The 230,686-nt window shown below is 50.9% G+C and carries 175 protein-coding genes, 7 tRNA genes, 3 rRNA genes and 1 other RNA gene (2 of these 186 running past the window's edge); 115 read left to right on the top strand and 71 right to left on the bottom strand.

Going from position 1 to position 230,686, the window contains the following annotated elements; genetic code table 11:
- A protein-coding gene (locus N7E60_RS12280) for an acetolactate synthase 3 large subunit (RefSeq protein ID WP_269597608.1) crosses the window boundary here: on the top strand, positions 1-1,321 show its 3' portion. Its footprint begins 398 nt before the window's first position; the window shows 1,321 of its 1,719 coding nt (coding positions 399-1,719); its start codon lies beyond the left edge, outside the window; it ends in the stop codon at positions 1,319-1,321.
- Positions 1,321-1,818, top strand: a complete 498-nt coding sequence (gene ilvN, locus N7E60_RS12275) for an acetolactate synthase small subunit (RefSeq protein ID WP_021023377.1) — start codon at positions 1,321-1,323, stop codon at positions 1,816-1,818. Before N7E60_RS12280 ends, ilvN begins: the two co-directional genes overlap by 1 nt.
- 59 nt (positions 1,819-1,877) lie before the next feature.
- On the opposite strand, the gene treC is transcribed toward ilvN, so the two are convergent.
- The 3 genes from treC to treR all read right to left on the bottom strand — a co-directional run bounded on the left by treC (position 1,878) and on the right by treR (position 6,122).
- Positions 1,878-3,542, bottom strand: coding sequence for an alpha,alpha-phosphotrehalase (gene treC / locus N7E60_RS12270; RefSeq protein ID WP_269597607.1), 1,665 nt, complete (start codon positions 3,540-3,542; stop codon positions 1,878-1,880).
- Positions 3,543-3,602: 60 nt separating this feature from the next.
- A complete protein-coding gene (treB, locus tag N7E60_RS12265) occupies positions 3,603-5,021 on the bottom strand; it encodes a PTS trehalose transporter subunit IIBC (RefSeq protein ID WP_269597606.1) in 1,419 nt (472 codons plus the stop codon).
- Positions 5,022-5,165: 144 nt separating this feature from the next.
- Positions 5,166-6,122 carry a trehalose operon repressor TreR gene (gene treR, locus N7E60_RS12260; RefSeq protein WP_096629981.1) on the bottom strand — a complete coding sequence of 319 codons (957 nt, stop codon included), beginning with the start codon at positions 6,120-6,122 and terminating at the stop codon, positions 5,166-5,168.
- A 147-nt stretch (positions 6,123-6,269) separates the two neighbouring features.
- On the opposite strand from treR, the gene N7E60_RS12255 reads away from it, so the two are divergent.
- Entirely contained in the window at positions 6,270-6,428 is a 159-nt protein-coding gene (locus N7E60_RS12255) for a hypothetical protein (RefSeq protein ID WP_157893178.1), read from the top strand.
- On the opposite strand, the gene N7E60_RS12250 is transcribed toward N7E60_RS12255, so the two are convergent.
- Both N7E60_RS12250 and pykF read right to left on the bottom strand, forming a co-directional pair.
- On the bottom strand, positions 6,406-7,083 hold the full coding sequence (locus N7E60_RS12250) for a GntR family transcriptional regulator (protein WP_269597604.1): 678 nt from the start codon (positions 7,081-7,083) through the stop codon (positions 6,406-6,408). The genes N7E60_RS12255 and N7E60_RS12250 overlap by 23 nt on opposite strands.
- 130 nt (positions 7,084-7,213) lie before the next feature.
- On the bottom strand, positions 7,214-8,626 hold the full coding sequence (gene pykF, locus N7E60_RS12245; protein WP_269597603.1) for a pyruvate kinase PykF: 1,413 nt from the start codon (positions 8,624-8,626) through the stop codon (positions 7,214-7,216).
- A 636-nt stretch (positions 8,627-9,262) separates the two neighbouring features.
- Between pykF and N7E60_RS12240 the strand changes: the two genes are divergently transcribed.
- The 4 genes from N7E60_RS12240 (at position 9,263) to N7E60_RS12225 (ending at position 15,909) form a co-directional block, all read left to right on the top strand.
- Positions 9,263-10,642, top strand: a complete 1,380-nt coding sequence (locus N7E60_RS12240; RefSeq protein WP_167314838.1) for a transporter substrate-binding domain-containing diguanylate cyclase — start codon at positions 9,263-9,265, stop codon at positions 10,640-10,642.
- 94 nt (positions 10,643-10,736) lie between these two features.
- A complete protein-coding gene (imuA, locus tag N7E60_RS12235; RefSeq protein WP_269597602.1) occupies positions 10,737-11,429 on the top strand; it encodes a translesion DNA synthesis-associated protein ImuA in 693 nt (230 codons plus the stop codon).
- Complete coding sequence (locus N7E60_RS12230; RefSeq protein ID WP_096629968.1) at positions 11,429-12,832, top strand: Y-family DNA polymerase; 1,404 nt, start codon at positions 11,429-11,431, stop codon at positions 12,830-12,832. The genes imuA and N7E60_RS12230 overlap by 1 nt, the downstream gene beginning before the upstream one ends.
- A gap of 11 nt (positions 12,833-12,843) precedes the next feature.
- On the top strand, positions 12,844-15,909 hold the full coding sequence (locus tag N7E60_RS12225; protein ID WP_096629965.1) for an error-prone DNA polymerase: 3,066 nt from the start codon (positions 12,844-12,846) through the stop codon (positions 15,907-15,909).
- Here the strand turns inward: N7E60_RS12225 and N7E60_RS12220 are convergent.
- The 4 genes from N7E60_RS12220 to N7E60_RS12205 all read right to left on the bottom strand — a co-directional run bounded on the left by N7E60_RS12220 (position 15,906) and on the right by N7E60_RS12205 (position 20,028).
- Positions 15,906-17,156 (bottom strand): multifunctional CCA addition/repair protein, encoded by a 1,251-nt coding sequence (locus tag N7E60_RS12220; RefSeq protein WP_269597600.1) that lies wholly within the window; start codon positions 17,154-17,156, stop codon positions 15,906-15,908. The two genes, N7E60_RS12225 and N7E60_RS12220, sit on opposite strands and share 4 nt — an antisense overlap.
- 166 nt (positions 17,157-17,322) lie before the next feature.
- The gene (locus N7E60_RS12215) at positions 17,323-17,934 is read right to left on the bottom strand and encodes a TIGR04211 family SH3 domain-containing protein (RefSeq protein WP_077455848.1); all 612 of its coding nucleotides are present in this window, start codon (positions 17,932-17,934) and stop codon (positions 17,323-17,325) included.
- A 128-nt stretch (positions 17,935-18,062) separates the two neighbouring features.
- Positions 18,063-19,319 (bottom strand): inorganic phosphate transporter, encoded by a 1,257-nt coding sequence (locus N7E60_RS12210; protein ID WP_077455843.1) that lies wholly within the window; start codon positions 19,317-19,319, stop codon positions 18,063-18,065.
- Positions 19,320-19,347: 28 nt separating this feature from the next.
- Positions 19,348-20,028 carry a TIGR00153 family protein gene (locus N7E60_RS12205; RefSeq protein WP_069590816.1) on the bottom strand — a complete coding sequence of 227 codons (681 nt, stop codon included), beginning with the start codon at positions 20,026-20,028 and terminating at the stop codon, positions 19,348-19,350.
- A gap of 222 nt (positions 20,029-20,250) precedes the next feature.
- On the opposite strand from N7E60_RS12205, the gene N7E60_RS12200 reads away from it, so the two are divergent.
- The 3 genes from N7E60_RS12200 to glnE all read left to right on the top strand — a co-directional run bounded on the left by N7E60_RS12200 (position 20,251) and on the right by glnE (position 26,657).
- Entirely contained in the window at positions 20,251-21,774 is a 1,524-nt protein-coding gene (locus N7E60_RS12200; RefSeq protein ID WP_269597597.1) for a CYTH and CHAD domain-containing protein, read from the top strand.
- Positions 21,775-22,113: 339 nt separating this feature from the next.
- Positions 22,114-23,715, top strand: a complete 1,602-nt coding sequence (locus tag N7E60_RS12195) for a methyl-accepting chemotaxis protein (protein WP_077457560.1) — start codon at positions 22,114-22,116, stop codon at positions 23,713-23,715.
- Positions 23,716-23,807: 92 nt separating this feature from the next.
- Complete coding sequence (glnE, locus tag N7E60_RS12190) at positions 23,808-26,657, top strand: bifunctional [glutamate--ammonia ligase]-adenylyl-L-tyrosine phosphorylase/[glutamate--ammonia-ligase] adenylyltransferase (RefSeq protein ID WP_408642326.1); 2,850 nt, start codon at positions 23,808-23,810, stop codon at positions 26,655-26,657.
- Between the two features lie 36 nt (positions 26,658-26,693).
- Here the strand turns inward: glnE and lpxL are convergent, their stop codons facing one another.
- Positions 26,694-27,614: an LpxL/LpxP family Kdo(2)-lipid IV(A) lauroyl/palmitoleoyl acyltransferase gene (lpxL, locus tag N7E60_RS12185; RefSeq protein WP_269597595.1), complete on the bottom strand. Its 921-nt coding sequence runs from the start codon at positions 27,612-27,614 to the stop codon at positions 26,694-26,696.
- A 226-nt stretch (positions 27,615-27,840) separates the two neighbouring features.
- On the opposite strand from lpxL, the gene hldE reads away from it, so the two are divergent.
- Positions 27,841-29,268 carry a bifunctional D-glycero-beta-D-manno-heptose-7-phosphate kinase/D-glycero-beta-D-manno-heptose 1-phosphate adenylyltransferase HldE gene (gene hldE, locus N7E60_RS12180; protein ID WP_077641170.1) on the top strand — a complete coding sequence of 476 codons (1,428 nt, stop codon included), beginning with the start codon at positions 27,841-27,843 and terminating at the stop codon, positions 29,266-29,268.
- A 73-nt stretch (positions 29,269-29,341) separates the two neighbouring features.
- Here hldE and tolC read toward each other — a convergent pair whose 3' ends face one another.
- On the bottom strand, positions 29,342-30,652 hold the full coding sequence (gene tolC / locus N7E60_RS12175) for an outer membrane channel protein TolC (protein WP_269597594.1): 1,311 nt from the start codon (positions 30,650-30,652) through the stop codon (positions 29,342-29,344).
- 231 nt (positions 30,653-30,883) lie between these two features.
- Between tolC and nudF the strand changes: the two genes are divergently transcribed.
- The 8 genes from nudF to idi all read left to right on the top strand — a co-directional run bounded on the left by nudF (position 30,884) and on the right by idi (position 39,170).
- Positions 30,884-31,522 (top strand): ADP-ribose diphosphatase, encoded by a 639-nt coding sequence (nudF, locus tag N7E60_RS12170; protein ID WP_167314829.1) that lies wholly within the window; start codon positions 30,884-30,886, stop codon positions 31,520-31,522.
- Between the two features lie 49 nt (positions 31,523-31,571).
- Positions 31,572-31,982: a DUF1249 domain-containing protein gene (locus tag N7E60_RS12165; protein WP_077457564.1), complete on the top strand. Its 411-nt coding sequence runs from the start codon at positions 31,572-31,574 to the stop codon at positions 31,980-31,982.
- A gap of 22 nt (positions 31,983-32,004) precedes the next feature.
- Positions 32,005-32,829 carry a 3',5'-cyclic-AMP phosphodiesterase gene (gene cpdA / locus N7E60_RS12160; RefSeq protein ID WP_269597593.1) on the top strand — a complete coding sequence of 275 codons (825 nt, stop codon included), beginning with the start codon at positions 32,005-32,007 and terminating at the stop codon, positions 32,827-32,829.
- 4 nt (positions 32,830-32,833) lie between these two features.
- Positions 32,834-33,412: an esterase YqiA gene (gene yqiA, locus N7E60_RS12155; protein ID WP_269597592.1), complete on the top strand. Its 579-nt coding sequence runs from the start codon at positions 32,834-32,836 to the stop codon at positions 33,410-33,412.
- Between the two features lie 163 nt (positions 33,413-33,575).
- The gene (gene parE / locus N7E60_RS12150; RefSeq protein ID WP_096631516.1) at positions 33,576-35,468 is read left to right on the top strand and encodes a DNA topoisomerase IV subunit B; all 1,893 of its coding nucleotides are present in this window, start codon (positions 33,576-33,578) and stop codon (positions 35,466-35,468) included.
- A 25-nt stretch (positions 35,469-35,493) separates the two neighbouring features.
- Positions 35,494-37,752, top strand: coding sequence for a DNA topoisomerase IV subunit A (gene parC, locus N7E60_RS12145; protein ID WP_269597591.1), 2,259 nt, complete (start codon positions 35,494-35,496; stop codon positions 37,750-37,752).
- 108 nt (positions 37,753-37,860) lie between these two features.
- On the top strand, positions 37,861-38,595 hold the full coding sequence (locus N7E60_RS12140; RefSeq protein ID WP_077479485.1) for a 1-acylglycerol-3-phosphate O-acyltransferase: 735 nt from the start codon (positions 37,861-37,863) through the stop codon (positions 38,593-38,595).
- A gap of 14 nt (positions 38,596-38,609) precedes the next feature.
- Positions 38,610-39,170, top strand: a complete 561-nt coding sequence (gene idi / locus N7E60_RS12135) for an isopentenyl-diphosphate Delta-isomerase (RefSeq protein WP_167314828.1) — start codon at positions 38,610-38,612, stop codon at positions 39,168-39,170.
- A 61-nt stretch (positions 39,171-39,231) separates the two neighbouring features.
- On the opposite strand, the gene N7E60_RS12130 is transcribed toward idi, so the two are convergent.
- From N7E60_RS12130 to N7E60_RS12100, 7 genes are all read right to left on the bottom strand, one after another.
- Entirely contained in the window at positions 39,232-39,624 is a 393-nt protein-coding gene (locus N7E60_RS12130) for a RidA family protein (RefSeq protein WP_069589244.1), read from the bottom strand.
- Positions 39,625-39,690: 66 nt separating this feature from the next.
- A complete protein-coding gene (locus tag N7E60_RS12125; protein ID WP_069589242.1) occupies positions 39,691-40,179 on the bottom strand; it encodes an arginine repressor in 489 nt (162 codons plus the stop codon).
- A 168-nt stretch (positions 40,180-40,347) separates the two neighbouring features.
- On the bottom strand, positions 40,348-41,352 hold the full coding sequence (argF, locus tag N7E60_RS12120) for an ornithine carbamoyltransferase (RefSeq protein ID WP_069589241.1): 1,005 nt from the start codon (positions 41,350-41,352) through the stop codon (positions 40,348-40,350).
- 26 nt (positions 41,353-41,378) lie between these two features.
- On the bottom strand, positions 41,379-42,341 hold the full coding sequence (gene arcC / locus N7E60_RS12115; protein ID WP_069589240.1) for a carbamate kinase: 963 nt from the start codon (positions 42,339-42,341) through the stop codon (positions 41,379-41,381).
- A 58-nt stretch (positions 42,342-42,399) separates the two neighbouring features.
- Positions 42,400-43,620 (bottom strand): arginine deiminase, encoded by a 1,221-nt coding sequence (arcA, locus tag N7E60_RS12110; RefSeq protein WP_069589238.1) that lies wholly within the window; start codon positions 43,618-43,620, stop codon positions 42,400-42,402.
- 638 nt (positions 43,621-44,258) lie between these two features.
- Positions 44,259-45,701 carry a YfcC family protein gene (locus tag N7E60_RS12105; protein ID WP_069589237.1) on the bottom strand — a complete coding sequence of 481 codons (1,443 nt, stop codon included), beginning with the start codon at positions 45,699-45,701 and terminating at the stop codon, positions 44,259-44,261.
- A gap of 519 nt (positions 45,702-46,220) precedes the next feature.
- Positions 46,221-46,721 (bottom strand): RDD family protein, encoded by a 501-nt coding sequence (locus N7E60_RS12100; protein ID WP_269597588.1) that lies wholly within the window; start codon positions 46,719-46,721, stop codon positions 46,221-46,223.
- Between the two features lie 216 nt (positions 46,722-46,937).
- On the opposite strand from N7E60_RS12100, the gene N7E60_RS12095 reads away from it, so the two are divergent.
- The 10 genes from N7E60_RS12095 (at position 46,938) to rrf (ending at position 54,722) form a co-directional block, all read left to right on the top strand.
- Positions 46,938-47,024 (top strand) — tRNA-Leu (locus N7E60_RS12095).
- Between the two features lie 62 nt (positions 47,025-47,086).
- Positions 47,087-48,634 carry an aminotransferase-like domain-containing protein gene (locus N7E60_RS12090; RefSeq protein WP_269597587.1) on the top strand — a complete coding sequence of 516 codons (1,548 nt, stop codon included), beginning with the start codon at positions 47,087-47,089 and terminating at the stop codon, positions 48,632-48,634.
- A gap of 75 nt (positions 48,635-48,709) precedes the next feature.
- Positions 48,710-48,922, top strand: coding sequence for a hypothetical protein (locus N7E60_RS12085; protein WP_069589232.1), 213 nt, complete (start codon positions 48,710-48,712; stop codon positions 48,920-48,922).
- Positions 48,923-49,342: 420 nt separating this feature from the next.
- Positions 49,343-50,912 (top strand): 16S ribosomal RNA (locus tag N7E60_RS12080).
- 81 nt (positions 50,913-50,993) lie between these two features.
- A tRNA-Glu gene (locus tag N7E60_RS12075) sits at positions 50,994-51,069 on the top strand.
- A 3-nt stretch (positions 51,070-51,072) separates the two neighbouring features.
- Positions 51,073-51,148 (top strand) — tRNA-Lys (locus N7E60_RS12070).
- Between the two features lie 12 nt (positions 51,149-51,160).
- Positions 51,161-51,236 (top strand) — tRNA-Ala (locus N7E60_RS12065).
- A 12-nt stretch (positions 51,237-51,248) separates the two neighbouring features.
- A tRNA-Val gene (locus N7E60_RS12060) sits at positions 51,249-51,324 on the top strand.
- Positions 51,325-51,631: 307 nt separating this feature from the next.
- Positions 51,632-54,519, top strand: a 23S ribosomal RNA gene (locus N7E60_RS12055).
- An 87-nt stretch (positions 54,520-54,606) separates the two neighbouring features.
- A 5S ribosomal RNA gene (gene rrf / locus N7E60_RS12050) occupies positions 54,607-54,722 on the top strand.
- Together the 16S, 23S and 5S rRNA genes with 4 tRNA genes alongside form the textbook arrangement of a ribosomal RNA operon.
- A 489-nt stretch (positions 54,723-55,211) precedes the next feature.
- On the opposite strand, the gene N7E60_RS12045 is transcribed toward rrf, so the two are convergent.
- From N7E60_RS12045 to N7E60_RS11995, 11 genes are all read right to left on the bottom strand, one after another.
- A complete protein-coding gene (locus N7E60_RS12045; RefSeq protein WP_269597586.1) occupies positions 55,212-56,114 on the bottom strand; it encodes a LysR substrate-binding domain-containing protein in 903 nt (300 codons plus the stop codon).
- Between the two features lie 59 nt (positions 56,115-56,173).
- A complete protein-coding gene (locus N7E60_RS12040; RefSeq protein ID WP_168189240.1) occupies positions 56,174-57,742 on the bottom strand; it encodes a HAMP domain-containing protein in 1,569 nt (522 codons plus the stop codon).
- 181 nt (positions 57,743-57,923) lie between these two features.
- Positions 57,924-58,952: a 16S rRNA (guanine(1207)-N(2))-methyltransferase RsmC gene (gene rsmC / locus N7E60_RS12035; RefSeq protein WP_205907407.1), complete on the bottom strand. Its 1,029-nt coding sequence runs from the start codon at positions 58,950-58,952 to the stop codon at positions 57,924-57,926.
- Between the two features lie 104 nt (positions 58,953-59,056).
- Entirely contained in the window at positions 59,057-60,142 is a 1,086-nt protein-coding gene (locus tag N7E60_RS12030; protein ID WP_077457424.1) for an AI-2E family transporter, read from the bottom strand.
- 100 nt (positions 60,143-60,242) lie between these two features.
- Complete coding sequence (gene hemW, locus N7E60_RS12025; protein ID WP_269597585.1) at positions 60,243-61,400, bottom strand: radical SAM family heme chaperone HemW; 1,158 nt, start codon at positions 61,398-61,400, stop codon at positions 60,243-60,245.
- 2 nt (positions 61,401-61,402) lie between these two features.
- Positions 61,403-61,999 (bottom strand): RdgB/HAM1 family non-canonical purine NTP pyrophosphatase, encoded by a 597-nt coding sequence (gene rdgB / locus N7E60_RS12020; RefSeq protein WP_096629937.1) that lies wholly within the window; start codon positions 61,997-61,999, stop codon positions 61,403-61,405.
- A gap of 28 nt (positions 62,000-62,027) precedes the next feature.
- Positions 62,028-62,468, bottom strand: a complete 441-nt coding sequence (locus tag N7E60_RS12015; protein ID WP_069591168.1) for a DUF4426 domain-containing protein — start codon at positions 62,466-62,468, stop codon at positions 62,028-62,030.
- A 61-nt stretch (positions 62,469-62,529) separates the two neighbouring features.
- Complete coding sequence (locus tag N7E60_RS12010) at positions 62,530-62,826, bottom strand: DUF167 family protein (protein ID WP_069591169.1); 297 nt, start codon at positions 62,824-62,826, stop codon at positions 62,530-62,532.
- Complete coding sequence (locus N7E60_RS12005) at positions 62,826-63,380, bottom strand: YggT family protein (protein ID WP_069591171.1); 555 nt, start codon at positions 63,378-63,380, stop codon at positions 62,826-62,828. The genes N7E60_RS12010 and N7E60_RS12005 overlap by 1 nt, the downstream gene beginning before the upstream one ends.
- Before the next feature lie 16 nt (positions 63,381-63,396).
- A complete protein-coding gene (gene proC / locus N7E60_RS12000) occupies positions 63,397-64,215 on the bottom strand; it encodes a pyrroline-5-carboxylate reductase (protein WP_077457418.1) in 819 nt (272 codons plus the stop codon).
- 84 nt (positions 64,216-64,299) lie between these two features.
- Positions 64,300-65,001, bottom strand: coding sequence for a YggS family pyridoxal phosphate-dependent enzyme (locus tag N7E60_RS11995; protein WP_069591173.1), 702 nt, complete (start codon positions 64,999-65,001; stop codon positions 64,300-64,302).
- Between the two features lie 23 nt (positions 65,002-65,024).
- Between N7E60_RS11995 and N7E60_RS11990 the strand changes: the two genes are divergently transcribed.
- Positions 65,025-66,050, top strand: coding sequence for a type IV pilus twitching motility protein PilT (locus N7E60_RS11990; RefSeq protein WP_069591174.1), 1,026 nt, complete (start codon positions 65,025-65,027; stop codon positions 66,048-66,050).
- Positions 66,051-66,058: 8 nt separating this feature from the next.
- A complete protein-coding gene (locus N7E60_RS11985) occupies positions 66,059-67,177 on the top strand; it encodes a PilT/PilU family type 4a pilus ATPase (RefSeq protein ID WP_269597582.1) in 1,119 nt (372 codons plus the stop codon).
- Here N7E60_RS11985 and ruvX read toward each other — a convergent pair.
- The 7 genes from ruvX to N7E60_RS11950 all read right to left on the bottom strand — a co-directional run bounded on the left by ruvX (position 67,174) and on the right by N7E60_RS11950 (position 72,983).
- Positions 67,174-67,602 (bottom strand): Holliday junction resolvase RuvX, encoded by a 429-nt coding sequence (ruvX, locus tag N7E60_RS11980; RefSeq protein ID WP_069591176.1) that lies wholly within the window; start codon positions 67,600-67,602, stop codon positions 67,174-67,176. The genes N7E60_RS11985 and ruvX overlap by 4 nt on opposite strands.
- Entirely contained in the window at positions 67,599-68,165 is a 567-nt protein-coding gene (locus tag N7E60_RS11975) for a YqgE/AlgH family protein (protein ID WP_069591178.1), read from the bottom strand. Before N7E60_RS11975 ends, ruvX begins: the two co-directional genes overlap by 4 nt.
- 90 nt (positions 68,166-68,255) lie before the next feature.
- Positions 68,256-69,200: a glutathione synthase gene (gene gshB, locus N7E60_RS11970; protein ID WP_167314822.1), complete on the bottom strand. Its 945-nt coding sequence runs from the start codon at positions 69,198-69,200 to the stop codon at positions 68,256-68,258.
- Between the two features lie 21 nt (positions 69,201-69,221).
- Positions 69,222-69,953 carry a 16S rRNA (uracil(1498)-N(3))-methyltransferase gene (gene rsmE, locus N7E60_RS11965; RefSeq protein WP_069591180.1) on the bottom strand — a complete coding sequence of 244 codons (732 nt, stop codon included), beginning with the start codon at positions 69,951-69,953 and terminating at the stop codon, positions 69,222-69,224.
- A 114-nt stretch (positions 69,954-70,067) separates the two neighbouring features.
- Positions 70,068-70,571, bottom strand: a complete 504-nt coding sequence (locus tag N7E60_RS11960; protein WP_269597580.1) for a SprT family zinc-dependent metalloprotease — start codon at positions 70,569-70,571, stop codon at positions 70,068-70,070.
- Positions 70,572-70,714: 143 nt separating this feature from the next.
- Positions 70,715-71,869, bottom strand: a complete 1,155-nt coding sequence (metK, locus tag N7E60_RS11955; RefSeq protein WP_069591183.1) for a methionine adenosyltransferase — start codon at positions 71,867-71,869, stop codon at positions 70,715-70,717.
- Positions 71,870-72,044: 175 nt separating this feature from the next.
- A complete protein-coding gene (locus tag N7E60_RS11950) occupies positions 72,045-72,983 on the bottom strand; it encodes a LysR family transcriptional regulator (protein WP_167314820.1) in 939 nt (312 codons plus the stop codon).
- Between the two features lie 171 nt (positions 72,984-73,154).
- Between N7E60_RS11950 and N7E60_RS11945 the strand changes: the two genes are divergently transcribed.
- The 5 genes from N7E60_RS11945 (at position 73,155) to N7E60_RS11925 (ending at position 79,826) form a co-directional block, all read left to right on the top strand.
- Positions 73,155-75,110 (top strand): ligand-gated channel protein, encoded by a 1,956-nt coding sequence (locus N7E60_RS11945; protein WP_408642325.1) that lies wholly within the window; start codon positions 73,155-73,157, stop codon positions 75,108-75,110.
- Between the two features lie 198 nt (positions 75,111-75,308).
- Positions 75,309-76,325, top strand: coding sequence for an erythrose-4-phosphate dehydrogenase (epd, locus tag N7E60_RS11940; RefSeq protein WP_077457434.1), 1,017 nt, complete (start codon positions 75,309-75,311; stop codon positions 76,323-76,325).
- A 65-nt stretch (positions 76,326-76,390) separates the two neighbouring features.
- The gene (locus N7E60_RS11935) at positions 76,391-77,557 is read left to right on the top strand and encodes a phosphoglycerate kinase (protein WP_077457402.1); all 1,167 of its coding nucleotides are present in this window, start codon (positions 76,391-76,393) and stop codon (positions 77,555-77,557) included.
- 154 nt (positions 77,558-77,711) lie between these two features.
- Positions 77,712-78,788, top strand: coding sequence for a class II fructose-bisphosphate aldolase (gene fbaA / locus N7E60_RS11930; protein ID WP_269597578.1), 1,077 nt, complete (start codon positions 77,712-77,714; stop codon positions 78,786-78,788).
- Between the two features lie 180 nt (positions 78,789-78,968).
- A complete protein-coding gene (locus N7E60_RS11925) occupies positions 78,969-79,826 on the top strand; it encodes a mechanosensitive ion channel domain-containing protein (protein ID WP_077457400.1) in 858 nt (285 codons plus the stop codon).
- Positions 79,827-79,876: 50 nt separating this feature from the next.
- Here the strand turns inward: N7E60_RS11925 and N7E60_RS11920 are convergent, their stop codons facing one another.
- The gene (locus tag N7E60_RS11920; protein WP_269598584.1) at positions 79,877-80,464 is read right to left on the bottom strand and encodes a LysE/ArgO family amino acid transporter; all 588 of its coding nucleotides are present in this window, start codon (positions 80,462-80,464) and stop codon (positions 79,877-79,879) included.
- A 155-nt stretch (positions 80,465-80,619) separates the two neighbouring features.
- Here N7E60_RS11920 and N7E60_RS11915 point away from each other — a divergent pair, with 155 nt between their 5' ends.
- Positions 80,620-81,510, top strand: a complete 891-nt coding sequence (locus N7E60_RS11915; protein WP_269597577.1) for a LysR family transcriptional regulator ArgP — start codon at positions 80,620-80,622, stop codon at positions 81,508-81,510.
- Between the two features lie 91 nt (positions 81,511-81,601).
- Positions 81,602-82,300 carry an oxidative stress defense protein gene (locus N7E60_RS11910; protein ID WP_096629904.1) on the top strand — a complete coding sequence of 233 codons (699 nt, stop codon included), beginning with the start codon at positions 81,602-81,604 and terminating at the stop codon, positions 82,298-82,300.
- Between the two features lie 67 nt (positions 82,301-82,367).
- Here the strand turns inward: N7E60_RS11910 and N7E60_RS11905 are convergent, their stop codons facing one another.
- The 3 genes from N7E60_RS11905 to N7E60_RS11895 form a co-directional block, all read right to left on the bottom strand.
- Positions 82,368-83,915 (bottom strand): alanine/glycine:cation symporter family protein, encoded by a 1,548-nt coding sequence (locus N7E60_RS11905; RefSeq protein WP_269597576.1) that lies wholly within the window; start codon positions 83,913-83,915, stop codon positions 82,368-82,370.
- 230 nt (positions 83,916-84,145) lie between these two features.
- Positions 84,146-85,318 carry an ATP-dependent RNA helicase SrmB gene (srmB, locus tag N7E60_RS11900; protein ID WP_232112120.1) on the bottom strand — a complete coding sequence of 391 codons (1,173 nt, stop codon included), beginning with the start codon at positions 85,316-85,318 and terminating at the stop codon, positions 84,146-84,148.
- A 170-nt stretch (positions 85,319-85,488) separates the two neighbouring features.
- Positions 85,489-86,220: a tRNA1(Val) (adenine(37)-N6)-methyltransferase gene (locus N7E60_RS11895; protein WP_241836802.1), complete on the bottom strand. Its 732-nt coding sequence runs from the start codon at positions 86,218-86,220 to the stop codon at positions 85,489-85,491.
- A gap of 284 nt (positions 86,221-86,504) precedes the next feature.
- Here N7E60_RS11895 and brnQ point away from each other — a divergent pair, with 284 nt between their 5' ends.
- Positions 86,505-87,809: a branched-chain amino acid transport system II carrier protein gene (gene brnQ / locus N7E60_RS11890; protein ID WP_269597575.1), complete on the top strand. Its 1,305-nt coding sequence runs from the start codon at positions 86,505-86,507 to the stop codon at positions 87,807-87,809.
- Positions 87,810-87,870: 61 nt separating this feature from the next.
- On the opposite strand, the gene fldB is transcribed toward brnQ, so the two are convergent.
- Positions 87,871-88,398 carry a flavodoxin FldB gene (fldB, locus tag N7E60_RS11885; protein WP_077456323.1) on the bottom strand — a complete coding sequence of 176 codons (528 nt, stop codon included), beginning with the start codon at positions 88,396-88,398 and terminating at the stop codon, positions 87,871-87,873.
- 192 nt (positions 88,399-88,590) lie between these two features.
- Between fldB and xerD the strand changes: the two genes are divergently transcribed.
- The 5 genes from xerD to N7E60_RS11860 all read left to right on the top strand — a co-directional run bounded on the left by xerD (position 88,591) and on the right by N7E60_RS11860 (position 95,485).
- On the top strand, positions 88,591-89,439 hold the full coding sequence (gene xerD, locus N7E60_RS11880) for a site-specific tyrosine recombinase XerD (protein ID WP_232112119.1): 849 nt from the start codon (positions 88,591-88,593) through the stop codon (positions 89,437-89,439).
- Between the two features lie 19 nt (positions 89,440-89,458).
- The gene (gene recJ, locus N7E60_RS11875; RefSeq protein ID WP_269597574.1) at positions 89,459-91,189 is read left to right on the top strand and encodes a single-stranded-DNA-specific exonuclease RecJ; all 1,731 of its coding nucleotides are present in this window, start codon (positions 89,459-89,461) and stop codon (positions 91,187-91,189) included.
- A gap of 94 nt (positions 91,190-91,283) precedes the next feature.
- A protein-coding gene (gene prfB, locus N7E60_RS11870) for a peptide chain release factor 2 (RefSeq protein WP_101494789.1) occupies positions 91,284-92,382 on the top strand; the annotation gives its coding sequence in 2 pieces (ribosomal slippage) (positions 91,284-91,358 and positions 91,360-92,382; 1,098 coding nt in all).
- 26 nt (positions 92,383-92,408) lie between these two features.
- Positions 92,409-93,917 (top strand): lysine--tRNA ligase, encoded by a 1,509-nt coding sequence (gene lysS / locus N7E60_RS11865; RefSeq protein ID WP_269597572.1) that lies wholly within the window; start codon positions 92,409-92,411, stop codon positions 93,915-93,917.
- Between the two features lie 230 nt (positions 93,918-94,147).
- On the top strand, positions 94,148-95,485 hold the full coding sequence (locus N7E60_RS11860) for a sigma-54-dependent transcriptional regulator (RefSeq protein WP_077456317.1): 1,338 nt from the start codon (positions 94,148-94,150) through the stop codon (positions 95,483-95,485).
- A 37-nt stretch (positions 95,486-95,522) separates the two neighbouring features.
- On the opposite strand, the gene N7E60_RS11855 is transcribed toward N7E60_RS11860, so the two are convergent.
- Positions 95,523-95,951, bottom strand: a complete 429-nt coding sequence (locus tag N7E60_RS11855) for a PACE efflux transporter (protein ID WP_077640928.1) — start codon at positions 95,949-95,951, stop codon at positions 95,523-95,525.
- A gap of 177 nt (positions 95,952-96,128) precedes the next feature.
- Between N7E60_RS11855 and N7E60_RS11850 the strand changes: the two genes are divergently transcribed.
- Positions 96,129-97,025 carry a LysR family transcriptional regulator gene (locus N7E60_RS11850; RefSeq protein WP_167314814.1) on the top strand — a complete coding sequence of 299 codons (897 nt, stop codon included), beginning with the start codon at positions 96,129-96,131 and terminating at the stop codon, positions 97,023-97,025.
- Between the two features lie 434 nt (positions 97,026-97,459).
- Positions 97,460-97,690, top strand: a complete 231-nt coding sequence (locus N7E60_RS11845; protein ID WP_096629880.1) for a hypothetical protein — start codon at positions 97,460-97,462, stop codon at positions 97,688-97,690.
- 87 nt (positions 97,691-97,777) lie between these two features.
- Here the strand turns inward: N7E60_RS11845 and N7E60_RS11840 are convergent, their stop codons facing one another.
- Complete coding sequence (locus N7E60_RS11840; protein WP_096629878.1) at positions 97,778-98,812, bottom strand: NADP(H)-dependent aldo-keto reductase; 1,035 nt, start codon at positions 98,810-98,812, stop codon at positions 97,778-97,780.
- 139 nt (positions 98,813-98,951) lie between these two features.
- Between N7E60_RS11840 and N7E60_RS11835 the strand changes: the two genes are divergently transcribed.
- Positions 98,952-99,254 (top strand): DUF6482 family protein, encoded by a 303-nt coding sequence (locus tag N7E60_RS11835; protein WP_077456307.1) that lies wholly within the window; start codon positions 98,952-98,954, stop codon positions 99,252-99,254.
- Between the two features lie 9 nt (positions 99,255-99,263).
- Here the strand turns inward: N7E60_RS11835 and mutH are convergent, their stop codons facing one another.
- Positions 99,264-99,929, bottom strand: a complete 666-nt coding sequence (mutH, locus tag N7E60_RS11830; RefSeq protein ID WP_269598583.1) for a DNA mismatch repair endonuclease MutH — start codon at positions 99,927-99,929, stop codon at positions 99,264-99,266.
- Between the two features lie 631 nt (positions 99,930-100,560).
- Between mutH and rppH the strand changes: the two genes are divergently transcribed.
- The 5 genes from rppH to N7E60_RS11805 all read left to right on the top strand — a co-directional run bounded on the left by rppH (position 100,561) and on the right by N7E60_RS11805 (position 105,901).
- Positions 100,561-101,073, top strand: a complete 513-nt coding sequence (gene rppH / locus N7E60_RS11825) for an RNA pyrophosphohydrolase (RefSeq protein ID WP_069586557.1) — start codon at positions 100,561-100,563, stop codon at positions 101,071-101,073.
- 18 nt (positions 101,074-101,091) lie between these two features.
- Positions 101,092-103,353 (top strand): phosphoenolpyruvate--protein phosphotransferase, encoded by a 2,262-nt coding sequence (gene ptsP / locus N7E60_RS11820; protein WP_269597570.1) that lies wholly within the window; start codon positions 101,092-101,094, stop codon positions 103,351-103,353.
- Positions 103,353-104,159 carry a sulfite exporter TauE/SafE family protein gene (locus tag N7E60_RS11815; RefSeq protein ID WP_108743141.1) on the top strand — a complete coding sequence of 269 codons (807 nt, stop codon included), beginning with the start codon at positions 103,353-103,355 and terminating at the stop codon, positions 104,157-104,159. Before ptsP ends, N7E60_RS11815 begins: the two co-directional genes overlap by 1 nt.
- Before the next feature lie 13 nt (positions 104,160-104,172).
- A complete protein-coding gene (gene lgt / locus N7E60_RS11810) occupies positions 104,173-104,976 on the top strand; it encodes a prolipoprotein diacylglyceryl transferase (RefSeq protein WP_269597569.1) in 804 nt (267 codons plus the stop codon).
- Between the two features lie 85 nt (positions 104,977-105,061).
- Positions 105,062-105,901, top strand: coding sequence for a thymidylate synthase (locus N7E60_RS11805; protein ID WP_077480577.1), 840 nt, complete (start codon positions 105,062-105,064; stop codon positions 105,899-105,901).
- A gap of 150 nt (positions 105,902-106,051) precedes the next feature.
- On the opposite strand, the gene N7E60_RS11800 is transcribed toward N7E60_RS11805, so the two are convergent.
- A complete protein-coding gene (locus N7E60_RS11800; protein WP_069586562.1) occupies positions 106,052-107,200 on the bottom strand; it encodes a Na/Pi symporter in 1,149 nt (382 codons plus the stop codon).
- A gap of 420 nt (positions 107,201-107,620) precedes the next feature.
- Here N7E60_RS11800 and nhaA point away from each other — a divergent pair, with 420 nt between their 5' ends.
- The 4 genes from nhaA (at position 107,621) to N7E60_RS11780 (ending at position 110,392) form a co-directional block, all read left to right on the top strand.
- On the top strand, positions 107,621-108,820 hold the full coding sequence (gene nhaA / locus N7E60_RS11795) for a Na+/H+ antiporter NhaA (protein ID WP_269597568.1): 1,200 nt from the start codon (positions 107,621-107,623) through the stop codon (positions 108,818-108,820).
- Positions 108,789-109,064, top strand: a complete 276-nt coding sequence (locus tag N7E60_RS11790; RefSeq protein ID WP_269597567.1) for a hypothetical protein — start codon at positions 108,789-108,791, stop codon at positions 109,062-109,064. Before nhaA ends, N7E60_RS11790 begins: the two co-directional genes overlap by 32 nt.
- A 72-nt stretch (positions 109,065-109,136) precedes the next feature.
- Complete coding sequence (gene nhaR / locus N7E60_RS11785) at positions 109,137-110,030, top strand: transcriptional activator NhaR (protein ID WP_077456291.1); 894 nt, start codon at positions 109,137-109,139, stop codon at positions 110,028-110,030.
- 65 nt (positions 110,031-110,095) lie between these two features.
- Entirely contained in the window at positions 110,096-110,392 is a 297-nt protein-coding gene (locus N7E60_RS11780) for an ArsR/SmtB family transcription factor (protein ID WP_069586566.1), read from the top strand.
- Between the two features lie 79 nt (positions 110,393-110,471).
- Here the strand turns inward: N7E60_RS11780 and rpsT are convergent, their stop codons facing one another.
- A complete protein-coding gene (gene rpsT, locus N7E60_RS11775) occupies positions 110,472-110,732 on the bottom strand; it encodes a 30S ribosomal protein S20 (protein ID WP_069586567.1) in 261 nt (86 codons plus the stop codon).
- A 287-nt stretch (positions 110,733-111,019) separates the two neighbouring features.
- Here rpsT and murJ point away from each other — a divergent pair, with 287 nt between their 5' ends.
- From murJ to carB, 9 genes are all read left to right on the top strand, one after another.
- Complete coding sequence (gene murJ / locus N7E60_RS11770) at positions 111,020-112,591, top strand: murein biosynthesis integral membrane protein MurJ (protein WP_096629862.1); 1,572 nt, start codon at positions 111,020-111,022, stop codon at positions 112,589-112,591.
- 90 nt (positions 112,592-112,681) lie between these two features.
- Entirely contained in the window at positions 112,682-113,623 is a 942-nt protein-coding gene (ribF, locus tag N7E60_RS11765) for a bifunctional riboflavin kinase/FAD synthetase (protein ID WP_269597566.1), read from the top strand.
- Between the two features lie 30 nt (positions 113,624-113,653).
- The gene (gene ileS / locus N7E60_RS11760) at positions 113,654-116,479 is read left to right on the top strand and encodes an isoleucine--tRNA ligase (protein WP_269597565.1); all 2,826 of its coding nucleotides are present in this window, start codon (positions 113,654-113,656) and stop codon (positions 116,477-116,479) included.
- Positions 116,479-116,982 carry a signal peptidase II gene (lspA, locus tag N7E60_RS11755; RefSeq protein ID WP_069586571.1) on the top strand — a complete coding sequence of 168 codons (504 nt, stop codon included), beginning with the start codon at positions 116,479-116,481 and terminating at the stop codon, positions 116,980-116,982. Before ileS ends, lspA begins: the two co-directional genes overlap by 1 nt.
- A gap of 49 nt (positions 116,983-117,031) precedes the next feature.
- On the top strand, positions 117,032-117,463 hold the full coding sequence (gene fkpB / locus N7E60_RS11750) for an FKBP-type peptidyl-prolyl cis-trans isomerase (RefSeq protein ID WP_269597564.1): 432 nt from the start codon (positions 117,032-117,034) through the stop codon (positions 117,461-117,463).
- A 9-nt stretch (positions 117,464-117,472) separates the two neighbouring features.
- Positions 117,473-118,417, top strand: a complete 945-nt coding sequence (ispH, locus tag N7E60_RS11745) for a 4-hydroxy-3-methylbut-2-enyl diphosphate reductase (protein ID WP_269597563.1) — start codon at positions 117,473-117,475, stop codon at positions 118,415-118,417.
- A gap of 159 nt (positions 118,418-118,576) precedes the next feature.
- Positions 118,577-119,380, top strand: coding sequence for a 4-hydroxy-tetrahydrodipicolinate reductase (gene dapB, locus N7E60_RS11740; protein ID WP_269598582.1), 804 nt, complete (start codon positions 118,577-118,579; stop codon positions 119,378-119,380).
- Between the two features lie 466 nt (positions 119,381-119,846).
- Positions 119,847-120,986, top strand: coding sequence for a glutamine-hydrolyzing carbamoyl-phosphate synthase small subunit (gene carA, locus N7E60_RS11735; RefSeq protein ID WP_077456281.1), 1,140 nt, complete (start codon positions 119,847-119,849; stop codon positions 120,984-120,986).
- A 15-nt stretch (positions 120,987-121,001) separates the two neighbouring features.
- Complete coding sequence (gene carB / locus N7E60_RS11730) at positions 121,002-124,226, top strand: carbamoyl-phosphate synthase large subunit (RefSeq protein WP_269597561.1); 3,225 nt, start codon at positions 121,002-121,004, stop codon at positions 124,224-124,226.
- Positions 124,227-124,292: 66 nt separating this feature from the next.
- On the opposite strand, the gene dacB is transcribed toward carB, so the two are convergent.
- Entirely contained in the window at positions 124,293-125,720 is a 1,428-nt protein-coding gene (gene dacB, locus N7E60_RS11725) for a serine-type D-Ala-D-Ala carboxypeptidase (protein ID WP_198532225.1), read from the bottom strand.
- Between the two features lie 276 nt (positions 125,721-125,996).
- Here dacB and greA point away from each other — a divergent pair, with 276 nt between their 5' ends.
- Positions 125,997-126,470, top strand: coding sequence for a transcription elongation factor GreA (gene greA, locus N7E60_RS11720; protein WP_069589897.1), 474 nt, complete (start codon positions 125,997-125,999; stop codon positions 126,468-126,470).
- Positions 126,471-126,576: 106 nt separating this feature from the next.
- Here greA and yhbY read toward each other — a convergent pair whose 3' ends face one another.
- Positions 126,577-126,873, bottom strand: a complete 297-nt coding sequence (yhbY, locus tag N7E60_RS11715) for a ribosome assembly RNA-binding protein YhbY (protein WP_069589899.1) — start codon at positions 126,871-126,873, stop codon at positions 126,577-126,579.
- Between the two features lie 206 nt (positions 126,874-127,079).
- On the opposite strand from yhbY, the gene rlmE reads away from it, so the two are divergent.
- The 4 genes from rlmE (at position 127,080) to glmM (ending at position 131,942) form a co-directional block, all read left to right on the top strand.
- Positions 127,080-127,709, top strand: coding sequence for a 23S rRNA (uridine(2552)-2'-O)-methyltransferase RlmE (rlmE, locus tag N7E60_RS11710; protein WP_069589901.1), 630 nt, complete (start codon positions 127,080-127,082; stop codon positions 127,707-127,709).
- A gap of 51 nt (positions 127,710-127,760) precedes the next feature.
- Complete coding sequence (gene ftsH / locus N7E60_RS11705) at positions 127,761-129,695, top strand: ATP-dependent zinc metalloprotease FtsH (RefSeq protein ID WP_069589903.1); 1,935 nt, start codon at positions 127,761-127,763, stop codon at positions 129,693-129,695.
- Positions 129,696-129,756: 61 nt separating this feature from the next.
- On the top strand, positions 129,757-130,599 hold the full coding sequence (gene folP / locus N7E60_RS11700; protein WP_269597560.1) for a dihydropteroate synthase: 843 nt from the start codon (positions 129,757-129,759) through the stop codon (positions 130,597-130,599).
- A 5-nt stretch (positions 130,600-130,604) separates the two neighbouring features.
- Positions 130,605-131,942, top strand: a complete 1,338-nt coding sequence (gene glmM, locus N7E60_RS11695; RefSeq protein ID WP_269597559.1) for a phosphoglucosamine mutase — start codon at positions 130,605-130,607, stop codon at positions 131,940-131,942.
- Here glmM and N7E60_RS11690 read toward each other — a convergent pair.
- Entirely contained in the window at positions 131,939-132,109 is a 171-nt protein-coding gene (locus tag N7E60_RS11690; protein ID WP_269597558.1) for a hypothetical protein, read from the bottom strand. The two genes, glmM and N7E60_RS11690, sit on opposite strands and share 4 nt — an antisense overlap.
- A gap of 10 nt (positions 132,110-132,119) precedes the next feature.
- On the opposite strand from N7E60_RS11690, the gene secG reads away from it, so the two are divergent.
- The 9 genes from secG (at position 132,120) to rpsO (ending at position 139,800) form a co-directional block, all read left to right on the top strand.
- On the top strand, positions 132,120-132,458 hold the full coding sequence (gene secG / locus N7E60_RS11685) for a preprotein translocase subunit SecG (RefSeq protein ID WP_269597557.1): 339 nt from the start codon (positions 132,120-132,122) through the stop codon (positions 132,456-132,458).
- A gap of 7 nt (positions 132,459-132,465) precedes the next feature.
- Positions 132,466-132,552: transfer RNA gene (locus N7E60_RS11680), tRNA-Leu, on the top strand.
- Between the two features lie 65 nt (positions 132,553-132,617).
- Positions 132,618-132,694 (top strand) — tRNA-Met (locus N7E60_RS11675).
- A 420-nt stretch (positions 132,695-133,114) separates the two neighbouring features.
- A complete protein-coding gene (gene rimP / locus N7E60_RS11670) occupies positions 133,115-133,570 on the top strand; it encodes a ribosome maturation factor RimP (protein WP_069589909.1) in 456 nt (151 codons plus the stop codon).
- A 21-nt stretch (positions 133,571-133,591) separates the two neighbouring features.
- Complete coding sequence (gene nusA, locus N7E60_RS11665; RefSeq protein ID WP_069589911.1) at positions 133,592-135,079, top strand: transcription termination factor NusA; 1,488 nt, start codon at positions 133,592-133,594, stop codon at positions 135,077-135,079.
- Between the two features lie 21 nt (positions 135,080-135,100).
- The gene (gene infB, locus N7E60_RS11660; RefSeq protein WP_269597556.1) at positions 135,101-137,818 is read left to right on the top strand and encodes a translation initiation factor IF-2; all 2,718 of its coding nucleotides are present in this window, start codon (positions 135,101-135,103) and stop codon (positions 137,816-137,818) included.
- An 87-nt stretch (positions 137,819-137,905) separates the two neighbouring features.
- A complete protein-coding gene (gene rbfA / locus N7E60_RS11655) occupies positions 137,906-138,298 on the top strand; it encodes a 30S ribosome-binding factor RbfA (RefSeq protein ID WP_069589913.1) in 393 nt (130 codons plus the stop codon).
- Positions 138,299-138,301: 3 nt separating this feature from the next.
- Entirely contained in the window at positions 138,302-139,279 is a 978-nt protein-coding gene (gene truB, locus N7E60_RS11650; RefSeq protein ID WP_269597555.1) for a tRNA pseudouridine(55) synthase TruB, read from the top strand.
- 251 nt (positions 139,280-139,530) lie between these two features.
- A complete protein-coding gene (gene rpsO / locus N7E60_RS11645; protein WP_069589916.1) occupies positions 139,531-139,800 on the top strand; it encodes a 30S ribosomal protein S15 in 270 nt (89 codons plus the stop codon).
- A 129-nt stretch (positions 139,801-139,929) separates the two neighbouring features.
- On the opposite strand, the gene metE is transcribed toward rpsO, so the two are convergent.
- Positions 139,930-142,203 (bottom strand): 5-methyltetrahydropteroyltriglutamate--homocysteine S-methyltransferase, encoded by a 2,274-nt coding sequence (gene metE, locus N7E60_RS11640; protein ID WP_269597554.1) that lies wholly within the window; start codon positions 142,201-142,203, stop codon positions 139,930-139,932.
- A gap of 102 nt (positions 142,204-142,305) precedes the next feature.
- Here metE and N7E60_RS11635 point away from each other — a divergent pair, with 102 nt between their 5' ends.
- The 7 genes from N7E60_RS11635 to N7E60_RS11605 all read left to right on the top strand — a co-directional run bounded on the left by N7E60_RS11635 (position 142,306) and on the right by N7E60_RS11605 (position 171,666).
- Complete coding sequence (locus N7E60_RS11635) at positions 142,306-143,211, top strand: LysR family transcriptional regulator (protein ID WP_269597553.1); 906 nt, start codon at positions 142,306-142,308, stop codon at positions 143,209-143,211.
- A gap of 212 nt (positions 143,212-143,423) precedes the next feature.
- Positions 143,424-164,069 carry an Ig-like domain-containing protein gene (locus N7E60_RS11630; RefSeq protein WP_269597552.1) on the top strand — a complete coding sequence of 6,882 codons (20,646 nt, stop codon included), beginning with the start codon at positions 143,424-143,426 and terminating at the stop codon, positions 164,067-164,069.
- Between the two features lie 63 nt (positions 164,070-164,132).
- Complete coding sequence (locus N7E60_RS11625; protein WP_069589141.1) at positions 164,133-166,298, top strand: type I secretion system permease/ATPase; 2,166 nt, start codon at positions 164,133-164,135, stop codon at positions 166,296-166,298.
- Positions 166,298-167,689: an HlyD family type I secretion periplasmic adaptor subunit gene (locus N7E60_RS11620; protein ID WP_269598581.1), complete on the top strand. Its 1,392-nt coding sequence runs from the start codon at positions 166,298-166,300 to the stop codon at positions 167,687-167,689. Before N7E60_RS11625 ends, N7E60_RS11620 begins: the two co-directional genes overlap by 1 nt.
- A gap of 20 nt (positions 167,690-167,709) precedes the next feature.
- Positions 167,710-169,098, top strand: coding sequence for a TolC family outer membrane protein (locus tag N7E60_RS11615; protein WP_077675094.1), 1,389 nt, complete (start codon positions 167,710-167,712; stop codon positions 169,096-169,098).
- Positions 169,095-169,700 carry an OmpA family protein gene (locus N7E60_RS11610; RefSeq protein WP_269597550.1) on the top strand — a complete coding sequence of 202 codons (606 nt, stop codon included), beginning with the start codon at positions 169,095-169,097 and terminating at the stop codon, positions 169,698-169,700. Before N7E60_RS11615 ends, N7E60_RS11610 begins: the two co-directional genes overlap by 4 nt.
- Positions 169,701-169,722: 22 nt before the next feature.
- Entirely contained in the window at positions 169,723-171,666 is a 1,944-nt protein-coding gene (locus tag N7E60_RS11605; protein WP_269597549.1) for a bifunctional diguanylate cyclase/phosphodiesterase, read from the top strand.
- On the opposite strand, the gene rimI is transcribed toward N7E60_RS11605, so the two are convergent.
- The 3 genes from rimI to N7E60_RS11590 are packed head-to-tail and all read right to left on the bottom strand — an operon-like array spanning position 171,642 to position 172,908.
- Positions 171,642-172,109, bottom strand: coding sequence for a ribosomal protein S18-alanine N-acetyltransferase (rimI, locus tag N7E60_RS11600; protein WP_269597548.1), 468 nt, complete (start codon positions 172,107-172,109; stop codon positions 171,642-171,644). The two genes, N7E60_RS11605 and rimI, sit on opposite strands and share 25 nt — an antisense overlap.
- Positions 172,102-172,494 (bottom strand): DNA polymerase III subunit psi, encoded by a 393-nt coding sequence (locus N7E60_RS11595; RefSeq protein WP_269597546.1) that lies wholly within the window; start codon positions 172,492-172,494, stop codon positions 172,102-172,104. The genes rimI and N7E60_RS11595 overlap by 8 nt, the downstream gene beginning before the upstream one ends.
- Positions 172,495-172,506: 12 nt before the next feature.
- Positions 172,507-172,908, bottom strand: coding sequence for a hypothetical protein (locus N7E60_RS11590; protein ID WP_077640226.1), 402 nt, complete (start codon positions 172,906-172,908; stop codon positions 172,507-172,509).
- Between the two features lie 342 nt (positions 172,909-173,250).
- Here N7E60_RS11590 and N7E60_RS11585 point away from each other — a divergent pair, with 342 nt between their 5' ends.
- Positions 173,251-175,320: a putative bifunctional diguanylate cyclase/phosphodiesterase gene (locus tag N7E60_RS11585; RefSeq protein WP_269597545.1), complete on the top strand. Its 2,070-nt coding sequence runs from the start codon at positions 173,251-173,253 to the stop codon at positions 175,318-175,320.
- A 43-nt stretch (positions 175,321-175,363) separates the two neighbouring features.
- On the opposite strand, the gene nlpI is transcribed toward N7E60_RS11585, so the two are convergent.
- Both nlpI and pnp read right to left on the bottom strand, forming a co-directional pair.
- Positions 175,364-176,236, bottom strand: coding sequence for a lipoprotein NlpI (nlpI, locus tag N7E60_RS11580; RefSeq protein ID WP_096629801.1), 873 nt, complete (start codon positions 176,234-176,236; stop codon positions 175,364-175,366).
- Between the two features lie 67 nt (positions 176,237-176,303).
- Positions 176,304-178,439: a polyribonucleotide nucleotidyltransferase gene (pnp, locus tag N7E60_RS11575; RefSeq protein WP_269597544.1), complete on the bottom strand. Its 2,136-nt coding sequence runs from the start codon at positions 178,437-178,439 to the stop codon at positions 176,304-176,306.
- A 419-nt stretch (positions 178,440-178,858) separates the two neighbouring features.
- Here pnp and prfC point away from each other — a divergent pair, with 419 nt between their 5' ends.
- From prfC to N7E60_RS11540, 7 genes are all read left to right on the top strand, one after another.
- The gene (gene prfC, locus N7E60_RS11570) at positions 178,859-180,448 is read left to right on the top strand and encodes a peptide chain release factor 3 (RefSeq protein WP_167314794.1); all 1,590 of its coding nucleotides are present in this window, start codon (positions 178,859-178,861) and stop codon (positions 180,446-180,448) included.
- A gap of 284 nt (positions 180,449-180,732) precedes the next feature.
- Positions 180,733-181,503: a TatD family hydrolase gene (locus N7E60_RS11565; protein WP_269597543.1), complete on the top strand. Its 771-nt coding sequence runs from the start codon at positions 180,733-180,735 to the stop codon at positions 181,501-181,503.
- A 210-nt stretch (positions 181,504-181,713) separates the two neighbouring features.
- Entirely contained in the window at positions 181,714-183,000 is a 1,287-nt protein-coding gene (locus N7E60_RS11560; RefSeq protein WP_077479901.1) for a NupC/NupG family nucleoside CNT transporter, read from the top strand.
- A gap of 113 nt (positions 183,001-183,113) precedes the next feature.
- Positions 183,114-183,284, top strand: a complete 171-nt coding sequence (locus N7E60_RS11555) for a XapX domain-containing protein (protein ID WP_069589159.1) — start codon at positions 183,114-183,116, stop codon at positions 183,282-183,284.
- A 383-nt stretch (positions 183,285-183,667) separates the two neighbouring features.
- On the top strand, positions 183,668-184,444 hold the full coding sequence (gene deoC / locus N7E60_RS11550) for a deoxyribose-phosphate aldolase (RefSeq protein ID WP_069589160.1): 777 nt from the start codon (positions 183,668-183,670) through the stop codon (positions 184,442-184,444).
- 64 nt (positions 184,445-184,508) lie between these two features.
- Positions 184,509-185,840 (top strand): thymidine phosphorylase, encoded by a 1,332-nt coding sequence (gene deoA, locus N7E60_RS11545; protein ID WP_077479902.1) that lies wholly within the window; start codon positions 184,509-184,511, stop codon positions 185,838-185,840.
- A gap of 11 nt (positions 185,841-185,851) precedes the next feature.
- A complete protein-coding gene (locus N7E60_RS11540; RefSeq protein WP_069589163.1) occupies positions 185,852-187,072 on the top strand; it encodes a phosphopentomutase in 1,221 nt (406 codons plus the stop codon).
- A gap of 92 nt (positions 187,073-187,164) precedes the next feature.
- Here N7E60_RS11540 and N7E60_RS11535 read toward each other — a convergent pair whose 3' ends face one another.
- The gene (locus tag N7E60_RS11535; RefSeq protein WP_069589164.1) at positions 187,165-187,758 is read right to left on the bottom strand and encodes an AhpA/YtjB family protein; all 594 of its coding nucleotides are present in this window, start codon (positions 187,756-187,758) and stop codon (positions 187,165-187,167) included.
- 130 nt (positions 187,759-187,888) lie between these two features.
- Here N7E60_RS11535 and serB point away from each other — a divergent pair, with 130 nt between their 5' ends.
- Complete coding sequence (serB, locus tag N7E60_RS11530; protein ID WP_077663306.1) at positions 187,889-188,860, top strand: phosphoserine phosphatase; 972 nt, start codon at positions 187,889-187,891, stop codon at positions 188,858-188,860.
- On the opposite strand, the gene N7E60_RS11525 is transcribed toward serB, so the two are convergent.
- Positions 188,857-191,214, bottom strand: coding sequence for a PilZ domain-containing protein (locus N7E60_RS11525; protein WP_269597542.1), 2,358 nt, complete (start codon positions 191,212-191,214; stop codon positions 188,857-188,859). The genes serB and N7E60_RS11525 overlap by 4 nt on opposite strands.
- Positions 191,215-191,337: 123 nt before the next feature.
- Here N7E60_RS11525 and radA point away from each other — a divergent pair, with 123 nt between their 5' ends.
- Positions 191,338-192,714, top strand: a complete 1,377-nt coding sequence (gene radA / locus N7E60_RS11520) for a DNA repair protein RadA (protein ID WP_069589170.1) — start codon at positions 191,338-191,340, stop codon at positions 192,712-192,714.
- Between the two features lie 72 nt (positions 192,715-192,786).
- Here the strand turns inward: radA and N7E60_RS11515 are convergent, their stop codons facing one another.
- The 3 genes from N7E60_RS11515 to ettA all read right to left on the bottom strand — a co-directional run bounded on the left by N7E60_RS11515 (position 192,787) and on the right by ettA (position 196,105).
- The gene (locus tag N7E60_RS11515; protein ID WP_269597541.1) at positions 192,787-193,791 is read right to left on the bottom strand and encodes a peptidoglycan DD-metalloendopeptidase family protein; all 1,005 of its coding nucleotides are present in this window, start codon (positions 193,789-193,791) and stop codon (positions 192,787-192,789) included.
- 50 nt (positions 193,792-193,841) lie between these two features.
- Positions 193,842-194,222, bottom strand: coding sequence for a PilZ domain-containing protein (locus N7E60_RS11510; RefSeq protein ID WP_069589174.1), 381 nt, complete (start codon positions 194,220-194,222; stop codon positions 193,842-193,844).
- A gap of 215 nt (positions 194,223-194,437) precedes the next feature.
- Positions 194,438-196,105 (bottom strand): energy-dependent translational throttle protein EttA, encoded by a 1,668-nt coding sequence (gene ettA / locus N7E60_RS11505; RefSeq protein ID WP_077456225.1) that lies wholly within the window; start codon positions 196,103-196,105, stop codon positions 194,438-194,440.
- Positions 196,106-196,263: 158 nt separating this feature from the next.
- Between ettA and sltY the strand changes: the two genes are divergently transcribed.
- Both sltY and trpR read left to right on the top strand, forming a co-directional pair.
- On the top strand, positions 196,264-198,270 hold the full coding sequence (sltY, locus tag N7E60_RS11500; RefSeq protein ID WP_269597538.1) for a murein transglycosylase: 2,007 nt from the start codon (positions 196,264-196,266) through the stop codon (positions 198,268-198,270).
- 41 nt (positions 198,271-198,311) lie between these two features.
- Positions 198,312-198,632, top strand: a complete 321-nt coding sequence (gene trpR / locus N7E60_RS11495) for a trp operon repressor (protein WP_069589177.1) — start codon at positions 198,312-198,314, stop codon at positions 198,630-198,632.
- A gap of 59 nt (positions 198,633-198,691) precedes the next feature.
- On the opposite strand, the gene yjjX is transcribed toward trpR, so the two are convergent.
- The 3 genes from yjjX to N7E60_RS11480 all read right to left on the bottom strand — a co-directional run bounded on the left by yjjX (position 198,692) and on the right by N7E60_RS11480 (position 201,201).
- Positions 198,692-199,207, bottom strand: coding sequence for an inosine/xanthosine triphosphatase (gene yjjX / locus N7E60_RS11490; RefSeq protein ID WP_077456221.1), 516 nt, complete (start codon positions 199,205-199,207; stop codon positions 198,692-198,694).
- Entirely contained in the window at positions 199,170-200,051 is an 882-nt protein-coding gene (locus N7E60_RS11485; protein WP_269597535.1) for a sterol desaturase family protein, read from the bottom strand. Before N7E60_RS11485 ends, yjjX begins: the two co-directional genes overlap by 38 nt.
- 220 nt (positions 200,052-200,271) lie before the next feature.
- The gene (locus N7E60_RS11480; protein ID WP_269597534.1) at positions 200,272-201,201 is read right to left on the bottom strand and encodes a sensor domain-containing diguanylate cyclase; all 930 of its coding nucleotides are present in this window, start codon (positions 201,199-201,201) and stop codon (positions 200,272-200,274) included.
- Positions 201,202-201,678: 477 nt separating this feature from the next.
- On the opposite strand from N7E60_RS11480, the gene N7E60_RS11475 reads away from it, so the two are divergent.
- From N7E60_RS11475 to N7E60_RS11465, 3 genes are all read left to right on the top strand, one after another.
- Positions 201,679-203,580 carry a S8 family serine peptidase gene (locus N7E60_RS11475; protein WP_269597533.1) on the top strand — a complete coding sequence of 634 codons (1,902 nt, stop codon included), beginning with the start codon at positions 201,679-201,681 and terminating at the stop codon, positions 203,578-203,580.
- A gap of 13 nt (positions 203,581-203,593) precedes the next feature.
- Positions 203,594-203,998 carry a hypothetical protein gene (locus N7E60_RS11470; RefSeq protein WP_069589189.1) on the top strand — a complete coding sequence of 135 codons (405 nt, stop codon included), beginning with the start codon at positions 203,594-203,596 and terminating at the stop codon, positions 203,996-203,998.
- Between the two features lie 246 nt (positions 203,999-204,244).
- A complete protein-coding gene (locus N7E60_RS11465) occupies positions 204,245-205,489 on the top strand; it encodes a dicarboxylate/amino acid:cation symporter (protein WP_269597531.1) in 1,245 nt (414 codons plus the stop codon).
- A 44-nt stretch (positions 205,490-205,533) separates the two neighbouring features.
- Here N7E60_RS11465 and dgt read toward each other — a convergent pair whose 3' ends face one another.
- On the bottom strand, positions 205,534-206,979 hold the full coding sequence (gene dgt / locus N7E60_RS11460; RefSeq protein WP_269598580.1) for a dGTPase: 1,446 nt from the start codon (positions 206,977-206,979) through the stop codon (positions 205,534-205,536).
- A 291-nt stretch (positions 206,980-207,270) separates the two neighbouring features.
- Here dgt and N7E60_RS11455 point away from each other — a divergent pair, with 291 nt between their 5' ends.
- From N7E60_RS11455 to N7E60_RS11435, 5 genes are all read left to right on the top strand, one after another.
- Positions 207,271-209,592 (top strand): type I restriction-modification system subunit M, encoded by a 2,322-nt coding sequence (locus N7E60_RS11455; RefSeq protein WP_269597530.1) that lies wholly within the window; start codon positions 207,271-207,273, stop codon positions 209,590-209,592.
- 208 nt (positions 209,593-209,800) lie between these two features.
- Positions 209,801-210,832, top strand: coding sequence for an Abi family protein (locus N7E60_RS11450; protein ID WP_269597529.1), 1,032 nt, complete (start codon positions 209,801-209,803; stop codon positions 210,830-210,832).
- Complete coding sequence (locus N7E60_RS11445; protein WP_269597528.1) at positions 210,825-212,165, top strand: restriction endonuclease subunit S; 1,341 nt, start codon at positions 210,825-210,827, stop codon at positions 212,163-212,165. Before N7E60_RS11450 ends, N7E60_RS11445 begins: the two co-directional genes overlap by 8 nt.
- A gap of 78 nt (positions 212,166-212,243) precedes the next feature.
- Positions 212,244-215,492 carry a type I restriction endonuclease subunit R gene (locus N7E60_RS11440; RefSeq protein ID WP_269597527.1) on the top strand — a complete coding sequence of 1,083 codons (3,249 nt, stop codon included), beginning with the start codon at positions 212,244-212,246 and terminating at the stop codon, positions 215,490-215,492.
- 293 nt (positions 215,493-215,785) lie between these two features.
- A complete protein-coding gene (locus tag N7E60_RS11435) occupies positions 215,786-216,739 on the top strand; it encodes an NYN domain-containing protein (protein WP_269597525.1) in 954 nt (317 codons plus the stop codon).
- 257 nt (positions 216,740-216,996) lie between these two features.
- On the opposite strand, the gene ssrA is transcribed toward N7E60_RS11435, so the two are convergent.
- Together ssrA and smpB are read right to left on the bottom strand one after the other, a co-directional pair.
- Positions 216,997-217,363, bottom strand: a transfer-messenger RNA (tmRNA) gene (ssrA, locus tag N7E60_RS11430).
- 47 nt (positions 217,364-217,410) lie between these two features.
- Positions 217,411-217,896 (bottom strand): SsrA-binding protein SmpB, encoded by a 486-nt coding sequence (smpB, locus tag N7E60_RS11425; protein WP_069591156.1) that lies wholly within the window; start codon positions 217,894-217,896, stop codon positions 217,411-217,413.
- Positions 217,897-218,053: 157 nt separating this feature from the next.
- On the opposite strand from smpB, the gene N7E60_RS11420 reads away from it, so the two are divergent.
- Positions 218,054-218,485, top strand: coding sequence for an SRPBCC family protein (locus tag N7E60_RS11420; RefSeq protein WP_069591154.1), 432 nt, complete (start codon positions 218,054-218,056; stop codon positions 218,483-218,485).
- Positions 218,478-218,828, top strand: coding sequence for an RnfH family protein (locus tag N7E60_RS11415; protein WP_069591153.1), 351 nt, complete (start codon positions 218,478-218,480; stop codon positions 218,826-218,828). The genes N7E60_RS11420 and N7E60_RS11415 overlap by 8 nt, the downstream gene beginning before the upstream one ends.
- Positions 218,829-218,922: 94 nt before the next feature.
- On the opposite strand, the gene N7E60_RS11410 is transcribed toward N7E60_RS11415, so the two are convergent.
- From N7E60_RS11410 to nadK, 4 genes are all read right to left on the bottom strand, one after another.
- The gene (locus tag N7E60_RS11410; RefSeq protein ID WP_269597524.1) at positions 218,923-219,744 is read right to left on the bottom strand and encodes an alpha/beta fold hydrolase; all 822 of its coding nucleotides are present in this window, start codon (positions 219,742-219,744) and stop codon (positions 218,923-218,925) included.
- Positions 219,745-219,835: 91 nt separating this feature from the next.
- On the bottom strand, positions 219,836-220,192 hold the full coding sequence (gene bamE / locus N7E60_RS11405) for an outer membrane protein assembly factor BamE (protein WP_069591158.1): 357 nt from the start codon (positions 220,190-220,192) through the stop codon (positions 219,836-219,838).
- Between the two features lie 256 nt (positions 220,193-220,448).
- On the bottom strand, positions 220,449-222,116 hold the full coding sequence (gene recN / locus N7E60_RS11400) for a DNA repair protein RecN (protein WP_269597523.1): 1,668 nt from the start codon (positions 222,114-222,116) through the stop codon (positions 220,449-220,451).
- Between the two features lie 174 nt (positions 222,117-222,290).
- A complete protein-coding gene (nadK, locus tag N7E60_RS11395) occupies positions 222,291-223,172 on the bottom strand; it encodes an NAD(+) kinase (RefSeq protein ID WP_069591147.1) in 882 nt (293 codons plus the stop codon).
- A 173-nt stretch (positions 223,173-223,345) separates the two neighbouring features.
- On the opposite strand from nadK, the gene grpE reads away from it, so the two are divergent.
- From grpE to dnaJ, 3 genes are all read left to right on the top strand, one after another.
- Positions 223,346-223,993, top strand: coding sequence for a nucleotide exchange factor GrpE (grpE, locus tag N7E60_RS11390; protein ID WP_077480966.1), 648 nt, complete (start codon positions 223,346-223,348; stop codon positions 223,991-223,993).
- Positions 223,994-224,225: 232 nt separating this feature from the next.
- Complete coding sequence (gene dnaK / locus N7E60_RS11385) at positions 224,226-226,148, top strand: molecular chaperone DnaK (RefSeq protein ID WP_269597521.1); 1,923 nt, start codon at positions 224,226-224,228, stop codon at positions 226,146-226,148.
- 119 nt (positions 226,149-226,267) lie between these two features.
- Positions 226,268-227,416 carry a molecular chaperone DnaJ gene (gene dnaJ / locus N7E60_RS11380; protein WP_077457704.1) on the top strand — a complete coding sequence of 383 codons (1,149 nt, stop codon included), beginning with the start codon at positions 226,268-226,270 and terminating at the stop codon, positions 227,414-227,416.
- Positions 227,417-227,479: 63 nt separating this feature from the next.
- On the opposite strand, the gene N7E60_RS11375 is transcribed toward dnaJ, so the two are convergent.
- Entirely contained in the window at positions 227,480-227,935 is a 456-nt protein-coding gene (locus tag N7E60_RS11375) for a type IV pilin protein (protein WP_077457724.1), read from the bottom strand.
- A gap of 100 nt (positions 227,936-228,035) precedes the next feature.
- Here N7E60_RS11375 and N7E60_RS11370 point away from each other — a divergent pair, with 100 nt between their 5' ends.
- The 4 genes in view from N7E60_RS11370 to N7E60_RS11355 are tightly spaced (at most 5 nt apart) and all read left to right on the top strand, a layout consistent with a single transcriptional unit that may run on beyond the window.
- Complete coding sequence (locus N7E60_RS11370; protein ID WP_077457702.1) at positions 228,036-228,632, top strand: pilus assembly FimT family protein; 597 nt, start codon at positions 228,036-228,038, stop codon at positions 228,630-228,632.
- Complete coding sequence (locus N7E60_RS11365) at positions 228,619-229,257, top strand: hypothetical protein (protein ID WP_269597520.1); 639 nt, start codon at positions 228,619-228,621, stop codon at positions 229,255-229,257. Before N7E60_RS11370 ends, N7E60_RS11365 begins: the two co-directional genes overlap by 14 nt.
- Positions 229,254-230,666 carry a hypothetical protein gene (locus N7E60_RS11360; protein ID WP_269597519.1) on the top strand — a complete coding sequence of 471 codons (1,413 nt, stop codon included), beginning with the start codon at positions 229,254-229,256 and terminating at the stop codon, positions 230,664-230,666. Before N7E60_RS11365 ends, N7E60_RS11360 begins: the two co-directional genes overlap by 4 nt.
- 5 nt (positions 230,667-230,671) lie before the next feature.
- Positions 230,672-230,686 carry the 5' end (the start) of a type IV pilus modification PilV family protein gene (locus N7E60_RS11355; RefSeq protein ID WP_069591131.1) on the top strand. Its footprint extends 408 nt past the window's final position, so only the first 15 of its 423 coding nucleotides appear in the window; the start codon lies at positions 230,672-230,674; the stop codon falls past the right edge of the window.

The following is a 230,686-nucleotide window of genomic DNA, read 5'->3' as shown; positions in this document are numbered from 1 at the left end:
GCGCGCTGAAGATATTCCTAACATTGTTAAAAAAGCCTTTTATCTTGCCTCAACGGGACGTCCCGGCCCTGTGGTGGTGGATATTCCTAAAGACATGCTGAATCCGGCACAAAAGCATCCTTATCAGTATCCAGACAGTGTACGCATGCGCTCTTATAATCCGACCACCTCGGGACATAAAGGGCAGATAAAGCGTGGCTTAAAAGCACTACTGGCGGCGAAAAAACCAGTATTGTATGTCGGTGGTGGCTCAATCATGGCCGATTGCGGCGAACAAATCCGCCAACTATCAGAAAGCCTTAACATCCCTGTTGTCAGCACCTTGATGGGGCTAGGCGCGTTTCCCGGCACCCATCAACACTCGCTGGGTATGCTGGGCATGCATGGCACCTACGAAGCGAACATGGCGATGCACCAAGCCGATCTGATCTTTGGTATTGGTGTTCGATTTGACGATCGCACCACCAATAACTTAGAAAAATACTGTCCCGATGCCACCATCATGCACATTGATGTCGACCCATCGAGCATTTCTAAAACCGTGGCGGCAGACATTCCTATCGTCGGCTCGGCGGATGCGGTACTAAATAGCATGCTGAAATTGCTGGTGGAGCAAGGTGGCAGTAACGACAGTGATGCGATCAGTACTTGGTGGCACAATATTCAAACTTGGCGCGAGCGTCAGTGTTTGAAGTATGACGTGGATCCGGAGCGCATCAAACCGCAGCAAGTGATTGAAACCTTGTACCGCCTCACTCATGGTGATGCCTATGTGACCTCGGATGTCGGCCAGCATCAAATGTTTGCCGCACTTTATTATCCGTTTGATAAGCCACGTCGATGGATTAACTCGGGTGGCTTAGGCACCATGGGCTTTGGGCTTCCCGCCGCCATGGGGGTTAAGTTTGCGCTACCGGACGCGCAGGTGGTGTGTGTCACCGGTGATGGCAGTATTCAGATGAACATTCAGGAGCTCTCCACCGCGTTACAATATGATATTCCGGTGGTGATTGTGAACCTCAATAACCGCTTCCTCGGGATGGTCAAACAATGGCAGGACATGATTTATCAAGGCCGTCACTCGCACTCTTATATGGACTCGGTACCAGATTTTGCCGCGATCACTGAGGCCTATGGTCACGTGGGAATGCGTATTAGTCATCCGTCCGAGCTGGAAGCCGGCCTAGAAAAGGCGCTGGCAATGAAAGATCGTTTGGTGTTTGTCGATATCCATGTCGATGAAACCGAGCATGTTTATCCAATGCAGGTACGCGGCGGAGCGATGAATGAAATGTGGTTGAGCAAAACGGAGAGAACCTAATGCGCAGTATTGTATCGGTTTTAATGGAAAACGAACCAGGTGCCTTGTCGCGGGTTGTGGGGTTATTCTCTCAGCGTGGCTACAACATTGAATCACTGACGGTGTCACCCACCGATGATGCGACCTTGTCGCGCTTGAATATCACCACCTCGGTGGTCAGCGACGCGGACCGCGAGCAAATCGAAAAGCACCTGCATAAGCTGATTGATGTGCTGAAAGTGAGCAATGTCACCGAAAGCGATCACATTGAGCGTGAACTGGCGTTGGTGAAAGTAAAAGCCAGCGGCTTTGCCCGCGCGGAGGTAAAACGCACCGCCGATATTTTCCGTGGTCAGATTGTCGATGTCACGAACTCGCTGTATACCGTGCAGCTGACCGGTGACAGTGACAAACTGGATGCCTTTATTCGCGCGGTGGGTGAGATTACCGAGATTATTGAAGTTGCACGCAGTGGCGTAGTGGGCATTGCACGTGGCGAGCGAGCGCTGCGCCAGTAAATAAAGCAACTGGTCGTTGTAAGTAAAATGGCACGCCTTGGCGTGCCATTTTTTGTCGGTCAGGCGGGATTAATCAAATACACCAAGGCTTCATAGGGTGCCAGTTGCATTTCTGGCATCAACGGCTTGGCTTCTGGGTAATTATGGCTCACCAAGTCTGCGTTCGGGGCAGGGGCAATAGGCAAGGCCGCTGTGACCGGTTCGCCATAAAAGTTACACACTACTACCAGTTGGTTATCACCGTTGTCGCGACGATACGCGAGCAATTGTGGGTGGTCAGGCAGCAAGTCCTGATAATCTCCTTCACGGATCACCGGTAAGGTTTTACGCAGAGAAATCAGCTGCTTGTAGTGATAGAACACAGAGTCTTTATCCGCCAGTGCGGTGTCGACATTGACGTCAACATAGTTAGGCGCAGGCTTGAGCCAGGGTGTGCCTTGAGTAAAACCGGCGTTTGTTGAACTGTCCCACTGCATGGGGGTACGTGAATTGTCGCGTGAGCGTGCAGCAAGAATGGCCAACACTTCCCCTTCAGGCATGCCTTGGTCGCACAGCAGACGGTGCATGTTGCGGCTTTCGACGTCTTGATAGTCATCAATACGCTGATAGCCAGGGTTGGTCATGCCAATTTCTTCCCCTTGATACACGTAAGGTGTGCCTTGCTGCATATGTATCGCAGTGGCGAGCATTTTAGCGGACGCGACTCGATAGTGGCGGTCATCACCAAAGCGGCTGACCACACGCGGCTGGTCGTGGTTACACCAAAATAATGCGCCCCAACCTTGATTATGCAGGCCGTGCTGCCAAGTGCGGAAAAGCTGTTTTAGGGCCAAGAAATCAAATGGCGCCAGTCGCCACTTCTCACCGCCCGGATAATCGACTTTTAAGTGGTGGAAGTTAAACACCATAGAGAGCTCTTTGCCATCTGGCGCGGAATACTGCTGACAGTGCTCTAAGGTGGTCGAAGACATCTCGCCCACGGTGACGCTGCCGTAACGCTGGAAAATGTCGCGGCTGATCTCTTGCAAGTATTCGTGAACGCGGGGACCGTCGGTATAAAAACGGCGACCATCGCCTTGGTGATCGTCGGGGAACGACTGATCTTTGGAGATCAAATTGATCACATCGAGCCGAAAGCCATCCACGCCTTTTTCTGCCCAAAAAGCCATTACGTCTTTGACGGCGGTCCGCACCGCTGGGTTTTCCCAGTTAAGATCGGCTTGCTCGGTGGCAAATAAATGAAGGTAATACTGACCGGTCGGTTCATGCCATTGCCAGGCGCTGCCGCCAAATTTTGACTGCCAGTTGTTCGGAGCGCCGCCGTTAACCGGGTCTTTCCAGATATAGTAATCGCGATAGGGGCTGTCTTTGCTGGCAAGCGCTGATTGAAACCAAGGATGCTCAGTTGAAGTGTGGTTAATGACAATATCCATGATGATACGGATATCGCGTTTGTGCGCCTCGGCGAGCAGGATGTCGAAGTCGTCCATGGTGCCTAGGCTTGGGTCAATCGCGTAATAATCGGCAATGTCGTAGCCATTATCGACTTGTGGCGATACATAAATGGGGGTGAGCCACAAGGCGTCGATGCCCAAAGCCGAAAAGTAGTCCAGTTTTTCGATAATGCCCGGCAGATCACCTGTCCCTGTTTGTGTGGTGTCACGGAAGCTTTTTGGATAAATCTGATAAATGGTGGCCGTTTTCCACCAGGGATGTGCGTGCATAATGTCTCTCTCAACGCGAATAAAGCAGGGAGCGTTCCCTCCCCGCAGACTGAAGGGGAATTAGATGACGGCCAGTTTGCCTTTGCTGGCTTGGCGGCGATACATAAAGGCGGTGAGTGCAATGGGCACGATAATGGCTATCAGCATCGCGACCGCATAAACCCCCCAGAACTGTGGCTGAATGGATAAAATACCTGGCAGGCCACCCACACCAATGCCGTTGGCCATCACGCCGGAAAGACCACACACAATCGCCGCTAGCGCCGAGCCAACCATCGCGCACAGCATAGGGAATTTGTAACGTAGGTTAATCCCGTACATAGCCGGCTCTGTCACGCCAAGATAGGCTGAGATTGCCGCTGGTACAGAGATTTCACGTTCATTTTCTTTTTTGCTCATCCAAATGATCCCGACAACCGCCGAGGCTTGTGCAATGTTAGACAGAGCAATCAGTGGCCAAATGGGGGTGCCGCCCATCTCTTGCATCAGCTGCAAATCCACCGCGTTGGTGGTGTGGTGAACTCCGGTGATCACCAAAGGTGCATACAGGAAGCCGAACAGGGCCGCGCCTATGTAGGCGTAATCGCCGGTCATTGCCGAACGGGCGAGGAAGGCCACGCCATTACCAATCTCGCGACCAAAGGGGCCGATAAGGGTGTGTGCCAAGATCACGGAAGTCAGTAGCGCGACAAACGGCACCACCACTAAATACAAATAATCCGGAATAATGCGTTTTAACTGGGTTTCAATAAATGCCAACGCCATACCGGCGAACATCGCTGGGATCACCTGTGCTTGGTAGCCGACTTTTTCAATTGAGAACCAGCCAAAATCCCACACTTCAGGCATTTCTTTACCGATAAGGTAAGCGTTCATCAACTGAGGCGATACTAGGGTAATACCGAGCACGATACCCAAAATCGGTGTGCCGCCCATTTTTCTGACTGTCGCCCAACACACGCCGACAGGCAGGAAGTGGAAGATGGCTTCGCCAAGCAGCCATAAAAAGCCGTGGGCGGTGGCCCAAAACTCGCTGATCTCGGTTAAGGTTTTGCCATCGAACATGCGGATATCACCGATCACATTACGGAAGCCGAGGATCAGACCACCGGTGATGATCGCGGGGAGAAGGGGAACAAAAATTTCCGCGAGGTGTGAAATCGCACGTTCTAGCAGGCTCATGTTTTTACGCGCGGCTTGCTTGGCCTCATCTTTTGATTGACCCTCGACGCCGGTGGCCTGTTGCAACAGGACGAAGGCTTGGTCCACGCTGGTGCCGATCACAACTTGAAATTGGCCGGCGCTGGTAAAGCAGCCTTTAACCATAGGGATCGCTTCAATGGCGGCGACGTCCGCTTTTTCCGGGTCATTTAATACGAAGCGTAAGCGGGTGAGGCAGTGGCTCACGGTGGCGATGTTGTCTTTGCCGCCTATATGGGTGATCAATTGATCAACGGCATTTTTATTTATCTGGCTCATAAGCAATCCTGTATTGCTGTAGGGTATTCATTGGTAACGTTCCCATTGATTATTGATCGTACTAAGCCAATTATCAGTGGAATCGTTCCCATGTTTTGAAAACCATCACACAGAAATTCGTAACTGCTTGATTTTTAGTGTTGGCTAGGGAGTCACCAGATGACAGGGTTGCGTCCAATGTGTGATAGTGGTCACCTCATCATCCAACTGCTTGAGCAGCAACTCAGCAGCATGTTGCCCTGCTTGATGGTAGCCCAGTTCCACACTGACTGCGCGTGGGAACATAAAGCGTAGCATGTCATGGTTGCCAATGCCGCCAATGGCGATATCTTCACGGTTTAGGGTTTGTAGGCGTTTTGCGACCCCTAAGGCGAGGGTATCGGAGGCGCAGACAATGGCGTCAGTCTGCGGGGTTAACAGGCAATCTGTTGCGGCATAGGCGGCATGTAGGCTCATCTCACAACGATGGAGTTGTGGTGAAAGCTGGTGGGTTTGGCAAAAATGTTGATAGGCATCAGATCGGGCGAGACCTGTGGTTTCATCGCGCTCATCAATCCCCAAGAAGGCAATATGACGGCATCCTTGACGATAAAAGTGGTCCATGACTTGCGTGACGGCACCTTGGTTATCGTAACTGACGCTGGCGTATTGCTCACTATCAACGGCGAGCACGACACAGTTGGGGGCGAATGGCGCTAGCGCGTTGAGATCACAGCCAGAAAAACCAAAAAAGATAATCCCATCGACGTTACGGCGTTTTAGCACATCGAGATGGGCTTGTGCTTTTTGTTGTGAGAACTGGCTTTCCATAATGGCTGCGTCATAGCCTTTGGCATACAAGGTATTGAGCAGCCCCGTCAGTGCGGTGTTCTCTGAGTTGGAACTGAGCTTTGCCACGATCACGCCCACAACACCACTGCGTTGCGCACGCATCGCGCGCGCCGACTTCGACGGTAAAAAGCCATGTTGGTCGATCACCGCTTGTACTTTAGCGCGGGTACTGTCTTTAACGCGTGCGTCATGGTTTAGCACACGCGATACGGTCGATTTCCCCACCCCGGCTAAGCGGGCAATATCCAAAATGGTTAATGGTTTTGTCATTTTTTTCTCTGTGGTAGCGGTAAATCAGTGGCTTAGACTCAGCCTCTTCGCGCGCCATGATAACAGGCGTGATTGGCGCTTGCGATTTATTGATTAATTTGTAAACTACAGCCTGATTTTTGAACAACCATCCTACTTTAGACTGAAATGATGATGAGCCACCCTGTCGTACAAACCATCAACAAGTGCCTAGTGCGCATGACCACACTGACGCTCGCAGTAATGGCATTAAAGCTTAGCGCGATTTATTTGGTGCCGTTAGCGGTACTGATCAAAACGCACTTCAAAGAAATTGTCCACTGGTAAGCGCGGTAAGCTGATCGTCAAGGTGCTGGTTTAGCGATTGCCAGTACTGCTGATAGCGCTGCGTATACGCTTGCGGGCATGGCGAAACCAAACCGCGCACAATCGGAAATAGCTGTTGCCATTGTGCCAGCCAATCTATCTTCACATCAGGATGGGTGAGATAGCGCTGGTGCTGTGCTATGACTGGCATCAACGCCTTTTGTAAGTAGGGATTGATACCACAAAGCAGCTGGGTGTGCAGGGTCAGGTGCCAATAGGTCATGGTGGTGATATCGGCGCTATCTTTGGCAGGTAAGTGCTGAATAGAATGAATCAGTCCCAACACCTGTAATGCGGTCTGTTCATTCAGTTTGCTCGGAAAGCTATCGATGAACGCACCAAACAGACCTTTTAGGGCTTGAATCAGTGCCTGCCAGTCTGCTTGGCTTAATGGTGTGAGCCGATAGCCAAGATGAGGCTGATAAAGGACCCGCCCCTCTACCGCTAATAAATGCAAGCCATCGCGTGCTGTGGCCGTTGACAGGCTGAGTTGCTCACACAAAGCAGAGACAGTGAGTGGATAATCGCCCTCTGCGCGCGCTGTGAGTGATAACTGGCGGGTTAATATGGCTGCCCAGATTTGCTCCATAGCGTGTTGGGCTTTGGTGAACTTCATAACACTCCCTGTGCTGGGTCGACGAGATTGGCTCGCGACTAAATGCAAGCCTCTTTATCATGCCACCGTGTCATGGATAAAAAAACGCCCCGACATGAGTCGAGGCGTAGGCATTGCTATCGGTGCTTAATTACAGCACGTGCACAGAGGCGGTGTTGGTGGTACCAGAAGGCACAAGCGCGCCTGAAACCATGACCACGATGTCGCCTTTATGCGCCAAACCAGACTCAAGCGCGATGGTTTTGCCGCGACGGTAGAACTCATCGGTGCTATCGATGCTTTCGATCATCACAGGCGTCACACCTTTGGTTAGACACAGGTGAGCGGCTGTTTTCGGGTTGGTGGTAACCGCGATGATGTTTGCCGTCGGGAAGTACTTACGTACTGAGCGTGCTGATTTGCCCGCTTCAGTGGCAACAACAATCAAAGGTGCACCCAACTTCTGAGAGGTATCAACCGCGCCTTTACAGACCGCTTCGGTGATACGCAGGCGATCGCTATCGAGACGAGAACCCAGAGCCGGTGACATTTGACGGTCAGTACGCTCACAGATTTGCGCCATGATGCTCACAGCTTCAACCGGGTATTTACCTTTCGCTGACTCGCCAGACAGCATGACGGCATCGGTACCATCCATGATCGCATTCGCCACATCACCGGCTTCAGCACGGGTTGGACGTGGGTTTTTGATCATTGAATCCAGCATTTGTGTTGCGGTGATAACCATCTTGCGAGCACGGTTACACTTCTCGATCATCATCTTCTGCGCGAAGATCACTTCTTCCACTGGGATTTCTACGCCCAAGTCACCACGGGCAACCATGATACCGTCAGACGCTTCCAAGATAGCGTCAAAATTGTCGACACCTTCTTGGTTTTCAATTTTAGAGATGATCTTGATGTCGCTGCCGCCGTTTTGAGCCAGCAGCTCGCGGATTTCTTCCACGTCTTCTTTCTTACGAATAAATGAGGCCGCAACAAAGTCAACGCCTTGCTCGCAACCAAATTTTAGATCCGATTTATCTTTTTCAGCCAGTGCAGGCAGGCTCACCGAGACACCTGGCAGGTTAACGCCTTTGTTTTCGCCCAACTCACCGTTGTTCAGTACTTTACAAACAACTTCTTTTTCAGTCGTTTCTAGTACTTCCATCTCAAGCAGACCGTCATCAACGAGTACAGTATTGCCCGCTTTTAGGTCACGAGGTAGGCCGGCGTAAGTGACGGCAACGCGATCTTTGTTACCCACGACAGAGGTGTCTGTGGTGAAAGTGAACGTTTGACCAGCTTCTAATGCGACGTCGTTACCACCTTCGAGTTTGATGGTGCGGATCTCAGGGCCTTTGGTATCGAGCAGAATCGCAACTTGCTTACCGGTTTTCTTCATGACGTTGCGCAAATTTGTGATACGCGCACCGTGTTCGGCATAGTCACCGTGTGAGAAGTTAAGACGCATCACGTTCATGCCTGCATCAACAAGCTTAGTCAGCATCTCTTCCGATTCAGTTTTAGGTCCAATCGTACAAACGATTTTGGTCTTTTTCATCGACGCATTTCTCCGGTCAAAAATTGAAACATAAACTTGGAGCCTAACTGCAAAAGACTGATTTAAATGTAATTAAACAACATAAATAGGTCGTTATCGTGGTGCAGTCAGCAAAATTCTCGCATTTCTCAATGACGTTACCGCAGCCTTCACGCTGAGGTGACGTCACTGTTTTATCGATCGTGAGTATAGATTGTCTGCGTTGATCTGTGTTGATCACGGGCAATAAAGGCGTTGTTGGTGTAATACGATTTCACCCAGTGCCATCGATTCACCATTCACCTCCCATCCATTGGGCGCGTAAATTTACCACAGCTCACCGTCCAGATCATTACAAGCCGGTGACAGTAATCGGTTTCAGCACGCTTTTATTTTGATGATTACGTTTTCTGTTGATTATCACCCCAGGCGACAAGGTGGTTGTTTTATGAGCTGTTATTGATTCTTTTGCCATTAATGAGTGTGATCTGTCTTCCAATTTGAACTGGATCATGCTTTTTTATTAAGTCTTTTGCGTTCACCTAGAATTTATCTACTATCAGAGCACTTTCGATGGGCTGCCTAACAATGTTTGCGCGTACTTTACGGTTTTTGACAGGGATGCTGCTTATAGTCTGCACTTATGCGAGTACGCAGGTGTGGGCCGATGACGCCTATCTGTCAGAAAAGAAAGACATTTTAGTCGCCACCCATTCTTCAGTGTGGAAGCCTTATAGCTATTTATCCGACTCAGGCCAGCCCAAAGGGCTGTTGATCGATTTTTGGCAGGCTTATGCCAAATACAATCATGAACCCATTCAATTTGTTCTGTTAGATTGGCCTGAAACCCTCTCTTATATGCGAGAAGGTGGTAACCGTGTGCATGCCGGTTTATTACGTTCGCCTGAACGTGAGCGCTTTTTAGATTTTGCGACGCCAATTTTTAATATCAATGGCTCTTTGTATGTGCAAAACCAACCGGGCAGTACGGATACTAAGCCTTTAGCGGCAGGTCAAGTCGTTGGTGTGGTAGCAGAAAGTTATGAATCCTCGTTCTTAGCCAAGCACTATCCGCAAGTGGAGCAACGTAGCTTTGTGAATAACGAGGATTTATTTGCGGCCGCGCTAGAGGGTGAGATCCAAGCCCTTGTGGCAGATAGTCAGGTCGCCAACTTTTACTTTCTGACTCAAGGGAAACCGCTAGCATTTGTCGCGGAGCAAGTTCTTTATACCCGTCCAATTTATGCAGCAGTGCCGAAAGGCAACCAAGCATTGCTCGATGAAATACGTGTTGGGATCAGTCATATTCCGTCTGAGGAACTACTACGGATTAAGCAAAAATGGATTAATACCGAGCGGGTTGAGGCGTATCCCGATTGGCTAATCCCGACCATAGTGATCATGGTGGCATTGAGCGCCGTCGCGTACATTTTTTTCCTCAAGCGCATGGTGTATAAGCGCACCGTTGCCTTGCGCCAAGCCAATGCCCGCTTGCGTGAATTTGCCAATACTGACCCACTGACTCAATTGCTGAATCGACGTGGCCTAGAGGGCTATTTTTCTCGCCTTAAACCCAAACTTCAGCGTCAGCAAGAAATGGGGCTGATCCTCATCGACCTCGATCACTTTAAACAGGTGAATGACAAATACGGTCATATGCAGGGTGATAAAGTGTTAGTGCACCTTGCCAGTTATTTAAAGCGGGTCGTGAAGCATGGCGCCGTGGCGCGTTTAGGGGGCGAAGAATTCTGCGTGCTGTGTCCGGCCACGTCATTAGATGAAATGATCGACATTGCCAACCATATCCGCTGCGATGTGGCAGACAGTGTGTTTGAGTTCGATGGCGCCGAGATTCGTGTCACTGTCAGCATTGGCGCAATCGTATCCAGTGATGTTACTGACGACATTGCTTCGCTGGATTTGGATACCTTGACCCATGCCGCTGACCTTCTTATGTACCGTGCGAAAGACCGTGGCCGTAATCAAGTGATGCTGGCCTCCTCTCAATCAGTGACCACACCTATCGCAGAAGCCTGATACCGTTTTCTGTTAGGTAAAAACACGCTTTTCATTTTCTTTTCTTGCAGCGTTTTTATCATTAAATATACTGTATATATATACAGGTATTTTGATGATGAAAACACTCGACCAATTAGCCCAGCAACACGGCCTATGGCGCGCTAGTCAGCGGCCGTTAATGGCGGAATTACCCGATAAAAAAGCGACCGGTTACAGTGCCTTTGATCAGCGTCTAGGGGGGCTCCCGTCTCCAGGTGTGACAGATATCATCAGTGATTATGGTGTCGGTGAGTTGCGGCTGGTGTTACCGGCGTTGTATCACGCCAGCGGCCAACAGGTGGCGTGGATTCGTCCACCGGTTGGACTCAACGCAGCGATGCTACATCAGCAAGGCTATTTAACCGACAACACCTTGTTGGTGTCTCCCAAAAGCGATCAGGATGCGCTGTGGGCAGCCGAGCAAGCGGCGCGCAGTGGCGCGTGTCAGGCAGTCGTGTTATGGCCATCTTCGCTCACGGTGGGACAAGTGAAGCGTCTAAAACTGGCGGCCGAACATGGCCAATGTGCGGTGGTACTGTTGCGCCGCCAGCAGACGCATTCATTGACCTTGCCGGTCGATTTAAGTGTGGCGCTGGCCCCTTCTGCATGTGGCGTGACGGTCACGGTGCGTTATTGTCGCGGCCAATGGCCACCGGCCCCGTTTACCCTCGATTGGCGCACGCAATGGCCCGCGTTAGTGACCTGGCCGAGCAATGCAGAGAATTTGCTTGCTTTTCCTTCACGGCAACAGCGGGAGCAAGCGTGATGTCATTGTGGCTGTATCTGCATTGCCCAAGCTTGTTGTTAGATAGCCTTTATGCGCCGTCATCGGTACAAGCGGTGGGGCTGGTTAGCGAGCAAGAAGGCCGTTTAGTGCAGCTCTCTGTGGCGGCTAGCACGCACGGTCTGAGTACCGGCATGGGATTAGGGGCTGCCGCGCTTATTTGTCATCAGCTTGCGGTCTATCCTTATTGCGCGGTGAAAGAGCAGTCCGCGCTTGAGCAGCTCGCCACACAGCTTTATCCGCTGGTCGCGGAAATCAGCCTTAATCCCCCTAAAGGTTTATGGCTACACGTTTCACCGATGTTGGCGTTATATCAAGGGTTTACTCCGCTATGGCAGGCAGTGACTCAAACGCTGGTGGAAAGTGGTATCCGTTATCAGGCAGGGGTGGGCCAAACGCCGCGTGCCGCCGAGCTTATGGCGTATGGCCACGCGGGCAAGATCAGTACCGACCCCGAGCATTTGCAGGCAGCGTTGCAGCAATTGCCGTTGGCCGCAGCCCCTTTACCGGAGACGGTGAAAACTCAGTTTACGCGTCTGGGCCTCTCTCAGTTAGGTGAGCTTATCGCCTTGCCCACCGCGTCGCTGACGCGACGGTTTCCGCGCACTGTGGTGGATTACCTTGCTGAGGTGCGTGGCGCCCAGCCGACGCCACTGCGTTATTTTCAGCCACCGCTGCAATTTTTTCAGCAGCGGGTCTTGTTGTTTGAGCTTAGTGAGCAAGCCCACTTATTGCCCATTATCGAGAATCTCGTCTCGGCACTGTGCCGTTTTCTTGTGCAGCGTAGTGCCTGTACGCCTGCGCTGACGTTGGGTTTTAGCTTGCGTGATGGATGTGAAGAAACCCTGCCGGTAATGGCCGCGCATGGCGAGAAAGACGTCGAGCGCTGGATGGCGTTGGTGCGTTTACGGCTGGCGTCATGGCAAGTGAGTCAGCCGGTGACTGCGGTCAGTGTGACGGCTTCGCAAATCGATTGTCACCAGCCCGGACAAACCGATCTTTTTAGCGCCCAGCAAGGTGAGCAAAATCGTGATGAGTTGGTCGCGACACTGGCTGCCCGACTCGGGGAGGAGGCGGTTATGCGGTTAGCGTATGTGGATCATCACCGTCCCGAGACGGCCAGCCAACATGTCCCCTATCATCATAGTGCGACACCGCCGGCTTCGGCACCCACGCGTCCACGCCCAAGTTTATTGCTGCCGCAACCCACACCACTGGTGGGTAAGGTCACCTTACGTGAAGGGCCGGAGCGAATTGTCACGGGCTGGTGGGAAGGTGCGCCTATCCAGCGTGATTACTTTATTGCCCAAAATGCCCAGCAACAATGGCTGTGGGTGTTTCGCACGCCAGAGCAAACTTGGTTTTTACACGGTTGGTTTAGTTAGACGGTGAAGCGATGAGTACGTATGCCGAGCTGGTATGTTGCAGCAACTTTTCCTTTCTTGAGGGAGCCTCACACCCGGAAGAGCTGGTGGCGCAAGCGGCAACATTGGGCTATCAAGCGATCGCGATCACCGATGAATGCTCGGTCGCAGGCGTGGTGCGTGCGTATAAAGCTCAGCGTGATTATCCGCAGCTTTCGCTGATCATTGGCAGTCGCTTTCGTCTGCAGGCGTTAGATGTTGTTCTACTGTGTCCCACTCAAGCGGCTTACCAAGAGCTGTGTCGGATTATCACCAATGCGCGGCGACGCAGTCACAAAGGTGACTACCAGCTGAGCGAGTGGGATCTGATGTCGGTGCGTCATGGCATAGTGCTATGGCTACCCAGTGGCGCGGAGAGCGATCATCATTGGGCGACGTGGCTGCTGCGTTATCATGCTGAGCGCTTGTATCTGGCCGTGCGGCGCGATCTAGCGGATAACGACCATCCGTATTTGGCGCACTGTCGCATGCTGGCAAGCCAGTATGCGCTTCGTGTGACAGCATGTGGTGATGTGCTGATGCATCACCCTGAGCGGCTGGCGTTACATCATACCTTAACGGCGATTCGACATCGTCAACCGGTGGCGACGTTGGGGCGGACATTATTGCCCAATGCAGAGCGCGCCTTACGCCCGTTGCCTAAATTACACGCTTTATTTCCCCCTGAGTGGCTGGCGGAAAGTGCCAAGATTGCCGCCCAGTGTAAGTTTTCCTTGGCTAGCCTTAAATACAGCTACCCCAAAGAAGTGGTGCCGACTGGCGAGTCTGCGATGGCGTATCTGCGTGAGGCGGTCAAGCAAGGCGCACAGCAGCGTTTCCCCAAGGGGGTGCCCAGTGACGTGGGAGCCACCATTGAAAAAGAGCTCGCGCTTATCGAGGCGCTGGATTACCCGTATTACTTTTTGACCATTTACGATCTAGTACGCTTTGCCCAGTCGCGTGGGATCTTATACCAAGGGCGCGGCTCGGCGGCGAACTCGGTGGTGTGTTATTGCTTAGGGATCACCGCGGTGGATCCGTGCAAAGTCGATGTGCTGTTTGAGCGCTTTATTAGCAAAGAGCGCGACGAGCCGCCGGATATTGATGTGGACTTTGAGCACCAGCGCCGTGAAGAAGTGATCCAGTATTTGTATCAAAAATATGGCCGTGAGCGGACCGCCCTAGCGGCAACCGTGATCCGTTATCGGCTTAAAAGTGCATTGCGCGATGTGGGCAAAGCGTTGGCGATCCCCGCTAGCCAGATTGATTTTTTTATTCAAAACCTCAATCGGCGCGATAAAACCCAGCCTTGGACGCAGCAACTTCAGCAGTTGGGCCTCGATCCTAAAAGTGCGAAAAGCCAACAATGGCTGTCGCTGACCCAGACATTGATCGGCTTTCCGCGCCACCTTTCTCAGCATGTGGGTGGCTTTGTGATTGCAGATGGGCCTTTGTATGAGTTGGTGCCGGTGGAAAATGCGGCGATGGCAGAGCGGACGGTGATCCAGTGGGATAAAGACGATCTGGAAACACTGCATCTGATGAAAGTCGACGTACTGGCGCTGGGTATGCTCACCGCGATTCGACGTACCTTTGATTTGATTGCCCAAACCGGTGGCCCTCGCTTGAGTTTGGCGTCGATCACCCAACAAGGCGACGATCCGGCGGTGTTTGCACGCATTCAGCACGCCGATACCGTCGGAGTGTTTCAAATTGAGTCGCGAGCACAAATGAGTATGCTGCCGCGGCTCAAACCGGCTTGTTATTATGATTTGGTAATCCAAATTGCCATTGTCCGCCCCGGTCCGGTTCAAGGTGACATGGTGCATCCGTATCTAAAGCGCCGCGACGGGGAAGAAGCGGTGAGCTACCCGTCCAAAGCGGTTGAGCAGGTGCTGGCGCGTACGCTCGGAGTGCCCATTTTTCAAGAGCAGGTTATCAAACTGGCGATGGTGGCGGCCGGCTTTTCCGGTGGAGAAGCGGATCAGCTGCGCCGCGCGATGGCGGCCTGGAAGAAAAAGGGCGGACTGGCGCCATTTCGCGACAAATTGATCGCAGGGATGACTGCGCGAGGCTATCGCGCCGACTTTGCCGAGCAGCTTTACCGGCAAATCTGTGGGTTTGGTGATTATGGCTTTCCAGAGAGCCACTCGGCTTCGTTTGCGGTTTTGGCCTATGTCTCAGCGTGGCTAAAGCATTATTATCCCGCCGCGTTTTACACCGGCTTGCTTAATAGCCAGCCGATGGGGTTTTACTCACCGTCACAATTGATGCAAGACGCCACGCGCCATCAGGTGCCTGTGTTGCCGGTTTGTGTGCAACACTCGGGAGCGGATCATTGCTTAGAAAAGGTTGGCGAACAGTGGGGCGTGCGGCTGGGGTTGCGGTTAGTCAAAGGATTAAGCATGGCGGCAATAGACCGATTGCTGGCCCATCGTCCAGAGACGGGATTTACGTCTTTGTCGGCACTGCAAGGGATTCATCTTGACCGCGATGCCTATCAAGCCCTAGCCAGTAGTGGCGCATTGGCAGCGCTGGCTGGTAACCGCTTTCAGGCGCGCTGGGCTCTGATGGATCAGCAGCGGCAGTTGCCGTTACTCGCCGCCAGTGACGATGAGGTGGCGTTGCCTCATTCACCTTCCCAGTGGCAGAACGTGATTGAAGATTACGCGGCCTTGGGGCTGTCGCTCACCGATCATCCTATTCGTTTGATGGCGCAAGCTGGCACGTTGGGGCGTTTTACCCGTGGTGTTGAGTTATCACAGTGTGCGTCGCAAAGCTGGGTGGCGGTAGCGGGGGTGGTGACGGGTAAGCAATCCCCCGGTACGGCCAGTGGCGTAACCTTTGTCACCTTGGAAGACGATACGGGTAATATCAATGTGGTGGTTTGGGCGGGGACGGCACGGGCGCAATCCCGTGCTTTTATGCAAGCCAAGGTGTTGAAAGTGCATGGCATTGTCGAGCGACAGGGCGAGGTGGTGCACGTGATTGCCGGTAAGTTGATTGACCTTACCCCGACGCTCACCACCTTGTCGGTGGCCGCGCGTGAATTCCGTTAACGCGACGCGCTAACCGCGTCGGGACAGGTAGGCGCCGGACACGCTGCTACCGCTTGAATACGCTGGCGATGCAGCTCATCACGAATCGCCGCCCCTTTAAAACCTGCGTCGACAATTGGCTTAACCTCTACCTGTTGCGCGCAAGCAAAGCGCTCGCGTAGGGCATCGGCTTGCGGGTAGTGATAGTTTTCACGTCCCTTGCGGCCACGTACATCGGCCAAACACGCCAAGGCCAGTTGCTCGACCCGCTCGGGTTTGCGCCACGCATCGATCTGATTAAACAGCGCTACCCAATGCTCAGGGCTGAGTTGATCGCACTTATGAATTTTGGAGTGGTGCGCACTGACCACCAAGGCCAAATCCCGATAGGCGTTGGGAATACGTAGTCGCTCGCACAGATCTTTAATCACGGGCAGCCCGCGATCGCCGTGGCCGCGATGGCCGGGCAAAATAGAGGCAGGGGTGAGGGCCTTACCGAGATCATGGACTTGTGCGGCAAAGCGGATGGCTTTGTCGTCGGTCAATGAGGCGGCATAACGGCTGACCATTTCCGTGTGGATGCCGGTGTCGATTTCAGGGTGCCAGTTGGCTGGATTCGGCACGCCGTACAGGGCGTCGATTTCAGGAAGCACTACCGCTAGGGCACCGCAATCGCGCAGCACAGCAAGAAACACATCGGGACAATCACTGCCAAGCGCTTTTTCCCACTCGCGCCAAACCCGCTCAGGGGTGAGGTGGGTGAGTTCGCCCTTGGCGACCATCGTTTTCATCAGCGCTAAGGTGTCGTCGGCAAGGGTAAAGCCGAGCGGCGCAAAACGGGCGGCAAACCGTGCCACCCTGAGGACCCGCAATGGATCTTCGCTAAAGGCAGGCGAGACATGGCGCAAAATCCGGTTGTGTAAATCTTGCTGACCGCCATACGGGTCAATCAAGCTGCCATCTTCGTCTTGGGCAATGGCGTTAATGGTGAGATCGCGGCGCTGAAGGTCCGCTTCCAGTGAGATATCTGGTGAGAAGTCGCAAATAAACCCGGTGTAGCCTTGGCCTGATTTACGCTCGGTACGGGCGAGGGCATATTCTTCGTGTGTGGTGGGGTGTAAAAACACGGGGAAGTCTTGGCCGACTTGCTGGTAACCGGCCGCTTGCATTTGCTCGACGGTCGCGCCCACGACCACCCAATCTTTATCTGTGACCGGCAAGCCTAATAGCGCATCACGTACTGCTCCGCCGACAAGATAATGTTTCACACGAGACTCCTTGTTTGGATTAACCTTGGAATCTGGCATGGCAACCATGCTGACTCCGATTTCTTTCCCAAGTATACATATTGAAATGCAGCACGGATATTTTGTGCCTGAAAATTGGCGTGGCGGTTGCAATAAAAAAGGCCGCCGAGGCAGCCTTCTTCAGTCATTATGCCCAGCCGTCACGGCGACGTTTTTTACGTGGGATAAGGTGTGGCAGCACAAGGCCAAACAGTAAGCCGCCGCCAGCCACCATGCCGCCGTAGGTAAACCAGCGCATCAGCAGGTCGTCTTTTTGGGTATCAATCTTGGCGCGCAGTGCACGAATTTCACTTTGTGCCTCAATCAATTTCTTATTGAGATCGCTGCTGTGTGCTTCCAGCTTCGAAATTTGTTCGTTGCGTTTTGCTAGCGATTCTACCAAGCCTTTTTGCTGTGCTTTGGCATCATCTTGGGCGCTTGCCAGCGCGGATTTAACCCTTTTCAGCTCCGCTTCTAGTGCAGGCAGTCGCTCTTTTAAGCCCGGTTGCGTGGTGACGTAATCACTTTTTACCCAGCCTTTACGGCCACGGCTATCAACCACTTGGGTATAACCTGCATCGCGGTCGCGGCTTAATACGGTGATTTTATTGCCCGCATCGACGCTACCAATAATGCGATATTGTGTACCTGGACCAGAATGCATGTAGGTAAACAATTCGTCGGAAATATAGTTTTCTGCCATTGCACGGGGGGCCACAAGTACAATCAGCAACATAAGAGCAGAATACAGGTGTTTCACGTCTGGGGTCCTTTGCGTTTTTTCAGTATGGGACACATCGCCTTTGTTGCGCATAGTGCCATAGGCCAAAAGGAAAGGGGAGCCATGCTCCCCTTTTTTTGACCGTGATTTGACATCACTCGCTCAGTTTACGCAAATGCAGCGGTCATCACATGGTAAAAGATCACAGCTAGCAAGGCGCCAGCCGGTAGCGTGATAAGCCAAGAGGCGACAATGTTACGCACTACGCCTAAATTGAGTGCGGCAATACCACGGGCAAAGCCGACGCCGAGCACCGCTCCCACCAAAGTTTGGGTGGTTGAGATAGGCAGGCCTGTTCCTGAAGCGACGACGACGGTACTTGCGGTCGCCAATTGTGCAGCAAAACCGCGGCTTGGGGTGAGTTCAGTAATGCCTGATCCCACGGTGGCCATCACGCGGTGTCCGAGTGTAGCCAAACCGACTACGATCCCGATGCCGCCCATAGGCAGAATCCACCAAGCGATATGGGTTTTCTCAGCCACTTCTCCCAGGTTTTGTACCGTGGCCACAATCGCTGATAGAGGACCAATTGCGTTAGCCACATCATTAGAACCATGCGCGAATGCCATTGCACAAGCGGTGACGACCATCAATAAGCTGAAAATACGCTCAACGCCTTGAAAGCCTTGACTTTCGTCGCCGCGATATTTACGGGAAATATAGTACACCCCATAGAACATAATCAGCGCAGAAAGCACGATAGACGCGCTAATGGCCTCAAAGGCGGAGAGGTGAAGACCAACGTGTTTAAGGCCTTTTTTAATGGTTACCATCGCGATAATAAACGCGGTGATAAACATATAAATGGGAACAAAGCGTTTGGCGTTTAGCACCGGATGATCGGTATCGAAGATAAGGCGTTGTGCACTGAGGAAGATGAGGTAGGCAAAGATGCCCGAGATAAGCGGTGTGATAATCCAACTGCCCACAATGCTTTGTACGGTGTGCCAATCCACCGCCTCAGAACCGACGGACAGGCAGGCAAAGCCAATGATGGCACCAATAATAGAGTGGGTCGTCGAGACTGGCCAGCCCATGTATGAGGCAAGGAGTAACCAAGTGCCAGCAGCCAGCAGGGCTGACATCATACCAAACACCAACTCAAGCGGTTGATCCGCGTAGAGTGCGGTGTCAATTACCCCCTTTCGGATGGTGTCTGTTACCTCGCCGCCAGCAAGATAAGCGCCAGCAAATTCAAAAATCATGGCAACAATAATGGCTTGTTTCACGGTCAGCGCTTTAGAGCCGACCGACGTGCCCATTGCATTGGCGACGTCGTTGGCGCCGATACCAATTGCCATTAAAAAACCAAAAGCCGCGGCGACCATAATTAAAATGGTCCCGTGATTCATCAGGATTTCCATTGTAGTACCTTGTTATTACATCACTCGGTTAGGAACGGGAAAGCATCACCTCTAAGCGCGCGCCAACACGCTGCGCTTGATCGGCGATTTCACCGACCCACTCAAGGATTTTGTACAAGAACATGACGTCGACCGGGTTATATTCGTGTTCGACAGCCATCAATGCTTGGCGAAGTTGGATTTGCATGGAGTCGGTATCGTCTTCAATCACATCCAACTGATGAATCATTTCTGCCACCAAGGTCACTTCGCGGCCTTTGAACCCAGTTTCTAGTAACTCTTCCAGTTCATTGATCACACGGCGTGCTTGATCGGCTGCATCCAAACAACGCTGGACGTAGGCGATAAAGGCATCATTCATCGAGGGGGGCATACGGAGCTGACGGCCAATCACGCGGCCAGCGATATCCTTTGCCAAGTTTGCCAACTTATCCTGTTGGGTGAGCAGCTCCAGCATGTCTGTCCGATCAACAGGCATAAAGAGACCGCGGGGAAGTTTGAGTCGTATATTGCGTTTCAGTGTATCTGCGTCTTTCTCAATATCAGAAATTTGCTGACGCAGTTGGTTAGCCTGTTCCCAATCTTGACGCTCACAGGCGTTAAAAAAAGGAATGAGTAACGCACAGCAATCGTTCACACGATTAACATGGCGTTGTAAGGGTTTAATTGGGCTTTTTGCAAACAGCCCGACAATTGTATTTACTGGCATAGCCGTAATCTACCTGGTTGCCTCGTGCCCAGAGGGCAAAATGGAGGCCAAACGTTCAACGATGGTATATCGGAGCGGCGAATGGTAGCGCAGAACATTGGTTAAAGAAACAGCTTTTGTGATCTCACCCTCATTGCGTCTGATCAAGCCTGATAACACCAGTACTTGCCGACAGGATCAATTGTTCATATCCTTGTCTGGCAATTGGCTATAGGTACCCGTATGGACACTGAGATAGAGCTCAAGTTTTTTGTCTCTTCTGACTTCTCTCACCGCATTCGCGATAAAATTGTCGGTGTAAAGCAGCTACAGCAGAGCCAGCGCGAGCTGGGAAACATCTACTTTGATACGCCAGATTTTACCCTACGCAAACACGATATCGGTTTGCGGGTGCGCCGCTTTGACGGCGTTTATATTCAAACGCTGAAAACGGCGGGCCGGGTGGTCGCTGGGCTACATCAACGCCCAGAGTACAACGCCGAGCTTAACGGACCTGAGCCGGACCTTTCTTTGATCCCGGTCGAAGCATGGCCCGATGGATTAGATATACAAGCGCTTGCGAGTCAACTTCAGCCGCTATTTTCGACTGATTTTGTGCGCCGTCAGTGGCTTTTGGCGACCGAAGACGGCAGCCAGATCGAACTGGCCTGTGATCAAGGCGAAGTGTCGACGGATGCGGGTGATAAAGACGTGATTTCTGAGGTTGAACTGGAGTTGATTTCTGGTCAAACCGATGCCTTGTTCTCACTGGCGCGTAACTTGGCTGATGAAGGCGGCGTGCGTCTTGGGAATTTAAGTAAGGCTGCACGTGGCTATCGTTTAGCAACGGGTTACCAAGGCGATCCGGTCACGGCATTGTCGATTGTGAAGTTACGTGATGACGACTGCCAAGAAAAAGCGCTGATCCGTATTTTGGAACATGCGCTAAGCCATTGGCATTACCATGAGCAAATCTACATTGAGCGCGAATCGCTCGATGCTTTGCAAGAAATCCGCTATGCAGTATTACTGATCCGTCAATCGCTTGCGTTGTTTGGTAGTGTGGTGCCTCGTCGTGCTAGCACCCTTTTGCGCCAAGAGCTGCAATGGTTTGAAGGCGAGTTAGCTTGGCTTGACCATGCCACCGCCATTGCACGTTTGTGCGAAGATAAGGGGCAATATTTACGCAAACTTAATGCCCGCAAACCCTTGGTTAAGGCACTGAAAGACAAGCACGAAACCTTGCCTGAGCGAGAAGACGTGGTTGCGCTACTCCATGCGTCACGTTACTGCAACTTGCTGTTGGATTTAAGTCGGTGGATTTTATCCAAAGGATGGCAGCCTTTCCTAGATGACAAAGCGGAAGAAAAGCTTGCCCAGCCTATCCAACACTTTGCCGACAAAGCCTTGCCGGATTCTTGGCAAGAGCTGTTGGCGGTTTTTGATGAGACGAAAACCCTGACGCGGCACGACTATTTTGATCAGTATCCAAGACTGCAACGCAACTTGTTACTGGGTACCTGCCTCGCGTCTTTGTTTGATAAAAGCCGGCGCAAAGCGTTCCGCCTGCCTTGGCTGGATATGTTACAAGGCATCGAAGAGCTGCGTTTGCTCGAGCCTGTGCGTGAACTGGTGGCTGAGCTGGACGACGACGAAGATAAGAAGCAAGCAGAAAAATGGTTGGCGCGTAAAGAAGAGTCGTTATTACACGCGATGACGCAAAGTCGACAAACAGGCCTGACGCTTACCCCCTATTGGCAAGATTAAATGCCTTCTTATAAAAGCAGCTCCTTGAGCTGCTTTTTTTGTACTGCGCGTGCGATCGCAAATTGAATAACAATCTTCTCCAAGCGAAAAGAAACGCAATCTACATCAAAACGCTAGGCTACTCGGTTAGTTATAACCGCGCGGTGAGGTATCAGGGGCATCTGTTGTGCTGATTAACTTATCATTATTGAATATGGATGTGGGCAATTATCACAAATAAGGTAAACAAGGGTTTAGTCATCGCCGGATTTACCGATATAACGAATTGTCGAGAATAATTATCGCCCGCCTCGTAGGGTCGCGAGTCAGCATTGATGTGGGCATGGAGTGTGCAGGATTATGGCGAAACATAGCTTCTATGCATGGGAAAAACCAGTAACCAATCTGCGTTTAGTTCCCAAGCTGGTTATTTTGATGGTATTTAGCACCGTGTTGTTGGTGGGTAAGCAATTATGGGATGCACAAACATTCCGTCAATCTGTGGTGGATTTTACCCTCAAACAGACACAAGAATTGGCGCGCTCGGGCGCTGCCATGACCAAAGCATTGATGGCGCAGCCTGACGGTGAGCGGCTGATGCGAGAAGCGGTCGAGAGTATGAATGCCGAGTTTAACGAAGGTGCCTATTTGTACTTGGTGAATGATAAAAAGCGTCAGGTGTGGGCACATCCTTCAATGACCCAATTCGCTGAGCTACGCGTGCCAGATGATCACCAAGATAGTGACGTGGCTGACCTATTTCTCAATCAATCCAGCGCATTCAGCTATACGGTGTATGACGGTGCACGACATGGTTATGCGGTGCCTGTTGCCGGCAGTGATTGGTGGATTGTTGCCTCGCAGCCAACGTCGGAAGCCCAGTCGTATTATCACGACTATATGATCCAAATAGCTTGGCAGACGGCACTGATGATTGTCTCCTTTATGGTCATTTTGCTGGGTGGCTCCAATATTATGCTGCGGCAAATCAATTACCTCACCGATCGAATTCGGGCCTTGGCGCAGCGAGATTTAAGCGAGCCAATTGAGATGAACAGTCGTGATGAATTTGGTGATCTGGCGCGTGAGCTTGAGACGTCTCGCCAACAACTGGTGGATGTGATTGATGCGCAGCGTCAAGCCGCTGATGAGTTGTCATCATTAGCAGAGATTATGACCATCAGTATGGCGGAGACCAAGGAATCTGCGCAGGAACAGTTTGCCGAAATCGATCAGCTTGCCTCAGCGATGAGTGAGATGAGTGCCACGGTGCAGAATGTGGCTGAACATACGCGTGAAGCCTCGAAAGCCACTGAAGCGTCGAATGAACAGGCGGCGAGTGGTCAGCGCTATGTGGGAACGACCATCAACACCATTAACGAGCTGTCGAGTGACATTAGTCAGTCATCACACGTAGTGAGCCAAGTTGAATCGCAAGTGGAAAAAATTGGCACTGTGGTTGTCACTATTCAAGGGATTTCTGAGCAGACCAATTTGCTGGCTCTCAATGCCGCAATAGAAGCGGCGCGTGCTGGGGATAGCGGACGTGGATTTGCGGTGGTTGCCGATGAAGTGCGTAAGTTGGCACAACATACCCAAGAGGCGACAGTGGAAATTCAGGATATGATCACCCAATTGCAGCAAAGTGCACAACAAGCAGTGAGCTTGATGGAGCGTAGTGTGAGTGAGGCTGATAGCAGTGTTGATTCGGTCAGCCAAGCGGGCGGGGAACTCGATCAAATCGTGGCGCAGATCCGTTCTCTCAATGATATGAATTTCCAAATTGCTTCGTCGTCTGAACAACAAGCTTCGGTCGCGGGTGAAATGAACCAAAATCTCACCAACGTGAAAGAGCTGGTGCAAGCTTCTGTGACCGTGGTCACCGAGTTGCATGAAACTGCAGAAATGGTGGAGCAAAGTGCCCAATCGCTTAATGAAAAAATTGGCGCATTCAAGATTTAATCGACGCGTTTTTCACACTCTGGAACGGCCCGCTGCGCATGCGGGCCGTTTTTTGTTAATGTCAAAGCAGGATAGCGCAACAAGGAATCACCATGGCTTTGCCTGATATGCTCGCCTCAACCATCAATCATCATATCTCCCAGCTTGAAGCGCACTGCGCAGAGGCATTGGCGCGCTGGCAAGATAGTGCCCGCGAGCAACTCGAGCGGGCGCTTGGATGCAGTGAATTTATTGCAGCTGCCTTATTACAGCAAGCCGGTTTATTGGACTGGTTATACCAACATCGCGATGATCCATGTCGCGCGAGTCAGTACTCATCCTTATTAGCCCAAGCACTTGAATCGGTTGACGACGAAGCCGCGTTCCATCGCGTGTTACGTCAGGTGCGCCAACAAGAGCTGGTGTGGATTGCTTGGCAAGATATCCAAGGTAATTGGTCAGTAGAACAAAGTTTGCAGCATCTATCGGCATTGGCTGAGGCGCAAATACTGGCTGCCTATCAATGGCTTTATGCGCATTGCATTCAGTCGTGGGGCACGCCAATGAATGCGGAAGGCGAGGCGCAACCCATGTTGATCCTTGGTATGGGAAAACTGGGGGGCGGTGAACTGAACTTTTCCTCAGATATCGATTTAATTTTTACCTATCCCGACAATGGCGAAACGCAAGGTGCACGACGCAGTATCGCCAATGCGCAGTTCTTTACCCGATTAGGGCAACGCTTGATTAAAGCGCTCGACCAACCGACCGTGGATGGCTTTTGCTATCGGGTTGATATGCGTTTGCGCCCCTTTGGCGATAGTGGTCCTTTGGTCATGAGCTTTGCTGCGCTCGAAGATTACTATCAAGAACAAGGCCGAGATTGGGAACGTTATGCGATGATCAAAGCGCGGGTGATGGGCAAAGAGCAATACGATTGCTATCAAAGCTTGCGTCAGATGTTGCGCCCGTTTGTCTTTCGTCGCTATATCGACTTTAGTGCCATTCAAGCCCTGCGTCGTATGAAGCAGTTAATTCAGCGTGAGGTCCGTCGACGCGGCTTGACGGACAATATTAAATTAGGCGCCGGCGGTATTCGCGAAATTGAGTTTATTGCCCAATCTTTTCAGCTGATCCGCGGGGGCCGAGAGCCGACTTTGCGTCAGCGCGGCTTGTTAGAGACCTTGGCGGCACTGGATGAGCTGGCGTTATTACCCGCTAACGATGTGGCGCAGTTGAAGGCCGCGTACCTTTACTTGCGTCGGGTAGAAAACCTGCTGCAAGCGATTGACGATAAACAAACCCAAACGCTTCCTGAGACGGAGCTTGATCGAGCACGTCTGTGTGCGGCGTTAAATGAATCGGATTGGTCATCCTTGGTCGCTAAAATTCACCAGCATATGCATGCGGTCCATCAGGTGTTTTCTGGCTTGATTGGGGATGATGAGCAAGAAGGCGATGCCGACGTTGATAGCGAATATCATGATTTGTGGGCGATGGCGCGGGATCCCGATAATGCGAATTTGATCTTAGCCGATCTTGGCGTGCCGGAGACCAACATCGCGGATCAATTGTTGAGCTTTAAGCAAGAGCTGGCAAAGCGGACCTTGGGTCCGAGAGGTCGGGATGTGCTAAACCGCCTTATGCCAGTATTACTCAGTAAATTACTGGCGCAGCCTCATCCTGAACGTGTACTGCCGCACATTACCCACTTATTGGTCAATATTGCGACACGCACGACCTACCTTGAGCTTCTGGACGAGCACCCTAGCGCCATTGACCAAGTCCTACGCTTATGTGCCGCGAGTCCCTTGGTTGCAGAAAAGCTTGCCCGTTACCCCATGCTGTTGGATGAGCTATTGGATTTAACCCATCTCTATCAACCGTTAGCACCCGACGCGTATCGGAGTGAGCTTGGGGATTATCTGGCGCGGATCCCGGTTGAAGATATGGAACAGCAGATGGAAGCGGTGCGTCAATTCAAGCAGACCCAGTTACTGAAAATTGCCGCCGCTGATATTGCGGGGGTATTGCCGGTGATGCGAGTGAGTGACCACTTAACCTATTTAGCCGAAGCGATTGTGGAAGCGGTGGTCAATCAAGCGTGGTACCAAATGACCGAAAAATATGGTCAGCCCACGCATTTAACTGACCGTGAAGGGCGCGGCTTTGCCGTGGTCGGCTATGGCAAAGTCGGCGGTTGGGAATTAGGTTATAACTCCGATTTGGATGTGGTGTTTTTGCATGACTGTCCAAGCCATATAGAAACCGATGGCCGCAAGGTGATCGATGGCCGTCAGTTTTACTTACGACTGGCGCAACGCATTGTGCATCTTTTCTCAACCCGCACGGCATCTGGGGTGTTATATGAAATTGATACCCGTCTGCGTCCCTCGGGCACCTCAGGAATGTTGGTCAGTACCTTAGAAGCCTATGCGGATTACCAGCAAAATGAAGCGTGGACTTGGGAGCATCAGGCGCTAGTGCGTGCGCGCATGATCTATGGCGATCCGTCTTTAAGCCGAGCATTTTCTGAGGTTCGTCAGCGTATTCTTACCATCCCAAGAGACCCAGAGACACTGCGTGAGCAGGTCTCGTCGATGCGAGAGAAGATGCGCCAGCACGCGCACCGACATGACCCAGCCGTGTTTGCGATGAAGCAAGATAAAGGTGGGATTACGGATATTGAGTTTCTGGCGCAGTATTTGGTGTTAAGCCATAGCCAGCAGTATCCGGCCTTAACGCGCTACAGCGATAATGCGCGTATTTTTGAACAAGCCGGAGAGACGGGGGTGATGCCAACATCACAAGCTTTGGCACTGAAAGAGGCGTATACCGGTATGCGTAATGCGCTTCATCGCAGCCATCTTGCTGGTGAATCAGGCGTGGTGCCTCAAAGCGAATTTGTGACGCAAAGAGAGGTGGTCGAACAGGCTTGGCATCAGTGGTTAGGTCAGCCGTAGCCGCAAAAAGGGCCGCGCGAGCAGCCCTTTTTTAACTCAATACAACGAAGGCTCACCTTCGGGACGTGTTTTAAAACGTCGGTGTAGCCACATGTATTGCTCTGGGGCGCGAAGAATTAAACGCTCAACCGCTTGGTTGGTAACCACGGCGGCTTCATGGGCGTCTTTAGGAAAGTGTTTGATTGGCGCCTCTATCTTAACGTGATACTGCCCATTGCGTCGTTGGCGTATCACGGAAAAAGGCACCACGGTTGCATGACCGGCAGTGGCGAGCAAGCTCGTCCCTGTGGTGGTACAGGCTTTTTCGACCGCAAAGAGCGGCGCAAAGGTTGAGCGGCGTCGGCCATAGTCATGGTCGGGGGCGTACCACATCCGGTGCCCCTCTTTGAGGTAGCGGATCATGGATTTGACGTCTTTTCGATCTACGCCAATGTTACGTTTCATTCGGCCACGAAACTGGAACCAGTCATAGACAGGGTTGGCATTGGGGCGGTAAACGCCAACGCCAGGTGTTTGGTCACTAAGGCCACGTGCGCCGATTTCTAGATTGAGTGAGTGGACGGCGATCAGCAAAACCCCTTTACCTTGCTTTTCCAGATCAATCAGAGTGTCCAACCCTTCAATGGTGACATGCTTGTTGATTCGCCACTTGGGCCAAAACCACGCCATCCCAGTTTCGAACAAGGCAAGCCCCGAATTCGCAAAATTTTCTTTGACCATCGCGGCACGCTCAGCGCGGGTCATTTCTGGGAAGCAGAGCGCAAGGTTACGATCGGCGATGCCAACGCGGCGTTTCATCAGCGTATACATGAGTCGACCCAGACCGCGGCCCAAATAAAACTGGACGCGATAAGGAAGCCAACTTGCCAGATACATGAATCCGACACCAAGCCAAGTATGCCAATACCGAGGGTGAACAAACCCAATCCGAAAAGTGGGCGCTGAAAAATCGCTCATAGCGTTAATGACTCATGAAAACCAAAACCAGAAGGGGCCGAGAGGCTTGCGCTATTGTAGAGCAAAATTAAAAAGCTGTCCCGCCACAATCGTGCGCGAACCTGCCTCATTGTGACGGTATCGAAATGTTTTTGCGTGTTTTTTGTACGGTGCGCCATCTGACAATAGGTCATTTTTATTGGGGCTGTGCTACTATCGCCCAGTAACGACAGTATCGGAGATCCAGATGAAACTTAGCCTTCCTGACTACAGCCAAGCCCAAGTCTTGGTCGTGGGTGATGTGATGCTTGATCGCTATTGGTATGGCCCAACGGGGCGAATTTCGCCTGAGGCACCTGTACCTGTAGTGAAGATCAATCAAACAGAAGAGCGTCCCGGTGGCGCAGCTAACGTTGCCATGAACATCGCTGCGTTAGGGGGTCATACCCAACTCATTGGTTTGACAGGCAAGGATGAGCAAGCCGATGCGCTCACGCAGAAACTTCACTCGCTCAAGGTTGCGTGTGATTTTGTCGCGCTCGATTCCCACCCCACGATTACCAAGTTGCGGGTGATGAGTCGCAACCAGCAACTGATCCGTCTTGATTTTGAAGAGGGATTTGATGGCGTGGATGTGGCCCCTATGTTGGCAAAAGTCGAAGCGGCTTTACCGCAATGTCAGGCCATGATTTTGTCCGATTACGCGAAAGGTGCACTGTCGCAAGTCCAACCCTTGATTCAGGCGGCCAAGCAAGCCGGTGTAACCACCTTGGTGGATCCGAAAGGTACTGATTTTGAGCGCTATCGCGGTGCCAGCTTATTAACCCCAAATATGGCTGAGTTTGAAGCGGTTGCTGGACGGGTAGACAGTGATGAAGACTTGGTCGAAAAAGGCGTAGCGCTGATTGAAAAATATCAGTTGGGTGCATTATTGGTGACCCGCAGTGAACACGGTATGACGCTACTTCGCCCCGATGTCGCCCCACTGAATCTGCCAACACTGGCCAAAGAAGTTTATGATGTGACCGGGGCCGGCGATACTGTGATTTCGGTATTGGCGGCATCGTTGGCAGCGGGCAAGCCCATCGAAGAGGCCTGCGCACTGGCGAATGCGGCGGCTGGTGTAGTGGTCGGTAAACTCGGTACCTCTACCTTATCTACCATTGAGTTGACCGAAGCGATTCATGGCTCGCATGAATCTGGGTTTGGTGTCACCACAGAAGCGCAGTTGATTGAGGCGGTGAAAGTCGCCAAAGGGCGCGGTGAAAAAGTGGTGATGACCAATGGCTGCTTTGACATTTTACATGCTGGCCATGTGGCGTACCTGAATGAAGCCGCCAAACTGGGAGATCGTCTGATTGTGGCGGTGAATACCGACGCATCGGTTCAAGCCTTGAAAGGGCCTGGACGTCCCGTCAACCCGACTGACCGACGTATGGCGGTATTGGCTGGCTTGGGGGCGGTCGACTGGGTGGTGCCCTTTAGTGAAGAAACACCTGCGCGCCTGATTGGTGCTGTCTTGCCAGATCTATTGGTCAAAGGCGGCGATTATCAGGTTGATGAGATCGCGGGTGCTGAGGCGGTGATGGATAACGGTGGTGAGGTGAAAGTGCTGAATTTTGAAGACGGCTGTTCCACCACTGAAATCATTGAGTCAATTCGTCGCGGGCAATAAAACCGAGCGAGTAACCGTCAATAAAAAAAGGTGCCTGAGGGCACCTTTTTAGATCAAAGATAGCGACTAAGGCTTAGCGCTTTTCAATCAAGCCTTTGTTGATTTCTAGCAAGTCCTGCTCGCTAAGTGTCCCCACGGCTTGACGCAACTGAAGGCGGCTTAAGATGTAGTCGTAACGCGCATTCGACAGGTTACGGTTGGCATCGTACAGGCGGCGTGTGGCGTCAAGGACATCCACAATGGTACGTGTGCCCACTTCAAAGCCAGCTTCTGTCGCTTCAAGGGCTGAACGCGCAGAAATGACCGTTTGCTCATAGGCACGCAAGGCACCGATAGAAGCATTAATGTCGTTATAGAAGGCGCGAACGTCCTTAACGGTTGAACGGAACGTGGCTTCCAGGCTTTCCGAGGCTGCAACGTAGTTATACTGCGCTTTCTCAACATTCGCTGAGGTGCTTCCGCCCGTAAACAGTGGCAAACTAAAGGTGAGTCCGGCAGTCCCTTCGTTAGAATCGACTGAGCCTGGAGTATGCTGATTATCGACATCTGTCATGCCGTATTTAGCGCTAAACGTTAAAGTCGGAAGATGGCCAGACTCAGCTAGCTTGATCTGCTCTTTGGCAGTATCACGGGCAATACGGCTTGCCAACAGCTTCAAGTTTTTCTCTTCGGCAGTTTCAACCAACGCGGTTGGTCGCTGCTGAGGTTTACTCGCGCTAAAACGTGCGGTATCTAACACGCGCAAATCACGTGGCGCTTCGCCAGTGATCTCACGCAAGCCTTCATAGCTATTGGTGAGGGCATTCTGGGCCAAGATTTCGTCGGCGAGTACTGCGTCATATTGCGCTTGTGCATCGTGTACGTCGGTAATCGCGGAGAGCCCGACTTCGAAACGTTGTTTGGTTTGCTCAAGCTGACGGCCAACCGCCGCTTTCTCTGCTTTGACAAATTCCAGCTTGTCCATGGCACGGAGTACGTCAAAGTAGGCCTGTGCGACACGCAGCATCAAGCCTTGCTGTTGCGCGGCGTAAACGGCATCTAGCTGGCGGGCTTGCATTTCGCTGATATCGAGGTTGATCCAGCTATCACGCTTAAAAATTTGTTGGCTTAGACTGATGTCTGCGCTGGTAGTGTTATTGTCACGCTGATCGTTGCTGTCATTGCGGGTGATCGAATAGCCGGCATTTAACCCAATTTGGGGTAGCAATGTACCGCGCGTTGCATCCACGGCTGAAAACGCAGCGTCACGTTCAGCGGCGGCTTGATTGAGTGTGGGATCACTTTGCTTCGCTTGTTGGTAAATTTGGGCGAGATCGTCGGCTAGAGCCACGGAGCTTAGGCTGCCGAGTGCCAAGCCTAATGCCAAAGGGAGCAATTTTTTCATAGGTAGAATCCCTGAATTTGAGCTGTTCAATAAGAATACGACAACTAGCTTACCGCAATTATGCTTGCGTGAAACTGACAATTTGTTAAGACACTGAGTGTAAACTATCCAGTTTGCGATTGGGACTTAAAAATAGTTGTAACTTTTATCAAAAAAGTTAAGTTTAAGGTTTGCAGCGCAATCGTGCCAATGATAAGACTGCACCGCCACGACAAATAGCAAGGAGCGAGTATGTCCAGCCATCCCCCCGGTCAGTTTGGCCGTGAAGACATTGTGATTGAAGATATCTCACCATGCTATCAAGGTTTTTTCTCAATTCATCGCTATCAGTTTCGTCACCGATTGTTTAAAGGCGGTTGGAGTGGCACCGTGGTTCGCGAGTTGTTTGAGCGTGGTCATGCGGTGGCAGTACTTCCCTATGACCCTGTGCGTGACGAAGTGGTTATGCTAGAACAAATTCGTGTCGGTGCGATGGCAGCAGGGGCTTCGCCATGGCAGCTTGAGATTGTTGCGGGCATGATGGATAAGCAAGAGTCTCCCGAGCAAGTGGCACATCGCGAGGCACGGGAAGAAGCCGGCCTTTTATTGCAGCAGATGGAGCGAGTGACTCGCTATTTATCCAGCTCCGGCGGCTGCTCGGAACAACTAGAGGTCTTTGTGGCGATTGTCGATGCGTCTGAAGCGGCTGGCGTGCACGGATTGGCAACCGAAAATGAAGATATCTTGGTTCATCGATTCTCACGTCAACAGGCGTATCAAAAGGTCGTCGATGGCGAGATTGAAAACGCGGCATCCATCATTGCGCTGCAATGGTTGGAACTCAATGCTAGTCGGTTACGTCAAAGCTATAATGAACAAAACAATCAATAAACAGTAGGTGTGTGTGAAAACAGATTATCGAGTCGACTTACCGGCGATGATGCGCCTGTATGAAACTAACTACGCCAAACTTGTCCGTTTAATGCCTAAACGCGACGAGGTGGGGCAAGTGTGTCGATACGATATTCAAGGGCAGGAGTATGCGTTGGTTGTCCGTGAGTCAACCCGTTACACCACCTTACTGGACATTGCCCAGCTCGGCAAAGGCCAAGCGCCCGACTACTTACGCGCGAATTTAACCGTGCGTCTATACCATGATGCACGTGTTGCTGAAGTGTGTACCACGCAGCAGATTTCACGGCTAAAACCGCGTTATGATTATCCGAATCCGCGCATGCATCAGCGCAATGAAAAACATCAGGTTAATGCATTTTTGTCTGATTGGCTGGCGCACTGTTTGCGCCGCGGCGTGACCGCCTCAGACTCCGTGTATAAATCATCGTTAAACTAAACCAGCAAAGGTATTTTCAACGTTGCAGCCTTGCCAGATTGAGAACGCGAACGGCGATTGTATTCGTCTCCTGCAAATCACCGACACGCACCTGTTCGCGGACGAACAGGGCAGTTTGCTGGGTATTAATACACTGCATAGTTATCATGCGGTGCTTGATGCGATAAGCGCCACACAACGTACCTTTGACGCCATTATTGCGACCGGCGATTTATCTCAAGATCACTCAGCGTTATCTTATCGCCGCTTTGTAGATGGAATTCAGCGTTGGCAGCAACCCTGTTTTTGGCTGCCGGGAAACCATGACTTTCAACCCGAGATGCGTTCGGTATTGCAATCTGGCTCGTTGTCGCATTGTTCACAAGTGTTGCTTGGCGAGCACTGGCAAATGATATTACTCGACAGCCAAGTGTCGGGCGTGCCACATGGTGAATTATCTAGCGAACAGTTACGCCTGTTAGATCAGCACTTAAGTGAGTACCCACAGCGCCATGCACTGGTGTTATTGCATCATCATCCGCTAGAGGCCGGCAGTACTTGGCTCGATCAACACAAGTTGGTTAACCGCGAGCGGTTTTGGCAGATCATGGCGGCACACCCACAGGCAAAAGCCGTGGTGTGTGGACACATTCACCAAGCGCTGAATGTTCGCCATCAAGGTGTACAAGTTATGGCATCGCCGTCAACTTGTATCCAATTTATGCCGGACTCGCATGACTTTGCATTGGATAATCAAAACCCCGGCTGGCGCTGGTTAGATTTGTACAGTGATGGACGGATTGAGAGCCAAGTTGAACGTGTGACGGGGCAACAGTTCCGTCCTGATTTTGACTCCAGTGGATACTAACCCAATGGCCTCAGCACTGCTTTATCTCCATGGCTTTAATAGTTCTCCGCAGTCGTTAAAAGCACGACAAATGCGGGCGTATTGTCAAACAATGCGTCCGGATATTCAGGTGCTCGTCCCGCAACTGCCGAGCCACCCAGAACCCACCGTGAACCTGTTGACTGAGTTGGTCGATACCTATGGTGCCACCCACCAGCTGGGGCTCGTTGGTAGTTCACTGGGGGGATTTCTCGCCACTTGGCTCAGTGAGCGCTATGATATACCGGCGGTGTTGGTCAATCCCGCAGTACGCCCATATGAGTTATTGCAAGATTATATCGGCGAGCAGATGAACCCTTACACCCATGAGCGCTATCATCTCGATGCTGACGATATTTTGGCGCTGCGCACGCTGGATGTGCCTACCTTGACGCACCCTTCGCAATTTTGGCTGCTGCAGCAAATGGGGGATGAAGTGCTCGACTATCGTCAAGCGGTTGAGAAATTTAGTGCCAGTCGACAAACGGTTGAGCCAGAGGGCGATCATAGTTTTGTTGGCTTTGAACGCTACTGCGCCGACATTATCCAGTTCCTTGGATTGTAGCCTCCTTTTATTGCCAACGTCTTAGGCAAACCTTGTCTCGTCTGAACATGGCGGCGTACGAGGCGGATGGCAGTTCACATAAACTCGCGGTAACAGGGGGCGGAGCTTGACAAGCTAGGCCCCCTTGCTGACCATGTCATCACATTTATTAAGCCAATCGATTATGACAGAGCAAAGTTATAACGCAGGATCGATAGAAGTCCTCAACGGGCTCGAGCCAGTGCGCCGACGCCCGGGTATGTACACAGATACCAGTCGCCCTAACCATTTAGGGCAAGAAGTTATCGATAACAGTGTCGACGAAGCCCTTGCCGGCCACGCGAGTAAAATCGATGTGATCCTTCATGCCGACCAATCATTAGAAGTGATTGATGATGGCCGTGGGATGCCTGTAGATATTCACCCAGAAGAAGGGGTGTCTGGGGTTGAGCTGATCCTCTGTAAGCTTCACGCTGGCGGCAAGTTCTCCAACAAAAGCTATCAATTTAGTGGTGGTTTGCACGGGGTCGGGATCTCTGTGGTTAACGCCTTGTCTCGTCGTGTTGAGATCACGGTCAAGCGCGATGGGCAAGTCTATGACATCGCCTTTGAAAACGGCGACAAAGTGCAAGACTTGACCGTGACAGGCACGTGCGGACGACGCAACCGTGGCACGCGGGTGCACTTTTGGCCGGACAGTCAGTTTTTCGATTCCGGTAAATTCTCGCTGTCGCGCTTAAAAACCATATTAAAAGCCAAAGCTGTCCTTTGCCCGGGCTTAACCATCAATTTCACCGATAAAAATACCGATGAAACCATTAGCTGGTGCTACGAAGCGGGCCTAAAAGACTATCTTGCCGACAGTGTGAAGGGCTTTGAATTATTGCCTGAAACCCCCTTTGTCGGTGAGTTCAGTGGCAAAAATGAAGCGGTCGATTGGGCGGTGATTTGGTTACCGGAAGGCGGTGAATTAACCACTGAAAGCTATGTTAACTTGATTCCGACGCCGCAAGGTGGCACCCATGTCAATGGCTTGCGCCAAGGTATGCTGGAAGCGATGCGCGAGTTCTGCGAGTTCCGCAACCTATTGCCTCGTGGTGTGAAGCTCACCGCGGATGATATTTGGGAGCGCTGTGCATACGTCTTATCAGTGAAAATCCAAGACCCGCAATTTGCCGGCCAAACGAAAGAGCGTTTGTCCTCACGTCAATGTGCGGCCTTTGTGTCTGGCGTGGTCAAAGATGCCTTTAGCTTGTGGCTGAACGAGCGTCCTCACTTGGCCGAGCGTTTGGCTGAGGTGTGCATTGCCAGCGCCCATCGCCGTATGCGCGCTGCGAAAAAGGTGGTACGGAAAAAGGTCGCCTCGGGGCCAGCGTTGCCCGGTAAGCTGACAGACTGCGCGATGCAAGATTCCAGTCGCACCGAACTCTTTTTGGTGGAGGGTGACTCGGCAGGTGGCTCAGCGAAACAGGCCCGTGATCGTGAGTTTCAGGCGGTGATGCCGCTACGCGGTAAAATTCTTAATACGTGGGAAGTATCAGCTGACCAAGTCCTCGCCTCCCAAGAGGTGCATGATATTTCGGTGGCGCTAGGGATAGACCCCGACTCCGGTGATCTGTCCGGATTGCGCTACGATAAAGTCTGCATTCTCGCCGATGCGGATTCTGATGGTCTACATATTGCGACGCTGTTATGTGCGTTGTTTGTGCAGCATTTCCGTGCCCTAGTCGAAGCAGGGCACGTGTATGTTGCGATGCCGCCTTTATACCGTATTGATTGCGGAAAAGAAGTCTTTTACGCCCTCGATGAAGACGAGAAAGCAGGCATCCTTGAACGATTAAGTAATAAACGCGGAAAAATCAACGTACAGCGCTTTAAAGGGCTGGGGGAAATGAACCCTTTGCAACTGCGTGAAACCACGATGGATCCAAATACACGCCGTTTGGTGCAACTGACGATTGATGATCCTGAGCAAACCCAATTAATGATGGACATGCTGCTAGGTAAAAAACGGGCAGAAGATCGTCGTAACTGGTTGCAGCAAAAAGGCGACATGGCCGAGCTGACCGAGATTTAAACAAATATAACGGGATACTATCAGCATGACAGAGGTGACTTATGATGGCGTCGAGCAGCTTGCCTTGCGCAAGTTTACAGAGGATGCTTACCTCAACTACTCGATGTACGTCATCATGGACCGTGCGCTGCCGTTTATCGGTGACGGATTAAAACCGGTACAGCGCCGAATTATTTATGCAATGTCTGAGCTGGGGCTGTCTGCCTCCGCCAAATATAAAAAATCAGCGCGTACCGTTGGGGACGTGCTCGGTAAGTATCACCCTCATGGTGATTCTGCCTGCTATGAAGCCATGGTATTGATGGCGCAACCCTTCTCTTATCGTTATCCGCTGGTGGATGGTCAAGGTAACTGGGGGGCGCCGGACGATCCCAAATCGTTCGCGGCGATGCGTTATACCGAATCACGCCTGTCGCGCTTCTCGGAAGTCCTCTTACAAGAGCTAGGACAAGGAACCGTGGATTGGGTGCCAAACTTTGATGGCACCATGAAAGAGCCGAAAACCTTACCTGCGCGTCTTCCTCATATTCTTCTCAATGGGGTGACCGGGATTGCGGTTGGTATGGCCACCGATATTCCCCCGCACAATGCGCGCGAACTTGCTAACGCGCTGGCGGCGATGATTGATAAACCCAGTATCGATCTGGATGGCCTGATGGAATACGTTAAAGGGCCGGATTATCCGACTGAAGCAGAAGTCATTACGCCTCATCACGAGCTGAAAAAGCTCTATACCAGTGGTCGTGGCAGCATCAAGATGCGAGCTCGTTGGCACAAAGAAAGCGGCGACATTGTGATCACAGCACTGCCTCATCAAGTCTCTGGCGCCAAGTTACTCGAGCAAATCGCCAACCAAATGCGGGCGAAAAAACTGCCGATGGTCGATGACTTGCGTGATGAGTCTGACCACGAAAACCCGACACGTATCGTGGTGGTGCCGCGCTCTAACCGAGTTGATAGTGATCAGTTGATGAATCACTTATTCGCGTCAACGGATCTTGAGAAAAACTATCGCGTTAACCTCAATATGATCGGCCTCGATGCGCGCCCGCAAGTAAAAGGGCTGCAAATGATCCTGTCGGAGTGGTTGACGTTCCGTCGGGATACGGTGCGTCGTCGCTTGGAGTATCGCCTCGAGAAGGTGTTGGCGCGTTTGCACATTCTTGAGGGCTTATTGGTCGCGTACCTCAATATTGATGAGGTGATTGAAATCATCCGCAGTGAGGATGATCCAAAGGCAGAACTGATCAAGCGCTTTGGGCTTAGTGAGAAGCAAGCGGAAGCGATTCTAGAGATCAAACTGCGTCAATTGGCTAAACTCGAAGAGATCAAAATCCGTGGTGAGCAAGATGAGCTCAGCAAAGAGCGGGACAAGTTGCAAACCCTGTTAGGCTCAGAGCGTCGGTTGAATACCTTGATCAAAAAAGAGATCCTCGCCGATGCCGAAAAGTACGGTGATGATCGACGCTCGCCGTTGGTGGAACGTGAAGAAGCCAAAGCCATGACGGAGCGTGATTTGATCCCCAGTGAGCCGATTACCGTGGTGCTGTCGGAAAAAGGGTGGATTCGTCATGCCAAGGGGCACGATGTTGATGCGGCTGGGCTTAACTATAAAGCGGGAGACAAGTTTCTCGATGCGGCGCCGGGCAAGAGCAATCAACCTGCGGTGTTCTTGGGGTCAGACGGACGTAGCTATGCCATTGAATCGCACACCTTGCCGTCGGCGCGCAGTCAGGGTGAACCGATTACGGGCCGTATCAATATCACCCCAGGCTCGTCGATTCGTCATGTGATGATGGCGGATGAAAGCCAACTGACGTTACTTGCCTCGGATGCAGGCTATGGCTTTGTGTGTAAACAGGCAGACATGCTGTCGAAAAACCGTAGTGGTAAAGCGCTGTTAACTGTGCCTGAGCATGCCGAAGTGATGCCGCCTCGCCGTATTCACGACTTAGAAACGGATCAGATCTTGGCCATTTCCAATGAGGGAAGGATGTTGGTATTCCCTATCCATGATTTGCCACAGTTGGGCAAAGGTAAAGGAAACAAGATCATCAATATCCCTGGTGCGCGCGCCAAATCACGTGATGAGGTGCTCAGTCAGTTACATGTCTTACCGCAAGGAGCAGGCGTGACCCTGCATGCAGGCAAGCGTAAGTTGACCTTAAAAGCGGCCGATCTCGACAACTTCCGTGGTGAACGGGGTCGTCGTGGCAGCATGCTGCCAAGAGGCCTGCAACGGGTCTCCGCGGTAGAAATCCATATTGACGAGCAAGACAGCTAGTCCGATGAACGCACCTTCTTTGGAAGGTGCGTTTTTTCACTAGGTGCATTTTTGTTCCGAATCCGTATACTGACTCGCCTTTGACAGTCTGCTCTTTTGGAGAGAGAAATGATTATTGTGTTACGGCTGATTGCCGTACTGATTGTCGCAATCTTGCTATTTGTGTTTGGTGGGCTGTATTGCCTGCTCAGTCCACGTAACCCACGCAACTGCTACCAGATTAGTAAATGGTTTGGTCGTCTATCTGGCTTATTTGGTACCAAGGTAGAGCTGCGCTTTGCCGAGGGCGCACCACGTGAACCGGGCGCGAGTGTGTGTATTGCTAACCACCAAAGTAACTGGGACATGGTCACGCTCTCGAATGCACTGATGCCGGGCGCGGTCACTGTGGGCAAAAAAAGCCTGTTGTGGATCCCGATTTTTGGTCAGCTGTATTGGCTTACCGGTAACGTATTGATTGATCGCGCTAACCGCAGTAAAGCGATGGGAACTATTGCTCAAGTGATTGAAAAGATCCGTGAGAAGCAATTATGCGTATGGTTATTCCCAGAGGGAACACGTTCGCGTGGCCGCGGCTTATTGCCGTTTAAAACGGGCGCATTCCATGCCGCCATTGGCGCACAAGTGCCGCTGGTGCCGGTGGTATGTAGCTCGACCCATCATTGCAAAGCGAACCGTTGGAACAACGGTCATGTGATTGTGGAAGTGATGGCACCGATATCGGTCGAGGGCTACAGTAAAGAGAATGTGCGCGAACTTGCTGCACACTGTCATCAACTGATGAAAGCGAAACTTGAGCAGTTGGATGCGGAAGTGGCTGAGCGTAATAAGCAGTCTGCATAATTGAGGAGTGTCTCATGACCCCAACCCAGCGTCACCATGTGGTCTTGGTGTCACCTGAGGGTGAACCCAAGGGGACCGCTGAAAAGTTGGAGGCCCACCAGCAAGGATGGCTGCACTCGGCCTTTTCGCTCATGTTATACCGTCTTAACCAAGACGGTGAGCGTGAGTTCTTGCTTCAGCGTCGTGCTGACAGCAAATATCACAGCGGTGGGTTATGGACCAATACCTGCTGCTCGCACCCCAAAAAAGATGAACCTGTGGCTGCCGCGGCCAAGCGGCGTTTATATGAAGAGCTTGGTATTGCACGTCCGCTTGATTTCGCCATGGGGCCTGTCTTTATCTACCGTGCTGAACTGGATAACGGTCTGGTTGAGCACGAGTGGGATCAGGTGATTGCGTGTGAAGTGAATCATGTGGAGACGATCTTAAACCCGGATGAGGTATCGGATTGTCGCTGGTGGTCGGAGCAAGATATACAAGCCGCACTGGCGGACTCGCCGGAGCAATTTACGGCTTGGTTCTCACAGGTATTTGCTCACATTTGTGCGATGACGCCGGCGCATGCTATGGCTTAGGTGTGACGAAGCATAAAAAAAGCGGCGTCAAACGCCGCTTTCTTGTATGCAAGGGCATAGGTTACGCGTGACGCACCGCAATCCCTTCAATCTCAATATCTACATCTTTAGGAAGGCGAGCAACTTCCACACAAGAACGGGCGGGATAGTTTTCTACGCCGTGCTCATCAAAGAAAGCGCCGTAGACTTTATTGATTTCCGCAAAGTCCTCAAGGTTTTTAACGAAGACAGTCAGTTTAACAATGTCATTCACTTTGAGGCCCGCCGCTTCAACAACGGCTTTAACGTTATCGAGTGATTGGCGTGTTTGTGCAGTGATCTCTGGTGAAATTTGACCAGTCACTGGATTGACAGGGATCTGACCGGAAGTCAGTACCATGTTGCCGAGATCGACACCCTGTGAATATGGGCCAATAGCTTCAGGTGCCTGCTCAGTTTGCAGTACTTGGGTCATGCTGTGTTCCTTTGTTAAAAAAGCGACGTTAATAGTCTGCAACGGTTGCGCGGCGAGGTAAAGTACTTACTCGCTTGCCAGACGTTCTCGTACTGCTTTTTCGCATAAGTTCAACTCGCTCACACGGCGAGGTGCAACGAAAATCGTGTCGTTACCGCCTACCGTGCCTAAAATCGCAGGGTGACGATTTAGATCGATTAAGCGCGCGATCAACTGCGCACCACCAGGGTGAGTTTTGATCACCACCATGGCATGACTGCACGTGATTTCATCAATTTGAGATCCCACCGATGACACTGCGTAAACGGGCTCAATATCGCCACTGATCGAATACACCTTCTGTCCATGTGCATTGGGGATCTTTGCCACTCCAAGTTTGGAGAGCAAACGAGAGACGGTAGATTGGCTGACGTCGAGATACCCCAGTTGGACCAACTGCTGACGCACTTCGTCTTGGGTGGTAAAGCTTTGAGTTTGTAATAAATGCCGGCAGGCTGAGAGGATATTCTCCTCCGGATTGGAGGCTGTCACCGACGGAATTGCATAATCACTCACCGGTCACTCCTTTATAATCGATGGCTATTAACCTCGAAAATAGTGAATTTCACTGCTTTCTGGTGATTTTAAACGCATAGTATCAGTGTTGGCGGGGGCAAACCTTGATGATGGTCACTGCTTGACGCAAAGAATAGACGCCGGATGCATAGGCACCCGGCGCGTGGATCAGTCGCCGAGCGTGGCAACCATGACCGCTTTGATGGTGTGCAGGCGATTTTCTGCTTCATCAAAGACAATTGAATAGTCGGACTCGAAGACATCTTCTGTCACTTCAAGGCCTTTTAAGCCATATTTGGCTTCGATTTCCGCACCCACGGTGGTTTCGTTGTTGTGGAAAGCAGGTAAGCAATGCATGAATTTTACGTGTGGATTGCCGGTTGCTTTGACCACGTCCATATTGACTTGGTAAGGCTTCATCAATGCGACACGCTCATCCCATGCTTCTTTGGATTCACCCATAGATACCCACACGTCGGTGTACAAGAAATCACAGTCTTTGACACCTTCCTGCACGTCCTCGGTGAGGGTAATGCGTGCGCCCGTTTGTTCAGCGATCGCGCGGCATTGTGCAACCAGCTCTTCTTCGGGCCAGAATGCTTTTGGCGCCACTAGACGAATATCCATCCCCATTTTAGCCGCACCGACCATCAGAGAGTTGCCCATGTTGTTTCGGGCATCACCGAGGTACGCAAAGCGCATTTCGTGAAGCTGTTTTCCACGACCATGTTCAATCATGGTCATCAAATCCGCCAAAATTTGGGTGGGGTGAAACTCGGTGGTTAACCCGTTCCAGACCGGCACACCAGCATATTCGCCCAGCTCTTCAACAATCGCTTGGCCAAAGCCACGGTATTCAATGCCGTCATACATGCGACCAAGCACACGGGCTGTATCTTTCATGGATTCTTTGTGGCCAATTTGAGAGCCTGTTGGGCCGATATAGCTGACTTGTCCGCCTTGGTCGAACACGGCGGTTTCAAACGCACAGCGGGTACGAGTCGACGACTTTTCAAATATCAGCGCGATATTTTTGCCTTTTAAACGTGGGGTTTCATAGCCATTGTATTTGGCTTTTTTGAGTTCAATGGCCATGTCGATAAAGTGTTGGATCTCACGGGGTGTGAAGTCCAGCAGCTTTAGGAAGTTACGGTTACGTAGGTTAAATGCCATAGTGGGTAATCCTCTCGTTATTGGTCTCAGGCTTGCGCTGGTGCAGGTTGGCCGTGAGAAATATTGTTGTTATTGACTGCTTGGGCACGAATACGTGTACCGGCTTGGCCGGCAAGAATAGCAAGACCATCCTCTAAGGCACCGATGCCAACCAGTTTTCCGCCTTGACGGATAAATTCGCAGGACGCGTCAATTTTGGGTCCCATGGAGCCAGCGTCGAAGGTGTATTGGCTCAGATCATCAGGGGTGGTATCTGCCAATGCGCGTTGGGTGGGTTGGCCATAGTCCAAATACACCGCGTCGGCATCGGTCAAAATCAGCAAAGCATCGGCATTGATTTGACGAGCAAGGAAAGCCGCTGACATGTCTTTATCAATCACAGCCTCAATCCCTTTAAGCTGATTCCCCTCTTGAATCACAGGAATGCCGCCACCACCGGTACAAATCACAAGGTGTCCTTGCGCAATCAGGCTAGCGATGGCGTCATCTTCCACAATGCCGGTTGGTTGTGGGCTGGGTACAACACGACGATAATATTGGCCATCTGGTTTGATATCCCAGCCGTATTTTTCAGCCAGCGCCGAGGCCTCTTGTTGGTCGTAAACGGGACCAATGGGCTTGGTGGGATTGGCAAACGCGGGATCATTTGGATCGACGGTCATTTGCGTGAGCATGCAAGAAACGTGTTGCTCGGGGGCTAAGTTATGCAGCTCTTGCATTAACATGTAGCCAATCATGCCTTGGGTTTCTGAACCGAGAACGTCAAGTGGATATGGCGTGACGGATTTATACTCCAGCCCCTGTAAGGCGAGTAGGCCAACCTGTGGACCATTACCGTGCACGAGCACCACGTTGTATTGTTCGCCAATCGCTGCAATGGTTTTTGCTGCTTTGGCAATATTGGCGCGTTGAATGTCAGCTTCTAAAGGCTCACCCCGGCGAAGGAGTGCATTGCCTCCGAGTGCCACCACCACAGTTTGTTTTTTCATACTTAATACTCTCTACAGTCGGTGGGGGCTGAGCTACTTGCTCAGCCCAACAAGGCGATTAGATGCCGTCACGATGGATTGGGCAGCTCATGCAGCGTGCTCCGCCACGACCGCGACCTAATTCGTCACCAGGAATCGACAACACAGTGATACCCGCTTTATCATATTTTTCATTGGTATAGGTGTTGCGTTCATAACCCACGACTACGCCAGGACGGACAGTCAGTACGTTGTTAGCATCATTCCACTGTTCGCGTTCGGCTTCGAAGCTGTCACCCCCTGTGGTGATCAGATTTAGTGGACCAACATCCAGTCCTTTTTCAATCGCGGTCAGGAAGTAATCCTCTTCGCGAACGTTTAGCTTGCCGGTGCGATCACCGGTGAGGCTCCAGCATTTGATGTCTTTACGGATCACTTCTGGGTATACCGAGAAGGTATCTTCGCGCATATGGGTCATCACGGTATCAAGGTGCATGCAAGAGCGGTGTTTCGGTAGCTCCATCGCAATCACTTGTTTGGCTTGGCCGTGTCTAAATAAGCTAGAAGCCAAGTTTTCTACCCCTTGTGGGGTTGTGCGCTCGGACATACCGATAAGCACCACGCCCTTGCCGAGGACGGTAACATCGCCGCCTTCAATGGTGGCGTTGTCATAGTCGATATTTTCGCCGCCGAAGTAGGTAATAAAGTCACCGTTCGCAAAGCGAGGGTGCCATTTATAAATGGCGCGAAGATGATTGGTTTCACGTTTACGCGCGGGTTTCGCCATTGGGTTAATTGATACACCACCGTAAACCCAGCAGGAGGTATCGCGGGTGAATAGGTGGTTGGGGAGTGGATCAATAATAAAGTCGGACGGTGCGTGCATGGCTTGCAACATAGAGGTTGTTGCGATTGGCAGCTCAGAGTAGGCCAATCCGCCTAAGAACATCGACGCGAGTTCATGGTGAGGTAAGTCATTCAAATAGCAACGGATGTCATTAGCAAACGAAGGGCCGAAGGTATAATCCGAGATTTTTAGGTTCATCAGCCAGTCTTTGGCTTCAGGTACATCTAGAGTCTCAGCCAGTAGATTTTGGAGCAGGAGGACTTCAACGCCTTGATCACGTAGGGTTTGAGCAAATTTGTCATGCTCTTCACCTGCACGTTCAACGGACAGAACATCATCAAACAGTAAGTCATGACAGTTTGATGGTGTTAAGTGGGTGAGCGCACGCTCAGGACGATGCAGCATCACGGTACGTAATTGACCAATTTCAGAGCCGACATAGAAGTTGTTCATCTTTCTTTCTCCGTATATCTCTGCTTGGCTTTTTATCGGAAGGGATGAATAAAAAGTGCAGATGTATTATTGGGTACAGATTCATTCTAACGCGGTGTCTGGGGTATTCTTGAAGTTAGATCACAGTGAATTAAAACATTGTATTTTGCCTTTTTTACCCTGTGTTAATGGTATTTATGGCATGAGGTTTTTTGGTTTTTTAATAATTAAGCAGGAATTGTGAGTGTCTAACGAAATATTTTTTAATTTCCCTTTGTTAATGCGGATCTATTTTCTTTTTTATGCCAATCAGTATTACTTTGAATGATGAGGGTATGCGTAATAAGTGAATGGCTATCTTTCTATTTTTTCTTTGTTAACAAATAAAGCCGTTTTTTTCCTCAAAACTGTGATTGATGTCGATATAAATACGTTTTTTGTTAAAAGTGTAAAATAACTGTATTTTGTGTCCGGATGGCGGATGTCCGTTTTATACCGGTAACGGAACGGTGTAAAAAAGAGAAATACGGTGCTATGTTGTTATGAGAAGAGAATAGGAATATATCAGCGTGGTGAAGCATGGCTGAGCCAGGGAGTGGCAGACGTAAAAAAGCGCGCTGACGAATACGTGAGCGCGCTAGTCGGTGTATCAATAGGGGTTATAGCATGACACCTACACTGAGCATGATCATAATCATGATGGTAAGAATACCGAGTAAAGGCGCCACCCATTTGATCCATTTAACATAGGGAACGCGAGCGATCGCAAGGCCACCCATCACCACGCCGGAGGTTGGGGTGACGAGGTTGACGACACCGGATGCAGATTGATAAGCGGTTACGACTAACTCGCGCCCAACGTTTGCAAAGTCAGCCAGTGGCGCCATGATAGGCATGGTGAGGACTGCCAAACCAGATGACGATGGCACCAAGAAAGACAGCAAGACTTCCAGCCAATACATAACGTTGATAAAAACAAAAGACGATAGCCCAGTCACCATACCTTCAGCACTGTTTAAGATGGTATCTGTGATCATGCCTTTATCCATTATCACCACGATACCGCGGGCAATACCGATGATAAGGGCCACCCCCAGAAGGTCTCGTGCGCCATCAATAAAGCTGGTGGTGATCTCTTCTTCACTCATACGTGCAATCAGACCAATAATAATCGCAGCACCGAGGAAAACGGCAGAGATCTCGGCCATCCACCATCCTAGCGAGGATACGCCATAGATCATCACGGCAAACGCGGCAGCAAAAATGCCTAAGATCACTTTACGCGTGGTAGTGAAAGCAAGCGTTTGTGTTTCGTCATGATCGCCAAGGAAGTGTTTTTTATTGCTCTCAAACTGATCATAAACAATGGATTGGCTCTGGTCGGCGCGCACTTTGCGGGCATAACGCATCACATAGGTAACACAGATAAGCCAGCCAATGGCCAGGATAGCGAGGCGTAACAGAATACCATCGGTAAAAGGGATACCGGCGGCATTCGCGGCAATGACAGTTGCAAACGGGTTGATGGTTGATCCTAAAGTACCAATACCGGCACCAAGGAGTACGGTAGCCGCTGCTACCACAGGGTCAAAGCGTGCCGCCATCATCACAGGGACGAGTAGGGTATAAAAAGGCAAGGACTCTTCGGCCATCCCGTAAATCGTACCGCCCGCGGCAAAGAGGCCCATTAGGATAGGGATCATCCACTCTTCGCGTCCTTCTAAGCGTTTGGTCACCCGCTCAATCCCTGCATCAATGGCACCGGTTTTGGTCACCAGACCTAAAAAACCACCAATAATGAGGATGAAGAGTGAGACATCAATGGCGGCCGCTTCATAGGTTTCGTGGTTATAAAAACCGTCAATGGGGGCTAGCAGCACGTCGACCACGCCTTGAGGGTTACTCTCTACTTGGTGGTAGGTGCCTGATACAGGCACATCTCGGCCGAGTTCGGCGTTATATTCTCGTTCGTACTGACCGGCAGGTACTATCCAACTAAGCGCGGCGACCAAGGCAATCAGAATGAACAATATGGTATAGGCGGATGGGAATTTCAGATTGGCGAACCAACCTTTTTTTTCAGGAACACTTTGGGTACTCATACTATCTCCTCATACCTCTTCTGAGTGCAATAAAATAGGGCACTACACGTGTTGAGGTAACTCTTTTAAGTTTCACGTTATTTTCGTTGTTCTTATCTGCCGTCGTCAGTGGCTTTTTCTTTATTGTAAAAGTGCATCCGTGAATAGTTCTTAGTGATATCTCACAAAAGAAAGGGACTGTATGCTGTCGCTTAATTGATGAGCAGGTTAAAAGTGAATGGCTGTTTAGTTTGCGTGCTTAGATATATCACTCAGAATGTTCTTAGTATGATGGTGAAGTGGGTTTTTATTGTTTTAAGTTTGGTTTAACCGCTAACCACTAAGCTATCATGACTTTTCTATGTGAATAGACTGCGTAATTAGTCACATTTACTCGATAGGTGTGGTGAATAAAAAGCAGATTAAGTAAAAATGTCGCAGGATTAAAAACTCGCTGTTTTTTTGTTTTATATCAAATTTAGAGATTGCGATAGAATTGTTGAAGAAAAGAGGAAGGCACTGCAGCCTTCCCAATAATAGCTATTGTTTCTTTCTTTTCGGGGTTTTGGCGGGCTTCGGTAATACGATCATGTCGCACTCTGCGAAGTGATCTTGAAACGCGCGGTTGTTCTTATCGAAAATCACGATAAGGTTACCGAGCCCAAAGCAGGCTGTCGCAAGACGGATCAGTGCTTGTGTAGGGCGAATATTACTACCGTCAGTATTTTGAATGCGCAGGCGCCAGGCCCGCATCCCCAGCGTCTGACCGGCTTTACACCAGAAGTAGCCGTAGAACCCGCAAATCACACAGGCGAGATAGGCGGTGTAAAGAGGCTGCGCGATTGGGTGATGGGTGAGGAAATCACTGGCATCTTGATAAGGTGTCATCGACATCCCGAGCGCTTGTGCGATAGCCAATGCTGCCATCACCGCGCCGCCCGCAAGCATAAGTAATGCGGCAACAATCAAAAGATCATAAACCCAAACAGCAAGACGGCGAAAAAAACCGGCGGTTGGGCATGCAATAGAAGAAGTCTGCATGGTTTAGCTACATCCAAGTATCAAAGTCGCCGCTAGCCTAGCACATTCACTGTTTAGGTGAGTAAGCTGATAGGGCGGTTTTGCGATGTCGTTTGCTCATGATTACACCATCTTTGATGTATTTAACCGCGAACTGGTTAAAAATAGCGCGAACAAACATTTTTTGTTTTTTAATGCTTGCACTCGAAAGGGTGGTACGTATAATTGCCAGCACTTGCCGAGATGGCGGAATTGGTAGACGCAGCGGATTCAAAATCCGCCGCCTTAACGGGTGTGAGGGTTCAAGTCCCTCTCTCGGCACCAAATCCCAAAAAAGCCCCTGTCGAAAGACAGGGGCTTTTTTCGTTTATGTCGCCTGAATCGTGATGACTTCACAATCCTCGGGTATCGCGCAAGGCAAAGCGAACACGGCAAGGTATTATCGAGCCGTGGTTGTCACAGGGAGTGGTATGGTGCAAGTTCGCTATCAAGACATCGCCGTTTGGGTAAAAACGCAAATCGATCAAAGGGTGTGGCAAGCCGGTGAGCGGATCCCTTCCGTTCGTGAGATGAGCCGCCTCCAACATGTTAGCCCAATGACTGTCATGCGCGCTTATGAGCAGTTAGAAGCGGATGGCTGGGTTGAGGCTCGCCCCAGAGCTGGATACTTTGTGCGTCCGCATTACAATCAATTGTCCTCCGACTCTTTGGCGCGTCCTCAAGCAGACTCTCATTGGCTGCAGGCGCATCAAGATGTCTTTGATGTGATCAGTGCGAGCAAGTCAGGCTCGTGCTTTCCGTTCGGCTCGGCGTTCCCTGATCCCACGCTATTTCCCATGCAAGCGTTAGGGCGGGCGATGGCACGAGTCCTTCGTCAATCATCGCATCCAGATTATCTCACCATGCTTCCTCCCGGCGATGAAGGCTTTCGTCGCATGATTGCGCAGCGCTATCTGCGGCAAGGAATAAAAGTGGCGATGGATGAGATCATCATCACCAATGGTGCCATCGAAGCGTTAAGCCTATCACTGGCGGCCCTGACTCAGCCCGGGGATAAAGTGATCATCGAAGCGCCAGCCTTTTATGGGGTGCTGCAAACCCTTGAGCGGTTGCAACTGGAACCCGTGCCCGTGCCGGTTGATCCTGAAACGGGAGTGAATATAAACGCGCTTGAAGCTGCGTTGAGTACTCACCACGTAGCTGCTTGCTGGCTGATGAGTAACTTTCATAACCCAACGGGGGCATCGATTCCTGAAAAAGATAGACCAGCACTGGTATCACTGCTCGCGCGTCACCAAGTCCCTCTAATAGAAGACGATGTCTATGGTGAGCTCTTTTTCTCTGAATCACGCCCCATGCCACTGAAGTGTTATGACAGCCAAGGGCTGGTTTTGCATTGTGGGTCGTTTTCGAAACAGTTAGCGCCTGGTTTCAGGGTCGGTTGGGTGGCGGCAGGATGTTATGCCACACAAATTGAAAAGCGACAGTATGTGTCCAGTTTATCTGTGGGTGCTCCTAACCAGCTCGCTATCGCGCATTATTTGCAGCAGGGTGGATATGACGCACACCTGCGCCGTTTGCGCACTGCCTTGTTACAGCGTAAACACGCGGTACGTGACAGTCTGCGTCGTATTTTGCCGACGAGTGCATCGATCACCGACCCTCAAGGTGGCTACTTCTTATGGGTCACACTGAATAATGGCATGGACACTCGCCAGCTATTTCGAGAACTCCTGCCATATGGCATTACACTCGCACCGGGCGCTTTGTTTGCCACTGACGATCGGTTTAACGACAGCTTCCGCTTAAACTTCTCTATCAGTGCACCTGAGACTGTTGATGCTGATGCGCCAGCGAGCGTTGACAGCGGCCTTACACAGATTGCGACTGTGCTCTCATCTTTATCAATAGCCGATACTGTTACAGCTAAATAGCGGTGGCTTTGTACTAATCCCGTCACTGGCCCTAGGCATACACTAACTAGGCACACACTTTAGGGGGAGAAAAGGATGAAATCAGAGCTAAGCATGATGGTCGTTGCGATTATTTGCGCAGCCCTACTGATTCTGGGCCATGTCATCATTATTGAAACATTGGCTTACTACACGTGGGCTGAATGGACCGCTGGCGCCATCCCTTTTGTACTTTTCTTTATGGCGTGGGCGTCTATTCGACATTGCCGCGCGAAAGAGCGGGCAGAAGAGCGTCAGAATCAGCATTAATTGAACGGTAATCTTTGGCGTCTTGACGGTTTTTGTTTGTTTTGTAGACAAACAAACCGCAAGGCGCATTTTTTTTATATTTAGGGGTTGCGGGAAAAACTGAAATCTCTATACTGCGCTTCCTGTCGACGGGGCAATGAGACGCAAGTCACGAAATGCCGACCACTAAATCGACACGCTCTTTAACAATTTGACCTATGCAATCTGTGTGGGCACTCGTTGAGAATAGACAAAAAGATTTATTCGATGAACTGAGTGACCAATTCATGTTGGTGCAGCCTTGAGCTGTTTTGATTTCACTTTTTTAAAAGTGGATGCCAACAGGAGCACAGTCAATTCGTTTGTCTCGTAAGAGGCGAACAAAACAGTATTTATCGAGCCGTTTGTCTTTCCTTTATAGGAAAGCGAACAAAAAAACTTTAATTGAAGAGTTTGATCATGGCTCAGATTGAACGCTGGCGGCAGGCCTAACACATGCAAGTCGAGCGGAAACGGCAGTATTGAAGCTTCGGTGGATTTACTGGACGTCGAGCGGCGGACGGGTGAGTAACGGCTGGGAACCTGCCCTGATGAGGGGGATAACCGTTGGAAACGACGGCTAATACCGCATAATGTCTTAGTTCATTACGAGCTGGGACCAAAGGTGGCCTCTACACGTAAGCTATCGCGTTGGGATGGGCCCAGTTAGGATTAGCTAGTTGGTAGGGTAATGGCTTACCAAGGCGACGATCCTTAGCTGGTTTGAGAGGATGATCAGCCACACTGGGACTGAGACACGGCCCAGACTCCTACGGGAGGCAGCAGTGGGGAATATTGCACAATGGGGGAGACCCTGATGCAGCCATGCCGCGTGTGTGAAGAAGGCCTTCGGGTTGTAAAGCACTTTCAGCAGTGAGGAAGGCAGTGTACTTAATACGTGCATTGCTTGACGTTAGCTGCAGAAGAAGCACCGGCTAACTCCGTGCCAGCAGCCGCGGTAATACGGAGGGTGCAAGCGTTAATCGGAATTACTGGGCGTAAAGCGCATGCAGGCGGTTTGTTAAGTCAGATGTGAAAGCCCGGGGCTCAACCTCGGAACCGCATTTGAAACTGGCAGGCTAGAGTCTTGTAGAGGGGGGTAGAATTTCAGGTGTAGCGGTGAAATGCGTAGAGATCTGAAGGAATACCAGTGGCGAAGGCGGCCCCCTGGACAAAGACTGACGCTCAGATGCGAAAGCGTGGGTAGCAAACAGGATTAGATACCCTGGTAGTCCACGCCGTAAACGATGTCTACTTGGAGGCTGAGGTTTAAGACTTTGGCTTTCGGAGCTAACGCATTAAGTAGACCGCCTGGGGAGTACGGCCGCAAGGTTAAAACTCAAATGAATTGACGGGGGCCCGCACAAGCGGTGGAGCATGTGGTTTAATTCGATGCAACGCGAAGAACCTTACCTACTCTTGACATCCAGCGAATCCTTTAGAGATAGAGGAGTGCCTTCGGGAGCGCTGAGACAGGTGCTGCATGGCTGTCGTCAGCTCGTGTTGTGAAATGTTGGGTTAAGTCCCGCAACGAGCGCAACCCTTATCCTTGTTTGCCAGCGAGTAATGTCGGGAACTCCAGGGAGACTGCCGGTGATAAACCGGAGGAAGGTGGGGACGACGTCAAGTCATCATGGCCCTTACGAGTAGGGCTACACACGTGCTACAATGGCAGATACAGAGGGCAGCGAGACAGCGATGTTAAGCGAATCCCTTAAAGTTTGTCGTAGTCCGGATTGGAGTCTGCAACTCGACTCCATGAAGTCGGAATCGCTAGTAATCGCAGATCAGAATGCTGCGGTGAATACGTTCCCGGGCCTTGTACACACCGCCCGTCACACCATGGGAGTGGGCTGCACCAGAAGTAGATAGCTTAACCTTCGGGAGGGCGTTTACCACGGTGTGGTTCATGACTGGGGTGAAGTCGTAACAAGGTAGCCCTAGGGGAACCTGGGGCTGGATCACCTCCTTACTGACGCTATTCTTGCGAGTGTTCACACAGATTGTATAGGTTGAAGTATTGAAGAGGATATGTTCCCAAACATATCGATGCGTCCCATTCGTCTAGAGGCCTAGGACACCGCCCTTTCACGGCGGTAACAGGGGTTCGACTCCCCTATGGGACGCCATTTGGGTTGTTAGCTCAGTTGGTAGAGCAGTTGACTTTTAATCAATTGGTCACAGGTTCGAATCCTGTACAACCCACCATTTCTCAGACGCGGGGCTATAGCTCAGCTGGGAGAGCGCTTGCATGGCATGCAAGAGGTCGGCGGTTCGATCCCGCCTAGCTCCACCAAGTCTGAAGGATGGGCGATTAGCTCAGTTGGGAGAGCACCTCCCTTACAAGGAGGGGGTCACTGGTTCGAGCCCGGTATCGCCCACCACGCTTTAAAGGTTTTTGCTTAAGAATCTTTAGAACGTGGTTTAGCAATAAACGACATGCTCTTTAACAATCTGGAAAGCTGACAAGTCATTCTTAAAGAATGACAGTAAAGTTCTCAATCAGTGACATGTAATGTCACTCACACAATCAAGTGTGCTTGGGCTTTGTCTTAGTGATAAGCAAAGTCTCTATTTTGAGTCCGGCAAAAACAAAACCTTAATTAGTTGATGATTCAACACTCAGTGGTTTTGCGACGTAGATTTCTTTTTTAGGCAATCTCGAGCAAAAAAGACCTCTTGGGGTTGTATGGTTAAGTGACTAAGCGTAGACGGTGGATGCCTTGGCAGTCAGAGGCGATGAAGGACGTATTAACTTGCGATAAGCCCAGATAAGGCAGTAAAAGCCATTTGAGTCTGGGATTTCCGAATGGGGAAACCCACCTGCATAAGCAGGTATCTTAGCGTGAATACATAGCGCTAAGAGGCGAACTCGGGGAACTGAAACATCTAAGTACCCGAAGGAAAAGAAATCAATTGAGATTCCGGCAGTAGCGGCGAGCGAACCCGGAGCAGCCCTTAAGCGGCTTAGGCGTTAGGTGAACAGGTTGGAAAACCTGGCAATAAAGGGTGATAGCCCCGTAACCGACAGCGCCTTAGTCGTGAAAACGAGTAGGACGGGACACGTGATATCTTGTCTGAACATGGGGGGACCATCCTCCAAGGCTAAATACTCCTGACTGACCGATAGTGAACCAGTACCGTGAGGGAAAGGCGAAAAGAACCCCTGTGAGGGGAGTGAAATAGAACCTGAAACCGTCTACGTACAAGCAGTGGGAGCCTCCTTTGTGGGGTGACCGCGTACCTTTTGTATAATGGGTCAGCGACTTAATGTTAGTAGCAAGGTTAACCGCATAGGGGAGCCGTAGGGAAACCGAGTCTTAACTGGGCGTGTAGTTGCTAGCATTAGACCCGAAACCGAGTGATCTAGCCATGGGCAGGTTGAAGGTTGAGTAACATCAACTGGAGGACCGAACTCACTAACGTTGAAAAGTTAGGAGATGACCTGTGGCTAGGGGTGAAAGGCCAATCAAACTCGGAGATAGCTGGTTCTCCCCGAAAGCTATTTAGGTAGCGCCTCGGACGAATACTACTGGGGGTAGAGCACTGTTAAGGCTAGGGGGTCATCCCGACTTACCAACCCTTTGCAAACTCCGAATACCAGTAAGTACTATCCGGGAGACACACGGCGGGTGCTAACGTCCGTCGTGGAGAGGGAAACAACCCAGACCGCCAGCTAAGGTCCCAAAGTTATCGCTAAGTGGGAAACGATGTGGGAAGGCTCAGACAGCCAGGATGTTGGCTTAGAAGCAGCCATCATTTAAAGAAAGCGTAATAGCTCACTGGTCGAGTCGGCCTGCGCGGAAGATGTAACGGGGCTAAGCGATACACCGAAGCTGCGGCAATGTCCTTATGGATATTGGGTAGGGGAGCGTTGTGTAAGCTGTTGAAGGTGTGCTGAGAGGCATGCTGGAGGTATCACAAGTGCGAATGCTGACATGAGTAACGATAAAGGGGGTGAAAAACCTCCTCGCCGGAAGACCAAGGGTTCCTGTCCAACGTTAATCGGGGCAGGGTAAGTCGGCCCCTAAGGCGAGGCCGAAAGGCGTAGTCGATGGGAAACGGGTTAATATTCCCGTACTGCTGCTTACTGCGATGGGGGGACGGAGAAGGCTAGGTGGGCCTGGCGATGGTAGTCCAGGTTCAAGTGCGTAGGCTGATTTCTTAGGCAAATCCGGGAAATCAAGGCCGAGACACGATGTCGAGCCACCAAGGTGGTGAAGTCATTGATGCCATGCTTCCGGGAAAAGCCTCTAAGCTTCAGGTAAGTAGCAACCGTACTCCAAACCGACACAGGTGGTCGGGTAGAGAATACCAAGGCGCTTGAGAGAACTCGGGTGAAGGAACTAGGCAAAATGGTACCGTAACTTCGGGAGAAGGTACGCTGCCCGGGGTGAAGTCCCTTGCGGATGGAGCTATGGGCAGTCGCAGATACCAGGTGGCTGCAACTGTTTATTAAAAACACAGCACTGTGCAAAATCGAAAGATGACGTATACGGTGTGACGCCTGCCCGGTGCCGGAAGGTTAATTGATGTGGTTATCGCAAGAGAAGCCATTGATCGAAGCCCCGGTAAACGGCGGCCGTAACTATAACGGTCCTAAGGTAGCGAAATTCCTTGTCGGGTAAGTTCCGACCTGCACGAATGGCGTAATGATGGCCACGCTGTCTCCACCCGAGACTCAGTGAAATTGAAATCGCAGTGAAGATGCTGTGTACCCGCGGCTAGACGGAAAGACCCCGTGAACCTTTACTACAGCTTGGCACTGAACATTGAGCCTACATGTGTAGGATAGGTGGGAGGCTTTGAAGCGGCGACGCCAGTTGCTGTGGAGCCATCCTTGAAATACCACCCTTGTATGTTTGATGTTCTAACTTAGCCCCGTTATCCGGGGTGAGGACAGTGCCTGGTGGGTAGTTTGACTGGGGCGGTCTCCTCCCAAAGAGTAACGGAGGAGCACGAAGGTGGGCTAATCACGGTCGGACATCGTGAGGTTAGTGCAATGGCATAAGCCCGCTTAACTGCGAGAGTGACGGCTCGAGCAGGTACGAAAGTAGGTCATAGTGATCCGGTGGTTCTGAATGGAAGGGCCATCGCTCAACGGATAAAAGGTACTCCGGGGATAACAGGCTGATACCGCCCAAGAGTTCATATCGACGGCGGTGTTTGGCACCTCGATGTCGGCTCATCACATCCTGGGGCTGAAGTCGGTCCCAAGGGTATGGCTGTTCGCCATTTAAAGTGGTACGCGAGCTGGGTTTAGAACGTCGTGAGACAGTTCGGTCCCTATCTGCCGTGGGCGTTGGATGATTGAGGGGAGCTGCTCCTAGTACGAGAGGACCGGAGTGGACGAACCGCTGGTGTTCGGGTTGTGTCGCCAGACGCATTGCCCGGTAGCTAAGTTCGGCACAGATAAGCGCTGAAAGCATCTAAGCGCGAAGCTGGCCCCGAGATGAGTCATCCCTAGAGCTTCGAGCTCTCTAAAGGGTTGTCGTAGACTACGACGTTGATAGGCAGGGTGTGTAAGCGCTGTGAGGCGTTGAGCTAACCTGTACTAATTGCCCGTGAGGCTTAACCATACAACACCCAAGAGGTTTTGGGTTGGACTTAAAATAAGCCAGTTGATTGTGGCGAGAACAAACAGCTTTCTAGATTACAAAATTTTGCTTGGCGACCATAGCGCTTTGGACCCACCTGATTCCATGCCGAACTCAGTAGTGAAACGAAGCAGCGCCGATGGTAGTGTGGGGTCTCCCCATGTGAGAGTAGGACATCGCCAGGCTTTGATTATAAATTGTGACTGTTGCTTGCGATTTTTGATAGCTGCGATGCTCATGTACTGACGTACACTGCGCGTCTCGCTTCAAAACTCCCATCACACAGACACAATTTAAGCATCAAAGCGGATATATGTAAGACTTTGATGAGAAAACACCAAGCCCTGACCTGACGGTCGGGGCTTTTTGTATCTTGAGGGTGTATCAGCCCTGCGCGTCTCGATTCAACATCCTCATCGCATCAAATAAGATAACCTAATTAAAGCAGCTACATGTAAGACTTTGATTAGTAGAAATACCAAGCCCTGACCTTATGGTCGGGGCTTTTTGTATCTTGAGGGTGTATCAGCCCTGCGCGTCTCGATTCAACATCCTCATCGCATCAAATAAGATAACCTAATTAAAGCAGCTACATGTAAGACTTTGATTAGAAAACACCAAGCCCTGACCTGACGGTCGGGGCTTTTTGTATCTGTCGCTTGGGTGATTGCTGGTTAAGTAGAAGAATGGGATTGAGGTTGCCAGTGTAAGCAAAAATCCCAGAAGCGGGTGAGTAAACCTGACTGGTATTTATCTTTGTGACGCACGAGCCAATAGCGCCGGGATAATAGCAGAGGGAGTTCGAGGGCAACGACTCGACCGTCGGCAATGGCGTGTTGCGCGGAGAGCTTAGATAGATATGCCAAGCCTAACCCGGCACTCGCTGCGTTTAAAATCGCTTCTGTGGTATTAAGCTCGAAAGAAAGGTGCCAGCGCTCGAAGCGAGGAGCAAGGCGTGAGAGAAAGTGCTCGCGTGTGCCCGAGCCAGATTCGCGGATCAGCCAAGTTTGATTGTCGAGATCCCCAACACTTAACGGCGCTTGACTGACAAGTGGGTGATCAGGGTGACACACCACCGCCATCTGATCACTTAGCCAAGGCGTTTGCAGTAAATCAGGATGTTGGATTTCACCTTCTATTAAACCGATATCCAGCTCGAAATGTTGTAGGCGAGCGATGATCTCTTGACTGTTTGCAATCACTAATGTTTGTTGTTGATGCGCGGTTACATGACGAAAATCGCTGATCAGTGCCGGCAAAAGCTGGTTGCCCACCGTATCGCTTCCCCCTAATCGTAGGCAGCCAATCAACTGGCTGTCGTCTTTCAGTGCCGCGCTAATCTTATCGCTACGGGTCAGCAATTCATCCGCTTTAGGGATCAGCGCAGCACCTTGGTCATTAAGGTGGAGTCGGTTGCCGCGTCGATCAAACAAGGGGTAACCGAGCTGACTTTCTAACTCGGCAAGCGCCATGCTGACCGCTGGTTTACTGAGAAACAGTTTTTTGGCGGCGGCGGTGATCGTGCCCTCTTGCACGATAGTTAAAAACACTCGCAATTGAGGAAGTGAAAGCGCCATTCAGACCTAGTGATTGAGGGTTTGGGCCACTATAAGACCGCTTGCTATCAATGACAACGTTAACGACGGTCGGTAATCCAATGTTGGATTTCTTGTTGGGCCTGTTTTAAGGGTTGGTAGTAAGGCGATTGTCTGTCCGTATGCTGGAGAACGAAATCGATACTACGTACCACATTCCGCCAACGCGGCGTTTTGGGAACCGTTTCAAGGTGCAGGTATTTATCCAAGGTTCTTGTTTGCAGGCTACCTTTGTCGGAATAGACGCGCCATAAACCGCTTTGCTCGGCCAAACCGACTTTATCTCCGCCCCATGCCTCTAACGCGAGGTTCATCGCGATGACTAAGCTGTGATGTAAGCTGTCTGACTGCATTGCAGGCGTGTGCTCACTGGTTGAGGGAAATGATGTTGAAAAGCACGTCGTTTTTAAGCGGTGCTGCAAGTGCGATAAGGCAGTGGCAAGCCGTCCGATTTCATCTTGGCGTTGACGATGCGTCACTGGATAGTCAAGCTCACCGGCTGCAAATTGCTCGGCGCACCAAGTCAGTTGCAACATAGGGAGAGCAAGTCGATGGGAGAGCCAGTGTCCAATAAATAGCAGTAATACAATCAGGGCTATCACCAAAGTCACACTGATTGAATATAGGCGATAAAGCGGCTGATATGCGCTTTGCTTAGGGGTGCAAGTTATCAGTGCCCAAGACGTGTTGCCGATGCTGACGGGACGATAGGCGGTCAGTTGTGGCATCAATGCATAGTCGTTGGGTGACAATACTCCTTGTTGACCCTCTAAGCTTTTTATAATTGCCGCTTGTGGTGGGGAAACAGCGAGTTTGGCATGACTTGAGCGGGGTACCCAGCCACTGAGTAAGGACTGATGCGATTGATCAATAAGCCATAAGCCTGAATGAGGGCGTTGAAGCTGGCGTAGCATGGCGGACAAGTTGTCCGTCGTGGTACTTACCGCAAGAATACTTTGGATCTGACCGCGTTTCAGAATAGGGGCGAGATACCATGCTTGCATGGTGCGTGAACCTTGTGGAGCAAAGTGAGTGCGTACCCACTTAGGGCGTTGCTCAGGTGGGGCATCTAATAGTTGGGTGACGGCTTGGTGTAGCCTGGTATCCGCGAGCAACTGTGGCGTGGCTTTGACGGCAAAAACGAGGTGTTGGCTTCGGTCAAACATCGCCACATTATTGAACTCATACCTTGCCATCCATGATTGGTATTGACGGTTAAACTGTCGGTAAAGGCGGTGATAATTCTGGTTGTTGGTCTTGAGGTGTGTTCCTGCGTTTTGCTGCAGGATTTGCATGAGCTGTCGGTGCGCTTGGGACGTGTCTTCACCTAATTGGGCGAACGCATTCGGAAAGCCATAGAAGCGCCCACCACTGCTAATCGCCAAGTCGGAGTCTGCAAGGTTAACAACGGCACGTACCTGATCATGAAAATATTCTTTGATGGTGAAATAGTAGCGATCCCGTTCGTTCTCCAGCTGTTGGTGGGCTTGGGTGATCAACAGCTGTGACTGACTCCATGTAAAGTAACCGGTCAGAATTACCACAGGAATAATGCTAAGGCTAAAAAACCACCACATAAAGCGGCGTTGAAGACGCGTTGAGTAACCCATATCCATTTGCACGCTGTGAGTACCTCTCCCTGATCACGCGGGCTTGAATCGCAAGCGGCTGCCAAAAGGCAGCCGCGAGAGGGTAAACGCTAACACGTCCGATGAGCTAAAACTGTGACCTGCTGTCAGGTATCAAGCCTTAAAACTGTGTTAGTGCGCTGATTGATGGTGTTATCAGCAACTAGCGCGATTTTTGCGCATGATAAACTGCGAATCGACGTGTTTTCGCGAGGGTATCGCACTGACCAAACCCTTTTTCAATAAGCGGTGGGTAACGTAAGAAGCTATTGGCGACGATCACCAGTTGGCCGCGACGGCGCAGATAGCGAGGGGCGCTTTCCAGTAACGACTCGGTGGCGTGATAATGTGTCTCTAGCCCTTCATGGAATGGGGGATTGCTGATAATGGCATCAAACTGCTGTCCACTGACGGCACTTAGCATGTCTGAAACCAACACAGAACCTTTGAGTCCATTGGCCTCAAGGGTCGCTTGTGTCGAGGCAACGGCTAAGTGATTCACATCGACAAACGTCAGTGCGAGCTTGGTGTTGCTCGCCAACAATGCGGTGCCAATGACACCAGCGCCACAACCGACGTCAATCACATCCCCTTCCATAGCGGGGAGGTTTTTCAGCAGTAAAGCAGTCCCGTCATCTAAACTTTTTTGGCTAAATACGCCGGGGAGTGCTCGGATCGTGAGGGTCATCTCTGCGATTTGTAACGGGTAGTCATTAAACCATGCCGCTAACTCAAACTGAGGCGCTGGGGACGTGCACTCGCCGTAATACAGGCTGCACCGGCGCGCAGAGTCTTGTTTGGTGACGTGGCCATAAGGCGCAAAACGTTTTTCGATGCTTTTGACGCCACTACGGTTTTCACCTACCACTATCCAGTCAACGTTGGCGCCGAGGCGATGGGTGAGCATCGCGAGAAGAAAGTCAGCTTCTGCTTTCGATTTGGGCCAATAAAAGAGCACAAGGTCCACCGGCTGCTCATCATTATACTCAGCACCTGCGTGCACAGTTACACCCGTACCAGCCATGCGCGTTGCATAGCCGTGATGCGTGGTAAACACAGAGACACTTTTTGCATGTGCGAGGAGTTGCCGAGCAAAGTCATCTTCTAGCTCACCTGCCAATAGAACATGTTTGTTTTCAAATAGCGTCAGGTGGCGCTGCGCAATTTCACTCGGGGCCGTTAAACTCATGATCGTTCTCTTTACGTGATTCAGACGTGACAATCGACGCGCTTATTAGGTGCGCGCTGGGGAGCGGATTGTCCCACAAAGCGCGCACTAGGCCAACCTATGCCAGGTTAGGCATTGTCTTGGCGGTCGAGGAAACGCTCGAACTCAATTTCATACATGCGAAAGAGGACGAGGGTGAGCGAGAAGATGATAGGGCCATAAATCAGTCCCATCAATCCAAATAGGTGCAGGCCGCCAAGCAAAGAGAAGAAGATGAGCAAGGTATTCATCCCCGAGTTCCCCTGCATCAAAAACGGGCGTAGCAGGTTATCAATCGAGCCGACCACCACCACGCTCCATATCAATAGCCCTAGCGCCCATTGCCATTCGCCCGTGATGGCTAAATACACCACGGTCGGCAGCCATATAAGTGCTGTGCCCACCACGGGAATAAAGGAAGCGAAAGCCATCATGGTTCCCCAGAATAGGGCGGGCAGTCCCACGGCCCACATGGCTAGGCCACCGGCTGCGCCTTGGGCGAGTGCGGTCAGAAATGAGCCTAACACGGCAGATTTGGCGACTTTCTCGACTTCATCGAGCAGTTGATCTTCTTGGCTGCGAGAAAGTGGGATCACATGACGCAGAGTTTGAATGATGCTTTCGTGATCTCGGAGTAAAAAGAAGAGCACAAACAGCATCAGCATAAAGTTGATGAAAAAGTTGGTCACATCGCCAAGTACTTTGGAGCTGAATTCTAACATTTGCCCACTGAATGACGACATCCAAGCAGCGAGTTTCTTCACCGTTTCTTGCGGGTCAATCAAATCAAATGGCAGCCATTGATTGAAAAAGTGGAGCGCACCCTGAACTTGCGGGTTATTCATCAGGGATTTTGCGCCGCCATTATTCAACCAGTCATAACTTTGGGTAAAAAAGCTAACACCTTGTTGGATGATGGCTGCGGCGACTAAGGTCAGCGGGATAATAATAATAAAGGTTAGCAGCACGCAGGACAGCACCGCGGCGGTATTTGGGCGATCGCCCAAGCGTTGCTCGATACGGTTATGCACCGGAAAAAATAATAGCGAGACGATAAAGGCCAGCACAATGGCGCCAATATAGGGCTCAATAAGCAGATAACACGCGTAGGTGGCAACGATAAGCGCTGCAATCAGGGTCCAGTGTTTGGGCTCGACGCGAAATGACGGGCTCACAGGCGTATCCTTTTTTGCTGAATGTCGGTGGGCGATGCCCTCGATAAACGAAGGCGGATCGGTGATCCGCCGTATTTATGAGCACCTTACCACAGACAGATTAGTCTGCGTCAGCTAAAAAAATCGCCAAGAGATCGTTTAAGAATAATTTTCCTTTTGGCGTGATTTGCCAGTGTGAGCGGGTGTCTGTGATTAACCCTTGCTCAATCGCCTCTGTCATTGGCGCATCGAGTGTCGATAGCGGTAAGCCTGTCCGCTGGACAAACTCAGCTTTGGGGCAAGCTTCCAATAAACGGAAGCGATTCATAAAGAACTCAAAGGCCAGCTCTGTGGGTTTGACCCATTGACTATCGGTCAGGTAGGCCTTTTCCGGGTCGAGGTAGCCGCGCGGGTGCTTGACTTTGACTGTGCGCAACACCCGTGCTTGACCTTGATCTGGCAAGGTCAGTTTTCCATGCGCCCCGCAGCCAATCCCCAAATAGTCGCCAAACCGCCAGTAGTTGAGATTATGCTGGCATTGCTTATTCTCAAGGCTGTAGGCCGAGGTTTCATACTGCACATAACCGGCGTCTGTGAGCAATTGATGGCCTTTGTCGAAAATATCCCAAAGGGTATCTTCTTCTGGCAGCGTAGGCGGTTTGGAGTAAAACTGGGTGTTAGGCTCGATGGTTAACTGATACCAAGACAAATGCGGTGGATTGAGTGCAATGGCCTTTTCAAGATCCGCCAGCGCCTCTTGCTCCGATTGATTGGGTAAGCCATGCATCAAATCGAGGTTAAAGCTATCCAATCCGGCTTGGTGTGCGAGCTGAGCGGCACGTTCGGCCTCTCCCGGACCATGAATACGCCCTAAGCGCTCGAGTTTATCGGCGGAAAAGCTTTGTACACCGATAGAGATTCGATTGACGCCCGCTTGACGGTAGCCAATGAACTTATCGGCTTCTACCGTGCCAGGGTTCGCTTCCATGGTCACTTCCATCTTTGCGCTTGGCGTTAGGCGCGCTTTGATACCATCCAGCAAGCGCTGAATTTCGGGGGGTGACATCAAGCTTGGCGTACCACCACCAATAAAAATCGAATGCAGCGGCCGCTCTGCAACAGAAGGATAAGCGGCCAAGTCGGTATCAAGATCATCGAGCAATGCACTGATATAGTCCGACTCAGGGATCACCCCTTTTTGCGCATGAGAGTTAAAGTCGCAGTACGGGCATTTTTGTACACACCACGGGATGTGTACGTACAAACTTAGTGGGATCATGCTTACTGGGCCGCTTTTAACGCGTTGAATAAGTGATTGAGCGCTTGGCCGCGATGGGAGCGCTGTTTTTTCTCTGATGCGGGCATTTCTGCGGCGGTGCACTGTTGGTCATGGGGTAAGAACACAGGATCATAACCAAAGCCATTGTCACCCTGAGGACGGTGGGCAATTTTGCCTTCCCATACACCATGGCATACCAGAGGCGTAGGATCATTGGCATGGCGCATATACACGAGCACACAATGGAAACGTGCGGTACGCTGCGCATCCGGTGCGTCTTTCATTGCGTCTAGCAGTTTGAGGACATTGTCGCTATCGCTCGCTTGTTCACCTGCATACCGGGCAGAATAGACCCCAGGCGCGCCATTGAGGTAGTCCACCTCCAAACCTGAGTCGTCTGCGATGGCGGGCAGGCCAGTAATTTTTGCCGCATGACGGGCTTTGATAATGGCATTTTCAATGAACGTGGTTCCGGTCTCATCGGCATCTTCGACGGCAAAATCGCTCTGAGGCAAGACCTCAAAACCGAACTCGCTGAGTAAGCCAGCCATTTCTTTTACTTTTCCAGCATTGCCGGTGGCGAGTACAACTTTGTTCATGAATAGTACCTATTTGCTTAAAGCCCGATTAAGGGGTATCAACGTAAAATTTGTAGCGATAGTCCAAGGTGGCGGATCGGTTGCCTTGGGCGTTTAACTCGATATGAAACTGATACGTTTCTTCATCGTCAGCCGCAAAGGTAGCAATGTAGTAAATCGCCTCACCTTCACGTATTTCCTTGAAGTCTAGCTCACGGCTGTTGCCAACGAGGTTTTTCACGCTTCCTGTTAAGGTCGCACTGACCGCCGGTTTGCCGAGCTGCATTTTATCAAGCACGGCGATATTCACTAGTCCGCGGTAGCCACTTCGCGTGATGTCGTACTGCTTTGCGATCTCTGGGGTTAAAAAGGTCGTCGAGATCGTGTTGTAGTGCACTTCGAGCTCACCCACCTCTTTGTATTGCCCTGACCACGCTGACAGCGAGAATAGACTCAGAAAACTGACCAGCATTACCGTAAATGTACGCATAATTCTTCCTTGTTGTCGTGCGAGTCGCCTCGCCTGAATACGGATAATTGACGATGAGTGATCAGTGGGGAAGATACGGGGTTAGCCAATCAGGAAGCTGTTGGGGCGCATCAATCTGCACTTGCTTGTGTCGATTTGTTAACCCGTGGGTCACTGTCACATTGCTTTTTGCGATCTTACACTGCTTGGCAAGCCAGCGGCATAAATGGGCATTGGCTTTGCCATCCGTGGGTGGGGCTGTGATGGCGATCTTAAGCGCATCGCCATGCTGGCCCAGACACTGGTCTCGGCTTGCTTTAGGTTGTACGTACAGGCGCAATGTGATTGCGCCTGTCTCAGTATCAACACGGACGGGCATTACAGCGCGTACCACACTGGGCCGAGAAAATCGCCAATCAGCATATTGATAAACTGTAAGGCAATAAACACTACCAAGATGCTTAAATCGAGCCCGCCAATCGGTGGGATGACGCGACGTACCGGCGCACACACGGGCTCAGTCAGTTGGTGGAACACGTATTCAACCGGATTATTCCCTTGGCTGACCCAGCTGAGAATGGCGCGTAGAATCAGCACCCAGAACAGCAGTTTCCCGGCGGCTTTTAGGAGTGCGATGGCGGAGAAAATAAACATGCCACCACTTAGCGTCAATGGATTACCCGCCACCAGATCGAGCACGGCAAACTTCGCGACCATTAACAGGTAGCCAAAGAGCACGGTAGCGAGATCTAAACCGCCCAGTGCTGGGATCAGACGACGTAGCGGTCCGACAACAGGCTGGGTTGCTTTCACCACAAACTGGGAGAAAGGATTATAGAAGTCGGCACGGGCTAATTGTAGCCAAACGCGCAACAGCACCACCATGATGTAAAGATCAAACGCGGTGTTGATCAGAAAGGTCATTGCATTCATATCGTCGCCTTAGTGATTAAAATTCTTTTTCCATTTGTTCGGCACGGCTAACTGCCGCTTGCATGGCCTGCGCGACAATATCACCGATCCGGTTTTCGTCAAACACACGCAATGCTTCAGCGGTTGTGCCCCCTTTGGAGGTCACCTGTTCGCGCAGAGTGCCTAATCCGATATCCGGGTTGGCTACCACCATTTGCGCAGCGCCAAGCGCCGCTTGTTGCACCAAACGACGTGCGGTGTGGTCGTCAAAGCCTTGCTGCATCGCTTCTTGCTGCATGGCTTCCATAAATCGGAAGAAATACGCGGGTGCGCTTCCAGCTGCCGCAATTACGCCATTGATGTCAGATTCTTGGTTGACCCAGCAGATCTCACCGACAGCTTGCATGAGTGCGCCCGCATAATCACGATCCTCATTCGACACGGTAGGGACGGCGTAAAGGCCACTCATCCCTTGTCCAACTAAAGAGGGGGTATTGGGCATCACACGAACGAGGTTGAGTTTTGTGCCTGCCATCGCCATCAAGCGATCGGCATGGATCCCTGCGGCGATCGAAATCACTAATTTGTTTTGCCAATCGACGTCAGTCAGCGAGGCGAGCACTTGCGCCATCAGCTGTGGCTTGACCGCCAATACCACCACCTCAGCCCCTTGGCATGCGGCAAGATTATCGGCGGTGGTCTGAATACCCAATTCGGCCTGCAAGCCGCTATTCGGCGAGGCACTTGGTGACGCCGCCGTGATCGCTGAGGCTGGGTAGCCCGATTGAATTAAGCCCGCGATAATGGAGCGAGCCATGTTCCCTGCGCCAATAAAAGTCAGTGCGCGATGTTCCATGAATGACGTTCCTATTGTTGGTAGTACCTGATGCTGATAACCAGCACGTCACGTGTCGTTCTATTTTCTTTTTCTCGCCGCGCGTTAGCGTTTTTCTCGCGCCCCAAATACCGCAGTCCCAATTCGTACCATGGTGCTTCCGGATGCAATCGCTGCTTCCATGTCGCCGCTCATCCCCATTGATAGCGTATCGACACTCTCGTACTTTGCTTTTAATGCTGAAAACATGTCAGCCAAAGGGGCGAAGGCGGCACATTGTTGGGCATAGTCGGTTTCAGGTTGAGGAATCGACATCAACCCCCTTACGGTGAGATTCGGTAACTGAGCTATCGCCTCAACCAGCGCTTCGGCCTCCTCAAACGCGACCCCTGATTTTGACATTTCCCCGCTGGTATTCACTTGCACCAACACATTTAGGGCGGGTAAATGTGCGGGGCGTTGCTCACTCAAACGTTTAGCGACTTTTAAGCGGTCCACCGAATGCACCCAATCAAAGTGCTCGGCAATTTGACGCGTTTTGTTGGACTGAATGGGGCCAATAAAGTGCCATTCCAATGCGGAATGTGCGGCATGCTGAGCAAAATGCTGCACTTTTTCCACGCCTTCTTGTACGTAGTTTTCACCAAACGCGTGTTGTCCTGCCGCCAACGCTTCTGCGATGGCTTCGATGGGCTTGGTTTTACTCACCGCAAGCAATTGCACCGAACCTTCGGGTCGGCCGCATTTTTGCGTTGCGCGGTCTATGTGTTCCATGACCTGTTCAATGTTTTTCTTGATACTACACATACTTGATTCTGCGAGGAAAATGAATGGATATCACTGAGCTATTGGCCTTTAGTGTAAAACATAATGCGTCAGATCTACATCTTTCCGCGGGAGTGGCGCCTATGGTGCGGGTAGATGGCGATGTGCGCAAGTTGAGTTTGCCAGCGTTGAGCCATCAAGAGGTCAATCAACTGGTCTTGGATGTGATGAATGATAACCAGCAGCGTGAATTTCAAGCGCAGTTGGAAGTGGATTTTTCATTTCATATGCAGTCTGTGGGACGTTTTCGGGTTAATGCATTTCATCAGCAACACGGCTGCGCGGCGGTATTTCGGGTGATCCCCGAGACAGTCCCCAGTTTGGCGGATCTCCATGCCCCCGAGATTTTTGCGGATTTTGCTCGGCTCTCAAATGGATTAGTGTTGGTCACCGGCCCGACGGGCTCGGGGAAGTCCACCACATTGGCGGCCATGGTTGATCATATTAACCGCCACGCACCTAAGCATATTCTCACCATCGAAGACCCGATTGAGTTTATCCATCACCCACAACAAAGTTTGATTAATCAGCGTGAAGTGAAGCGCGATACCTTATCGTTTCAGCAAGCGCTGCGTTCGGCGTTGCGTGAAGATCCCGATGTGATTTTGGTAGGAGAGCTGCGAGATCTCGATACCATTAGTTTGGCGTTAACGGCGGCGGAAACTGGACATCTGGTATTCGGCACCTTGCATACCTCAAGCGCAGCAAAAACAGTCGACCGTATTATTGATGTCTTTCCCGGCAGTGATAAGCCGCTGGTCCGCTCGATGCTTTCGGCCTCACTGCGGGCGGTTGTGTCTCAGCAGCTGATAAAAACAGCGCAAGGTGGGCGCGTGGCCGCGCATGAAATCATGATCGCAAGCCCAGCGATTCGTAACCTCATCCGTGAGGATAAGGTAGCGCAAATGGTGTCGATGATTCAAACCGGCTCCAATCAAGGGATGCAAACCATGGAGCAAGCACTGGCCGATTTAGTCGGGCAAGGGACGATCGCGCCGGAACAACGCGATCGCGTATTACGTGCGCTTTAGGAGGAAGCATGAAACTTAGTAGTGTGCTGGTGGCGATGCAAGAGCACACCGCCTCGGATGCGTATATTTCTGTGGATGCGCCTGTGATGTTACGGGTGGATGGACGCTTAAAACCTCTGTCTTCGCCGTTGTCGCTGGCGGCAATCAACGTCATGTTGAACAGTGCGATGAACGAGGAACAAAAGCAGCAATTTATTACCACGCGGGAAGCGAACTTTGCGGTAAAACGCAGTGTTGGGCGTTTTCGGATCAGTGCTTATTGGCAGCGTGATATGCCCAGTATGGTGATCCGCCGCATAGAAACCGAGATTCCGCGTTTGCCATCGTTAGGCACCCCAGTGGTGCTCGAAGAGCTTGCGATGCAAAAGCGAGGCTTGGTCTTAGTGGTTGGGGCGACGGGGTCGGGTAAGTCGACAACCATGGCGGCGATGATGGGGTTTCGTAATCACTATGGGCAAGGCCATATCCTAACGGTTGAAGATCCGATTGAATTTGTTCATGAGCATCAGCAATGCATTGTCAGCCAACGCGAAATTGGTATCGATACCCAAGATTATGAAACAGCGCTAAAAAATGCGCTCAGGCAAGCGCCAGATATGGTGGTAATTGGTGAAATACGAACGCCAGAAACCATGAACTTCGCGCTGCAGTTTGCGGAAACGGGCCATCTTTGCTTGGCCACCTTACATGCGAATAACGCTTATCAAGCACTGGAGCGGGTATTACACTTGATGCCTAAAGCACAGCGAGAGACCTTTTTGTTTGATTTGTCGATGAACTTAAAAGGTGTTATCGCTCAACAGTTGGTACCAGGTGTGAATGGGGTTGGGCGGCATGGTGCCTTTGAATTATTGATCAATAACGCGCATGTGGCAGAGCTGATCCGTAATGGTGAACTACACGCGTTGAAAAAAGCCATGTTGAGCGGGGAGCATTTTGGTATGCAGACCTTTGATCAATCGCTGTATGCGCTTTATGTGCAAGGGAGTATCAGCGAGGATGAGGCGCTGCGACATGCGGACTCGGCCAATGAATTGAAGTTGATGATCAAAACCGGTGCTAAGCATAGTGCGCCGGGCAGCGCACTGGATCATGTACGGATTGAAAGAGCGGGCTCGCTGGATTAATCGGCGTATTGGCGTTCAAACCAACTTTCGATAATCACCACCGCAGATTGTGCATCGACCGCGCCTTTTTGTAGCGCCTTATAACCACCACGTTCAAACAATGCTGCACGGGCTTCTCGGGTTGAAAGCCGTTCGTCGTGCAGCTCGACAGGATAACCAAAACGTCCATGCAGACGGTTGGCAAACTTGCGGGCGCGCGGGGTGATGGTCTCTAGTGGTTCACCATTCAAGTCAAGTGGCAAGCCGACCACCAAAACATCGGGTTGCCACTCTTTGAGTAATGACGCGATCTCTTCCCAATTGGGGATCCCATCGCGGGCTTTTAATGCACATAGAGGGCGTGCAGTTCCCGTTAACGATTGACCGATCGCAACGCCAATACTTTTGACGCCATAATCAAACCCAAGCACGGTGTGTGAAGTCATGCGTGTCCTATTTCTGAAGATAAATTCGCCGCGTTGATCCCCAGTTGATCAAGGGCTTTTTGCCAACGCTCACTAAGGGGAGTGTCAAAAATCACTTTGGGATCGGCTTCCAAGGTTAACCAGCTGTTTTCGGCTAACTCCAGCTCAAGCTGCCCGGGCTCCCACCCGGCATAGCCGAGCGCGACAATAAATTGGTCGGGCTGCTCATCGGTCCCCAAAATAGACAGTATGTCTTTGGAAGTAGTGACCGCAAGATCATCAGACAGTGGGATGCTCGTGCCAAAGCTTCGATCTGCACGGTGGAGCACAAAGCCGCGATCTTCCGACACTGGGCCACCAAACAGTACGGGTTGCGCCAGGCTATCTTTGGCTTGTGAGAGCGGAAGCTGGCGCTCAACCTCGATTTGGTCGAGCATTTTGCCCACCGAGATATTGATAGGCTGATTGATCATCAATCCCATCGCGCCGTCATCATTATGTTCACACACGTAAATCACACCATGTTGAAAACGGCTATCGGTCATGCTTGGCATTGCGACTAAAAAATGATTTTTCAGATTCATATCGCCGTTCTCCCGTTGAGGCGCGTACTTTGAGTATGCGCTAAAAAACAAAGTTAGGTGAAAATAGGCGCATTAAATGCGCCCACTGACTTACCCTTGGCAACGTGTTGCAATGGCATCCATCAGCAAATCACCAATCGAGATATCATACGCTGCATCAATTTCGCGGATGCAGGTGGGGCTGGTGACGTTGATTTCAGTCAGCTTGTCGCCAATGACATCAAGGCCGACAAAAATTAAGCCTTTCTCTTTAAGTGTTGGCGCAACCGCGCGCGCAATCGCCCAATCGGTAGGGGATAAGGGGCGGGCTTCACCACGTCCACCAGCGGCAAGGTTACCACGTGTTTCGCCATCGGCAGGAATACGCGCCAAGCAGTACGGCACCGGCTCACCATCGACCACTAAGATACGTTTGTCGCCATTGCTGATATCAGGCACGAAAGTTTGCGCCATGCAAAAACGGCTGCCGTGCTCGGTCAGGGTTTCAATAATTACCGACAGGTTCGGATCGCCTTGTTTGACTCGAAAGATAGATGCGCCGCCCATGCCATCGAGCGGTTTTAAAATCACATCGCCATGTTCGGCTTGGAATGCTTTGATCTCGTCGGCACGACGGGTCACTAATGTGGTCGGAGTGTGTTCTGGGAACCAGGCGGTATACAGCTTTTCATTGCAATCGCGCAAGCTCTGCGGTTTGTTAACAATCAATACACCCGCCTGCTCGGCACGCTCGAGCATATAGGTCGCGTAAATATATTCGGTATCAAACGGAGGATCTTTACGCATCAGGATGGCATCAAACGCACTCAGTGGCTGTGTTTGAGTGTGGGTAATTTGATACCAATCGTTCGGATCGTCTTGTAGCGAGACTTGATGGGTTTTCGCGTACGGCGCACCTTGCAACATCGACATATCATCCATGTTGATATAATGCACTTCCCAACCGCGTTTTTGTGCTGCCAACATCATGGCAAACGTGGAATCTTTTTTTACATTGATGGCCGAGATCGGATCCATCACTACACCAATTTTCATCTTGATTCTCCTGTTCGCCAACTAACCCAAATCACCGAAACGAACCTGCAAAGCGGTAATGGCCGTCAGTGCGGCGGTTTCGGTCCGCAATACGCGGGGGCCGAGTAAAATTTCTTTAAAGTCACAATCGCGCGTCATGGCGATTTCTTCATCGGACAGTCCCCCTTCGGGGCCTATCAACAAGCGTAGCTTCGATGGACGTTCTGGCAGCGTATTAATGGAATATGGGGCGCGAGGATGTAGGTTGAGCTTCAGTCCGGCAAAGGCTTCTTGGCTCCACGCCTCCAACATCATCACAGGACGAACTTCTGGGACGCGATTACGGCCGCTTTGTTCGCAGGCGCCAATGGCGATCTTTTGCCATTGTTGGCGTTTTTTCTCGAGTCGTTCTGCATTGAGCTTCACGCCGCACCGCGCTGATATCAACGGTGTGATCACATTGACGCCCAGTTCGACCGATTTTTGAATGGTGAACTCCATTTTCTCGCCGCGCGAGATCACTTGTCCAAGCTCGAGGTCAAGTGGCGACTCCACACTGTGATCGTCTCGTGCACTGATGGTCACGGACACTTGTTTTTTAGTGACATCGCTTAAAGTGGCGGGAAACTGAGCGCCACTGCCATCAAAAAGCAGCACGGCTTGGCCTGGCTGCATGCGCAATACGCGTCCAATGTGATTGGCCGCATCGTCGGTGAGCGTCACATCGCCTTGCGATGGCAAAGGGTCTGGGTGATAAATTCGAGGAATACGCATAATGCTTGAGTTCCGTGATCAATAAGTTGCCAGTGTAACACGCTGTTCTGTGACTGGGAGGCTTGTGTTGATATGGGGACAGACACGAAAAAAACCAAGACGAGAAAGACGCGACTAGAGTACGGCAGACACCGGCATCAGCGTTTGGTGACAGCGTTTACATCGGTAGCTCGCCTCACCGCGTTGCACTTTATTGTGGCGCCGTACGGTTAAGGCCACTTTCCCGCAATGGCACGCATAGGCAAATGTTTTACCTTGAACGGCTGTAATATCGAGTTGATGGGTGGTGTTGGCTGGTGCCTGAAACACGGTTTCCATCAAGGTACGCCATTGTGAGCCGTGAGGCTTAACGCGTCCATACAATGCGAAGGTGACGAGGTGACAGACTTCATGCGGGATCACTTCCTCAAAAAACACGTGAGGAGACTGTTGAAGCAGCACGGGATTAAAACGCAACCGCCATTGGCTGGGATGCGCCGTGCCGGCGGCACGTCCCCGCAGCGACAGGCTAGTGTCGGGATAAGTCAGTTGAATACCGAGCTGGTGGTTGGCGGTGTCAATGCACTCGCGTACCCGTTCAAAAACGGCATCAGCCAGTGGATCATAGACTGCGGACATGGCAATCGTTACCTCACTCGAGTTAACGTCTTGGGGTCACGTAACATGCGTCATTTAACACGTGTCACAGCACATGGGTGATTAAAAAAGGGAAGCCGCTGCTTCCCTTCCTTTCTTTGCGCACAATGAGCGTTAGCCCAAGATTAACCAAGTTTAGCAAATTCGCGCAATAGCTCGGCTTTGTCGGTTTTTTCCCAAGGGAAAATATCACGACCAAAGTGACCATACGCGGCGGTTTGCTTATAAATCGGTTGTAGCAGATCAAGCATTTCCTGCAGACCGTATGGGCGCAAGTCGAAGTTTTCACGCACCGCCTTGATGATGATTTCAGGGGCCACTTTTTCGGTACCGAAGGTTTCGACCATGATAGAAGTCGGCTCGGCGACACCAATCGCGTAAGACAATTGGATTTCACAGCGGTCCGCCAGACCGGCAGCGACAATGTTTTTCGCCACATAGCGTGCCGCATAGGCGGCTGAGCGGTCAACTTTCGATGGATCTTTACCGGAGAATGCACCACCACCGTGACGGGCTGCACCGCCGTAGGTATCGACGATAATTTTACGGCCAGTAAGACCACAGTCGCCCATTGGGCCACCAATTACGAAACGACCGGTTGGGTTGATGAAGTACTTGGTTTCTTTGGTCAGCCATTCGGCAGGAAGAACAGGCTTGATAATCTCTTCCATCACCGCTTCACGTAGGGTCTCGGTAGAGACGCTGTCGCAATGCTGAGTAGAAAGCACAACCGCATCGATGCCGACGATCTTGCCGTTGTCGTACGCAAAAGTGACCTGACTTTTGGCGTCTGGACGCAACCAATCTAGGGTGCCATCTTTACGCGCTTGCGCTTGGCGCTCGACCAAACGGTGCGAGTAAGTGATCGGGGCAGGCATAAGGACATTGGTTTCGTTGGTTGCGTAACCAAACATAATGCCTTGGTCGCCTGCGCCTTGATCTTTGGGATCGGCACGGTCAACACCTTGGTTAATATCTGGCGACTGCTTACCAATGGTGTTGAGCACCGCGCACGAGTTGGCATCAAAGCCCATGTCTGAGTGCACATAGCCAATGTCGCGAACCGTTTGGCGTGTCAGCTCTTCAATATCGACCCACGCTGAGGTGGTGATCTCGCCGCCGACCATTACCATGCCGGTTTTTACATAGGTTTCGCAGGCAACGCGCGCTTTTGGATCTTGCTCAAGAATTGCATCCAAAACGGCGTCTGAAATTTGGTCTGCGATTTTATCTGGATGGCCTTCAGAGACAGACTCTGAAGTAAACAGGTGCTTAGCCATGTGACACTCTCATTGTTTATCAAGAATACCGACGATACGAGGCGAAATCGATCGCCGATCATCTCAGATGTTTTAACTTCTAGACGTCTATTCTATTCGTAATTGTGACAAACGCAAGCAAGTTGATGCATAGCTCTATCTATCTAGGTATAGCAAACGATTGCGCGGACAGGCGTTATTCGACGGCTACAGGCATAACATCATCGGCCATCTGAGCATCTGTCCACGCTTTGGGAGCACGAGTGATAAATCGCTCCACCAGTGTTTCTATGCGCAAAGGCAGTCGCCCCGAGGCGCTATATAACCGAATCGGTACCGCGGCCGACTGCCATTGTGGCAAACAGCGGATAATCTTGTCTGGATGATGTGTCTGATACCCTTCAGCATTCCATGTGGGTAGCAGGCCCACACCTTGTCCGTTGGCAATCGCATCGATTTGAATCGCAACCATATCGCAGTTAAACCGGCTGGGAAGCGCGCTCAAATGATAGGGAGCCTGATGGGAATGAAACAGCGTGAGCCCACGTCGGCGCAACGCAAACACATCCAGCCAAGCATGATCATCTAACGCGGAGGGGTGTGAAAACGGACCATGTGCCTGAACATACGCGGGCGAGGCGTAAATGCCGTAGTGCCAGTGACCCAGTGTTTGGGTGCGACAATTGCTGGGGAGCATTACATCGTCGGCCCAGATAACAATGTCAGCCGCTTGGATACGCTGTGCACTCAGCTCACTGGTTAAGGTGATGGACACTTTGGGATGCTCGGTTAAAAAATGATTCAGTAAAGGACCCGCCCAGCCACGCATGAGCGCCGGATGGCAAATGACTTCAATTGGCCCTTTTAGCTCATTATTCAGACCGTGAATGGCTTCTTGGCTTTCCTCAGCCAGAGCCAAAATTTGCGAGCAATAGCGCGAAAAGGTTTCGCCGGCTTTAGTGAGTACCAACCGATTTCCCTGCCGTTGGGTTAACGCTTGGCCAAGGTCACTTTCTAATTGTGCCAGCCGCCGACTAATGGTCGATTTGGGCTGGTGGAGTGCGTCAGCCGCTGCGGTCAAGCTTTGATGGCGGCAAAGGGCATCGAACGCACGGATAGCGGCAAGGTCCTGCATACTTCCTTATCCTATTTTCCTTTTTTATCAGTAAGATGAAATAAATGCTTGCTTATTTCACGTTCTAAAACTGGAACAAGTTGTTCCAGTTTTAGGGCTGGGTTTCCTTACTCTAATATGAATAATTCTCACTAATCAAATGATAATTATTATCAAATAATGGAGTAAGATATGTCTAGTCGTCTTCGTCCCGTAGTGGTTGGGATGGTATTAGCGGGAATGCCTATAGCCTCACTTTCTGCCGCTGAGGCAGCCAACACGGAAACCATGGTGATCACCGCCTCTGGGTTTGAGCAGGTGACTGCCAAAGCACCTGCCAGTATTAGTGTGATCAGCCGAGATCAGTTAGAAGGGCGCTACTATCGTGATGTGACCGACGCATTAAAACGGGTACCGGGTGTGGTGGTGACTGGCGGTGGTGATACGACGGACATCAGTATTCGCGGCATGGCTTCAAAATATACCCTGATTTTGGTGGATGGCCGACGAACCTCAAGCCGTGAAACGCGCCCTAACAGTGACGGCCCGGGTATTGAGCAGGGGTGGCTGCCACCGCTACAAGCGATTGAACGTATTGAGGTCATTCGTGGCCCTATGTCAACCCTGTATGGCTCGGATGCGATTGGGGGGGTTATCAATATTATTACGCGTCGTGGTGAACAAGATTGGCACGGGAACGTGCAGCTGAGCACCGTGATGCAAGAAAACCGCGCATCGGGCGATGAGCAAAGCGCGAACTTTTACCTATCAGGCATGTTAAGTGACAAAGTTGGATTGAAACTGACGGGTCAAAACACGCAGCGCCAAGAAGATGATATCCAGTACGGCTATGAAGATAAGTCATTACGCTCTTTATCCACCACCTTGACTTACGATCATAATGATTTGCACCGTTGGGAGCTTGACCTCGGCGTCAACGCACAAGATCGCCGTGGTCATGTCGGCCGCTCCGTACCGAGTGACGATAGCCTTTGTCGCGGCAGTTGTGAGAACAGTAATAATGAATATCGGCGTCAGTCGATAGCCGTCAGCCACAAAGGGAATTGGGACTGGGGATGGTCTGACAGCCACTTGCAATACGAACAGAGTCGGAATAAAAGCCGCGAAATGACCATCGAAAATACCGAATTTAAAACCAGCTTAGTGCGTGATTTCGAGGCACACACCCTGACGGTTGGTGGCTCTGTTGTCTATGCGAAGTTGGAAGATTTTACCTCCAACCAAGCATCGACCAAGACCAGTATCGATAATACGCAATCAGCGATTTTTGTTGAGGACGAATGGCGCGTCTTGGAGCCGTTGAGTGTGACTTTAGGGCTTCGTGTGGATCACGATGAAAACTACGATTACCACGCCAGTCCTCGCCTGTATGGGGTTTATCAAGTTACTGATAACTGGATACTAAAAGGTGGGGTGGCGACAGGCTTTAAGTCTCCGCAGCTTCGCGAAATTACGCCTAACTGGGCCCAGGTGAGCCGTGGCGGTAATATCTACGGTAACCCCGACCTTGACCCTGAAACATCCGTGAATACCGAGTTAAGCCTCAACTATCAAGGGGATAACGGCATTACGGGGTCGATTGGTGTGTTCCACAATGACTTTAAAGACAAGATCACCCGTGTGACGTGCCCCGATACCGTATGTACTGCGGGACCAAACAAATGGGGCTCGGATCCAACTTATCGTGTCAATGTGGATGAAGCGGTTACCCAAGGGGTGGAAGCGAGTATTTTCGTGCCCATCGGTGATACGGTGGATGTAAGTGCCAGCTACACCTATACCGACTCGGAACAAAAAACCGGTGAATATAAAGGGCAGCCACTTAACCAGATCCCGAAATCGCTAGCGCATGGTGAAGTGAATTGGCAAGCGACCGAAAAACTCAGCCCATGGGCGAGCGTGACTTACCGTGGTAAAGAAATGGATCCGGTAACGGGCCCATCATCGCGCAGCAATATCGAACCTGCGTATACCATGGTGGATGCTGGGGCGAACTACCAACTGACCGATGCCATTGAGTTGCAAGGGGCGATATACAATCTGCTGGATAAATCGCTGGACTATGACGACTACGGTTATATCAGCGATGAGCGTCGCTACTGGGTAGGGATGAATATCCACTTCTAAGGAAGTTCCGACCTGTCTGTCTCTTTTATCCGGGATAGAGACAGCGATAACACTGCCGCGCCCGTTTTGGCCTCTAGTCAAACGGGCGTTTTTGGGTAGGATGGCGTGAACAGTCGCGTGATTAGCCTCACATAAGACGTGCGTCTTTTACGTGCTTGAGATACACTGGGCGGCGTTGTCAAACGAGCACCGATGGACATGACACTAAGAGTCGCAATTAATGGATTTGGTCGCATAGGTCGCAGTGTATTGCGCGCCTTGTATGAAAGCGGCAAACAGGATCGCATCCAAGTGGTGGCGATCAATGAACTCGCCGAACCAGAAGCGATGGCCCACCTGCTGCAGTATGACTCCAGCCATGGGCGTTTCGGGTGGCCGGTGTCTTTCAATCAAGAACATCTGTTCGTTGCTACTGACAGCATTCGTCTTCTTCACTTATCCGAACTTCACCTTTTGCCTTGGCGCGACCTCGATGTCGACATTGTGCTCGACTGTACCGGTAAATTCGGCACGCGCGCCGATGGTGAGGCTCACATTGCCGCGGGGGCGAAAAAAGTACTGTTTTCCCATCCCGCCAGCCAAGATGTCGATCGTACGGTTATTTTTGGTGTGAATCACGAAGCACTGACCAGCGATGATCGTATCGTCTCAAACGGTTCTTGTACCACCAACTGCATTGTGCCTGTGATTAAAGCGCTGGATGAGCACTTTGGCATTGAGTCAGGCACTATTACCACGATTCACTCGTCGATGAATGATCAACAAGTGATCGATGCCTACCATACCGATCTGCGTCGCACACGTGCGGCAAGTCAGTCTATTATTCCGGTAGACACCAAATTACATGTCGGGATTGGTAGGATTTTTCCGAAATTTTCTGACAAATTTGAGGCGATCTCAGTCCGAGTACCGACGATAAACGTGACAGCGATGGATTTAAGTGTCACTGTACGTACTAAAGTGAAAGTTAATGACGTAAATCAAGCTCTGCAAACCGCATCTCGATGTACATTAGACGGTATCCTGGATTATACCGAAGCGCCCTTGGTGTCGATTGACTTCAACCATGACTCACACAGCGCCATTGTCGATGGGTCACAAACGCGGGTGAGTAACCATCAGCTGATTAAAACGCTGGTTTGGTGTGACAACGAGTGGGGTTTTGCCAACCGAATGTTGGATACCACCCTTGCCATGGCAGCGACAACGCAGTAGCCAGCAAGTGGGGGTATCGCCCTGATTAAGTCAGTTTCAATTTGCAACCTTATAGAGAGGACCTTATGTCTGTAATTAAGATGACCGACTTGGATCTTGCCGGAAAGCGTGTCTTTATCCGTGCAGACCTCAACGTGCCAGTGAAAGATGGCAAAGTCACATCTGACGCGCGTATTTTGGCGTCACTACCAACCATCAAGCACTGCCTGGCGGCAGGTGCGAAAGTGATGGTGACCTCTCACCTTGGCCGTCCTGAAGAAGGCCAGCCTGAAGACAAATTCTCGCTACAGCCTGTTGTGAACTACCTTGACGATGCATTAGATTGCAAGGTTAGCTTGGCCAAAGACTACCTGAATGGCCTTGAGCTTAATGCCGGTGAGCTGGTGGTTCTGGAAAACGTACGCTTTAACAAAGGCGAGAAAAAGAACGACGAAGCTTTATCAAAACAATACGCTGCTTTGTGTGATGTGTTTGTGATGGACGCATTTGGTACTGCACACCGTGCGCAAGCATCGACTCACGGCGTGGGTATGCATGCACCGATTGCCTGTGCAGGTCCACTACTGGCGAACGAGCTAGACGCACTGGGTAAAGCGATGGACAACCCTGCACGCCCAATGGTGGCGATTGTGGGTGGTTCAAAAGTATCGACCAAATTGACTGTGCTGAAATCTCTGTCAACCGTGGCGGATCAGCTCGTTGTCGGTGGCGGTATCGCCAACACCTTTATTGCTGCAGCCGGTCACAATGTAGGTAAGTCTCTGTACGAAGCAGACTTGGTCGAGACCGCAAAATCACTAATGGAAGAGTGTCATATTCCAGTGGCAACAGATGTGGCGTGTGCCAAAGCGTTTGATGAAAACGCAGAAGCTGAGATCAAGCGTGTTGAAGACGTGCAAGACGATGACATGATCTTCGACCTAGGCCCAGAATCTACCCAAGCACTGGCTGACATTCTGAAAAATGCCAAAACCATCCTTTGGAATGGCCCTGTAGGCGTGTTTGAATTCAAGAACTTTGAAGCGGGCACTAAGGGTATTTCACAAGCGATTGCAGAGTCAGAAGGCTTCTCTGTCGCGGGTGGCGGTGACACCTTGGCTGCCATCGATAAGTTTGGCATCAAAGCTGACGTATCATACATTTCCACAGGTGGCGGTGCGTTCCTCGAGTTTGTTGAGGGCAAACCACTACCAGCGGTAGAAATGCTAGAAGCACGTGCCAAAGACGCGTAATTGACGTGATAAAACGGGAGCGATGTCTCCCGTTTTCGCATTCGTTTGACTACAATAGGCCGAGTCGTAAACGATTGCACCATTTCTAGTTAAGGTGCTGTGGCACCTTCACGAAGTTTAAGCAAAGACAACCCGAGTTAATAGGACGAGAGCCATGTCTAAAGTTTTTGATTTTGTAAAACCTGGCGTTATCTGGGGCGATGACGTTCAGAAAGTATTTAAAGTCGCCAAAGAGAACAAATTTGCGCTGCCAGCAGTCAACGTGGTGAACACTGACTCTATCAACGCTGTGATGGAAGCCGCTGCAAAAGTAAAAGCACCGGTTGTTATCCAGTTCTCAAACGGCGGTGCTGGCTTCTTCCCAGGTAAAGGCCTGAAGCTAGACGGTCAAGAAGCTCAAATCAAAGGCGCAGTAGCGGGTGCAAAATATGTACACGCGATGGCTGAAGTCTATGGTGTGCCTGTGATCATGCACACTGACCACGCTGCGAAAAAATTGCTGCCATGGATTGATGGTCTGCTAGACGCTGGTGAAGCTTTCTACAAAGAACACGGTAAACCTTTGTTCTCTTCTCACATGATTGACCTGTCTGAAGAGTCACTGGAAGAGAACATGGAAATCTGTGCTGAGTACCTAGCGCGCATGGACAAAATGGGCATGACGCTGGAAATCGAACTGGGCATCACCGGTGGTGAGGAAGATGGCGTGGACAACAGCGATGTTGATACCGCCGATCTTTACACCAAGCCAGAAGAAGTTGCCTACGCTTACGAGAAACTGTCTGCAGTTAGCCACCGTTTCACCATCGCCGCTTCATTCGGTAACGTACACGGCGTTTACAAGCCAGGTAACGTGGTTCTAAAACCAACCATCCTGCGTGATTCTCAAGCTTACTGTGCAGAGAAATTTGGTCTAGCACCAAACGCACTGAACTTCGTATTCCACGGTGGTTCGGGTTCTTCACAAGCAGAGATCGAAGAGTCTATCGGTTACGGTGTGATCAAAATGAACATCGACACCGATACCCAGTGGGCAACTTGGAACGGTATTCGTCAATACTACCAAGAGAACGAAGCCTATCTGCAAGGCCAAATCGGTAACCCGAAAGGCGACGACCAACCAAACAAAAAATTCTATGACCCACGCGTATGGCTACGTAAAGGTCAAGAATCTATGGTTGCTCGTCTCGAGCAAGCATTCTCTGACCTTAACGCGATTGACGTACTGTAAGTATCGTTTCTCCGGTCATCAAAACCCGCCGTTTGGCGGGTTTTTTTATACCTGATTGGGTACCACTTCGGAGACGTCGCCTATAACTGTCTCAGTTTCGTGCTACAAAGCTAGACACAAGTAGGCCAAACCCTGTTAGCATAGCGTTATCATTGATGGTCCAAAAAGAGGGACAAGGGAATGAGTGAGGAAAACGCGGTAGTAGAAGGCGCTAAGTTTGCGCAAACATGGTTTGTCGATCACCAAGATCTATTGATCCAGTATGGCGTGAACATCTTGTCTGCGTTACTGATCCTAATTATCGGTAACCTCGTGGTGAAAGGTTTGGCCAATTCACTGGCTGCGGTGATGCGTAAGCGTCAAATGGATAACGCGGTGGTGGAGTTTATTCACGGCTTGGTGCGTTATCTACTCTTTATCATTGTATTGATTGCCGCGCTCAGCCGGATTGGGGTACAAACCGCGTCTGTCATCGCGATTCTCGGTGCGGCAGGTTTAGCGGTAGGCTTGGCCTTGCAAGGCTCACTAGCCAACTTTGCTGCTGGTGTCTTAATTGTTACCTTTCGTCCATTTAAATCAGGTGATTACGTCGAATTGGCAGGCGTTGCCGGTTCGGTCGAGTCGATTCAAATTTTCTCCACAGTATTGACCACGCCTGACAATAAGATGGTGGTGGTGCCGAATGGCTCGGTGATCAGTAGTCCAATCACCAACTACTCTAAACATGCGACACGTCGTATTGATTACACCATTGGCGTGTCTTACAACGCGGATCTGAAAAAGACCAAAGCCATTTTAACCGAGGTGGTGACCAATCATCCTCTGGTCATGAAAGATCCTGCACCGACAATTGGTGTCATGACACTGGCGGACTCATCCGTGAATTTTGTGGTTCGCCCTTGGGTGAAAACCAGCGACTATTGGAGCGTGTATTACGAGCTACTGCAGTCGATGAAAGAAGCTTTGGACGAGCACAATATTGAGATCCCATTCCCGCAGATGAGTGTACATATTAACCGCGGCGATGTGAGTGAATAACTTGCGCTTTAACGTTGATCATCAAACGGCACCCAATGGGTGCCGTTTTTTTATCCTGCGACGAGGCGCGTGTATAAGCCTAATGCGAGTTTTATCGCGACAAAAAGCATCATACTGGCCATTAAGATATCGAGCAGGCGGCGAATCGACGGGGTAGATAGCCAAGGGGATAAGCGCGCCGCCCCTGCGGATAAGCCATAAAACCATAAGCAAGAGCCGAGTAATGCGCCTACCGTAAAGGCAACACGCTCATCACAGGCAAACTGTCCACCAATGGCACCTAGGACGACCACCGTATCTAAATAGACATGTGGATTGAGTAGCGTCACTGCTAGTGCGCCGATAATCACGGCACGTCGACCTCGGCTCATCGTGGGCGTGGACACATCGTTCTCGGCAGGCTGGCGAGCATTTTGAATAAATTGCCATGCATACATAGTTAAAAATGCGATGCCGGCTAATGTAATGGTGTTGAGCAACACCGGATAGCTAGCCAGTAATGCGCCTCCGCCAAAAATACCACTTGAAATCAGTATGATATCGCATAGAAAGCAAATGGAAGCGGTGGTCATATGATGTTCACGGCTGATCCCTTGGTTAATCACGTAGGCATTCTGTGCGCCGATAGGAATAATCATGGTTAGGCTTAGCCCCAAGCCTTGGAGTGCCACAAAAAAACTACTCACGGTTTGATCCTTTTATCACGAGGTATGACTCCCACTTTAAGCAGGGATGGCTATTAAGTGAACTTAATTATATTTATGGTTAATTAGTCTAACTTATGGGGGTGTGAATGGACTATCGAGGCGTAGAAGCGTTAGACGCGGTGATCACCTTAGGGGGATTTGAGCGTGCCGCTGCGGCGTTGTTTATTACCCAATCGGCGGTCTCGCAGCGGATCAAACAACTGGAGCGACAAATTGCGCAGCCTGTGATGGTTCGCGAGCAGCCGCCTCGGCTGACACCGATTGGGCAGCGTTTACTGGGTTTGTACCGGCGTGTTCAGCTTTTGGAGCAAGAGACATTGCCAGAGCTTGCTCCAGACGCGGATGGCTCCGTACTCTCGGTATCAATTGCCACCAATGCTGATAGCCTCGCGACATGGTTGCTACCGGCTCTCGCCCCCTTGTTAGCCTCGCAAGCGATTGATCTCAATTTGCTAGTTGAAGATGAGAGCCGCACCTTGAAACGGATGCGAAGTGGTGAGGCAATTGCAGCCATTAGCACAGACTCCACACCCATGCATGGATGTGATTGTCTGTATTTGGGTCGCATGGACTATAGCTGTGTGGCAACCCCTGCATTTTCACAGCGATATTTCTCCCAAGGGATTGATAGGGAGGCTTTAATGGCGGCACCCGCCGTCATTTTCGATGCACATGATGATATGCACGCGGACTTTCTTGCGTCCTATTTTACGATGCCTGCCGCTGGGTGGCGGCGTCATATTGTTCGCTCGTCTGAGGCCTTTGTCGCGATGGCAAGTAAAAGCATGGCGTACTGTTTAATACCCCGTTTAATGGTATCAAAGCAGCTCGAGGAGGGGACTTTGATCGATGTGATGCCGGGTAAAGTCGAGGCCCGGCATCTTTATTGGCACTATTGGGCAATGGAAAGTGGTGTGTTATCGGAAATGACCCATGCTTGCCAACAAGCGGCACAGCGTGCATTAGTGCAATCTTAACCGGAAATTGACCGAACACAGGGAGCCTTTTGGCTCATCGAGAGTCTTACCTGAGTGTCAGTAAAATCGTGAACTCATTTAAGGAGACCGTATGCGTAAACTCAAAGCAATGGTGCTGTTGACCAGTGCACTGGTGATGGCGCCTGCCGCCATGGCTAATATCGATTTTCCCCATCTTGAAATCACAGGGGTCGGTGAAGTGACAGCCAAGCCAGATATGGCGATGATCCATGTTGCTGTAGTATCAGAAAGAAAAAGCGCCAAAGCCGCTAAACTCGCTTCGGATAAGGCGGTGGCTGAGTTTATCAATCGACTGAATAAGCAAGGCGTTGCGCGTGAACAAATAGAAAGTGCGCATATTAACCTGTCACCACGTTATCAGTATCCCAAAGATAAAGCTCCAGAATTAACGGGTTACCGCGCTGAGCGTCAAGTGACGGTGACCTTAAATGATCTCACTAATCTAAACGCGGTGCTGGATGGTGCGTTAGGCGATGGTATAAACCGTATTAGCCATATTCAACTGACGAGCAGTGATTATGCTGCGTTAGAAGCGAAAGCCCGAGAGGCTGCGGTGAAGGATGCACGTGAAAAAGCAGCCGCACTGGCCGAGAGTTTAGCGATGAAGCTGGACGGCGTATGGCAGATTCGCTATCGCTCAAGCTCGCCTCGCCCGGTCATGATGCAGGCTGAAATGCGCGGCGCCAACGCGGATGTGGCGGCCAGTTATCAAGATGCGACGATGGAAGTGCGTGATCAAGTAGATATTATTTTTCGTCTTGACGATTAATCCTGCCTCTCTTCATTAATACAAAGGGCGCCGATGGGCGCCCTTATTGCGGCTAACTAAGCGGTGGTTACGCGGTGGGATTCACCGGCTTACCTCTTCCATCTTCTGCTTGGTCGCTTTGCGTTTGTTGGCGACGAGCAAGGCGTTGTTCCCAATAGTCTGCATTCTTAATCCCTAATTTCACAGGATCAAACGTGTAGGTCTCAACCCCTTTCGCTTGTTGTTCTTCATAGTCTTTAAGTGCTTTGAGTGCCGGTTTACCAATAAAGAAGATAATGATAATACCGACAATGTTGAGCCATGCCATCAGACCGACACCAGCATCACCAAATGCCCACGCCAGGTTCGCGCTACGTACGCATCCATAGAACACTGCTGACATCAGCACAATTTTAAGCGCAAACATCATACCGGGCACTTTGAAGGTACGGCGCAAGTAGGCAACGTTAGTTTCGGCAATATAGTAGTACGCCAAGATAGTTGTGAATGCGAAGAAGAACAGTGCAAAGGCGATAAAGGGTTTACCTAGGCCTGGCATCGCTTGTTCAATCGCTAGCTGTGTAAACTCAGGGCTGTTTGCTGCGACAGATGACGCGAGGTTTTGCACGATAAAGGCGTCACCCGCACCGTGAACGTTATAGGCACCGGTAATGATGATCATAAACGCGGTGGCAGAACAAACTAGCAGGGTGTCGATATAGACGGAGAATGATTGCACTAAACCCTGCTGTGCTGGGTGCTCGACGTTGGCAGCGGCGGCGGCATGAGGGCCTGTTCCTTGTCCGGCTTCGTTAGAGTAGACACCACGCTTTACACCCCAGCCAATCGCTGCACCGGCACCTGCCATCGGTGTAAAGGCATCGCCAATGATCATAGCAACTACACCAGGGATCTCGCTGATGTTCAGCAAGATGATCACGAACGCAATGATGATGTAAGCAAGCGCCATAAATGGCACAACGATTTGAGTAAAGTGGGCAATACGCTTTACACCACCAAAAATGATGAAGCCAAGTACAACCGAAATAAAGGCACCGGTGATGACTTTCGACACCTCTAGGGCGCCAAACATCGCGGTATCAACCATAGCACCAGAACCAAAGGCGGTTTCTACTGCGTTACCAATGGCGTTGGATTGCACGCCCGGCAGCATCACACCACATGCAAGTAGGGTCGCGAACGCAAATAAAATGGCGTACCACTTTTGACCTAACGCTTTTTCAAAGTAGTAGGCCGGACCGCCGCGAAACTCACCGTTATCCTCTTCTTTATAAATTTGTGCGAGGGTTGACTCTGTATACGCGGTAGCCGCACCGAGAAAGGCGACGACCCACATCCAGAACACCGCACCTGGGCCACCAAACCCAATTGCGGCAGCAACCCCTGCGATATTACCGGTACCGACACGTCCCGAGAGTGAGACGGCGAGTGCTTGGAAGGACGAAATCCCTTTTGCTGAGCTTTTATTGGAGAAGAGTAAGCGCCACATTTCTGAAAAGTGACGGACTTGTGCGAAACGCGTCAAAATGGAGTAGAACAGGCCGGCACCTAAGCAGGTATAGATCAGCGCTGGACTCCAAATGATGCTATTTAAGAAATCGACAAACGATTGCATAGTGAGTTCCTTCTACTGTGTTTGCATCATGTTGTTTTTTTATCCACCCGCATCTTAAACTGATTTGGTGCTCAATTGTTAATATTTTGTTTCATTTGATTTTTTGATGTGTGAATCTGATCGTTTTGTGTTCAGAAAAATAGGCGGGATAACAAAACAAAAGGAGGCCTTATGCGGCCTCCTTCATATAAGCGATGGACAATCAAGCAGTCTCAGCAGGTAAGGGCTGTCTAGCTCTTTTTACGCTTTTTCGGCTTTTTAGCAGAAACAGCTTTTTTACCGGTTTGCTTCTTCTTTTTCTTCTTATGCTCTGCTTTTTTATGTTTTGGCTTCAGGCCATCAATGGTTCGCTCTTTAACATCTTCATCCATGTAACGCGAAATACGTTCCATCATCGGCTGATCATGGGCTTCTACCAATGATAAGGCCGAGCCTTTTTTACCCGCGCGTGCGGTGCGACCAATGCGGTGTAAGTAGACATCCGCGGTACGCGGTAAGTCGTAGTTAATCACGTGAGTAATATCTGGCACATCAATACCGCGTGCGGCGACATCGGTGGCCAGTAAGACGTTCACTTTACCTTCACTAAACCGACTAATTGCATTGTTGCGTTTGGCTTGCTGCATTTCACCTTGGATCCACGCACAATCCAGTTGTTGTGACTGCATGTAATCACGCAGATCGGCTAAACGCTCGCGTGTTTTGACAAACACAATGGCGCGCTCGGCTTGCTCGGTAAGAATATGTTTCAGCAAGGCGCGTTTGTGCGCGAGATCGTCACAGCGGTGATACCACTGGGTGATTTTTTTGCGCTCCCGGCGGGGTGGCTCCACATTGATCAGCTCAGGGTCGGTCAACAAGCTTTCGGTAAATCCAGTGACGCCGCGACCTTCAAGTGTGGCGGAAAACAACATAGTTTGACTGCGACGCTGACATTCATCAGAGAGACGGTTTACCGCACTGGCAAATCCCATATCGAGCATGCGGTCGGCTTCATCTAACACCAAACACTCGATAGCGCGACAGTCGAAGCGCTCTGCCTCAATGTACTCCATGAGTCGCCCCGGTGTGGCGACGACGATATCCTGTGTTTTGCCTAACTGTTCTGCATGATCTTGATAAGAAATACCGCCGGTGATGGTGAAAATCTTGAGCTCAGTATTGACTGCCAAGGCGCGCGCTTCGTCAGCGACCTGAATCGCGAGCTCCCGGGTTGGGGTCAAAATCAGCACGCGCGCTGGTCCAGGCTTTTGGCGAGGAAAGTCGAGCAAGTGCTGTAACATCGGCAACAAGAAGGCGGCGGTTTTGCCTGTACCTGTTGGCGCAGAGGCTAAAATGTCGCGTCCATCCATCCCGTGGGGGATAACCTCGGATTGGATAAGCGTTGGACGTTGATAGCCCATATCGTCGAGGGCACTGAGCAATTCAGGATCGAGCTCAAGTTCGGCAAAGCTTCGCACAGGGTTGTTCTCCAAGGACAGTTAAGAGCGGCATTATATACGTAAATCGCGTCGATATGCAGAGTATCAGTAAATAGATCATACCGAGTGACCACCAGAAAGGTGTGTACTGACTAAGGCAATTTTAGGTAAAAATCGCGCGTTAATGCAGCAAACGCGGGGGTAAAGTGGTTATGGTCATCACGTAACACCAGCGTATCAGAGATCAATGGATGCGTCGTGGGGCTGAGGGTAAAAAGTAATCGTGATGCGGGTTTGCTAGGGGTCGGGTGAACGTACACCTGACGATGTAGGTGCAGACCATATTGTGTCGCATCGGCAATCAATCGCTCGCCTTCGGTAACGGGTAAGATAAGATCGGCACATCCGCTTGGGGTTAACCGCGCCGCGAGCACGTGAAGCAGCGCCTCATGCGTCAATGTGTGTGCATGCCGAGCCGTGGCACGCTTGGCATCGCGTGCGGTTTGTCCGCTGGTAAAATAGGGAGGGTTACATACGATGTGCTCAAAGCGTGTGCACGTGTGCCACTGTGTAATGTCGCCTTGTCGAAGTTGAATTTGCGCTGCAAAGGGGGAGACACGCACGTTTCGGGTTGCACAGGCATAAGCGGCGGGATCGTACTCGATGGCGGTGAGCGATAAATGTTGAAAACGCTGCGCAAGCATCAAGCTCAGGAGGCCGGTTCCTGTGCCAATATCGAGGCTATTTTTTGCTTGTTTGGGGTTAGCCCAAGCGCCCAGCAATACCCCATCGGTACTGACTTTCATCCCACAGTTGTCTTGAGTCACGCTAAATTGTTTGAATCGAAATTCGCTCACTGGGTTGCCTTTATCCGCTTGATTCATCCTGCCCACAGAGCAGTGTGTTTTTACTATTATCTAATCAGTCTGTTACTGATTGAGGCTGTTAAAAAATATCGCTTTTAACATCACAGCCAGTTTATTGAGCTAACTGTTACTTTTAAAACAGAAGATCACAAGGTTTTGCTGCTATGGCTTTACTGTGATGGCGATCTTGTTCATTATTCTAAATTCTGCCCGTTGTATGAAACAAAATATTATAAATCTAGGTTTCAGCTGGGCGAATCATTACTCATTGCAAACACCATCTAAAGCTGTAGGAATTAATCGTGACTAAGCGTTTAAAATTAGTTGATATTTTAGCGTTAGGTTTTATGACCTTCGCCTTTTTCTTAGGCGCAGGGAATATCATCTTCCCGCCTCAAGCTGGCATGCTAGCCGGTGAACACTTCACATCCGCCATGACGGGCTTTTTGATCACGGCTGTTGGTCTCCCGCTGGTTGGTATCATTGCGGTTGCCATCGCTGGTGGCGGCTGGAAAGGCCTGACGCGTGATTTACCCTCGGGACTCGCCACGTTAATGGCGGTGCTGATTTTTATCATTATCGGTCCTGCTTTTGCTGCGCCTCGTGCTGGGCTCGTTGCTTACGAAATTGGCTTTAAGCCCTTTTTGCTCGAGCCAGGCCAAGTCGAACTGACAGCTTTCTCTATCGTCTTTTTTGCCGTTGCTATGTTTTTCTCACTCTCTCAGGGCAAATTAATAGACTCGATTGGTAAGCTACTGACTCCACTGCTATTCGCGGCGTTGGCAATTCTCGCGATTGCTGTAATTGTCAATCCTCAGGGTGACGTGGCAGCTGCGCAAGGCGCCTATGTGAACAATGCGCTGACCACAGGTTTCCTCGAAGGTTACAACACCATGGATACCTTTGCGGCCCTGATGTTCGGTATGCTGATTGTCGATGTGATTCGCAAAAAAGGCATCGAAGACAATAAAACTACCTGTATGTATCTGATTTACGCAGGCGTGATTGCGGCAGCCGGCTTGGCGTTTGTTTACATTTCTCTGTTTTATTTGGGGTCGACTGCCAGTGAAGTGGCCGCTGGGACCCAAAATGGTGGCGAAATCATGGCCGCCTACGTCAATGCATTGTTTGGTCCTGTGGGGCAAATGATTTTGGCGGCGATTATTGGCTTGGCCTGTCTCACTACAGTGATTGGCTTGGTAAGCGCCTGCGCCGATTACTTTAGCACCTTGACCCGTTGGACCTATCGCCGCTGGGTGGTTGTGGTGTCTTTAGTGTGTGCAATTGTTGCAAACGTGGGCCTTAAACAACTGATCGCGATCTCAGTGCCGGTATTGTTTGCCCTGTATCCGGTTGCGATTACCCTGATCGGTTTGACCTTTATCCGTCGCTGGTTGCCAAACCCAGCATTGGGTTATCGTGTCGTACTTGGCGTGGCCTTGTTATTTAGCCTACTCGATGCGGTGAAAGTGATGGGTGTGGATATGAGCGCCTTTAACTTCCTGCCATTGTTCGATGTCGGCATGGCATGGTTGCTCCCGACCGTGGCGGCCATGATCGTGGCGAAATGGCTTGGGACCAGTTCGGACAAGTTCGCGCAAGCGTAACGACCTTATCCAATAAAAAAACCGCGCTCAGGCGCGGTTTTTTATATCAACAGGCGAGGTATCAGGCCTGTTCGAGTAACGCTTGGTATTCAACCAAAACTTGCTCGCACCAGGTGTGAATCCGTTCGTCGCTTAGGTCGTACTCACTGTCTTCGTCTAGGGCCAAGCCAACAAACTGTTTTCCTTCGTCTGTCACGGCTTTAGACGCATCAAAGCGGTAGCCTTCGGTGGGCCAATAGCCAATAAATTGCGCACCACTGCCTTGCAGCTGCTGGTGGAGCATGCCCATGGCATCGAGGTACCATTCGGCATAGCCTTCTTGGTCGCCAAGGCCAAATAATGCAATCACTTTGCCTTGCAGTTGCAGACTATCAATGTCTTGCCAAACGGCTTCCCAATCTTCTTGCAGCTCACCGAAGTCCCAAGTTGAAATGCCGAGAAGTAGCAAGTCATACTCTGCCATCTTGGCCAGCGGCGTTTCTTTGACGTTGTGCAACTCAACCAAATCGTCGCCGATAAAGTCACGGATCTTTTCCGCTGCCATTTCGGTATAACAGGTGGTTGAGCCATAAAACAGACCGATTCTCATAGTTTGACTCATTTGGTTTGATTACCTGCAGTTTACCTGCTGGTGGGTAATTTGATCCAGCAAGCGGCGCCGACATTTTGTATAATGACCCGCGCTAAGTCGCGTGTGGCGCCCTTATTATTCGAGTTTTCCCCAATAAGCAGGCTGAATGTGAACAAGAATGTTGAATTAATCGAGCAGTTCCTCGATGCCATGTGGATGGAGCGGGGGCTATCGGAAAACACCCTCGGCTCTTATCGGAATGACTTGCTCAAGCTCTGCCACTGGCTTGATAGCCGTGCATTGCTGTCGGTGAGTAAACAGGACTTGCAGGATTATCAGTACTGGTTGCACGAACAAGCCTACCAGCCCAGCAGCCGAGCCCGTATGGTGTCGGCACTGCGTCGTTTGTTCCAGTATCTATACCGTCAAAAGCTGCGTCCGGATGATCCGAGTGCCACCTTAATTAGCCCTAAACAACCGAAACGCTTGCCGAAAGATCTCAGTGAAGAGCAAATTGACGCATTACTCGATGCGCCCAATACCGACGATCCGCTGGAGCTGCGCGACAAAGCCATGCTTGAGTTGCTTTACGCCACGGGGTTGCGTGTCACTGAGCTGGTGGGCTTGACCACTGAAAATGTGAGTTTACGGCAAGGGGTGGTCCGTGTGGTCGGTAAAGGCGACAAGGAGCGCTTGGTGCCGATGGGAGAAACTGCGGTAGATTGGTTGGAGCACTATTTGGCGCACAGCCGGCCTGTGCTGCTTGGCGAAACCAGTACCGATGTCTTTTTCCCGAGCAAACGGGCGCGACAGATGACACGCCAAACGTTTTGGCATCGTATTAAGTATTACGCTCAGCTGGCAGGGATTGATAGCGACGCGCTCTCCCCGCATGTGTTGCGCCACGCCTTTGCCACCCATCTGCTCAATCACGGTGCTGATTTGCGTGTGGTACAAATGTTACTTGGCCATAGCGACCTCTCGACGACCCAAATCTATACCCATGTTGCGACTGAGCGCTTGAAACAGCTGCATCAAACTCATCATCCACGCGGCTAACCCTGATTGGTGATTTTCCATGATAGAGATAAAACGACGAATGCCGACGGTTACGCCGGCCTTTAGTGATGATATTTCCCCTTTGCTACAACGCTTGTATGCCAACCGAGGACTGCGCGAAGACAGTGAGTTAAACCGCAGTGTGGCAGGCTTACATCAATACCAAGCGTTAACCGGTATTGAAGGCGCTGTCGCACTTCTATCGGAGGCGATCGCAACCCACAAGTCGATTCTTATTGTGGGAGACTTTGACGCTGATGGCGCGACCTCGTCGGCGCTCTCGGTAAAGGCGCTTCGCATGATGGGTGCAACGCGGGTCGATTATTTAGTGCCCAACCGTTTTGACGATGGTTATGGACTGAGTCCTGACGTCGTCGATCAAGCGGCTGAGCGTGATGCTGATCTCATCATGACCGTTGATAATGGTGTGTCATCGTTGGCCGGAGTCGCGCATGCCAAAGCGCTAGGCATGCAAGTGGTAGTGACCGATCACCACCTACCTGGAGAGCAGCTGCCCGACGCAGATGCGATGGTAAACCCTAATCTAAATGACTGTGGCTTCCCGTCCAAAGCCCTTGCCGGTGTCGGGGTGGCATTTTATTTGATGCTGGCATTGCGGGCCCATTTGCGTGAACAAGGTTGGTTTGAGCAACAAGGCATTGCGATACCGAACTTGGCGGAACTGCTTGATTTGGTTGCATTGGGGACGGTGGCTGACGTAGTGGCATTGGATGCCAACAACCGTATCTTGGTGCACCAAGGCTTACAGCGCATTCGGGCAGGCCGATGTTGCCCCGGTATTCAGGCACTGATCGAAGTCGCGAACCGAAACATGGCGACCTTGGTGGCCAGCGACTTTGGATTTGCTTTAGGCCCAAGGATCAACGCGGCGGGGCGACTGGATGATATGTCGTTTGGGGTGGAACTGTTACTGAGCAACAATATCCACGCCGCGCGACGCATGGCCGCGGAGTTGGACGCACTTAACCAAACCCGCAAAGAAATTGAAGCTGGGATGAAGCAAGAAGCGGTGGCATGGTGTGAGCGCTTGATTGCCGAAAAAAGCGAACAAGACTTACCCGTTGGCCTCGCACTCTTTCAACGAGATTGGCACCAAGGCGTGATTGGTATTTTAGCCTCGCGCCTGAAAGAGCAGTTTCATCGTCCCGTGATCGCTTTTGCCGATGGGGGCGATGGCACCATTAAAGGCTCGGCGCGTTCGATTCCAGGATTGCACATGCGCGATACGCTGGATCGGATCGATACTCAGCATCCCGGCTTGATCAAAAAGTTTGGCGGGCATGCCATGGCGGCAGGGCTGACTATCGATGAGAGTGAATTTGAGCGTTTTGCCCGTTTGTTTGATACGCAAGTACGTGAGGCGGTCAGCGACGATGATCTCAAAGGCGTACTACTCAGTGATGGGGAACTGTCGAGTCGTGACTTGAGCATTGAAACCGCGGAGCTTATCCAAGCGGGGGGACCTTGGGGACAAGGATTTCCGGAGCCGCAATTTGATGGCACGTTTAAGGTGTTACAGCAAAAGCTGGTTGGCAGTAAGCATCTGAAATTAATGGTGGAGCATCCAGACGGTGGTGCCATGATTGATGCAATTGCGTTTAATATCGATGTGCGCCGTTGGCCGGACCCGAGTGTGAAGCAGATGCGGTTAGTCTACCGGCTGGATATTAACGAGTTTCGTGGTAATCGCAGTGCGCAATTGATTGTTTCTCATCTGGAGAGTGCTTAATTGTGCGGCTTTTTCCGTCATGCCCTGTTTATTGACCCCACAATTCGCTAAAATTCGGCGGTTAAATTTCCGCTAATAATGAAGATGCTTGACCATGTTTGAGATCAATCCAATCAAAAACCGCCTCGCGGACATCGCTGAACGCACCGATGTTCTTCGGGGGTATCTTTGACTACGATGCCAAGAAAGAGCGTCTAGAAGAAGTTAATGCCGAATTAGAACAACCAGACGTCTGGAACGAACCTGAGCGCGCACAAGCACTGGGCAAAGAACGTGCCTCGCTGGAAGCTGTGGTTGAAACCATTGACCAACTCACCCAAGGTGGTGAGGATGTTAACGAGCTTTTGATGCTCGCCGTTGAAGAAGACGATCAAGAAACCTTTGATGAAGTCGAGCCAGAGCTTGCCGACTTAGAAGCCAAGCTTGAGAAGCTAGAGTTTCGCCGTATGTTCGCCGGTGAACACGATGCGTCAGATTGCTATATCGATCTGCAAGCCGGTTCCGGCGGTACAGAAGCGCAAGATTGGACCAACATGATGTTACGCATGTACTTGCGTTGGGCCGATGCGAAAGGCTTTAAAGCGGAAGTCATTGAAGTGTCTGAAGGTGAAGTCGCCGGCTTAAAGTCTGCCACCGTGCGCATTACAGGTGAATACGCCTACGGTTGGTTACGTACCGAAACCGGGGTGCATCGTTTGGTTCGTAAGTCACCGTTTGATTCGGGTGGTCGCCGCCATACCTCGTTTGCGTCTGCGTTTGTTTACCCTGAAATTGACGATGATATTGCCATCGACATCAATCCTGCCGATCTGCGCATTGATGTGTATCGCGCGTCTGGCGCGGGTGGTCAGCACGTTAACACCACAGAGTCTGCGGTCCGTATTACCCACGTGCCGACCAATACGGTGGTGCAGTGCCAGAACGACCGTTCGCAGCATAAAAACAAAGACCAAGCGATGAAGCAGCTTCGCGCCAAACTGTTTGAGCTTGAGTTGCAAAAGCAAAACGCGGAAAAACAAGCCAACGAAGACGCGAAGTCAGATATCGGCTGGGGAAGCCAGATCCGTTCCTACGTGCTGGATGACTCACGCATCAAGGACTTGCGTACCGGGGTTGAAAACCGCAATACACAGGCCGTACTTGACGGCGATTTGGATAAATTTATTGAAGCCAGCCTCAAATCTGGCCTGTAATCACGACTTTGAGTAAAGGGTTTTCTATGACTGACCAGTTACAAGACGAAAATAAGCTGATAGCCGAGCGTCGCGCCAAACTGAATCACATCCGTGAAAACTGCAAGGCGAACGGTCATCCGAATGATTTCCGTCGCGAGCACCTTGCTGCGGACCTACAAGCTGAATTTGGCGAAAAAGAAAAAGCTGAGCTAGAAGCGCTCGATCATAAAGTGACCATCGCAGGCCGTATCATGGCGAAACGTGGTCCTTTCTTGGTGGTACAAGACGTCTCGGGCCGTATTCAAGCCTATGCCTCTAAAGACGTTCAAAAGACACTGAAAGCCGAATACCACGGCTTGGATATCGGTGACATCATTGGTGTACACGGTGCGCTGCACAAATCCGGCAAAGGCGATCTGTATGTCAATATGGAGCGCTACCAGTTGCTGACCAAGGCCTTGCGTCCATTGCCTGAAAAATTTCATGGCTTGGCTGATCAAGAGCTGCGCTATCGTCAGCGCTATGTAGATTTGATCGTCAACGAAGAATCGCGTCAGGCGTTTCAAATCCGTTCCAGTGTAGTGACTGCTATCCGTAACTACATGGTAGAAAAACACTTTATGGAAGTAGAAACCCCGATGATGCATGTCATCCCTGGGGGCGCGACCGCACGTCCATTTATCACTCACCACAATGCGCTAGACATTGATATGTACTTGCGTGTGGCGCCAGAGCTTTATCTCAAGCGTTTGGTCGTGGGTGGTTTTGAGCGTGTGTTCGAGATTAACCGCAACTTCCGTAACGAGGGCTTGTCGCCTCGTCATAACCCAGAATTCACTATGATGGAATTCTATATGGCGTACGCGGATTACAATGATCTGATGGACTTGACCGAAGACATGCTATCGCGTGTTGCTCTCGAGGTTCTGGGGCAGTCTGTGATGCCATATGGCGAGCATGAAATTAACTTTGCCGGTCCATACCCACGCATGACCATGCTGGATGCGATCAAGCAGTACAACCCTGATCATGCTGAGATCCAAGCACTGACCTACGAGAATGCGCAAGACCGTGATCACCTCGCGGCGATTGCTAAATCACTAAAGATCAGTGTGGAGTCATTCTGGACGGCCGGTCAGCTGATGGAAGAAATCTTTGGTGAAACCGCTGAGCCTCAGTTGATTCAGCCAACCTTTATCACTGAGTATCCTGCAGATATTTCACCACTGGCACGTCGCAACGATGACAATCCGTTTGTAACCGATCGCTTTGAGTTCTTTGTCGGTGGTCGTGAAGTGGCGAACGGTTTCTCGGAGCTGAATGACGCAGAAGATCAAGACGCACGCTTCAAAGCCCAAGTGGAAGCGAAAGACGCGGGCGACGATGAAGCTATGTACTATGATGCAGACTACATCAACGCGCTTGAGCATGGTTTGCCACCAACGGCAGGACAGGGGATTGGTATTGATCGCCTAGTGATGCTGTTTACCAACACGCATACCATCCGTGACGTTATTCTATTCCCAGCGATGCGCCCACAGCAAAACGGCTAAATCGTTAGGTTTGATGAAAAAGCGGCTTTCGAGCCGCTTTTTTTCTATCAGCGGAATCATGCCCGCGCTAAAAGCCTTATTTTATGCTGCTTTTTGCGACGAGTGACTAAAATTATACGTATTCTGACCTACTCAATGTCTCTTTATTGAGACAGAATCAGGACTGAGCCTCCTTATAATGGGATTTTGGTTCTTCCGCAGTATCACAGACTGGATGTAAGGCAGAGGTTATGGGATTACACACAGGGAGTGAAACAAACTTGAGCTCATTGGTGGTCGTCGGGGGCCCGTATGAGCCTTGGATAGCAACCCTGGAACAAGCAGGCTGGCGGTGTCATCGTTGTTATGACTTGCGGGCAGCACAATCTTTGCTGCAAGACATTGGCCCTTGTATTGGTATTGTTGACTTAAGCCACGATGATTTTAGCCTCAATGGCGTCGCGTCTATGGTTAACCGTAACAAGCAAGTGCGTTGGTTGGCCTTGGTGCGTGAAGAGCAATTGGGGAATGAAGCAATCTGCCAGTTTATTGTCAGCTTTTGCATTGATTACTTCACCTCGCCAGTGCCGAACTCACAGTTGATGAGCACCATTGGTCACCAATTGGGGATGCTGCGTTTGGAGCGTCAGGTGTGGCCCCACTTGGGCGATCACAGTGATATGGGCTTGGAAGGCAAAAGCCCTGCGATGAAAAAGCTGCGAGATCAGGTGCGACGTGTTGCGCCGACCGATGTGTCTGTGCTGGTGGCCGGTGAGAGTGGGACAGGTAAAGAGTTGGTCGCACTGGCGATTCATAACGCCTCTACCCGCGCCAAAGGCCCGTTTGAGTCGATTAAATGCTCGGCATTGGCCGACGAGCAAATGCAGCAAGAGTTATTGGGTGATGACGAGACGCCGGGAAAAATACGCCAATGCCACAAAGGCACCTTATTTTTTGATGAAATCGGTGACTTACCGCTGCACTTACAAAGCCATTTGTTGCATTTATTGCAAGAGGGGATGCTGGATATCAATCACGACAAGTACAATCGTGATCTGGATGTGCGTGTTATCGCCTCAACCCATATGGATTTAGAGAAGCGGGTCGCTGAAGGATTGTTCCGCGAAGATCTGTATTACCGGCTGAATGTGTTGCGTATTAACATGCCGTCGTTGAAAGATAGGCAAGCCGATGTTACTGACTTAGCCGACTATTTTCTGCTCAAATTTGCCCGTCAATATAATACCCAAGCGCGAACGTTTTCAGATGAAGCCAAGAGTGTATTAAGCGCCTATTCATGGCCGGGGAACGTGCGGGAGTTAATCAATCAAGTCAAACGGGCCGTGCTTCTTGCCGATCACTTGGTCATCGAAGCGGAACATCTCGATTTACCTCGCCAAGGGGACTATAAACAAAGTCTGCGCAAAATACGCGAAGAGTCAGAGCGCGATGCATTGATTGCGGTACTTGAGTCGAACAAAGGACAGGTGTCGGCAGCGGCGAGAGAGTTGGGCGTGTCGCGAGCCACCATGTATCGCTTGCTCAACAAACATAACTTGATCCCGACCCCTCGCACGTTTCGTCAATAGAAAGATTGAGCTGGGCTGCTTCCGTGCAGCCTGACCATTACGCTTGGGGAGAATGGGAAGGGATCGGAAAGACTTGATCATAGACCCAGTTATAGACAAAGGCGTAAAACAAGTAGAACACAACCATACCTAAATCCATCACCACGGCTTGCCAAAGGGTCATCGAGAGCCACCACATAATAAACGGAATGGTGACCACCAAAAGCCCAGCTTCAAAAAGCACGGCGTGCAGGATTCGGATTGGCAGGGTTTTGAGGACACTGCCTCGCATCGCGAGCATGGCTCTATCAAACAGGATGTTATACACATAGTTCCAACCCGTCGCGATCACGGAAAACAGCACGCCCATCACCCCCAAGTGGCCGATATCAGCCCCCAATATAAAATTGAGCCCGACTACCACTAGAATTAGGCCTATTAATTCAAAGCCAATGGCATGACGCCAGCGGTCGGCTTTTGTTCGCATTACAACCTCATACAACACAATCAATTTACGTTATTCGCGACCGATAGTGGCGACGCTAGGGAGAAGACTCCGTTTCGCCTACTATCGATCTTCTGGGCTATTGTATAGGTAAAATCGATGTTTCTAAGTTAGTAACTATCGTATAAATAGATAGATGACAATTCTCGGGAGAGCTTGATGGCGTTTTCATTGGATCAATTAGCCGCGTTTGTGACGACAGCACAGACTGGCTCCTTTTCTGCGGCGGCGAGAAAGCTGGGTAAAGCACAATCTGTGGTCAGCACCGCGGTCGCGAATCTAGAGATTGATTGGGCGGTAACGTTATTCGATCGTCAAGGGCGCTACCCGATGCTGACAGAGCAAGGTGAGGCACTGCTGGGCAAAGCGAAGCGAATTTTAACCGAAATGCAGCGTCTTCAAGCCAGCGCCGATGCGTTTGCAACCGGAGTCGAAACCCGTCTCACCATTGCTGCAGAGTCTGCCGCGATCTCGCCCAGTATTGCTGCGCGTCTGGCGGCGTTTGAACAGCAATTTCCACAGGTCGAAATTGAAATTCTCACTGCCGCTTATGTGGATGTGATTAGTTTACTTGAGCAAGGGCGCGCGCAATTAGGGCTACTGGTTCAGGAACAACAGCTGCCGACAGCTTTTGAATTTCATAATCTTGAGATGATGCGAATGTGTGCGGTTTGCAGTGCTCAGCATCCACTCGCGCGGTTAACGCATTTTGATTGGCCGGAAATTGTGAAGCATCGCCAAATTGTGGTAGCCGGACGAGATAGGCACGCGGCGCCGCGTTGGCAATATGCAGACAGTGCATGGCGAACAGAAAATTTGAGTGTGGCATTGCGTTTAGTTGAGGCGGGGATTGGTTGGGCGGAACTGCCTTTCTCACTGGTGGAAACGGCGGTTCAACAAGGTGAGTTAGTGATTTTGCCTTCCGATCTTGCTCAAGATAGCTGGGAGCTTTTTGTCGATTTGGTTTGGTTGCCTCAGCAGGCCATGGGGATAGCACTGCAAGCGTTGCGCCAACAGCTTATTGCCTCAAAGGTTTACTTATCGCCCGTTCGATGAGTTTAGGGCACGAAGGGAATGAAAGTGACGGCTGATGCTGAGATAGGAACAGAATAATTATCTATTTATGTCACAGCCTTGTTAACCAGAGCAGTGCAAATACAAGGTTGATAAAAATGATAGCAGAGCATTGCGTTAAATTTGCACAATATTCGAATAAGTTATTGAATATAATGACGTGATATTGAACAATAAACCCTCAAGTCACGCAGATTCATGTGTATTTAGGAGGCAACATGACATACATACCGAGCCAAAAACAGGGTGTCATCTTTGCCTCAGCGATGGGTCGTGCCAATCATTGCGCACGAGATACCCGCTTATACATCTGACTCTGCGACCAATTGTAACTGGCCGCGGGCATAATGCGGCCAGATTGCAGTACCTCTACGTATTGTGCCTGTGGCCTCCTTTAACCAACAAGGAGAGCCATCATGACTCAACTATCTTTATACCCATTAGCGCAAGCTGTTGTTCGTATTGGCGCACGTCGTCAGCGCCGCACCAACGCAAACCGTTATCGAGTTGCCAATGTTGCATTGAACCATCATTTGCAGCGTGATATTGGTATCACCGCCAACTTTCAAGATGGGTTGCCTGTGAATACGCATTTCGCGGCAAAACGCTATCTTGTGACATGGCGACGACGATGGCGGTGGCTGTAATGGGCCCCAGAAAGCGGCGTTTGCGAGCAAACGCCGCCCTATCTAATCACCCTCTGCGCGGCAGCCAATAAGGCTGCCGTTTCTCGTTTAAGGGCAAGGGTTTGGATAGCGAGTAGCGATATCGTCAATCCCCGCGAGGACGTCCTCACTGAGGATAATATTGAGGCTGTCGATATTGCTTTCTAGCTGTTTTAGCGTGGTTGCGCCAATAATATTGGCGGCAACAAAAGGGCGAGAGTTGACAAAAGCGAGCGCCATTTGCGCCGGATCCAAGCCGTGCGCTCGGGCTAACTCAACGTATTCCTGCGTCGCTTTTTGTCCTGCTTCAGTAAAATAGCGAGAAAAACGCTGATGTAAGGTACAACGCGCACCAGAGGGACGCGCGCCGCCCAAATACTTACCACTGAGGGCACCGAAGGCAAGGGGGGAGTAGGCAAGTAGCTCGACGCCTTCGTGATGACTGATTTCAGACAGGCCAACTTCAAAGCTACGGTTAAGTAAATTATAGGGATTTTGGATCGATACAATCCGCGTCAGGCTATGTTTTTCGGCTAAATGCAAATAGCTCATCACGCCCCAAGGCGTCTCGTTTGATACCCCGACGTAGCGGATTTTACCGGCTTTCACCAGATCATTTAACGCATCCAGGGTATCTAGCAAGGTGACGCCGGAGTGCTCGTCTTGATACGGATAGTTCAATTTGCCAAAACAGTTATTGTGACGCTGTGGCCAGTGCACCTGATACAAATCGATGTAGTCAGTTTTTAAGCGCGATAAGCTGTCTTCAACGGCTTGATGAATGTGGCGACGATTGAGGGACATATCCTCACGAATGTAAGGCACGTTGCGTGGACCAGCGACTTTGGTGGCCAAGATCACACGATCACGCTTCCCCGACTTTTCTAACCAACTTCCAATATACGCCTCGGTTCGGCCTTGGGTGGCTTGGCTGGGCGGAACCGGATACATTTCGGCGGTATCGATAAGATTAACGCCGCGCTCAAGGGCAAAATCCAATTGCGCATGGGCATCGGCTTCGGTGTTTTGCTCACCGAAGGTCATGGTGCCCAAGCACACTTTACTGACATCTAAGGTGGAATGGGGCAGGCGGTGGTATTGCATCCTGTCTCCTTGTCTGCAATCGACCTATGGCATTCCATAGTAGAGAATTTTATTGCTCAGCAAAAGCGTTGTGGCGCCTTGCTTGACAGTTTCTCCGATCCTGCTCTTTACTGATAAAGATCACAACGAGGAGAGCATCATGAACTATGGACAACTTAAGGCATGGATGCGCGCTGACCCGCGCTCTTGCCCCCAATGTTATGTGATGGCCCACGCCGGTGGTGCGAAATATTCCGTTGAAGTGGAGGTGAAACACCACCTCGAACCTTTGCGTGACGATGCCACCGGTGAAGTGATGCAGTTTGATAATGTGGGTCAAGTGGGAGACCGCTTAAAGGCGCTGGGAATTGAACAGGGCGTATTGCGCTTGTTCGACCCTTACGACGAGTTCGCCACCGGTGATCAACCGCCCTGCAAAGAGGACATGCCGATACGCTTCTAGGCCGTTCGGTCAGCTGACGAAAAATCGGCTTAGAATATGATGGGTGAACTGGGTGCGCAGATAAAAGCCACGCGGTAGGGTTTTGATCGGTTCGCCCTTTTCCCCAAACGCATCGGTGAGTGCATGGCTGTTGGCGGCTTTGGGGCGCAGCTGTAAATACTGGCCGTGACGCGCGGTAATATCATTCACCCGTCCTAAGGCAATCAAATCCATCAGCTCTTCCCAATCGGCACGCAGCTGCGCGTCTTCTTCTCGACTGGGTGACCAGAGCAGGGGAGTGCCAATGCGCCGCTCTGCGAGTGGGATAGTGCGTTCTCCCTCAACGGGAACCCAAAGGACACGAGAGAGTTTGTGCCGAACATGGCTGTGTTCCCACTGTACACCACTGATCCCCGTCAAAGGCGCAACACACACAAAGGTGGTTTCGAGTGGCTTGCCATGCGCGTTAACGGGGATCGTTTTCAGCTCAATCCCCAAATGAGCAAAGTCTTGCTCGGGCTTACTTCCTGCCGTCGCGCCCAAGCAGGTTTCTAGCAACATGCCTACCCAGCCTTTTTCTCGGCTCAGATCGGCCGGACAGGCGATCCCATGCTCGTGGCTGATTTCCCCTAGCGTAAAACCGGCTAAATCAGCGGCACGCTGCATGAGTTCTGATTCGGACTGTGGTGGCTGCATATAGATAGCTTTTCGGCAACGGGTAATGTTTGGCATAAGATGACCGGCATTATCGTTAAGCGTCGAGCAAGGCGCAAGGATCCTCATGGTGAAGATCAATCTGGCGGCGCTTTAGTTATCCACAGAAAGATAAGTGTTGCGTATAAAAATCGCGACCATGATCATATATACAGTACCCTTTTTACCTGTGTTAGGTGAGTAACTAACGATATTGTTGGATTTTTGCGCTAACGATGTGGATAATTTACTAACTGATGGATCTTTGAGCGATCTGTGTGCAAAGGATGATCGAAAGATCGCCACAAGGATCTTTGCCGGGTTTTATGTTTTTAATATTCTGATTTATATGGGTTATTTTTGTTTTTGTTTAATTATAAATCAGATTAACTGATCTTGAACTGATGACGTTTTAGACTTTTTCGTTGCTTCTTCACAAATCTATCCACAGAAAGCGTGAATAAATGTGCGCAAACTCTCATTGCTATGTTTATAACTTCCTGTTAGGCCCTGAGTTATCCTCAGATGACGACGAGTGCGCAAAAACACAGGTTAATCCACAATGTTTGTTTACCCTTAGCGGCTTTTTGTGAAAAAATCAGACTCAGTAGAGATTTATCATTGAGGTCGTCCAGTGATTGATGGCGATGGCTATCGTCCCAATGTGGGGATAGTAATATGTAACGGCCACGGTCAGGTTCTCTGGGCTCGTCGATATGGTCAGCATTCATGGCAGTTCCCGCAAGGCGGGATTGATGATGGGGAAAGTCCCGAACAAGCCATGTTCCGTGAGCTTTACGAAGAAGTAGGGCTGACCAAAAAAGATGTCCGCATCTTGGGTACTAGCCGTCATTGGCTACGTTATAAGCTCCCGAAACGTTTGGTGCGTTGGGACTCCAAGCCAGTCTGTATTGGGCAAAAACAAAAATGGTTTTTGTTGAAGCTGGAATGCGATGAGTCGAAAGTGAATGTGTCCCGCGGGGGAACCCCGGAATTTGATGGCTGGCGTTGGGTCAGTTATTGGTATCCGGTACGTCAGGTTGTGTCTTTCAAACGCGAAGTATACCGCCGCGCAATGAAAGAGTTTGCGCCGTTAGCGATGCCTTTTAAGGAGCGTAAGCCTCGACGTCGGAACAAGCGAGGGTAACGTTTAAGGAGGAAGCCGGTGCTGACACAGCTTAGAAATATTGTTCAGAGCGTAGCCGCATCGGCGGATCTACATCAGGCGCTGCAAACCCTAGTGCAGCAAACCTGTGTTGCGATGCACACTGAGTGTTGCTCTGTGTACCTTGCCAATCCCGAGCAAGCCAGCTTTGATCTGATGGCCACCCAAGGCTTGGACCCTGCCGCGCAAGTCTCACTGTCTTTTGGTGAAGGCTTGGTAGGGTTAGTTGGCGAGCGCGCAGAACCGATCAATCTGGCCCATGCGCGCGAGCATCCCGCGTTTAAACCTTTCCCTGCCACAGGAGAAGATGCCTTCCAGTCTTTTTTAGGTACGCCCATTATTTATCGTAAAACGGTACTGGGCGTACTGGTCGTGCAGCAACACCAGCCGCGTCAATTTGACGAAAGTGAAGAGTCGTTTCTTGTCACGCTCGCCGCGCAACTGGCCGTAGTGTTTGCCCATGCAGATGCAAAAGGCGGATGGCTGAATGCGTCACAGTCACCCGTGTTGTTGGAAGGGGTTCCAGCATCTCCTGGGGTAGGAATTGCGAATGCATGGTGTGATGATTCTCAACCACGGTTAGAGGACGTTGCACCGGCCAGCTGTTTGCATGTTCAAAAAGAACTCGATCGTCTAGATGCCGCATTAGATGATGCGTCAGTGGAGTTCCGTCGCCTTAGAAAACGCTTTGATAAGGAGCTACAAAAAGAAGCGCTGGCGATCTTTGATTTGTTTGTCCATTTGCTCAACGATCCTATGCTGCGCGAGGATATGACCCTACGTATCCAACAGGGCGACGAAGCAGCGTGGGCGGTCCGACAAACGGTAGAAACCTTTTCATCCCGTTTTGCGGCCATGGATGATCCCTATCTTAAGGCTCGGGCTGCCGATGTGAAGGAGCTCGGCCAGCGGTTACTCTATTTTCTTTCTGAAGCCTCAAGCAATCATCAACCTATCTCGTCACCTATCGTCTTGCTTGCCCGTGAACTGACGGCTGGCATGCTGGCATCTATTCCACGTGCGCTACTCGCGGGGGTCGTAGCCGAAGAGGGCGCGGCGAACTCCCATGCGGCCATATTGGCAAGGGCACTTGGCATTCCGGCGGTGATGGGAGTGAGTTTTTCCGCGCCAAGACTCCACAATAAATCGGTGATCTTGGATGGTCACAAAGGGCTGTTGATGATTGAGCCCGCCGCACCTTTGCTGAAGGAATATCAGCAGCTGGTTCAAGCTGAAGTCAGTTTGCAATCGACTTTAGATACGGCACTAGCCTCGCCCGGAAAAAGTCAAGATGGCACCCGTATCCAGATCCATTTGAACGCTGGTTTGAGCGCCGACAGTAGCATCGCCATCAACCAAGGTGTCGATGGGGTGGGCTTGTTTCGGACCGAAGTGCCTTTTTTAATGCAGCGCCGTTTTCCTTCCGAGGACGAACAGGTCAAACAATACCGTGCGATTTTAGCCAGCTACCCAGATAAACCGGTGGTGATGCGCACCTTGGATATTGGCGGGGATAAGCCATTACCCTATTTGAGTGTCGATGAAGATAACCCGTTTCTTGGCTGGCGCGGCATTCGTTTTACCTTAGATCACCCCGATATTTTTCTGATCCAAGTGCGTGCGATGCTGCGTGCCAGTTTGGGTTTGGATAATTTGAAACTCTTATTGCCGATGATCTCCGGTGTGAATGAATTGCTGGAAGCGAAAGCGTTAATTGCTCGCGCGTTTGAGGAAGTACGCCAAGAGGCACAGTTGGCGGGAGAAGTTCTGGCGAAACCGCTGCTTGGCATTATGGTTGAGGTACCCTCTGTGCTGTATCAGCTCGATGGGATCGCGCAAGAAGTCGATTTTCTTTCCGTTGGCACCAACGATTTAACGCAGTATTTGTTGGCCGTGGATCGCAACAATGCCCGCGTCGCCAACATCTTTGATGCGCTCCATCCTTCCGTACTTCATGCGCTGAGTTTAATTGCGACCACCAGTGATCGCCATCAATTGCCGGTGAGCGTATGTGGTGAACTGGCTGGCGATCCGGTGGGCGCGGCATTATTAGTGGGACTGGGGTATCGTCAATTGAGTATGAATACGCGTAATGTGGCAAAGATTAAGTACTTGCTCAGTCGTCTTTCCTTACCGCGCTTACAAAAGCAAACCGAGCAGATGCTTAGTTTGAGTGAACCCGGACAGGTCCGTACCCAGATGGAAGGCTTTTTAGCCGAACAAGGTTTGGATGCGCTGGTTCAAATTGGACGTATGCGATGATCACCACCGCAACCTTGTTGTTAGCGTTTATTTGTATGCTGTTGGGGGCGTTAGTTGGCACACTCTCCGGACTCCTTGGCATTGGCGGTGGCTTGGTGGTGGTGCCGGCGTTAAGCTTTTTGCTGCCATTATTTGGTCTGTCTGCTGATATCGTCATGCCGATGGCGCTGGCAACATCGTTGGCTACCATTGTCTTAACCTCCAGCGCCTCAGCGTGGCGCCATTTTTGTATGGGCAATGTGGATATGCGCGCGGTCAGAGCTCTGGTTCCAGGGATGATGCTAGGCGGCGTATTAGGTGCCTCATTGGCAGATAAACTTCCACCCGATTGGCTGCCACGTATCTTTGGCGTCATCGTGCTGACCATGGCGATACAAATGTTGCTCAGTCGTCCCCAAGTCACCCTCCGCCCTTTACCGTCTCCATGGCGAATATCTCTGGCGGGTACCTTGATCGGTACGCTATCAAGCTTGGCTGGCATTGGCGGCGGATCCTTTACCGTCCCTTACTTGCATTGGCGAGGGGTCACGATGCACAAAGCCATTGGCAGCTCTGCACTTGGCGGCGCCGTGCTCGGGTTGGCCGGGATGATAAGTTTTGTTTGGTTGGGCTGGCGACAGACGGAACCCTTACCGGCACTCAGTGTCGGATATTTGTATTTGCCCGCCTTGCTGGGTGTGGTGTCGACTTCCGTGTTGATGACTCGCGTTGGCGCCACGCTCGCGGTAAGGCTTCCGACGCGGCAAATAAAACGTATTTTTGCTGGCTTTCTTGTTATTGTCGGCGCAAGCATGTTGTTGAAGTAAAAGGATGGAATCCATGACAGAAGGTTACATTACCTTTCCGTCGATAGACCCGATATTAGTCGAGCTTGGCCCGATTGCCATTCGCTGGTACGGACTGATGTATTTAGTTGGTTTTGTGTTTGCCCTATGGCTCGCCAATTACCGTGCTACGAAACCGAACAGTGGTTGGAGCAAAGAGGAAGTCAGTGATTTACTGTTCGCGGGTTTTCTTGGCGTCGTACTGGGCGGTCGCATCGGTTACGTATTGTTTTATCAATTTGATGCGTTTGTTGCCGACCCCTTATTCTTGTTTAAAGTGTGGACTGGCGGCATGTCCTTCCATGGCGGCTTGCTTGGCGTCATCGTGTCCATGGCATGGTATGCGCGTAAAACCCAACGTCATTTTTTCACCGTGGCTGATTTTATTGCGCCGCTCGTTCCTTTCGGTTTAGGCGCGGGACGGTTAGGCAATTTTATTAACGGTGAACTTTGGGGGCGTGTTACCGATGTGCCTTGGGCGATGATTTTCCCCACCGGCGGTCCTTGGCCGCGTCACCCTTCCCAGCTTTATGAGTTTGCACTCGAAGGGGTGGCGTTGTTTGTGATCCTCAATCTGTTTATTCGCCGTTCTCGTCCTATGGGGGCGGTATCGGGATTATTCTTAGTCGGGTATGGCACTTTCCGCTTTATCGTCGAATACTTCCGTGAACCGGATGCGCATCTTGGGTTGTTTGGTGACTTGTTCAGCATGGGACAGTTATTATCATTGCCGATGATCGTTGCTGGGGCGCTCATGATGGTCTGGTCGTACCGACGAGGCTCTGTTGCGGCTCGGTGATTAACGTCGAGTAATCAGATATACTATTGACCACACCAAGGCACCGCGGGCGGTGCCTTTTGTTTGTCCAACGATAGGAAACACTATGAAGCAGTATCTAGCTTTGATGCAGGATATTCTTGACAATGGTACGGATAGAGGCGACCGCACGGGTGTAGGTACACGTTCAGTGTTTGGACGCCAATTACGGTTCGACCTTGCTGAAGGTTTTCCACTGCTCACGACCAAAAAGCTTTATACCCGCGCCATTATCCACGAATTACTGTGGTTTCTTAACGGCGAGACTAACATCCAATACTTACAAGACAACAAAGTACGTATTTGGGATGAGTGGGCGACAGAGCAAGGCGATCTAGGGCCGGTTTATGGCGCCCAGTGGCGCTCATGGGCATGTCCTGATGGTTCGACGGTTGACCAAATTGCGCAGCTGGTGGAGCAAATAAAAACCAAACCACATTCGCGCCGTCATATCATTACGGCGTGGAACCCCGCAGATTTACCGGACGAGTCTGTCAGCCCGTCTGAGAACGCGGAGCAGGGTAAGATGGCCCTTGCCCCTTGCCACTGTCTTTTTCAGTTCTACGTGGCCGATGGCAAGCTCTCATGCCAGCTTTATCAGCGCAGTGCCGATTACTTTTTAGGTGTGCCGTTCAATATTGCCAGTTACGCGTTGCTAACGCATATGATTGCACAGCAATGTGATTTGGCAGTGGGCGATTTTGTCCATACGTTTGGCGACGTGCACCTATACCACAATCACCTGACCGATGAGATTGTGTATGAGCAGTTAAAGCGCGAGCCGCGAGGATTGCCAACGCTGACGATTAAGCGCAAACCTGCCTCCATCTTCGACTACAAGATTGAAGACTTTGAGATTGAAGGTTACGACCCGCATCCCACCATTAAAGCGCCGATTGCCATTTAATGATGTAGGACACATTCATCAGCAAAAACGCAGCCAAGCCGCTGCGTTTTTTTATGCCTACAGCGTGGTCTCTGCGTGGCGGTTGCGGCTCATAACAAAAAAGCCACCGCGAGGAGCGATGGCTTTGATTCGATAAGCGTCGGGTGGGCATTATTGTGACAACAGCACAATCCCGCCGGGTACCACCACGAACACCAATGTGATGTAGGCCAGGACCGCCATCTTCGATTTCGCGGCCAAGTGACCGAGCCATTCTGCGCCTTTTAGCGGCAACTCACGCAATACCGGGATACCGAAAATGAGCGCCGTAGCGAGAATATTAAAGCAAAGGTGCACGAGCGCAATTTGCAGCGCGAACACCGCGAATTCACCGGTGACGGCAGTCGCCGCAAGCAATGCAGTAATGCAGGTACCAATGTTTGCACCCAGGGTAAAGGGATAAACATCGCGAATTTTTAACACGCCAGTGCCAACTAGCGGAACCATCAAGCTTGTAGTGGTGGATGAAGACTGTACCAGTACAGTGACCACTGAGCCTGAGAAGATGCCATGCAATGGACCACGACCAATCGCGTTTTTCAGCATATCTTTGGCACGACCGACCATCAGCTTCTTCATCACCTTACCCATCACAGTGATGGCACATACGATGGCAAAGATACCTAAACCGATCATCAGCAAGCCACCTAGGTTGCCGGGTAGAACCGACTCCAAAGGAGACTGCACCATGTTCACAGCAGGTTTGGTCAGCGGTTTAACGAAATTCAGCCCTTTGATGCTCATGTCACCGGTTTGTGACAGTGGCGAAACCAACCATAGTGACAACTTGTTTAGCAAGCCGAACATCATTTCGAGTGGCAAGAAGATAGCCACGGCGAATAAGTTGAAGAAATCATGCACCGTGGCGCAACTGAATGCACGACGGAACTCTTCTTTGCAACGCGCATGGCCCAAGCTCACCAAGGTATTGGTGACTGTGGTGCCCACGTTTGCGCCCATTACCATTGGAATCGCTGTTTCAACCGGCAAGCCGCCTGCAACCAGACCAACGATAATAGAAGTAACCGTACTTGACGATTGGATCAGCGCCGTGGCGGCAATCCCTATCATCAAGCCAGCTACGGGGTGAGAAGCAAATTCGAATAAGGTCTTGGCCTCATCGCCCACGGCTAATTTAAAGCCGCTCCCTACCATGGCAACCGCCACCAGTAGTACATAAAGCATGACGGCGAGCTTGGTCCAACGGAACCAGTTCGAGGAGCTTTGGGTTGCCTCTACCGCTGTAGCATGGGGAGTCATAAGTTATCTCCGTGACAATTCGATGTCGGTTTTGTGTCAAAGCAAAATCAGCGGCGATAGTAAGAAGGGAATATTTCAGAAATATGACACAAATACTGCAGTGTTCATAAAATCCGATCTGGGTCGATGGGTTGGTAGGGTTAGCTGGGGTTATGTCCATGATTATAATTAAAATTTAGGCCGTGTCACCCAAGTAGAAAAAACCGATATAAAAAATGTAACAACAACAAAGCGATTGCCACTATGCTAAATGGTGGACGGTAAAATTCGTTGACAAATGTTTAGACTGCGAATAAATCAATAGTAAGTGAGATTTTACATCGGTTTTTCCGATGTTTACTATCAGAACAAACGATTTTTAGAAAACGGGTCTGGCTGTCTAGACTACGGAAATCCACTTTTTTTGTATGGAGTGCTTAAATGACTGATGTCATTCGTCAGTTTCTAAAAATGGAATCTGCAGGAGGTATTGTGCTGATTATTGCGGCTGTGCTAGCGATGTTCGTGGCGAACTCGGATCTACAGCCTTTATATGACAGCACGCTTCATACCTACGTTGCAGGTCTGTCCGTGGGTCACTGGATCAACGACGGCCTGATGGTGATTTTTTTCCTGCTGATTGGTTTAGAAGTTAAACGGGAATTAATCGAAGGGGCGTTAAACACCAAAGATAAAGCCACTTTCCCTGCCGTTGCGGCGGTGGGCGGTATGTTGGCACCCGCGCTGGTTTATCTAGCGTTTAACTGGGGTGACCCGCTTGCTGTGTCCGGTTGGGCGATCCCAGCAGCCACTGATATTGCCTTTGCCTTAGGTGTATTAGCGCTGTTGGGGAACCGTGTCCCTCTGGCACTTAAAGTATTCTTATTAGCACTGGCGATAATCGATGACTTGGGCGTCATCGTGATTATTGCTCTGTTTTACAGCAGCGACCTTTCCATGATGGCGCTCGCCAGTGCCTTTGTCGCAACCCTAGTGCTGGTTGGGATGAATATGCGCAAAGTCACCAATATTGCTGCCTATATTGTAGTGGGTTTGGTGCTTTGGTTCAGTGTCTTACAGTCGGGTGTACATGCGACACTCGCGGGTGTGGTATTAGGTTTTGCGATTCCGTTGAAAGGCAAAACAGAGGATGCGCCGTCACCACTGAAAAAGCTCGAACATGCATTGCATCCTTATGTATCGTATCTGATTCTGCCGATATTTGCGTTTGCTAATGCCGGCGTCTCGCTCGATGGCGTCTCGCTAGCAAGCTTGACCGAAATGCTACCTCTCGGTATCGCATTAGGTTTGTTGATTGGTAAACCGCTCGGTATCTTTACCTTTAGTTGGGCAGCCGTAAAACTTGGTATTGCGAAAATGCCGGCAAGAGTGACATTCTCACAAATCTTTGGGGTGTCCTTACTGTGTGGTATTGGTTTTACCATGTCGATTTTCATCTCGTCACTGGCCTTCGTCGGTGTGAATGGTGAGTTCGTCACATTCTCTCGACTCGGGATCTTGATAGGATCAACCTTGTCGGCAGTGATTGGCTACTTGGTTCTGCATTTTATGTTGCCGCCAGCCAGCGCCTTTGAAGAAGGAGACGAAGATGAAGAAAATGGAGTTAGCGTTGATTACTAGTCTGTTGGGTGTCTCGGGAACGGCGCTTGCGGCCAATTATGAGACATATTGCCAAGGCAACAACGACAACAGCCAAGTATGCGAGGCCTACCTTGCAGGTGTCGAGGACGGCAAAGCGGCGGCGTCCGCTGATGCAGAGTCTACGCGCGCCGCGGATAGCTCAAGCTTCTCAGAGCGAGCATTAGAGCATCGCGCCGGTGAGCGCGTGAGAAAGCCGCTGGATAAAGACGATATGAAAAACTAACCCATTCATTTCGCTTGAAGGCGCCAAGTTGGCAGCGTAAGCTGCTGGCTTGGCGTTTTTTTATGGCAAGTCATGGCGCATCTTAATTACAACCACCTTTACTATTTTTGGATGGTTTGCAAGCAAGGCTCGATTACCAAAGGTGCCGATAAGCTTTGCTTAACCCCTCAAACGGTCACTGGGCAAATCCGAGCACTCGAGCAACGACTTAATGGGAAGCTGACTAAGCGAAACGGCCGGCATGTTGAGCCCACAGAGTTGGGGCAGCTGGTGTTTCAATATGCGGATCGTATGTTTGGTTTGAGCTACGAAATGCTCGATATCGTTAATTACAGTCAGCAAGAGAATATCCTATTTGACGTCGGTGTCGCCGATGCATTATCCAAGCGGTTAGTCAGTCAGGTGTTACTCCACGCAGTACCTGACGATAACGCAATTCATTTGCGCTGTTTTGAATCGACACATGAAATGTTGTTAGAGCAACTGTCCCAGCACAAATTGGATATGATTTTGTCGGACTGTCCGGTTGATTCGACGCAGCAAGCGGGGTTATTCAGCGTCAAACTGGGCGAGTGCAGTATGAGCTTGTTTGCCTCTCACCCAGATATATTGGCCGATATACCGCTCGCCACACTGCTTGCGAACCAGAAATTGTTGATCCCAAGCCGCGCGACAGCGATGGGTCGCAAACTGATGCAGTGGTTTGATCAACAAGGTATTGTTCCCAATATTTTGGGGGAGTTTGATGACTCCGCGTTAATGAAAGCGTTTGGGATCAACCATCAGGCATTGTTTATCGCTCCCAGCACCTATGCCAATGAAATCAGTGGTGTCGGTAATGTTGCACCGATTGCAAACCTGGAGACGGTCAAGGAAGAGTACTATGTGATTTTTGCTGAGCGAATGATTCAGCACCCCGCCGTCAAACGGATTTGCGAAGCTGATTACAGCCACTTATTCGTTTAGTTACAGGCTTGTGGTGAGATCGTGCTAGACTCGAGCAAGGTGGTAACAATTGAAGTGGAAGTCAAATGGATTTAGCCCAAATGCAACAAAACGGGCCGAAAGCGGTAAGCTTGCTGAAAGCCATGGCAAACGAAAAGCGTCTGTTTATTCTGTGCTATTTACTACAAGGCGAACTTTCGGTTGGACAGTTGGTTGAACGGGTGCCTTTGAGCCAATCGGCCTTATCCCAACATCTTGCTTGGTTACGTAAAGACGGTTTGGTGGATACACGAAAAGAGGCGCAAACGGTCTATTACTCGCTGAAAAGTGAAGAAGTGAAAGCGGTGATCCAGCTATTACACGATCTGTATTGCGGTGATTGATAAAGCACATCAATCAACGCGCAATAAAAAAACCGGCCGAGGCCGGTTTTTTTATGCATGATGCAAAGCAAAAAAGCTATTACAGCGCTTTGATTTGTGCTGCGAAGCTTGCTTTGTAACGTGCTGCTTTGTTCTTGTGGATCAGGCCTTTGGTGGCTGAACGATCAAGAATAGGCTGTACTTGCGCAAAAGCAGCAGTTGCCGCTTCTTTGTCGCCTGCAGCGATAGCAGCAGCAGTTTTCTTCATATAAGTGCGCATCATAGAGCGACGGCTTGCGTTGTGCTGGCGACGCTTCTCAGATTGGATCGCACGCTTCTTAGCAGATTTGATATTCGCCAAGGGTCTAACTCCCAAATCTTTTGTTCGGTGACATTTCAAGGCGGAGGACTATGCCTCTTTTTGCCTCTATTGTCAATTCATTTGTGCAAATATCCGCCGCCCCAAGGTAGTGTTGGCGCTGCGGGGTTATCACGGTTAATATGGCGGCTGATTCTATCAGCATTTCAGGCTCTACGTCACCTTTATTTCCGTTTTGCATGCCATTAGCACTTGGCCTGCATGAGTGAGCGAGCATCAACACGCATGGGGTGGCACACAATAGAGGCACGTGTTTTCAAGAGGTAACCGTGAGTAAGCGACTATTACGCTCTGGGCTAATCGTTAGCACCATGACACTGGTGTCCCGCGTGTTGGGGCTGGTGCGGGATGTGGTGATTGCCAACTTGATGGGGGCAGGGGCTGCCGCCGATGTGTTTTTCTTCGCCAATAAAATCCCTAACTTTCTGCGTCGTTTATTCGCAGAAGGTGCGTTTTCACAGGCCTTTGTCCCCGTATTGACTGAGTATCAGGCGCTGGATAAAGACGATAATCATCGAACACAATCTCGCGAGCTGGTTGCCAACGTTGTCGGTACCTTGGGTGGGTTAGTGACGATTGTCACCCTGCTCGGTGTCATTGGCTCGCCTGTGTTGGCGGCGTTATTTGGGACCGGTTGGTTTGTCGACTGGTTGGATGGTCGCCCTGACGGGGCCAAGTTCGAGTTAGCGAGCTTGATGCTGAAAATCACTTTCCCGTACTTGTGGTTTATTACTTTCGTGGCACTATCGGGCGCCATCCTAAATACGCTTAATAAGTTTGCCGTATCGAGCTTTACCCCTGTATTCCTCAATGTTGCGATTATTGCCGCGGCGATTTGGCTGTCGCCCTATCTTGCACAGCCTGAAATCGGTTTAGCGGTCGGGGTCTTTATTGGTGGATTGGTTCAGTTGCTGTTTCAGCTTCCTTTCTTATCGCAAGAGGGCATGCTGGTAAAACCCAAGTGGGGATGGCACCATCCTGGGGTGGTAAAGATCCGCAAACTGATGATCCCGGCTCTTTTTGGGGTCTCGGTGAGCCAGATTAACCTATTGTTTGATACCTTCATTGCCAGCTTTTTGATGACAGGCTCCATCAGTTGGCTGTATTACTCCGATCGTTTACTCGAGTTTCCGTTAGGCTTATTTGGCATTGCCATTGCGACCGTGATCCTGCCGGCGCTTTCCCAGCGTCATGTCGATAAATCGCCCACCCAATTTGCTGCGACCATGGATTGGGGAGTGCGCATGGTGTTGTTGCTGGGTATTCCTGCCATGGTGGGGTTGATTTTGTTAGCAAAGCCGATGCTGATGGTACTCTTTATGCGAGGCGAGTTCGGTGTTGAAGATGTGCAGGCGGCCAGTTTATCGCTGGTGGCCTATGCCTGTGGATTGGTCAACTTTATGTTGATCAAAGTCCTCGCGCCCGGTTACTACGCACGACAAGACACCAAAACACCGGTGAAATTTGGTGTGATTGCCATGATAAGCAATATGGTGTTTAACGCTATCTTTGCCTATTTGTTCAGTTATGTTGGCCTTGCGATTGCCACGGCGTTATCGGCACTGATCAACGCGGGCTTGCTTTATCAAGGCCTACACCGTGCTGGTGTTTACCGTTTGTCTCGAGCGACGGCTTTATATATTGGCCGTTTAGTGGTTGCGGTAGCAGCAATGGTGGCGGTGTTAATGACACTGATGCCGACATTAAATGGCTGGGTCGAGATGTCACTGTCGATGCGCAGCATGGTGTTGGCAGGACTGATCCTCGGTGGCAGTGTGGTGTATTTATGCACCGCACTATTATGCGGTGTGCGACTTGGTGATATTCGTCATCGCGGGTAATTCAAGGGTCGGATGTGAATCCAGGGCTGATTGCCAGCCCTGACTAGTATATAATCCGCCAGTTTCAATAGTTCAAATAGTCAGCAGGCGATGGAATTAATCCGAGGTATCCATAACATACGAGCGCGCCACCGAGGTTGTGTCCTGACCATCGGTAACTTTGATGGTGTCCATTTGGGACATCAGGCGGTGTTGCGCCAAGTGGTGGAAAAGGCCCGAGTGCTGAACCTACCTGCGACTGTGATGTTGTTTGAACCGCAGCCGTTAGAGCTGTTTAAAGGTGAAAAAGCGCCGGCGCGCCTGTCGAGGTTGCGAGATAAATATACCCAGTTAGCGAAGCTGGGCGTTGACCGCCTGCTGTGCGTGAATTTCACCCCTGCATTTGCGGCCATGAGTGCTGATCACTTTGTTGACCGCTTGTTGGTCGAACAATTGGGTGTTAAGTTTCTGGTAGTCGGCGATGACTTTCGTTTTGGTTTGAAGCGAAGCGGTGATTTTGCGCGCCTCGCACGAGCAGGTCAGGAACATCACTTTGATGTGGTCAGTACCGAAAGTTTTTGCGTTAGTGACCGCCGAGTGAGCAGTACGGCGATTCGCGATGCGTTAGCCGCAGGCCATCTTGCCGAGGCGGCGGACATGTTGGGGCGACCTTACAGCATCTGTGGGCGTGTCGCGCATGGGCGTAAGTTAGGGCGCACGATTGGCTTCCCGACCGCCAATGTATTGCTAAAACGCCGCGTTTCCCCGGTTTCAGGTGTGTATGCCGTACAAGTGGAAGGCGCCGTGACCGGACAGCGGTTACCCGGCGTGGCTAACGTTGGTGTACGGCCGACGGTCGACGGTGTACGCCAGCAGCTCGAAGTCCATCTATTTGATCAATCAATCGATTTATATGGCAAACAGTTGGAAGTTTATCTTTTGCATAAACTTCGCGATGAAACCAAATTCGCGTCTATTGACGCACTAAAAATGCAAATTCAACGAGATGCATCAGCTGCGCGTGCGTGGCTGGCTGATGTGAATAATGTCTAGAGTGTAACCTCCATACGGAATCAATAATCAATGAGTGACTATAAAGATACCTTAAACCTGCCGGAAACTGCGTTTCCGATGCGAGGTAATCTTGCTAAGCGCGAGCCTGATATGCTCAAGCGTTGGTACGATGAAGATCTGTACGGTGCTATCCGTCAAGCGAAGAAAGGCAAAAAAACATTTATTTTGCACGACGGTCCTCCGTACGCGAACGGCAACATTCATATTGGTCACTCAGTTAATAAAATTCTCAAAGACATTATTATTAAATCAAAAACGCTAGCGGACTACGACGCACCGTATGTACCTGGCTGGGATTGCCACGGCTTGCCGATTGAGCTGATGGTAGAGAAAAAAGTCGGTAAACCCGGTCAAAAAGTCTCAACCGCTGAGTTCCGTGAAAAGTGCCGTGAATACGCTGCCAAACAAGTGGAAGGTCAGAAAGCAGACTTTAAACGTCTTGGTGTTTTAGGTGAGTGGGACAAACCTTACCTGACCATGGACTTCAATACCGAAGCTAGCATCATCCGCGCGTTGGGTAAAATTGCCGCCAATGGACACTTGCACAAAGGCTTTAAGCCGGTGCACTGGTGTACGGACTGTGGCTCGGCCTTGGCAGAAGCTGAGGTGGAATATCAAGATAAAACCTCGCCATCGATTGATGTGATCTTTCGTGCGGTTGACGAACAAGCACTGATCAGTGCCTTTAGTCTTGCTGGTGATCATCAAGGTGAAGGCGAAGTGGGTGTGGTGATCTGGACTACGACGCCTTGGACCTTGCCCGCTAACCGTGCGGTGGCGGTGGCCGCTGACCTTGAATATGTTTTAGTACAAGTTGAAGGCGAGCAACCTAAGCGCCTTATCGTCGCGGCCGAACTGGTCAAAGAGGTGATGGATCGCGCGGGTATTGAGCACTACCACAACCTCGGTTTCTGTAAGGGTGACGCGCTTGAGCTGAAACGCGTGAAGCACCCATTTTACGATTTTGATGTGCCAGTGATCTTGGGTGATCACGTCACGACAGAGTCGGGTACGGGTGTGGTACACACCGCACCTGGCCACGGCCAAGAAGACTTTGTGGTCGGTCAAAAGTACGATCTTGAAGTGGCAAACCCAGTGGGCAGTAACGGGGTCTATTTGCCGGATACCCCTCTGTTTGCCGGCCAACATGTCTTTAAAGCCAATGACAGTGTGATTGAAACGCTGAAGGCGCATGATGCTCTGCTGCATCACCATGCCTATGAGCACAGCTATCCACACTGCTGGCGTCACAAAACGCCAATCATCTTCCGCGCCACACCGCAGTGGTTTATCTCGATGGAGAAAGCGGGTCTGCGTGATAAAGCGTTGCAAGAGATCAAGAACGTTGATTGGATCCCTGAGTGGGGCCAAAACCGTATCGAGTCGATGGTAGATGGTCGCCCTGATTGGTGTATTTCACGTCAACGTACCTGGGGCGTGCCGATTGCGCTATTTGTTCACAAAGAAACCTCAGAGCTTCACCCAGACACGCTGAACTTGATTGAACAAGTTGCCGCACGGGTTGAGAAAGCGGGTATCCAAGCTTGGTGGGATCTGGATCTGAATGAACTGTTGGGTGATGACGCTGAACAGTATGAGAAAGTCCTCGATACACTGGATGTTTGGTTTGACTCTGGTGCGACCCACTACGCGGTAGTTAACCAGCGCGACGAGTTTAACGGCCAAGAAGCGGATATGTACCTCGAAGGGTCAGATCAGCATCGTGGTTGGTTCCAGTCTTCGCTGATGACCTCGGTGGCGATCAAAGGCAAAGCACCGTATCGCAAAGTGCTGACTCATGGTTTCACGGTTGATGGCAAAGGCCGCAAGATGTCGAAATCACTGGGGAACACTGTCTCGCCGCAAGATGTGATGAACAAACTGGGCGCCGATATCCTGCGTCTGTGGGTGGCGTCAACCGACTACACCGGTGAGATCACGGTATCGGATGAGATCCTAAAACGTAGCGCTGATGCGTATCGCCGTATTCGTAATACTGCACGCTTCCTGCTGGCAAACCTGCATGGTTTTGATCCTAAGCAAGACAGTGTCGCTGCCGATGAGCTGGTGGCGGTCGACCGCTGGGCGGTTGGGCGTGCATTAGCCGCACAACAAGAGATCACCGAAGCGTTTGAAGCTTGCAACTTCCATCAAGTCACCCAACGCTTGATGCAGTTCTGCTCGATTGAGATGGGCTCTTTCTATCTGGATATCATCAAAGACCGTCAGTACACGGCGAAAGCGGGGAGCCACGCGCACCGTAGTTGCCAAACCGCACTGTTCCACATTGTCGAAGCGCTGGTACGTTGGATGGCACCGATTATGTCGTTCACGGCAGACGAGATCTGGAATGAAATGCCTGGCGAACGCGGCAAGTTTGTGTTCACCGATGTCTGGTATGACGGCTTATTTGGCTTAGAAGACGATGCCGTGCTCAATAATGCATTCTGGGCAAAACTGCTGGATGTGCGTGCCGCGGTGAATAAAACCCTCGAGCAGGCCCGTAATGACAAGGTCATTGGTGGTTCACTTGAAGCCGAAGTCACGCTATACGCGCCGGCGGAGTTTGCGCAAAAGCTGCAAATGATGGGCGATGAGTTACGCTTTGTGCTGCTGACCTCGAAAGCGACAGTGATCGCTGGTGAGGCGCCATCCTCTGCGACGCAAACGGATGTCGAAGGGCTATCTGTTGACGTTGTGGCGTCTGAAGCGAAAAAATGTGACCGCTGTTGGCACCATGTTGCTGATGTGGGCACGATCGAAGGACACGAAGAAATTTGTGGCCGCTGTGTGACTAACATTGCAGGAGAAGGCGAAACTCGCCAATTTGCGTGATGACCTCTCACTCACTCTCGCAATCAGGATGGCGCTGGCTTTGGCTGGCGCCTCTGGTTTTCGTTTTAGACATTGGCAGTAAGTGGCTGGTGATGAACACCATGGGCTATGGTCCCGCGAACCGCATTGAATTACTGCCGTTTTTTAATCTTACCTACGTCCATAACCATGGTGCGGCATTTAGCTTTTTAAGCGATGCAGGCGGTTGGCAGCGTTGGCTTTTTAGCGTTATCGCGTTAGGCGTGAGCGGCTTGCTGACATACTGGATGCGAGTGACACCGGCAAGTAAGCGCATGCTCAATATCGCCTATGCCATGATTATCGGCGGAGCATTGGGTAACTTATTTGACCGCCTCGTTCATGGCTATGTGATCGACTTTCTCGACTTTTTCATTGGCAATTCACATTGGCCGGCTTTTAATCTTGCTGACTCAGCCATTTGTGTTGGCGCCGTTTTAGTGGTGCTAGACAGTTTTCGTCATGAGCAGTCATCGGCGACCTAGGGGTCGCTCGTAGTAATTAGCCCAACACGACTTTCGATAAGGACAGATCATGAAAGCGATTAGCGCATCCAGCGAAGTATTGATGCACTTTACCATTAAGCTTGAAGATGGCTCGGTCGCCGACAGCACCCACAATGCCGGAAAACCCGCTAAGTTAGTGATGGGAGACGGCAGCTTGACCGAGAACTTTGAGCGTTGTCTGTTAGGGCTGCATGAAGGGGAGCAAAGCAGCTTTACGCTGGCACCTGAAGATGCATTCGGCCAGCCAAACCCGGATAATATCCACTATATGGACCGCCGTCAGTTTGGGGGAGACACGCCTGCTGAAGTGGGTGTCATCATTGCGTTTAGCGGCCCTCAAGGACAAGAAATTCCCGGTATCGTGACCGAGGTCAGCGGCGAATCTGTGACGGTCGATTTTAATCATCCGTTGGCAGGGAAAACCGTGATTTTTGACGTAGAAATAATCAGTGTGCAATAAGGCAAAGTCATGAAGATCCTACTTGCGAATCCCCGAGGCTTTTGTGCTGGTGTCGATCGCGCGATCAGCATCGTTGAACGTGCTTTGGAAATTTATCAGCCTCCCATTTATGTGCGCCATGAAGTGGTGCATAACCGATTTGTGGTGGAAGGCCTAAAGCGACGCGGCGCGGTGTTTGTGGAACAATTAAGCGAAGTGCCTGACGACAGCATTGTTATCTTCTCGGCCCACGGTGTATCGCAAGCGGTGCGCAATGAAGCTAAATCTCGTCAACTGACGGTATTTGATGCAACTTGCCCCTTGGTGACCAAAGTACATATGGAAGTGGCGCGAGCCAGCCGTAAAAATATGGAAGTGGTACTGATTGGTCATGCTGGACACCCCGAAGTGGAAGGAACTATGGGTCAATATGCCAGTGAAACCGGCGGTATGTACTTGGTTGAAACGCCAGCGGATGTGCACACGCTTCAAGTCAACGACCCGGATAACTTGCATTATGTGAGTCAAACCACGCTGTCAGTGGACGAAACCGCTGATGTGATTGATACCTTGCGTCAGGTCTTCCCCAACATTCAAGGTCCACGCAAAGATGATATTTGCTACGCGACACAAAACCGCCAAGATGCAGTGCGTGATCTCGCCCAAAGCTGTGATGTGATGGTGGTGGTGGGCTCGAAGAATAGCTCGAACTCAAACCGTCTCCGCGAGTTATCGGAAAAACTGGGAACCCCGGCGTACTTAACCGACTGCGCGGAAGACATTGATCCGGCGTGGTTCGAGGGTAAGCACACGGTTGGGATCACCGCTGGCGCCTCGGCACCAGAAGAATTGGTTGATTTGATCATTGCCCGCGTGAAGGCGTTGGGCGCCACCGAGGTAGAAAACCTGAGTGGCCGTGAAGAAAACATGTTCTTCGAAGTGCCGAAAGAGTTACAAATTCGTGAGGTGACCTAGTTACCCATCGACAAGATTAAAGGGAAGCGAAGGCTTCCCTTTTTGTTAGCATGCTTCTGGGCCACTCTCAGCAATATACAAGCTGAAACGAACGCGCTACAGTGATGGGTTAATGGATAGGTGGCCAGCGCTGCTGGTGAAGTAGAAGAGGGGAGAACCATGGTACGTATTGCCATTGCTGGTGCAGCCGGCCGTATGGGACGCAATCTTATTCAAGCGGTTACGCAATACACAGGCGCAACATTGGGGGCGGCGAGTGAGCGGCCTGAATCAAGCTTGATTGGGACGGATGCAGGGGAACTGGCGGGTGTGGGTCGCCTCGGCGTACAAGTGGTGGACGATCTGGCCAAAGTGGCGGATGACTTTGATGTGATCATTGATTTTACCGCACCCGCGGCCACACTCGCGAACTTGGCGTTGTGCCAACAAAAAGGCAAGCAGTTGGTGATTGGAACAACTGGATTTGATGACGCACAAAAGCAAACCATCCAAGATGCCTCAGAAGCGACGGCAGTGGTGATGGCCCCCAATTACAGTGTCGGCGTGAACCTTGTATTTAAACTGCTTGAACAAGCCGCCAAAGTGATGGGTGAGGAATGCGACATTGAGATTGTTGAGGCGCATCACCGCCATAAAGTGGATGCGCCATCGGGCACAGCACTGGGAATGGGAGAAGCCATTGCCGGAGCGATGGGAAACCAGCTGAGTGATGTCGCTGTGTATGCCCGAGAAGGGATCACTGGCGAGCGTAGCAAACATGAAATCGGCTTTGCCACTATTCGCGCTGGCGATATCGTGGGGGAGCATACCGCTATGTTTGCGGATATTGGCGAGCGTGTTGAAATCACGCACAAAGCGTCAAGTCGTTCCACCTTTGCCAAGGGAGCGGTCCGTGCCGCGGTATGGCTCAATCAACACCAGCAAGGTTTTTATACCATGCAGGATGTACTTAATCTTAAATAATTATGCATCGCGCTTCGGCGCGATGTTTTTTTATCCCCCTTTCTTTTTCTCATGCAATGCACTTCATATTGTCGTAATTTTTTCTTTGTTTTCCCCTTGTTGACAGCATTTATACGCGATAACTCTTCCAGTTATGATCTTTGTTGCGCGGTAAACGTTTGCGCACGCCAGTTTTATGTTTCTCTCTCGGTTTGGGTAAAAAAGTTATTTATCTGCCAATTTATCTAGCTCTTTGGTTTAAAAATAAAGACAAGATTGTGCTTTATCTTGCTTAGGTAGCCTGTTTTTCTTGAGTGCTTAGTAAATACAATAAAAAGTAGCACGCATTATTGACAGCCAAACCTTGCATCTCTAGAATGCGCGCAATTTGTCAAAATTCAGCTTGACGTGAGTTTTGATCTTAGATGGAATACGTGAATGCAACGTTAGTCGTAAAAAGTGCATTTCTATATAACTGGAGGTTGTCTTGAGCAAGTCTGCGCTCTTAGTCCTAGAAGATGGGACAGTGTTCCACGGTACCCCGATCGGCGCTGATGGCACCGCGGTGGGAGAAGTGGTTTTCAATACCTCGATGACGGGGTATCAAGAAATATTAACCGACCCCTCTTATTCCCGTCAGATCGTAACACTTACCTATCCCCATATTGGCAACACCGGCACCAACACCGAAGACGAAGAATCCTCCCAAGTCCACGCCCAAGGCCTCGTCATTCGCGATCTTCCCCTGTTAGCTAGCAATTTCCGCAATCAACAATCCCTCTCTGATTACCTCAAACAACACAATATTGTTGGCATCGCCGACATTGATACCCGTAAGCTCACTCGTTTGTTACGTGAAAAAGGGGCGCAGAATGGTTGTATTGTGGCCGGAGAGAGCGTTGATGAAGCGCTGGCGCTGGCCAAGGCGCAAGATTTTCCGGGCTTGAAAGGGATGGATCTTGCCAAAGAAGTGACGACGCAGGAGCGTTACAGCTGGACGCAAGGGTCATGGCAGCTGCATCAAGGTCTACCAGATGCATTGCCGGACAGTGAATTGCCTTACCATGTTGTCGCTTACGACTTTGGTGCCAAGCGCAACATCTTGCGCATGTTGGTCGACCGCGGCTGCCGTTTGACTGTGGTACCGGCAACCACCCCGGCAGACGAAGTGCTGGCGATGAATCCCGACGGTGTCTTCTTATCCAATGGCCCTGGCGATCCGGCGCCGTGTGATTATGCGATTGCGGCCACCCAAACCTTCTTAGCGGAAGGCGTGCCGTTATTTGGTATTTGCTTGGGACACCAAATATTGGCACTGGCGAGCGGCGCGAAAACGGTCAAAATGAAGTTTGGCCACCATGGTGCTAACCATCCGGTGAAAGATTTGGAGCGTGGGGTGGTGATGATCACCAGCCAAAACCACGGCTTTGCCGCAGACAATGACAGCTTGCCTGACACATTACGTGCGACGCATGTGTCCTTGTTCGATGGCAGCTTGCAAGGGATCCATCATACCGAGAAGCCAGCTTTTAGCTTCCAAGGGCACCCTGAGGCAAGCCCTGGGCCACATGATGCTGCGCCCCTTTTCGATCACTTTATCGACCTCATCAAACAACACCGCGCCTAATTGGAGTCGTTGAGCATGCCAAAACGCACAGACATCAAAAGCATTCTTATCCTGGGCGCAGGCCCAATCATTATTGGCCAAGCCTGCGAGTTCGACTATTCAGGGGCACAAGCGTGTAAGGCGCTGCGTGAAGAAGGGTATCGTGTCATTCTGGTGAACTCGAACCCTGCCACTATCATGACCGACCCAGAAATGGCCGATGCGACCTACATTGAGCCGATTCAATGGCAGGTTGTGAAACACATCATCGACAAAGAACGTCCTGATGCAATTTTACCGACCATGGGCGGACAAACCGCACTCAACTGTGCGCTAGATCTCGAGCGCCACGGCGTACTCGCCGAATTCGGTGTGGAGATGATCGGCGCCACGGCAGATGCAATTGATAAAGCCGAAGACAGACACCGTTTCGATGAAGCCATGCGCAGCATTGGCCTTGAGTGTCCTCGTGCAGGGATTGCCCATAGCATGGATGAAGCCTATAAGGTTTTAGGTGAAGTCGGTTTCCCTTGCATCATCCGTCCCTCTTTTACGATGGGAGGAACCGGAGGCGGGATCGCCTACAACAAAGAAGAGTTTGAGGAAATTTGTGAACGCGGTCTCGACCTGTCCCCCACCAATGAGCTTCTGATTGATGAGTCGTTGATTGGTTGGAAAGAGTATGAAATGGAAGTGGTGCGGGATAAAAATGATAACTGCATCATTGTTTGTTCGATTGAAAACTTCGATGCCATGGGCGTCCACACCGGCGACTCCATTACGGTGGCACCTGCGCAAACGCTGACCGACAAAGAATATCAATTGATGCGAAATGCATCACTGGCGGTGCTGCGTGAAATTGGTGTTGAGACGGGCGGCTCGAACGTACAGTTTGGTATTGACCCTAAAACTGGACGCATGGTCATCATCGAGATGAACCCACGTGTGTCGCGCTCATCCGCGCTCGCATCAAAAGCTACCGGTTTCCCGATAGCCAAGGTGGCGGCTAAGCTTGCTGTCGGCTTTACCCTTGATGAGTTGATGAACGACATCACAGGCGGTGCGACTCCGGCTTCTTTTGAGCCGACCATCGACTATGTCGTGACTAAAATTCCGCGCTTTAACTTTGAAAAATTTGCCGGTGCGAATGACCGTTTGACCACGCAAATGAAGTCAGTGGGCGAGGTAATGGCTATTGGCCGTAACCAGCAAGAGTCACTGCAAAAAGCCTTGCGTGGTTTGGAAGTGGGCGCGTCAGGTTTTGATGAGATGGTGAACTTGGACGACGATGATGCCCTGACTCGCATTCGTCATGAGCTCAAAGAGCCAGGAGCAGAGCGTATTTGGTTCATTGCGGATGCGTTCCGAGCCGGCATGTCAGTTGATGGTGTCTTTAATCTGACGAACATCGACCGCTGGTTCTTGGTGCAAATTGAAGACATCGTTAAACAGGAACAACAAGTTCGCGAGCATGGCTTTGCGGGGCTCAATGAAACCGCATTGCGCCAGCTAAAACGCAAAGGGTTTGCCGATGCGCGTCTTGCCAAATTACTGGGTGTGTCTGAAATTGAAGTCCGCAAGTTGCGCGATAAATTCAACATCCATCCTGTGTACAAGCGCGTAGATACCTGCGCCGCGGAGTTTGCGTCAGATACTGCGTACATGTACTCCAGCTATGATGAGGAGTGTGAGTCGCAGCCAACCGACAAGAAAAAGATCATGGTATTGGGCGGTGGTCCGAACCGCATCGGTCAAGGCATTGAATTCGATTACTGTTGCGTGCACGCGTCACTGGCGCTACGTGAAGATGGCTATGAAACCATCATGGTTAACTGTAACCCTGAAACCGTCTCGACCGACTACGATACGTCCGACCGTCTCTACTTTGAACCTGTGACGCTTGAAGATGTACTGGCGATTGTACGTGTTGAGCAACCGGAAGGCGTGATTGTGCAATACGGGGGGCAAACGCCACTGAAGTTGGCACGTGACCTTGAAGCGGCTGGGGTACCGATTATTGGCACTAGCCCAGATGCGATTGACCGCGCGGAAGACCGTGAGCGTTTCCAAGATGCCGTACAGCGCCTAGGGCTCAAGCAGCCGGCGAATGCAACGGTGACGGCGTTAGAGCAAGCGGTTGAAAAAGCTAAAGATATTGGCTATCCACTGGTGGTGCGTCCTTCCTATGTTCTAGGTGGACGAGCGATGGAAATTGTGTATGACGAGACCGATCTGCGTCGTTACTTTAACGAAGCCGTAAGTGTGTCGCATGAATCCCCAGTATTGCTCGACCATTTCCTCGACGATGCCACGGAAGTGGATATTGATGCGGTGTGTGATGGTGAAACAGTAGTGATTGGTGGCATCATGGAACACATCGAGCAAGCGGGTGTGCACTCCGGTGACTCGGCCTGCTCACTGCCGGCTTACACCCTTAGCGATGACATTCAAGACCGGATGCGCGAGCAAGTGCGTAAGTTAGCGTTGGAGCTGGGGGTCAGTGGCCTCATGAACACGCAGTTTGCGGTTAAAGACGATGAGATCTACCTGATTGAAGTGAACCCGCGTGCCGCACGAACGGTGCCATTTGTGTCGAAAGCGACCGGTGTGCCACTCGCCAAAATTGCAGCGCGTGTGATGGCGGGCCAATCGCTGACTGAGCAAGGCTTTACCCAAGAGGTGATCCCGCCTTACTACTCAGTCAAAGAAGTGGTGTTACCCTTCAACAAGTTCCCCGGTGTTGACCCATTGTTGGGCCCTGAAATGCGTTCAACCGGTGAAGTGATGGGAGTTGGCGACACTTTTGCTGAGGCGTTCGCTAAAGCGGATTTAGCTTGCGGGAAAGCCTACAGCGAAGGGGGACGCGCACTGCTATCGGTACGTAACAATGACAAGCAACGTGTGGTCGACTTGGCCGCTAAGCTGCTGAAATTAGGGTTTGAGCTGGATGCCACTCACGGTACAGCCGTGATTTTGGGCGAAGCGGGTATCAATCCTCGATTGGTCAACAAGGTTCACGAAGGACGCCCTCATATTCTTGACCGGATCAAGAACGGTGAGTACAGCTACATTGTGAATACCACCGAAGGACGCCAAGCGATTGAAGACTCGAAAGTGCTACGTCGTGGCGCACTCGCTGCCAAGGTGAACTATACCACCACACTGAATGCTGCTTTCGCCACTTGTATGGCATTGACGGCGGCAGACATGAGCAAAGTCAATTCGGTACAAGCGCTTCATGCGCGCGTATTGAATAAGTAAACGACGACGTGTTCTTACAGACAGCGCCCACCATCCGGTGGGCGCTTTTTTTTGCTAAAGGAGCGTTTAAGGCAGCAGACGGCGATGGATCAGCGCCTGATAAAGCTCTCGCTCGAACTGAGTGATGGGGGCTGGCACGTTATCTGGCAAGGCCTCGTCATCAGGGTGGTAGTGGCTAACCAGCTGTACCACAATTTGTTGCTGATTGTCGTCAGTTTCAATAAACCCTGCCAAATTATGACTGCCGTAAAGTGAACCGCTTTTCGCAAATAACCGCCCTTTGATGGGCGCGCGACGCACACTCTGGCGGTATTTTAAGGTGCCATCAATCCCGGCGATGGGCAGCATCGCTTTGAGGCCTAATTCTGGGTGGGTGAGAATATAGTGCACCACCTCAGAAAGCTGGCGTGCACTTAAACGATTATTCCGCGATAGCCCCGAGCCATCAACCATGATGGCATGGGTAAGATCCAGCCCTTTCTCGGCGAGGATTGCTTTCACTGCCGCCACACCATTTCGGTACGACCCTGGTTGCTGAAAATAGCGCTGGCCGACTGTTTTTAGCAGATTGTCCGCAATTAAGTTATCCGAGTCTTTTATCATGCGGGTTAGCAAGGCTTCCAAGTTGACGGAGTCGTGACGCGCCAGCTCTCGGGCTTGGTTTGGAGTGCGCGCCTGTACAATATTGCCTGTTACTTTGACGCCGAGCCGGGCTAATTCATCGGCAATTATCGCTTTCACATAAGCGGGCGGATTTTGCACGGCAAAATTGAGCGGCAGCGGTCGCTCTCGATGCGCTAAACAGCCAGAAAAACGATAATGATTGCGGGGAGTTGCGGTAAGGTCTAAGTCACAGTGTGCCGCGTCTTTTTGCTCTTCACTGACCGCGCGTGCCTCGGTGATGACTGTGATCGGTTGATGGCTAGGAACATGGACACGGGTATGGTCGGCGTCTGGTGTGCTGTATATCGCGCCTTGCACACAATTGTGATTGAGCGCAATGGACGTCGAGGGAGCGCTATAACATACAGCGAGAATATCCCACGGCCAGCCAACGGCGCGTGATTTACCGCTAAAGATATGACCATCTAAAAAGACGTTATTAATCGTGGTGAGCCCTCGTGCGGGCAGCTGGCGAAGTAGTTGGCGCAAGTCTTTGCGTGTGAGCAGCGGATCACCGCTAAACACCAGTGCAATATCATCACCAGCTTGGACTAACCGAGTAGAAAAACGAAAGGTCTCTGGCAGATATAAGCGAGCGGCGAGACCGGTTACCAGCTTTTGCGTGCTGGCTGGCGGCAGTAATGCATCCGCTTGCAAGGCAACTTGAGGATGATTGGTTTTGACATCACTCACCCACAATGCCAGTTGGCTACCTTGGGGGAGGACTGGGGTGAGCTGGTCAACGCGCAGTGATTGCGAAAGGGCGGGCGAAAGGGCGCTGATCAATAAAAGGCCAACCAGTACAATCGTTTGTCGAATAAAACCTGTCATGAATGCGTGCTCGGTCAGTTCTGTCTTTGCTCATCCTACCTTGTATAGCATTGAAGACAAGCGTCAAACGCACACCGGCTGCGGCTGTACGTGCTTTTGTACCATTGGGTGCCGTATAGGTCTCACGCTTTGCTCGGATCAAAGGTGATTTTGCGCGGATTCTTGTTTACAATCTGATGAAAGAGTTGAATTACGCCGCGCCCGAATCTTTGGTTTGGGCGTGGCTTTGTTTTGCCAAAATCCCTTTGCTGCGGATTGAAAGAGGTAATGTCATTTATGGATAAAGTGCCAATGACCGTACGCGGTGAGAAACTGCTGCGTGAAGAGCTGGATAAGTTGATCAAGCGTCGCCCTGAGATCTCCAACGCTATTGCTGAGGCGCGTGAACTGGGCGATCTAAAAGAAAACGCAGAGTACCATGCCGCTCGCGAGGAGCAAGGCATCTGCGAAGCGCAAATCCGTGACATCGAATATAAACTCTCGGTGGCACAAGTGATTGATGTCACCAAGATGCCACAAAACGGCAAAGTGATTTTTGGGGCGACCGTGACACTGATTGACGTGAACACGGATGAGGAAGTGACGTATCGCATCGTTGGTGACGATGAGGCGGATATCAAAGCGAACTTGATCTCAGTGAATTCCCCCATTGCCCGTGGTTTGATTGGTAAAGATGAAGGTGACGAAGTCAGCATCACTACACCGGGTGGGTTAAAAGAATTCGAAATCGATAAAGTCGAGTATCTTTAAGAGAAAGTGTTACAGAGTGTAAACATTCTCTGACTTTGACACAGTAAAAAGGCCGCAATGCGGCCTTTTTGTTAAGGTATGCGGCAAGTTACCGCGAACCATTCGGTTATTTGCGCGGCAGCTCGATTTTACGCTCTTCGCTTTGGCGATAGATCACCAAGGTTTTACCGATAACCTGTACTTTTTCTGCGCCAGTTTCACGAATAATGGCGTCAACAATCAGGTTCTTGGTCTCGCGGTCTTCAGAGGCCACTTTCACCTTAATCAGCTCATGGTGGTCAAGAGCAAGCTCAATTTCAGCGACCACGGCTTCGGTTAAGCCATTTGCGCCCATCAATACAACGGGCTTGAGCTGATGAGCCAGTCCTTTGAGATACTGTTTTTGTTTGGTGCTGAGTTTCATGTTGGCTCGATTTCTATTTGCTAGGGGTTGAAAACATGCCATTCTAACGCCATCTCACCACAAACTGAAACAGTATAAATGGTGCTCATCGTGTTGCTGGCGGTTGAGCGCGATTGCCAACATGGCCAGAAAGGTGAGAAAGCAGGAACAACGCGTTGAATTCCCGCTGAATGCGACCCAAAGCGAGAGCCACTTTTAGGAAAACCATGAGTAAAAAAAAGCACTCTGCTAGCTCCGGACGCTGGCTAAAAGAACATTTTGACGATAAATACGTCAACGAAGCACAAAAAAAAGGGTATCGCTCACGCGCTATCTTTAAACTTGAAGAAATTCAGCAAAAAGACCGTATTCTAAAACCGGGCATGACAGTGGTTGATTTGGGGGCTGCGCCGGGCGGATGGTCGCAATACGCGGCGACGCAAGTCGGCGACGAGGGCCAAGTCATTGCGTGTGACATTCTACCGATGGACTCGCTGCCCGGTGTCAGCTTCTTACAAGGGGACTTTCGCGAACAATCCGTCCTTGATGCACTGTTAGATCGTATCCAACCGGACATGGTTGATGTGGTGATGTCCGATATGGCACCGAACATGAGTGGTAATCAGGCGGCAGATCAACCTCGTGCGATGTACCTGGTCGAGCTTGCGCTCGAAATGTGTCGTGAAGTATTGGGGCCTGATGGCGCCTTTATTGTAAAAGTATTTCAAGGCGAAGGCTTTGATCAGTATTTGGCCGAAGTGCGTAAAATGTTTAAAGCGGTCAAAATTCGGAAACCTGACTCGTCACGTGCGCGCTCACGTGAGGTCTACATTGTGGCTACAGGTTATAAACTGTAGTACCCTTACATTTATCTATCTCAGTTATGCGAGGCTAACACCTTGAGTGACATGGCAAAAAACTTGATTTTGTGGCTGGTTATCGCCGTTGTCTTGATGTCTGTGTTCCAAAGCTTTGGACCAGGCGACAGCGCCGGTCGTCAAGTCGACTACACCACCTTCGTACGTGAAATCGGCAACGATCAAATACAGGAAGTAACTTTTGACGATCGTGAGCTGACCATTACCCGACGTGACGGCTCACGCTATGTCACTTTCATGCCTGTGTATAACGATCCTAAGTTGCTGGACGACTTGCTCAACAAAAACGTGCGCGTAAAAGGCACGCCACCTGAAGAGCCAAGCATGCTGGCCTCGATCTTCATCTCATGGTTCCCCATGTTGCTGCTGATTGGGGTATGGATTTTCTTCATGCGCCAAATGCAAGGTGGCGGCGGTAAAGGCGCCATGTCATTTGGTAAATCCAAAGCCAAGATGATGAGCGAAGAGCAAGTCAAAACCACCTTTAACGACGTGGCTGGTTGTGATGAAGCCAAAGAAGACGTCAAAGAGCTGGTGGATTATTTGCGCGACCCTAGCCGCTTCCAGAAGTTAGGGGGTAAGATCCCAACTGGTGTACTCATGGTTGGTCCTCCGGGTACCGGTAAAACCTTGCTGGCAAAAGCGATTGCCGGTGAAGCGAAAGTGCCTTTCTTTACCATCTCGGGGTCTGATTTTGTAGAAATGTTCGTGGGTGTGGGTGCCTCACGCGTACGTGACATGTTCGAACAAGCCAAGAAAGCGTCGCCGTGTATCATCTTTATCGATGAGATTGATGCGGTGGGCCGCCAACGTGGTGCCGGCCTTGGAGGCGGTCACGATGAACGTGAGCAAACCTTGAACCAAATGCTGGTTGAAATGGATGGTTTTGAGGGCAATGAAGGCGTGATTGTAATTGCCGCGACTAACCGCCCAGACGTTCTGGACCCCGCGTTATTGCGTCCTGGCCGTTTTGACCGACAAGTGGTGGTCAGCCTGCCAGATGTCCGTGGCCGTGAACATATTCTGAAAGTACACATGCGCAAAGTGCCGTTGGGTAACGACGTCGATGCGTCTTTGATTGCGCGTGGTACCCCCGGGTTCTCGGGAGCCGATCTTGCCAACTTGGTGAACGAAGCTGCGTTGTTCTCCGCGCGTGGTAACAAGCGCGTGGTGTCGATGGTCGAGTTTGAGCTTGCCAAAGACAAAATCATGATGGGTGCTGAGCGCCGCTCAATGGTGATGTCGGAAGAAACCAAAGAGTCGACTGCGTACCACGAAGCAGGACACGCGATTGTCGGTCGCTTAGTGCCTGAGCACGATCCTGTGTACAAAGTGTCGATTATCCCGCGTGGCCGTGCGTTAGGTGTCACCATGTACTTGCCAGAGCAAGACAGAGTCAGCATGTCTCGTCAGCACCTCGAGTCGATGATTTCGAGCCTTTATGGTGGTCGCTTGGCCGAAGAGCTGATTTATGGCAAAGACAAAGTGTCGACCGGGGCATCAAACGATATTGAGCGAGCGACCGATATCGCCCGTAAGATGGTGACGCAATGGGGTTTCTCTGAGAAGCTAGGCCCGCTGCTTTATGCTGAAGATGAAGGTGAAGTCTTCCTTGGTCGCTCTGTGACGCAGACAAAGCATGTCTCTGATGACACTGCGCGCCTGATTGATAGCGAGATCCGTGACATCATCGACCGTAACTATCACCGTGCGAAAGAAATCCTAGAAGAAAACATGGATATCATGCACGCGATGAAAGATGCACTGATGAAGTACGAGACCATTGATGCTGCCCAAATTGATGACCTGATGGCACGTCGCGATGTTCGCGAGCCAGCTGGTTGGGAAGGTGGCAGTGGTGGCTCATCATCGGATGACACACCGAAAAAACCAGAGGCTTCCTCTGAAGCGTCTGATGATAAAAAGCAAAAACCGCTAGACTCAGAAAACCAATCTGAAGCCTAAGCCCACGCGATATAAAGCCCCGATCTTATCGGGGTTTTTTTGATCCTTGTTGGGACATCTCATGGAAATAACACACAAAAATAAACGACTCTCCCTGGATAGCCCTGTTGTGATGGGCATTCTTAATGTCACCCCAGACTCTTTCTCTGATGGGGGGCAATATCAGCAATCGAACAAAGCGATTGAACATGCCATGCAAATGCTTGTTGATGGCGCCACGATCCTCGATATCGGTGGTGAATCGACCCGTCCCGGCGCTGCTGACGTGGCAGAACAAGAAGAAATCGATCGGGTTGTTCCTGTCATAAAAGCCATTCGCGCCCAATCGGACTGTTGGATTTCTATTGATACCAGCAAAGCGGCTGTAATGCATGCCGCGATAGATGCGGGGGCGGATTTGATTAATGATGTACGTGCCTTGCAAGAGCCTGGCGCACTCGAGGTGGCAGCTGAACGACAAGTGCCTGTGTGTATTATGCACATGCAAGGGCAGCCGCGTACCATGCAAGCTGCGCCAGCGTATGACAATGTTACCCGTGACGTAAAAGCGTTTTTAACCGAGCGAATCCAAGCGTGTGAATCTGCCGGCATTTCAAGACAGCAGATTATCCTTGACCCTGGCTATGGGTTTGGTAAAAGCTTGGCCCACAATTATCAATTGCTTGCCGAGTTAGACAGCTTCCATGATTTTGGCTTGCCGGTGTTAGCGGGCATGTCGCGTAAATCAATGATCTATAAGCTGGTCGATAAGACACCACACGACATTTTAGGTGGTAGCATTGCATGCGCGACCTTGGCAGCGCAGAAAGGTGCGCAAATTATTCGCGTTCATGATGTGAAAGAAACGGCGGACGCGCTGCGTGTGGTCGCCATGACAAAGCGTGCAGGCGCACTAGGAGAATAAAAATAATGGCAGAACGTAAATATTTCGGTACCGATGGGGTACGTGGCAAGGTAGGTGAATTCCCGATTACTCCTGAGTTTATGCTCAAGCTTGGTTGGGCAGCAGGGCGTGTCTTGTCGCAACAAGGCACTCGTAAGGTACTGATTGGTAAAGATACCCGGATTTCAGGCTATATGCTTGAATCGGCCCTAGAGTCAGGTTTATCTGCCGCTGGTCTTGAGGCCGCATTTACCGGTCCGATGCCCACCCCTGCGATCGCATATCTGACTCAAACCTTCCGCGCTGAAGCGGGTATTGTGATCTCTGCTTCTCATAATCCGCATTACGATAATGGAATTAAATTTTTCTCATCAGAAGGCACCAAGCTACCTGATGCGGTTGAGCTGGCTATCGAAGCCGAGCTTGAAAAGCCGTTGACCTGTGTGGAGTCCGCCGAGCTGGGTAAAGCGAGCCGCATTAATGATGCCGCGGGGCGCTACATCGAGTTCTGTAAAGGTACCTTCCCCAGTGCTCTAAGCTTGAGCGGCCTCAAGATTGTGCTCGATTGCGCGCATGGTGCAACCTACCATATTGCTCCTTCAGTCTTCCGAGAACTGGGGGCAGAGGTAACGACGATTGGTTGTGCTCCCAACGGCACCAACATTAACGACAAAGTTGGTGCGACAGACGTGCGTGCGTTGCAGCAGCGTGTTCTGGAAGAAAAAGCGGATCTTGGTGTTGCGTTTGACGGGGATGGCGATCGTGTGATCATGGTGGATCATCTTGGTAACAAGGTCGATGGTGATCAAATCGCCTATATCATTGCACGTGAGAGCCTGCGTCGCGGTGAACTTAAAGGTGGTGTCGTTGGTACCCTGATGACCAACATGGGCATGGAACTGGCGCTTAAATCACTGGGTATTCCTTTTACGCGCGCCAAAGTCGGTGATCGCTATGTGATGGAAATGCTGCAAGAGAAAGGTTGGCGTATCGGGGCAGAGAATTCCGGCCATGTGATTGTGCTGGATAAAGTGACTACCGGAGACGGCATTGTGGCTGCATTACAAGTGTTAGCCAGTGTTGCAGCGACCGGCATGGATCTGAAAACGTTGACCGACGGTATGACGCTTCTGCCGCAAGTGCTGGAAAATGTCCGTTTTAAAGGCGATGTTGACCCACTACAAAGCGAAGCCGTGCTTGCCGCGAAGACGAATGTGGAAGAAAAGCTGGGTGAGAAAGGGCGTGTATTGCTGCGCAAATCAGGTACTGAGCCACTCATCCGTGTCATGGTTGAAGGGCCTGATGCGGAAACCGTGAAGGCTTATGCGCTTGAAATTGCGGAGGCAGTCAAAGCAAACTGTTAATAATTCATCAGCGGGTGGTTATAGAATGCGCAAACAGTGCCGAAATCAGGGTTTTTTGCATTTTTCTCTTGTTTCGACATCAGGCTTTCGCTAGTATTCACCCGCTCCCAACGAAGGGGGCTGCGCTGGCTGAGAAGTAACACTGCCGGCTCAACAACCTGGAGCATAGGTGGAACCATGTACGAAATTCTACTTGTGATTTATCTGTTGGCCGCAATCGGTGTAATTGGCCTGGTTCTGGTTCAGCAAGGTAAAGGCGCAGATATGGGAGCCTCGTTCGGGGCTGGAGCATCAAACACAGTATTTGGCTCTGGCGGCTCTGGAAACTTTTTAACCCGAATGACAACCGGTTTTGCGATTGCATTTTTTGCCCTGAGCTTGGTGCTAGGTAACATGACAGCCCATAAGCCAAAAGCGCAAAGCGGTTTTGAAGATTTAAGTCAGCCTGCTGCAGAACAGCAGGCGACACCAACTGAGAATGAAATCCCTGTTGATAACAGCGAGATCCCTCAGTAAAAAATTTGCCGAGGTGGTGGAATTGGTAGACACGCTATCTTGAGGGGGTAGTGCCTGTATGGGCGTGCGGGTTCAAGTCCCGCTCTCGGCACCAAGGTTCTCAAAGTGCAATCACTTGCACCTTTGAAAGAAAAGGCGATATAATCATCGCCACTCGAACGCGGGATGGAGCAGTCTGGTAGCTCGTCGGGCTCATAACCCGAAGGTCGTCGGTTCAAATCCGGCTCCCGCAACCAAATTTAGGTTTTGGAAGGTTAGTCTGCTGCATAGCAGAAGGTCGTCGAAGCTGCACTTCGCGATAAAATCCATCTTCCGCAACCACATTTAGTTAGCTGTTTACTCAACTGCTAAACTGAAAGACGCGTTAGCGTTCTTTTACAAAGTTACGCTAACTCGGCTAGCCAACGGCTGGCCGTTTTGCCCTCGGGGCAGTGCCAATAAAAACCATTTTTATCGGCACGGAGAGTTACTCTCTCGTTATTGCTGAAATATTTCCGAGACCAGCGATAACGGCTATACCAACGACATGCGTCACTGGTATAGCATCAGGGTCCAGTTACATTAAACCCCGATTATCGGGGTTTTTTGTTATCTGAAAACGACCATTCGGATAGTAACTGGGCTTTTAAGCCCTTTTTTTATTTCTGGGGTTTGGAATGACAGGATTAGAGAAACAACTGACTGAACTTTTGACCGCGCCGGTTGAGGCGTTGGACTATGAGTTAGTTGGACTAGAGTTCGTTCGGGCTGGCCAACACTCAACATTGCGTATTTTTATTGACCATGAAAATGGCATTACTGTCGACGATTGCGCCGATGTAAGCCGTCAGGTTAGCGCAGTGTTGGATGTGGAAGACCCAATCACAGTGGCGTACAACCTGGAAGTGTCATCGCCAGGCGTGGATCGCCCACTGTTCACCGCTGATCATTATCAGCAATTCATCGGGCATGAAGTGAACATCGTGCTGAAAATGGCTATGCAAAACCGCCGTAAGTGGAAAGGAGAAATCCTTTCTGTCGATGGCGACACCATCACGGTTCGCGTTGACGGCCAAGATGAGGCGTTTGCCTTGAGTAATATCGCCAAAGCAAACCTGGTTCCTTCATTTTAAAAGTAAATGAGGCATTAGTAGATGAATAAAGAAATCTTGGCTGTTGTCGAAGCGGTCTCAAACGAAAAAGCCGTTCCGCGTGAGCGTATTTTTGAGGCACTGGAAACCGCACTGGCAACGGCAACCAAAAAGAAGTACGAAGCCGACATTGATGTACGTATCGCCATTGATCGCAAAACCGGTGAATTCGATACCTTCCGTCGTTGGCTCGTGGTTGACGAAGTCACATTGCCAACCCGTGAAATTACATTGGAAGCGGCGCAATACGAAGACGAAACGATTGAACTTGGTGGTTACATCGAAGACGAAATCGAGTCTGTCACTTTTGACCGTATTACTACCCAAACCGCGAAGCAGGTGATCGTACAAAAGGTACGTGAAGCTGAGCGTGCACAAGTGGTTGAGCAGTTCATGGATAACGAAGGTGAACTGGTTACCGGTGTTGTGAAAAAAGTGAACCGTGATGTGATCATCGTGGATCTGGGTAATAACGCAGAAGCTGTGATTCAGCGTGACGATCAACTACCGCGTGAAAACTTCCGTCCAGGCGACCGCGTCCGTGGTTTGCTGTATGCTGTGCGCCCAGAAGCGCGTGGTTTCCAGCTCTTCATGACACGTTCAAAGCCAGAGATGCTGATCGAGCTGTTCCGCATTGAAGTGCCGGAAATTGGCGAAGAAATGATTGAGCTGATGGGTGCGGCACGCGATCCGGGCTCACGTGCAAAGATTGCCGTGAAGACCAATGACAAACGCATTGACCCTGTCGGCGCCTGTGTCGGTATGCGTGGTGCGCGCGTCCAAGCCGTTTCAGGTGAGTTAGGCGGTGAGCGTATTGATATCGTGCTTTGGGACGATAACCCAGCGCAATTTGTGATCAATGCAATGGCACCAGCCGATGTGGCCTCTATCATCGTCGATGAAGACACCCACACCATGGATATTGCTGTTGAGGCAGATAACCTAGCACAGGCGATCGGCCGCAATGGTCAAAACGTACGTTTAGCCTCACAACTGACCGGTTGGGAACTGAACGTCATGACGGTTGAAGACCTTCAGAAAAAACACCAAGAAGAAGCACAAGCCTCATTGGAGCTGTTTGTTAAACACCTCGACATCGATGAAGACTTTGCCGCGACCTTGGTTGACGAAGGTTTCACCACTCTAGAAGAAGTGGCCTACGTTCCAACGAGTGAAATGCTCGAAATTGATGGCCTAGATGAAGACACTGTCGACATTTTGCGCTCACGTGCCAAAGAAGCGTTGACCACCATCGCACTGGCACAAGAAGAGTCGCTGGAAGGCGCTGAGCCTGCTGACGATCTGTTGGCGCTGGAAGGTCTTTCTCGCGAAATGGCCTTTAAATTGGCGGCGAAAGGCGTGAAAACGCTGGAAGATCTTGCCGACCAAGGCACCGATGATCTGTTGGACATTGAAGGATTGGACGAAGTAAGTGCGGGCGAGCTCATTATGGCAGCACGTAATATTTGCTGGTTCAGCGACGAAGCGTAAAGACGGCAAAGGAGGAGCAGAATGTCAGAGGTTACAGTACATACACTGGCGAAGGAAATTGATACGCCAGTCGATCGTCTGCTGAAGCAGTTTAAAGAAGCTGGTATGCAAAAGTCAGCTGACGATCAGGTAAGCCAAGATGAAAAACAAGCCTTGTTGGCGCATCTCAAACGTGAGCACGGCGACAACGGCAATGCTCCGACGCGTCTGACGCTACAGCGCAAAAAACGCAGCACGCTGAGCGTCTCAGGAGCTGGCGGAAAGAACAAAGATGTCCAAGTTGAGGTGCGTAAGAAACGCACCTATGTGAAACGTAGCGAGCTTGAAGAGCAAAAGGTTGCGCAAGAAGCGGAAGAACGTGCCAAACGTGAAGCCGAAGAGAAAGCGCGCCAAGAAGCTGAAGAGCAAGCGAAGCGTGAAGCAGAAGCGAAAGCCAAGCGTGAAGCTGAAGAAAAAGCCAAACGCGAAGCTGAAGAGAAAGCCAAACGCGAAGCCGAAGAGAAAGCTAAGCGTGAAGCCAAACCGCAAGCGCAACCACAAAACGAGCAGTCCGAAGAGGACGCAGCGGAGATTGCTGCAGCTCGTGCTGCCGATGCGCAAGCGAAGAAAGAAGCTGATGAACTTAAGCGTCGCCAGGAAGAGGAAGCCAAGCGTAAAGCTGAAGAAGAAAGTCAGCGGCAGTTAGAAGAGGCACGCAAAATGGCAGAAGCAAACCAAGAACGCTGGTCTGAACAAGATCAAGCGCTAACCACCATGGAGGCAGCTGATCACCATACAGTTACCTCTCAGTATGCCCGCGAAGCGGAAGACGAAGCGGATCGTCGCGAAGAAAGTGCTGCACCGCGTCGTAAGAAAAAGAAAAAAGCGACTCAAGCTGAGGATAAATCACCTCGTGGCCGTCGTGGCAAAGGCGGGAAAGGCAAAGGCCGCATGGCTAAGCCAACCTCGATGCAACACGGCTTTAAAAAGCCAGCGCAAAAAGTAAACCGTGAAGTTGAAATCGGTGAAACCATCACCGTTGCCGAATTGGCCAACAAAATGGCAGTAAAAGGCGCTGAAGTCGTTAAAACCATGATGAAAATGGGCGCGATGGCGACCATTAACCAAGTGATTGACCAAGAGACTGCACAGCTTGTTGCAGAGGAAATGGGTCACAAGGTTATCTTGCGTAAAGAAAACGAGCTGGAAGAAGCGGTACTGTCTGATCGTGATAACGATGCACCCGTTGCGCCACGTGCGCCAGTCGTTACCATCATGGGTCACGTTGACCATGGTAAAACTTCACTGCTTGACTACATCCGTAAAGCACACGTTGCCACGGGAGAAGCGGGCGGTATTACCCAGCACATTGGTGCGTACCACGTACAAACCGACAATGGCATGATCACCTTCCTGGATACCCCAGGACACGCCGCGTTTACCGCGATGCGTGCACGTGGTGCCGGTGCAACGGATATTGTTGTCTTGGTCGTTGCTGCTGACGACGGCGTAATGCCACAAACCATCGAAGCGATCCAACACGCAAAAGCGGCCGGTGTGCCTCTTATCGTGGCAGTGAACAAGATGGATAAAGAGGGTGCGAACCCTGACAACGTGAAGAACGAACTGGCACAGCATGACGTGATCCCAGAAGACTGGGGTGGTGAGAACATGTTTGTTCACGTGTCTGCGAAACAAGGCCAAAACATCGATGCGCTACTAGAAGCTATCTTGCTGCAATCAGAAGTGCTTGAACTGAAAGCGGTTAAAGATGGTATGGCGCGTGGCGTTGTGGTTGAGTCTCGCCTCGACAAAGGTCGTGGTCCAGTTGCTACCGTATTGGTTCAAGAAGGTACGCTCAAAAAAGGCGATATCGTTCTGTGTGGTCTGGAATATGGCCGTGTCCGTGCGATGCGCGATGAGAATGGCCAAGAAGTAGAAGAAGCGGGACCTTCGATTCCTGTGGAAATTCTGGGCCTATCTGGCGTGCCTGCTGCGGGTGATGAAGCCACGGTGGTACGTGACGAGAAGAAAGCGCGTGAAGTGGCGCTGTATCGTCAAGGCAAGTTCCGTGACGTTAAGCTGGCGCGTCAGCAAAAAGCCAAACTGGAAAACATGTTCTCGAACATGGAAGAAGGTGAAGTGGCTGAGCTGAACATCGTACTTAAAGCTGACGTACAAGGCTCAGTGGAAGCGATCAACGATGCACTGGTTAAGCTCTCAACTGACGAAGTAAAAGTGAAAGTTGTGGGTTCTGGTGTCGGTGGTATCACTGAAACTGACGCAGTACTTGCAGCCGCGTCTAACGCCATTATCTGTGGCTTTAACGTGCGTGCGGATGCCGCTGCGCGTAAGACCATTGAAGCGGAAAGCTTGGATCTGCGTTACTACTCTGTCATCTACACCATGATTGATGAAGTGAAACAAGCGATGAGCGGTATGCTTGCGCCTGAATTCAAACAAGAAATCATCGGTTTGGCAGAAGTGCGCGATGTCTTCAAATCACCAAAACTGGGCGCCATTGCCGGTTGTCAGGTATCTGAAGGTGTGATTAAGCGTAACAACCCAATTCGTGTCCTACGTGAAAACGTGGTTATCTACGAAGGTGAGTTGGAATCACTCCGCCGCTTCAAAGATGATGTGAACGAAGTGAAGAAAGGCTACGAATGTGGTATTGGCGTGAAGAACTACAATGATGTTCGCGTTGGTGACCAAATCGAAGTCTATGAAACCGTTGAGATTCAACGTTCAATCGACTAATTGAACGAGACAATACAACGAGGTTGTTTGGATACACCGTGGGGGGAGGCGCATGCGCTTACCCCCATTTTGTTGAGAGAAAAGATTATGGGTAAAGATTTTAGCCGTACTGATCGCGTTGCGCATCAGCTGCAAAAAGAGATTGCACTGATCCTACAACGCGAAATCAAAGACCCTCGCATCGGAATGGTCACCGTATCCGATGTGCAAATTTCACGTGATCTGGCGTATGCCAAAGTCTTCGTGACCTTTTTAACCGTCGATGAGCAAGCCCCTACCGAGAGCCTTAAGGCGCTGAACGAAGCCAGTGGCTACATTCGTTCATTGGTTGGCAAAGCGATTCGTTTGCGTGTGACCCCTGAGTTGACCTTCGTGTTTGACGAGTCACTGACTGAAGGGATGCGTATCTCGAACTTGGTCAGCAAGGCGGTACGCGATGACGATGAACGTCGCGGTGATGATGAAAAAGGTGAGGAGTAACTGATGGCGCGTCGTCAACGTCGTCGAGGTCGTCCGGTGGATGGGATTATCCTACTCGATAAACCAACCGGCATGACGTCCAATGATGCTTTACAAAAAGTAAAACGTATCTTCTTTGCGGAGAAAGCAGGCCACACGGGGGCACTGGATCCACTTGCAACCGGGATGCTGCCGATTTGTTTGGGTGAGGCAACCAAGTTCTCTCAGTTTTTGCTCGACTCCGATAAACGTTATCGAGTGGTCGCCAAATTGGGTGAGCGTACCAATACCTCAGATGCAGATGGTGAAGTGGTAGAAACCCGTGACGTCAAAGTAAACCTAGGTTTGCTTGAGCGTTGTATTGCAAAATTCCGCGGGGAAACCCAGCAGATCCCATCGATGTTTTCGGCGTTGAAATACCAAGGGAAACCTTTGTATGAATACGCGCGCCAAGGCATCGAAGTACCACGTGAAGCGCGTACCATTAAGGTCTATCAGATTGAACTGCTGCGCTTTGAAGGCCATGAAATCGAGATGGAAGTGCATTGCTCAAAAGGCACCTACATCCGCACCATCGTTGACGATTTAGGTGAAATGCTTGGCTGCGGTGCACATGTCACGGCGCTGCGTCGTATTGGTGTGTCAGGCTATCCAGCACGTAACATGGTGACCTTAGAGCAGCTTGAAAGCCTGCTTAACCAAGCGCGCGAGCAAGAGATCCAGCCAAAACAACTGCTCGATCCTTTGCTATTGCCACTTGATACGGCGGTACAAGATCTGCGCGAGATTAACCTACTGCCCGTCGTGGCAAGTTATGCGCTACAAGGTCAAGCGGTGCAAGTGCCTAATGCTCCGACTGAAGGCTATGTGCGTTTAACGGCTGGCGACGAGCGTCAGTTTATCGGTGTGGGTGAAATTGATGCTGATGGTCTGGTTGCGCCGCGCCGTTTGGTCGCGAGCCGTCAACCTGAGCCGCAAACCGCGAGCAATGACAACGCCTAGAGCACGTTAGCGGCACGCTTAGCTAAAACGCGCGCTTGCCAAGTACTGCTGGCGCGAAACAGCGCGAGCGTGCTGTGAATAAACTTACCGTATTTCAATCGATAAGGTGGCGACGGTAAGAAACTGGCGTGATAGTCGGCAATAACATTGCGATACCCAGCTAAAACGGGTAGAATTCGCGCCTTCGGGCACTGGCTGAATCAGAGATTGGCTAGTGCATGATAATCACACACTCTTATTAGGAGAGCATTATGTCTCTGACTGCAGAAGCAAAAGCTAAAATCGTTGCTGATTTTGGTAAAACTGAGAACGACACTGGTTCACCAGAAGTTCAAATCGCCCTGTTGACTGCATCTATCAACGATCTGCAATCGCACTTCGCTGAGCACAAAGGTGACCACCACAGCCGTCGTGGCCTGCTACGCATGGTTTCACGTCGTCGTAAGCTGTTGGACTACCTGAAAAAGAACAATGTTGACCGTTACTTGGACGTTATCAAGCGTCTAGGCATCCGTCGCTAAGATTCTGGAGAAAAGGGAGCTCAGGCTCCCTTTTCTTTTGCGATAAAAAACGCGCCATCGGAGTTATCCGTGGCGCGTTTTGTCATTATAGGGTTCAGTCAATGCGGGTAGCGGTACGCTGCTGACGCGCTATTCCTGACGAAGCGCTTTCGCCGCTGCAACCATATTTTCTAATGCCGGGATCACCTCATCCCATTGGCGGGTTTTTAGGCCGCAATCTGGGTTTACCCACAATCTTTCTTCCGGAATACGAGCGGCAGCCTTTTTCATTAACGCAATAATTTGTGCCTGACTGGGAATGTTTGGCGAGTGAATGTCATACACACCAGGACCAATATCATTGGGATAGTCAAAATGATCAAATGCATCCAACAGTTCCATATCCGAGCGTGAGGTTTCAATGGTGATCACGTCGGCGTCCATGTCAGCAATCGATGCGATGATATCGTTAAACTCGGAATAACACATATGGGTATGGATTTGCGTCTCGTCATTGACACCATTGGCGGCAATTTTAAACGCGTTAATCGCCCAATCAAGGTAGCTTTGCCACTCACTGCGACGCAGCGGTAAACCTTCACGCAGTGCCGCTTCATCTATTTGAATGATCCTGGTGCCAGCTTTCTCGAGATCTTGCACCTCTTGGCGGATCGCCAGTGCCAGTTGGTTACAGGTCTGCGATCGTGGCTGATCATCGCGCACAAATGACCAATTAAGAATGGTGACCGGTCCAGTGAGCATGCCTTTCAGCGGCTTATCAGTCAGAGACTGAGCGTACTGGGTCCACTCCACTGTCATTGCTTTCGGGCGCTCAATATCCCCAAATAAAATCGGCGGCTTCACACAGCGAGAACCATACGATTGCACCCAGCCAAACTGACTGAACACATACCCATCCAGCTGTTCGCCAAAGTACTCCACCATATCGTTACGTTCAGCTTCACCGTGAACCAAGACATCAAGCCCTAACGCTTCTTGCTTTTCCACCGCATGGGCGATCTCTTTGCGCATAATGTCTTGATAAGTGGCGGCATCAATGTCGCCCTTCTTGTATTGCAAGCGTGTTTGGCGAATGGCACTGGTTTGCGGGAATGACCCTATGGTGGTGGTCGGGAAGCGCGGCAGTTTAAGCTGCTCGTGTTGCAGACGAATACGCTCGGCAAACGGACGCTGCCGTGTCCCTAAGTGCGGTGTAATGGCTGCCAATGCGGCTTGTACCTTAGGGTTGTGTACGCGTGGTGATTGCTGGCGGCTTTCGATTGCCTCACGATTATTGTCCAGCGCTGACTGAACGGTTTGACGGCCGTGATTAAGGGCGCGAGTGAGTACATCCAGCTCCTCGAGCTTTTGATGGGCAAAGGCAAGCCAGTTTTTTACCTCAGGATCGAGCTTTTGTTCGCTCGCCAAATCGACCGGCACGTGCAGCAAAGAGCAAGAGGGAGCGAGCCAGAGGCGATCTCCTAGAGATTGATGAATCGGTTCGAGCCATTCTAACGTGGCATCAAGGTTAGTTTTCCAAACATTACGACCATTAATGACACCCAGAGACAGAACGTGTTTATCGCTAAGCGCTTCACGGTATGCATCCACATCTCCTCGACCACGAATAGCATCCAAATGCCAGCCGTCAACGGGCAACGATTGCGCCAATGGACGATTTTCAGCTTGCTCGCCGAAGTAGCTCGCCAGCAATAGCTTGACCTTCGTTTGGCTTAATGCACGATACGCGGTTTTTAGCGCTGTCTGCCATTCAGGCGTGAGCTCCGTGACCAAGATCGGCTCATCGATTTGGACCCACTCAATGCCTTTCTCTGCCAGTTTGTTCAGTAAGGTTTGATATACGGGTAAGAGCTTATCGAGCAGATCCAGTTTGTTCGATGCATCTTTTTCTTTGCCCAGCCACAGATATGTGACGGGACCGACTAGAACCGGCTTGGCCTGAACACCAGCTTGTTGGGCTTCTTCTATTTGGTTCAACAGGTTGTCAGCATGAAGACTAAACGTTGTTTGCGCGGTAAATTCTGGCACGATGTAGTGATAGTTAGTGTCAAACCACTTAGTCATCTCACCGGCGTGTACGCACTGGCAAGCACTATTGTTTGCTGAGCGACCGCGAGCAACGCGGAAGTAGTTATCAAGGTCATTGTCTTGGTCCGAGGCAACACGTTCAGGCACATTGCCGACTAAAAAGCTGGTGTCGAGTACATGATCGTAAAATGAAAAGTCGCCTACGGGAGCGATGTCGAGTTCACTTTGTTGTTGCCAGTGATTGCGGCGCAGATCTTTCGCAAGATCGGTTAAGTCTTGTTGTGATGATTCGCCACGCCAGTAACGCTCGAGTGCAAATTTAAGTTCACGCTGTGCGCCGATACGTGGAAAGCCGAGATTATGAGTTTTAGCCATCTATACGTCCTCCTTTTCGATTGAAATCAGCATAGGGCTTTCTCGTTATGAACTAAAATGGCATTATTTCATCTATCAATGAATTTTTGTCATGGAATAGACATGTTAGAACGTCACCACCTTCATATTCTGCGTGCCATCAAAGAGCAAGGGTCGATTACCGCAGCCGCAGAGAGGCTATACCTCACTCAATCCGCGATCAGCCACGCAATGAAAAAACTGGAGAGTCAGCTCGGGATTCGCTTGTGGCAAAAGTCGGGGCGACAGCTTCATTTTACGCAAGCAGGTGAGTACTTGCTTACATTGTCTGAGCGTATGCTTCCTCAGTTCGAACACGCTGAACAGCAACTTAAACAATTTGCACAAGGCCAGCGTGGCACACTGCGCATTGGTATGGAGTGTCACCCTTGTTATCAGTGGTTGCTTAAGGTGGTTGAGCCTTTCTTGCATCAATGGCCGGATGTGGATGTTGACGTTAAACAAAAGTTCCAATTTGGTGGTTTGGGCGCATTGTTTGGCCACGAGATTGATGTACTCGTCACGCCCGATCCTTTGCTCAAGCCAGGTATAGAGTACGTATCCGTATTCGATTATGAACTCGTGCTGGTTACTCATCACCAAAGCGCTTTGGCAGCGTTTGACTACGTTGAGCCCAATCAAGTGACGCAAGACGTCCTGATCACCTACCCAGTCGATCAATCGCGTTTAGATGTCTTTACCCAGTTCTTGGCGCCGGCGCACTGTGCCCCACGCAAACACAAAACGATTGAAACCACAGATATCATGCTGCAAATGGTTGCCGCAGGGCGAGGGATTGCGGCTTTGCCCAAATGGCTGGCACAAGAATACCAACAGCGACTCAACCTTCATATTCTTCGTATGGGCGAACAAGGTATTCATAAGGCAATTCATCTTGGGATACGAGAAGAAAAACGGGATGATTATATTGACTACTTTATCATCAAGGCGCGTGATATATCGCTAGATCATGGCAACCAAGTAAGTTAAGTACAAGGCCGGTTATTCTGCTGATCTAGAGAGACATTCACCTGATCTCGTAATACATGTTTTCCCTGTCCTATTTGTCTCATTTTTGAGCCGTATGGGTCGCACATTTCTGGTTAAAATCGCTTTTATCTATGTCTATATGCTTAGATAATCTGAGGCAATAGATATTTTGAATGCGTCTCACACTTTTCTCGGTTAAAGAGTCTCGTACTATGAAATCAATCTCGCTCTCTCGCAACGTTACAATCGACACAATTCAAGGCAGTGGCCGTGTTTTAGTCAATGGTGAACTGACCACACTCAGCGAAGGGGCTACGCTCCCGTCGGGAACCCAGCTTGGCTTGCCGGATAGCAGTGACACTGTTATTACCTTGAGTGACGGGACACAGCTTATGATTGAACCGCAGAGTGAATCGTCGGACTCTCTTTTTGACGCATTACCACAAGACGTCCAAGACGAAATCGCAGACATTCAGCAGCAAATCCTTGACGGTGAAGGCGAGATCACCATTCAAGAAGATCAGGCGACGGCTGCGGGGCAAGACGCGACCGGAAGTGGCTCGTGGAGCTATGTGAACATTGCGCGTGATGGAAGCGAGACCATCGCAAGCTCTGGATTTGACTCTGACTCGATTGCTAACAACGCAGGTGCGATTGGCACTAACCAAGAAGACGGCTTTGGACGCTTCGTTGATGCAACGGCACCCAACGCGCCAGGTGTGACCATCCTCAATGACGCAAACAATGACGGTGTGATTAGCAGCCAAGAAATTGGCGATGGTATTCGTGTCTCTATCGATTTAACGGGTACTAACGCTAATCCAGGCGATGTATTAACGGTGAATGGACAAACCTTCACCCTGACAGACGGCAATATTACCGACGGCTCTGTCATCGTGACCCTCCCTGATACTCCCGCAGACGGTGAAACCCTTACCGTAGACGCTACCATTACCGACACCTCCGGTAACACCTCCGCACCGGGCAGTGATAGTGCGGAAATTGATACTAGCGCAGACGCCGGCACGGTCAGCGTAGATAACATCACCAGCGATGACGTGATCAACGCGCAAGAAGCAGGCGAGCCCATCGCGGTGACCGGTACGGCGATAGGTGGCGACATCAGCGAAGGCGATGTGGTGACCATGACCATCAATGGTACCGAGTACACCACCACCGTGGATGAAAACGGCGAGTGGAGCGTGGACGTGGCCGGCAGCGACCTGGTCGCGGACACCGAGTTCGAGGTGGTCGTGAGCTCGTCGGATGACGCGGGTAATACGGTAGAGAGCACCGGGGCGTCTGTTCATTTTGTTGGCCCAGTGATCGAGGTGACGGCGGCGGCTCAGTTCAATGAAAACGACGCCGACACCGACACCGTCGTAGCCACCTTCAGCGCCAGTGACGAAGAAGACGGCACGCCAAGCGTGGACTTCACGCCAGGCAGCAATGATGACGGTTACTACGCGATAGATGGCACCGACGTGGTGTTGACGCAAGATGGTGTAGACGCGATCAATGCGGGCGAGACCTTGCCAGCGGTGAGCCTAACGGCGACCGATAGCGACAATGCGACCGCTTCTGACAGCGCAACGCCAACGTATGCGGCACAAAACGACGCGCCGGAAATCACCATCACTGCCACTAACAACTTCACCGAAGAGCAAGCGTCTGCGGACGATGTGGTTGCGTCTTACACCACCAGCGATGAAGAAGGTGACACGGTCAGCGTGACACTCAGTGATACAACGAACTACGCGTTGGATGGCAATGGCAACGTTGTCTTGACCGAAGCGGGTGCGGCACTGGTGAACGGTGGTCAAGAGTTGCCAGCGTTCACGTTGACGCCAAATGACGGCACAGTGGATGGCGAAGCGGCCAGCTACGATCCAAGTGTGACCTTGGTGAACGACGCGCCGGAAATCACCATCACTGCCACTAACAACTTCACCGAAGAGCAAGCGTCTGCGGACGATGTGGTTGCGTCTTACACCACCAGCGATGAAGAAGGTGACACGGTCAGCGTGACACTCAGTGATACAACGAACTACGCGTTGGATGGCAATGGCAACGTTGTCTTGACCGAAGCGGGTGCGGCACTGGTGAACGGTGGTCAAGAGTTGCCAGCGTTCACGTTGACGCCAAATGACGGCACAGTGGATGGCGAAGCGGCCAGCTACGATCCAAGTGTGACCTTGGTGAACGACGCGCCGGAAATCACCATCACTGCCACTAACAACTTCACCGAAGAGCAAGCGTCTGCGGACGATGTGGTTGCGTCTTACACCACCAGCGATGAAGAAGGTGACACGGTCAGCGTGACACTCAGTGATACAACGAACTACGCGTTGGATGGCAATGGCAACGTTGTCTTGACCGAAGCGGGTGCGGCACTGGTGAACGGTGGTCAAGAGTTGCCAGCGTTCACGTTGACGCCAAATGACGGCACAGTGGATGGCGAAGCGGCCAGCTACGATCCAAGTGTGACCTTGGTGAACGACGCGCCGGAAATCACCATCACTGCCACTAACAACTTCACCGAAGAGCAAGCGTCTGCGGACGATGTGGTTGCGTCTTACACCACCAGCGATGAAGAAGGTGACACGGTCAGCGTGACACTCAGTGATACAACGAACTACGCGTTGGATGGCAATGGCAACGTTGTCTTGACCGAAGCGGGTGCGGCACTGGTGAACGGTGGTCAAGAGTTGCCAGCGTTCACGTTGACGCCAAATGACGGCACAGTGGATGGCGAAGCGGCCAGCTACGATCCAAGTGTGACCTTGGTGAACGACGCGCCGGAAATCACCATCACTGCCACTAACAACTTCACCGAAGAGCAAGCGTCTGCGGACGATGTGGTTGCGTCTTACACCACCAGCGATGAAGAAGGTGACACGGTCAGCGTGACACTCAGTGATACAACGAACTACGCGTTGGATGGCAATGGCAACGTTGTCTTGACCGAAGCGGGTGCGGCACTGGTGAACGGTGGTCAAGAGTTGCCAGCGTTCACGTTGACGCCAAATGACGGCACAGTGGATGGCGAAGCGGCCAGCTACGATCCAAGTGTGACCTTGGTGAACGACGCGCCGGAAATCACCATCACTGCCACTAACAACTTCACCGAAGAGCAAGCGTCTGCGGACGATGTGGTTGCGTCTTACACCACCAGCGATGAAGAAGGTGACACGGTCAGCGTGACACTCAGTGATACAACGAACTACGCGTTGGATGGCAATGGCAACGTTGTCTTGACCGAAGCGGGTGCGGCACTGGTGAACGGTGGTCAAGAGTTGCCAGCGTTCACGTTGACGCCAAATGACGGCACAGTGGATGGCGAAGCGGCCAGCTACGATCCAAGTGTGACCTTGGTGAACGACGCGCCGGAAATCACCATCACTGCCACTAACAACTTCACCGAAGAGCAAGCGTCTGCGGACGATGTGGTTGCGTCTTACACCACCAGCGATGAAGAAGGTGACACGGTCAGCGTGACACTCAGTGATACAACGAACTACGCGTTGGATGGCAATGGCAACGTTGTCTTGACCGAAGCGGGTGCGGCACTGGTGAACGGTGGTCAAGAGTTGCCAGCGTTCACGTTGACGCCAAATGACGGCACAGTGGATGGCGAAGCGGCCAGCTACGATCCAAGTGTGACCTTGGTGAACGACGCGCCGGAAATCACCATCACTGCCACTAACAACTTCACCGAAGAGCAAGCGTCTGCGGACGATGTGGTTGCGTCTTACACCACCAGCGATGAAGAAGGTGACACGGTCAGCGTGACACTCAGTGATACAACGAACTACGCGTTGGATGGCAATGGCAACGTTGTCTTGACCGAAGCGGGTGCGGCACTGGTGAACGGTGGTCAAGAGTTGCCAGCGTTCACGTTGACGCCAAATGACGGCACAGTGGATGGCGAAGCGGCCAGCTACGATCCAAGTGTGACCTTGGTGAACGACGCGCCGGAAATCACCATCACTGCCACTAACAACTTCACCGAAGAGCAAGCGTCTGCGGACGATGTGGTTGCGTCTTACACCACCAGCGATGAAGAAGGTGACACGGTCAGCGTGACACTCAGTGATACAACGAACTACGCGTTGGATGGCAATGGCAACGTTGTCTTGACCGAAGCGGGTGCGGCACTGGTGAACGGTGGTCAAGAGTTGCCAGCGTTCACGTTGACGCCAAATGACGGCACAGTGGATGGCGAAGCGGCCAGCTACGATCCAAGTGTGACCTTGGTGAACGACGCGCCGGAAATCACCATCACTGCCACTAACAACTTCACCGAAGAGCAAGCGTCTGCGGACGATGTGGTTGCGTCTTACACCACCAGCGATGAAGAAGGTGACACGGTCAGCGTGACACTCAGTGATACAACGAACTACGCGTTGGATGGCAATGGCAACGTTGTCTTGACCGAAGCGGGTGCGGCACTGGTGAACGGTGGTCAAGAGTTGCCAGCGTTCACGTTGACGCCAAATGACGGCACAGTGGATGGCGAAGCGGCCAGCTACGATCCAAGTGTGACCTTGGTGAACGACGCGCCGGAAATCACCATCACTGCCACTAACAACTTCACCGAAGAGCAAGCGTCTGCGGACGATGTGGTTGCGTCTTACACCACCAGCGATGAAGAAGGTGACACGGTCAGCGTGACACTCAGTGATACAACGAACTACGCGTTGGATGGCAATGGCAACGTTGTCTTGACCGAAGCGGGTGCGGCACTGGTGAACGGTGGTCAAGAGTTGCCAGCGTTCACGTTGACGCCAAATGACGGCACAGTGGATGGCGAAGCGGCCAGCTACGATCCAAGTGTGACCTTGGTGAACGACGCGCCGGAAATCACCATCACTGCCACTAACAACTTCACCGAAGAGCAAGCGTCTGCGGACGATGTGGTTGCGTCTTACACCACCAGCGATGAAGAAGGTGACACGGTCAGCGTGACACTCAGTGATACAACGAACTACGCGTTGGATGGCAATGGCAACGTTGTCTTGACCGAAGCGGGTGCGGCACTGGTGAACGGTGGTCAAGAGTTGCCAGCGTTCACGTTGACGCCAAATGACGGCACAGTGGATGGCGAAGCGGCCAGCTACGATCCAAGTGTGACCTTGGTGAACGACGCGCCGGAAATCACCATCACTGCCACTAACAACTTCACCGAAGAGCAAGCGTCTGCGGACGATGTGGTTGCGTCTTACACCACCAGCGATGAAGAAGGTGACACGGTCAGCGTGACACTCAGTGATACAACGAACTACGCGTTGGATGGCAATGGCAACGTTGTCTTGACCGAAGCGGGTGCGGCACTGGTGAACGGTGGTCAAGAGTTGCCAGCGTTCACGTTGACGCCAAATGACGGCACAGTGGATGGCGAAGCGGCCAGCTACGATCCAAGTGTGACCTTGGTGAACGACGCGCCGGAAATCACCATCACTGCCACTAACAACTTCACCGAAGAGCAAGCGTCTGCGGACGATGTGGTTGCGTCTTACACCACCAGCGATGAAGAAGGTGACACGGTCAGCGTGACACTCAGTGATACAACGAACTACGCGTTGGATGGCAATGGCAACGTTGTCTTGACCGAAGCGGGTGCGGCACTGGTGAACGGTGGTCAAGAGTTGCCAGCGTTCACGTTGACGCCAAATGACGGCACAGTGGATGGCGAAGCGGCCAGCTACGATCCAAGTGTGACCTTGGTGAACGACGCGCCGGAAATCACCATCACTGCCACTAACAACTTCACCGAAGAGCAAGCGTCTGCGGACGATGTGGTTGCGTCTTACACCACCAGCGATGAAGAAGGTGACACGGTCAGCGTGACACTCAGTGATACAACGAACTACGCGTTGGATGGCAATGGCAACGTTGTCTTGACCGAAGCGGGTGCGGCACTGGTGAACGGTGGTCAAGAGTTGCCAGCGTTCACGTTGACGCCAAATGACGGCACAGTGGATGGCGAAGCGGCCAGCTACGATCCAAGTGTGACCTTGGTGAACGACGCGCCGGAAATCACCATCACTGCCACTAACAACTTCACCGAAGAGCAAGCGTCTGCGGACGATGTGGTTGCGTCTTACACCACCAGCGATGAAGAAGGTGACACGGTCAGCGTGACACTCAGTGATACAACGAACTACGCGTTGGATGGCAATGGCAACGTTGTCTTGACCGAAGCGGGTGCGGCACTGGTGAACGGTGGTCAAGAGTTGCCAGCGTTCACGTTGACGCCAAATGACGGCACAGTGGATGGCGAAGCGGCCAGCTACGATCCAAGTGTGACCTTGGTGAACGACGCGCCGGAAATCACCATCACTGCCACTAACAACTTCACCGAAGAGCAAGCGTCTGCGGACGATGTGGTTGCGTCTTACACCACCAGCGATGAAGAAGGTGACACGGTCAGCGTGACACTCAGTGATACAACGAACTACGCGTTGGATGGCAATGGCAACGTTGTCTTGACCGAAGCGGGTGCGGCACTGGTGAACGGTGGTCAAGAGTTGCCAGCGTTCACGTTGACGCCAAATGACGGCACAGTGGATGGCGAAGCGGCCAGCTACGATCCAAGTGTGACCTTGGTGAACGACGCGCCGGAAATCACCATCACTGCCACTAACAACTTCACCGAAGAGCAAGCGTCTGCGGACGATGTGGTTGCGTCTTACACCACCAGCGATGAAGAAGGTGACACGGTCAGCGTGACACTCAGTGATACAACGAACTACGCGTTGGATGGCAATGGCAACGTTGTCTTGACCGAAGCGGGTGCGGCACTGGTGAACGGTGGTCAAGAGTTGCCAGCGTTCACGTTGACGCCAAATGACGGCACAGTGGATGGCGAAGCGGCCAGCTACGATCCAAGTGTGACCTTGGTGAACGACGCGCCGGAAATCACCATCACTGCCACTAACAACTTCACCGAAGAGCAAGCGTCTGCGGACGATGTGGTTGCGTCTTACACCACCAGCGATGAAGAAGGTGACACGGTCAGCGTGACACTCAGTGATACAACGAACTACGCGTTGGATGGCAATGGCAACGTTGTCTTGACCGAAGCGGGTGCGGCACTGGTGAACGGTGGTCAAGAGTTGCCAGCGTTCACGTTGACGCCAAATGACGGCACAGTGGATGGCGAAGCGGCCAGCTACGATCCAAGTGTGACCTTGGTGAACGACGCGCCGGAAATCACCATCACTGCCACTAACAACTTCACCGAAGAGCAAGCGTCTGCGGACGATGTGGTTGCGTCTTACACCACCAGCGATGAAGAAGGTGACACGGTCAGCGTGACACTCAGTGATACAACGAACTACGCGTTGGATGGCAATGGCAACGTTGTCTTGACCGAAGCGGGTGCGGCACTGGTGAACGGTGGTCAAGAGTTGCCAGCGTTCACGTTGACGCCAAATGACGGCACAGTGGATGGCGAAGCGGCCAGCTACGATCCAAGTGTGACCTTGGTGAACGACGCGCCGGAAATCACCATCACTGCCACTAACAACTTCACCGAAGAGCAAGCGTCTGCGGACGATGTGGTTGCGTCTTACACCACCAGCGATGAAGAAGGTGACACGGTCAGCGTGACACTCAGTGATACAACGAACTACGCGTTGGATGGCAATGGCAACGTTGTCTTGACCGAAGCGGGTGCGGCACTGGTGAACGGTGGTCAAGAGTTGCCAGCGTTCACGTTGACGCCAAATGACGGCACAGTGGATGGCGAAGCGGCCAGCTACGATCCAAGTGTGACCTTGGTGAACGACGCGCCGGAAATCACCATCACTGCCACTAACAACTTCACCGAAGAGCAAGCGTCTGCGGACGATGTGGTTGCGTCTTACACCACCAGCGATGAAGAAGGTGACACGGTCAGCGTGACACTCAGTGATACAACGAACTACGCGTTGGATGGCAATGGCAACGTTGTCTTGACCGAAGCGGGTGCGGCACTGGTGAACGGTGGTCAAGAGTTGCCAGCGTTCACGTTGACGCCAAATGACGGCACAGTGGATGGCGAAGCGGCCAGCTACGATCCAAGTGTGACCTTGGTGAACGACGCGCCGGAAATCACCATCACTGCCACTAACAACTTCACCGAAGAGCAAGCGTCTGCGGACGATGTGGTTGCGTCTTACACCACCAGCGATGAAGAAGGTGACACGGTCAGCGTGACACTCAGTGATACAACGAACTACGCGTTGGATGGCAATGGCAACGTTGTCTTGACCGAAGCGGGTGCGGCACTGGTGAACGGTGGTCAAGAGTTGCCAGCGTTCACGTTGACGCCAAATGACGGCACAGTGGATGGCGAAGCGGCCAGCTACGATCCAAGTGTGACCTTGGTGAACGACGCGCCGGAAATCACCATCACTGCCACTAACAACTTCACCGAAGAGCAAGCGTCTGCGGACGATGTGGTTGCGTCTTACACCACCAGCGATGAAGAAGGTGACACGGTCAGCGTGACACTCAGTGATACAACGAACTACGCGTTGGATGGCAATGGCAACGTTGTCTTGACCGAAGCGGGTGCGGCACTGGTGAACGGTGGTCAAGAGTTGCCAGCGTTCACGTTGACGCCAAATGACGGCACAGTGGATGGCGAAGCGGCCAGCTACGATCCAAGTGTGACCTTGGTGAACGACGCGCCGGAAATCACCATCACTGCCACTAACAACTTCACCGAAGAGCAAGCGTCTGCGGACGATGTGGTTGCGTCTTACACCACCAGCGATGAAGAAGGTGACACGGTCAGCGTGACACTCAGTGATACAACGAACTACGCGTTGGATGGCAATGGCAACGTTGTCTTGACCGAAGCGGGTGCGGCACTGGTGAACGGTGGTCAAGAGTTGCCAGCGTTCACGTTGACGCCAAATGACGGCACAGTGGATGGCGAAGCGGCCAGCTACGATCCAAGTGTGACCTTGGTGAACGACGCGCCGGAAATCACCATCACTGCCACTAACAACTTCACCGAAGAGCAAGCGTCTGCGGACGATGTGGTTGCGTCTTACACCACCAGCGATGAAGAAGGTGACACGGTCAGCGTGACACTCAGTGATACAACGAACTACGCGTTGGATGGCAATGGCAACGTTGTCTTGACCGAAGCGGGTGCGGCACTGGTGAACGGTGGTCAAGAGTTGCCAGCGTTCACGTTGACGCCAAATGACGGCACAGTGGATGGCGAAGCGGCCAGCTACGATCCAAGTGTGACCTTGGTGAACGACGCGCCGGAAATCACCATCACTGCCACTAACAACTTCACCGAAGAGCAAGCGTCTGCGGACGATGTGGTTGCGTCTTACACCACCAGCGATGAAGAAGGTGACACGGTCAGCGTGACACTCAGTGATACAACGAACTACGCGTTGGATGGCAATGGCAACGTTGTCTTGACCGAAGCGGGTGCGGCACTGGTGAACGGTGGTCAAGAGTTGCCAGCGTTCACGTTGACGCCAAATGACGGCACAGTGGATGGCGAAGCGGCCAGCTACGATCCAAGTGTGACCTTGGTGAACGACGCGCCGGAAATCACCATCACTGCCACTAACAACTTCACCGAAGAGCAAGCGTCTGCGGACGATGTGGTTGCGTCTTACACCACCAGCGATGAAGAAGGTGACACGGTCAGCGTGACACTCAGTGATACAACGAACTACGCGTTGGATGGCAATGGCAACGTTGTCTTGACCGAAGCGGGTGCGGCACTGGTGAACGGTGGTCAAGAGTTGCCAGCGTTCACGTTGACGCCAAATGACGGCACAGTGGATGGCGAAGCGGCCAGCTACGATCCAAGTGTGACCTTGGTGAACGACGCGCCGGAAATCACCATCACTGCCACTAACAACTTCACCGAAGAGCAAGCGTCTGCGGACGATGTGGTTGCGTCTTACACCACCAGCGATGAAGAAGGTGACACGGTCAGCGTGACACTCAGTGATACAACGAACTACGCGTTGGATGGCAATGGCAACGTTGTCTTGACCGAAGCGGGTGCGGCACTGGTGAACGGTGGTCAAGAGTTGCCAGCGTTCACGTTGACGCCAAATGACGGCACAGTGGATGGCGAAGCGGCCAGCTACGATCCAAGTGTGACCTTGGTGAACGACGCGCCGGAAATCACCATCACTGCCACTAACAACTTCACCGAAGAGCAAGCGTCTGCGGACGATGTGGTTGCGTCTTACACCACCAGCGATGAAGAAGGTGACACGGTCAGCGTGACACTCAGTGATACAACGAACTACGCGTTGGATGGCAATGGCAACGTTGTCTTGACCGAAGCGGGTGCGGCACTGGTGAACGGTGGTCAAGAGTTGCCAGCGTTCACGTTGACGCCAAATGACGGCACAGTGGATGGCGAAGCGGCCAGCTACGATCCAAGTGTGACCTTGGTGAACGACGCGCCGGAAATCACCATCACTGCCACTAACAACTTCACCGAAGAGCAAGCGTCTGCGGACGATGTGGTTGCGTCTTACACCACCAGCGATGAAGAAGGTGACACGGTCAGCGTGACACTCAGTGATACAACGAACTACGCGTTGGATGGCAATGGCAACGTTGTCTTGACCGAAGCGGGTGCGGCACTGGTGAACGGTGGTCAAGAGTTGCCAGCGTTCACGTTGACGCCAAATGACGGCACAGTGGATGGCGAAGCGGCCAGCTACGATCCAAGTGTGACCTTGGTGAACGACGCGCCGGAAATCACCATCACTGCCACTAACAACTTCACCGAAGAGCAAGCGTCTGCGGACGATGTGGTTGCGTCTTACACCACCAGCGATGAAGAAGGTGACACGGTCAGCGTGACACTCAGTGATACAACGAACTACGCGTTGGATGGCAATGGCAACGTTGTCTTGACCGAAGCGGGTGCGGCACTGGTGAACGGTGGTCAAGAGTTGCCAGCGTTCACGTTGACGCCAAATGACGGCACAGTGGATGGCGAAGCGGCCAGCTACGATCCAAGTGTGACCTTGGTGAACGACGCGCCGGAAATCACCATCACTGCCACTAACAACTTCACCGAAGAGCAAGCGTCTGCGGACGATGTGGTTGCGTCTTACACCACCAGCGATGAAGAAGGTGACACGGTCAGCGTGACACTCAGTGATACAACGAACTACGCGTTGGATGGCAATGGCAACGTTGTCTTGACCGAAGCGGGTGCGGCACTGGTGAACGGTGGTCAAGAGTTGCCAGCGTTCACGTTGACGCCAAATGACGGCACAGTGGATGGCGAAGCGGCCAGCTACGATCCAAGTGTGACCTTGGTGAACGACGCGCCGGAAATCACCATCACTGCCACTAACAACTTCACCGAAGAGCAAGCGTCTGCGGACGATGTGGTTGCGTCTTACACCACCAGCGATGAAGAAGGTGACACGGTCAGCGTGACACTCAGTGATACAACGAACTACGCGTTGGATGGCAATGGCAACGTTGTCTTGACCGAAGCGGGTGCGGCACTGGTGAACGGTGGTCAAGAGTTGCCAGCGTTCACGTTGACGCCAAATGACGGCACAGTGGATGGCGAAGCGGCCAGCTACGATCCAAGTGTGACCTTGGTGAACGACGCGCCGGAAATCACCATCACTGCCACTAACAACTTCACCGAAGAGCAAGCGTCTGCGGACGATGTGGTTGCGTCTTACACCACCAGCGATGAAGAAGGTGACACGGTCAGCGTGACACTCAGTGATACAACGAACTACGCGTTGGATGGCAATGGCAACGTTGTCTTGACCGAAGCGGGTGCGGCACTGGTGAACGGTGGTCAAGAGTTGCCAGCGTTCACGTTGACGCCAAATGACGGCACAGTGGATGGCGAAGCGGCCAGCTACGATCCAAGTGTGACCTTGGTGAACGACGCGCCGGAAATCACCATCACTGCCACTAACAACTTCACCGAAGAGCAAGCGTCTGCGGACGATGTGGTTGCGTCTTACACCACCAGCGATGAAGAAGGTGACACGGTCAGCGTGACACTCAGTGATACAACGAACTACGCGTTGGATGGCAATGGCAACGTTGTCTTGACCGAAGCGGGTGCGGCACTGGTGAACGGTGGTCAAGAGTTGCCAGCGTTCACGTTGACGCCAAATGACGGCACAGTGGATGGCGAAGCGGCCAGCTACGATCCAAGTGTGACCTTGGTGAACGACGCGCCGGAAATCACCATCACTGCCACTAACAACTTCACCGAAGAGCAAGCGTCTGCGGACGATGTGGTTGCGTCTTACACCACCAGCGATGAAGAAGGTGACACGGTCAGCGTGACACTCAGTGATACAACGAACTACGCGTTGGATGGCAATGGCAACGTTGTCTTGACCGAAGCGGGTGCGGCACTGGTGAACGGTGGTCAAGAGTTGCCAGCGTTCACGTTGACGCCAAATGACGGCACAGTGGATGGCGAAGCGGCCAGCTACGATCCAAGTGTGACCTTGGTGAACGACGCGCCGGAAATCACCATCACTGCCACTAACAACTTCACCGAAGAGCAAGCGTCTGCGGACGATGTGGTTGCGTCTTACACCACCAGCGATGAAGAAGGTGACACGGTCAGCGTGACACTCAGTGATACAACGAACTACGCGTTGGATGGCAATGGCAACGTTGTCTTGACCGAAGCGGGTGCGGCACTGGTGAACGGTGGTCAAGAGTTGCCAGCGTTCACGTTGACGCCAAATGACGGCACAGTGGATGGCGAAGCGGCCAGCTACGATCCAAGTGTGACCTTGGTGAACGACGCGCCGGAAATCACCATCACTGCCACTAACAACTTCACCGAAGAGCAAGCGTCTGCGGACGATGTGGTTGCGTCTTACACCACCAGCGATGAAGAAGGTGACACGGTCAGCGTGACACTCAGTGATACAACGAACTACGCGTTGGATGGCAATGGCAACGTTGTCTTGACCGAAGCGGGTGCGGCACTGGTGAACGGTGGTCAAGAGTTGCCAGCGTTCACGTTGACGCCAAATGACGGCACAGTGGATGGCGAAGCGGCCAGCTACGATCCAAGTGTGACCTTGGTGAACGACGCGCCGGAAATCACCATCACTGCCACTAACAACTTCACCGAAGAGCAAGCGTCTGCGGACGATGTGGTTGCGTCTTACACCACCAGCGATGAAGAAGGTGACACGGTCAGCGTGACACTCAGTGATACAACGAACTACGCGTTGGATGGCAATGGCAACGTTGTCTTGACCGAAGCGGGTGCGGCACTGGTGAACGGTGGTCAAGAGTTGCCAGCGTTCACGTTGACGCCAAATGACGGCACAGTGGATGGCGAAGCGGCCAGCTACGATCCAAGTGTGACCTTGGTGAACGACGCGCCGGAAATCACCATCACTGCCACTAACAACTTCACCGAAGAGCAAGCGTCTGCGGACGATGTGGTTGCGTCTTACACCACCAGCGATGAAGAAGGTGACACGGTCAGCGTGACACTCAGTGATACAACGAACTACGCGTTGGATGGCAATGGCAACGTTGTCTTGACCGAAGCGGGTGCGGCACTGGTGAACGGTGGTCAAGAGTTGCCAGCGTTCACGTTGACGCCAAATGACGGCACAGTGGATGGCGAAGCGGCCAGCTACGATCCAAGTGTGACCTTGGTGAACGACGCGCCGGAAATCACCATCACTGCCACTAACAACTTCACCGAAGAGCAAGCGTCTGCGGACGATGTGGTTGCGTCTTACACCACCAGCGATGAAGAAGGTGACACGGTCAGCGTGACACTCAGTGATACAACGAACTACGCGTTGGATGGCAATGGCAACGTTGTCTTGACCGAAGCGGGTGCGGCACTGGTGAACGGTGGTCAAGAGTTGCCAGCGTTCACGTTGACGCCAAATGACGGCACAGTGGATGGCGAAGCGGCCAGCTACGATCCAAGTGTGACCTTGGTGAACGACGCGCCGGAAATCACCATCACTGCCACTAACAACTTCACCGAAGAGCAAGCGTCTGCGGACGATGTGGTTGCGTCTTACACCACCAGCGATGAAGAAGGTGACACGGTCAGCGTGACACTCAGTGATACAACGAACTACGCGTTGGATGGCAATGGCAACGTTGTCTTGACCGAAGCGGGTGCGGCACTGGTGAACGGTGGTCAAGAGTTGCCAGCGTTCACGTTGACGCCAAATGACGGCACAGTGGATGGCGAAGCGGCCAGCTACGATCCAAGTGTGACCTTGGTGAACGACGCGCCGGAAATCACCATCACTGCCACTAACAACTTCACCGAAGAGCAAGCGTCTGCGGACGATGTGGTTGCGTCTTACACCACCAGCGATGAAGAAGGTGACACGGTCAGCGTGACACTCAGTGATACAACGAACTACGCGTTGGATGGCAATGGCAACGTTGTCTTGACCGAAGCGGGTGCGGCACTGGTGAACGGTGGTCAAGAGTTGCCAGCGTTCACGTTGACGCCAAATGACGGCACAGTGGATGGCGAAGCGGCCAGCTACGATCCAAGTGTGACCTTGGTGAACGACGCGCCGGAAATCACCATCACTGCCACTAACAACTTCACCGAAGAGCAAGCGTCTGCGGACGATGTGGTTGCGTCTTACACCACCAGCGATGAAGAAGGTGACACGGTCAGCGTGACACTCAGTGATACAACGAACTACGCGTTGGATGGCAATGGCAACGTTGTCTTGACCGAAGCGGGTGCGGCACTGGTGAACGGTGGTCAAGAGTTGCCAGCGTTCACGTTGACGCCAAATGACGGCACAGTGGATGGCGAAGCGGCCAGCTACGATCCAAGTGTGACCTTGGTGAACGACGCGCCGGAAATCACCATCACTGCCACTAACAACTTCACCGAAGAGCAAGCGTCTGCGGACGATGTGGTTGCGTCTTACACCACCAGCGATGAAGAAGGTGACACGGTCAGCGTGACACTCAGTGATACAACGAACTACGCGTTGGATGGCAATGGCAACGTTGTCTTGACCGAAGCGGGTGCGGCACTGGTGAACGGTGGTCAAGAGTTGCCAGCGTTCACGTTGACGCCAAATGACGGCACAGTGGATGGCGAAGCGGCCAGCTACGATCCAAGTGTGACCTTGGTGAACGACGCGCCGGAAATCACCATCACTGCCACTAACAACTTCACCGAAGAGCAAGCGTCTGCGGACGATGTGGTTGCGTCTTACACCACCAGCGATGAAGAAGGTGACACGGTCAGCGTGACACTCAGTGATACAACGAACTACGCGTTGGATGGCAATGGCAACGTTGTCTTGACCGAAGCGGGTGCGGCACTGGTGAACGGTGGTCAAGAGTTGCCAGCGTTCACGTTGACGCCAAATGACGGCACAGTGGATGGCGAAGCGGCCAGCTACGATCCAAGTGTGACCTTGGTGAACGACGCGCCGGAAATCACCATCACTGCCACTAACAACTTCACCGAAGAGCAAGCGTCTGCGGACGATGTGGTTGCGTCTTACACCACCAGCGATGAAGAAGGTGACACGGTCAGCGTGACACTCAGTGATACAACGAACTACGCGTTGGATGGCAATGGCAACGTTGTCTTGACCGAAGCGGGTGCGGCACTGGTGAACGGTGGTCAAGAGTTGCCAGCGTTCACGTTGACGCCAAATGACGGCACAGTGGATGGCGAAGCGGCCAGCTACGATCCAAGTGTGACCTTGGTGAACGACGCGCCGGAAATCACCATCACTGCCACTAACAACTTCACCGAAGAGCAAGCGTCTGCGGACGATGTGGTTGCGTCTTACACCACCAGCGATGAAGAAGGTGACACGGTCAGCGTGACACTCAGTGATACAACGAACTACGCGTTGGATGGCAATGGCAACGTTGTCTTGACCGAAGCGGGTGCGGCACTGGTGAACGGTGGTCAAGAGTTGCCAGCGTTCACGTTGACGCCAAATGACGGCACAGTGGATGGCGAAGCGGCCAGCTACGATCCAAGTGTGACCTTGGTGAACGACGCGCCGGAAATCACCATCACTGCCACTAACAACTTCACCGAAGAGCAAGCGTCTGCGGACGATGTGGTTGCGTCTTACACCACCAGCGATGAAGAAGGTGACACGGTCAGCGTGACACTCAGTGATACAACGAACTACGCGTTGGATGGCAATGGCAACGTTGTCTTGACCGAAGCGGGTGCGGCACTGGTGAACGGTGGTCAAGAGTTGCCAGCGTTCACGTTGACGCCAAATGACGGCACAGTGGATGGCGAAGCGGCCAGCTACGATCCAAGTGTGACCTTGGTGAACGACGCGCCGGAAATCACCATCACTGCCACTAACAACTTCACCGAAGAGCAAGCGTCTGCGGACGATGTGGTTGCGTCTTACACCACCAGCGATGAAGAAGGTGACACGGTCAGCGTGACACTCAGTGATACAACGAACTACGCGTTGGATGGCAATGGCAACGTTGTCTTGACCGAAGCGGGTGCGGCACTGGTGAACGGTGGTCAAGAGTTGCCAGCGTTCACGTTGACGCCAAATGACGGCACAGTGGATGGCGAAGCGGCCAGCTACGATCCAAGTGTGACCTTGGTGAACGACGCGCCGGAAATCACCATCACTGCCACTAACAACTTCACCGAAGAGCAAGCGTCTGCGGACGATGTGGTTGCGTCTTACACCACCAGCGATGAAGAAGGTGACACGGTCAGCGTGACACTCAGTGATACAACGAACTACGCGTTGGATGGCAATGGCAACGTTGTCTTGACCGAAGCGGGTGCGGCACTGGTGAACGGTGGTCAAGAGTTGCCAGCGTTCACGTTGACGCCAAATGACGGCACAGTGGATGGCGAAGCGGCCAGCTACGATCCAAGTGTGACCTTGGTGAACGACGCGCCGGAAATCACCATCACTGCCACTAACAACTTCACCGAAGAGCAAGCGTCTGCGGACGATGTGGTTGCGTCTTACACCACCAGCGATGAAGAAGGTGACACGGTCAGCGTGACACTCAGTGATACAACGAACTACGCGTTGGATGGCAATGGCAACGTTGTCTTGACCGAAGCGGGTGCGGCACTGGTGAACGGTGGTCAAGAGTTGCCAGCGTTCACGTTGACGCCAAATGACGGCACAGTGGATGGCGAAGCGGCCAGCTACGATCCAAGTGTGACCTTGGTGAACGACGCGCCAATTGCAGTAGACGATACCGCTTCAGGTGCAGAAGACACTCCACAGAGTGGCAATGTGCTTACCAATGATTCAGATGAAGAGGGCGGCCTCACAGTCACCACCTTCACCATTAATGGTCAAACCCACGCCGCTGGTGAGTCAGCCACGATCGCTGATGTCGGTGAAATTACCATTGGCGGGGATGGTGATTATACCTTTACGCCGGTAGAGCATTGGAGTGGTGACGTACCGGCTATCACCTACGTCGTTCAAGATGAGTATGGTGATACCACGCAAGCGACACTCAATATTAGTGTGACGCCGGTGGCTGATGCGCCTGAGTTATCACTTGGTACGCTTGAGCTGGACTTTGTATCCACGAACCTTAATGTCTCAACGTGGGGTTCAGTTGACGTTGGTACGCCTAATGGCGATGGCCAGGGCGTTGATTCTGAAGCTCTAGTGAGTGCGGTTAACAGTGCTGGGGAAGCAGACGCTACATCGACAACCGAAGATGTCGCTGTTAATACCGGATCTGGATTAGACGCAGGTCAGGCGATGCTGACTTCAGGGCTGATTTACCTAGAGGCAGGTAAACGCTACAGCTTCGGAGGGTATGCGGATGATAGTGCTGCCATCGTCATTGGTGGCGAAGTGATTGCTGAGGGACGATATGGCACTCAAGGAACCTCCCCAGGTGGCGTCAGTGGAAGCGGCCGATTCAGCGGCGAGTTCACGCCATCAGAAAGTGGCTACTATTCGTTAGACGTTTATACCCACAACCAAAATGGCCCGGGTGGCTTTGACATTGAAGTCGCCGTAGATAATGGCGCGGCTATTGACCTAAACGCGAGCAATTTTAATCTCGCGCCAAATGCCGATGCGTTGGAAGATGGTGGCTTAGGTGTTAAGGGGTATCACGGTAATGGAGACGGTGGTTATTACACCCTCAATGAACCAGGAGAAGGGCAGGCGGGTGAGCCGATTAAGCTACCTGTCATCAATGCCAGCCTAGTAGATCAAGATGGCTCTGAGAAGCTGACTCTCACGTTAGATGATATTCCTGCGGGATCGACATTGTCCGATGGTAATCAGGAAGTGATTGTCGAAAATGGCTCTATCTCTATCAAAGGGTGGGACTTGTCTAATCTTTCTATCTCGATGCCTGAGCAGTATGAAGGTGAGGTCAATCTTAAAGTAACGGCAACCAGTACAGAAGAGGGGAATAATGATACGGCAACCACTACAGAGAGTATCCCACTGTTTGTGTTGCCGATCTCGAATGGTTTGTCGGTCTCTGCTTCGTTGTCGTATTCAGGCGATAACCACTCGGCAAATGAGATTATCGATTACGCAGAACAGCATAATGGTGGTTCATCTGACCAGTATGATCAAATAGTTAGCGTTGATGATAGTAGTTCAGGTGCTGTTGATGTAAATACGGGCAATGGCGATGATCTTATTGTTGGTGGTACTGGCGATGGTTCATATGCGTTGCGTGGAAATGATGGTGATGATGTCTTTGTATCACGAAATGCGAGTGCTGCCTCAACGGCTTATTATGGAGGAAATGGTGATGACACTGTCTATCTCCAAGGAAACCGTGACGATTATCAAATAGAGACTTTTCGCGGTTTTAGCGATGCGGTTCGCTTGGTTTACCAAGATGACCACACGCGAAATGCTAGTCATGATCTATACAGTATCGAAACTGTCTATTTTGCGGATGGTAAGTATGTCGTTGACGATGGTGAATTGAGCAAAGTTGCAGACATTGTGCAGCTAGATGTGGATGTTTCACTAAACGATAGCGACGGCTCTGAACAAATTACATCAGTGATTATATCGGGAATCCCGGAAGGCGGCAGTGTTTCGGGGGGAGAGCAGCTTGGTTCAGGTGATTGGCAAGTGCCGATTGATGCACTGCAGCCTAACCCAGGCTCAGATGCTGGTTTCTCTGTCACGCTTGAGTTGCCTGAAGGAAGTGCGCCTGATTTATCCGTGACTGTTGGTGCGACAGAAGTTGATGAAAACGGCAATCCTGTCGATTTACCTGAGTATGCCACCACGCAACCAGGGATCGCAGTGATTCCACCTAACAATCCTAATGGTGATAACACGGTTGAGGGCGGCTCAGGCGATGATGTGTTGCTTGGTGATATTGGTGGGGTGGAAGTTAACTCAACCGAGCCAACAAACTACAATATTGCGTTGATTGTTGATACGTCAGCCAGTATGGGGTTTGCATTAGAGTCGGGAAGTTCTGCATCGAGACTTGATGTGTTGAAAACGTCGTTGAAGTCGATGTTGGAGAGTATTTCTGAACATCCAGGCACGATCAATCTGGCATTGGTAGACTTTGACTCATCAGCAAGTTTAAAAATCAATATCGATAACTTTACTCAGCTGAGTGAGAGGCAGCAAAGTTGGTACGTTGATAGCGTTATAGACTCTCTTCAATCTGACGGAGGAACTAACTATGAAGCTGCTTTTGATAAGGCGTCTTCATGGTTTAATACGCACTCAGATGCAAACAGTGAAAACTTGTCTTTCTTCTTGACCGATGGAGAGCCGACGCTCTCAAATAGCAGTCCATGGTGGGATGACGGATCAGTAATGGACTACCACGATCTCAATGATGCTGTTAAGTCATTCGAGACGCTATCGAGTTTGTCGTCAATGCGTGCAATTGGTATAGGAGATGGTGTCAATGCTGATACCCTCAGATTTTTTGACAATACCAATGTGTCTGGCTCAGGTACATGGAGTGATAATTGGGGGCAGACAGTAACTGCGCCAACTGGAGATGTTGAGATCGTTAATACAGCCGATGATCTGAGTGCGGCACTGGATGAAGGCGCCAGAGAGATCAATGTACTCCCTGTTGGCGATGATGAGGTAATCGGTAATGCTGGAGACGATATTCTCTTTGGCGATACCATTAACACTGACAATCTACCTTGGGATGAAAATGGTCTGACACGGCCTGAGTCGCTACCAGATGGATCGGGCGTGGACGCGTTGACTACATTCCTTGAAATGAAAAATGGCGCAGCGCCTTCTGATATCGAGCTGTATCAGTACATTAAAGACAACCACGCGTTGTTTAATGTCGATGGTGATACTCGCGGAGGCGATGATGTCCTCAAAGGTGGAGACGGTGACGATATCCTCTATGGTCAAGGTGGAGATGACACCCTCATTGGTGGGCGAGGTGAAGATACCCTTATCGGAGGGACTGGTAGTGATAAGTTCCAATGGTCATTGGATGATATACCATCATCCGCTAACGGTGATGCCGCTGAAACCGATGTGATTGTTGACTTCGATAATCAAGGTAGCTCACAAGACACCTTGGAATTTGTTGAAGACTTAACGCAACTTATTAAAGATGGTCAGGTGTCCATTTCTTGGCAAACCATGAGTAATGGTGAGCAAGAAGGAACATTAACCATTGGAATTGATGCGGATGGCGATAGTCACATTGATCAGCAAATCGATATTGAGAGCTTAAGTATTGTTACAACGAATGGCCAACAAGAGGTGGTGATTAATACATTGATCGACGGTCAAGCAGGAGAGCTCACATTAACGAGAGGGGATGATCACGCTGATCTTTCTATCGGGAGTAATCTAGACTTAGAGATAAAAGTCGACAATACCGACTGGTAATCCCTACCAGGCAGCGGCTATCATGTCGCTGCCTGCTCATTTTCGGTCAAAAGAGAGACGTAAGTGACTGACCCTTCTAACAATAGTCAAACTGCACAATGGCGAATTGCGCCCGGTGAGCAACCTACAGACGATCCTTTGCTTGATTGCTTAGTGTTATTGACTGAGCACTATGGCACCCCTTGCTCTGGTGATGCTTTGGTCGCGGGCTTACCGATGACTAATGCCTTGCTTACCCCAGACATGTTTCCACAAGCAGCGGGTCGAGCGGGTCTGGCTGCTCGGTTGTCTCGACGTAATCTGGATAATGTCGGCGCGCTCTTGTTGCCCTGTGTCCTGTTGCTCTCTGACCAAAAAGCCTGTGTATTGCGTGAAATAGATAGTGATGCGGGCACGGCACTTATTCAACTGCCTGAAAATGCAGGGGAAGAGACCATTGCGCTTGAGGCGCTTGAGGCCATGTATGTTGGTTACTGTTTTCTGATAAAACGTCAGTACCGCGGTGATCAATCTGTGGATCTGCATTTGCACGACACCAAGATCCACTGGTTTTGGCAGACGGTAAAAGACGCAGCACCTATCTATCGAGATGCGTTATTAGCCTCCATTTTGGTAAACCTTTTCGCGCTTGTCTCTCCTTTATTTGTCATGAATGTCTATGACAAAGTGGTTCCTAACCTTGCGTTTGAGTCACTGTGGGTGCTCGCAAGCGGTGCGACGCTAGCGTATTGTTTTGACTTTTTAATGCGAAAACTTCGCTCTTACATGATTGATGTCGCAGGAAAAAAGGTCGACATCATTGTGTCATCTCGTTTATTTGCGCGGCTGATGGGAACCCCTTTGGTCAATCGAGGAGCCAGTGTGGGGGCAACCGCAAAACAGCTGGGTGAGTTTGATGCTGTGCGAGATATGTTGACCTCAGCCACGATAACCACGCTTGTCGATCTTCCCTTTGCAGTATTTTTTATTACGGTGATTTATCTCGTTGCGGGGGATTTAGCGATAGTGCCTGTGCTTGCGGGCTTTATCATATTGGCTTACACCATTTCGGTTCAGCCCAAACTAAAAGCGGCCATCGAAGAGAGCAACAAGTATGCATCAGAGCGACACGGACACTTAATCGAAAGCCTCTCGGCGTTAGAAGGGATTAAGTCTAATGTTGCTGAAGGTATTGTGCAGCGTAGCTGGCAACAAATGACTGCACATACGGCTAACTGGAACTTTAAAGTTAAGCAAATCACCAACAACATCTCTTATACCGCGACATTTGTGACCCAAATGATGGCTATCGCGGTGGTGATTTTAGGGGTGTATCGTGTCGCTGATGGTGATATTTCCATGGGCGGAATTATTGCTGCGGTGATGCTTTCAAGCCGCGCCGTGTCGCCGATGGCACAGATGGCGAGCCTGCTCAGTCGCTGGAATCAAACCAGTTCCTCGCTTCGTCAGCTTAATGCCATGATGGAGCAAGAAGATGAGTTTGCAGAAAAAGGCCATCTAGTTAGTCGCAAACGCTTAAAAGGTGAGATCAGTGCTGACAACTTGGCGTTTAATTACCCTGAATCAGAACGTCCAGCGCTCTATCCATTAAACTTCCGTGTTCAGCCAGGGGAAGTCATTGCGATTTTGGGCAAAAACGGCTCAGGGAAAACCACCTTACTCAAACTATTAGCTGGCCTATTTCAGCCGCAGCAAGGGAGCTTGCGCTTTGACGGGGTCGATAGCCGGCAAATACACCCCGCTGATCTGCGTCGAAACGTTGGGTATCTCGCACAGGATGTGGCCCTGTTTCATGGCACTATCCGTGAAAACATAATGTTTGGTACGCGGCAAGTGACCGAACACCAATTGATGCGTGCTGTGCAGCTTTCTGGTGTGAGCTTATTTACCGCCCAAGATCATGAAGGGCTAGACAAACAAGTCGGTGAGCGAGGCGAGCGGCTGTCCCGAGGTCAACGCCAAGCGGTCTCCTTAGCAAGAGCTCTGCTCAATGAGCCACCGATGTTGATCATGGATGAGCCGACCGCAAGCCTAGATGCCCATGCCGAAAACCAGTTCATTAAAGCCATGCAAGTGGCGGCGCGTGGACGAACACTGATCATGGTGACGCATAATATGGCGCTGCTCAAACTGGCTAAGCGTGTGATTGTGATGGATAAAGGGCGCGTGGTCATGGATGGACCCAGAGATCAGGTGCTCAGTAAGCTCAATAAAGGAAATGCATCATGATCAAGCGGTTAATTAAAAAAGACCGTCATACAGATCTAGATATGATCGATGATGTTTATGGTGCGATGATGACAGATGCACCATTGCGTTATCGCGCAGTGGTATGGGGAGCACTCCTGTTGGTCGCGAGTTTTATCGTTTGGGCGTCTTTTGCTGAATTGGATCGCGTCACTCGTGGCAGTGGTAAAGTGATCCCGTCGTCTCATGTTCAGCTGATTCAAAGCTTGGATGGAGGGATCCTTCAGGCCATGTTCGTTGATGAAGGCCAGCTCGTCGAGAAGGGCATGCCGTTGGCTCGAATTGATGATACCCGATTCCGCTCAGATCTTGCCCAACAAGAGCAAGAAGTGGATAGCCTTCGTGCGGCGGTGACTAGGATGTATCACGAACTCGATAGCGTATCACTGTTGCCCGCCAGCCAGCCTTGGCAACAGCAAATTGTGATTGAACCCAGAACGATCACTTTCCCCGATACCCTCACTAGCCGAAAACCCAATTTGGTGGCTCGCCAAAAGTCTGAATATCGCAGCCGATTAGATAGCTTGAGTAACCAGCTAGAGATACAAGCGCGTCAGATTGTCCAAAAAGGCCAAGAGCTTCAAGAAGTCGCTTCAAAGATAAAAACACTCAATAACAGCATGACAATCATGCAGCGTGAGATCAATATCACACGCCCACTGGTCGAAAAGCGCATTGTCTCAGAAGTGGAACTTCTCAAACTCCAGAGACAGATCAATGATATGGAAGGTGAGTTAACAAACCTGAAGCTGTCCCGACCGAAAATCAAAGCGGCGTTGGATGAGGCCATACTAAAGCGACGAGAGGCCGCGCTTCAGTTTATCAGTGAAACACGTGGCAAGCTGAGTGAAGTGGAAGCAAGGTTGTCTCGGTTGACGGAAGCGACCGTTGGTGCGCAAGACAAAGTGGATAAAGCGGTGATCACCTCTCCGGTGAACGGCACGGTAAAGACAGTGCACATCAATACCCTCGGTGGTGTGGTGCAACCCGGTGAAGACGTGATTGAAATTGTCCCCACCGAAGACCAATTGTTGGTAGAGGTGAAAATCTTGCCCAAAGATATCGCCTTTTTGCATCCCGGCTTACCTGCTGTCGTGAAAGTCACAGCCTATGATTTTACCCGTTACGGCGGATTGGAAGGGACTGTCGAGCACATTAGCGCCGATACAACGCAAGATGAAGAAGGCAACAGTTTTTACTTAGTGAGAATACGCACGGATTCTTCCCATCTCACTAAGAAAGATGGGACACCCATGCCCATCATACCAGGCATGTTAACGTCAGTGGATATTATAACCGGCAAGCGGACGGTGATTGAGTACTTACTTAACCCGATACTGCGAGCAAAAGAAAATGCGCTCCGCGAGCGCTAATTAAAAATAGGAGAAACAACATGCTGCACTTACCACACGTGGTATTTAAAAAGCGTGTGACTGCCATAGCCTTGATGTTAGGGCTAAGTTCGCCTGCTGTTTTATCGCAGACACTGGAGCAAGCGGTTGCCCAGTCGCTCGAATCACATCCTCAGATTCGTCAAGCGTTTGCCCGCTATAAAGCCAGTGAGCAAGCCATTGATCAAGCGAAAGCCGGTTATTATCCCAAGCTCGATGCGACGGCTGGGATCGGTTGGGAGCGTACCGACTCCCCCGCGACACGGCGTGATACCACCACCGATGATGAAGTGGATCTAACACGGCGTGAACTGGGTGTCTCTCTTCAGCAAATGCTATTTGACGGTTTTCGTACCCAAAACGAAGTCGATCGCACCCAAAATGAAGCGACGGCGGAGCAGTGGGCAATGGTCGCTACTGCCGAGGATAAGGCTCTAGAGGTCTCTCGCGTTTACCTTGATGTATTGATTGCAGAGCAAGTAGTGACCTTGGCAGAGAAGAACTTACAAAACCACCAAGAAATCTATGATGCTATTGCGGAGAGCAATGCGGGCGGGTTTGCCAAAGCCAGTGATCTCTCTCAGGTCACCGGGCGTTTAGCGAGAGCCAATGCAAACCTGATGTCAGCTCGTAACAATCTTGCTGATGCACAAAGTCGCTTTACCAAAATGGTTGGCGAGTCTCCAGAAGCATTGCGTCTGCCGATGCCTGATGCTGAGTTGCTGCCGCGCACGCTAGAAGCCATGCTAGATATTGCCCTCGAACAGCATCCACGTATTCATGCTGCGCAATCCGATATTGCGGCGGCCAATGCTGCGCGAGATGGTTCGCGCGCTGCGTATTTGCCGACTTTAAATGTTGAAGTGGCGGCAAATTGGAACGAAAACGTTGGTGGGGAAGATGGGGCGGGCCCGCCTGACGTGGGCCCAGAGAACAATAACGTCCAAGCGATGTTACGCATGCGCTATAACCTGTTTAATGGGGGCGCGGACCGTGCGCGTGAACGGCAAACGGCGTATCAAACCATTGAAGCGCGAGAGATTAATGAAATGACGCATCGGGACGTGATTGAAGGGGCAACCCTTGCTTGGAACGCGCGTACATACCTTGAGCAGCAACGTGATTTTATGCGCCAACATGTTGAAGCGGCCACTGATACCCGCGATGCCTATCGTGAGGAATTTCGCTTAAATGCGCGAACATTGTTGGATGTATTGGACTCTCAGAACGAGCTTTTTGAAGCACGTCGTGAATACTTGAGCAAAGAAGCGGATGAGCTTTACGCGCAATACCGAATTTTAAATGCAACCGGTCGTCTTTTGGCGTCATTGCGAGTTGATACTCCTGCCATTTGGAATACTGCGTCACTGAAGCAGGAGGACAGCCAATGAAACAGTTTTATATCGCGGGATTTGCCGTCATGCTTCTTGCCGGCTGCGCACCGCAAGCGGTGGATACAATGCCAACCACCATTGCGCAAAGCCAAGATTTGAGCGACGCCGATTACGATGGTGTGATTTCTGCCCGTGAGCAATGCGAGCAAACGCCAAACGGTGCCTTGGTTGACAACAACGGCTGTCCTGAGCAATTGCAAACCAGTGAGTCGTTTGAGTTAAACGTGCACTTTGACACCGATTCCGCCGATGTGGATGTCTCACAATATGCCGATATCCAAACCTTGGCTGACTTTATGCAGCGCTACCCGAATACTCAGGTAGTGATAGAGGGGCATGCCAGTAAAGTGGGGTCGGTAGAGTACAACCTCGCACTCTCACAACGTCGTGCTCAAGCTATTGCGGACGTATTGACGCGACAGTTTGCGATTCCTGCTGCTCGTATTGAGGCTATCGGCTATGGTGAGTCGCGTCCGTTGATTGACCAAGAAAACGACTACGCTAATGAAGTGAACCGAAGAGTGATTGCTCATGTCACTGGTGAGCATGGCTCAACCCATATGCGCTGGACAATTTATTCTTCAGAGCAGACGCCTTAGAGAATGATCTAAAAGAGAAAGCATGACATTACATCAACGTGTTGTCCTGTTTGTTGTCGCCGCCGCTTTGCTAACTGCGTTAGCGACGGCGGCGGTCGCTTTTCAGCTCGGCATAACCCAACTGAAAAGTGAACAGCAACAGCAAGTCAGTTTACTCAGTGCAGCGATGGCCGAGGCACTGCCACCCATTATTGAACAAAGCGACAACGAGCGGCTCAACCAGCTCGTGGCGCATTTTATGGCGGCTCCCCAAGTTAAGTCGGTATCGGTGATGCCGATGCTTTCTGGTCAACGACAACTTTGGCAGGCGGATGCAAGAGCGATCGCAACGCCTCGTTGGTTTGTGCATTTATCCGGCATTGAGTCCGCGTCGAAAATAGTATCAGTCAGTAATGGTTGGACCCAATTAGCGAGAGTTACGGTGGAGGTCAGCCCACTCCCTGCCGTTGAGGCGCTTTGGGATCGCATGTCGCAACTGGTGACGCTGCTTGCGGCCATGTGTGCGGTGATCCCTTTTGCGGCATCCTTTATGTTTCGGCGCGTGACCACTCCTTTGGCTGAACTGGACACGCGCTTAAACGCGTTAGGGCGAGGTGATTATCAACCCGCTAAGTCGAGAACGCGCGTTAAAGATCTGCAAGCCTTATTGCAGGCCTTTAATCTCGCGGGTCAGCAGGTAGCTCGAGTCCATAAAAGCCAGCAAGAAGAGCTATCGCGTTTACGCGATAAATTGATGATCGATCCGGTCTCTCGTTTACCGAATCGAGGTTACTTCCAACATCAGTTACAAAGTTTTATTAAAGACGATGTGAACTGCACTTTATTGTTAATTGAGACCGAATGGTTATCACGCTTGCGCGCACGGTATGGTTATCAATATCGCGATCAATGCTGGCGGTTGCTGGGTGAAGCCTTAAGTCATGGCGAGTTAGCTGAGAGACACAAACTGGTTGCACGTCTAAGCCACAACGAAGTTGCCATTCTCCTGACCAGTGTTGATGAGGGGGATATTCGTCCTTATCTACAGCGCTTACTGCGTGTGGTTAACCAAGAGCTGGAAAACATTTCCTTGCCCGCGAATCAAGGTTTTCATATTGGTGTAGCGAAAACACAAGACGATGATGCGGCGTCGTTACTGGCCAAAGCGGATAACGCTTTGCAGCAAGCGAAGCGACGCAGTGAGGTTTACCATTGGCCTAGTCATGCGAATGCCGATAGTCGAACCCGAGAGCAGTGGCGTCACATTTTGCTTGATGCACTCAATAAAAATCCGCTCACCCTTTATGCTCAGCCAGTGAGACATCGTGATAATCAAACCAACTGGCACCAAGAGGTCTATGCCCATTTGTGGGTGGATGAGGCTTGGTTGTCTGCTGGGCAGCTGCTCAATCGTATTGAAATGTACGCGCTGGGTGAAGAATTTGACCGTCATGTGCTGACACGCGCCGATCAGTACATTAAAGCGCATCCAGACTCGGACAAACTTGCCATTAACCTGACGGTAGAGAGTGTGAGAAGTACGGCGTTCCATGACTGGTTAGCCAACTACTTATTAAAAACCTACTTGTCAGATAAGCTCGCGTTCGAGGTTGCGGAGGAAGCGGTGCAGGTCGACATTGCGGCATGCCAAACCCTGTTTAAGATGATCCGAGAGCATGGGTTTGACGTGGGGATTGACCATTTTGGCCGTGATATGGACAACGTGAATTATATCCACGATATTGAGCCCGATTATGTCAAACTCGATATTGGCTTTGGTCAGCCGTCGAGCGATGTGGATGATGTCTTTATCCGTATGCTGATCAATATTGCCGCGGCGCAAGAGATACGCGTCATTGCCACGGGCATTGAGCAATCTGATCAGCACCAATATTTTCATCAATTGGGCTGTCATGGTTACCAAGGCTATATATTGCCACCGGTTCAACTGGACAACCTTTCTCAGTCCGCATCATTGCCAAGCTGAGCGCGCATAATAAGTGCGTCTTCCGTGGTGCCATCCGGGCAGGGGTAATAGCCTGCTCGGCGGCTTATCAGCTCAAATCCCTGTTTTTGATACAGCGCCCGTGCGCCACGGTTACTTTGTCGCACTTCTAACCACAAGGTGTTCGCGCCTGCAGCAATGAGTGTCTTTTTTAGCAAGGTGAGCAGCTGGTGACCGACGCCTTTACCTTGAAAAGGCCGGTCAACGGCAATGTTTAAAAGCTCTGCTTCGCCAGCGACGCAACGCGTATAAAAATAACCGATGATCTGATCATCTTGGTTGACTAACGCATAGTGGTGATCGAAGCGCCCCTGAGCCGGTGCAAGCTGTGTCTTGGACCAAGGCGCGATATGCACGGCCTGTTCAATACGTACGATATCGCTCAGGTGCTTATCGTCGATAGGCTGGAGCGTGTAATCAGTCATATTGGCAGATTTGACGCCATAAATCGCGTTTTGCCGCAGGGTTATCATGCATCTGTGCCAAGGGGAGAGAGTGGAGTGTGCGCACACCGTCAATCATGACCTCCGGCTTGCCAATATACCAACTCCAGACCAAGTGGTGATCGCCGAGTGCTGCGAGCGCAGCGTGGGGCAGTTGCCTCGCCTTATCAGCGTCAAGCTTCATACTTTTTAAGATATTGCCAAATAACCACGCATCTTGCTCGCTGAGAGGATCGTCGCAAACCAGCAATAGCTGGCAGTTTTCGGGAAGTTGGATAACTTCCTGTTCACGGCCGTAAAGCTCAGGGTGGCGGAGTTGCCAGACGGATACACCCATGGCTTGTAAACGTTGAATATCGGTCAGCATATCGAGTGCTCGTTAAACGGTGGCGGCAGCGAGTTGCTTGTACCACCAATGCTTGTCGGTCGAAATCGGCGCAAATTCAGCATTGGCCGCTTGAGGGCTCGGCGCAATTTTAAGCTGACAATAGCCAAGTTCAAACAAGACGGATTCTGCCTCATCTAAAAGGGGAGCAATCAGTTCAGGGTCGGGACTAAACCAAACCGCGATAAGTTGCGCATTATCCTCGGATTGTGCATCTACGACGGCAATGTGTCCTAGCGTGCTACCCATATCATCCGTAGCGACCAATGACAGCGTGATCAGCCCTTGCTCTCGCCATTGTTGCAACTGATCAGCTTGCTGAGGGTTAGCGAGTGTATCTCGCCACCATTGATCGAGGCGAACCAGATCGGCGGGCGCTTCTGAGCGGATTAACATAGCGAAAGGCCTAGATGACAAATGATGCGGTCAGGATAACGGATTCCCGATCCGGTGCAAGCACTGTGCGAACAAGGTTTCAGTATATCGACGCTCACAGTCTGTATTGTTAAGCAACAATTTGCGCACTTTCGCTGCAAACTCAACACCAATGACTGATTTTGAGCACCTTATCTATTTTTACAGATTGATGTGCGGTATATAGTGTTAAAAGCTTGAACGCTACAGCAGCTCCACATAGAGTGCTACTGACAAGCTAATAAAAAGTGTCTAACATGTGAGACGAATTTTTCGCCACGACACGTTGGTCGGCACCTGTACCGAGGAAGATGTGAGCCATCCATGCCAATTTCGCAGTTAACCGATTGGTTTTACCGCTTAACCGACAGCAGTCCGTTTCTTTTTGCCATTCTCGATAGTGACGATTGTTACCTCTATGCAAATCAGCGATATGCGGATTTAACTGGGGTTTCATTGGATGCCTTGGCGGGGGCGAACGACCGGCAAACGCTCGGGGAACAGTTTTATGCTGCGGTAAAGCCGCATTACGAGTCAGCCCGGCGAGGGAAAAGCACTGAAGGGGAAGTGGTGGTGTCTGATGGCTATCACAGCACCAGTTTTCATTTTAGTGTCGCCCCGCTTAGTGAGCATCGAGACAGCAAAGGGCAGCCGTATGTGGTCATTCATGCTGCTGACACATCAGAGCGGCAGGTGCTTGCAAGTGCCCTTGAAGAAGCCGAAGAAAAATTTTACCGCTTGAGTGAGTTGATTGATGACGGCTGCTGTTTGGTAGAAGACGAACTGATCCTCTCTGCAAATCCCATGGCAGTGGAACGCCTCGGTGTTGACAGCGCAGACGCCTTATTGGGTGAGTCGTTATCGACCTTCCTGCGTCCCGCAGATTCCAATCAATCGCTCGTCGCCATGTTTTCACAGCCTGAAGGCCATCAAAGCACCCCGTGTGTGCTTGCCAACACGGGAACACCCATCGAAGTGTCTTGTGCACCTATTCACATCCTAGGTAAAAACGCGCATATGGTGCGTTTGCATGCACAGGCTGTCGTGGCTGAGCCACAGCCTGCGGCGATGATCCATTCGGCGTATACGGATGCGTTAACTGGATTGTATAACCGACATGGCTTTAGTCGTGAGTTGGATGGCTTGATAGCCAGCGATACACCCTTAGCCATGCTGTACCTTGACGTAGATAACTTTAAAAATATCAACGACTCATTAGGTCACCATATTGGCGATCGGGTATTACAAGACATTGCCCAACGCTTACGCCGTTTACTGTCACCAGACACCATTGTGGGTCATCTGGGTGGCGACGAATTCGCAATTATTCTGCCCAAACCGGCGACCGATGACGCGCCTGATCAGCTTGCGGAAAAAGTGGTCTCAGTGATCAGTCAGCCGTTTGAGCTGCACCATTTTAGTAAGTACTTGGCGTGCTCTGTCGGGTTGGTACGCTATCCAGAAGATGGCAAAGATGCACGCAGCCTACTGCAAAATGCCGATACTGCCATGTATGAGGCGAAAGAGCGCGGCCGAAACCGCGTAGTCGCCTATAACGACCAAATGAGCAAAGAAGCTCGGATGCGGCTTTGGCTTGAGATTGAACTGCAAAAAGCATTACAAAATAATGGCCTAGAAGTGTGGTATCAGCCAAAAGTCAACACGAGCGATTATCGCGTCAATGGGGCGGAGGCCTTGGTGCGTTGGAAGCATCCAGTCGAAGGATATATAAGTCCTGCGCGATTTATTCCGGTCGCAGAGCGGTGTGGCTTGATTGAGCAACTGGGCCGAAATGTAATGCGAGAGGTGTTTCAAAATGTGCGTCGTTGGCGTCTTCATGATGTCTTGCCCGGCCGCGTCGCCATCAACCTTTCTCCGGAGCAGTTTCGTAATCCTAAACTGACCGAGCATATGGAAAAACTGCTGCGCGCAACCGGCGCAAATCCCGAAGACATCACGTTTGAGCTTACAGAAAGTGCGGTGATGAACGACGATACCCATGCCATGCAGATGCTCAATGCAATCAAAGAGCTGGGTTTTGCCTTGTCTATCGATGACTTCGGAACCGGATATTCCTCTTTATCCTACTTGGCGCGTTTTCCGCTGGATGAATTGAAAATCGATCGCGCGTTTATCCACGATATGGATGCGTTGAGTAAGCAAGTGACCTTGGTAGAAAGCATTATCAACCTTGGGCGGGCCATGGAGATGACCGTAGTAGCAGAAGGGGTAGAAACGCGCCAGCAAGCGTCGGTGCTGACCAATTTAAACTGTGACACCATTCAGGGATATTATTTTCACTCGCCCATGCCGCGGCGAGAATTTGAAAAGCTATTACAAAAAAGTAAGCCCCGTAAGCAGCCACCCCAGACCGTACCTGCCCCGACAGACTAACCAGATCAAATAACCGCCTGTACAAGGCGGTTATTGGTTTGCGCTATTCGTCGTTTTGCTGGGATTGATGATAGGCAATACGATTGAGCTCCAGTAGGGCATAGCGGTGTTCGACAAAGGCATACACATTGCCAGACATGGCCAACTTATACAGTGCAACCGCTTTGTCTTGATTGCCAAGGTGCTGATAGTGTTTGGCCAGATAAAAATAGGCTTCGCATAAACGCTCCGCCAGCACTTGGTTATCACTCGCTTGAGTGGCCAACTGCTCCAGCAACTCTCGCTCGCTCACCTTGCCCAAAAACATCCGCGCCAGTTGCCATCCCCAATCCAGTTGGTCGCTGTTTTCTATCCGCTCGGCTAAATGTGTTTTGGCCGCGTCATCGCCTTTCCAATCGCGCTCCACCAAATACAGCCAAATCACACGATACGGATCGTCCACATCGTCTTGGTAATGGGTGAGAAGATCCTGATAGGCGAGGCGGTAGCGTCCACCATAGTAAAGCGCGATACCACGATTGCGCTCGGCATAAGTGTGGGTGTTATCTAGCTCTAAGGTAGAGTCAAACGCTTCATATGCGGCATCGTAGTGACCGGTTTGGGTGAAATAAACGCCCAAAATATTAAACACGTCGGGTTGATCCGGCTTTAATGAGAGTGACTGATTAAAATCGAGCCGTGCCAGATCACGCATTCCGAGGCTATCGTGCAGCAAGCCGCGCTCATAGTGGAGTTGGGCGCGTGCATCGTCGCTCAGATCGTCGCGAGCGAGTAGTTGGTCAATACGGGCAAGATGCACTTCCTGTTGCAACGTGGGTTGCAATGGCACGGCCATGGGCGGGAAAGTCCACTGACTGGAGCAGCCTGTGAGTAGTAAAAGGCCTGCAATGACCAGCGACTTCAAAAAAACGGTCATGACGGTGCGTCTCCATATAAAAAAAGGGGGCCACGGCCCCCTTTATAGCATGAATTACAATCAGACTCTAAGCGTCAGTTGCAGGTGCATCATCGGCAGGTGCAGCCTCAGAGGCTGCTTTATCCGAAGCCGCTTCTTTCATGCTTAGACGGATACGACCTTGGCGGTCGATCTCTAGCACTTTCACTTCGACTTCTTGGCCGATTTCGAGGAAGTCAGAGACTTTCTCAACGCGCTGATCTGCGATTTGCGAGATGTGCACCAGACCATCTTTACCACCGATCACAGACACGAACGCACCGAAATCAACGATACGCTGGACTTTACCCGTGTAGATGCGGCCCACTTCCACTTCAGCGGTCAAGGCTTCGATACGAGAAATCGCATCTTGTGCCGCCGCGCCGTCAGTTGCAGCAATTTTCACCGTACCGTCGTCATCGATTTCGATTGTGGTGCCGGTTTCTTCGGTTAGCTGACGGATCACCGCGCCACCTTTACCGATCACATCACGGATCTTATCTGGGTTGATGCTGATGGTGTGAATACGTGGAGCAAACTCAGAGATATCATCACGTGCTGAACCAATCGCTTGATCCATCACATCCAAGATATGCAGACGCGCACCTTTTGCTTGGTTCAGAGCGATTTGCATGATCTCTTTGGTGATACCTTCGATTTTGATGTCCATCTGCAGTGCAGTCACACCGTCATCGGTACCCGCGACTTTAAAGTCCATGTCGCCAAGGTGGTCTTCATCACCGAGGATGTCAGAAAGTACGACAAAATCGTCCCCTTCTTTAACCAGACCCATCGCGATACCCGCGACTGATTTTTTCACCGGTACACCGGCGTCCATCAGTGCCAGAGAGGTACCACATACCGACGCCATTGACGATGAGCCGTTTGACTCAGTGATCTCAGAGACCACACGGACGGTGTATGGGAATTCGTCTTGGCTTGGCATTACCGCAGCGATACCACGTTTCGCGAGACGGCCATGGCCGATTTCACGACGCTTTGGTGAACCGACAAAACCGGTTTCACCGACACAGTATGGAGGGAAGTTGTAGTGCAGCATAAAGCTGTCCTGACGCTCACCCATGATTGAGTCGATGATCTGTGCATCACGTTGGGTACCCAGTGTGGCGGTCACCAGCGCCTGCGTTTCACCACGCGTGAACAACGCGCTGCCGTGTGTGCGAGGTAGCACACCGGTACGTACGTCTAGCGCACGAACCATGTCTTTTTCGCGACCATCGATACGTGGTTCACCGGCAATGATGCGGCTACGCACGACTTTCTTCTCTAGATCGCCAAGCATATCGAGTACTTCACGCTCGTCGAGGGTCTCGTCTTGCTCAAGCAGAGCGGCAACCGCCTCTTGCTTCACGTTACCGACTTGCTCATAACGCGCCATTTTTTCAGTGATTTGGTACGCTTGTGCGAGTGGGCCTTGCGCCATTTCTGCAACACGCGCTTGCAGGGCGGCATTCACTTCTGGTGCTTGCCAATCCCACGCAGGGGTACCAACTTCCGCGGCGAACTCTTTGATAGCGTTGATAGCGACTTGTTGTTGGTCATGACCAAACATCACCGCTTGCAGCATTTGTTCTTCGCTTAGGCGATCGGCTTCAGATTCAACCATCAGCACCGCGCCTTCAGTACCGGCAACCACAAGGTCAAGACGGCTGTTGTCCAGCTCTGCTTCGCTTGGGTTCAATACCAGCTCATCGTTGATATAACCAACACGTGCTGCACCAATTGGGCCATTGAATGGGATACCAGAAATCGCCAGTGCCGCAGAGGTACCTAGCATGGCAACCACATCTGGGCTAACAGCTGGGTTTACCGATACTACGGTCGCAATCACTTGAACTTCGTTTTTGAACGAGTCAGGGAAAAGCGGACGAATAGGGCGGTCAATCAAACGTGCTGTCAGGGTTTCTGACTCTGAAGGACGACCTTCACGCTTGAAGAAACCGCCTGGGATTTTACCTGCTGCGTAAGTACGCTCTTGGTAGTTCACGGTCAGTGGGAAAAAGCCTTGGCCTTCTGCCGCTTCTTTTTTACCGACGACAGAGACGAATACTGAGGTATCGTCCATGCTTGCCATTACCGCACCGGTGGCTTGGCGAGCCATCACACCGGTTTCCAACGTCACGGTATGGTTGCCGTATTGGAATGTTTTTACGATTGGATTCACAGAATGTTTCCTTGTTGCTGAGGAGATAAATCATCCGATTTATCGAGCTAAATGTAAGCTTTCAGCTGTTCACCATCGCGACTAATGGCAACACACTGAGGGCTTGTCTCGCGGGCGGACGTGCAATGTGTTGTCAATAGCCGCGACCGGATGGTCGACTTCGTTGACTGTGTCACAACTGAAAGTGGCGCTAATTATACACGTGCTTCACCAATAACGACACCACGCTGCGTTCAATTGGCAACATTTGTGATGTGTTTGGCAAGCAATCTTGACCCTAACGAACACAGATAACAGTGCCAAGTCAGATTTGTGAATTGAAGCTGGCTACAAGATCAGCGAAAATACGTTCCCTTTGTGATTAACCCCCTCAGTTGGCGCCTGATTGCCGCCTGAATAAATCAAGAAGATAACTTGCTATGTCTAATACACCGCTGCAACAGGAAGTTGATAAACGACGCACCTTTGCGATTATCTCGCACCCGGATGCGGGTAAAACCACGATTACTGAAAAAGTCCTGCTATTCGGACGTGCGATTCAAACCGCCGGGACGGTCAAAGGGCGCGGCTCTAACCACCATGCAAAATCTGACTGGATGGATATGGAGAAAGAGCGGGGGATCTCCGTGACCACGTCGGTGATGCAGTTCCCGTACAATGACTGTTTGGTCAACCTGCTTGATACCCCAGGGCACGAGGATTTCTCGGAAGATACTTATCGAACCCTCACCGCGGTTGACTCCTGTTTGATGGTGATTGACGCAGCAAAAGGTGTTGAGGATCGTACCCGTAAGTTGATGGAAGTTACGCGTTTGCGCGATACCCCGATCATTACCTTTATGAACAAATTGGACCGTGATATTCGCGATCCGATGGAGCTGCTGGATGAAGTAGAAAGTGAGCTCAATATTGCCTGTGCGCCAGTGTCATGGCCAATTGGTTGTGGTAAAGGGTTTAAAGGGGTGTATCACATTCATCGTGATGAAAGCATCTTGTATCAGTCTGGCCAAGGTCACACCATTCAAGAAGCTCGCATCATTAAAGGGTTGGACAACCCCGAATTGGATGAAGCAATTGGTGCTGATATTGCACAAGACTTACGTGATGAGCTCGAGCTGGTCATGGGCGCATCGCATGAATTTGATCGCGAGCTGTTTCTCAGTGGCGACTTAACACCGGTCTTTTTTGGTACTGCACTGGGTAACTTTGGTGTCGATCATATGTTGGATGGGTTAACGGCTTGGGCGCCGAAACCGCTCTCTCGTCCGACGCCGGATCGTGTCGTTAATGCCGACGAAGAAAAATTCACCGGCTTCGTCTTTAAGATTCAGGCCAACATGGATCCCCGTCACCGTGACCGAATTGCCTTTGTTCGAGTGGTATCCGGTAAGTACCAGCAAGGTATGAAGTTAAAACATGTGCGCTTGGGCAAACAAATTAATATCTCTGACGCCGTGACCTTTATGGCGGGTGATCGCGCGCGAGCCGAAGATGCTTACGCCGGTGATATTATCGGTTTGCACAATCATGGCACTATCCAAATTGGGGACACCTTTACACAAGGCGAAGATCTTAAGTTTTCTGGGATCCCTAACTTTGCGCCTGAACTGTTCCGTCGCATTCGCTTGCGTGATCCTTTGCGTCAAAAGCAGCTGCTTAAAGGTCTGGTCCAGCTTTCGGAAGAAGGTGCGGTACAGGTCTTCCGTCCGCTACAATCGAACGATCTTATCGTTGGTGCGGTTGGTGTGCTGCAGTTTGATGTGGTGGTGGCACGCTTGAAAGCGGAATACAACGTTGATGCGATTTATGAGTCCATTAACGTGGCGACTGCACGTTGGGTCGAATGTGAGGATGAGAAAAAACTCGACGACTTCCAGCGTAAAAACCAAGCTAACCTCGCGCTGGATGGTGGTGACAATCTTACCTATATCGCACCGACCATGGTCAACCTCAACCTGACCCAAGAGCGCTTCCCGGACATTCAATTGCGGGCAACGCGTGAGCACTAAGTCAGCGGGTTGATGCCAAAGGCATCGCACTCATGTAGGGGAGCAGGTTCGTTCTCTGCGGGTGAGGCTCCCTGCGGATGAGGGGCAAACCTTCTATAATGCCGTCTGTATAGGGCGGCATTTTACTTTTAAGAGGACAGCGATGAAGATAGCTTTGGCCATCAAAAGGTGGGTAGCGCGTTATGATGCATGGTGCCAACGCATGGGGCTCACTCCTGAAAACCGACGCAGTTGCGTGCCGGTGAAACGCGAATCACATACTCAGATAAATCGCACTGACAAGCATGATTGATACCCATTGTCATTTTGATTTTCCTCCGTTTAATCAAGCGCCCGCGCAATATTGGCAAGCGGCACGTGAGGTGGGCGTCACGCGGATGATAGTGCCCAGCGTGAGTGAACAAAACTGGCAGGCGGTGTTAGCGTTGACAGAGCGCTTTGCTGGCATCTATGCCGGGCTTGGGCTGCATCCTTGTTTTGTCGACACGCACACTGACTCGAGTCTTGCCGCATTAGAAGACGCGCTGGTATCACGGCCGCTATCTTGCGTGGCGGTAGGCGAAGCGGGTTTAGACTATTTTGTCGCGAATACCGCAGAGATGAAGCAGCGCCAGCACGCCTTACTGGAAGGGCAGTTATGGCTAGCTCGCCGTTATGACTTACCCATTATTTTGCACAGTCGCCAATCCCATAACCAATTATTGCGTGTGATTAAAGCGTATCCGGGGATTCGCGGCGTGCTTCATGCCTTTAGTGGTAGCGCACAGCAAGGCAAGCAGTTTATCGATGCGGGTTTGATGTTGGGAGTAGGTGGAACCATTACCTATTCGCGCGCTAATAAGACCCGTCAAGCGATTCAACATTTACCTCTTTCACATCTGTTACTGGAAACCGATGCGCCGGATATGCCTTTGGCAGGATTTCAAGGAAAAGCCAATACCCCAGCACAGGTTTCTCGGGTGGCAGACGTGCTCTGTGAGTTAAAAGACTGTGATAAAGATCGTCTATTGACTGAAACATCAGGCAATGCTGAGCGATTGTTTAGTCTTAAATAAGCCGCTATCGTCCAAAGCCAAACGTTTGCACTCGTATAAGCTCACAAAAGTAGATCAAAGTCATACTTATTGATGCATTGCAGAATAGTTTTACAGCGAACTGTGATTGGAATATTACTTTAATGTGACTTGCATGCGTATAATCCCTCCCCGGAAACCAAATTCCACTTTGTCGAGACGCCAATTTTTATTTTTGAGGATGCCAAAACTATGAGCCTGCTGATGAGCGTGGTAGGGATGATGGTGCTGCTGGGGATTGCAGTCCTTCTCTCCGATAACCGCAAAGCGATTAACCTCCGTACCGTGGGTGGCGCATTCGCTATCCAACTCTTTTTCGGTGCTTTCGTACTGTATGTCGACGTGGGTCGTGATATCTTGTACGGTGCATCACAATACGTTGCCAACGTCATCGCCTATGGTGATGAAGGGATCAGCTTTATCTTCGGTGGGCTGGTTTCTGGCAAAATGTTTGAACTGTTCGGCGGTGGCGGTTTCGTCTTCGCGCTAAAAGTTCTGCCTGTTATCGTCTTCTTCTCATCATTGATCAGCGTACTTTACTACCTAGGTATCATGCAGGTTGTGATCAATGTACTGGGTGGTGGCCTACAGAAAGCACTGGGTACATCACGTGCCGAGTCCATGTCAGCAACCGCTAACATCTTTGTGGGTCAAACTGAAGCGCCATTGGTGATTCGTCCATTCGTACCGCGTATGACCCAATCTGAGCTGTTTGCCGTTATGTGTGGTGGTCTTGCCTCTGTCGCTGGTGGTGTACTGGCCGGTTATGCGTCAATGGGCGTGCCACTTGAGTATCTCATCGCGGCATCCTTCATGGCAGCACCGGGTGGTCTTCTGTTTGCGAAAATCATCAAGCCTGAAACGGAAGAGCCTGTCGAGCAAATGGCAGATGCAACTGCTGAAGGTGTTGATAAGCCAGCGAACGTGATTGACGCGGCCGCAGCGGGTGCATCATCAGGTATGCAACTGGCGCTAAACGTGGGCGCGATGCTACTGGCATTCATCGGCTTGATTGCACTGATTAACGGCATGCTAGGTGGCATCGGTGGCTGGTTCGGTTATCCAGACATCACGCTTGAGCTCATCCTAGGTTATGTCTTCGCTCCGCTTGCCTTCTTGATTGGTGTGCCATGGGAAGAAGCCATCGTTGCCGGTTCTTTCATCGGCCAGAAACTGGTTGTGAACGAATTCGTTGCTTACTTGAACTTCACCCAGTACCTAGGTGAAAACGGTCAGTTAGTCGCACAAACAGGTGCACTGATGACAGAGAAAACACAAGCGATCATTTCATTCGCATTGTGTGGCTTTGCAAACTTGTCATCTGTCGCCATCCTGCTGGGTGGTCTCGGTGGCCTTGCGCCAAACCGTCGTCCAGACATTGCACGCTTTGGTATGAAAGCTGTTGCGGCAGGTACGCTATCTAACCTGATGTCTGCAACCATTGCTGGTCTGTTCCTAACCTTGACCATGATGGGTTAATTTCCCCCAACCATGTGTCATCAAAAACGCCACACAGGAGACTGTGTGGCGTTTTTATTTGTGATGACCATACTTAGTTAGTGCGATATCTATCAACAAAATAAGGAAATACTATGCAGGAAGTCTTACTGGCGCTTGTGGCAGGTTTTTTGGTCGGGGTGTTATTCAGTGCGATTAAACTCCCTATCCCTGCGCCACCGGTTTTATCAGGAATAATGGGGATTGTCGGTGTTTATTTGGGAGGCGTTGGTTACCAGTGGGTGGTGGAGCGTTTCTTTTCTTAATCGGCTAAATGTTCACCATGTTTGCGATTGGTGCTGGTGGGCAACAGTGTGTATTTCAACAGAAACGGTAAAATCTAGTTTTGCTTGGATGGCGTTGGTAAAATAAGTGAACACCGTCATAGTTTGAGGGTGCCACAATCCCTTATTTTCCTCTTATGGTTAGCAACAAGGTGTGGCTAGCCCCAATCTATAACGTCCAACGGCGGAATACGCAAACACATCACGTTTGCACGCGGCAACAAGGATGGTTGGTTGAAGGCGGCGAGATGTCCAGCCTCAAACTTCAAGGAGCCAAGTCCGCTGAACGGCAACCTGCTAATAGGTTGTTTACACAGTGGCCAACCCATAACTGTTTGGCAAAAGAATGAGGACTGGAGATACCCATGAACGAATTACAAACCGCAGCCCTACGCGCACTGAAATTAATGGATCTAACCACACTGAATGATGATGACACGGATGAAAAAGTGATCGCTTTGTGTCAGAACGCGAAATCACCAGTCGGTAACACGGCTGCGATCTGCATCTATCCACGTTTCATTCCGGTGGCAAAAAAAGCGCTGCGTGAGCAAGGCACCCCTGAGGTGCGTATCGCCACCGTTACTAACTTCCCTCACGGCAATGATGATATCGATATTGCCGTGGCTGAAACCAAGGCGGCCGTGGCCTATGGCGCCGATGAAGTTGACGTTGTTTTCCCCTATCGTGCATTGATGGCGGGTAACGAAGAGATCGGTTTTGAACTGGTCAAACAATGCAAAGCTGCCTGTGGCGATCAAGCGCTGCTAAAAGTCATCATCGAAAGCGGTGAACTGAAAACAGATGCGCTTATCAAGCGTGCGTCTGAAATCTCAATTGATGCGGGCGCTGACTTTATCAAAACCTCGACCGGTAAAGTGGCGGTGAATGCCACGCCAGAAGCGGCAGAAATTATGCTGAACGTGATTAAAGACAAAGGTGTCGCGGATAAAGTGGGCTTTAAGCCAGCCGGTGGCGTACGCACTGCTGAGGATGCGCAGCAATACCTCGCGATGGCGGATCGTATCTTGGGCGAGAGCTGGGCAGACAGCCGTCACTATCGCTTTGGCGCCTCAAGCTTGTTAGCGAACTTATTACATACGCTGGGTGAAGGTGAAAAAGCAGCGCAAGGCGGCTACTAATCCTTAGTGATGAGATTCGCAGGGCAAGTGACTGCTTGTCCTGTCTTGCCGGTAAGGAGGATGGATGATCTTACCTCAGGAAATTATTCGTAAGAAACGTGACAACATCGCGTTAAGCAAAGAAGAAATCTATACCTTTATCCAAGGGGTGGCCGACGAATCGGTCTCAGAGGGGCAAATTGCCGCCTTTGCGATGGCGATTTACTTCAACGATATGACCATGGATGAGCGTGTTGCTCTGACGTGTGCAATGCGCGACTCGGGAATGACCATCGATTGGTCACATATGAATTTTGATGGTCCCGTGGTGGATAAACATTCGACCGGTGGTGTCGGTGATGTGACCTCATTAATGCTTGGCCCTATGGTAGCAGCATGTGGCGGTTATGTGCCCATGATTTCCGGCCGAGGTTTAGGGCACACGGGGGGAACGCTAGATAAACTGGAATCGATTCCCGGCTATAACATCATGCCGAGCAACCAAGTGTTTGGTGATGTCACACGTGATGCTGGCGTTGCGATTATCGGTCAAACCGGGTCTTTGGCGCCTGCGGACAAACGCGTTTATGCAACCCGCGATGTCACTGCAACCGTGGACAACATTTCTCTGATCACCGCTTCTATCTTGTCGAAAAAACTGGCGGCAGGGTTGGATGCATTGGTGATGGATGTCAAAGTGGGGTCGGGGGCATTTATGCCCACGTATGAAGATTCCGAGGCGCTTGCCAAATCGATTGTGGCGGTTGCCAATGGCGCAGGCACGAAAACGAGCGCTTTGTTAACCGACATGAACCAAGTATTGGCATCCTCTGCCGGCAATGCGCTAGAAGTCAAAGAAGCGGTTGATTTTCTGACCGGTCGATACCGTAATCCACGCTTGTACAATGTCACTATGGCACTGTGTGCGGATATGCTGGTGATTAGCGGGCTTGCAGACGATGTGAACAGCGCAAAACAGAAACTGGATGAAGCACTAGACAGTGGCCGTGCGGCTGAGTGCTTTGCCAAAATGGTGGCTGGACTGGGTGGTCCGCGTGACTTTGTTGAGTCGCCGGAGCGCTATCTTTCTACCGCCGCTATCATTAAGCCAGTCTACGCGACGGATTCAGGTATAGTCAGTGCCATGGATACCCGAGCATTGGGCATGGCTATGGTAGAAATAGGTGGCGGCCGTCGGGTTGCTAGCGATAAAATTGATTATGCCGTTGGGCTGAACGAAATGATTCGTCTGGGGCAACACGTGGACGGGCAAACACCGCTCGCCATGCTCCATGCTCAAACTGAAGAGCAATGGCAACAAGCGGCGAATGCGGTGCGAGCCGCAGTAAAAGTGGCTGATACGGCGCCAAGTGCGACGCCAGACGTTTACCGTCGCATCAGCCTAGAAGACGTCTAACGGAGGCGATCATGAAACGCGCAATAGTATTAGTTTTAGATTCATTTGGTATTGGTGCCACTGAAGACGCAGTTAAATTCGGTGACCAAGGTGCTAATACCTTGGGCCACATTGCTCAAGCGTGTGCTAAAGGCGAAGCGGATAATGCCGATCGCAGCGGCCCGCTTTCATTGCCAAACCTCACCAAATTAGGTCTAGGTAAGGCATGTGAAGAATCATCGGGTTACTTCCCTGAAGGGCTAGATGCCAACGCAGAGATCATCGGTGCCTATGCGCACGCGAAAGAGTTGTCATCTGGCAAAGATACCCCGTCTGGTCACTGGGAAATTGCCGGTGTCCCCGTGCTATTTGATTGGGGTTACTTCACTGACCAGACCAATAGCTTCCCGCAAGCGCTGCTAGATCGTATTGTCGAGCGTGCCAAGCTGCCGGGCTATTTGGGTAACTGTCATGCGTCAGGCACTCAAGTGCTGGACGATTTGGGCGAAGAGCACATGAAAACCGGTAAGCCGATTTTCTACACCTCTGCAGATTCTGTGTTCCAAATCGCGTGTCACGAGGAAACCTACGGCCTCGATAACCTGTACGAGCTGTGCCAAATCGTGCGTGAAGAGCTGGAAGACTACAACATCGGTCGTGTGATTGCGCGTCCATTTGTGGGCCCAGGCAAAGGCCAATTTGAGCGTACGGGTAACCGTCGTGATTTGTCAGTTGAGCCACCATCGGCCACGGTATTGCAAAAAATCGTGGACGAGAAAGGCGGTGACGTGATTTCGATTGGTAAGATTGCCGACATCTACGCCCATTGCGGGATCACCAAAAAGATCAAAGCGACTGGCCTTGAAGCGCTGTTTGACGCGACCAAAGACGCGATCAAAGACGCGGGTGATAACAGCTTAGTCTTTACTAACTTTGTTGATTTTGACTCTGCATATGGTCACCGCCGTAATGTGGCTGGTTACGCTGCGGCCTTGGAATACTTCGATGCGCGTTTGCCAGAAATCATGGCCATGCTGGAAGAAGATGATGTCTTGATCCTTACCGCAGACCACGGCTGCGATCCGACTTGGCCGGGCACTGACCATACCCGTGAGCACATTCCTGCTCTGGTTTATGGCAGCAAGGTACCTGCGGGGTCATTAGGTCGCCGTGAAACCTTTGCCGATATTGGCCAATCACTGGCGGCTTATTTTGGCACGTCGCCGATGGACTATGGACAATCCTTCCTGTAAGGATAAAGGATTCATGCATCAAAGAGATGGCTTTGGCCATCTCTTTTTTTATGAGTGAGGTTTGAGGCGCCCTCGTGTGTATCTGAGTTGGATTACCAAGGAAGCAATGAGGTTTGGCTGTCGCGACGTTTGAGCATGCCAACCAGCAATGCTCCCAACAGAATCGCAAGTACTAGCAGGGTGCGAAACTGATTCATGTTCTCTTGCAATTGGTGATGGGCTTTTTCTGTGACCGCCTGATGTTCTAGCGTGAGACGGAGAAAGCCTGCTACATCGCCCTCTCGGCTAATGGGGGCCATGAGTTGCTGACGGCCGCGGCTCTCTAACCCAAGCGGTGTCGTTAATCCAACCGCCGTTTCGAGTGGCAGGGCATTAGCCGAGTGCACCACGGCCTGACCGTTTAGGCGGTAGAAACTCGCATCGCGGATCAGAGGCTCTTTGACCAAGGCGTCGGCCATGGTTTGTAATGGCTGATAGTTCTTATCCACCAAGGCGTCGTAGGCTTGTGCGCCAATCTGACGGGTCATCAGTTGTGCCAGTTCATCCGTTTGTTGGTAGAGCGCTTGATATTGGCGCTGGCTTAATGTCGTGCTGTAAAGCATCAACGCCGCAATTGCAGCGATCGCACTGAACAAGATCCCCCATTTCACCACGCGTCGCAGTGCTTGTCGCGAAACCGTAAACATAGCCACCTCAAAAGCTAAACCGCCAGAATAAATTGCACTGGAGCTCAGTGCTGGTTTTATGGTATCACAGCCTCAATACGATTCATTCACTATTCAATCGACGGCTTCGGCCGCAAGGACGCCTACAACCATGGACGCGACGCCTTTTAAAATTTACCGCACCCCAACGCTTTATCAACGTTTCCCATCGTTGTCGACCTACAGTCGCTATACCCGACGTCAAGGTGGATGGGTGCTCTTTGGTGAGCTGTTAGATCCACGCCAGCTTGATGATATTGCTTTTTTTACTGGCGAAGCGGTGACACCGATTGATGGCTGGCGGGTAGGGCCTTATGAAGTCTTATTAATGGCAGGGCCATTAACCGATGCGCATCAAACCATTGTCCATTTGCTTGGCCTAGATTGTGCGGACGTGCACGGTCTGCCAGATCTCAGTCAGCCGGGTCTTGCGGTATTCGATATGGATTCAACCGCGATTCAAATCGAATGTATTGATGAAATTGCTGCGTTGGCGGGGGTTGGGGATGCGGTCTCCGCGGTGACAGAACGTGCCATGCTGGGTGAACTAGACTTTGAAGCCAGTTTACGCGAGCGTGTTGCCGCGTTGAAAGGCGCGGACAGCCAAATCCTAGCGTCAGTGAAATCCACGTTGCCTTTGATGCCGGATATGGCGCGTTTAGTCGCTAGTTTGCGTGCGCATGGCTGGAAGGTGGCAATTGCTTCTGGTGGCTTTACCTATTTCTCTGATCACCTCAAAGACACGTTGTCACTGGATTATGCTGAGTCCAACCAACTCTCGATAGCGCACGGAAAGCTAACGGGAGAAGTGGAAGGGCGGGTGGTCGATGCCCAGCGAAAGGCAGACGTGCTGACGATGCTAGCACAACAATATGATATTGCAGCGGAAAATACCCTTGCGGTCGGGGATGGTGCCAACGATTTACCCATGATGAATGCCGCCGGGCTTGGTGTTGCCTACCATGCCAAGCCGATGGTCAACGCCCAAGCGCAAGCGGCGGTGAAACACGCTTGGTTAGGCGGTGTGCTTTGTATCCTGTCGGCAAGCTTGCGCGAGGGACGTATCAGTTGGCAGACCCGCTAACAGCCGAGGCGCATCAGCACCTCATCGGTGACATCGACCAGCTCGCCATACGCGCACAGTGCGGCAAACTCATCCTCGAGCTGGCGCGCTTTATGGGTATCGCGTTGTAACAATGCCGCGAGTTTTTCGGGATTGATTTCTTGTTCCGCATGAGCAAGCGGCGCCATGCGGTTGCGCAGTACGGCAAATAGGCCTCCGCGCTGAGCCAGCTCAATAAACTTGCGGCGGGCATCATCGGACTCAAACTCGCTATCTGCGAAGGTATGCACTCTGCGTACGGTTTCATCTTGCATGTCCATCCAGACATAGTATTCGCGGATCAGTTCTTTTTGCGGTTGAGACAGGCGGGAAACCTCATGCGTGCGCGTATGAATTTTGTCGCCAAACAAGGGGTAGAAGGAAATCTGTCGCCCCCCACCGGCGCGCTCCAGTAATCGGTGTAACCGGCTTGGCGGTAGGTTAATGCCGACTGCGGATACCGAGAGCACGCCATTGTCTCGGCGTATAAAGTAAGGCTGCACGGTAAGCCGGGTCAGCAATAATTGGTGCATGGCTCGCACCAGTGGCGGATCGGGTAAGATCTCATCCAACACGGTGAGTTTTTCTTGGTTGTGCTCAATCAAACGGCGTAAGTATTGGCGCCGGCGGGTATTCGGAGCTTCGTTGACCAGCTTTAGCTGGATATTATTCCGTTTCGGGCTGACTCGGATAACCTGATAAGGCATATCTACCAATGGCGCGCGGCGGTCTATTTTCACAAAGGCATCGAGAGAGACAGAGATCAGATCGTCTTTTGCCCCTTGAAAGGGTTGCTTGAGTGCGACATTCAGTCCACCCGAGGAAAAATCCAACAGGGCACCTTCCATAAATCCCTGTTCAGCATGCACCAAAGAGACCTTAGAGCGGTATTGATAACGTGGCTCACGGCGCTGCGGCTGCATATCGGAGGAAATTAAGCTGGCTTGGCTCACAGGATTACGCTCATGTAAAAAGCGGCGCAGTGCTTGGCTTGAGCGTTCGGGTTTCGGATGACTTAAGTAGGCCTGCTGCGCATCATGATGTGTTACATCCTGTACCAGCGCCACGTGCGTCAATGTCTTCAATTTGTTGAGCCAGTCTGGCGATACATCCTGCAGTCGTTCGATATCGGCAGCCGTGATGGCCGACATGGTCACTTTAAACGCCCGCCAAGATGCCCGTTTAGCCCCTAGTTTCCAAAACAACTGGCGCTCTTCCACACTCATCTCACTGGGGGAGGCTGAGTAGAAAAAGCGACGTTTATTTTTTTCAACATAAAAACAGTAAAGCAGCAACTGGCTATTGGCCGCCCCTTCGACTTGTAATAATGAAAGGCGTTGTGGGTCGAAAAGATGATTGAGCACAGGCTGGTTGCGTTCATCATGCCAGTAATCCCAAAGGCTATGGTTTTGTCGCGTTTTGAGCACATACTCCATTTTATCTTGTGCAAAATAGAGCGGCAGTACGCTGGTGTGATGCAAAAAAGATTGCTCATAGCTTTGCAGCTTGAGGGTCAGCAGTTTGTCTTCCCCATCTTGTTTACCGCGAAAGTCTGGCGATGCCATCTCGGACTCCAACGCCCGTTTGATGGCGTCACTGCTGGTGTCAAGACGCAGGCGTAACCAAGCATTGCTCGTACTATCATTGTTTTGGTCCACACCAATAATGCGGTAGCTCAAGCCATCTTCAAGATCAGGGTCGAGATACTTCTTTGCTAACGCCGCAAACCGGACAGTGACTTCTGAGCTTGGCGGGTAGTCGAAGGCTGCAGGGACGCGCACGCGGCAACCTGAGTTTGATAAGTCGCTGGTGGTCCCGTGAACTTCCTGACCCGACTGTAAGGTGATCAAGACTTGCGTGGCATAGTGAATGCGACTTTCACTGCGTGATAAGTAGCTGCCAAAAGTCAGCTTTTCGGGTAATAAGGCCGTTTGGGCACTATCGGTGACTGGACCTTGCCCTTTTTGCTGGCTCTGCTTCGCTTTCTCGTGTTTGACGCGAAAGTTATTTGGGGTGTTATGTAGATCTTCCCATAACCCTTGGGTCAGTTGTCCGTTATAGAGTGGCAAGCGCTCGTAGTAATAGTTAATGGCGACATCGTCCAACCAATGCTTCTTGCCATGCAAGTCATATTCGTGACATTCGCCATCGACTTTCCCGCGCAAATCAATGGTGCGATTACACGGCGCCATCAGCCGCCTGATCTCCATTTTGATCAGCAGCTTGGCAGAGTTCGGCTCGTTAGCCGTTAGCTTGTCGAGCAGCACCTCAAATTTTGGGGTTTGGGAAAGAGGAAGCAGTTGCTCAATCAGTCCCTGGTAATCATCCTGCTTCATGGCAAAGTCTGTTAAAGTATTGGCCTGCTTTTGTAGCGGCACGCTATCGAAAAAGTTTGGGAATAATTAATAAGATAGCAATCATTTTGTGAATTAGCTGACATCATACGTATTGGAGTGCGAATGGCAAAAACAAAACGGGCCTACGTGTGTAATGACTGTGGCGCCGATTTTCCCCGCTGGCAAGGGCAATGCTCAGCGTGCGGTGCGTGGAATACCATCACTGAAGTACGCCTTGCCGCGTCTCCTCAAGTCGCGCGCAACGAAAAATATGCCGGCTACGCGGGGAGTGCGGAAGGCAAAGTACAGACGTTGCAAGAGATTGACTTGCAAGAAGTGCCACGCCTGAGTAGTGGTTTTAAAGAGCTAGACCGTGTTCTTGGTGGTGGGATTGTGCCTGGTGCGGCCATTTTGATTGGGGGCAACCCGGGCGCCGGTAAAAGTACCTTGCTATTGCAAACCATGGTGGGCTTAGCGCAGCACTTACCGACGCTATACATCACTGGTGAAGAGTCACTCCAACAGGTTGCGATGCGTGCTGACCGACTTGGGCTTCCCAAAGACAAACTCAAGCTGTTATCCGAAACCAGCGTTGAAACCATTTGTCAGGTCGCTAAGAAAGAGCAACCTAAAATCATGGTTATCGACTCCATTCAAGTCATGCATGTCGGTGATGTGCAATCGGCACCGGGTAGCGTGTCTCAAGTACGCGAGTCAGCGGCCGCCTTAACGCGCTACGCGAAACAGCACAACGTGGCGATATTTATGGTTGGCCATGTGACCAAAGACGGCACCTTGGCTGGGCCGAAAGTGCTCGAGCACTGTATTGACTGTTCGATTCTACTCGATGGCTCAAGTGACAGTCGCTTTAGAACCTTACGCAGCCACAAAAACCGCTTTGGGGCGGTGAATGAATTGGGTGTGTTCGCGATGACCGGGCAAGGGCTGAAAGAAGTCAGCAACCCTTCGGCGATTTTCCTTTCCCGTGGTGAAGAACAGACGTCGGGAAGCTCGGTGATGGTGGTATGGGAAGGAACCCGCCCTTTGTTGGTAGAGCTACAAGCGCTGGTCGACTATTCGCAGTTAGCCAATCCTCGTCGTGTCGCGGTGGGTTTAGAACAAAACCGACTGGCGTTATTGTTGGCGGTGTTGCACAAACATGGCGGGCTGCAAATGTCGGATCAAGACGTGTTCGTCAATGTGGTGGGTGGCGTCAAAGTGACCGAAACCAGTGCCGATCTCGCTTTGTTGTTGGCGCTGATCTCTAGTTTCCGCGATCGGCCTTTACCCCGCGATTTGGTGGTCTTTGGCGAAGTGGGCTTGGCCGGTGAAATTCGCCCTGTGCCGAGTGGTCAAGAGCGCTTGATGGAAGCGGCGAAACACGGCTTTAAAAAAGCGGTCGTCCCGAAAGCGAATATGCCAAAGCAGCCGCTTGAGGGCATGCAAGTCTTTGGGGTAAGCAAGCTGTCTGATGCATTGGATGTGTTAGAAGACCTCTAACTGCACTGATAAACAACAAAGCTCACGTGTCTCGCTGCGCAGGCGCCGATCTCTGTGAGCTTTGTTGAGTGACTACATCGAGACGTTGGTAGGTGTCACGTCTAAATCCGCCTCGCGCTGTTGCGCGGTGCTTAGCGGTGGCTCAGGGTCGGGCATATTGGCGACCTGAACCTGAGTTTCTACCAAGTTTTCTACCACTGAAACTAAATGGCCCCAACCCACACGTTTTTCTTTTTCCAGCAAGGTATCAAAGTTCTCAGCACTCCATTTAATAAAGCGGCGCGGGTCCAGCGCGCGTCCCAAAAAACGGACTTCATAGTGTAGGTGAGGGCCTGTCGATAACCCTGTGTTGCCGGACCAAGCAATCAGATCGCCTTTTTTCACGAACTGACCACTGCGCACATTGAACTTATCGAGGTGTGCGTACAAGGTCATAAAGCCGAAAGCATGGTCGATTTTGATAAAGTTGCCATAGCCTTTTTTGCGACTCGGGCGTACGTATTCCACCACGCCATCTGCAGGTGCATAAACAGGCGTGCCCTTGTCTGCGGTCAAATCTAATCCCATATGAAATTTGGCTTTGCCGGTGACTGGGTGTGTGCGTGAACCAAATCCGGATGAGCGCCGATAACTTTCAATCGGTTTGCCGTTAGGAATGAGCTGCAACATGGTGTACCGCACTGCAGAGTTAATGGCCGCGACGTCTAAACGGTGAGTGAGTGAGGCGTCTTTAGCGACCGAGTTTAACCCCAGCATATCCTCGACGGTCACCACGCGTTGCGTGAGCGCAGTAAGCTCAACGTCTTTATTTTCAATGGTTGCGGTTAACTCATCCCGTTTTTGTTGCAGGACCGCTAATTCCGCATTCAACGCAGCCCGTTCATCCCGCAAACGTTCCACGGCGGCTTCGGCCTCTGTTGAGCGTGCAGAGAGAAAGTACAAGCTGGCAAAGGTGACGGTGAGCAGTGCGAGCAACACAAGCGCGAGCGTCTGCACCACCTTTTTACGAGTGGGGCAGAGGGTGAAGTGCTTCACGCCATTGGGGTGCGTGACGGCGATATGAATGTGATCTGTCATGACTGGCTACTGCTGGCCTGCATTAAATACCGTCCATGACCGCGCGGGCACTAAGCTTGTGGCTCCGCCATATGGTCAGTCAGTTGTGCGAGCTCGCGATGGAGAAGTTCATCGTTGCCGACGTTAAGTTCAACGAGCCTTTTTAAATGACTGGCACTATCAATGTCAATGTGATCGATATAAAGATGTAAGTAATTCGCGCAGTTGTTCACGAGAATGCACTCCATGTCTAATTCTATCTCTGAATCATGGAGAAAAAAGACCAAGTCGAACTCTTTACGCTCAGGGTCAGATTCCCAGTTGTTGGGCAAACTGAGTAGCACGCCTTTTAGGGATAAATCGAGTACGTGTGCGTGCCATTCACGACCATCCTGTTTGAGTATCGCGGGAGCACGATACATCACGCGGGAATATTTTCTACGCTCTGACATGACAGCATCTCCTATAGATGTCTGTTTTCAGTGTAGGCAATGGGGTGCAGATGGCACGGGAATTAGACGTTTTGTCTCACTTTTGCAACGTTTGGTTACCTTTATTGCGCTATGTACCGGAGACAATACGGTTTAGGACGCATAAAAAGCCCCGCTGGGGGCTGAGGCGGTAGACTGCTACCTCAACCCGTCCAGCAGGGGCTGTCGTGCGGCGATTACTTCGCGACGCGCTTGTACTTGATGCGGTGCGGCTCAGCGGCTTGCGCCCCTAAGGTTTTCTTCAACCAATCGGTGTATTCAGCAAAGTTACCTTCGAAGAAGTTCACTTGGCCTTCGTCACGATAGTCAAGAATATGGGTCGCAATACGGTCTAAGAACCAGCGGTCGTGCGAGATCACCATGGCACAGCCTGGGAATTCAAGCAGGGCTTCTTCGAGAGCACGCAAGGTTTCTACGTCAAGGTCGTTAGTCGGTTCGTCGAGAAGGAGCACGTTGCCGCCTGCTTTAAGCAGTTTGGCAAGGTGGACACGGTTACGCTCACCACCGGAAAGCTCACCGATGCGTTTTTGCTGATCGCTCCCTTTAAAGTTGAAACGTGACACATAGGCGCGCGCTGGCAACTCAAAGTTGTTAATGCGAATGATGTCCGCCCCTTCTGAGATCTCGTCGTAGACAGTATTATTGTCATCCATGCTGTCACGGAACTGATCCACCGATGCCAATTGGACGGTGTCACCCACTTCCACGGTGCCTGAGTCTGGTTGCTCAGTGCCACTTAGCATCTTAAACAGCGTTGATTTACCCGCACCGTTTGGACCGATAATACCGACGATGGCCCCTTTAGGCACACTGAACGACAGATCGTCAATCAAGACACGATCCCCAAAGGATTTGGTGAGGTTGTTCACCTCAATGACCTTGTCGCCTAAGCGTGGACCCGGCGGGATAAACAGCTCATTGGTCTCGTTACGGCGTTGATAATCCGACGTATTAAGCTCTTCGAAACGCGCCATACGCGCTTTAGATTTGGCCTGACGTCCTTTTGGATTCTGACGCACCCACTCGAGCTCTTTCTCGATGGTTTTTTGACGTGCTTTTTCTTGTGACGCTTCTTGCTTCAAGCGAACGTCTTTCTGTTCCAGCCAAGAGGTATAGTTACCTTCCCAAGGAATACCTTCACCACGGTCAAGCTCCAGAATCCAGCCAGCAGCGTTATCCAAGAAGTAGCGGTCGTGGGTAATCGCTACCACAGTACCGGTGTAATCGACCAAGAAGCGCTCAAGCCATGCAACAGATTCGGCATCCAAGTGGTTGGTTGGCTCATCAAGAAGCAGCATATCTGGTTTCTCAAGGAGCAAGCGACAAATGGCGACACGACGGCGCTCACCACCCGAAAGATGCTTAATTTGTGCATCCCACTCAGGGAGGCGCAAGGCGTCAGCGGCACGTTCAAGGGCGTTGTCGAGGTTGTGACCGTCTTTCGCTTGGATCAAGGCTTCCAGTTCGCCTTGTTCTTGCGCCAAGGCGTCAAAATCTGCATCTGGATCAGCGTAAGCCGCGTAAACCGCATCGAGTCGGTTCAACGCGTCTTTAACATCGGCAACCGCTTCTTCGACGGTTTCACGAACCGTTTTGTCTTCGTCCAATACCGGCTCTTGGGGCAGATACCCCACTTTTAAGCCTGGTTGCGCACGGGCTTCACCCTCAATGTCGGTATCGATACCGGCCATGATGCGCAATAGGGTCGATTTACCCGCACCGTTTAGACCCAACACACCGATCTTGGCGCCGGGGAAGAAACATAGAGAAATATCTTTCAGAATTTGGCGCTTAGGTGGCACGATCTTGCTCACCCGCGACATGGTATATACGTACTCAGCCATTTCTGCTCGCGTTAATAGTTGTGGAGTGAAAGACGCTATTCTAACGTTAACTTTGCCAAGTTTAACAGTGATCGTCATATTCAGGCGTTAACATCGAGGGAATTTGCCTGCCAGGCTGTTGTCTACTCGATGTTAGGAACACAGGAGCAACCGTTGACATGGAATTACTCACTGCCTTCTCCCGGCCATATGGCGCAGCGTATCGTCTCGCTGTCGCCTGTGTCCGTGCTTTCTCACGCCCTTTAGTGTCAGGCGTATTAGTGACATCCAGCTTTGCCGCGCCAGCGGTGTTGGCCTCAGCCACCCCCGACGGCACCGAATTAACGCTGCAACAGCGCCAATATGAGGCCGCAATCGACGCCATCGAGCGTGGTGATCTCAAGCGCTTTCGCACCTTAAAGGGCCAGCTTCGCGATTACCCGCTTTATCCCTATTTGGACTATCGTGACTTTACTCGCAATTTGTCATTAAAGTCGCACAAGTCGGTCACTAACTTTATCAACCGCTACAATTCGTTGCCTTTTGTAAACAGTTTGCGGGCCGACTATTTGACCTTGCTTGCCGATCGAGGGGAATGGAAAACCTTGGTGTCTTTCCAGACCGATGTCCCGCGTGGTGAGCGTTATCAGTGCCAGTACTATTACGCCCACAGTCAGGCTGGTAACCGCGCATTAGCACGCAGTGGGGCGAAATCGCTTTATCTCTCGGGTCAGTCGGTGGACAGCGCTTGCGATCCCTTATTCGGTTTTTTATCTGAGCAAAAACTCTTAACCGGAGAGCTGATCTTACAGCGGATGCTATTAACCTTTGAAGCACGTAACCGTAGCCTGATGCGGTATTTAAATCGTCAACTACCGGCGTCTTATCAGCCACAAGGCGAGCAGGTACTGGCGCTTTATGATGAGCCTGAGAACGTCGCTGACTTTTCCAAGCGCAGTCAGGTGACGCCTTTTAACCAAAAGCTAACCCGACTGGCATTTGAACGCTTGTCGCGTAAAGACGAAGCGCAAGCCATTCGTCAGTTTCGTCGTACGGTTGAAGGGCAACATTATGATAAGCGTGAACGCCAAGAAATTGCCGATTACCTGATCAGCCAATTGATGAACGATGACGATCCTGCTCTTGCGGGGTGGCGCGATCGCATGCTGCGCAATACCCACAACGATGGCTTGATTGAGCGACGCTTCCGGTTGGCGTTATTGGACGATGATTGGCACGCGCTTAATGCGTGGCTGTCGCTGCTCAGTGATAGCGAGAAGCAATCGTTGAAGTGGCGCTATTGGGATGCGCGCATTCAGCTCGAGTTAGGGGATAGTGAGCAAGCTAATCGTGCCTTCGCCAGCATGGTGGGAGAGCGCAACTTCTACAGTGTCGCTGCGGCGCAGCATTTGGATCAAGCTATTCATATTCCTTCCCGATCAGCGGTACTCAAAGAAGAAGGGCTGATGCCAGTGAAAGATGTGTTAGCGCGAGTGGATGAGCTGATTGCGCTGAACAAAATCTATGCCGCGAAACGTGAATGGTATTACGTCCTCAACCGCGCCAGCGATGCGCAAATTGCGTTATTGGCGGCATACGCCAGTAAAAAGCACTGGTATCACTTGGCGGTGCAGGCAACGATCGCCGGAAAAATGTGGGATCACTTATCGTTGCGTTTCCCGCTTGCGCATCAGTGGTGGTTTGAGTTTTTCAGCCGTGAGCGAGGGGTGGATAAAACCACGTTAATGGCGTTGTCTCGGCAAGAGAGTGCCTTCTTTACTCACGCGGTGTCTCATGTTGGCGCGCGGGGCTTAATGCAGCTCATGCCGCGGACGGCGCGAGAAACATCGCGGGAGCTTGGTTATGACTACGAAGGGCCGGCGAGTTTAAGCGATCCTGGGGTGAACATTCGTCTTGGCAGTGGCTATCTAAAAATGATGCTAGATCGCTTTGAAAGTAATCGCATCTTAGCTTTTGCTGCCTATAATGCCGGCCCGCATCGGGTATCGCGCTGGTTAGAACGATCGCAAGGCCATATGGATGCGATTGCCTTTATTGAGTCGATCCCGTTTTATGAAACCCGCCATTATGTGCAAAATGTGCTGATGTTTGAAATTTATTACCGTCAGCTATTGGGGGAGCCGGTTCAATTTTTGCGGGCCAACGAGTTAGCGAAACGTTATTAATGGTACACTTGCCGCACTGACGTTAACCGTGAGAGGAAACCATGTCGCAATCACCTGCATTTTCAGGGTGGCAAGATGTTATCGCTTTAGTGCGTCGTGCCGGACAAGATGGCCATGATGATGCGTTGCTGACGGCGCTACTGACGCCAGATGAGCGTGATACCTTGGTCGCGAGGATCAATATTTTACACGAGCTATTGGAAGGTAAAATGAGCCAGCGCCAACTGAGTCAGTTGCTGGGGGTTGGCATCGCTACCGTGACGCGCGGATCCAATGAGCTCAAGCGCCTTGATGATGACAGTAAAGCGTGGCTGGCGCGTTTACTCAAAAGCGAAGCAGAGCAGAAAGCGCACACCGACTAGCGGAAACGCCACAGTTTTATTGATAACGGAGCCTTATGGCTCCGTTTTTTCTTGGCTTATCAGCGGTAAAGATGAGGATGTAGAAACGGAATCAAGGCTAAGATAAGTGCTTGATGGTAAACGCTTGAGCGCGTTAAGCGATGCCCAGTGAGCATACCAATCGCGCCGCCTTTTTGCTTCACGTTCTGCTCGCTGAACATACGATCCATCACATCCCCCAGCTCCTCGCCATGGTGTAATGCGCGCAGTGCCTCTGGCGGAAGCGGTAGAGAGGCTGAGCGCGCTTCACCGCGTGTCGTCCCATCGTCGATTACCATCCATGCAAAGGTATGCTGGTGGTCTAGTCCGGCTTCTACCCCGACGTAAAAATCCCCTTCGTATTTTGCTTTGGCATGCTGAACACGGTTGCAGGCACCGGCATAGGTTTCTTTCTCTGTCATGGGTTGGTCTGGCACGTCGCTGGGGACCGCGACACCGGTAAACGTAAAGGGCTGTTCAGGAAAAACATCACGAAAGGCAGCTTCAACGGCGGCGATTTTAGCGGGGTTTTTGGATGTGACGATGACTTGGCTCATGCGCCTGCGTCTCCTTGTTATTTTGATAGGCGCGCTGAAGTATACGCCAACGCAAAGGCAAACGCAGCATCCCCAAAATATGACTGGCGTCAGTGGCTTGGCTGACTTCGGCTAACCCGATACGCATCCCTTTATGGCCTTTACGCGGTTGTGGCACATAGGTGCCAAACCAGCGGTCCCAGCAAGACAGATTAAAACCATAGTTGGCATTGCACTCATGAAAACGGGTCGAGTGGTGCACCCGGTGCATGTCGGGGGTAACGATAACGCGGCGCAACCATGCATCTACCTGTTTGGGCAAGGCGACATTACTGTGATTAAACATGGCCATGCCGCTTAGCAAGGTCTCAAAAAGGATCACCCCCATCACAGGCGCACCGAGCATCATGACAACTAAACATTTAATCAGCATGGAAAGCCAAATTTCTACCGTATGAAAACGTGCTCCTGTGGTGACATCAATGTCCATGTCCGCGTGGTGGACAAGATGTAAACGCCATAGCCAAGGCCATTGATGGAATAGCTTGTGTTGATACCAAATGGCCAAATCCATCAGCACCAGTGTCAGTATTATCGCGAATACCTCGGGTAGAGCGAGGACATTGAACACGCCCACATGATGGGCTTGAGCCCAAGCCGCAGTACCGACCGCTGTTAGCGGGGCAAACAAGCGTAGCGTTAGGGTGTTAAACACCGTCAAACTAATATTGCCACGCCAGCGCTCTCGCCGTGTTCTGGTGAGGGGGCGCTTGGGCCTACGCCACTCAGCGAGTAGCATCACCGCCAGCACGGCGACAAACACACTCAGCCGGAAGATGGCCTCGTTCGTTTCAATCCAACTCATAAAGGCTCCTTAGGGTTGATTTATGATACGTGATAACGGCATCACTCGCCCACAGGCGGGGGTTGGATGAAGTCGCATTCGGGATCTAGGCTGTCAAAATGACAATGTAGCGAAAGGAGAGGCTGATGATCCCAAGTTTGCATGGTGTTTACTTGGCGGGACGTTCGATAGGATCTGGACACCGCGAGCGGCAATGCGACAGTAGTAAACGATTGGCAGCTTATGGGGGATCCGCGCATACCTGATTTCGGCCACGCTGTTTGGCGGTATACATTGCTCGGTCCGCGCGCGCAACCACCTCATCCAGTGAATGATGGCCCGCTTCTGTGAAGCTAATGCCTGCGCTGACGCTAACCTGATGGCGAGTGGCATGCCACAAGAACCCTTCTTGGTAAACATGATGGCAAAGGGTGTTGGTCAGCTGGAGCACGTCTTGGCGTGTACAGTTCGGTATGATAATAACAAACTCTTCGCCTCCCCAACGGGCACAGCATGCTTTCGACGGTGAAAACTGCTTAAGTTGGCTTGCGATCTGGACCAACAACCGGTCCCCCGCAATATGCCCTAAGCTATCGTTGACCTGCTTAAATCGGTCAATATCTAACACAATAGTGCCGAGTGCAGTGCGATGACTATATTGCTCAAACCATTCTGTTAGACCGCGCCGGTTTTCTAGCTGAGTCAGACTGTCGGTCAGAGAGGCATGCGTCGTCTCATCAAGTGAAGTCTTGAGTTGATGGATATCTCTAAATACAACGATGTGCCAATCTGGGTTTGGCGTGACATCGACTTGTGCCGTGACCGCATACCAACGCTGCTCTCCATTGGCATGGGTGATTAATGCCGGAAGTTCAACGGTGCGTTCACTGCGTGCTTGCGCTTCGTGCACGGCTTGATGCCACTGGTTAATGACATCTTGCCGATAGGTAGGATCCGGATAGGCTTTTTCAAACCATTGGTAGATGTCTGGCATACTATCTAGGGTATAGCCGAGTTCTTGTCGGAAGGCTTGATTAAAGAAAATATGGACGCGATTGTTATTGCCAATTTCATCAGTCACAATCCCTTCCGATATCAATAAGGGCAGTGGCACGATATCCAGCGCATCAAAAAAGTACTGTTTAAACTGATCAAGTGACGCTTTACTCAAGGTATCCGCCTTACTATTCCCATTAATATCTGCTTGCTTTATTGATTTATCTGTCATTAATGAGTGTAGATGATTTACCCGTCTTCGACGTTATCTCCCTCGTCGATGGGTTAATGACTCTTTGGATTGCGGGCTGAGAAAGCGGGGACACAGCGAATAGCCGATTTATCTGGGGTGCATCGAGGTGAAGTATTCACATCATTTATTAAATAATTCTGTGACAATTCCCTTAAAATAAAAAAGTATACCTTATTTCGTTTTTATATTGCCTATTTTGTCGCAATATCTGATTTTTTACGTGAATTAAATGTTAACAAGCGCGGGGCGTGGTCAGTTTTTTAGATGATTTTTGTTTAAAAGCTAGGCACAAGATCACATCTTCTTTAATTGCTTGTTTATCATTAGGTTATTTCTTTTTACTAATGATGGGTCTCTCAGAATCGAGACACGTCTAGTTAGTGTAAAAAGGAATGATAAATGCACAAACACAGCTCTCTTGCGTTGATTATCGGCGCGCTTTTCCACACCTCCGGGGCGTGGGCGATGGCAAAAGTGCCTGAGCCTGTCGAGCCCGATCCAGATCCACAAGTTTGTGTGGCGTTAACGGGCAATGAACCTGTTGATATTAGTCGCACTAGTGCAGAGCGTTGTTTGCCGGGCGACGACCCATTTACAGCACAGCAGTGGCACTTACTCAACAGTGGTCAAAAAGCCTTTGCCCGCGAAGGTGGGCAAGCGGGGAACGACCTAAACCTTTGGTGGGCTCACCGACAGGCTATTCTGGGCCAAAACGTCAATGTCGCTGTTGTGGATGATGGGTTGGAGATTGGCCACCCAGACTTGGCCGCCAATGTCCGTGCCGGAAAATCTTACGATTTTGTCGAGCGTGACAATGACCCGACGCCAGAAGGCTGGAGTAATCGTGATACCGCACACGGTACTTCGGTGGCTGGCATCATCGCCGCAGTGCGAGATAACGGCCTTGGCGGTATGGGGGTTGCGCCGCTTGCTAACCTGCAAGGGTATAACTACCTCGCTTATCAAAGCCAAAATGCATGGGAGATCAGCCATGGTCGCGAAGGCTATTCGGATGATGTCCGCATATTCAACCAAAGCTATGGTGGTTCCGGGGTGCGCAGCTATCCCTACAGCGATGACCCAATGAGCTATGATGGTCGCCAGAATGCCCAATACAAAAAAATGAGCACGGAAGCCTTTGGCGGACTGGGGGCGGTATTCATCAAATCAGCGGGAAATGGTTATAAGCGTACCTCATTTAATCGTGAGCGCTTCGGTCCTGTCGACGAGAACCACGGGTTGCCTTGGCAGAACAGCAACCAATCGTCTGATAATGCGAATTATTGGAACGTGACGGTGAGTGCGTTGAATGCGGATGGTGAACGCTCATCCTACTCGTCGGTCGGGAGCAATGTGTTCCTGACTGCACCGGGTGGGGAGTATGGCACCAATAAACCCGCTCATATCACCACGGACCTCACCGGTTGTACGATGGGATATAACCGTGATGATAGTATTCCTTACGATTCGCACGACCTGCACGGTGGCACGGAGATTGATAACACCTGTGATTTCAACAGCGTGATGAACGGGACCTCCTCGGCGGCGCCAAATACCTCAGGGGCATTTGCGTTGATGATGTCAGCCTATCCAAATTTGTCGCAGCGCGATATTCGTCACCTATTAGCGACGACCGCGACACGGGTGGATGCAGACGATGCAGATGTTCTTTTAACCTATCAAACAGCACGTGGTGGTGAGCGCACGGTGACTGGCCTAGAGGGCTGGAAACAAAATGCTGCGGGGCGTTGGTATAGCCCAACCTACGGGTTTGGTTTGATTGATGTCAATGCGGCACTCGATGCGGCGAAGACATATCAGCCACTTCCTGCACAAGTGTTCACGGATTGGGCGTGGTCTTATCACAACCAAGAGGGTGAAACTGGGCTTGCGATAGCCGATGCTGGGGCGGTAGCGACATCAGACAGTGTGCAAGTAGCCGATAACCTCACTATCGAGGCGGTACAAGTGCGTACCTCGATTGAGCACAGCCGTATGTCTGATTTGCTCATTGAGTTAGAGTCGCCCGCAGGGACTCGCAGCGTATTGATGTCACCACGTAACAGTATGCTGTCAAACACCTTGGATCCCACCTATCCAGAAGGTTTTACCGACCATTTAATGCTATCGCACAAATTTAATGGTGAAGCATCGCAAGGTCAGTGGACGCTCTATGTCACGGATACTGACGGTGATACACGCCAGTACACCTTAGGTGGCGAGGTTAAATCCATGCCCAACAACCGCGATGATGGCAAACTAACCCAATGGTCACTGCGTGTTATCGGTCACCGTGGTTAATAGGAGACGAAGTATGAAAAAGATGATCTCAGCACTCGCTATCATGGGCTTTAGCTTGAGTGTTAGCGCAGGTAGCGTGCAATTGAACGGCCAAGACTACGTGGTGGTGGATACGGCCAACAGCGCTCGCAGCATGAGCGGTGAACAAATGGGCGTGATGGTTGGCGATAAGGTCGCTGTATCTGCGCAAAGCACGCCTTTGACTGTTACTGGCTCTATTTTGGTCAAAGCAACCGAAGCGCACGCGAGTGAGCTGGCTCAAAAATACGGTTTAAGTTTGGTAAGTTACCTAGAGGGCGTTGCCCTACTTGAAGCCACACCGGGCACCAATGTGGCAGAACTTGAAAAAGCCTTGAACCAAGAGCTAGATACCCCCGTCAACTTAGAGCTCAACCCACAAAACCAACGCCCCCAATAATGGCTTTGTGGTGATCCCTAGCCCGCCGTCATGGCGGGCTTTTTTATCATGCGCTTTCTTGGTATTTGCAGTGAAAAGTGTGGTCTCATTCGCCAACCAACCATTTTGTTACTAGTTATTCCAGATTGTTCATAACTTTTACATGAGCTGAATTCCGCTACTTGCTATGATTTGTCGCCAATTCGCTACAAAAATGCAGATAAATCATCATTATGCAGCTATGACGCTGTGATTAGGGAAAAGACAATGTGGAAAACCCTTAGACACTCTTTGCCATTGCAAATTGCAGTGGCGGCCGCACTGGCTTGGCTGGTGGGCACGGTATTTGGTCCCATTGAGAACGCGGAACAGACCACTTGGTATCCGTTGCTTATGCTTGCCAAGGTCAGCTATATCGGTCTACTCAAAGCCGTGGTCGGCATGATGGTATTGCTCTCGTTACTGGAAGGGATCAGTAATATTGGCAATGTGGTTCGCCTTAAGCGCCTAGGTGGTGCAACACTTTTGTTTTACGGTTTTACCACCACCATCGCGATCACCATTGGCCTTGGCGCAGCACTCATGATGCCCGAATGGCAACCGCTCACCAATGCGCCGCCTGTGGATGAGAGCATTAGCTTTATCAACCAAGATGCTGCGGGTGCCGGAGCCATTGCCACCAAACTTATTAATATGGCGTTGGTGAATCCGTTTGCCGCGGTGACTCAGGGTAACCTTTTGGCGATTGTGGTGTTCACCATTTTGTTCGGCATTTCGCTGATTGTCGCACTGCCAGAGTCGCACCCATTATTCGAGACCATTCGCGGGCTGAATAAAGGCATTAACACCATGGTGGCAGGAATTATCAAGCTGGCGCCATTTGCAGTGTTTGCGATTGTTTTCCAGTTCTCCCACAAAGGGGATAACGATCTATTCGGCCAGCTATTTAGCTTCGCTGCTTTGGTATTTGGACTGACGATGGTCCATGCACTGATCGTGTTGCCGCTTATTGCACGTGTTGCCGGTGGTATTGGTTTTGTGAGTCTGTTTCGCGCCATTTCTGCACCGCTGGCGATGGCGTTTGCCACTTCATCCAGTGCTGCGACACTGCCCGTATCGATGCAGGCTGCCAAAGAAGAGCTTAAGGTTACCCCGTCGACCGCGAGCATGGTCTTGCCGTTGGGCGCGGTGATGAACATGGATGGCACCGCCTTATTTGAAGGCATTGCTGCGGTGTTCCTCGCACAGTTGTTCGGGATTGACCTGTCGACAACCGGCATTGTGATGATCTTCATTATGGCGATGGTTTCGTCGGTAGGCGCACCGGGCATGCCGTCGGGCTCGATGTCGGGTATGCAGTTGGTGTTGCTGGCTGCCGGTATTCCACTGGAGGCCATTGCTATTTTGCTGATCATTGAGCGCCCACTCGACACCTTCCGTACCGCGGTCAATGTGCAAGGCGATTTGATTGGTGCCACGGTGATTGATAAGTGGCAAAAGCGCTTTGGCTAATAGCCTCATCGCAAAAAACCGCTCCCAACCACGGAGCGGTTTTTTTATCCCTCTTCAATCACATGAAAGGCGCGGTATTCGTCGAATGCGTATTGGTCCGTCATACCGCTGATATAGTCAATTAGCAGGCGAGTACGAAAATAGAACTCACGCGCAGTGGCAGAAGAGATCTGCTCCGCTAGGGCTTGTTTTTGTACCGCGTCGCGATAGGCTTTTTTATGTTTTTCAGGCAGTTTTTTAAATAGCCGCTGGGTGTATATCGACGCCTGTGGCTTGACCGGCTCGCCATTAACTAAGGCTGTAAACACCTCACTGGGCAAGGTGAGGAGTGGACGATAGATGCTCATCAAACCATGGATGACGCGATAGCCTTGTAGCTCGCGGCGTTCCACTTCAGGGTGACAAAAGGCATGCGCTTTGGCGACGTTTTTAAAGGTTTGTACAAGTAAATGATTGACGCTGTTATCTTCAATTAGCGCGTGATTAAAGGTGCCATCAATGACGGCGGGCAAATGGTCGACAAAGCGTTGGGCGGCATGGCGAGGCAAGCGTTTATTGACCTCCACACGCAAGAAGACAAAAAACTGACTGTCACTGCCGTGGCTGCGCTTTTCAGCATTCTCTAACATGGTCGCCATGGTGTTGGCGTCATGCTCTTCACTGGCTTGGGTAAGCTGTACAAAGGTTGCCTTTAAGGCCGCTTTTAAATCCGCGAGAGTCAGTACGCCTTTTTCAACGGCGTCTTCTAAATCGGCAATGCCATAAGAAATATCATCGGCCGCTTCCATGATGTAACTGACTGGGGCACGACAGCCGGGAGAGATAGCGAGCGTTTTTTGCAAATCGCCAATGTACGCGTGTTCACTGAGAAAATAGCCGACTTTCTTTTTAAGGTACGCGCGGTCGTCGTCATCTGCAGGTTTCGGCTCGCTACCACACCGAGTGTATTTAAGAATGCCGGAGACTTGCGAATAGGTGAGGTTCAGCTGTTGTAAGGTATGGATCAGCCGTATGCCTTGTGCGTTGCCTTCAAAATGACAGAGATCGCGCTGTACCGCCTCAGGCAGTTCGTCGTTAAAATGTTGGCGATAGATATAAGGGACGTGCTCACTGAGCCAATCACTGAGCGCTTGCTCGCCAAAGTGTCCGAACGGTGGGTTACCTATGTCGTGCATCAGGCAAGCCATCTCAACCAAGGTTTCCAAGCAGCGGTCGAGCGGGGGAGCGAGTTGCGAGGCAGACAGCTTGTCGGCAATCAGTTGACTGATATAGCGCCCGACTTGCTGAACCTCTAAAGAGTGGGTGAGACGGCTGCGCACCGCGGCATTGCGTTCAAGTGGAAAAACCTGAGTTTTTTGTTGCAAACGGCGTACAGCGGCAGAGTTAATGATCCGTCCACGATCGCTTTCAAACTGCTTCATTAAATCGCCGTTTGTTTGCGTTCTAAAAGGCCGATCTGGACGGATTTTTTGCTCAAAATTCACAGTCATCATGACACCCAGCTTGTCCACTTTTTAAGATAGAGTGCGGCGGATTTCACTGACTGTCAATCCGCCGCTTGGCATAGCAAGACGGCGGCGACATAGATTAATGCATATACATCTGCGCCGAGCGAGCAGGAATGGTGATAGTGTGAAAAACCGATGAGATGGTGGTGGTCGCATCACTTAACACATCATAATAAGGGCGAGACCTGAAAGGATGCTTGGGGTATCAGACAGCTAGTCTATTCTTAGATATAATGCCTCAATTTGATATGTATTTCATTCAGGGCATTTTTAATGACCAACAACAACTTCTCCCAAACCGCTGCCTTCATTTGGTCGGTTGCTGACCTGCTTCGCGGTGACTTCAAACAATCTCAATACGGCCGTGTGATCCTGCCGTTTACCCTGCTTCGTCGCCTTGAGTGTGTGCTTGAGCCAAGCAAAGATGCCGTGGTTGCCGAGTATGAGCGCATCAAAGCGATGAGCCTGCCAGAGGATGCGCAGGAAAAGTTCTTGCTGCGTGCAACAAAATCGCCAGCTCAGCCAGATGGTTTGTCATTCTTTAATACCTCGCCAATGAACCTTGGCAAGATGGGACAAAGCAACATCAAGGCGAACCTTGATAAATACGTGCAGTCATTCTCCAAAGATGCGCGGGAGATCTTCGAGCACTTCAAGTTTGATGAATTTGTCGGGCTGCTGGAAGAGGCTAATCTGCTTTACAAAGTGGTGAAGACATTCGCCACCACCGACCTTAGCCCAAGCAAAATCTCTAACTATGAGATGGGTTTGGTGTTTGAAGAGTTGATCCGCCGCTTTGCGGAAAGCTCGAATGAAACGGCGGGTGAGCACTTTACGCCGCGTGATATCGTGCGCCTTACCACCTCGTTAGTCTTTATGGCCGATGATCAGGCGCTCAGCCAAGATGGGATTATTCGTACCATTTACGATCCAACCGCCGGTACGGGTGGTTTCTTGTCTTCAGGGATGGAGTATGTGGCGGAGATGAACCCTAACGCGGTGATGCGCGCGTTTGGTCAAGAGCTAAACCCAGAATCCTACGCGATTTGTAAAGCCGATATGCTGATCAAAGGGCAAGACGTTGACCGTATCAAGCTGGGTAACACCTTATCCAATGATCAACTGCCTGCCGACAAATTTGATTATATGTTGTCCAACCCGCCGTTTGGTGTGGATTGGAAAAAAATTGAAAGTGACATCAAAGATGAGCACCAGCAAAAAGGCTTTGATGGGCGCTTTGGCGCAGGCTTGCCGCGTGTGTCTGATGGCTCGCTGCTATTCTTGATGCACCTTATCAGCAAAATGCGTGACAAGAAGACCACGGATAACCAAGTTACCGATGGCGGTCGTATCGGCATTATCCTCAATGGTTCACCGCTATTTACCGGTGGCGCGGGTAGTGGTGAGAGTGAAATACGCCGCTACATTCTTGAAGCGGATCTGCTTGAAGCGATTGTCGCGCTGCCAACCGACATGTTCTATAACACAGGCATTGCGACCTATGTTTGGGTACTGACGAACAAGAAAGACCCAGAGCGTAAAGGCAAGGTGCAGCTTATCAACGCGGCTAACCTCAGCACGAAAATGCGTAAATCATTAGGATCTAAGCGTCACTATTTAACGGATGACGAAATTCGCACCATCACCAAAAACTTTGGTGACTTTGAAGAAATCGATACCTTGACCCAAGATGGAGTGACGGACAATAAAAAACACTTCGCCAGCAAAATTTTTAATACGCATGAGTTTGGCTATCGTCGCCTCACTATCGAGCGTCCATTGCGTCTGTCAGCACAAATCACCGATGAAGCAGTAGAATCACTGCGCTTTGCACCTAAGCCGTTTAATGCCGTCATGCAGGCGGTCTTTGAGCAATTTGGTACTGAGTGGACGGAGGAAACGTACGGCTCACTCATTGATGTGGAAAAGGAAGTTCGTGTACTGATCAAAGCCGACTTCCCTGAGCTGAAAGAAAAGCAAATCAAAGACGTGCTGGATGGCAAGTTGTGGCTCAATCAAAAAGCCCTGATGGATGCGGCAAAAGCCCTGCAAATTGCTGTGGGTGACAGTCTTGGTGGAAAATCGCAGCAATCCGACGATTTCAACCAGTTTGAACTGACACTGAAAGGCGCATTCAAGGCGACAGGCATCAAGTTCGATGCCAAGCAGAAGAAGCAATTCATTGATGCGGTAACGTGGAAGAATCAAGATGCCGAGCCTGTGATCAAAAAAGTGCTGAAAGAAGAGGCACAGCCGCTATACGGTGCATTTGACTACAAAGGCAAAGTGGTTGAGTTCCAACAAGATGGCGACCTGCGTGATAACGAGAATGTACCGCTTGACCCAAGTGTCACCACCATTCGCTTGATTGAGAGATACTTTGAACGCGAGGTGCTACCACATGTTGCCGATGCGTGGATCAACGCCGATAAACGCGATGACAAAGATGGTGAAATTGGTGTGGTGGGTTATGAAATCCCATTCAATCGCCATTTCTATGTTTATCAGCCACCCCGTGCACTAGAAGCCATTGATGTGGAGTTGGATGCGGTGAGTGCAGATATTATGAAGCTACTGCAAGAGGTGCATTCGTGATCAATATGTATCGTCTAATTACTTCATTTCGTGTTGCTAAACGGTTTTGTCAACAATTTCACTTGACTAAAAATGACGGTGTGGTCGATAATGTTGCTAACACGCCCACCAAGCCTATGCACTGCAAGCTCAAATTGAGTGGGCTTTTTTCTGCCTATAGTTTTCCTCAACTGGCTATTTGTTTCGCACCACTCATGGAGGCGAACTGATGGCAACCTTTACCAAAACCGCTAAAACATTAGATGAACAAATCGCTTTGTTGCAAGAGCGTGGTCTAACAATTCGCGATCCAGAACGCGCTAAGCGTTACCTTGAGGTGATTAGCTTCTTTCGTCTTTCTAGCTACATGCGCCCCTTCCAAGTGCCGAATGATCAGACTCACCCGTTTAAAGCTGATGCAGAGTTTAAATCAGTGGTTGAATTGTATGCTTTTGATCGTGAATTGCGCTTACTCATCATGGATGCGATTGAGCGCGTTGAAGTCGCTGTACGCGCAACACTTAATAACCATATGGGCACTAAGTATCAAACCGAAGAACCGCATAGCGGCTCACATTGGTACTTGAACGAATCTCTGTTTAAGCGTGATTACAACCATAAGCGGATGTTGAGTGAGGTCGAACGATGCCAAAGTCGTGACACCATCGATTTGCAAAAAGACATCAATAAGATTAACCGCAGCAGACAAAGCGAAGAAGAAAAAGCAAACAGGATTGAGAAAAGAGTGCGTGAGCGCTACCCACGCTTTTATCAGCATAACTATCAACATCCACGCTTGATGCCAAGCTGGGCAATGGTTGAGGAGTTAACGTTCGGCACCATATCACACCTTTATAAAGGGCTAGCGAAAGATGCTGATCGTAAAGGCATCGCCAAACGTTTTGCTGTCCCTCAAGAAGTGTTTGAGAGTTGGCTGCATACCCTTAACTTTGTTCGTAACTGTTGCGCGCACCATAGCCGCCTGTGGAACCGCGAACTTTCTATACCACCCAAAGTACCTCATGGTGAGCACTGGCACCTTCCAGAGCGATTAGCGCCAATTATGGTTCAACCGAATCGCCGGATTTACGTAGTGTTGCTTATGTTGGCGCATTTAATGAGGCAGATCAGCCCTGATAGTCAGTGGCATAACAAAGTGAAAGCGTTAGTGACAGTGATGTACCCAAGCGTACCACTGGCTCCAATGGGCTTTCCTGATAACTGGCGTTCACATATTTTTTGGGGTGGTGAAGATGAGTAAATATCAGGCGTATCCAGAGTATAAGGATTCTGGTGTTGAGTGGTTGGAAAATATACCAAGCCATTGGGAAATCAAGCCATTAAAGCACTTATGTAGTTTTAATGATGATGTTTTGGCTGAGAATACAAAAAAGGACTATGAACTTTGCTACGTTGATATTGGCAGTGTGTCTGCAACTGATGGGATCTCTCGGGTAGAAACCATGACCTATGGCAGCGCTCCCTCAAGAGCTAGACGGCTGGTGAGAGATGGCGATGTTATCGTTTCAACTGTAAGGACGTATCTAGAGGCAATTGCGCCAATCAATAATCCGCCTTCAAATATGGTGGTATCTACAGGCTTTGCAGTTATTCGACCGAACAAGAAATTGCACAAAGGTTACGCCGCATATTGTCTAAGGGCTAATGGCTTTATTAAAGAGGTTGTTGCTCGCTCTGTTGGTGTCAGCTATCCGGCAATTAATGCTTCTGAGCTTGTTGGTATTTCAGTGCCATCGTTACCAGTAGTAGAACAAACCCAAATCGCCAACTTCCTCGATCACGAAACCGCTAAGATCGATACCTTGATCGAAAAGCAGCAGCAATTGATTAAACTGCTGAAAGAAAAGCGCCAAGCGGTGATCAGCCATGCGGTGACCAAAGGGTTGAACCCCCAAGCACCCATGAAAGATTCAGGTGTGGAGTGGTTAGGGGAAGTACCAGAGCATTGGGATGCTCTACCAGCGAAAAGGTTTTTTCGATTGGTTGCAGAACCAGCTCCACAAAATAATGATTATGAGCTTTTGTCTGTGTATACCGATATAGGTGTTAGACCAAGGAAAGAGTTGGAGCAAAAAGGAAATAAAGCATCAACAACTGATGGATATTGGATGGTCAAAGAGGGAGATATCATTGTAAACAAATTGTTGGCTTGGATGGGTGCGGTCGGATACTCAGCTTATAGTGGGGTGACTAGTCCTGCTTACGATATCTTGCGTGCTACTAAAGATTTGAACCCTAAATTCTATCACTATTTATTCCGTACCAAATTGGCAAACATGGAGTTTAAACGATGGTCTAGAGGCATCATGGAAATGCGTCTAAGACTTTATTTTGATGAGCTTGGTCGAATTACTATGCCATTTCCTCCAAAACATGAACAAGATTTGATTGTTATGGAAATAGAGAAGATGGAATCTTTATACGACCAGTTGATTTCAAAGTCAGAAATGCAAATATCATTAATGCAAGAACGCCGCACCGCACTTATCTCAGCCGCTGTCACTGGCAAGATTGACGTTCGCAACTGGCAAGCGTCAATATCTCAAGATCAAGCATTGGAACAAACCGCTTAAACCTTTTGCCACTCTCATTTAAAAAAGCAGAGTGGCTTGTCGCTTTGGTTGGCTAACAAGAATTAGAAGAACAAGGTTATGAAAGATACTACACAAGAACGAGTATTTCAGGACGACATCATCAGTCAGATGGTTGCCAATGGCTGGGTTCAAGGCTCTGGCGAGGGCTATAACCGCGAATCGGCATTGTATGAAGCGGATGCGCTGACCTTTATCAAACAGACGCAGCCGAAAGAGTGGGAGAAGTTCTGCAAAGTCTTCCCGACCGACTCAGAGCGCCACTTCCTTGATGCCTTGGTGACGCAACTTAAAAAAGCCGATGAGAACGCCACTGATCGTGCGTCACGTACCTTTGGCACTTTGGGCGTGTTACGTCATGGTTTGAAAATCCGCAATGCCCGTTTTGAATTGTGTCAGTTTAAGCCAGAGCATAACCTCAACCCTGAAACCTTGGCGCGTTATCAGCAAAACATCTGCCGTATTGTGCCAGAGCTGGTTTATAGCCCGTATGCCACCAAAGAACAGGAACAAGAGACAGGCAAGAAAGCCAAGAAATGGCGTATTGACTTGGTGTTGTTCGTTAATGGTTTGCCCGTCTCTACACTTGAACTGAAATCTGAATTCAAACAAGCAGTCGAAAACGCCATTGCGCAATACAAGCTAACCCGTTTACCGAAAGACCCAGCCACCAAAAAGCCAGAGCCGCTTTTAAGCTTTAAACGCGGTGCGTTAGTGCATTTTGCGGTGAGCCAGTATGAAGTCTACATGGCAACCAAACTCGCGGGCACCGATACCTTCTTCTTGCCGTTTAATAAAGGGACGCATGATGGCGGTAAGGGCAATGATATTCCTGAAGATGAAAATCGCTACGCCACCGACTACCTGTGGAATGAGGTATTAACCCCAGATAACCTGCTCAATATCATCGGGCGCTTTATCCACCTTCAAATAGAAGAAAAGGAAGATTGGGAAGGGCGTAAAACCAAGAAAGAAACCCTGATCTTCCCGCGTTATCACCAGTGGGATGTGGTTACCAAGCTGGTCAATGCTGCGATTGAAGAAGGCACAGGTAACAAGTACCTGATCCAGCACAGTGCAGGGTCGGGTAAGTCCAACTCGATTGCATGGACAGCGCACCAACTCTCGACCTTGCATGATGCCAAGGGCAACAAGCAATTTGATTCGGTGATTGTGGTGACTGACCGCACTGTATTGGATGATCAGCTACAAGATACCATCTATCAGTTTGAACATGCTGATGGTGTGGTGGGGCGCATCAACCGTAAAGAGGGCGATGGCTCGAAATCAGAGAAGTTGGCTTCGGCTCTGGAAACCTCTCAACCAATCATCATCGTGACCATTCAAACCTTCCCGCATGTGTTAAAAGCGATTGAGAATTCAACGTCATTGAAAGCGCGTCGTTATGCCGTCATTGCCGATGAAGCGCATTCGTCACAAACAGGCGCAACCGCTCGTCAGCTTAAAGAAGTGTTGATGACGGATGAAGTCGATGATGACATCGAATTATCGTCTGAAGATATTCTCGATGCCACTGTTGCGGCGCGTCGAGGCAGTGCCAACCTGAGTTATTACGCCTTTACCGCCACACCAAAGCAAAAGACGCTGGAGTTGTTTGGTCGCAGGCCTGATCCAGAGCAGCCAGCATCTAAACGCAACTTGCCGATGGCTTACCACATCTATTCGATGCGTCAGGCGATTGAAGAAGGCTTTATCCTTGATGTGCTGAAAAACTACACCAACTACAAGGTGATCTATCAGCTCAAGCAAAAGCTGGAAGCGGAAGATAAAGAAGTGGATGCCGGCAAAGCCAAGGTGAAGCTTAACAACTGGGTACGCCTGCATGACCACAACATTTCACAGAAAGTGAAAGTGATCATAGAGCACTTCAAAAAGAACGTGATGGGCCTGTTAGGTGGTCAAGCTAAGGCCATGGTGGTCACCAGTTCACGTAAAGAAGCGGTGCGCTACAAACTGGCGTTTGATAAGTATGTGTCTGAGCATGGTTACGCGGGCATTCGCGCCATGGTCGCCTTTTCTGGCGAAGTCGAGTTTAACGCTTCCGATCCAGACAGCACAGCGTTTATGGATCAGAAGTTTACTGAGCATAGCATGAACCCTGACCTTAAAGGGCGTGAGATGCGCAAAGCCTTTAACACTGATGATTATCAAGTGATGCTGGTTGCCAATAAGTTTCAAACGGGCTTTGACCAACCGAAACTCTGCGCCATGTATGTCGATAAAAAGCTGGCTGGCGTTGAGTGTGTGCAGACGCTCTCTCGCCTCAACCGTATCTATCCGGGCAAAGCAGAGTGCGGTACGTTTGTGCTTGATTTCTACAACGAACCACAAGATATTTTGGATGCCTTCCAGCCTTATTACCAAGTGGCAGAGCTTGAGGATGTCACTGACCCTGACAAAATATTCGATCTATCAGAGAAGTTACGCGCTAGCGGTATCTTCCTTTGGTCGGAGGTCGAGCAGTTCATTGATGCCTTCTTTACCAAAAACAAGTCTAATGCGGCGATCAGTAATATCTTTAAGCCTGCGATAGACCGTTGGCGCAAGCGCTACACTTCTGCAGTAGATGAATACATTCACGCCAAAAATGTGTTTGAACGCACCAAGAAAACCGGCGATGCGGTATTAATCGCTAATGCGGAAAATGCCTTCAAAGAGAGCAAGCAGGAGAAAGACCGCCTTGAGATCTTTAAGAAAGACTTAGGCAGCTTCGTCCGCTTCTATGAGTTTATGTCCCAGATTGTCGATTACGACGATAAAGAGCTAGAGAAGCTGAGCCTGTATGCACGTCACTTGCGTCCAATGCTGCGCGAGAAGGTGATTGAAGAGGATGAACTAGATCTTGGTGACGTGGTAATGAGCCACTATCGCTTATCAAAAATCCGTCAGCAGGACATTCAGCTTCAAGAGAATACGCCTGAGTATAAGTTGCACCCAAGTAACGATGTAGGTACAGCTAAGCCAAAAGACAAGAAAGAAGAGTTTTTGTCTCACATCATTGAGCGATTGAACGAAGTATTTCTCACTGACAACCTGACCGACAAAGACATGATCAACTATGCCTTTACGGTGCGTGACAAGCTCACAGAAAACGAAACGGTGATGAGCCAAATCGCCAACAACACTCGCGAGCAAGCCATGCTGGGTGACTTCCCACGTGCGATTGATGATGCAATTTTGAATAGCAATGAAGCCCACCAAGAGCAGATGATGCAGTTGTTGTCTGATCCGAACAAAACCAAACAATTTGCGCGGGTGATTTTTGATATGTTGAGTGGCGTTAAATAGTGGCTATCTATCAACTATCGAATGATGACTGTGGTGTCGTCATTCAGTAAGCCCTGTATTGAAACGTCTTTATACTTAGCCAGTCAATTGGGATGCATTATAGTTTTAAGAGAAACAGAGAAAAGCCGGATGCTTTTTTGATATTCGTCACTTGTCAAATCGAGATGTAAGGCTTATATTTAGCGCACTACTTTCCCTTCTCCCACGTTGGCATTACGACCACTGGGGTTGGGCGAAATTGCCGACCTGCTAGGTCGGTTTTTTCATATCTGGAGCCTAGAAAAGAAAGTAATGTGAGAACACGAGTATACATCGACGGTTACAACTTCTACTACGGCTGTCTCAAACATACGCCATATAAATGGTTGGATCTGGTTCACCTCTTCGAAAATCACCTTCTGCCGCGTTCAGGCGCTACCTCATCTGAGCTTCACCCAGAACATGGGATTAAGTTTTATACTGCCGAGATAAGCCCAAGGGCTGCACAGGATGAGCATTCAGTGCAGGATCAGCGGAGTTATCATGCAGCACTTGCCGGACATCATCCTAATGCGGTCAAGATAAAGATTGTTAAAGGCAGCTATGCAATCGATAAGATTGATGCAAGAAAAGTTGAGTGCTGCGAGGACGGTAAAGAGAAAGAGCCGAAATATTGTTCGACGGTCAAAGTGTGGAAGCTGGAAGAGAAGCAAAGTGACGTCAATATTGCCATAGATGCCGTTTTTGATGCCTTTACTGATCACAGTATTGAGCAGGTAGTATTTGCAACCAACGATACTGATATTGTTCCCGCGTTGAAAAAGTTACAGGAGCTGAACGCGCTTGGGATTAGGCCACCAATTAAGATTGGGCTAGTTACTCCGGCAAAAGAGAGACATGGGCCGCGGCGCACCAACAAGTCGTTGAGTCAGTTGGCAGATTGGACGATAAATTTCATAACTGATAAAGAGCTGAAGTTGTCTCAATTACCATGTAGGGTCACAGGTGGTAAAAAGCCAGCTTTTCAGCCGGTATCCTGGTTTGAGCACAGAGAGCAAGTCGCAGAGCTCTTGAGTATTCTAAGTGCTTGCGATGTATGTGGTTCAGTACCCAAAGCGTGGCGCTGGCTGTGCTCTCCCAAGCCGGCTACTGACGGTTTACCAGAGCTGGCCGAAGACCCATCAACCATGCTCTATACAAGGGAAGGTGTTGAAGCTGTCTTAGCTCATGCAAAGTGTTTTGCTGAGCATATGAGGAATAATGCCTAGTTGTCAGTATGGGAAGAAGTGTAAAAAGTGAGCAACAGCCGCTCTCGGTGATACACATAACAATTATGAACTAACGAACCTACCTTTGTGAAAACCTGCTTACAGGTCAGGTGTAACCCCCAAAAAACTGGTCATTAGCAATTAGAGTTTTCCGTTTACACTAAGATAATCTCAAACATTATAGAGACAAAAAGCCCCGCTAGGCTAGGAGCTTAGCGGGGCTTTCAAACGTTCTAGAACGTCTTCGTATACGAATTTGGTGGAGCTGGCGGGAGTTGAACCCGCGTCCAGAATCAGTCTAACCAATGGCGCTACATGCTTAGTTTGTCTTTAATCTCGTCAGTGTGCTGCGGACAAACACGCCACACAAAGACATACCCGACTTAGATTTAACGCTTCAGCTTTCGGGTCAAAGCATCCACGCGATCCTGTTTGGTTTTGACTATCCTTGATCCCCGTCCTACAGGCGAAGGCTAGGGAGGATAGGCACTCAACAGGTTATTAAGCTGCTAGTGCGTAGTTTTCGTCGTTTGCGACTATTTTTTTGCGGCTTTTTACGAGGCCAACCGCCCCTCGGCATGCTCCACGGGCCTTCTCAATCCTGTCGAATCCTGAATCAGCCCCAGAGTTTGGACGGCAGAGTCTAACATATTGATCTGCCGCGTCAACGATTAACGTGCTGCGTTTTTCATGATTCTGGCTTTTTGACGTTGCCAGTCTCTGTCTTTCGCGGTATCGCGTTTATCGTGAAGTTTTTTACCTTTTGCTAAGCCGATTTTGAGCTTGGCGAAGGATTTTTTCCAGTACAGGGAAAGAGCCACGACTGTGAAACCATCCCGGTTAACTTTTCCGATCAAGGTATCAAGCTCACGACGCTTAAGCAAGAGCTTGCGTGTACGCTGAGGATCAGCCACCACATGGGTGGAGGCCACATTAAGCGGGGTGATGGTTGCCCCGAACAAAAAGGCTTCCCCGTCTTTCAGCAACACATAACTTTCGCTGATATTGGCTTTACCGGCACGGAGAGATTTTACTTCCCAGCCTTGTAGCTCAAGCCCGGCCTCAAAGTCATCTTCGATGAAGAACTCATGGCGAGCTTTTTTATTCAGCGCGATGGTGTTACTGCTTGCTTTGTTCTTTGCGTTTTTCTTAGCCATAGTGGGCGCATTATAAAGGCTATGTGTTGAGGAATGAAAGGATTATCGCACGAGCCTGAGTGAAGCGCATCTGTATTTGTCGATACACGCGGCTGCACGCTTTGGTGAATAGATGCGGCGGTGGTATGATTTCGCGGTTAACTTGCAAGGAGTCCTTATGCCGCAAATTATCCGCTCGGCTTTAGTGCCTTACAGTGCTGAGCAAATGTTTGCCTTGGTGAATGATGTTGAGGCCTATCCACAGTTTTTGCCTGGGTGCGTGAGCACACGCTTGATTGAGCACACTGACACAACCATGGTGGCATCGTTAGACGTGGCGAAGGCAGGCATTAAGAAAACCTTTACGACCAAAAATTACTTGGTGGAAAACACGCGCATTGATATGACATTGGTCGATGGGCCATTTAAACGGCTGAGCGGAGGTTGGCGCTTTACACCGCTTTCCAGCGACGCCTGTAAAATTGAGCTCGATCTTGAATTTGAGTTTACCAATCGATTAGTTGAAGTGGCGTTTGGTCGTATCTTCAGCGAGCTAACAAGTAGTATGGTGAAAGCATTTACTGAACGAGCGAAAACGATCTATGAGTGAAGAAACACTACTCCGTGTTGAGGTGGTCTACGCATTGCCGAATGAGCAGCGGATTTTTAATTGTGTGGTGAAACCGCAATCGACCGTTGAAGAGATTATTCGCCAATCTGGTGTGCTTAAAGCTTACCCAGAGATTGATTTAGACAACAATAAAGTTGGCATCTTCAGCCGCACCGTGAAGCTGGATGCGCAAGTGCGTGATGGGGACCGTATTGAGATTTATCGCCCACTGCAGGCGGATCCCAAAGAAATTCGCCGACGCCGAGCGGAACGCGCGAAGCTAGAAGGAAAAGCGGATCCTGTTACGGGTGGACGCGTGGATACCCAGCGCAAGCGCTCTTAACGCCGTCAACGGCTTTCGCAACGAACATGAAAAAACGCCGACTCTCGGCGTTTTTTTGTATCAAGAGAGCGCGGATAGTTGTCTTGTTAACGCATTAGTCTCGATAAACGTGTTGCAAAAAATGCGTCAAACGTTCGGTAACTCGTTCTGGTTGCTCAAGGTTGGCAATATGTCCTGCCTCTGGGATCAGTGTGAGCTCCGCGCCTGTGATCTCATCTTGCATCAAATAGCTCTCAAGCGGCGGACGGGCCACATCGTGTTGCCCCACCATAATCAGCACGGGCAATGCTAACTGGGCGAGTGCATCGATTTGATCGCGACGGTCAAAGGTAAGACGGCCAATACGCGCGACGGCGTTAGCGCGATCGCCTTCAAGTTGCTGGAGCGAGTGATGGAAAGCGTCGACGAAGTGCGGTTGCTGTGCCAGCGTGGCGGGGGCGAAAAACAGTGGCACGATGGCGTCGAGAAGCGGCGCGGGGACATGCTGGACTTGCTCGATAGTGGTGAGCATTCCCATGTATTTTTGATGCGTTACCTCAGGTTCGCGACCGACAAAGGTGTCCATTAACACCAATGCTTTCAAACGCGAAGGCGCTAACTGAGCAAACTCAACGCCCCACATTCCGCCAACGGACAGACCAATGAGCGTGACCTGTTCGATGTTGAGGTGATCGAGCAGTGCGAGCATGTCTGCCGCAATATCAGCGAGTGAGTGTGTCTGTTCGGGCGCATCGTCTGAGTCCCCGTGGGCCCACAAGTCAGGCACAATGCAACGGTAATGGCGACTTAACACTTCAACCTGAGGCGCCCACATGGCACTGTCCCACAGGTAGCTATGGCCGAATAACAGAACAGGCCCTTGCCCAACATCTTGGTAAGCAAGGCGTTTTCCATGGTGTTCGAAGATATATTTCATAGTGTGATAGCTAAGCGTAAAAGCTTAAGACTACCATGAACGCGAAGGCAGAGGAGCTCCGCGCAGTGGCGATACTGCGCGGAAACGTGAATTATTGGACGGCTTCGAAAAAGCTTTCACCCGGCGTGAAGTCACCATCGACCTTGACTAACTGGTTGTTGTCATCAAAAGAGAGCACGAGATCTTTTTGTGTTGGTGCTTGGTGACCAGGCTGTTGCCATTGGACAAAATACCACGTGTTTGGGTAGCCAGATTCGACCAGCATAGGAGGGCCGAGTAAGAACTTAACCTGCTCTTTGGTCATGCCAAACTTAAGTGAGTCTACGGCTTTTTCTTCGATGTAATTGCCCTGATTGATATCGACGCGATAAACCAGTTTCTCGGCGTAAGAACAGCCAGTAATGGCAATTGCCATTAGGGCAGCAATGGCGGCTTTAGTCCAACCCATAGTTAACATCTTCACTGTCTCGTTGATGGCAAATAATATCACTCACACGCAAATCATTCCGTGGATACAGGCTTTTTCGTTCCTGACGAAAGGCGGATGAGTATAAACAAGCTCGGAATATATGTAAAAAACCTGCTCGCGACTAGCGATTGGATGGGAAGAATCGAAAAAAGTTCGCCCTAAAAAGAGAAAAAGGCGACACGCTCACAGGTTTGTGAGGTGTCGCGAATCGGTGAGAGCCATGGGTTGACGCATGCTATGCGGCAACCAGCAAGTCCTCGGCATTGGCCAGCGTACGCTCGGTGATCTCACTACCGCCGAGTAGGCGTGCCAGTTCATTGATACGTTCGTCGCGGGCCAGCGGATACATACGGGTCGTTGTGGTGCCTTTTTCTGTTTGCTTGGCGACAAACATTTGCTGATGCCCGCATCCGGCAACCTGGGGTAAGTGTGTTACGCACATTACTTGGGTCGACTGACCCAATTGACGGAGTAACTTACCGACAATCGCCGCTGTTGGACCACTGATACCCACATCGACTTCATCAAAGATCAGACTCGGGGTTTCCACTTTTTGGGCGGTGATTACTTGAATGGCTAATGAAATCCGAGATAACTCACCGCCAGAAGCAACCCTTGCGAGCGGTTGCAGCGGTTGACCCGGGTTGGTTGACACCAAAAAGGCCACCGCATCTCCCCCTAAGGGACTTAGGTGAGTGTCGGCTTTGTTTTCGACTTGGATTTCAAAGGTACCGTGCTCCATGCTCAGTTGGTGCATGCTTTGCGTGATCAGTTTATTGAGCTCACGGGCATAACGACGTCGACTTTTACTGAGTTTTTCTGCTGTATCCAAACAGGCGGCAAAATGCGCATCCACGTCGGCTTGGAGCTGCTCAATCGCCTCATCATTATGGGCTAATTTATCCAGTTCTTGGATCAGTTGTTGGTGCGTTTGATAAAGCGCTTCGGGTTGCACATGATGTTTGCGTGACAAGCTCATAATCGTGCTCATACGCGCATCAAGGTATTGCAGGCGTTGCGGATCCATGTCTAACCGGTCGAGATAACTGGTCACTTCTTGACTCGCTTCTTGCGCTTGAATGCGCGCTTCTTCAATGAGCGTGGCTAAAGGCTCAAATTGACTGTCCAGCGCGGCCAGTTCAACCAAGCGTTGCTGCGCGGCATTTAAAAGGTTGAGCGCGTTAGCGTCTTCGTTATCACTGAGCAAATCCACGACCGCTTGGCTTGTCATCGCAATATCGCCGCTGTTTGATAAGCGCTTGTGTTCTTCTTCAATCTGCTGGTATTCATCTTCGCCTAGTGCCAGCTCGTTCAATTCGCCGACTTGATATTCCAGCAGTTGTTGTTGTGCATCGAGATCGTCTTTTTTCTTGATCAGTGCCTTTAACTCGTTTTTAGCACGACGCCAACGTTGGTAGCGAGACGCCATCTTATCGAGCAGTGATTGGTGTCCGGCATATTGGTCGAGCAGGGTGATCTGGTGTTCTGGGCGCAACAGTTGTTGGTGAGCGTGTTGACCATGGACATTAATCAGTAGTTGTCCTAGCGCTTTTTGCTGTGAGGCAGGGACAGGGTTACCGTTAATGTAAGCACGAGAGCGGCCTTCTTTGGTAATCACGCGACGGAGAATACAGTCGTCGCCGTCTTCAAGCTCATTGTCTTGCAACCAACGACGTGCCGCACTGTTTTGTTCGAGGGTAAAACTGGCGGTGATCTCTGCGCGTTTTTCGCCGGGGCGAACCATATTGGCATCCGCGCGGTCGCCTAGGCAAAGGCCGAGCGCATCGATAGAAATCGATTTACCTGCACCTGTCTCTCCGGTGATCGCCGTCATTCCTTTACTAAACTCCAACTCCAAGGATTTCACGATGGCAAAGTTTTGAATGGTCATATCGGCTAACATAGGAAAACACCTGTATCTATCAACAACTGTGTATAGATACAGTATATACTGTTTTTACATCCAGTGAATATGTAAAAAGAAGAATTGTTCCTTCTGGGAGTTTCCGCACAAAAATTGCACACCAAAAAAAGCAGGCGAACCTGCTTTTATGCCCTTTTACGGCAAGGGAAGCGATTAGAAGAGTTTCGACGACCAGCCTAGCTTGGTGCGTAACGTGTTGTAATAATTGTAATCTTTGGGATGGATAAGCTTCAGCGTGGCCGGGCTTTTATAAATATGCACCTCGTCGCCAGGGTTCACAGGAAGAGAGACTTGTCCGTCGCAACTGACTTCCAGCGTGCCGCGGTTATCGGGCGAAACCAGCAGTTTAATGCGGCGGTTGCCATCGACGACTAACGGACGGCTGGATAGGGTGTGAGGGAACATAGGGACCAGTGAAATCGCGTTTAGGCTCGGAGAGAGAATAGGGCCGCCTCCCGATAAACTGTACGCCGTGGAGCCGGTGGGAGTTGAAATAATGATCCCGTCAGAGCGCTGAGAAAAGGCAAACTGTTCGTTAATGTAAACTTCAAACTCAATCATATGCGCCACTTGCCCTGGGTGGAGCACTGCTTCGTTCAATGAGGCATTATGACTTTTGACTTGGTCATGACGGTGGATCTCGGTTTCGAGTAAAAACCGATCTTCTTCCATATATTCACCGCTCAAGACGGCTTCAAGCGCGTTTTCGAAGGCGTCGGGATCTAAGTCGGTCAAAAAGCCCAAATTGCCCCGATTCACTCCAATGACCTTAATGTCACTGCGCGATAACACGCGTGCCGCGCCCAGCATATTACCGTCGCCCCCGATCACGATGGCCAAGTCAGCGTGTTGACCAATCGTAACAAGATCCAAGTAATGCGCATCGGGTAACCCCAAGTTAGCGCTAAGACGCGTATCAATGCACACCTCATAGCCACGCTCCGTGAGCCAGTGGTAAAGGCTAATGTGTGTGTTCACGGCCTCTGGATTGCGGGGCTTACCGATAAGCGCAATGCGTGTAAAAGGTGTCGACATAATGCGGATCCTGTGTCTATTTGTGCCCAGTATAACGCGGCAAAATCGCGATTGTCGTGATTTGGGTTGGCCTGATGGTTGAATCGTGAATATTCATCCCCATAATAACCCCGTCAATCAAGTTGAATAGTCCCAGTGGCGTGCTGGGCAATGCCATTTGTGTCGGAGTGATCATGAGCGAAGAACAGAAAGTGAAGCAAGAGCAGGAAGCCGTAAAACAAGCGCAAGCTGCTGAAGCCAAAAACGCAGAGCAGGCCACTGAGCAACAAGTGAGCGGTAGTGCGGCGGATATCGAAGACGCCGAGACCGAGGCCATGATTGCACGTATTACCGAGCTTGAAGCCGCACTTGAAGCCAGTGAAGCGAAAGTGAAAGAGCAGCAAGACAGCGTGCTGCGTGCCCGTGCGGATGTCGACAATATGCGCCGTCGCACTGAGCAAGAAATCGATAAAGCGCGTAAATTCGCACTAGAGAAGTTTGCCGGTGAGCTGTTGCCCGTGATTGATAACATGGAGCGTGCTGTCGAGATGGCGGATAAAGAAAACGAAGCCATCAAGCCTATGGTTGAAGGGGTGGAGCTTACCCTAAAAACCATGACTGATACGGTTGAAAAGTTCGGCCTAAACGCGATTGATCCGCAAGGTCAGCCATTCAATCCTGAACTGCACCAAGCGATGTCAATTCAAGAAAGCGCTGAGCACGAGCCAAACACCGTGATGATGGTGATGCAAAAAGGTTACGAGCTAAATGGTCGCGTCGTGCGCCCAGCGATGGTGATGGTATCTAAAGCACCACAAGGCAACGTTGACGAAAAAGCGTAACAAGGTCTGACGTCGAAAACGTCAATAAATACAGGCCTTTTGTCAGCCACTCGATATAAAAGGCCTAAAAAATGCGGTTTTTTTTATCGCAGACCTTGAAAACAAGCATGCTGCCCTTATTTAGATTGCAGCGTTAAATAAAAATTTGCGGTGAGGGGTTGAACCTCTCACGGTTACCCCCACATAGGGTGTAACGCAATAAAGCCACAGAACGAATTTCGGAGAGCACCAGATGGGTAAAATCATTGGTATTGACTTGGGTACAACCAACTCATGTGTCGCTGTACTAGACGGTGAAAAAGCACGCGTGATTGAAAACGCAGAGGGTGATCGTACAACACCTTCAATCATCGCTTATACACAAGACGGTGAAACGCTAGTCGGTCAACCTGCAAAGCGTCAGGCGGTGACAAACCCAGAAAACACCCTGTTCGCGATCAAACGTTTGATCGGTCGTCGTTTTGAAGACGAAGAAGTACAGCGCGACATCAGCATCATGCCATACAAAATTGTCAAAGCTGACAATGGCGATGCGTGGGTTGAGGCGAAAGGCCAGAAAATGGCTGCACCTCAGGTCTCTGCTGAGGTTCTGAAGAAAATGAAGAAAACCGCTGAAGACTTCCTCGGTGAGGAAGTGACTGGCGCGGTTATCACAGTACCTGCTTACTTTAACGACTCTCAGCGTCAAGCAACTAAGGATGCTGGTCGTATCGCAGGTCTAGAAGTTAAGCGTATCATCAACGAGCCAACTGCAGCCGCACTGGCCTATGGTCTAGACAAGAAAGGCGGCGATCGCACTATCGCAGTCTATGACTTGGGTGGTGGTACCTTCGATATCTCTATCATCGAAATCGATGAAGTAGATGGCGAGCAAACGTTCGAAGTACTGGCGACTAACGGTGACACGCACCTAGGTGGTGAAGACTTTGATAACCGTCTGATCACTTACTTGGTCGACGAGTTTAAGAAAGAGCAAGGCATCGACTTGCGTCAAGACCCATTGGCGATGCAACGTCTGAAAGAAGCGGCAGAAAAAGCGAAAATCGAGCTCTCTTCTGCACAGCAAACTGACGTTAACCTGCCTTATGTGACTGCGGATGCAACTGGTCCTAAGCACATGAACATCAAGGTAACGCGCGCCAAGCTTGAGTCTTTGGTTGAAGATTTGGTTCAACGTTCTCTTGAGCCACTGAAAGTCGCTCTGGCAGACGCCGAGCTGTCTGTTGACGAAATCACTGATGTTATCTTGGTAGGTGGTCAAACCCGTATGCCAATGGTACAGGCGAAAGTTGCTGAGTACTTTGGTAAAGACCCACGCAAAGACGTGAACCCGGATGAAGCGGTTGCCGTTGGTGCGGCAGTGCAAGGTGGTGTACTGTCAGGTGACGTAAAAGACGTGCTATTGCTTGACGTAACGCCTCTGTCACTGGGTATTGAAACCATGGGCGGTGTGATGACCAAGCTCATCGAGAAGAACACCACGATCCCAACTAAAGCGAACCAAGTGTTCTCGACGGCGGAAGACAACCAAAGCGCGGTAACTATCCACGTGATTCAAGGCGAGCGTAAGCAAGCCATGCATAACAAATCACTGGGTCAGTTTAACCTAGAAGGCATTCAGCCTGCGCCACGTGGTGTGCCACAAATCGAAGTGACCTTCGATCTTGATGCTGATGGTATCTTGAACGTGTCTGCGAAGGACAAGCAAACGGGTCAAGAGCAGAAAATCACCATCCAAGCGTCTGGCGGCTTGAGTGATGAAGAAGTTGAGAAGATGGTTCAAGAGGCAGAAGCGAACAAAGAAGCGGACAAGAAGTTCGAAGAGCTCGCAACTGCACGTAACCAAGCGGATCAGCTGGTTCATGGCACCCGTAAGCAAGTTGAAGAAGCGGGCGACAAACTGCCAGCAGAAGACAAAGAGAAGATCGAAACAGCGATCTCTGAGCTTGAAACTGCGCGCAATGGCGAAGATAAAGAAGCCATCGATGCGAAAGTACAAGCACTGGTCGCGGCTTCATCAAAACTGATGGAAATTGCTCAGCAGCAAGCACAAGCTGAGCAGGCGCAACAAGACGCCGGTGCAGATTCAGCGAAACAAGACGATGACGTCGTTGACGCTGAGTTTGAAGAAGTCAAAGACGACGACAAGAAATAAGCGAAAGCGCTGTCGTTAGTAAGCACGGGCGTAGGGGAGCAATCTCCTTCGCCCGTCGTTTTATCAAACCGTGATTTGAACGTCTTTGTTTTGTTGACGTAAACAGGTGCAGTCAGACCATGTCAAAAAGAGATTTATATGAAGTGCTCGGTCTAAGCCGCGATGCGAGCGAGCGCGATATTAAAAAAGCCTATAAGCGGCTGGCGATGAAATATCACCCAGACCGTAATAAAGGCGAAGATGCCGCTGACCAGTTCAAAGAAATTAAGCTGGCGTACGAAGTGCTGACCGACCCACAAAAACGCGCTGCCTATGATCAATATGGCCACGCAGCCTTTGAACAAGGCGGTATGGGTGGCGGCGGCTTCGGCGGCGGTGGTTTCGGCGGTGGCGCTGACTTTAGCGATATTTTTGGTGACGTATTCGGCGATATATTCGGCGGAGGGCGTCGCGGTGGTCAGCAACGCGCGCAACGTGGTGCCGATCTGCGCTATAACATGGAGCTAACGCTTGAAGAGGCGGTCCGTGGCGTCAGCAAAGAGATCGAAGTCCCGACCTATGTAGGCTGTGATACGTGTCATGGCAGCGGCGCCAAACCTGGCTCGCAAAAGCAAACCTGTGGTACCTGTAATGGTATTGGTCAGGTGCAAATGCGCCAAGGTTTCTTTGCCGTGCAGCAAACCTGTCCAACCTGTCATGGTAGCGGCTCCATTATTAAAGACCCTTGTAACAGCTGTCATGGTCAAGGTCGTGTGAAAAAGACCAAACACCTGAATGTGAAAATTCCAGCTGGCGTCGATACTGGGGATCGTATTCGCCTATCAGGTGAAGGTGAAGCCGGAGAAAACGGTGCCCCAGCGGGTGATTTGTACGTACAAGTACACATTCGCGAGCACCATATTTTTACCCGTGATGGCAATAACCTGTACTGCGAAGTACCGGTTAGCTTCACAATGGCCGCACTCGGTGGCGAAGTTGAAGTCCCGACGTTGGATGGCCGTGTGAGCTTGAAAGTGCCGGCCGAAACGCAAACGGGACGCATGTTCCGGATGCGCGGTAAAGGCGTACAATCCGTACGTGGCGGTGGTATGGGCGATCTCATTTGTAAGCTGGTGGTGGAAACCCCTGTCAAATTGAGCAGCCGTCAAAAAGAGCTTTTACAAGAGCTTGAAGAGTCATTCAGTGGAAGCGAAGCGAAAAAGCATAAGCCAAAATCAGAAGGCTTTTTCGATGGCGTGAAGAAATTCTTCGATGACCTTACCGGGTAAAAAGTGCCACGTGTCCAAAGAACACTAAGATAATGAATAGCCAGCCTCGCGCTGGCTATTTTTTTATCCTTTCGTCGGCCGCTGTATATGGGGAAGCGGACAATCTTTATGGTTTGATTGCGCGGCAATTAGCCCGCTCGGGTATAAGGTCAATACCCCACAGGGGTCGTTGTTTTGCGCGCTTTCCTGACGTGGCGTAGCAGTGACATAATAGCTTTTCGTTTGCCCATGGACTGCAAAGTTGTAGCGTTCAGATAGCTGACAGTTTTCGCACAGCTTATCTTTTAACTCAGTTTGGTCGCTGGCGTTAGGAAAGGATTGATGGGTAATAAAATGATCTTCTATCCACCCTTGCAGCTGAACCAGATTACGCTTTGCATGTTGCCTTTCTTGTTGCTGTTTGTAATGAGAATAAGCGGGTAACGCGATGCCTACCAACGTAGCAATAATGGCTACCCCAAACAGTAACTCGACTAATGTCACGCCTTTTTGTAAGCGTGAGATACTGTTAAACCTCATTTTTGTTAGCCTCTCGAAGACTCTGTCACTAAAACGTCATCCAGCCTAGGGCAGTGGTACTCTCATCATCAATCGGTGGGCGATTAACTTGGGAGGCAGTATGCGTTTTATCCCTCATCTGAAGCGGCTTTCTCATGGCTTTACTTTAATTGAGTCACTAATCGCGCTTGCTGTGCTGGCGATCACCTGCAGCATTGCGTTTCCCAACTTTCAAAAAGCGCGCCAAGCGACGTTAATTGCCAATGACAGTGCGGCACTCACCAGTTTGTTTCAATTGGCTCAAAGCCGAGCCGTTAAAGAAAGTCGTCCGTATGTTGTTAGCTTCGTGAGTGAGGATGGGGTGGATTGCATTGTTGCCAAAGCAGAGCCAGTGTCCACAGCCCGAACATCAGCAGGCCGACAGCCACCGTCTCTCGACTGCCACCAAACCCAAGCCTTGATGGTGAGGCTAGATAAACAGGTCACGCTAAAACAAAAAGTTAAAGAAGAGTGGCAAGTACAACCCGACGGCGATTTATTCACGATTGACTTTCGCACCCAGCGGCCAAACCTCAACCTCACACTGGGATTAAGCACCGCAAAGAGCCAACAGCCAGACTATATCGTGCAAATCCGTCAGTACCTTGGTTTTAGCCATTGCAAAAATAAAGACAACACGACTTGCCGCACTGAGGGTGAAAACGATGCGAGTAGTTAATCAGTGGGGGTATGGTTTGCTCGAACTGCTGATCGGTTTATCGGTTAGCCTGATGGTCATGTTGGCGGCATTGTCGATGATGACGTCTGCCAGTGTGACTCAAACCCGTCTTGATGCGAAGACTAACTTGTCCCTTGAGCTAAGCCGCTTACTGACCATGATGGAGTCTGATATTCGTCGAGCTGGATTGTGTTATCAGTGTGGTGAGACAGCAGCGTTCCAAGTAGATCAGCATCTGATTTTGATTGACGACACTGGCAGCAACAATCAGGGGCAATGCATTCGGTTTGCCTACCAACAGACGGGCGTCGTTCCTCAGTTGGATGCAGGAAAAGATGATGTCAAAGGCTTTCGGTTTGATGCTGATAATCAGGCTATAGAAATCTACGAGAACCACGACGATACATCCAACTGGACGTGTCAGTCCGGTTACTGGCGAGATATCTCTTCACGCAACATTGTGATTGATAACCTGACTTTTGAGCGCAAAGAGGTGAGCACGTCCAACCATCGCACCGTCACGGCCCTAACCATCACCTTATCTGCCGCGTTAAAAGAGGCCCCACACACGCAAGAAAGCTTATCTCGAACCCTAGTTTTACGTAACACAATGAGGCAGTTATGAGAAAGACACAGACCGGTATTGCAACGCTCGTTGTGGTGGCCAGTATTGCTTTGATTGCACTGTTGATAGTGTTTGGCGTGAGTCGGCGTGCGATTAGTGATATCCAGCAAGCTCAGACACGAATTAAAACGCAAGAGTATCTTTCTCGGGCTTGGGCGGGGTTAGATTGTGCGGTGGCAAAAATCTATCAAGAGGGTCTCGACCTCTCATCCGGTGAGGCGGCCGAAGGGCTGACTCAATTATCAGAGTGCCAAGGTGTGGCTGGAAGTCGATTAGAGCTAGCGCCTTGGCCAAACAATCCCTCGTTGTGGCGGCTAAGTAGTCACTCACATCAGCAGGAGGTTGGAGTCACCTTGCAAGGCGCGGGAGGCGGTCGCGCGGCGGCATTTGTCACGTCAGGTTCGGCGTTATTTTATGGAGCGAATAAGTGGCGGCCGGCGAAGGGCAAAAAACGTGACGATGGACGCTATGAATGTCAGTCCATTATTGCCGGTGGTGATGTGAGGATTAGCCCGCGAAAACCAAGTGAAGGTGTGCCGGATAACGAAGAGGAAAAAAGCCAAAACACATTCTCCGTCCACTTAGGAGGAGGAGATGAATGTGCACCTGAGTATAAAACTGAGGTGCTCGATTACAAAGTAGCTGATAGCCGCGATGAGACAAGGAAGCTGCTCAAAAAAGATGTACAAACCAATGTGAAGGACATGGATCTTTTCCAAGACTTTTTTGGTGTCCCGCGTTCACAGTGGCGGCTTGCCAAACAGCAGTTTGAGGAAAAAGGCGGAACCATCGTTGAAACGCATGGCGATGCATCGAAATGTTATGAATCGGTCTACAATGCGATGGAACAGGGGAGCGGACAACCTAACGTGAAAGTCTGGGTTGATGGGCCTTGTGATTTAACTCCCAAGACATTCAAGTCTCCGAGTGATTCATCTAACAAGCATAGAAATACCGCCATTTTGCCGAGTGACCCACCCGTGTTGTTGGTTGTGCAAGATGGCATTATGGCTCTTCGTGGTGCGATCAATCCATTTAATGGTGTGGTGTATCAGTTTAACCCCACGATGAACGCGAACAAGTTTGCGGAGCAATGGGGCATGGATAGCTCTCAGGGTGGGCAGGTATCATGCACGCACAGTAATGCGTCGATAAGTGAGCTTTGCCAGCACATTGCAACCAATGTGCGAGAACCTGAGCAGGCAAGCCGAGTCCCCTTCTGGTTTCATGGTAGTTTTAAAACCAATGGTGCATTTATCATCGATGTACCTGATGGCAATACCGTCATTAATGGCTCTTTAGTTGCTAATTATGATGATGGTAATAAGCGTGCTAGTTTTGAGGGTCTCGGACAGTTAAGGCCCTTACCCAATAGCTATTACAACCTAATACCACCCAGTGGAGGGTAAAGGCGATGAAGTCTCAATCT

Source organism: Salinivibrio proteolyticus, from assembly GCF_027286365.1.
GTDB classification, from domain to species: domain Bacteria; phylum Pseudomonadota; class Gammaproteobacteria; order Enterobacterales; family Vibrionaceae; genus Salinivibrio; species Salinivibrio proteolyticus.
This window is presented reverse-complemented; position numbering and strand designations above follow the sequence as displayed.

What these genes read in the sequence shown, in the direction of transcription:
- deoA (WP_077479902.1), top strand. Translation starts at nt 184,509, where the DNA reads ATGATCTTACCTCAGGAAATTATTCGTAAGAAACGTGACAACATCGCG.
- arcC (WP_069589240.1), bottom strand. Translation starts at nt 42,341, where the DNA reads ATGAAAAAACAAACTGTGGTGGTGGCACTCGGAGGCAATGCACTCCTT.
- N7E60_RS11855 (WP_077640928.1), bottom strand. Translation starts at nt 95,951, where the DNA reads ATGCGAACAAAAGCCGACCGCTGGCGTCATGCCATTGGCTTTGAATTA.
- parE (WP_096631516.1), top strand. Translation starts at nt 33,576, where the DNA reads ATGACAGAGCAAAGTTATAACGCAGGATCGATAGAAGTCCTCAACGGG.
- grpE (WP_077480966.1), top strand. Translation starts at nt 223,346, where the DNA reads ATGAGCGAAGAACAGAAAGTGAAGCAAGAGCAGGAAGCCGTAAAACAA.
- fkpB (WP_269597564.1), top strand. Translation starts at nt 117,032, where the DNA reads ATGAAAGCGATTAGCGCATCCAGCGAAGTATTGATGCACTTTACCATT.
- N7E60_RS12165 (WP_077457564.1), top strand. Translation starts at nt 31,572, where the DNA reads ATGCGCCTGTATGAAACTAACTACGCCAAACTTGTCCGTTTAATGCCT.
- N7E60_RS11985 (WP_269597582.1), top strand. Translation starts at nt 66,059, where the DNA reads ATGAAACTTAGTAGTGTGCTGGTGGCGATGCAAGAGCACACCGCCTCG.
- nusA (WP_069589911.1), top strand. Translation starts at nt 133,592, where the DNA reads ATGAATAAAGAAATCTTGGCTGTTGTCGAAGCGGTCTCAAACGAAAAA.
- N7E60_RS12090 (WP_269597587.1), top strand. Translation starts at nt 47,087, where the DNA reads ATGACTTCACAATCCTCGGGTATCGCGCAAGGCAAAGCGAACACGGCA.
- truB (WP_269597555.1), top strand. Translation starts at nt 138,302, where the DNA reads ATGGCGCGTCGTCAACGTCGTCGAGGTCGTCCGGTGGATGGGATTATC.
- treC (WP_269597607.1), bottom strand. Translation starts at nt 3,542, where the DNA reads ATGCACGCACATCCCTGGTGGAAAACGGCCACCATTTATCAGATTTAT.
- ribF (WP_269597566.1), top strand. Translation starts at nt 112,682, where the DNA reads ATGGAATTAATCCGAGGTATCCATAACATACGAGCGCGCCACCGAGGT.
- N7E60_RS11895 (WP_241836802.1), bottom strand. Translation starts at nt 86,220, where the DNA reads ATGAATCAAGCGGATAAAGGCAACCCAGTGAGCGAATTTCGATTCAAA.
- glnE (WP_408642326.1), top strand. Translation starts at nt 23,808, where the DNA reads ATGGCTTTGCCTGATATGCTCGCCTCAACCATCAATCATCATATCTCC.
- N7E60_RS11990 (WP_069591174.1), top strand. Translation starts at nt 65,025, where the DNA reads ATGGATATCACTGAGCTATTGGCCTTTAGTGTAAAACATAATGCGTCA.
- N7E60_RS12085 (WP_069589232.1), top strand. Translation starts at nt 48,710, where the DNA reads ATGAAATCAGAGCTAAGCATGATGGTCGTTGCGATTATTTGCGCAGCC.
- N7E60_RS11790 (WP_269597567.1), top strand. Translation starts at nt 108,789, where the DNA reads ATGAAGAAAATGGAGTTAGCGTTGATTACTAGTCTGTTGGGTGTCTCG.
- pykF (WP_269597603.1), bottom strand. Translation starts at nt 8,626, where the DNA reads ATGAAAAAGACCAAAATCGTTTGTACGATTGGACCTAAAACTGAATCG.
- imuA (WP_269597602.1), top strand. Translation starts at nt 10,737, where the DNA reads ATGATGAAAACACTCGACCAATTAGCCCAGCAACACGGCCTATGGCGC.
- dapB (WP_269598582.1), top strand. Translation starts at nt 118,577, where the DNA reads ATGGTACGTATTGCCATTGCTGGTGCAGCCGGCCGTATGGGACGCAAT.
- N7E60_RS11560 (WP_077479901.1), top strand. Translation starts at nt 181,714, where the DNA reads ATGAGCCTGCTGATGAGCGTGGTAGGGATGATGGTGCTGCTGGGGATT.
- N7E60_RS11485 (WP_269597535.1), bottom strand. Translation starts at nt 200,051, where the DNA reads ATGAGTTGGATTGAAACGAACGAGGCCATCTTCCGGCTGAGTGTGTTT.
- N7E60_RS11360 (WP_269597519.1), top strand. Translation starts at nt 229,254, where the DNA reads ATGAGAAAGACACAGACCGGTATTGCAACGCTCGTTGTGGTGGCCAGT.
- radA (WP_069589170.1), top strand. Translation starts at nt 191,338, where the DNA reads ATGGCAAAAACAAAACGGGCCTACGTGTGTAATGACTGTGGCGCCGAT.
- N7E60_RS11910 (WP_096629904.1), top strand. Translation starts at nt 81,602, where the DNA reads ATGCGTAAACTCAAAGCAATGGTGCTGTTGACCAGTGCACTGGTGATG.
- proC (WP_077457418.1), bottom strand. Translation starts at nt 64,215, where the DNA reads ATGGAACATCGCGCACTGACTTTTATTGGCGCAGGGAACATGGCTCGC.
- smpB (WP_069591156.1), bottom strand. Translation starts at nt 217,896, where the DNA reads ATGGCTAAGAAAAACGCAAAGAACAAAGCAAGCAGTAACACCATCGCG.
- N7E60_RS11905 (WP_269597576.1), bottom strand. Translation starts at nt 83,915, where the DNA reads ATGCAATCGTTTGTCGATTTCTTAAATAGCATCATTTGGAGTCCAGCG.
- fbaA (WP_269597578.1), top strand. Translation starts at nt 77,712, where the DNA reads ATGTCTAAAGTTTTTGATTTTGTAAAACCTGGCGTTATCTGGGGCGAT.
- N7E60_RS11565 (WP_269597543.1), top strand. Translation starts at nt 180,733, where the DNA reads ATGATTGATACCCATTGTCATTTTGATTTTCCTCCGTTTAATCAAGCG.
- N7E60_RS11605 (WP_269597549.1), top strand. Translation starts at nt 169,723, where the DNA reads ATGACATTACATCAACGTGTTGTCCTGTTTGTTGTCGCCGCCGCTTTG.
- N7E60_RS11450 (WP_269597529.1), top strand. Translation starts at nt 209,801, where the DNA reads ATGGCAACCTTTACCAAAACCGCTAAAACATTAGATGAACAAATCGCT.
- N7E60_RS11465 (WP_269597531.1), top strand. Translation starts at nt 204,245, where the DNA reads ATGTGGAAAACCCTTAGACACTCTTTGCCATTGCAAATTGCAGTGGCG.
- trpR (WP_069589177.1), top strand. Translation starts at nt 198,312, where the DNA reads ATGTCGCAATCACCTGCATTTTCAGGGTGGCAAGATGTTATCGCTTTA.
- N7E60_RS11370 (WP_077457702.1), top strand. Translation starts at nt 228,036, where the DNA reads ATGCGTTTTATCCCTCATCTGAAGCGGCTTTCTCATGGCTTTACTTTA.
- N7E60_RS11840 (WP_096629878.1), bottom strand. Translation starts at nt 98,812, where the DNA reads ATGCAATACCACCGCCTGCCCCATTCCACCTTAGATGTCAGTAAAGTG.
- hemW (WP_269597585.1), bottom strand. Translation starts at nt 61,400, where the DNA reads ATGATCCCACTAAGTTTGTACGTACACATCCCGTGGTGTGTACAAAAA.
- tolC (WP_269597594.1), bottom strand. Translation starts at nt 30,652, where the DNA reads ATGAAAAAATTGCTCCCTTTGGCATTAGGCTTGGCACTCGGCAGCCTA.
- N7E60_RS12255 (WP_157893178.1), top strand. Translation starts at nt 6,270, where the DNA reads ATGATGATGAGCCACCCTGTCGTACAAACCATCAACAAGTGCCTAGTG.
- rpsO (WP_069589916.1), top strand. Translation starts at nt 139,531, where the DNA reads ATGTCTCTGACTGCAGAAGCAAAAGCTAAAATCGTTGCTGATTTTGGT.
- arcA (WP_069589238.1), bottom strand. Translation starts at nt 43,620, where the DNA reads ATGAACAACTTCTATGTCGGCTCTGAAATTGGTCAATTACGTACCGTG.
- dgt (WP_269598580.1), bottom strand. Translation starts at nt 206,979, where the DNA reads ATGACTGTGAATTTTGAGCAAAAAATCCGTCCAGATCGGCCTTTTAGA.
- hldE (WP_077641170.1), top strand. Translation starts at nt 27,841, where the DNA reads ATGAAACTTAGCCTTCCTGACTACAGCCAAGCCCAAGTCTTGGTCGTG.
- metK (WP_069591183.1), bottom strand. Translation starts at nt 71,869, where the DNA reads ATGGCTAAGCACCTGTTTACTTCAGAGTCTGTCTCTGAAGGCCATCCA.
- N7E60_RS12130 (WP_069589244.1), bottom strand. Translation starts at nt 39,624, where the DNA reads ATGACCCAAGTACTGCAAACTGAGCAGGCACCTGAAGCTATTGGCCCA.
- metE (WP_269597554.1), bottom strand. Translation starts at nt 142,203, where the DNA reads ATGGCTAAAACTCATAATCTCGGCTTTCCACGTATCGGCGCACAGCGT.
- N7E60_RS11630 (WP_269597552.1), top strand. Translation starts at nt 143,424, where the DNA reads ATGAAATCAATCTCGCTCTCTCGCAACGTTACAATCGACACAATTCAA.
- N7E60_RS11440 (WP_269597527.1), top strand. Translation starts at nt 212,244, where the DNA reads ATGAAAGATACTACACAAGAACGAGTATTTCAGGACGACATCATCAGT.
- N7E60_RS11805 (WP_077480577.1), top strand. Translation starts at nt 105,062, where the DNA reads ATGAAGCAGTATCTAGCTTTGATGCAGGATATTCTTGACAATGGTACG.
- treR (WP_096629981.1), bottom strand. Translation starts at nt 6,122, where the DNA reads ATGACAAAACCATTAACCATTTTGGATATTGCCCGCTTAGCCGGGGTG.
- N7E60_RS11945 (WP_408642325.1), top strand. Translation starts at nt 73,155, where the DNA reads ATGTCTAGTCGTCTTCGTCCCGTAGTGGTTGGGATGGTATTAGCGGGA.
- N7E60_RS11690 (WP_269597558.1), bottom strand. Translation starts at nt 132,109, where the DNA reads ATGCTCCAGGTTGTTGAGCCGGCAGTGTTACTTCTCAGCCAGCGCAGC.
- N7E60_RS11835 (WP_077456307.1), top strand. Translation starts at nt 98,952, where the DNA reads ATGAACTATGGACAACTTAAGGCATGGATGCGCGCTGACCCGCGCTCT.
- N7E60_RS11420 (WP_069591154.1), top strand. Translation starts at nt 218,054, where the DNA reads ATGCCGCAAATTATCCGCTCGGCTTTAGTGCCTTACAGTGCTGAGCAA.
- N7E60_RS11935 (WP_077457402.1), top strand. Translation starts at nt 76,391, where the DNA reads ATGTCTGTAATTAAGATGACCGACTTGGATCTTGCCGGAAAGCGTGTC.
- deoC (WP_069589160.1), top strand. Translation starts at nt 183,668, where the DNA reads ATGAACGAATTACAAACCGCAGCCCTACGCGCACTGAAATTAATGGAT.
- secG (WP_269597557.1), top strand. Translation starts at nt 132,120, where the DNA reads ATGTACGAAATTCTACTTGTGATTTATCTGTTGGCCGCAATCGGTGTA.
- N7E60_RS11925 (WP_077457400.1), top strand. Translation starts at nt 78,969, where the DNA reads ATGAGTGAGGAAAACGCGGTAGTAGAAGGCGCTAAGTTTGCGCAAACA.
- rimI (WP_269597548.1), bottom strand. Translation starts at nt 172,109, where the DNA reads ATGACTGATTACACGCTCCAGCCTATCGACGATAAGCACCTGAGCGAT.
- N7E60_RS11960 (WP_269597580.1), bottom strand. Translation starts at nt 70,571, where the DNA reads ATGTCCGCAGTCTATGATCCACTGGCTGATGCCGTTTTTGAACGGGTA.
- srmB (WP_232112120.1), bottom strand. Translation starts at nt 85,318, where the DNA reads ATGGGCTATCAACGTCCAACGCTTATCCAATCCGAGGTTATCCCCCAC.
- N7E60_RS11445 (WP_269597528.1), top strand. Translation starts at nt 210,825, where the DNA reads ATGAGTAAATATCAGGCGTATCCAGAGTATAAGGATTCTGGTGTTGAG.
- dnaK (WP_269597521.1), top strand. Translation starts at nt 224,226, where the DNA reads ATGGGTAAAATCATTGGTATTGACTTGGGTACAACCAACTCATGTGTC.
- ettA (WP_077456225.1), bottom strand. Translation starts at nt 196,105, where the DNA reads ATGGCTGAGTACGTATATACCATGTCGCGGGTGAGCAAGATCGTGCCA.
- N7E60_RS11780 (WP_069586566.1), top strand. Translation starts at nt 110,096, where the DNA reads ATGGATTTAGCCCAAATGCAACAAAACGGGCCGAAAGCGGTAAGCTTG.
- N7E60_RS11555 (WP_069589159.1), top strand. Translation starts at nt 183,114, where the DNA reads ATGCAGGAAGTCTTACTGGCGCTTGTGGCAGGTTTTTTGGTCGGGGTG.
- N7E60_RS11455 (WP_269597530.1), top strand. Translation starts at nt 207,271, where the DNA reads ATGACCAACAACAACTTCTCCCAAACCGCTGCCTTCATTTGGTCGGTT.
- N7E60_RS11525 (WP_269597542.1), bottom strand. Translation starts at nt 191,214, where the DNA reads ATGAAGCAGGATGATTACCAGGGACTGATTGAGCAACTGCTTCCTCTT.
- sltY (WP_269597538.1), top strand. Translation starts at nt 196,264, where the DNA reads ATGGAATTACTCACTGCCTTCTCCCGGCCATATGGCGCAGCGTATCGT.
- N7E60_RS11410 (WP_269597524.1), bottom strand. Translation starts at nt 219,744, where the DNA reads ATGAAATATATCTTCGAACACCATGGAAAACGCCTTGCTTACCAAGAT.
- nudF (WP_167314829.1), top strand. Translation starts at nt 30,884, where the DNA reads ATGTCCAGCCATCCCCCCGGTCAGTTTGGCCGTGAAGACATTGTGATT.
- argF (WP_069589241.1), bottom strand. Translation starts at nt 41,352, where the DNA reads ATGGCATTTAACCTACGTAACCGTAACTTCCTAAAGCTGCTGGACTTC.
- nlpI (WP_096629801.1), bottom strand. Translation starts at nt 176,236, where the DNA reads ATGACCGTTTTTTTGAAGTCGCTGGTCATTGCAGGCCTTTTACTACTC.
- mutH (WP_269598583.1), bottom strand. Translation starts at nt 99,929, where the DNA reads ATGCAGCCACCACAGTCCGAATCAGAACTCATGCAGCGTGCCGCTGAT.
- rimP (WP_069589909.1), top strand. Translation starts at nt 133,115, where the DNA reads ATGACAGGATTAGAGAAACAACTGACTGAACTTTTGACCGCGCCGGTT.
- ruvX (WP_069591176.1), bottom strand. Translation starts at nt 67,602, where the DNA reads ATGACTTCACACACCGTGCTTGGGTTTGATTATGGCGTCAAAAGTATT.
- greA (WP_069589897.1), top strand. Translation starts at nt 125,997, where the DNA reads ATGGATAAAGTGCCAATGACCGTACGCGGTGAGAAACTGCTGCGTGAA.
- N7E60_RS11585 (WP_269597545.1), top strand. Translation starts at nt 173,251, where the DNA reads ATGCCAATTTCGCAGTTAACCGATTGGTTTTACCGCTTAACCGACAGC.
- fldB (WP_077456323.1), bottom strand. Translation starts at nt 88,398, where the DNA reads ATGAGAATCGGTCTGTTTTATGGCTCAACCACCTGTTATACCGAAATG.
- dacB (WP_198532225.1), bottom strand. Translation starts at nt 125,720, where the DNA reads ATGACAGGTTTTATTCGACAAACGATTGTACTGGTTGGCCTTTTATTG.
- rsmE (WP_069591180.1), bottom strand. Translation starts at nt 69,953, where the DNA reads ATGCGTATTCCTCGAATTTATCACCCAGACCCTTTGCCATCGCAAGGC.
- N7E60_RS12205 (WP_069590816.1), bottom strand. Translation starts at nt 20,028, where the DNA reads ATGCCAGTAAATACAATTGTCGGGCTGTTTGCAAAAAGCCCAATTAAA.
- ilvN (WP_021023377.1), top strand. Translation starts at nt 1,321, where the DNA reads ATGCGCAGTATTGTATCGGTTTTAATGGAAAACGAACCAGGTGCCTTG.
- N7E60_RS12040 (WP_168189240.1), bottom strand. Translation starts at nt 57,742, where the DNA reads ATGGGTTACTCAACGCGTCTTCAACGCCGCTTTATGTGGTGGTTTTTT.
- N7E60_RS11540 (WP_069589163.1), top strand. Translation starts at nt 185,852, where the DNA reads ATGAAACGCGCAATAGTATTAGTTTTAGATTCATTTGGTATTGGTGCC.
- lysS (WP_269597572.1), top strand. Translation starts at nt 92,409, where the DNA reads ATGACTGACCAGTTACAAGACGAAAATAAGCTGATAGCCGAGCGTCGC.
- N7E60_RS11590 (WP_077640226.1), bottom strand. Translation starts at nt 172,908, where the DNA reads ATGTTAATCCGCTCAGAAGCGCCCGCCGATCTGGTTCGCCTCGATCAA.
- N7E60_RS11595 (WP_269597546.1), bottom strand. Translation starts at nt 172,494, where the DNA reads ATGCTGACCGATATTCAACGTTTACAAGCCATGGGTGTATCCGTCTGG.
- dnaJ (WP_077457704.1), top strand. Translation starts at nt 226,268, where the DNA reads ATGTCAAAAAGAGATTTATATGAAGTGCTCGGTCTAAGCCGCGATGCG.
- carB (WP_269597561.1), top strand. Translation starts at nt 121,002, where the DNA reads ATGCCAAAACGCACAGACATCAAAAGCATTCTTATCCTGGGCGCAGGC.
- recJ (WP_269597574.1), top strand. Translation starts at nt 89,459, where the DNA reads ATGATAGAGATAAAACGACGAATGCCGACGGTTACGCCGGCCTTTAGT.
- N7E60_RS11800 (WP_069586562.1), bottom strand. Translation starts at nt 107,200, where the DNA reads ATGACTCCCCATGCTACAGCGGTAGAGGCAACCCAAAGCTCCTCGAAC.
- bamE (WP_069591158.1), bottom strand. Translation starts at nt 220,192, where the DNA reads ATGGGTTGGACTAAAGCCGCCATTGCTGCCCTAATGGCAATTGCCATT.
- epd (WP_077457434.1), top strand. Translation starts at nt 75,309, where the DNA reads ATGACACTAAGAGTCGCAATTAATGGATTTGGTCGCATAGGTCGCAGT.
- glmM (WP_269597559.1), top strand. Translation starts at nt 130,605, where the DNA reads ATGGCAGAACGTAAATATTTCGGTACCGATGGGGTACGTGGCAAGGTA.
- N7E60_RS11615 (WP_077675094.1), top strand. Translation starts at nt 167,710, where the DNA reads ATGCTGCACTTACCACACGTGGTATTTAAAAAGCGTGTGACTGCCATA.
- folP (WP_269597560.1), top strand. Translation starts at nt 129,757, where the DNA reads ATGGAAATAACACACAAAAATAAACGACTCTCCCTGGATAGCCCTGTT.
- N7E60_RS11920 (WP_269598584.1), bottom strand. Translation starts at nt 80,464, where the DNA reads ATGATTATTCCTATCGGCGCACAGAATGCCTACGTGATTAACCAAGGG.
- N7E60_RS11995 (WP_069591173.1), bottom strand. Translation starts at nt 65,001, where the DNA reads ATGTGTAGTATCAAGAAAAACATTGAACAGGTCATGGAACACATAGAC.
- ileS (WP_269597565.1), top strand. Translation starts at nt 113,654, where the DNA reads ATGAGTGACTATAAAGATACCTTAAACCTGCCGGAAACTGCGTTTCCG.
- N7E60_RS11975 (WP_069591178.1), bottom strand. Translation starts at nt 68,165, where the DNA reads ATGAATCTGAAAAATCATTTTTTAGTCGCAATGCCAAGCATGACCGAT.
- xerD (WP_232112119.1), top strand. Translation starts at nt 88,591, where the DNA reads ATGTGGATGGAGCGGGGGCTATCGGAAAACACCCTCGGCTCTTATCGG.
- N7E60_RS12225 (WP_096629965.1), top strand. Translation starts at nt 12,844, where the DNA reads ATGAGTACGTATGCCGAGCTGGTATGTTGCAGCAACTTTTCCTTTCTT.
- N7E60_RS12005 (WP_069591171.1), bottom strand. Translation starts at nt 63,380, where the DNA reads ATGAATGCAATGACCTTTCTGATCAACACCGCGTTTGATCTTTACATC.
- N7E60_RS11950 (WP_167314820.1), bottom strand. Translation starts at nt 72,983, where the DNA reads ATGCAGGACCTTGCCGCTATCCGTGCGTTCGATGCCCTTTGCCGCCAT.
- N7E60_RS11915 (WP_269597577.1), top strand. Translation starts at nt 80,620, where the DNA reads ATGGACTATCGAGGCGTAGAAGCGTTAGACGCGGTGATCACCTTAGGG.
- N7E60_RS11535 (WP_069589164.1), bottom strand. Translation starts at nt 187,758, where the DNA reads ATGTTTACGGTTTCGCGACAAGCACTGCGACGCGTGGTGAAATGGGGG.
- N7E60_RS12045 (WP_269597586.1), bottom strand. Translation starts at nt 56,114, where the DNA reads ATGGCGCTTTCACTTCCTCAATTGCGAGTGTTTTTAACTATCGTGCAA.
- nhaA (WP_269597568.1), top strand. Translation starts at nt 107,621, where the DNA reads ATGACTGATGTCATTCGTCAGTTTCTAAAAATGGAATCTGCAGGAGGT.
- N7E60_RS12015 (WP_069591168.1), bottom strand. Translation starts at nt 62,468, where the DNA reads ATGCGTACATTTACGGTAATGCTGGTCAGTTTTCTGAGTCTATTCTCG.
- N7E60_RS11635 (WP_269597553.1), top strand. Translation starts at nt 142,306, where the DNA reads ATGTTAGAACGTCACCACCTTCATATTCTGCGTGCCATCAAAGAGCAA.
- nhaR (WP_077456291.1), top strand. Translation starts at nt 109,137, where the DNA reads ATGGCGCATCTTAATTACAACCACCTTTACTATTTTTGGATGGTTTGC.
- lpxL (WP_269597595.1), bottom strand. Translation starts at nt 27,614, where the DNA reads ATGAGCGATTTTTCAGCGCCCACTTTTCGGATTGGGTTTGTTCACCCT.
- treB (WP_269597606.1), bottom strand. Translation starts at nt 5,021, where the DNA reads ATGAGCCAGATAAATAAAAATGCCGTTGATCAATTGATCACCCATATA.
- parC (WP_269597591.1), top strand. Translation starts at nt 35,494, where the DNA reads ATGACAGAGGTGACTTATGATGGCGTCGAGCAGCTTGCCTTGCGCAAG.
- yjjX (WP_077456221.1), bottom strand. Translation starts at nt 199,207, where the DNA reads ATGAGCCAAGTCATCGTCACATCCAAAAACCCCGCTAAAATCGCCGCC.
- N7E60_RS11510 (WP_069589174.1), bottom strand. Translation starts at nt 194,222, where the DNA reads ATGTCAGAGCGTAGAAAATATTCCCGCGTGATGTATCGTGCTCCCGCG.
- N7E60_RS11365 (WP_269597520.1), top strand. Translation starts at nt 228,619, where the DNA reads ATGCGAGTAGTTAATCAGTGGGGGTATGGTTTGCTCGAACTGCTGATC.
- ispH (WP_269597563.1), top strand. Translation starts at nt 117,473, where the DNA reads ATGAAGATCCTACTTGCGAATCCCCGAGGCTTTTGTGCTGGTGTCGAT.
- gshB (WP_167314822.1), bottom strand. Translation starts at nt 69,200, where the DNA reads ATGAAAATTGGTGTAGTGATGGATCCGATCTCGGCCATCAATGTAAAA.
- lspA (WP_069586571.1), top strand. Translation starts at nt 116,479, where the DNA reads ATGACCTCTCACTCACTCTCGCAATCAGGATGGCGCTGGCTTTGGCTG.
- lgt (WP_269597569.1), top strand. Translation starts at nt 104,173, where the DNA reads ATGACAGAAGGTTACATTACCTTTCCGTCGATAGACCCGATATTAGTC.
- idi (WP_167314828.1), top strand. Translation starts at nt 38,610, where the DNA reads ATGACCCCAACCCAGCGTCACCATGTGGTCTTGGTGTCACCTGAGGGT.
- N7E60_RS11850 (WP_167314814.1), top strand. Translation starts at nt 96,129, where the DNA reads ATGGCGTTTTCATTGGATCAATTAGCCGCGTTTGTGACGACAGCACAG.
- N7E60_RS11515 (WP_269597541.1), bottom strand. Translation starts at nt 193,791, where the DNA reads ATGACAGATCACATTCATATCGCCGTCACGCACCCCAATGGCGTGAAG.
- prfC (WP_167314794.1), top strand. Translation starts at nt 178,859, where the DNA reads ATGTCTAATACACCGCTGCAACAGGAAGTTGATAAACGACGCACCTTT.
- N7E60_RS11845 (WP_096629880.1), top strand. Translation starts at nt 97,460, where the DNA reads ATGACTCAACTATCTTTATACCCATTAGCGCAAGCTGTTGTTCGTATT.
- nadK (WP_069591147.1), bottom strand. Translation starts at nt 223,172, where the DNA reads ATGTCGACACCTTTTACACGCATTGCGCTTATCGGTAAGCCCCGCAAT.
- N7E60_RS12200 (WP_269597597.1), top strand. Translation starts at nt 20,251, where the DNA reads ATGGACACTGAGATAGAGCTCAAGTTTTTTGTCTCTTCTGACTTCTCT.
- N7E60_RS12100 (WP_269597588.1), bottom strand. Translation starts at nt 46,721, where the DNA reads ATGCAGACTTCTTCTATTGCATGCCCAACCGCCGGTTTTTTTCGCCGT.
- N7E60_RS11415 (WP_069591153.1), top strand. Translation starts at nt 218,478, where the DNA reads ATGAGTGAAGAAACACTACTCCGTGTTGAGGTGGTCTACGCATTGCCG.
- yqiA (WP_269597592.1), top strand. Translation starts at nt 32,834, where the DNA reads ATGGCCTCAGCACTGCTTTATCTCCATGGCTTTAATAGTTCTCCGCAG.
- yhbY (WP_069589899.1), bottom strand. Translation starts at nt 126,873, where the DNA reads ATGAAACTCAGCACCAAACAAAAACAGTATCTCAAAGGACTGGCTCAT.
- rbfA (WP_069589913.1), top strand. Translation starts at nt 137,906, where the DNA reads ATGGGTAAAGATTTTAGCCGTACTGATCGCGTTGCGCATCAGCTGCAA.
- rdgB (WP_096629937.1), bottom strand. Translation starts at nt 61,999, where the DNA reads ATGAACAAAGTTGTACTCGCCACCGGCAATGCTGGAAAAGTAAAAGAA.
- N7E60_RS11475 (WP_269597533.1), top strand. Translation starts at nt 201,679, where the DNA reads ATGCACAAACACAGCTCTCTTGCGTTGATTATCGGCGCGCTTTTCCAC.
- N7E60_RS12210 (WP_077455843.1), bottom strand. Translation starts at nt 19,319, where the DNA reads ATGGAAATCCTGATGAATCACGGGACCATTTTAATTATGGTCGCCGCG.
- recN (WP_269597523.1), bottom strand. Translation starts at nt 222,116, where the DNA reads ATGTTAGCCGATATGACCATTCAAAACTTTGCCATCGTGAAATCCTTG.
- serB (WP_077663306.1), top strand. Translation starts at nt 187,889, where the DNA reads ATGGACGCGACGCCTTTTAAAATTTACCGCACCCCAACGCTTTATCAA.
- N7E60_RS11610 (WP_269597550.1), top strand. Translation starts at nt 169,095, where the DNA reads ATGAAACAGTTTTATATCGCGGGATTTGCCGTCATGCTTCTTGCCGGC.
- N7E60_RS11375 (WP_077457724.1), bottom strand. Translation starts at nt 227,935, where the DNA reads ATGAGGTTTAACAGTATCTCACGCTTACAAAAAGGCGTGACATTAGTC.
- N7E60_RS12195 (WP_077457560.1), top strand. Translation starts at nt 22,114, where the DNA reads ATGGCGAAACATAGCTTCTATGCATGGGAAAAACCAGTAACCAATCTG.
- N7E60_RS12105 (WP_069589237.1), bottom strand. Translation starts at nt 45,701, where the DNA reads ATGAGTACCCAAAGTGTTCCTGAAAAAAAAGGTTGGTTCGCCAATCTG.
- N7E60_RS12010 (WP_069591169.1), bottom strand. Translation starts at nt 62,826, where the DNA reads ATGCCCGTCCGTGTTGATACTGAGACAGGCGCAATCACATTGCGCCTG.
- N7E60_RS12230 (WP_096629968.1), top strand. Translation starts at nt 11,429, where the DNA reads ATGTCATTGTGGCTGTATCTGCATTGCCCAAGCTTGTTGTTAGATAGC.
- N7E60_RS12250 (WP_269597604.1), bottom strand. Translation starts at nt 7,083, where the DNA reads ATGAAGTTCACCAAAGCCCAACACGCTATGGAGCAAATCTGGGCAGCC.
- rlmE (WP_069589901.1), top strand. Translation starts at nt 127,080, where the DNA reads ATGAGTAAAAAAAAGCACTCTGCTAGCTCCGGACGCTGGCTAAAAGAA.
- N7E60_RS11470 (WP_069589189.1), top strand. Translation starts at nt 203,594, where the DNA reads ATGAAAAAGATGATCTCAGCACTCGCTATCATGGGCTTTAGCTTGAGT.
- infB (WP_269597556.1), top strand. Translation starts at nt 135,101, where the DNA reads ATGTCAGAGGTTACAGTACATACACTGGCGAAGGAAATTGATACGCCA.
- ftsH (WP_069589903.1), top strand. Translation starts at nt 127,761, where the DNA reads ATGGCAAAAAACTTGATTTTGTGGCTGGTTATCGCCGTTGTCTTGATG.
- N7E60_RS11860 (WP_077456317.1), top strand. Translation starts at nt 94,148, where the DNA reads ATGGGATTACACACAGGGAGTGAAACAAACTTGAGCTCATTGGTGGTC.
- N7E60_RS12140 (WP_077479485.1), top strand. Translation starts at nt 37,861, where the DNA reads ATGATTATTGTGTTACGGCTGATTGCCGTACTGATTGTCGCAATCTTG.